216 protein-coding genes, 2 tRNA genes, 1 rRNA gene, 6 pseudogenes, 2 riboswitches and 3 other annotated features (1 of these 230 cut by a window edge) are annotated in these 230,686 nt (G+C 41.5%); of the genes and pseudogenes, 151 read left to right on the forward strand and 74 right to left on the reverse strand.

Annotation, left to right across the window (positions count from 1 at the left end; all coding sequences use genetic code 11):
• Positions 1-9: 9 nt before the first annotated feature.
• The 8 genes from rrf to tsaD all read left to right on the forward strand — a co-directional run bounded on the left by rrf (position 10) and on the right by tsaD (position 4,235).
• Positions 10-125, forward strand: a 5S ribosomal RNA gene (rrf, locus tag ACSBQP_RS15710).
• 17 nt (positions 126-142) lie between these two features.
• Positions 143-219, forward strand: a tRNA-Met gene (locus ACSBQP_RS15715).
• A gap of 49 nt (positions 220-268) precedes the next feature.
• A tRNA-Asp gene (locus ACSBQP_RS15720) sits at positions 269-345 on the forward strand.
• A 278-nt stretch (positions 346-623) separates the two neighbouring features.
• Positions 624-1,601 (forward strand): thiamine-phosphate kinase, encoded by a 978-nt coding sequence (thiL, locus tag ACSBQP_RS15725; protein WP_041093276.1) that lies wholly within the window; start codon positions 624-626, stop codon positions 1,599-1,601.
• Positions 1,602-1,613: 12 nt separating this feature from the next.
• A complete protein-coding gene (tsaE, locus tag ACSBQP_RS15730) occupies positions 1,614-2,090 on the forward strand; it encodes a tRNA (adenosine(37)-N6)-threonylcarbamoyltransferase complex ATPase subunit type 1 TsaE (protein WP_007496038.1) in 477 nt (158 codons plus the stop codon).
• The gene (tsaB, locus tag ACSBQP_RS15735) at positions 2,071-2,760 is read left to right on the forward strand and encodes a tRNA (adenosine(37)-N6)-threonylcarbamoyltransferase complex dimerization subunit type 1 TsaB (RefSeq protein WP_427214594.1); all 690 of its coding nucleotides are present in this window, start codon (positions 2,071-2,073) and stop codon (positions 2,758-2,760) included. Before tsaE ends, tsaB begins: the two co-directional genes overlap by 20 nt.
• A 25-nt stretch (positions 2,761-2,785) precedes the next feature.
• Positions 2,786-3,214, forward strand: coding sequence for a ribosomal protein S18-alanine N-acetyltransferase (gene rimI / locus ACSBQP_RS15740; RefSeq protein ID WP_008344382.1), 429 nt, complete (start codon positions 2,786-2,788; stop codon positions 3,212-3,214).
• Entirely contained in the window at positions 3,207-4,235 is a 1,029-nt protein-coding gene (gene tsaD / locus ACSBQP_RS15745; RefSeq protein WP_081114954.1) for a tRNA (adenosine(37)-N6)-threonylcarbamoyltransferase complex transferase subunit TsaD, read from the forward strand. Before rimI ends, tsaD begins: the two co-directional genes overlap by 8 nt.
• A gap of 467 nt (positions 4,236-4,702) precedes the next feature.
• Here the strand turns inward: tsaD and ACSBQP_RS15750 are convergent, their stop codons facing one another.
• Positions 4,703-6,625, reverse strand: coding sequence for an ABC-F family ATP-binding cassette domain-containing protein (locus ACSBQP_RS15750; protein WP_017359856.1), 1,923 nt, complete (start codon positions 6,623-6,625; stop codon positions 4,703-4,705).
• Between the two features lie 138 nt (positions 6,626-6,763).
• Here ACSBQP_RS15750 and moaC point away from each other — a divergent pair, with 138 nt between their 5' ends.
• From moaC to tatC, 4 genes are read left to right on the forward strand one after another with little or no spacing between them, the layout of a single operon-like run.
• Entirely contained in the window at positions 6,764-7,255 is a 492-nt protein-coding gene (gene moaC / locus ACSBQP_RS15755; protein ID WP_026050052.1) for a cyclic pyranopterin monophosphate synthase MoaC, read from the forward strand.
• 15 nt (positions 7,256-7,270) lie between these two features.
• Positions 7,271-7,924, forward strand: a complete 654-nt coding sequence (locus ACSBQP_RS15760) for a redox-sensing transcriptional repressor Rex (RefSeq protein ID WP_008355687.1) — start codon at positions 7,271-7,273, stop codon at positions 7,922-7,924.
• 27 nt (positions 7,925-7,951) lie between these two features.
• Positions 7,952-8,131: a twin-arginine translocase TatA/TatE family subunit gene (locus tag ACSBQP_RS15765; RefSeq protein ID WP_008344374.1), complete on the forward strand. Its 180-nt coding sequence runs from the start codon at positions 7,952-7,954 to the stop codon at positions 8,129-8,131.
• Between the two features lie 6 nt (positions 8,132-8,137).
• Positions 8,138-8,902 carry a twin-arginine translocase subunit TatC gene (gene tatC / locus ACSBQP_RS15770; RefSeq protein ID WP_135226948.1) on the forward strand — a complete coding sequence of 255 codons (765 nt, stop codon included), beginning with the start codon at positions 8,138-8,140 and terminating at the stop codon, positions 8,900-8,902.
• Between the two features lie 39 nt (positions 8,903-8,941).
• Here the strand turns inward: tatC and ACSBQP_RS15775 are convergent, their stop codons facing one another.
• The 3 genes from ACSBQP_RS15775 to ACSBQP_RS15785 are packed head-to-tail and all read right to left on the reverse strand — an operon-like array spanning position 8,942 to position 10,551.
• Positions 8,942-9,568: an NUDIX hydrolase gene (locus ACSBQP_RS15775; RefSeq protein ID WP_435028598.1), complete on the reverse strand. Its 627-nt coding sequence runs from the start codon at positions 9,566-9,568 to the stop codon at positions 8,942-8,944.
• A 57-nt stretch (positions 9,569-9,625) separates the two neighbouring features.
• Positions 9,626-9,820: a YdiK family protein gene (locus ACSBQP_RS15780; RefSeq protein ID WP_017366710.1), complete on the reverse strand. Its 195-nt coding sequence runs from the start codon at positions 9,818-9,820 to the stop codon at positions 9,626-9,628.
• Complete coding sequence (locus tag ACSBQP_RS15785; protein WP_326115349.1) at positions 9,817-10,551, reverse strand: CPBP family intramembrane glutamic endopeptidase; 735 nt, start codon at positions 10,549-10,551, stop codon at positions 9,817-9,819. The genes ACSBQP_RS15780 and ACSBQP_RS15785 overlap by 4 nt, the downstream gene beginning before the upstream one ends.
• Before the next feature lie 229 nt (positions 10,552-10,780).
• On the opposite strand from ACSBQP_RS15785, the gene groES reads away from it, so the two are divergent.
• The 5 genes from groES to ACSBQP_RS15810 all read left to right on the forward strand — a co-directional run bounded on the left by groES (position 10,781) and on the right by ACSBQP_RS15810 (position 14,756).
• Positions 10,781-11,065, forward strand: a complete 285-nt coding sequence (groES, locus tag ACSBQP_RS15790; RefSeq protein WP_003214120.1) for a co-chaperone GroES — start codon at positions 10,781-10,783, stop codon at positions 11,063-11,065.
• Positions 11,066-11,121: 56 nt separating this feature from the next.
• Entirely contained in the window at positions 11,122-12,756 is a 1,635-nt protein-coding gene (groL, locus tag ACSBQP_RS15795; protein WP_007496015.1) for a chaperonin GroEL, read from the forward strand.
• A 375-nt stretch (positions 12,757-13,131) separates the two neighbouring features.
• The gene (locus ACSBQP_RS15800) at positions 13,132-13,584 is read left to right on the forward strand and encodes a MarR family winged helix-turn-helix transcriptional regulator (protein WP_435028599.1); all 453 of its coding nucleotides are present in this window, start codon (positions 13,132-13,134) and stop codon (positions 13,582-13,584) included.
• 21 nt (positions 13,585-13,605) lie between these two features.
• Positions 13,606-14,124 carry a GNAT family N-acetyltransferase gene (locus tag ACSBQP_RS15805; protein WP_058214261.1) on the forward strand — a complete coding sequence of 173 codons (519 nt, stop codon included), beginning with the start codon at positions 13,606-13,608 and terminating at the stop codon, positions 14,122-14,124.
• Positions 14,125-14,144: 20 nt separating this feature from the next.
• Positions 14,145-14,756 carry an FMN-binding negative transcriptional regulator gene (locus ACSBQP_RS15810; RefSeq protein ID WP_081114873.1) on the forward strand — a complete coding sequence of 204 codons (612 nt, stop codon included), beginning with the start codon at positions 14,145-14,147 and terminating at the stop codon, positions 14,754-14,756.
• Between the two features lie 35 nt (positions 14,757-14,791).
• On the opposite strand, the gene ACSBQP_RS15815 is transcribed toward ACSBQP_RS15810, so the two are convergent.
• Complete coding sequence (locus tag ACSBQP_RS15815) at positions 14,792-15,670, reverse strand: D-alanyl-D-alanine carboxypeptidase family protein (RefSeq protein WP_019743784.1); 879 nt, start codon at positions 15,668-15,670, stop codon at positions 14,792-14,794.
• A gap of 205 nt (positions 15,671-15,875) precedes the next feature.
• Here ACSBQP_RS15815 and ACSBQP_RS15820 point away from each other — a divergent pair, with 205 nt between their 5' ends.
• Positions 15,876-16,301, forward strand: a complete 426-nt coding sequence (locus ACSBQP_RS15820; protein WP_435028600.1) for a hypothetical protein — start codon at positions 15,876-15,878, stop codon at positions 16,299-16,301.
• A gap of 45 nt (positions 16,302-16,346) precedes the next feature.
• Here ACSBQP_RS15820 and ACSBQP_RS15825 read toward each other — a convergent pair whose 3' ends face one another.
• From ACSBQP_RS15825 to ACSBQP_RS15835, 3 genes are all read right to left on the reverse strand, one after another.
• A complete protein-coding gene (locus ACSBQP_RS15825; RefSeq protein WP_008344359.1) occupies positions 16,347-16,697 on the reverse strand; it encodes a DUF4064 domain-containing protein in 351 nt (116 codons plus the stop codon).
• 138 nt (positions 16,698-16,835) lie between these two features.
• Positions 16,836-17,303, reverse strand: coding sequence for a hypothetical protein (locus ACSBQP_RS15830; protein ID WP_017366718.1), 468 nt, complete (start codon positions 17,301-17,303; stop codon positions 16,836-16,838).
• Positions 17,304-17,592: 289 nt separating this feature from the next.
• Entirely contained in the window at positions 17,593-18,267 is a 675-nt protein-coding gene (locus ACSBQP_RS15835; RefSeq protein ID WP_435028601.1) for a hypothetical protein, read from the reverse strand.
• A gap of 210 nt (positions 18,268-18,477) precedes the next feature.
• Here ACSBQP_RS15835 and ACSBQP_RS15840 point away from each other — a divergent pair, with 210 nt between their 5' ends.
• Entirely contained in the window at positions 18,478-18,846 is a 369-nt protein-coding gene (locus tag ACSBQP_RS15840) for an RlpA-like double-psi beta-barrel domain-containing protein (protein WP_003213878.1), read from the forward strand.
• 73 nt (positions 18,847-18,919) lie between these two features.
• Positions 18,920-19,969 carry a hypothetical protein gene (locus ACSBQP_RS15845; RefSeq protein WP_435028602.1) on the forward strand — a complete coding sequence of 350 codons (1,050 nt, stop codon included), beginning with the start codon at positions 18,920-18,922 and terminating at the stop codon, positions 19,967-19,969.
• Positions 19,970-20,187: 218 nt separating this feature from the next.
• On the opposite strand, the gene ACSBQP_RS15850 is transcribed toward ACSBQP_RS15845, so the two are convergent.
• The 3 genes from ACSBQP_RS15850 to gabP all read right to left on the reverse strand — a co-directional run bounded on the left by ACSBQP_RS15850 (position 20,188) and on the right by gabP (position 23,846).
• Entirely contained in the window at positions 20,188-20,562 is a 375-nt protein-coding gene (locus tag ACSBQP_RS15850; RefSeq protein WP_046342826.1) for a carboxymuconolactone decarboxylase family protein, read from the reverse strand.
• Positions 20,563-20,829: 267 nt separating this feature from the next.
• On the reverse strand, positions 20,830-22,359 hold the full coding sequence (locus tag ACSBQP_RS15855) for a multicopper oxidase family protein (protein ID WP_017359847.1): 1,530 nt from the start codon (positions 22,357-22,359) through the stop codon (positions 20,830-20,832).
• A gap of 98 nt (positions 22,360-22,457) precedes the next feature.
• Positions 22,458-23,846 carry a GABA permease gene (gene gabP / locus ACSBQP_RS15860; RefSeq protein WP_017359846.1) on the reverse strand — a complete coding sequence of 463 codons (1,389 nt, stop codon included), beginning with the start codon at positions 23,844-23,846 and terminating at the stop codon, positions 22,458-22,460.
• Positions 23,847-24,328: 482 nt separating this feature from the next.
• Between gabP and ACSBQP_RS15865 the strand changes: the two genes are divergently transcribed.
• The 5 genes from ACSBQP_RS15865 (at position 24,329) to guaA (ending at position 31,423) form a co-directional block, all read left to right on the forward strand.
• A complete protein-coding gene (locus tag ACSBQP_RS15865; RefSeq protein ID WP_008344349.1) occupies positions 24,329-25,228 on the forward strand; it encodes a cation diffusion facilitator family transporter in 900 nt (299 codons plus the stop codon).
• Positions 25,229-25,330: 102 nt separating this feature from the next.
• Positions 25,331-26,293 carry an AAA family ATPase gene (locus ACSBQP_RS15870; RefSeq protein ID WP_017366721.1) on the forward strand — a complete coding sequence of 321 codons (963 nt, stop codon included), beginning with the start codon at positions 25,331-25,333 and terminating at the stop codon, positions 26,291-26,293.
• Positions 26,290-27,480: a DUF58 domain-containing protein gene (locus ACSBQP_RS15875; RefSeq protein WP_283931244.1), complete on the forward strand. Its 1,191-nt coding sequence runs from the start codon at positions 26,290-26,292 to the stop codon at positions 27,478-27,480. The genes ACSBQP_RS15870 and ACSBQP_RS15875 overlap by 4 nt, the downstream gene beginning before the upstream one ends.
• Positions 27,481-27,489: 9 nt before the next feature.
• Positions 27,490-29,697 carry a transglutaminase TgpA family protein gene (locus ACSBQP_RS15880; RefSeq protein ID WP_435028603.1) on the forward strand — a complete coding sequence of 736 codons (2,208 nt, stop codon included), beginning with the start codon at positions 27,490-27,492 and terminating at the stop codon, positions 29,695-29,697.
• A 184-nt stretch (positions 29,698-29,881) separates the two neighbouring features.
• A complete protein-coding gene (gene guaA / locus ACSBQP_RS15885) occupies positions 29,882-31,423 on the forward strand; it encodes a glutamine-hydrolyzing GMP synthase (protein WP_367638557.1) in 1,542 nt (513 codons plus the stop codon).
• A gap of 88 nt (positions 31,424-31,511) precedes the next feature.
• Here guaA and ACSBQP_RS15890 read toward each other — a convergent pair whose 3' ends face one another.
• The 5 genes from ACSBQP_RS15890 to ACSBQP_RS15910 all read right to left on the reverse strand — a co-directional run bounded on the left by ACSBQP_RS15890 (position 31,512) and on the right by ACSBQP_RS15910 (position 36,255).
• Entirely contained in the window at positions 31,512-31,988 is a 477-nt protein-coding gene (locus ACSBQP_RS15890; RefSeq protein WP_435028604.1) for a YbaK/EbsC family protein, read from the reverse strand.
• 88 nt (positions 31,989-32,076) lie between these two features.
• Entirely contained in the window at positions 32,077-33,135 is a 1,059-nt protein-coding gene (locus ACSBQP_RS15895; protein WP_435028605.1) for a helix-turn-helix domain-containing protein, read from the reverse strand.
• Positions 33,136-34,797: a 2-isopropylmalate synthase gene (locus tag ACSBQP_RS15900; protein WP_435028606.1), complete on the reverse strand. Its 1,662-nt coding sequence runs from the start codon at positions 34,795-34,797 to the stop codon at positions 33,136-33,138.
• 55 nt (positions 34,798-34,852) lie between these two features.
• Positions 34,853-35,116 (reverse strand) — a binding site (T-box leader).
• 251 nt (positions 35,117-35,367) lie between these two features.
• A complete protein-coding gene (locus tag ACSBQP_RS15905; RefSeq protein ID WP_317328769.1) occupies positions 35,368-35,643 on the reverse strand; it encodes a hypothetical protein in 276 nt (91 codons plus the stop codon).
• 87 nt (positions 35,644-35,730) lie between these two features.
• Complete coding sequence (locus ACSBQP_RS15910) at positions 35,731-36,255, reverse strand: helix-turn-helix domain-containing protein (RefSeq protein WP_317328771.1); 525 nt, start codon at positions 36,253-36,255, stop codon at positions 35,731-35,733.
• A gap of 84 nt (positions 36,256-36,339) precedes the next feature.
• Between ACSBQP_RS15910 and ACSBQP_RS15915 the strand changes: the two are divergent.
• From ACSBQP_RS15915 to ACSBQP_RS15930, 4 genes and pseudogenes are all read left to right on the forward strand, one after another.
• A pseudogene (locus ACSBQP_RS15915) lies at positions 36,340-36,491 on the forward strand (protein rep); the annotation flags it as partial.
• Positions 36,492-36,693: 202 nt separating this feature from the next.
• Positions 36,694-36,864 (forward strand): hypothetical protein, encoded by a 171-nt coding sequence (locus ACSBQP_RS15920; RefSeq protein ID WP_317328772.1) that lies wholly within the window; start codon positions 36,694-36,696, stop codon positions 36,862-36,864.
• Between the two features lie 13 nt (positions 36,865-36,877).
• Positions 36,878-37,555 (forward strand): hypothetical protein, encoded by a 678-nt coding sequence (locus ACSBQP_RS15925; RefSeq protein WP_317328773.1) that lies wholly within the window; start codon positions 36,878-36,880, stop codon positions 37,553-37,555.
• Between the two features lie 255 nt (positions 37,556-37,810).
• Positions 37,811-38,047, forward strand: a pseudogene (locus ACSBQP_RS15930) (transposase); the annotation flags it as partial.
• Between the two features lie 191 nt (positions 38,048-38,238).
• Here ACSBQP_RS15930 and ACSBQP_RS15935 read toward each other — a convergent pair.
• The 5 genes from ACSBQP_RS15935 to ACSBQP_RS15955 all read right to left on the reverse strand — a co-directional run bounded on the left by ACSBQP_RS15935 (position 38,239) and on the right by ACSBQP_RS15955 (position 40,693).
• The gene (locus ACSBQP_RS15935; protein ID WP_435028607.1) at positions 38,239-38,955 is read right to left on the reverse strand and encodes a CPBP family intramembrane glutamic endopeptidase; all 717 of its coding nucleotides are present in this window, start codon (positions 38,953-38,955) and stop codon (positions 38,239-38,241) included.
• Positions 38,956-39,049: 94 nt separating this feature from the next.
• The gene (locus tag ACSBQP_RS15940; protein WP_435028609.1) at positions 39,050-39,460 is read right to left on the reverse strand and encodes a hypothetical protein; all 411 of its coding nucleotides are present in this window, start codon (positions 39,458-39,460) and stop codon (positions 39,050-39,052) included.
• 5 nt (positions 39,461-39,465) lie between these two features.
• Entirely contained in the window at positions 39,466-39,918 is a 453-nt protein-coding gene (locus ACSBQP_RS15945; protein ID WP_435028610.1) for a LytTR family DNA-binding domain-containing protein, read from the reverse strand.
• 15 nt (positions 39,919-39,933) lie between these two features.
• Positions 39,934-40,503: a GNAT family N-acetyltransferase gene (locus tag ACSBQP_RS15950; protein WP_435028611.1), complete on the reverse strand. Its 570-nt coding sequence runs from the start codon at positions 40,501-40,503 to the stop codon at positions 39,934-39,936.
• Positions 40,504-40,507: 4 nt separating this feature from the next.
• A complete protein-coding gene (locus ACSBQP_RS15955; protein WP_056705714.1) occupies positions 40,508-40,693 on the reverse strand; it encodes a hypothetical protein in 186 nt (61 codons plus the stop codon).
• A 179-nt stretch (positions 40,694-40,872) separates the two neighbouring features.
• On the opposite strand from ACSBQP_RS15955, the gene ACSBQP_RS15960 reads away from it, so the two are divergent.
• Entirely contained in the window at positions 40,873-41,418 is a 546-nt protein-coding gene (locus ACSBQP_RS15960) for a sigma-70 family RNA polymerase sigma factor (protein WP_035391460.1), read from the forward strand.
• Complete coding sequence (locus ACSBQP_RS15965) at positions 41,387-42,832, forward strand: DUF4179 domain-containing protein (protein WP_435028612.1); 1,446 nt, start codon at positions 41,387-41,389, stop codon at positions 42,830-42,832. The genes ACSBQP_RS15960 and ACSBQP_RS15965 overlap by 32 nt, the downstream gene beginning before the upstream one ends.
• An 18-nt stretch (positions 42,833-42,850) precedes the next feature.
• Here ACSBQP_RS15965 and ACSBQP_RS15970 read toward each other — a convergent pair whose 3' ends face one another.
• Positions 42,851-44,038: an MFS transporter gene (locus ACSBQP_RS15970; protein WP_435028613.1), complete on the reverse strand. Its 1,188-nt coding sequence runs from the start codon at positions 44,036-44,038 to the stop codon at positions 42,851-42,853.
• A 100-nt stretch (positions 44,039-44,138) separates the two neighbouring features.
• Here ACSBQP_RS15970 and ACSBQP_RS15975 point away from each other — a divergent pair, with 100 nt between their 5' ends.
• The 21 genes from ACSBQP_RS15975 to ablB all read left to right on the forward strand — a co-directional run bounded on the left by ACSBQP_RS15975 (position 44,139) and on the right by ablB (position 63,685).
• Entirely contained in the window at positions 44,139-45,017 is an 879-nt protein-coding gene (locus ACSBQP_RS15975; RefSeq protein WP_224562728.1) for a LysR family transcriptional regulator, read from the forward strand.
• A 126-nt stretch (positions 45,018-45,143) separates the two neighbouring features.
• Positions 45,144-45,245: riboswitch (purine riboswitch) on the forward strand.
• A gap of 145 nt (positions 45,246-45,390) precedes the next feature.
• A complete protein-coding gene (locus ACSBQP_RS15980) occupies positions 45,391-46,716 on the forward strand; it encodes an NCS2 family permease (RefSeq protein WP_046527002.1) in 1,326 nt (441 codons plus the stop codon).
• Positions 46,717-46,922: 206 nt separating this feature from the next.
• Positions 46,923-47,084 (forward strand): hypothetical protein, encoded by a 162-nt coding sequence (locus ACSBQP_RS15985; protein WP_008344307.1) that lies wholly within the window; start codon positions 46,923-46,925, stop codon positions 47,082-47,084.
• Between the two features lie 18 nt (positions 47,085-47,102).
• On the forward strand, positions 47,103-47,285 hold the full coding sequence (locus ACSBQP_RS15990; RefSeq protein ID WP_008344304.1) for a YezD family protein: 183 nt from the start codon (positions 47,103-47,105) through the stop codon (positions 47,283-47,285).
• A 217-nt stretch (positions 47,286-47,502) separates the two neighbouring features.
• Positions 47,503-48,300, forward strand: a complete 798-nt coding sequence (locus ACSBQP_RS15995; protein WP_435028614.1) for a hypothetical protein — start codon at positions 47,503-47,505, stop codon at positions 48,298-48,300.
• 305 nt (positions 48,301-48,605) lie between these two features.
• Positions 48,606-49,160, forward strand: coding sequence for a DUF2179 domain-containing protein (locus ACSBQP_RS16000; protein ID WP_008344300.1), 555 nt, complete (start codon positions 48,606-48,608; stop codon positions 49,158-49,160).
• Entirely contained in the window at positions 49,157-49,357 is a 201-nt protein-coding gene (locus ACSBQP_RS16005) for an NETI motif-containing protein (RefSeq protein ID WP_008344299.1), read from the forward strand. Before ACSBQP_RS16000 ends, ACSBQP_RS16005 begins: the two co-directional genes overlap by 4 nt.
• Before the next feature lie 79 nt (positions 49,358-49,436).
• Positions 49,437-49,538, forward strand: a riboswitch (purine riboswitch).
• 169 nt (positions 49,539-49,707) lie between these two features.
• Positions 49,708-50,196, forward strand: coding sequence for a 5-(carboxyamino)imidazole ribonucleotide mutase (gene purE, locus ACSBQP_RS16010; RefSeq protein ID WP_025206859.1), 489 nt, complete (start codon positions 49,708-49,710; stop codon positions 50,194-50,196).
• Complete coding sequence (purK, locus tag ACSBQP_RS16015; RefSeq protein ID WP_025206860.1) at positions 50,189-51,331, forward strand: 5-(carboxyamino)imidazole ribonucleotide synthase; 1,143 nt, start codon at positions 50,189-50,191, stop codon at positions 51,329-51,331. Before purE ends, purK begins: the two co-directional genes overlap by 8 nt.
• On the forward strand, positions 51,328-52,623 hold the full coding sequence (gene purB, locus ACSBQP_RS16020; protein WP_025206861.1) for an adenylosuccinate lyase: 1,296 nt from the start codon (positions 51,328-51,330) through the stop codon (positions 52,621-52,623). Before purK ends, purB begins: the two co-directional genes overlap by 4 nt.
• 72 nt (positions 52,624-52,695) lie before the next feature.
• Positions 52,696-53,418 carry a phosphoribosylaminoimidazolesuccinocarboxamide synthase gene (gene purC, locus ACSBQP_RS16025; RefSeq protein ID WP_007496901.1) on the forward strand — a complete coding sequence of 241 codons (723 nt, stop codon included), beginning with the start codon at positions 52,696-52,698 and terminating at the stop codon, positions 53,416-53,418.
• The gene (purS, locus tag ACSBQP_RS16030; protein ID WP_003214349.1) at positions 53,411-53,665 is read left to right on the forward strand and encodes a phosphoribosylformylglycinamidine synthase subunit PurS; all 255 of its coding nucleotides are present in this window, start codon (positions 53,411-53,413) and stop codon (positions 53,663-53,665) included. Before purC ends, purS begins: the two co-directional genes overlap by 8 nt.
• On the forward strand, positions 53,662-54,345 hold the full coding sequence (purQ, locus tag ACSBQP_RS16035; protein WP_017359821.1) for a phosphoribosylformylglycinamidine synthase subunit PurQ: 684 nt from the start codon (positions 53,662-53,664) through the stop codon (positions 54,343-54,345). Before purS ends, purQ begins: the two co-directional genes overlap by 4 nt.
• On the forward strand, positions 54,329-56,560 hold the full coding sequence (purL, locus tag ACSBQP_RS16040) for a phosphoribosylformylglycinamidine synthase subunit PurL (RefSeq protein ID WP_008344291.1): 2,232 nt from the start codon (positions 54,329-54,331) through the stop codon (positions 56,558-56,560). The genes purQ and purL overlap by 17 nt, the downstream gene beginning before the upstream one ends.
• Positions 56,536-57,966, forward strand: coding sequence for an amidophosphoribosyltransferase (gene purF, locus ACSBQP_RS16045; protein WP_008344290.1), 1,431 nt, complete (start codon positions 56,536-56,538; stop codon positions 57,964-57,966). Before purL ends, purF begins: the two co-directional genes overlap by 25 nt.
• 96 nt (positions 57,967-58,062) lie before the next feature.
• The gene (gene purM, locus ACSBQP_RS16050) at positions 58,063-59,103 is read left to right on the forward strand and encodes a phosphoribosylformylglycinamidine cyclo-ligase (protein ID WP_435028615.1); all 1,041 of its coding nucleotides are present in this window, start codon (positions 58,063-58,065) and stop codon (positions 59,101-59,103) included.
• Positions 59,100-59,669: a phosphoribosylglycinamide formyltransferase gene (purN, locus tag ACSBQP_RS16055; RefSeq protein ID WP_008344288.1), complete on the forward strand. Its 570-nt coding sequence runs from the start codon at positions 59,100-59,102 to the stop codon at positions 59,667-59,669. The genes purM and purN overlap by 4 nt, the downstream gene beginning before the upstream one ends.
• Before the next feature lie 15 nt (positions 59,670-59,684).
• Complete coding sequence (gene purH / locus ACSBQP_RS16060) at positions 59,685-61,223, forward strand: bifunctional phosphoribosylaminoimidazolecarboxamide formyltransferase/IMP cyclohydrolase (RefSeq protein ID WP_435028616.1); 1,539 nt, start codon at positions 59,685-59,687, stop codon at positions 61,221-61,223.
• A gap of 12 nt (positions 61,224-61,235) precedes the next feature.
• Complete coding sequence (gene purD, locus ACSBQP_RS16065; protein WP_024719399.1) at positions 61,236-62,510, forward strand: phosphoribosylamine--glycine ligase; 1,275 nt, start codon at positions 61,236-61,238, stop codon at positions 62,508-62,510.
• A 119-nt stretch (positions 62,511-62,629) separates the two neighbouring features.
• The gene (locus ACSBQP_RS16070; RefSeq protein ID WP_341298060.1) at positions 62,630-62,824 is read left to right on the forward strand and encodes a hypothetical protein; all 195 of its coding nucleotides are present in this window, start codon (positions 62,630-62,632) and stop codon (positions 62,822-62,824) included.
• Between the two features lie 15 nt (positions 62,825-62,839).
• Positions 62,840-63,685 carry a putative beta-lysine N-acetyltransferase gene (gene ablB / locus ACSBQP_RS16075; RefSeq protein WP_254001068.1) on the forward strand — a complete coding sequence of 282 codons (846 nt, stop codon included), beginning with the start codon at positions 62,840-62,842 and terminating at the stop codon, positions 63,683-63,685.
• Here the strand turns inward: ablB and ACSBQP_RS16080 are convergent.
• Positions 63,680-65,338 (reverse strand): PucR family transcriptional regulator, encoded by a 1,659-nt coding sequence (locus ACSBQP_RS16080; protein ID WP_165378775.1) that lies wholly within the window; start codon positions 65,336-65,338, stop codon positions 63,680-63,682. The genes ablB and ACSBQP_RS16080 overlap by 6 nt on opposite strands.
• Positions 65,339-65,529: 191 nt before the next feature.
• On the opposite strand from ACSBQP_RS16080, the gene ACSBQP_RS16085 reads away from it, so the two are divergent.
• Genes ACSBQP_RS16085 through ACSBQP_RS16100 form a run of 4 tightly spaced genes read left to right on the forward strand, consistent with a single transcriptional unit; the run spans position 65,530 to position 69,514 of the window.
• On the forward strand, positions 65,530-66,894 hold the full coding sequence (locus ACSBQP_RS16085) for an aspartate aminotransferase family protein (RefSeq protein ID WP_435028617.1): 1,365 nt from the start codon (positions 65,530-65,532) through the stop codon (positions 66,892-66,894).
• 12 nt (positions 66,895-66,906) lie between these two features.
• Entirely contained in the window at positions 66,907-67,593 is a 687-nt protein-coding gene (locus tag ACSBQP_RS16090; RefSeq protein WP_008344277.1) for a CoA transferase subunit A, read from the forward strand.
• Positions 67,569-68,234 carry a 3-oxoacid CoA-transferase subunit B gene (locus ACSBQP_RS16095; protein WP_017366757.1) on the forward strand — a complete coding sequence of 222 codons (666 nt, stop codon included), beginning with the start codon at positions 67,569-67,571 and terminating at the stop codon, positions 68,232-68,234. Before ACSBQP_RS16090 ends, ACSBQP_RS16095 begins: the two co-directional genes overlap by 25 nt.
• A gap of 14 nt (positions 68,235-68,248) precedes the next feature.
• The gene (locus tag ACSBQP_RS16100) at positions 68,249-69,514 is read left to right on the forward strand and encodes a peptidase (protein ID WP_041093187.1); all 1,266 of its coding nucleotides are present in this window, start codon (positions 68,249-68,251) and stop codon (positions 69,512-69,514) included.
• A gap of 25 nt (positions 69,515-69,539) precedes the next feature.
• Here ACSBQP_RS16100 and ACSBQP_RS16105 read toward each other — a convergent pair whose 3' ends face one another.
• Positions 69,540-69,761, reverse strand: coding sequence for a YgaP family membrane protein (locus tag ACSBQP_RS16105; protein WP_008344274.1), 222 nt, complete (start codon positions 69,759-69,761; stop codon positions 69,540-69,542).
• Positions 69,762-69,886: 125 nt separating this feature from the next.
• Here ACSBQP_RS16105 and ACSBQP_RS16110 point away from each other — a divergent pair, with 125 nt between their 5' ends.
• Positions 69,887-71,629: an adenine deaminase C-terminal domain-containing protein gene (locus ACSBQP_RS16110; RefSeq protein ID WP_282746697.1), complete on the forward strand. Its 1,743-nt coding sequence runs from the start codon at positions 69,887-69,889 to the stop codon at positions 71,627-71,629.
• A gap of 531 nt (positions 71,630-72,160) precedes the next feature.
• On the forward strand, positions 72,161-72,475 hold the full coding sequence (locus ACSBQP_RS16115; RefSeq protein WP_007496879.1) for a YerC/YecD family TrpR-related protein: 315 nt from the start codon (positions 72,161-72,163) through the stop codon (positions 72,473-72,475).
• A gap of 145 nt (positions 72,476-72,620) precedes the next feature.
• Here ACSBQP_RS16115 and ACSBQP_RS16120 read toward each other — a convergent pair.
• Together ACSBQP_RS16120 and ACSBQP_RS16125 are read right to left on the reverse strand one after the other, a co-directional pair.
• A pseudogene (locus ACSBQP_RS16120) lies at positions 72,621-72,710 on the reverse strand (hypothetical protein); the annotation flags it as partial.
• Between the two features lie 82 nt (positions 72,711-72,792).
• Positions 72,793-74,373 (reverse strand): FMN-binding glutamate synthase family protein, encoded by a 1,581-nt coding sequence (locus ACSBQP_RS16125; protein ID WP_435028618.1) that lies wholly within the window; start codon positions 74,371-74,373, stop codon positions 72,793-72,795.
• Between the two features lie 139 nt (positions 74,374-74,512).
• On the opposite strand from ACSBQP_RS16125, the gene ACSBQP_RS16130 reads away from it, so the two are divergent.
• A complete protein-coding gene (locus ACSBQP_RS16130) occupies positions 74,513-74,743 on the forward strand; it encodes a hypothetical protein (RefSeq protein ID WP_017366762.1) in 231 nt (76 codons plus the stop codon).
• A gap of 20 nt (positions 74,744-74,763) precedes the next feature.
• Here ACSBQP_RS16130 and ACSBQP_RS16135 read toward each other — a convergent pair whose 3' ends face one another.
• A complete protein-coding gene (locus ACSBQP_RS16135) occupies positions 74,764-75,138 on the reverse strand; it encodes a DUF2283 domain-containing protein (RefSeq protein WP_113747741.1) in 375 nt (124 codons plus the stop codon).
• A gap of 281 nt (positions 75,139-75,419) precedes the next feature.
• On the opposite strand from ACSBQP_RS16135, the gene ACSBQP_RS16140 reads away from it, so the two are divergent.
• From ACSBQP_RS16140 to ACSBQP_RS16160, 5 genes are all read left to right on the forward strand, one after another.
• Positions 75,420-76,112, forward strand: coding sequence for a heptaprenylglyceryl phosphate synthase (locus ACSBQP_RS16140; RefSeq protein ID WP_008344257.1), 693 nt, complete (start codon positions 75,420-75,422; stop codon positions 76,110-76,112).
• A gap of 57 nt (positions 76,113-76,169) precedes the next feature.
• Positions 76,170-78,392: a DNA helicase PcrA gene (gene pcrA / locus ACSBQP_RS16145; protein ID WP_072367864.1), complete on the forward strand. Its 2,223-nt coding sequence runs from the start codon at positions 76,170-76,172 to the stop codon at positions 78,390-78,392.
• Positions 78,393-78,436: 44 nt separating this feature from the next.
• Positions 78,437-80,443 carry an NAD-dependent DNA ligase LigA gene (gene ligA / locus ACSBQP_RS16150; protein ID WP_056705664.1) on the forward strand — a complete coding sequence of 669 codons (2,007 nt, stop codon included), beginning with the start codon at positions 78,437-78,439 and terminating at the stop codon, positions 80,441-80,443.
• 15 nt (positions 80,444-80,458) lie between these two features.
• Positions 80,459-81,646 (forward strand): CamS family sex pheromone protein, encoded by a 1,188-nt coding sequence (locus ACSBQP_RS16155; RefSeq protein ID WP_008344253.1) that lies wholly within the window; start codon positions 80,459-80,461, stop codon positions 81,644-81,646.
• A 358-nt stretch (positions 81,647-82,004) separates the two neighbouring features.
• Positions 82,005-83,012 (forward strand): phosphotransferase enzyme family protein, encoded by a 1,008-nt coding sequence (locus ACSBQP_RS16160; RefSeq protein WP_045034432.1) that lies wholly within the window; start codon positions 82,005-82,007, stop codon positions 83,010-83,012.
• 44 nt (positions 83,013-83,056) lie between these two features.
• On the opposite strand, the gene ACSBQP_RS16165 is transcribed toward ACSBQP_RS16160, so the two are convergent.
• Complete coding sequence (locus ACSBQP_RS16165; RefSeq protein WP_008344247.1) at positions 83,057-83,749, reverse strand: MgtC/SapB family protein; 693 nt, start codon at positions 83,747-83,749, stop codon at positions 83,057-83,059.
• A gap of 168 nt (positions 83,750-83,917) precedes the next feature.
• Positions 83,918-85,399 (reverse strand): sodium/proline symporter PutP, encoded by a 1,482-nt coding sequence (gene putP / locus ACSBQP_RS16170; protein ID WP_039168534.1) that lies wholly within the window; start codon positions 85,397-85,399, stop codon positions 83,918-83,920.
• A gap of 388 nt (positions 85,400-85,787) precedes the next feature.
• On the opposite strand from putP, the gene gatC reads away from it, so the two are divergent.
• Genes gatC through gatB form a run of 3 tightly spaced genes read left to right on the forward strand, consistent with a single transcriptional unit; the run spans position 85,788 to position 88,994 of the window.
• Positions 85,788-86,078: an Asp-tRNA(Asn)/Glu-tRNA(Gln) amidotransferase subunit GatC gene (gatC, locus tag ACSBQP_RS16175; RefSeq protein WP_003213898.1), complete on the forward strand. Its 291-nt coding sequence runs from the start codon at positions 85,788-85,790 to the stop codon at positions 86,076-86,078.
• A gap of 14 nt (positions 86,079-86,092) precedes the next feature.
• Entirely contained in the window at positions 86,093-87,550 is a 1,458-nt protein-coding gene (gatA, locus tag ACSBQP_RS16180; protein WP_007496857.1) for an Asp-tRNA(Asn)/Glu-tRNA(Gln) amidotransferase subunit GatA, read from the forward strand.
• Between the two features lie 13 nt (positions 87,551-87,563).
• On the forward strand, positions 87,564-88,994 hold the full coding sequence (gene gatB / locus ACSBQP_RS16185) for an Asp-tRNA(Asn)/Glu-tRNA(Gln) amidotransferase subunit GatB (protein WP_007496855.1): 1,431 nt from the start codon (positions 87,564-87,566) through the stop codon (positions 88,992-88,994).
• Between the two features lie 182 nt (positions 88,995-89,176).
• Here gatB and ACSBQP_RS16190 read toward each other — a convergent pair whose 3' ends face one another.
• On the reverse strand, positions 89,177-90,022 hold the full coding sequence (locus tag ACSBQP_RS16190) for a TetR/AcrR family transcriptional regulator (RefSeq protein WP_035391424.1): 846 nt from the start codon (positions 90,020-90,022) through the stop codon (positions 89,177-89,179).
• A gap of 131 nt (positions 90,023-90,153) precedes the next feature.
• Between ACSBQP_RS16190 and ACSBQP_RS16195 the strand changes: the two genes are divergently transcribed.
• Complete coding sequence (locus ACSBQP_RS16195; protein ID WP_217816581.1) at positions 90,154-93,360, forward strand: efflux RND transporter permease subunit; 3,207 nt, start codon at positions 90,154-90,156, stop codon at positions 93,358-93,360.
• Positions 93,361-93,588: 228 nt separating this feature from the next.
• On the opposite strand, the gene ACSBQP_RS16200 is transcribed toward ACSBQP_RS16195, so the two are convergent.
• Positions 93,589-94,542 (reverse strand): nucleoside hydrolase, encoded by a 954-nt coding sequence (locus tag ACSBQP_RS16200; RefSeq protein WP_435028621.1) that lies wholly within the window; start codon positions 94,540-94,542, stop codon positions 93,589-93,591.
• Between the two features lie 181 nt (positions 94,543-94,723).
• Between ACSBQP_RS16200 and ACSBQP_RS16205 the strand changes: the two genes are divergently transcribed.
• Both ACSBQP_RS16205 and rlmD (ACSBQP_RS16210) read left to right on the forward strand, forming a co-directional pair.
• Complete coding sequence (locus tag ACSBQP_RS16205) at positions 94,724-95,632, forward strand: diacylglycerol kinase (protein WP_007496845.1); 909 nt, start codon at positions 94,724-94,726, stop codon at positions 95,630-95,632.
• A 61-nt stretch (positions 95,633-95,693) separates the two neighbouring features.
• Positions 95,694-97,083: pseudogene (gene rlmD / locus ACSBQP_RS16210) on the forward strand (23S rRNA (uracil(1939)-C(5))-methyltransferase RlmD).
• An 81-nt stretch (positions 97,084-97,164) separates the two neighbouring features.
• Here the strand turns inward: rlmD (ACSBQP_RS16210) and ACSBQP_RS16215 are convergent.
• A pseudogene (locus tag ACSBQP_RS16215) lies at positions 97,165-97,293 on the reverse strand (recombinase family protein); the annotation flags it as partial.
• Between the two features lie 1,565 nt (positions 97,294-98,858).
• Between ACSBQP_RS16215 and ACSBQP_RS16220 the strand changes: the two are divergent.
• The 5 genes from ACSBQP_RS16220 to ACSBQP_RS16240 all read left to right on the forward strand — a co-directional run bounded on the left by ACSBQP_RS16220 (position 98,859) and on the right by ACSBQP_RS16240 (position 107,718).
• Complete coding sequence (locus tag ACSBQP_RS16220; protein ID WP_435028622.1) at positions 98,859-101,324, forward strand: sigma factor-like helix-turn-helix DNA-binding protein; 2,466 nt, start codon at positions 98,859-98,861, stop codon at positions 101,322-101,324.
• Positions 101,325-101,327: 3 nt separating this feature from the next.
• Entirely contained in the window at positions 101,328-102,623 is a 1,296-nt protein-coding gene (locus ACSBQP_RS16225) for a hypothetical protein (protein ID WP_217816577.1), read from the forward strand.
• Complete coding sequence (locus tag ACSBQP_RS16230) at positions 102,616-105,180, forward strand: SNF2-related protein (protein ID WP_217816576.1); 2,565 nt, start codon at positions 102,616-102,618, stop codon at positions 105,178-105,180. Before ACSBQP_RS16225 ends, ACSBQP_RS16230 begins: the two co-directional genes overlap by 8 nt.
• Before the next feature lie 598 nt (positions 105,181-105,778).
• The gene (locus tag ACSBQP_RS16235) at positions 105,779-106,753 is read left to right on the forward strand and encodes a tRNA dihydrouridine synthase (protein ID WP_435028623.1); all 975 of its coding nucleotides are present in this window, start codon (positions 105,779-105,781) and stop codon (positions 106,751-106,753) included.
• Between the two features lie 107 nt (positions 106,754-106,860).
• Positions 106,861-107,718 carry an SMI1/KNR4 family protein gene (locus tag ACSBQP_RS16240; protein WP_435028624.1) on the forward strand — a complete coding sequence of 286 codons (858 nt, stop codon included), beginning with the start codon at positions 106,861-106,863 and terminating at the stop codon, positions 107,716-107,718.
• 89 nt (positions 107,719-107,807) lie between these two features.
• Here ACSBQP_RS16240 and ACSBQP_RS16245 read toward each other — a convergent pair whose 3' ends face one another.
• Entirely contained in the window at positions 107,808-108,179 is a 372-nt protein-coding gene (locus ACSBQP_RS16245; protein ID WP_338335522.1) for a hypothetical protein, read from the reverse strand.
• 180 nt (positions 108,180-108,359) lie between these two features.
• Between ACSBQP_RS16245 and ACSBQP_RS16250 the strand changes: the two genes are divergently transcribed.
• Positions 108,360-108,797, forward strand: coding sequence for an Rrf2 family transcriptional regulator (locus ACSBQP_RS16250; RefSeq protein ID WP_017366776.1), 438 nt, complete (start codon positions 108,360-108,362; stop codon positions 108,795-108,797).
• Positions 108,798-108,861: 64 nt separating this feature from the next.
• A complete protein-coding gene (locus ACSBQP_RS16255; RefSeq protein WP_435028626.1) occupies positions 108,862-109,776 on the forward strand; it encodes an NAD(P)/FAD-dependent oxidoreductase in 915 nt (304 codons plus the stop codon).
• A 10-nt stretch (positions 109,777-109,786) separates the two neighbouring features.
• Here ACSBQP_RS16255 and ACSBQP_RS16260 read toward each other — a convergent pair whose 3' ends face one another.
• Positions 109,787-109,987 carry a hypothetical protein gene (locus ACSBQP_RS16260; protein ID WP_217967459.1) on the reverse strand — a complete coding sequence of 67 codons (201 nt, stop codon included), beginning with the start codon at positions 109,985-109,987 and terminating at the stop codon, positions 109,787-109,789.
• A 113-nt stretch (positions 109,988-110,100) separates the two neighbouring features.
• On the opposite strand from ACSBQP_RS16260, the gene ACSBQP_RS16265 reads away from it, so the two are divergent.
• Positions 110,101-110,748, forward strand: coding sequence for a DUF3885 domain-containing protein (locus ACSBQP_RS16265; RefSeq protein ID WP_060832820.1), 648 nt, complete (start codon positions 110,101-110,103; stop codon positions 110,746-110,748).
• Between the two features lie 32 nt (positions 110,749-110,780).
• Here ACSBQP_RS16265 and ACSBQP_RS16270 read toward each other — a convergent pair whose 3' ends face one another.
• Positions 110,781-112,109, reverse strand: coding sequence for a 6-phospho-beta-glucosidase (locus tag ACSBQP_RS16270; RefSeq protein ID WP_052320984.1), 1,329 nt, complete (start codon positions 112,107-112,109; stop codon positions 110,781-110,783).
• 204 nt (positions 112,110-112,313) lie between these two features.
• Here ACSBQP_RS16270 and ACSBQP_RS16275 point away from each other — a divergent pair, with 204 nt between their 5' ends.
• Positions 112,314-113,045 carry a MurR/RpiR family transcriptional regulator gene (locus ACSBQP_RS16275; RefSeq protein ID WP_148943012.1) on the forward strand — a complete coding sequence of 244 codons (732 nt, stop codon included), beginning with the start codon at positions 112,314-112,316 and terminating at the stop codon, positions 113,043-113,045.
• Between the two features lie 13 nt (positions 113,046-113,058).
• On the opposite strand, the gene ACSBQP_RS16280 is transcribed toward ACSBQP_RS16275, so the two are convergent.
• The gene (locus tag ACSBQP_RS16280) at positions 113,059-114,261 is read right to left on the reverse strand and encodes an MFS transporter (protein WP_138825327.1); all 1,203 of its coding nucleotides are present in this window, start codon (positions 114,259-114,261) and stop codon (positions 113,059-113,061) included.
• A 146-nt stretch (positions 114,262-114,407) separates the two neighbouring features.
• Here ACSBQP_RS16280 and ACSBQP_RS16285 point away from each other — a divergent pair, with 146 nt between their 5' ends.
• Positions 114,408-114,887 (forward strand): aminoacyl-tRNA deacylase, encoded by a 480-nt coding sequence (locus ACSBQP_RS16285; protein WP_017360428.1) that lies wholly within the window; start codon positions 114,408-114,410, stop codon positions 114,885-114,887.
• A gap of 32 nt (positions 114,888-114,919) precedes the next feature.
• On the opposite strand, the gene ACSBQP_RS16290 is transcribed toward ACSBQP_RS16285, so the two are convergent.
• Positions 114,920-115,828, reverse strand: coding sequence for a LysR family transcriptional regulator (locus ACSBQP_RS16290; RefSeq protein ID WP_435028627.1), 909 nt, complete (start codon positions 115,826-115,828; stop codon positions 114,920-114,922).
• Between the two features lie 103 nt (positions 115,829-115,931).
• Between ACSBQP_RS16290 and ACSBQP_RS16295 the strand changes: the two genes are divergently transcribed.
• Positions 115,932-117,131, forward strand: coding sequence for an MFS transporter (locus ACSBQP_RS16295; protein WP_435028629.1), 1,200 nt, complete (start codon positions 115,932-115,934; stop codon positions 117,129-117,131).
• Between the two features lie 63 nt (positions 117,132-117,194).
• Here the strand turns inward: ACSBQP_RS16295 and ACSBQP_RS16300 are convergent, their stop codons facing one another.
• Both ACSBQP_RS16300 and ACSBQP_RS16305 read right to left on the reverse strand, forming a co-directional pair.
• Positions 117,195-118,274, reverse strand: coding sequence for a DUF3900 domain-containing protein (locus tag ACSBQP_RS16300; protein WP_048002036.1), 1,080 nt, complete (start codon positions 118,272-118,274; stop codon positions 117,195-117,197).
• A gap of 200 nt (positions 118,275-118,474) precedes the next feature.
• Positions 118,475-118,624: a DUF1540 domain-containing protein gene (locus tag ACSBQP_RS16305; RefSeq protein WP_008344201.1), complete on the reverse strand. Its 150-nt coding sequence runs from the start codon at positions 118,622-118,624 to the stop codon at positions 118,475-118,477.
• A gap of 354 nt (positions 118,625-118,978) precedes the next feature.
• Between ACSBQP_RS16305 and rfbF the strand changes: the two genes are divergently transcribed.
• From rfbF to ACSBQP_RS16330, 5 genes are read left to right on the forward strand one after another with little or no spacing between them, the layout of a single operon-like run.
• Complete coding sequence (gene rfbF, locus ACSBQP_RS16310) at positions 118,979-119,743, forward strand: glucose-1-phosphate cytidylyltransferase (protein ID WP_058336480.1); 765 nt, start codon at positions 118,979-118,981, stop codon at positions 119,741-119,743.
• A 4-nt stretch (positions 119,744-119,747) separates the two neighbouring features.
• Complete coding sequence (locus ACSBQP_RS16315; protein ID WP_348936543.1) at positions 119,748-120,719, forward strand: GDP-mannose 4,6-dehydratase; 972 nt, start codon at positions 119,748-119,750, stop codon at positions 120,717-120,719.
• Between the two features lie 12 nt (positions 120,720-120,731).
• Positions 120,732-121,643, forward strand: a complete 912-nt coding sequence (locus ACSBQP_RS16320; RefSeq protein ID WP_435028630.1) for a putative nucleotide-diphospho-sugar transferase — start codon at positions 120,732-120,734, stop codon at positions 121,641-121,643.
• Positions 121,640-122,830 (forward strand): glycosyltransferase family 2 protein, encoded by a 1,191-nt coding sequence (locus ACSBQP_RS16325; protein ID WP_144684840.1) that lies wholly within the window; start codon positions 121,640-121,642, stop codon positions 122,828-122,830. Before ACSBQP_RS16320 ends, ACSBQP_RS16325 begins: the two co-directional genes overlap by 4 nt.
• Entirely contained in the window at positions 122,831-123,760 is a 930-nt protein-coding gene (locus tag ACSBQP_RS16330) for a putative nucleotide-diphospho-sugar transferase (protein ID WP_017360420.1), read from the forward strand.
• Between the two features lie 34 nt (positions 123,761-123,794).
• Here ACSBQP_RS16330 and ACSBQP_RS16335 read toward each other — a convergent pair whose 3' ends face one another.
• Together ACSBQP_RS16335 and pbp4 are read right to left on the reverse strand one after the other, a co-directional pair.
• Entirely contained in the window at positions 123,795-125,033 is a 1,239-nt protein-coding gene (locus tag ACSBQP_RS16335) for an MFS transporter (protein WP_017360419.1), read from the reverse strand.
• Between the two features lie 144 nt (positions 125,034-125,177).
• A complete protein-coding gene (gene pbp4, locus ACSBQP_RS16340) occupies positions 125,178-127,217 on the reverse strand; it encodes a penicillin-binding protein PBP4(5) (protein ID WP_435028632.1) in 2,040 nt (679 codons plus the stop codon).
• 232 nt (positions 127,218-127,449) lie between these two features.
• Here pbp4 and ACSBQP_RS16345 point away from each other — a divergent pair, with 232 nt between their 5' ends.
• A complete protein-coding gene (locus ACSBQP_RS16345; protein ID WP_045034452.1) occupies positions 127,450-128,880 on the forward strand; it encodes an SLC13 family permease in 1,431 nt (476 codons plus the stop codon).
• Here ACSBQP_RS16345 and ACSBQP_RS16350 read toward each other — a convergent pair.
• Positions 128,812-129,216, reverse strand: coding sequence for a hypothetical protein (locus ACSBQP_RS16350; RefSeq protein WP_017366792.1), 405 nt, complete (start codon positions 129,214-129,216; stop codon positions 128,812-128,814). The genes ACSBQP_RS16345 and ACSBQP_RS16350 overlap by 69 nt on opposite strands.
• A 91-nt stretch (positions 129,217-129,307) precedes the next feature.
• Between ACSBQP_RS16350 and ACSBQP_RS16355 the strand changes: the two genes are divergently transcribed.
• A complete protein-coding gene (locus ACSBQP_RS16355; RefSeq protein ID WP_017360415.1) occupies positions 129,308-129,535 on the forward strand; it encodes a hypothetical protein in 228 nt (75 codons plus the stop codon).
• Here ACSBQP_RS16355 and ACSBQP_RS16360 read toward each other — a convergent pair.
• Positions 129,516-129,995, reverse strand: coding sequence for an Hsp20/alpha crystallin family protein (locus tag ACSBQP_RS16360; RefSeq protein ID WP_008344182.1), 480 nt, complete (start codon positions 129,993-129,995; stop codon positions 129,516-129,518). The genes ACSBQP_RS16355 and ACSBQP_RS16360 overlap by 20 nt on opposite strands.
• Before the next feature lie 65 nt (positions 129,996-130,060).
• On the opposite strand from ACSBQP_RS16360, the gene ACSBQP_RS16365 reads away from it, so the two are divergent.
• Together ACSBQP_RS16365 and ACSBQP_RS16370 are read left to right on the forward strand one after the other, a co-directional pair.
• Positions 130,061-130,318: a hypothetical protein gene (locus ACSBQP_RS16365; RefSeq protein WP_008344180.1), complete on the forward strand. Its 258-nt coding sequence runs from the start codon at positions 130,061-130,063 to the stop codon at positions 130,316-130,318.
• 6 nt (positions 130,319-130,324) lie between these two features.
• Positions 130,325-130,558 carry a hypothetical protein gene (locus tag ACSBQP_RS16370; protein WP_008344178.1) on the forward strand — a complete coding sequence of 78 codons (234 nt, stop codon included), beginning with the start codon at positions 130,325-130,327 and terminating at the stop codon, positions 130,556-130,558.
• 36 nt (positions 130,559-130,594) lie between these two features.
• Here the strand turns inward: ACSBQP_RS16370 and ACSBQP_RS16375 are convergent, their stop codons facing one another.
• Positions 130,595-131,986 (reverse strand): amino acid permease, encoded by a 1,392-nt coding sequence (locus ACSBQP_RS16375; protein ID WP_435028633.1) that lies wholly within the window; start codon positions 131,984-131,986, stop codon positions 130,595-130,597.
• Positions 131,987-132,165: 179 nt separating this feature from the next.
• Positions 132,166-133,239 carry a tetratricopeptide repeat-containing glycosyltransferase family 2 protein gene (locus tag ACSBQP_RS16380; RefSeq protein ID WP_435028634.1) on the reverse strand — a complete coding sequence of 358 codons (1,074 nt, stop codon included), beginning with the start codon at positions 133,237-133,239 and terminating at the stop codon, positions 132,166-132,168.
• 133 nt (positions 133,240-133,372) lie between these two features.
• Here ACSBQP_RS16380 and ACSBQP_RS16385 point away from each other — a divergent pair, with 133 nt between their 5' ends.
• Positions 133,373-135,265 (forward strand): ABC-F family ATP-binding cassette domain-containing protein, encoded by a 1,893-nt coding sequence (locus tag ACSBQP_RS16385; RefSeq protein ID WP_435028635.1) that lies wholly within the window; start codon positions 133,373-133,375, stop codon positions 135,263-135,265.
• 28 nt (positions 135,266-135,293) lie between these two features.
• On the opposite strand, the gene folE2 is transcribed toward ACSBQP_RS16385, so the two are convergent.
• Positions 135,294-136,190 (reverse strand): GTP cyclohydrolase FolE2, encoded by an 897-nt coding sequence (gene folE2, locus ACSBQP_RS16390; protein ID WP_057078344.1) that lies wholly within the window; start codon positions 136,188-136,190, stop codon positions 135,294-135,296.
• A 143-nt stretch (positions 136,191-136,333) separates the two neighbouring features.
• On the opposite strand from folE2, the gene ACSBQP_RS16395 reads away from it, so the two are divergent.
• Positions 136,334-136,759 carry a MerR family transcriptional regulator gene (locus tag ACSBQP_RS16395; protein ID WP_017366797.1) on the forward strand — a complete coding sequence of 142 codons (426 nt, stop codon included), beginning with the start codon at positions 136,334-136,336 and terminating at the stop codon, positions 136,757-136,759.
• A gap of 57 nt (positions 136,760-136,816) precedes the next feature.
• Positions 136,817-138,007 (forward strand): MFS transporter, encoded by a 1,191-nt coding sequence (locus ACSBQP_RS16400; protein ID WP_050827048.1) that lies wholly within the window; start codon positions 136,817-136,819, stop codon positions 138,005-138,007.
• Between the two features lie 46 nt (positions 138,008-138,053).
• Here ACSBQP_RS16400 and ACSBQP_RS16405 read toward each other — a convergent pair whose 3' ends face one another.
• Positions 138,054-139,607: an ABC-F family ATP-binding cassette domain-containing protein gene (locus tag ACSBQP_RS16405; protein ID WP_008343192.1), complete on the reverse strand. Its 1,554-nt coding sequence runs from the start codon at positions 139,605-139,607 to the stop codon at positions 138,054-138,056.
• A gap of 152 nt (positions 139,608-139,759) precedes the next feature.
• Here ACSBQP_RS16405 and ACSBQP_RS16410 point away from each other — a divergent pair, with 152 nt between their 5' ends.
• Positions 139,760-140,902: a DEAD/DEAH box helicase gene (locus ACSBQP_RS16410; RefSeq protein ID WP_008343190.1), complete on the forward strand. Its 1,143-nt coding sequence runs from the start codon at positions 139,760-139,762 to the stop codon at positions 140,900-140,902.
• A gap of 37 nt (positions 140,903-140,939) precedes the next feature.
• On the opposite strand, the gene ACSBQP_RS16415 is transcribed toward ACSBQP_RS16410, so the two are convergent.
• Both ACSBQP_RS16415 and ACSBQP_RS16420 read right to left on the reverse strand, forming a co-directional pair.
• Positions 140,940-141,944 carry an NADP-dependent oxidoreductase gene (locus ACSBQP_RS16415; protein WP_138825337.1) on the reverse strand — a complete coding sequence of 335 codons (1,005 nt, stop codon included), beginning with the start codon at positions 141,942-141,944 and terminating at the stop codon, positions 140,940-140,942.
• A 121-nt stretch (positions 141,945-142,065) separates the two neighbouring features.
• Positions 142,066-142,443, reverse strand: a complete 378-nt coding sequence (locus ACSBQP_RS16420; protein WP_017366799.1) for a YfmB family protein — start codon at positions 142,441-142,443, stop codon at positions 142,066-142,068.
• A gap of 222 nt (positions 142,444-142,665) precedes the next feature.
• Here ACSBQP_RS16420 and ACSBQP_RS16425 point away from each other — a divergent pair, with 222 nt between their 5' ends.
• The 12 genes from ACSBQP_RS16425 (at position 142,666) to ACSBQP_RS16480 (ending at position 159,625) form a co-directional block, all read left to right on the forward strand.
• A complete protein-coding gene (locus tag ACSBQP_RS16425) occupies positions 142,666-143,013 on the forward strand; it encodes a general stress protein (RefSeq protein WP_007496775.1) in 348 nt (115 codons plus the stop codon).
• 1,140 nt (positions 143,014-144,153) lie between these two features.
• The gene (locus ACSBQP_RS16430) at positions 144,154-144,810 is read left to right on the forward strand and encodes a class I SAM-dependent methyltransferase (protein ID WP_007496773.1); all 657 of its coding nucleotides are present in this window, start codon (positions 144,154-144,156) and stop codon (positions 144,808-144,810) included.
• A gap of 517 nt (positions 144,811-145,327) precedes the next feature.
• Positions 145,328-146,053: a GTP cyclohydrolase II gene (locus ACSBQP_RS16435; protein ID WP_017360404.1), complete on the forward strand. Its 726-nt coding sequence runs from the start codon at positions 145,328-145,330 to the stop codon at positions 146,051-146,053.
• Positions 146,054-146,085: 32 nt separating this feature from the next.
• The gene (locus ACSBQP_RS16440) at positions 146,086-146,889 is read left to right on the forward strand and encodes a formylglycine-generating enzyme family protein (RefSeq protein WP_216099604.1); all 804 of its coding nucleotides are present in this window, start codon (positions 146,086-146,088) and stop codon (positions 146,887-146,889) included.
• A 4-nt stretch (positions 146,890-146,893) separates the two neighbouring features.
• Positions 146,894-148,651 (forward strand): WD40 repeat domain-containing protein, encoded by a 1,758-nt coding sequence (locus ACSBQP_RS16445; RefSeq protein WP_008343181.1) that lies wholly within the window; start codon positions 146,894-146,896, stop codon positions 148,649-148,651.
• A gap of 281 nt (positions 148,652-148,932) precedes the next feature.
• Positions 148,933-150,015, forward strand: a complete 1,083-nt coding sequence (gene ribD / locus ACSBQP_RS16450) for a bifunctional diaminohydroxyphosphoribosylaminopyrimidine deaminase/5-amino-6-(5-phosphoribosylamino)uracil reductase RibD (protein WP_311754509.1) — start codon at positions 148,933-148,935, stop codon at positions 150,013-150,015.
• Between the two features lie 116 nt (positions 150,016-150,131).
• Positions 150,132-152,903, forward strand: a complete 2,772-nt coding sequence (locus ACSBQP_RS16455) for an exosporium glycoprotein BclB-related protein (protein WP_435028636.1) — start codon at positions 150,132-150,134, stop codon at positions 152,901-152,903.
• Between the two features lie 141 nt (positions 152,904-153,044).
• On the forward strand, positions 153,045-154,640 hold the full coding sequence (locus ACSBQP_RS16460; RefSeq protein ID WP_035391373.1) for a sensor histidine kinase: 1,596 nt from the start codon (positions 153,045-153,047) through the stop codon (positions 154,638-154,640).
• A gap of 3 nt (positions 154,641-154,643) precedes the next feature.
• A complete protein-coding gene (locus tag ACSBQP_RS16465; protein WP_144667956.1) occupies positions 154,644-155,342 on the forward strand; it encodes a response regulator in 699 nt (232 codons plus the stop codon).
• Between the two features lie 2 nt (positions 155,343-155,344).
• Entirely contained in the window at positions 155,345-156,322 is a 978-nt protein-coding gene (locus ACSBQP_RS16470) for a tripartite tricarboxylate transporter substrate-binding protein (protein ID WP_017358771.1), read from the forward strand.
• Positions 156,323-156,513: 191 nt separating this feature from the next.
• Positions 156,514-157,812, forward strand: a complete 1,299-nt coding sequence (locus ACSBQP_RS16475) for a citrate:proton symporter (RefSeq protein ID WP_008341779.1) — start codon at positions 156,514-156,516, stop codon at positions 157,810-157,812.
• 181 nt (positions 157,813-157,993) lie between these two features.
• Positions 157,994-159,625: a M14 family metallopeptidase gene (locus ACSBQP_RS16480; protein WP_017358772.1), complete on the forward strand. Its 1,632-nt coding sequence runs from the start codon at positions 157,994-157,996 to the stop codon at positions 159,623-159,625.
• A gap of 73 nt (positions 159,626-159,698) precedes the next feature.
• Here the strand turns inward: ACSBQP_RS16480 and ACSBQP_RS16485 are convergent, their stop codons facing one another.
• Positions 159,699-160,184 (reverse strand): phenolic acid decarboxylase, encoded by a 486-nt coding sequence (locus ACSBQP_RS16485; RefSeq protein WP_008341777.1) that lies wholly within the window; start codon positions 160,182-160,184, stop codon positions 159,699-159,701.
• A gap of 113 nt (positions 160,185-160,297) precedes the next feature.
• Here ACSBQP_RS16485 and ACSBQP_RS16490 point away from each other — a divergent pair, with 113 nt between their 5' ends.
• The 3 genes from ACSBQP_RS16490 to ACSBQP_RS16500 all read left to right on the forward strand — a co-directional run bounded on the left by ACSBQP_RS16490 (position 160,298) and on the right by ACSBQP_RS16500 (position 162,592).
• Entirely contained in the window at positions 160,298-160,855 is a 558-nt protein-coding gene (locus ACSBQP_RS16490; protein WP_017366806.1) for a PadR family transcriptional regulator, read from the forward strand.
• Between the two features lie 104 nt (positions 160,856-160,959).
• Entirely contained in the window at positions 160,960-162,066 is a 1,107-nt protein-coding gene (locus tag ACSBQP_RS16495) for a nitric oxide synthase oxygenase (protein ID WP_058214353.1), read from the forward strand.
• A 100-nt stretch (positions 162,067-162,166) separates the two neighbouring features.
• Positions 162,167-162,592 carry a hypothetical protein gene (locus ACSBQP_RS16500; protein WP_058214352.1) on the forward strand — a complete coding sequence of 142 codons (426 nt, stop codon included), beginning with the start codon at positions 162,167-162,169 and terminating at the stop codon, positions 162,590-162,592.
• A gap of 14 nt (positions 162,593-162,606) precedes the next feature.
• Here the strand turns inward: ACSBQP_RS16500 and ACSBQP_RS16505 are convergent, their stop codons facing one another.
• Positions 162,607-162,879: an acylphosphatase gene (locus tag ACSBQP_RS16505; RefSeq protein WP_035391366.1), complete on the reverse strand. Its 273-nt coding sequence runs from the start codon at positions 162,877-162,879 to the stop codon at positions 162,607-162,609.
• Positions 162,880-163,001: 122 nt separating this feature from the next.
• Between ACSBQP_RS16505 and ACSBQP_RS16510 the strand changes: the two genes are divergently transcribed.
• Positions 163,002-163,652: an MOSC domain-containing protein gene (locus ACSBQP_RS16510; RefSeq protein ID WP_035391364.1), complete on the forward strand. Its 651-nt coding sequence runs from the start codon at positions 163,002-163,004 to the stop codon at positions 163,650-163,652.
• Positions 163,653-163,693: 41 nt separating this feature from the next.
• Here the strand turns inward: ACSBQP_RS16510 and ACSBQP_RS16515 are convergent, their stop codons facing one another.
• The 3 genes from ACSBQP_RS16515 to map form a co-directional block, all read right to left on the reverse strand.
• A complete protein-coding gene (locus tag ACSBQP_RS16515) occupies positions 163,694-163,831 on the reverse strand; it encodes a YflJ family protein (protein ID WP_008341771.1) in 138 nt (45 codons plus the stop codon).
• A 134-nt stretch (positions 163,832-163,965) separates the two neighbouring features.
• Positions 163,966-164,127, reverse strand: a complete 162-nt coding sequence (locus tag ACSBQP_RS16520; protein WP_008341770.1) for a hypothetical protein — start codon at positions 164,125-164,127, stop codon at positions 163,966-163,968.
• A gap of 262 nt (positions 164,128-164,389) precedes the next feature.
• Entirely contained in the window at positions 164,390-165,139 is a 750-nt protein-coding gene (gene map / locus ACSBQP_RS16525; protein ID WP_217816625.1) for a type I methionyl aminopeptidase, read from the reverse strand.
• Positions 165,140-165,329: 190 nt separating this feature from the next.
• On the opposite strand from map, the gene nagE reads away from it, so the two are divergent.
• Positions 165,330-166,694 (forward strand): N-acetylglucosamine-specific PTS transporter subunit IIBC, encoded by a 1,365-nt coding sequence (gene nagE / locus ACSBQP_RS16530; protein WP_008341768.1) that lies wholly within the window; start codon positions 165,330-165,332, stop codon positions 166,692-166,694.
• 18 nt (positions 166,695-166,712) lie between these two features.
• On the opposite strand, the gene ACSBQP_RS16535 is transcribed toward nagE, so the two are convergent.
• Complete coding sequence (locus ACSBQP_RS16535; protein WP_217816626.1) at positions 166,713-167,471, reverse strand: DUF817 domain-containing protein; 759 nt, start codon at positions 167,469-167,471, stop codon at positions 166,713-166,715.
• A 194-nt stretch (positions 167,472-167,665) separates the two neighbouring features.
• On the opposite strand from ACSBQP_RS16535, the gene ACSBQP_RS16540 reads away from it, so the two are divergent.
• Entirely contained in the window at positions 167,666-168,169 is a 504-nt protein-coding gene (locus tag ACSBQP_RS16540; RefSeq protein WP_007496570.1) for a DoxX family protein, read from the forward strand.
• Between the two features lie 42 nt (positions 168,170-168,211).
• Here the strand turns inward: ACSBQP_RS16540 and ACSBQP_RS16545 are convergent, their stop codons facing one another.
• Positions 168,212-168,799, reverse strand: a complete 588-nt coding sequence (locus ACSBQP_RS16545) for a YjgB family protein (RefSeq protein ID WP_435028637.1) — start codon at positions 168,797-168,799, stop codon at positions 168,212-168,214.
• A 101-nt stretch (positions 168,800-168,900) separates the two neighbouring features.
• Positions 168,901-170,880, reverse strand: coding sequence for an LTA synthase family protein (locus ACSBQP_RS16550; RefSeq protein ID WP_017366816.1), 1,980 nt, complete (start codon positions 170,878-170,880; stop codon positions 168,901-168,903).
• 578 nt (positions 170,881-171,458) lie between these two features.
• Between ACSBQP_RS16550 and ACSBQP_RS16555 the strand changes: the two genes are divergently transcribed.
• The 7 genes from ACSBQP_RS16555 to ACSBQP_RS16585 all read left to right on the forward strand — a co-directional run bounded on the left by ACSBQP_RS16555 (position 171,459) and on the right by ACSBQP_RS16585 (position 179,889).
• A complete protein-coding gene (locus ACSBQP_RS16555; protein ID WP_008341763.1) occupies positions 171,459-173,117 on the forward strand; it encodes a pyridoxal phosphate-dependent decarboxylase family protein in 1,659 nt (552 codons plus the stop codon).
• A 31-nt stretch (positions 173,118-173,148) separates the two neighbouring features.
• On the forward strand, positions 173,149-174,873 hold the full coding sequence (locus ACSBQP_RS16560; RefSeq protein ID WP_216099529.1) for a methyl-accepting chemotaxis protein: 1,725 nt from the start codon (positions 173,149-173,151) through the stop codon (positions 174,871-174,873).
• Between the two features lie 82 nt (positions 174,874-174,955).
• The gene (locus ACSBQP_RS16565; RefSeq protein ID WP_008341761.1) at positions 174,956-175,342 is read left to right on the forward strand and encodes a DUF1992 domain-containing protein; all 387 of its coding nucleotides are present in this window, start codon (positions 174,956-174,958) and stop codon (positions 175,340-175,342) included.
• 162 nt (positions 175,343-175,504) lie between these two features.
• A complete protein-coding gene (gene treP, locus ACSBQP_RS16570; protein ID WP_035703666.1) occupies positions 175,505-176,938 on the forward strand; it encodes a PTS system trehalose-specific EIIBC component in 1,434 nt (477 codons plus the stop codon).
• 15 nt (positions 176,939-176,953) lie between these two features.
• Positions 176,954-178,654, forward strand: coding sequence for an alpha,alpha-phosphotrehalase (gene treC / locus ACSBQP_RS16575; protein WP_435028639.1), 1,701 nt, complete (start codon positions 176,954-176,956; stop codon positions 178,652-178,654).
• A gap of 19 nt (positions 178,655-178,673) precedes the next feature.
• On the forward strand, positions 178,674-179,390 hold the full coding sequence (gene treR / locus ACSBQP_RS16580) for a trehalose operon repressor (RefSeq protein WP_007496585.1): 717 nt from the start codon (positions 178,674-178,676) through the stop codon (positions 179,388-179,390).
• A gap of 64 nt (positions 179,391-179,454) precedes the next feature.
• Positions 179,455-179,889 carry a terpene synthase gene (locus ACSBQP_RS16585; RefSeq protein ID WP_435028640.1) on the forward strand — a complete coding sequence of 145 codons (435 nt, stop codon included), beginning with the start codon at positions 179,455-179,457 and terminating at the stop codon, positions 179,887-179,889.
• Between the two features lie 45 nt (positions 179,890-179,934).
• Here ACSBQP_RS16585 and ACSBQP_RS16590 read toward each other — a convergent pair whose 3' ends face one another.
• On the reverse strand, positions 179,935-184,215 hold the full coding sequence (locus ACSBQP_RS16590; RefSeq protein WP_435028641.1) for a multifunctional 2',3'-cyclic-nucleotide 2'-phosphodiesterase/3'-nucleotidase/5'-nucleotidase: 4,281 nt from the start codon (positions 184,213-184,215) through the stop codon (positions 179,935-179,937).
• 255 nt (positions 184,216-184,470) lie between these two features.
• Here ACSBQP_RS16590 and ACSBQP_RS16595 point away from each other — a divergent pair, with 255 nt between their 5' ends.
• Positions 184,471-184,989, forward strand: a complete 519-nt coding sequence (locus tag ACSBQP_RS16595; protein WP_007496591.1) for a type 1 glutamine amidotransferase domain-containing protein — start codon at positions 184,471-184,473, stop codon at positions 184,987-184,989.
• 107 nt (positions 184,990-185,096) lie between these two features.
• Here the strand turns inward: ACSBQP_RS16595 and ACSBQP_RS16600 are convergent, their stop codons facing one another.
• On the reverse strand, positions 185,097-185,312 hold the full coding sequence (locus ACSBQP_RS16600; RefSeq protein ID WP_008341757.1) for a DUF1128 domain-containing protein: 216 nt from the start codon (positions 185,310-185,312) through the stop codon (positions 185,097-185,099).
• Between the two features lie 75 nt (positions 185,313-185,387).
• On the reverse strand, positions 185,388-186,743 hold the full coding sequence (locus tag ACSBQP_RS16605) for an alanine/glycine:cation symporter family protein (protein ID WP_007496593.1): 1,356 nt from the start codon (positions 186,741-186,743) through the stop codon (positions 185,388-185,390).
• Positions 186,744-186,917: 174 nt separating this feature from the next.
• On the opposite strand from ACSBQP_RS16605, the gene ACSBQP_RS16610 reads away from it, so the two are divergent.
• The 4 genes from ACSBQP_RS16610 to ACSBQP_RS16625 are packed head-to-tail and all read left to right on the forward strand — an operon-like array spanning position 186,918 to position 188,753.
• Complete coding sequence (locus tag ACSBQP_RS16610) at positions 186,918-187,388, forward strand: low molecular weight protein-tyrosine-phosphatase (protein WP_008341755.1); 471 nt, start codon at positions 186,918-186,920, stop codon at positions 187,386-187,388.
• Between the two features lie 20 nt (positions 187,389-187,408).
• On the forward strand, positions 187,409-187,741 hold the full coding sequence (locus ACSBQP_RS16615) for a hypothetical protein (protein WP_007496597.1): 333 nt from the start codon (positions 187,409-187,411) through the stop codon (positions 187,739-187,741).
• 18 nt (positions 187,742-187,759) lie between these two features.
• A complete protein-coding gene (locus ACSBQP_RS16620) occupies positions 187,760-188,578 on the forward strand; it encodes a YihY/virulence factor BrkB family protein (protein ID WP_065460014.1) in 819 nt (272 codons plus the stop codon).
• Positions 188,579-188,609: 31 nt separating this feature from the next.
• Positions 188,610-188,753 (forward strand): hypothetical protein, encoded by a 144-nt coding sequence (locus ACSBQP_RS16625; protein ID WP_162484020.1) that lies wholly within the window; start codon positions 188,610-188,612, stop codon positions 188,751-188,753.
• 121 nt (positions 188,754-188,874) lie between these two features.
• On the opposite strand, the gene ACSBQP_RS16630 is transcribed toward ACSBQP_RS16625, so the two are convergent.
• From ACSBQP_RS16630 to ACSBQP_RS16640, 3 genes are read right to left on the reverse strand one after another with little or no spacing between them, the layout of a single operon-like run.
• A complete protein-coding gene (locus ACSBQP_RS16630) occupies positions 188,875-189,048 on the reverse strand; it encodes a GNAT family N-acetyltransferase (protein ID WP_435028642.1) in 174 nt (57 codons plus the stop codon).
• Between the two features lie 44 nt (positions 189,049-189,092).
• The gene (locus ACSBQP_RS16635) at positions 189,093-189,293 is read right to left on the reverse strand and encodes a hypothetical protein (protein WP_435028643.1); all 201 of its coding nucleotides are present in this window, start codon (positions 189,291-189,293) and stop codon (positions 189,093-189,095) included.
• Between the two features lie 14 nt (positions 189,294-189,307).
• On the reverse strand, positions 189,308-190,471 hold the full coding sequence (locus ACSBQP_RS16640; RefSeq protein ID WP_065460018.1) for an MFS transporter: 1,164 nt from the start codon (positions 190,469-190,471) through the stop codon (positions 189,308-189,310).
• A 75-nt stretch (positions 190,472-190,546) separates the two neighbouring features.
• Between ACSBQP_RS16640 and ACSBQP_RS16645 the strand changes: the two genes are divergently transcribed.
• The 3 genes from ACSBQP_RS16645 (at position 190,547) to ACSBQP_RS16655 (ending at position 192,907) form a co-directional block, all read left to right on the forward strand.
• Entirely contained in the window at positions 190,547-190,924 is a 378-nt protein-coding gene (locus ACSBQP_RS16645) for an OsmC family protein (RefSeq protein WP_041090698.1), read from the forward strand.
• A 65-nt stretch (positions 190,925-190,989) separates the two neighbouring features.
• Complete coding sequence (cax, locus tag ACSBQP_RS16650; RefSeq protein ID WP_142154424.1) at positions 190,990-192,057, forward strand: calcium/proton exchanger; 1,068 nt, start codon at positions 190,990-190,992, stop codon at positions 192,055-192,057.
• A 67-nt stretch (positions 192,058-192,124) separates the two neighbouring features.
• Positions 192,125-192,907, forward strand: coding sequence for a YfkD famly protein (locus ACSBQP_RS16655; protein ID WP_017366830.1), 783 nt, complete (start codon positions 192,125-192,127; stop codon positions 192,905-192,907).
• A gap of 374 nt (positions 192,908-193,281) precedes the next feature.
• On the opposite strand, the gene ACSBQP_RS16660 is transcribed toward ACSBQP_RS16655, so the two are convergent.
• The 4 genes from ACSBQP_RS16660 to yfkAB all read right to left on the reverse strand — a co-directional run bounded on the left by ACSBQP_RS16660 (position 193,282) and on the right by yfkAB (position 196,601).
• Entirely contained in the window at positions 193,282-194,001 is a 720-nt protein-coding gene (locus tag ACSBQP_RS16660; RefSeq protein WP_007496614.1) for a YebC/PmpR family DNA-binding transcriptional regulator, read from the reverse strand.
• Positions 194,002-194,133: 132 nt separating this feature from the next.
• The gene (locus ACSBQP_RS16665; RefSeq protein ID WP_017358797.1) at positions 194,134-194,535 is read right to left on the reverse strand and encodes a nuclear transport factor 2 family protein; all 402 of its coding nucleotides are present in this window, start codon (positions 194,533-194,535) and stop codon (positions 194,134-194,136) included.
• 100 nt (positions 194,536-194,635) lie between these two features.
• Positions 194,636-195,472: a mechanosensitive ion channel family protein gene (locus ACSBQP_RS16670; RefSeq protein ID WP_025206933.1), complete on the reverse strand. Its 837-nt coding sequence runs from the start codon at positions 195,470-195,472 to the stop codon at positions 194,636-194,638.
• 7 nt (positions 195,473-195,479) lie between these two features.
• Entirely contained in the window at positions 195,480-196,601 is a 1,122-nt protein-coding gene (gene yfkAB, locus ACSBQP_RS16675) for a radical SAM/CxCxxxxC motif protein YfkAB (protein WP_017358799.1), read from the reverse strand.
• A gap of 147 nt (positions 196,602-196,748) precedes the next feature.
• On the opposite strand from yfkAB, the gene ACSBQP_RS16680 reads away from it, so the two are divergent.
• Both ACSBQP_RS16680 and pdaA read left to right on the forward strand, forming a co-directional pair.
• Complete coding sequence (locus ACSBQP_RS16680; RefSeq protein ID WP_003218031.1) at positions 196,749-196,940, forward strand: SE1561 family protein; 192 nt, start codon at positions 196,749-196,751, stop codon at positions 196,938-196,940.
• A gap of 102 nt (positions 196,941-197,042) precedes the next feature.
• Entirely contained in the window at positions 197,043-197,834 is a 792-nt protein-coding gene (gene pdaA / locus ACSBQP_RS16685) for a delta-lactam-biosynthetic de-N-acetylase (RefSeq protein WP_039168013.1), read from the forward strand.
• A gap of 33 nt (positions 197,835-197,867) precedes the next feature.
• On the opposite strand, the gene ACSBQP_RS16690 is transcribed toward pdaA, so the two are convergent.
• From ACSBQP_RS16690 to ACSBQP_RS16700, 3 genes are all read right to left on the reverse strand, one after another.
• A complete protein-coding gene (locus ACSBQP_RS16690; RefSeq protein ID WP_046526902.1) occupies positions 197,868-198,362 on the reverse strand; it encodes a DUF2716 domain-containing protein in 495 nt (164 codons plus the stop codon).
• A 33-nt stretch (positions 198,363-198,395) separates the two neighbouring features.
• Complete coding sequence (corA, locus tag ACSBQP_RS16695; protein WP_007496624.1) at positions 198,396-199,355, reverse strand: magnesium/cobalt transporter CorA; 960 nt, start codon at positions 199,353-199,355, stop codon at positions 198,396-198,398.
• Between the two features lie 131 nt (positions 199,356-199,486).
• On the reverse strand, positions 199,487-199,999 hold the full coding sequence (locus tag ACSBQP_RS16700) for a hypothetical protein (protein WP_017366836.1): 513 nt from the start codon (positions 199,997-199,999) through the stop codon (positions 199,487-199,489).
• A 433-nt stretch (positions 200,000-200,432) separates the two neighbouring features.
• On the opposite strand from ACSBQP_RS16700, the gene ACSBQP_RS16705 reads away from it, so the two are divergent.
• From ACSBQP_RS16705 to ACSBQP_RS16760, 12 genes and pseudogenes are all read left to right on the forward strand, one after another.
• Positions 200,433-201,302 carry a DNA-3-methyladenine glycosylase family protein gene (locus tag ACSBQP_RS16705; protein WP_435028644.1) on the forward strand — a complete coding sequence of 290 codons (870 nt, stop codon included), beginning with the start codon at positions 200,433-200,435 and terminating at the stop codon, positions 201,300-201,302.
• A 102-nt stretch (positions 201,303-201,404) separates the two neighbouring features.
• Positions 201,405-202,790: a 23S rRNA (uracil(1939)-C(5))-methyltransferase RlmD gene (gene rlmD / locus ACSBQP_RS16710; RefSeq protein ID WP_435028645.1), complete on the forward strand. Its 1,386-nt coding sequence runs from the start codon at positions 201,405-201,407 to the stop codon at positions 202,788-202,790.
• Between the two features lie 121 nt (positions 202,791-202,911).
• Entirely contained in the window at positions 202,912-203,322 is a 411-nt protein-coding gene (locus ACSBQP_RS16715) for a DUF6508 domain-containing protein (RefSeq protein WP_435028646.1), read from the forward strand.
• Positions 203,323-203,348: 26 nt separating this feature from the next.
• Entirely contained in the window at positions 203,349-203,867 is a 519-nt protein-coding gene (locus tag ACSBQP_RS16720) for a hypothetical protein (RefSeq protein WP_129548164.1), read from the forward strand.
• Between the two features lie 133 nt (positions 203,868-204,000).
• Positions 204,001-204,828 (forward strand): annotated as a pseudogene (locus ACSBQP_RS16725) (MerR family transcriptional regulator).
• Between the two features lie 26 nt (positions 204,829-204,854).
• Positions 204,855-206,042, forward strand: coding sequence for an MFS transporter (locus ACSBQP_RS16730; RefSeq protein ID WP_435028647.1), 1,188 nt, complete (start codon positions 204,855-204,857; stop codon positions 206,040-206,042).
• A gap of 213 nt (positions 206,043-206,255) precedes the next feature.
• Positions 206,256-207,086, forward strand: coding sequence for a DNA alkylation repair protein (locus ACSBQP_RS16735; protein ID WP_056703342.1), 831 nt, complete (start codon positions 206,256-206,258; stop codon positions 207,084-207,086).
• Positions 207,087-207,360: 274 nt separating this feature from the next.
• On the forward strand, positions 207,361-208,545 hold the full coding sequence (locus ACSBQP_RS16740; protein WP_056703346.1) for a DUF1835 domain-containing protein: 1,185 nt from the start codon (positions 207,361-207,363) through the stop codon (positions 208,543-208,545).
• A 74-nt stretch (positions 208,546-208,619) separates the two neighbouring features.
• Positions 208,620-208,843, forward strand: a binding site (T-box leader).
• Positions 208,844-208,881: 38 nt separating this feature from the next.
• Positions 208,882-209,106: a binding site (T-box leader), on the forward strand.
• A 51-nt stretch (positions 209,107-209,157) separates the two neighbouring features.
• Complete coding sequence (gene thrS, locus ACSBQP_RS16745; RefSeq protein ID WP_272511855.1) at positions 209,158-211,077, forward strand: threonine--tRNA ligase; 1,920 nt, start codon at positions 209,158-209,160, stop codon at positions 211,075-211,077.
• Between the two features lie 172 nt (positions 211,078-211,249).
• Positions 211,250-211,819 carry a hypothetical protein gene (locus tag ACSBQP_RS16750; protein WP_429618084.1) on the forward strand — a complete coding sequence of 190 codons (570 nt, stop codon included), beginning with the start codon at positions 211,250-211,252 and terminating at the stop codon, positions 211,817-211,819.
• Positions 211,820-211,845: 26 nt separating this feature from the next.
• Positions 211,846-213,129: a hypothetical protein gene (locus tag ACSBQP_RS16755; RefSeq protein WP_435028649.1), complete on the forward strand. Its 1,284-nt coding sequence runs from the start codon at positions 211,846-211,848 to the stop codon at positions 213,127-213,129.
• A 356-nt stretch (positions 213,130-213,485) separates the two neighbouring features.
• Positions 213,486-213,767 carry a hypothetical protein gene (locus ACSBQP_RS16760; RefSeq protein WP_017366847.1) on the forward strand — a complete coding sequence of 94 codons (282 nt, stop codon included), beginning with the start codon at positions 213,486-213,488 and terminating at the stop codon, positions 213,765-213,767.
• A 56-nt stretch (positions 213,768-213,823) separates the two neighbouring features.
• On the opposite strand, the gene ACSBQP_RS16765 is transcribed toward ACSBQP_RS16760, so the two are convergent.
• Positions 213,824-215,332, reverse strand: a complete 1,509-nt coding sequence (locus ACSBQP_RS16765) for a helix-turn-helix domain-containing protein (protein ID WP_394158134.1) — start codon at positions 215,330-215,332, stop codon at positions 213,824-213,826.
• 708 nt (positions 215,333-216,040) lie between these two features.
• On the opposite strand from ACSBQP_RS16765, the gene ACSBQP_RS16770 reads away from it, so the two are divergent.
• From ACSBQP_RS16770 to ACSBQP_RS16785, 4 genes are all read left to right on the forward strand, one after another.
• Positions 216,041-222,193: a SpaA isopeptide-forming pilin-related protein gene (locus tag ACSBQP_RS16770; protein ID WP_435028650.1), complete on the forward strand. Its 6,153-nt coding sequence runs from the start codon at positions 216,041-216,043 to the stop codon at positions 222,191-222,193.
• A gap of 21 nt (positions 222,194-222,214) precedes the next feature.
• Positions 222,215-222,817 (forward strand): class D sortase, encoded by a 603-nt coding sequence (locus ACSBQP_RS16775; RefSeq protein ID WP_008341713.1) that lies wholly within the window; start codon positions 222,215-222,217, stop codon positions 222,815-222,817.
• Complete coding sequence (locus tag ACSBQP_RS16780) at positions 222,810-223,136, forward strand: hypothetical protein (RefSeq protein WP_017366851.1); 327 nt, start codon at positions 222,810-222,812, stop codon at positions 223,134-223,136. Before ACSBQP_RS16775 ends, ACSBQP_RS16780 begins: the two co-directional genes overlap by 8 nt.
• Positions 223,137-223,507: 371 nt before the next feature.
• Complete coding sequence (locus ACSBQP_RS16785; protein WP_224559707.1) at positions 223,508-224,320, forward strand: leucine-rich repeat domain-containing protein; 813 nt, start codon at positions 223,508-223,510, stop codon at positions 224,318-224,320.
• 40 nt (positions 224,321-224,360) lie between these two features.
• Here the strand turns inward: ACSBQP_RS16785 and ACSBQP_RS16790 are convergent, their stop codons facing one another.
• From ACSBQP_RS16790 to ACSBQP_RS16800, 3 genes are all read right to left on the reverse strand, one after another.
• Positions 224,361-224,675 carry a DMT family transporter gene (locus tag ACSBQP_RS16790; protein WP_017358818.1) on the reverse strand — a complete coding sequence of 105 codons (315 nt, stop codon included), beginning with the start codon at positions 224,673-224,675 and terminating at the stop codon, positions 224,361-224,363.
• Positions 224,676-225,020 carry a DMT family transporter gene (locus ACSBQP_RS16795; RefSeq protein WP_435028652.1) on the reverse strand — a complete coding sequence of 115 codons (345 nt, stop codon included), beginning with the start codon at positions 225,018-225,020 and terminating at the stop codon, positions 224,676-224,678. It lies immediately after the preceding gene.
• An 80-nt stretch (positions 225,021-225,100) separates the two neighbouring features.
• Positions 225,101-225,679 (reverse strand): TetR family transcriptional regulator, encoded by a 579-nt coding sequence (locus ACSBQP_RS16800; protein ID WP_008341700.1) that lies wholly within the window; start codon positions 225,677-225,679, stop codon positions 225,101-225,103.
• Positions 225,680-225,843: 164 nt separating this feature from the next.
• Between ACSBQP_RS16800 and ACSBQP_RS16805 the strand changes: the two genes are divergently transcribed.
• From ACSBQP_RS16805 to ACSBQP_RS16830, 6 genes are all read left to right on the forward strand, one after another.
• Positions 225,844-226,392, forward strand: a complete 549-nt coding sequence (locus ACSBQP_RS16805) for a VanZ family protein (protein ID WP_435028653.1) — start codon at positions 225,844-225,846, stop codon at positions 226,390-226,392.
• Entirely contained in the window at positions 226,389-226,853 is a 465-nt protein-coding gene (locus ACSBQP_RS16810) for a DUF6884 domain-containing protein (protein ID WP_236810310.1), read from the forward strand. The genes ACSBQP_RS16805 and ACSBQP_RS16810 overlap by 4 nt, the downstream gene beginning before the upstream one ends.
• Positions 226,854-227,003: 150 nt before the next feature.
• Entirely contained in the window at positions 227,004-227,633 is a 630-nt protein-coding gene (locus ACSBQP_RS16815) for a rhamnogalacturonan acetylesterase (RefSeq protein WP_039167979.1), read from the forward strand.
• Between the two features lie 153 nt (positions 227,634-227,786).
• Positions 227,787-228,827, forward strand: coding sequence for an NAD(P)/FAD-dependent oxidoreductase (locus ACSBQP_RS16820; RefSeq protein WP_024720272.1), 1,041 nt, complete (start codon positions 227,787-227,789; stop codon positions 228,825-228,827).
• Between the two features lie 75 nt (positions 228,828-228,902).
• Positions 228,903-230,507, forward strand: a complete 1,605-nt coding sequence (locus ACSBQP_RS16825) for a helix-turn-helix domain-containing protein (protein ID WP_435028654.1) — start codon at positions 228,903-228,905, stop codon at positions 230,505-230,507.
• Between the two features lie 111 nt (positions 230,508-230,618).
• Positions 230,619-230,686: the 5' portion of an ABC transporter substrate-binding protein gene (locus tag ACSBQP_RS16830; RefSeq protein ID WP_175387078.1), read on the forward strand. 859 nt of this gene lie beyond the right edge of the window; 68 of the gene's 927 nt are visible here — the first part of the coding sequence; its start codon is at positions 230,619-230,621; the stop codon falls past the right edge of the window.

The raw sequence follows: 230,686 nt of genomic DNA on the forward strand, positions 1-230,686 counted from the left end.
TCCATCAGGTTTGGTGGCGATAGCGAAGAGGTCACACCCGTTCCCATACCGAACACGGAAGTTAAGCTCTTCAGCGCCGATGGTAGTTGGGGGTTTCCCCCTGTGAGAGTAGGACGCCGCCAAGCTTGTCATTTTATATCGTCGCGGGGTGGAGCAGTTCGGTAGCTCGTCGGGCTCATAACCCGAAGGTCGCAGGTTCAAATCCTGCCCCCGCAACCAAATTATTTTACCTATTAAGTAGCGAGTGCTCATTGAGTACAGCCAAAATGGTCCGGTAGTTCAGTTGGTTAGAATGCCTGCCTGTCACGCAGGAGGTCGCGGGTTCGAGTCCCGTCCGGACCGCCATTTTTATGACTTGTAAACGAAAACGTATAGTTTCGTTTTTTTTTATGTCTTTTTCTTTCAATAAGTATCCTAAATGCAATGAAACTCCTTGTGTTTGGCTACACTAAATGTGATAAGAAAAGATCATGACTTCAACAAACAACGCCTGGTTTTTTTATACCAGGCTTTCTTTATATCGTTTTTAGTTGGAACCGAGGCTCATATTCGCTACACTAATACTAACTGTGTCAGACATCATGTTTGCTCAATCAGTTGATTGTATGAAGGGGCTGTCTTTTATGGATGAATTTGATCTTATTCGCCGAATTACACCAAAAGAAACGCATCAGCGTTCTTTGGTCATGGGCATCGGTGATGATGCTAGTGTTTATCAACCTCATTCACATTGTGAAGAGGTCGTTTGTGTTGATACAATGGTAGAGCATGTCCATTTTCGATTTGATTTTTCCACACCCTTTGAGGTTGGATTTAAAGCGTTGGCAGTGAATATCAGTGATATTGCAGCCATGGGAGGAACCCCTAAGTATTATCTTGTATCAATTGCGATCCCCCCTCATGGGGATGAAGCAATTGTTGCAGCTTTTTACGAGGGAATGAAAGCATTGGCTGATAGATATCATATGGATTTAATCGGTGGAGATACAGTAGCCACCCGCAGTGACTTTGTCATCACAGTAACGGTCATTGGTGAGATTCCAAAGGGAACAGCCTGTTACCGTCATAGTGCTCAGACAGGAGACGTTGTCTTTGTCACAGGTGAACTAGGTTCATCAGCTGCTGGGCTATCCCTTTTAATGAATGAAGTAAATGCTGCACATTCGATTGACACTGCTTTTTTTCTAGAGCGACACAAAATGCCGCAGCCGCATATTGCTGCTGGCCTTATTTGTTCAAGCTTCCCCCGGGTGACCTTGAATGATGTGAGTGACGGATTAGCGAGTGAGTTAAACGAAATAGCGGAAGCCAGTCGTGTGACGATTGAAATTGAAGCTGATCAGCTCCCAAAACATCCACATCTACCGTTGTTACATAAAGAATGGCTTGAATGGGTCTTGTTCGGTGGAGAGGATTTTGTCTTAACTGGTACGATTCCTGAAACGGATTGGAAGCGTTTTGAGACGCAATGTAAAAAAGATCACATTCAGGTCACGCGAATTGGACAAGTCAAAGATGATCGAGCGTCCAGCGTTATTTTAAAAGACCACGATCAACAAACAATTTTAATGAAAAAAGGATATAATCATTTTAAGAAATGAGGTGACTCCACCATGAAGTTAACGTGGACAACAAAAGGTGCGGATGAGACGAAACGAATTGCTGCTGCCTTGGCTACACTTGTGATGCCCGGCGATGTCTTAACATTAGAAGGAGACTTAGGCGCAGGTAAAACGACTTTTTCAAAAGGTTTTGCAGAAGGCTTAGGTATTACCCGTATCGTCAACAGCCCTACTTTTACAATTATTAAAGAATATACGGATGGCAGACTGCCACTTTATCATATGGATGTGTATCGTATGGAAGATGCGGAAGAAGATATTGGACTGGGCGAATATTTTGAGGGGGAAGGTGTATGTTTGGTTGAATGGGCACATCTCATTGAACCTCAATTGCCTTCATCGTATTTAAAAATTGAAATGCTGAGAACAGAACGTGAAGAAGAACGTCATCTTACGTTTTATGCAAAAGGGGAGCGCTATGAGGCCCTTTGTAAGGAGATGAAAGACATTGACCATACTGGCAATTGATACGTCAAACCATACACTCGGAATAGCTCTTGTCCGTGATGACACTGTGGTTGGGGAAAGTATTACGTACTTAAAGAAGAATCATTCAGTACGTGCAATGCCGACAGTTGAAGCACTGATGAAAGAATGCGGCGTAGCACCGAACGAATTAAGCAAAATTGTTGTAGCCAAAGGACCCGGCTCTTACACTGGCGTTAGAATCGGTGTGACCATTGCAAAAACACTTGCTTGGACGCTGTCTATCCCGATAGCTGCTGTTTCAAGTTTAGAAACGCTGGCGGCAAATGCTCGATATTTTGATGGAATGATTTCTCCTATATTTGATGCAAGAAGAGGACAAGTTTATACAGGGTTATATACATTTGAAGGTGGAAAGATAAAAGAAGCGAAACCAGATCAAAATATCCTGCTCACTGATTGGCTTCAAGAGCTGAAAAAGGAAGGGAACCCTGTTTTATTTCTTGGACATGATGTGCATCTTCATCAAGAGAATGTTCTCTCCATACTTGGAGAAACTGCTGTGATCGCAGACGAGGCATTTCACAACCCAAGACCTTCAGTGCTCGCATTTTTAGGGGCAGACCGCCCTTCTGAAGATGTCCATCAGCTTGTTCCTAATTATATTCGTTTGGCAGAAGCGGAAGTGAAATGGCTTGAAGGACAAAAATAATCTCAACACAGTAGAGATGCGAAGAATGACAGTAGAGGACATCCCAGAGGTATATACGATTGAAGTGCATTCGTTTACAGCGCCTTGGAAAAAAGAGTCGTTTGTCTATGAAATTCTCCATAACCAATACAGCCATTATTTCCTCATTGAAGAAGATGGTCAGCCTGTTGGGTATTGCGGCGTTTGGATTGTCATGGATGATGCACAAATTACGAATATTGCGATTCTCCCTGAGCACCGGGGAAAAGGATACGGGGAAGCGCTGCTTCGATATGTCATGGAATTTTGCAAAGAAAAAAAGACAGATCATCTTTCACTAGAAGTGCGGGTATCAAATACGCCAGCGCAATCCCTTTATGAAAAGCTAGGTTTTAAACCAGCTTCTATTCGAAAGAATTATTATACGGATAACGGGGAAGATGCATTAGTCATGTGGGTGAAGATAAATGAGTGAAAAAAAAGATCGATTCATATTAGGTATAGAAACAAGCTGTGACGAAACAGCTGCGTCCATTGTGAAAAATGGGAAAGAGATCGTAGCGAATGTTGTCGCCTCACAAATAGAAAGCCATAAACGATTTGGCGGCGTGGTACCAGAAATCGCTTCAAGGCATCATGTGGAACAAATGACGATCGTATTAGAAGAAGTCATGACGCAGGCCAATATGACCTTTCAGGATGTAGACGCCATTGCTGTGACAGAAGGACCGGGCTTAGTTGGTGCACTTTTAATAGGTGTTAATGCAGCCAAAGCACTGAGTTTCGCACATCAAATTCCGCTTGTAGGTGTTCATCATATTGCTGGACACATTTATGCGAACCAGCTCGTTGGTGAACTGGTGTTTCCTTGTTTAGCTCTAGTCGTCTCTGGTGGGCATACTGAGCTTGTTTTGATGAAAGAGCATGGGTCTTTTGAGGTCATTGGTGAAACGTTGGATGATGCGGCTGGAGAAGCGTATGACAAAGTAGCTCGGACAATGGGTCTGCCATATCCAGGGGGACCTCACATTGATCGATTGGCACATGAAGGGGAGCCAACGATTAAGCTTCCTCGAGCGTGGCTTGAAGAAGGGTCCTATCATTTTAGCTTCAGCGGTTTAAAATCAGCGGTTATCAACACACTACACAATGCGTCTCAAAAGGGTGAAACCATTGCGCCAGAGGATTTGGCTGCAAGTTTCCAAGAAAGCGTGATTGAGGTGTTAGTCGGAAAGACATTAAAAGCGGCTGAAGCGTATGGTGTGAAACAAGTCGTTCTAGCTGGCGGGGTTGCTGCGAATAAAGGTCTTAGAGAAGCCCTTACTTCAGCATTTGCGAAGCTACCTGAAGTGAATGTCATGATTCCGCCATTGTCTCTTTGTACAGACAATGCAGCCATGATTGCTGCTGCGGGAACCATTGCATATGAAAAGGGAATAAGAGGCGACATGGCAATGAACGGTCAACCTGGACTGCCGCTTGTTTCCTATGAATAAGAACTTCTGTGGATACAGGAGTTTCAGCGTGTAGACAAACCCTCGCATTCTTTGTCAATCCTGCGTGCTGGTGCTCACGAATATCAAATTCGCTCCGCGCCAGTACTCGTCCTTCCTAGACTGCAAAGGTTTTCTATCACGCTGAAAAGAAGACAAAGGGCTAAAATCAAGTTCATTTTAGCCCTTTGTCAACAATTTGGAACTCCTGTGGATATACAGGAGTTTTTTCTATTGAAATGAAAGCGATTTATTCACATGTAAACGTTATATATCCACAATTGTTAGAAAATTCGTTTTAAAATGAAGAGAATGTGTATAAATATGATCTTTTATGTGGATATGTGATTAAAATGCTGTGGATAAAGTGGATAACTTTAAAATATTTAAGAATAATCAAGAGATTATTGTGGGTATCATTGTGGATAAAGATTCTCGCCTTAAAAAAAGAGCACCCGTTAGGGCACTCTTTATGCATCTGATAGGTCTTCCCATTCCGCAAAAAGTGATTCCATCTCTTGATTGAGCGCATCATTTTCTGTTTGAATGGCTTGTACTTTCTCGTGATCTTGGAAAATAGCAGGATCACATAGAAGCTCTTCGTTTTCACCAAGTTTGTCTTCGATGACAGCGATACGCTCTTCAATTTCTTCAATTCGGCGCTGCTTTTGTCTTTCTTTCTTTTTGAGTTCTTTCTCTTCTGCATAGGAAAGTTTTGCTGTTTCTACTGGTTTTTCTGCTTGTTTTTTATGCGTCTCCTGAGTTTGGAGTGCTTCAAGCTCTAATTGTTCGTTTTTCTTTTCAAGATAATAATCGTAGTCACCGAGGTATTCTTTTGTTTCATTTGGTGACAACTCGAGAACTTTTGTTGCCAGGCGATTGATAAAGTAACGGTCATGTGAAACAAACAAGATGGTGCCTGGATAATCTATTAGTGCATTCTCTAATATTTCCTTACTGTCTAAATCAAGATGGTTCGTCGGCTCATCGAGAATGAGGAAATTGGCTTTTTGGAGCATCAGCTTTGCCAGTGCAAGTCGTGCTTTTTCTCCACCGCTTAATGCATGTACAGGCTTTAAGACGTCATCACCTGAAAAAAGGAAGTTTCCTAAACAAGTCCGAATGTCTTTTTCAGTCATATGGGGAAAATCATCCCAAAGTTCATTTAACACTTTTTTGGAGGATGTCAGCTTGGCTTGTTCCTGATCATAGTAGCCAATCGTCACATGAGAACCAAAGCTGATCTCGCCTTTTACTGGTTTTAACGTATCCGTTAAGGTTTTTAAAAGAGTTGATTTCCCGATACCGTTAGGGCCGATGAGTGCCACGCTATCCTCCCGTTTAATATGAAAAGAGAGGGAGGAGAGGAGCGGCGTTTTTTCATCGTAACTAATATCGAGATCATGCACCTTCAGCACGTCATTTCCGCTTTGCCTCATAATATCGAAATGGAAGTTTGCGGATTTTTCATCTCCTAACGGTTTATCTAAACGATCCATCCGTTCCAGCTGTTTCCGCCTGCTTTGAGCACGCTTTGTGGTGGAGGCTCTTGCTAAGTTGCGATCCACGAAATCTTGAAGCTTCGAAATTTCTTCTTGCTGTTTTTCATACAGCTTCATATCACGCTCTAGCTGCTCAGCTTTTTGGTCAAGATACTTACTATAGTTCCCTGCGAACTTTTTCATCGCTGTTCTTGACACTTCATATACATGGTTCACGACTTTGTCTAAGAAGTATCGATCATGGGAAACGATGAGGATGGCTCCTGTATAATTTTGCAAATACTGCTCAAGCCATGATAAGGTATCAATATCTAGATGGTTGGTTGGCTCATCCAAAATCAAGAGTTCTGGTTTCATCAATAATAGCTTTCCAAGCGCTAGACGGGTTTTCTGACCGCCGCTTAAGGATTGGACGGTTGTATGGTCTTCAAAATGACTAAAGCCGAGTCCGTGTAAAATGGAGCGGACATCCGCTTCATATTGGTAGCCGCCTTGATCTTTAAATGCTTGCTGCAGTCTGTCATAGGTTTTCATTAGAGAATCTAATTCTGTTCCTGTGGAAGAAGCCATTTTCTCTTCTATGGTTCTCATCTCTTGTTCCATTTCTTTTAAATGATCGAAAACGGATAGTAGTTCGTCTTTTAGCGTACGTGTAGACGTCACATCTGTATGCTGTGCTAGATATCCAATGGATAGGTCTTTCGGTTTGATGATCTCACCTTGTTCGTAAGACATTTGACCGGCAATGATTTTTAAAAGCGTGGATTTTCCTGCACCGTTACGACCGACAATGGCAATACGATCCCTCGCTTTGACTTCCAATTTTATATTCGTTAAAACGGTATCAGCGCCAAACGATTTGGACAGCTGATTCACTTGTAGAATCATCATGTAACTTCACCTCTGCTATAATATGTTAAGTGTAGCTTATCAGCAGTAAACCGGCAAATCTTACATACGGCTGCCATGGTCAAATGAAAGACAGATAGGAAAAAATAGTGTATGATTTGAGTGAGGGAGCGTTGAAAGATGAGTCAATTTAGCCACTTTAACGAACAAGGAAGAGCAAAGATGGTCGACATTAGTGACAAATCGTCTACAGTGAGAACTGCCGTTGCTGTTTCAAGCGTTCGTATGATAAAAGAAGTATTTCATCAAATACAAAAGCATGACATTGGAAAAGGGGATGTACTATCTGTCGCACAGGTAGCTGGCATTATGGCAGCAAAGCAAACGTCCAGCATCATTCCAATGTGTCATCCGCTTGCATTAAAAGGTGTCGATATCTCCTTTGATTGGGAGGAAGACGGAAATGCGTACATTCTGAACATACAAGTACAGGTGAAAACAAAAGGAAGTACGGGTGTGGAGATGGAAGCGCTCACTTCTGCCTCAGTATGTGCACTGACCGTTTATGACATGTGCAAAGCAATAGACAAAGGGATGATCATCGGCCCGACCTATCTAGTAGAAAAAACAGGCGGGAAAAACGGTGATTTTCACAGAGCATCTGATATTTAAGTTGGAGGATCTTATATGAATATAGACCAGTCAAAAATTCCACAAGCGACAGCCAAACGTTTGCCGCTTTACTACCGTTTTTTAAAAAATCTGCATGCATCAGGAAAACAAAGGGTGTCATCGGCAGAGCTTAGTGATGCAGTCAAAGTGGATTCTGCCACCATTCGCCGAGATTTTTCTTACTTTGGTGCACTTGGGAAGAAAGGGTATGGCTATAACGTCGATTACCTCTTGACCTTCTTTAGAAAGACCCTTGACCAAGATGAAATGACGAATGTCATGCTCATCGGTGTCGGGAATTTAGGGACTGCTTTTTTACACTATAATTTCATTAAAAATAATAATACAAAAATTTCAATGGCTTTTGACGTCAATGAGAGTAAAATAGGAAGTGAGATAGGCGGCGTGCCTGTCTATGATTTGGATAAGCTTGAAGAGCATGTGCAAGAGGTAGGAGATATTCCTGTTGCGATTTTGACAGTGCCTGCCGTAGCAGCTCAATCCATTACAGATCGTTTGATTGCCCTTGGCATCAAAGGAATCCTTAACTTTACGCCGGCTCGATTGAATGTGCCGGAACACATTCGAATTCATCATATAGATTTGGCGGTTGAACTTCAGTCTCTTGTGTATTTCTTAAAGCATTACTCTGTTACACAGGAGGACTGACGAAAAGGGGTAAAGGGGGTGGAGCAAATGGGTCCGATCGGTCCTGGAAGTTTGGTTCTGATTGCGGTTGTTGCGCTCATTATTTTTGGGCCGAAAAAGCTTCCTGAATTAGGAAGAGCAGCAGGAGATACATTACGTGAATTCAAAAATGCCACAAAAGGTTTAGCTGATGATCAGGAAGAAAAAAAGAAAAAAGAAGATCAGTAGAATAGGATGAGCTTCATGAATGTCAAAGATATGCCGCTTATGGAGCATATTGTGGAACTGCGAAAACGTTTAGTGATCATTGCGATGTTTTTTGTCACCTTTATGGTGGCAGGTTTTTTTCTCGCTAAGCCGGTCATTGTGTATTTACAAAATACCGATGAAGCGGCCACACTGACATTGAACGCATTTAAGCTCACAGATCCACTGTACGTGTTTATGCAGTTCGCTTTTGTCATTGCTCTTGTTTTGACGTGTCCCGTGATTTTATATCAGCTTTGGGCGTTTGTGAGTCCTGGCTTATATGAAAAAGAAAGAAAGGTGACACTTGCTTATATTCCGATTGCACTGCTTTTATTTTTGAGCGGTGTGGCTTTCTCTTATTTTATTTTGTTTCCATTTGTCGTCGATTTTATGATACGGATGTCAAATGATTTACATGTGGAGCAAGTGATTGGGATTCATGAGTATTTTACATTTCTGATGCAGTTAACACTTCCATTTGGCTTTTTGTTTCAGATGCCTGTCGTGTTGATGTTTCTCACAAGACTTGGCATCATCACACCGATGTTTTTATCAAAAATCCGGAAGTATGCCTATTTTGTCCTCCTTGTCATTGCCGCACTGATTACACCGCCAGAGATCGTTTCTCACCTCATGGTTACCTTGCCAATGCTCGTTTTGTATGAAGTGAGTATTGTCATTTCAAGAGTGACCTATCGCAAAATGCAGCAAACAGAGACAGAGGAGAAAGAAAATGATGTTGTCTCATAAAAAAGCATCGTGATCCTAATAGGGGTCACGATGCTTTTTCTATTGTGAAAGAAATTGATTGATTGCTTGAAAGAGATGCTCATAATAGGCAGGTTCATGCGGGACAAAATCATGTACATGGACCTCTCTCTTTTCCTCACGTCGCTTGCCGTCTGCATCCACTTCAAAGCCCTCGATATTCATTTTTTCGCATTCTCTATTTAAAAGCTGCTGTGCATCCATCAGCCTTGCTCTATAAAGTCCAGCAACTTCTTCTTTCTGTAGATGGACATCCATGTGCTCTTTTTGATCCATATAAAGATACACATGGCAAAACTCACGATCGGTAAACGAAGGCAGATGGATTTCATCTTTAATGACACCAGCAAAGGTAAGGTTCTCAAACGAGATGGAGAGACCAAGCTCTTCTTCGACTTCTCTGATGCCATCAGAAGGCTGTTCATCTGCGAGAAGGTGGCCTGCTGCTGTGATATCAAATAGAGAAGGGAAATCCTTTTTGGCGGGACTCCTCAGCTGAAAATAGAGAAACACTGTGTCATCTTCCTTTTTTAAAAGCCAGAAATGAAAGGTCTCATGCCAAAGGCCCTCAGCATGGATATCAGATCGAGCGGCTGTACCAATCGTTTCATGCTGATTGTTCATGATGTTCAGTTTTTCGTGTTCCATGAAAACATGACCTCCATAAAAAAACCATTTTCCAAACGGCGGAAAATGGTTTTTTGTTTATTTTTGCTGCTGTTTTTTCATTTTGACAGAAAAAGCAAACATTTTTAACGCGATATTAATATTATAGGCCGCAAACACCATCAGCAAAATGCTGTAAAATGACCACATGTCACCTGGATTTTGAATGGCCATATAGGTGAACGCCACACCTACGGCAAAATAAATAATGCCCCATACGACAGGGTTTCTCATGAGAAAAAGCCTCCAATAATCATTTGCATTGTTTGAGATTGTTCTTCAATCATTTTTCTTACTGGCTCAATCTGCACAAGAATGACGAGCGAGTTCATCAGCATGTGTGCGCCGATTGGCACAATGATTCGTTTTGTTTTCGCATATAAAAAGGCAAAGGTAAAGCCCATTGCGGTATAGAGCAAGATATGTGGGAAATCATTGTGTACAGCAGCAAAAACCACTGAACTGACAAGTGCGCCAATGAAAAAATTCGTTTTTTCATAAACCACACCAAAAATGATTTTTCGGAAAATGATTTCTTCTAATATCGGTCCAATCAGAGCGATGACGATGACAAGCCATGGAACTGCATCCATAATGGCTAAAATGTTTTGAGTATTTTCGGATTCTCGGCTAATGCCAAATGCATATTGTTCAATCGCCCCCGCAATGGATTGTGCAAAGAGGGAAAGAAAGAAACCGCCAATGATCCAAGCGATTGCCGCGCCGACTGATGCCGGTGCTTCATTTCGGAGTGAAGCTTTTGGTACAGTCCGAAGGATGAGCAGAATAATGATTAGTCCAATACAGAAGCTGATGATTGTCCAGGTTCCTGACAATTCAGAGAGCTCTGCTTGTGTCATCGGTGTCTGAATGTAACCTAACCACTTCATGATGAACACATAAGGAATCGCAGAAACCTGCACCAATATATACGTTAAGATGATGTACCAATATTGTTTTTTCAAGTAACGAAAACCCCTTTACTAAAAGAACTAGATTTATTGTAACACAAGTCTTCTTTTTCGTTGAAAAGGAAAGAATCGGTGATAAAAAAAGATCATGAAAGCGTAAAAATTTTTAAAGGTTTTTACTTGAAATTACAGAAGACATTCTTTATTATAATAAATGTGTTAGCACTCACTAGTGATGAGTGCTAAAAAAGACTACATATAATAATTGAGGAGGTTGTTTCTTATGTTAAAGCCATTAGGCGATCGCGTAATCATTGAACTCGTTGAATCTGAGGAAAAAACCGCTAGCGGTATTGTCTTACCGGATTCTGCAAAAGAAAAACCGCAAGAAGGTAAAATTGTTGCAGCAGGTTCAGGTCGTGTACTTGAAAGTGGTGAGCGCGTTGCGTTAGAAGTAAACACAGGCGACCGCATTATCTTCTCAAAATATGCAGGTACTGAAGTGAAATATGAAGGAAAAGAATATTTAATCCTTCGTGAAAGCGACATTTTAGCTGTTATTGGTTAATCACATAAACAAAGATTGAGATATATTTCTAAAAAGACTGAGGAGGTTTCGTTATTATGGCAAAAGATATTAAGTTCAGTGAAGAAGCACGTCGTGCGATGTTACGTGGTGTAGATGCACTTGCAGATGCTGTAAAAGTAACTTTAGGACCTAAAGGACGTAACGTGGTTCTTGAGAAAAAATTCGGTTCTCCACTTATCACAAATGATGGTGTAACGATTGCAAAAGAAATCGAGTTAGAAGATGCATTTGAAAACATGGGTGCAAAACTTGTGGCAGAAGTTGCAAGCAAAACAAACGATGTAGCTGGTGACGGTACTACGACTGCAACGGTTCTAGCTCAAGCGATGATCCGTGAAGGTCTTAAAAACGTAACAGCTGGTGCAAACCCTGTTGGTGTTCGTAAAGGAATCGAAGAAGCAGTGAAAGTAGCACTTGAAGGCTTGCATGAGATTTCTAAACCAATCGAAGGTAAAGAATCAATTGCTCAAGTTGCGTCTATTTCTGCAGCAGATGAAGAAGTCGGCAGCCTCATTGCTGAAGCGATGGAGCGTGTAGGAAACGACGGTGTCATCACAATTGAAGAATCTAAAGGTTTCACAACTGAGCTTGAAGTGGTTGAAGGAATGCAGTTTGACCGTGGATACGCTTCACCATACATGGTAACTGATTCTGATAAGATGGAAGCGGTTCTTGAAAATCCTTACATCTTAATCACTGATAAAAAGATCACAAACATTCAAGAAATCCTTCCTGTACTTGAGCAAGTCGTACAACAAGGAAAACCATTATTGATCATTGCTGAAGATGTAGAAGGCGAAGCACTTGCAACACTTGTTGTGAACAAACTTCGTGGAACATTCAACGCAGTGGCAGTAAAAGCACCTGGATTCGGTGACCGTCGTAAAGCAATGCTTGAAGACATCTCTGTTCTAACTGGCGGAGAATTAATCACAGAAGACCTAGGACTTGACCTGAAATCAACTGAAATTGGTCAGCTTGGCCGTGCGTCTAAAGTGGTTGTCACAAAAGAGAACACAACGATCGTAGAAGGCTCAGGAGATTCTGCTCAAATCGCAGCACGCGTGAACCAAATCCGTGCTCAAGTAGAAGAAACCACTTCTGAATTCGATAAAGAAAAATTACAAGAACGCCTTGCAAAACTAGCTGGCGGCGTTGCTGTCATCAAAGTTGGTGCTGCAACTGAAACAGAACTAAAAGAACGTAAACTACGCATCGAGGATGCACTGAACTCAACTCGTGCAGCAGTTGAAGAAGGTATCGTATCCGGTGGTGGTACAGCACTTGTGAATGTATACAACAAAGTCGCTTCCATCGAAGCTGATGGTGACGTTCAAACAGGTGTCAACATCGTTCTACGTTCTCTTGAAGAGCCAATTCGTCAAATCGCTCACAACGCAGGTCTTGAAGGATCAGTCATCGTTGAGCGCTTGAAAAACGAAGAAATTGGCGTAGGCTTTAACGCAGCAACAAACGAATGGGTAAACATGATCGAAAAAGGAATCGTTGACCCAACAAAAGTAACTCGCTCTGCACTTCAAAACGCAGCTTCTGTAGCAGCTATGCTTCTTACAACTGAAGCAGTCGTAGCTGACAAACCAGAAGAAGGCGGCTCAGGCGGCGGAATGCCGGATATGGGCGGCATGGGTGGCATGGGTGGAATGATGTAACACCCCTCGAAAACCCCTTGAAATATAGGGGTTTTTGTTTTGTCTATTTTTTGGTTAAGAGCGTTAAATGAATTGAAACTTTCACCGCTTTACATCCGTTAACTAAAGAGACAGTGATTTTTTTGGTTTTATCTAACATAAAGAGATGAGATGATTTTAAAAGAAAAGCGGTGATCATATGGGCTTTACGACTTGGGTGGCGATTATTGTTGCACTGGCTGTCGTGTTTGGATTGTTTGGATCGAAGAGGCGTGATAAATAAGAGGTTGAACCCACTTCCAGAGAGGAAGTGGGCTTTTTATTGCATATACAATATTCATGAGCTATACTAATTTTTAAAATTTATGTAAATACAATAAAAAAGAGGCGTGATAAATGAGAGAAATTTTGCGGGAGATTGGCGTGATTGCTCGGGCGCTTGATTCCATTAGTAATATTGAATTTAAAGAGTATGATTTAACGAAGGGGCAGTATTTGTATCTTGTGCGTATTTGTGAGGAGCCTGGCATCATTCAGGAAAAACTAGCGGAGATGATCAAGGTAGATCGAACAACGGCTGCCCGGGCTATTCAAAAATTAGAGCTGCATGGTTTTATTGAGAAAAAAGATGACTCAGTGAATAAAAAAATCAAGAAGCTGTTTCCAACTGAGAAAGGGAAAGTCGTCTATCCAATGATCAAACGAGAACATGATCATTCAAATCGGGTAGCGCTGGATGGGTTTTCTGAAGAGGAAGCGGAACAGATTTATCAATATCTTTTGAGGGTGCGAAAGAATATCGAAAAAGATTGGGAAGATGTGAAAAAAGGCAAAAAGAGAAGCTACTAATGACTAAGGAGGGGTTACTTCATGACCGTCACGCTCATTCGGTGTAATGAACAACATATAAAAGATCTGCAAAAAATCGGAATCGATACTTTTATAGAAACGTTTCAGGAGCAAAACAAGGCGGAGCATATCGACGCATATGTGAAGACAGCTTTTCATTCGAACCAGCTGCTAAAAGAATTACAACATCCCTTTTCACAATTTTATTTGGTTCAAGTAAATGGGCGCCTTGCTGGTTATTTAAAGGTCAATATGGACGATGCACAGTCAGAAGAGATGGGTGATGACACATTAGAAATTGAACGCATTTATATCAAACAGTCCTTTCAAAAACTAGGATTAGGTCGATATTTAATGAATCAAGCCTTTGAAATTGCAGAGAAACATCATAAACGTGATGTTTGGCTTGGTGTGTGGGAGCATAATAAAGCCGCCATGGCATTTTATCAAAATCTTGGGTTTGTTCAAACAGGAGTGCATGCTTTCCAAATGGGGGACGAGGAGCAAATGGACTTCATTATGACCAAAACATTGAGGTAATCAAAAAGGGGGAAGGGAACATGCATATACCATCATTTTTTCAAGTGAAAGATATGGAGAAAATCAAATCATTTATTCAATCTCATTCATTTGCTACAGTTGTGACGACAACGAATGAAAAGCCCATTGCGACACATATTCCAGTGAGTTTTCATCAAATTGGCGATTCGTATGTGATCTCAGGGCATATGGCGATTGGAAATCCTCAGTGGAAAACGTTTGAAGAAAATGAGAAGGTGCTCGTCATTTTTCAAGGGCCGCATGCCTACATATCCTCTTCATGGTATGAGAAAGAAGCCGTACCGACGTGGAATTATCAAGCTGTACATGTATATGGAAAGGCTGCACTGCTCGAAAAATCAGAACTGGTCAAGGAATTAACAGCGATGCTGGAGACATATGAAAGTCATAGAGATCAGCCAGTGTTATGGGATACGTTGTCTGAGGAACTGTTAGAGAAACAAATGAAAGGGATTGTGGGCTTCAAAATCATCATTGATGAAGTTCAAGCTGCTTTTAAGTTAAGCCAAAATCGCCATGAAAGAGATTATGCTCGCATTATTGAACAGCTGGAAGCAGAGGGTGAAGTGGAAATGGCGGCTGCGATGAAAAAGAGAGAAGAGAATATATGAAAAGAGCACTCTGAAGAAAAAGAGTGCTTTTGTTGTTATCCTTTTATGTTCAAATATTCTTCAAGGGTTTTGCCGCTCTTTTTCACTTTTTTCGCATTTTTTGATCCGAGGTATCTGAGGTGCCATGGTTCATATTGATAGCCTGTCACTTTTTCTTTACCTTTCGGATAACGGATGATAAAACCAAATTCATGGGCATGTTTGGCCAGCCATTTCGCTTCTTTTGTATTGGCAAAAGAATCTTCAGCCCAATGTTTTGAATTGGCACCGCCGATATCAAAAGCAAGGCCGGTTTGATGTTCGGAATAGCCTGGTCTTGCGCTAAATCGATCTGCTTGTTTTTTGCCATGAGAGGCGACGTAATTGTTGTACAAGACACGCTGACGGTCGTATGAACGGAAGGTGCTAAAAGCGGTGAGTCGGATGTTTGCTTTTTTTGCTTTCGCGATCATAGCGTTTACTGCTTTTCTCGCTTGTTTGTTTTCTCCGGGATTGTATGAAGATGGGAGTCTATGTTTCTTATTCACAACCAATATCCCTTTTACATACGTACCTGGCGTTTTAGTGGAAGGAGCAGCATATGAAGCTGGTGAGCTTTTGCCTGCTTTTTTGATATATTGAGAGCTGACGTAACCCGTCTTTCCTTTATACTTTGTTTGAATCCATGAACCATTCTTTTTAAGATAAGGAATCCTTTTCCCTTTTGGAATGGTCAATATCACTGAATATTTTGTTCCAGGTCCCTTGCGAAGATGAACATTCGCTGTTGTCACGTATTTCGGTGCGGCTGCTTTTGCGACTGGTGTCGCATGAGTCATGTGTAAAAAGGGCAGCTGGACAGGAAAGATTCCAAGCCCAAGTACGAGAACCACACTGACAATAATTCCTTTGATCCACGGGTGTTTCATCTTCATTTCTCTCATCCCTTTCAATCTACTAACATACATATATTGAGATAGATTGAAATAAAGTGCAATGGTTTTTTTATGTCAATTGAGATTGAATCATATCATTTGGTTCTTTTTTTGTTTAAAATTACATAAAAAAATCCACTATTTCCATAAAAAATCAGATGAATTCCTTATAATAAAAGTATCTGAGAACGGGGAGTGAGTCGAGATGGACCAAAACGTGCTGCAAATGGATCAAGACAGATCAGAGAATGAATTCGCGGTTCTTAATATATCTTCTAAAGAGATTGGTGCTCTATCAAAGGGAGCAGCGGAGCAGATTTTACAAACGGGAGATACGGACCGTATTCATCAGCTGATGTACGTTCCGATTGAAAAGAAAGAAGATTTGAATTGGCTGATCCAATGTGTTGGGGAGGCGCTAAAGAATGAAGTTGGTGATGACGTTGCACTAGAAGTAGCTGATTTGCTCTATTTCTTTGTCACTCCGTATTATGGGAAGTATATGTTGAAAGATCGTCATTTGTATGAGTATATCGATCATTTGCTGGTACGATTAGCATCTAGAACTCACTCGGATATTGACACACTGATTGATATCATAAGAGAAGATTTAAATGAAAATATACAATGAAAAAAGCTTGTAGAGCGACCCTCTACAAGCTTTTTTATATCAACTTTATTCAGCTGGAACTGTTTTGACAGGCTCTTTTCTAAACACACCCATGCATCCTGCGATGAGGATTAATACAGCTGGAAGGATAAAGAACATAGAAATAGAAATAATACCACCAACAGCAGATACTAATAATAAAATCCCGCCAAGCTTTGCTTTTTTCTTCACGATAACAGATGCCACAATCGCAAGAATAGAGAAAAGCATTGCTGCCCAGCCTAATCCTGTGATTTGACTCGTACCTGATTCACTAAATGCGGCATCGAGTCCTCCAAAGGCAATGGCAAACATTGCACCAAAAAACCCAAAAATACCTCCAATTAAGCCTAAAACAAATTCCGTTGTTCTTTTCATAATACTTTCCTCCGATATGTAAATAAGAATTATTGGTACTTAAGAACCAACACAATCTTACTCATCGGCATTCTTTTCACAATGTTAATAGTTTTGTTAAAAAAAACAAGAAAATCCATAAAGGATTTTCTTGTCCAATTACTGGGCTCTCTCCCAGGTAATCTTTGTTTCGTTTGTTGTTTTCTTTCCTTTTGCCAGTACTTTTCCGTTTTCCTGTTTCACGGTAATGTTTAGGTCATAAAAGGAGTAGAGGGCGCCGAGGCTGTCATTTTCCGGTTTATGCAGGTTGTTTTCCTTTTCAGTGGATGCACCAATAGCTAGTGTTTTGGCAAAGTTCAAACCAATGACTTCAGCGTAATCACTATTGGTCTCAGATGAAGCCGTCACGTTTAAGGAAATGACTTTTTTCTTTTGATCAACGGTGATCGCTGTGTCTTTTACGAGCTTAGACTGCTCCATGACCTCTTTCGTTTCATTTTGAATGCGTTCATTAATCGTTGGAAGTGCCGTAGATTCTGTTTTTTCTTCTTTTGCCGTATTTGAGCAAGCTGCTAGGATAGAGAAGGTTGCAACAAGACTCATGAAAACAAGTAGACTTTTTCTCACGTTCTTTCTCCTTTGTTCTTCAAAGTATGTATGCTTATGTTACCACGAATTGATGTTTTGATTAAAAGAGAAGTGTTGATAAGCTGTGAACAATCAAAAGCACCCAAAGTTGGGTGCTCCAGCGTGTAGACAAACCCTCGCATTCGGTGTCAGGCCTGCGCGCCGGTGCTCGCCCTTCCTAGACTGCAAAGGTTTTCTTGCACGCTGAAAAGAAGACAAAGAGCTAAAATAAAATCATTTTAGCTCTTTGTCAGCAATTTTGAAGCACCCAAAGTTGGGTGCTCGTGTTTTATTGTGCTGAAAGGGTTGTACTAAGTGGGATAGACGAAATGACCGTGAATTTTGGAGCCGGAGCACCAGATTCTAGATTTTTGCGTAAAAGAGATGATTTGACGGTGCCGTCCCATTTTTTGTAGACACTTCCAGATGTATTTGCACGGAGCTGTACATTAGAGAAACTTGCTTGCGAGTAGCTGTTTGTTCCATTATCTTGTACGCCGTGTACCATTTTGACGACATCGAGGTCTTTCAGACGGCTAGGGTTGTAAACAGGCTGCTTATAGCGCAGTTTCCCGTTGACGTATAGTGACACTGTGCCATCACCATTGTTGATGAGCTTTAAGTTGACACGTGCACCATCTTTAATACTTGAATCGTATTCACTGTTCCAATATTGACTGCCGCCTTGGGAGCCGGTGCCCAGGAATACCTTATAACCAGAAGATGTTTTTGAAATCCCGCTTTCAACAACGGCAGAACCGAGACCAAGATACCAGTCGGCATAGCCATTTTTAATGGTTGCTGTTTTTGGCAGCACAATATCAGCCGTGATACCTGACCATTTGGCTTCATCCGTTTGTGTCACGATGGCGCCGTGACGAGGACTAGCCGCAGAGGCAGGAATACTTGAAAGCATCAATACGAAGGTCAAACTTACACTCAAAACGATGAACCACTTTTTCATGAAAATTCCTCCTTATATTTGATTCATTTCTATTATATAAAACGAAAGGGAGGGATCTACTGACAATGTTCTGGCTGTTTTTGGTGAAATTTATGAACAAAATCGGTCATTAAGTGGTCAACTTGTATTCGAATTGTAATGTGACTGTAAAATAACTGGGTGCATCTTCATGTATAATAGGGTCAGAAACCAAATACGGAGGATTTTTTAATGAATAAAAAGCTTATCGCGACAATCGTAACAGTAGCTAGTTTATTTTTAGCGTTTAGTTTCTCACATGGAGCAAGTGCAAAAAAAGTAAGCGGCAATATTACTTGGTATAATGGTGTCGGTAAAAAAGGCGCAGATGGAAAAAAACTCGGTCATTGGGATGCAGCAACGAAAATGGGATTTGACGTACCGAAAAAAGGTACAAAACTAAGAGTGACAACAAAAGCGAAACCACATAAAGTGATTACAGTATATAAATATGATGTAGGTAGAATGCCAAACGCAGTATTAGACGTAAGTCCGAAAGCATTCAAAGCACTTGGGTATAAAACGAGTAAAGGTGTCGTCAAAGGGCATTACACTTATTAATACATAGGCATGCAAAGAAGCGGGAAAAGTTCATTTTCTGGCTTCTTTTCTTGTGGAGAGGGTCTGAAAATCAATGAAAAAATCAACATGGTGGATCGTCACAGTGATTGTAGTCGCAGCAATTGCGGCCGTCATCTTCTTCATGATGAAGCCGGGGCAAGAGGCAAAACAGGCAGGAAAAGTGAAAACAAATCAAGATGCAAAAGACGAATTGCTTGTTTCATTTACGGATCAAAAGTTAAACAATACTTATTACTTGCATGACAAGGCGCTTCATACAGAGAAACTGACAGCATATCCTTCAATTGCTTATGATCAGTCGAAACAGCTTTTATACTACACGTATACAGATGAAGACACACAAAAAGTAAGTATACGGGAATTGAATGTGAAAACGGATAAAGAAAAAACGCTCTTTACGAGTGACGATTCAATCGACAGTATGAGACTTTCTGGTGACGGAAAACAGTTATATTTAAGGTATAACAAGGATTCAGGTGAGCAATTTTATGTAGCATCTTTTGATTTGAAAACACAGAAAGTGAAAGTGTTATATCCAGAAAAAAGTGATGATGATACGGTGAGTTCTTTTGCTTATGATCCAGCATCAAATCTGTTGGCCATTCAGCATTATTCGTTAAAAGAGGATTATAAAAAGACGGATGAGGCAAATGAAAAAGGAATGGATCCTGAACCAACGACCATGAAGATTACCCTACAAACAGGTGAGAAGGGTAAGCGAATTGCACGTATTTCTCAAACCATCAATGATATTTCTTTTTCACCAGATCATAACAAACTCATTTATACAGAAGTGAAGGTTCGAAATGAAAAAGAAGTATCATCTATTAAGGTGATGGATGTAGATACAGGAAAAACGAAGACACTCGTTAAAAATAGCCGAGATGTGCGTATTTTAAGTGCTGCCCAGCCGCAATTTTCTGCGGATGGTACATCTGTTTATTTCTTAGGTGTTGCAAAGAACGCAAAGGAATTAAAGGATGACACAGGACGAAAGGCGAAGGTCAGAACCATTTTTGAATATGATATTAAGAAGAAAACAGTAGAAACCGCTTGGGAGAAAGAAGGCGGGATTGTTAACAATTTCACTGTCAATCGGTAAAAGGTGCGCGTTCAGTTATTTCATATAACTGGACGTTTTTTTATTTTGTCATGGGATGTGTTGGTGAAAAATGCGGATTTGTGAAATGAACATCACTTTTTAAATAAGGAAATGAGTGGTATTTTGATATTTTGCTACTGTGACAGAATCAGCGTAAGAGAGTAAAGTAAGTGGAAATAAAAAAACGAGAGGACAGAAGACTTCTCGTTTTCTCTTATTTATTTATTGTTTTCATCTAGTAAGTTTTGAAAAATAAACAAGGCATTAATGGAATGAGGGAATCCTGCAACCTTTGTACAGTGCTTAATGATCTCCATAATCTCTATAACAGAGAGCCCGATATGTAATGCTTGTACAAAATGAGCTTTTAACTCTTCATCACAATCACCTTTTGCAATGAGAGCGGATAATGTGCTGATGGCCTTCTGTTTTTCATCTAATATGAAGTGATTGAATTCTTTTTGTTCACCGAGTTCAATTGTTAGTTGTTCAATGTTTGATCGAATGCTCTCGTTTTCATGAATTGAAAGCTTCTCCCTATTACCTGCCACTATTTCTTGCTTGACCTGGCAAGTCTCTTTTTCTTCATTCAAATTGAACTCCTCCGTTTTTTATGACGATTTTCTATTTGTTCGTGCTTGGTTTCTTAAGTGCCTTTTGATAGAGGTAATGGGTATATAGTAGTATTATCGGTTTACTTCGTCAACTTTTTAAGTGTGTAATGTTCAAATAAATGCCATTCATGCGATACATTGTTCGTTTTTTCTCATGGAGATTGAAAAGAAAATAGAGGGCTAATATATAGAAGCTGTTAGCCCTTTTCATATTACGCAATTAAGAGAGAGGAGGTTTCATATTTACTAAATGATATCCATCGGCCGCATCATGTCATAATCCTCGTGTTCTAATATGTGACAATGCCACACATATCGTCCGCTATATGGGACAAACCGAGCGATGATGCGAATGACTTCACCGGCATGCGCCTGAATTGTATCCTTGTATCCTTGTTCATGCAAAGGAGGCGCTTCATTTGGTCCCGTGTACACGATTTCACCTGTTGATTGATAGATGTCTGTATCGAATGGTCTTCTATCAATCACTCGAAATTGAACAAGATGTAAATGAATAGGGTGTGTACCTCTTGTTGGATTGACGATGTTCCACACCTCTACACTGCCAAGTCGAGGATTTTCTGTGACAGGATCATTCCAAAACTGGTTATCTAGTAATAAAATCGGGCGCCCATATTTATCTTGTGTGCCAGTAAGGGTCAGCGTTCGCTCGTTATCAGCTCGGCTCGGCCGGAGCGGTGGCAGTGGTTTGAAGATCGGACGTAATGTTTTAGCTGCTCTTCCTTTGAGCGGACGAGTGACTTTAAATTGCATAATGTTCGCATCTGTTTCTGGATTGACATCCTGACCGCAGCCTGCCGTATTTTTTAAAACAATCGTTTTGTTTTCGTAAGCTGAGAAGTCGATGATGACATCAAAACGTTCAGCAGGTGCAATGCTAAAAGATTGGTGATGAACAGGTCTTGGCAAAAAGCCGCCATCAGATCCAATTTGTAAGATTGTGGCGTCGTTATCTAGATGAAGCTCGTAAGTTCTTGTATTGGACGCGTTTAAGATACGAAAACGATATTTTCGAGGCTCTACTTCTAAATATGGCCATACTTTTCCATTGACTAAAATCGTTTCCCCGCAAAAAAATGGCACGATAGAGGGATCTGGAAGGTCACTATCTTCTGGTGTGTTATTTGGTCTACTTGGATAAAATAGTGCGCCATCCTCCTGGAATGTCCGGTCCATGATCATTAAAGGGATATCATATTCATCTTTCGGTAATTCGAGTGATTTTTCAAACGCATCTGAGATCAAATAAAAGCCAGCTAATCCGGCGTATACATTTAATCGTGTTAATGCCATGGCATGATCGTGATACCACAATGTGCATGCTTGCTGGTGATTAGGGTATTCGTAAACCTCTCGTTCAAAGAAGGGGCCGGTCGCTTCAAAGTCTCGCGAAAACCAAGCCTCCGGATAACCGTCACTGCTTGCAGGTGTCACGCCCCCATGCAGGTGAACGACTGTTTTGACTTCGGGTTCATCATGATGTCCAGCGTGAATGGTATGATCGACAGGCAGGAAGTGTTTCAGCGGCAATTTGTTCATCCATTTCACTTTGACCTTTTCATTTCGATTCGCTTTAATGGTTGGACCAGGCAAACTGCCATTATAGGTCCATAGCTTGGTTGGGGGCAGATCTCTATGAACTTTTAGGAACACCTCCTCCATAGCGATTTCATAATATGTTTGTCTTGGGTTTTTTTTGACGGGCTCTGCGACTTCTGGAATTGGCAGCTCGTCAACAAACTTTTCTAGGTTCATGTTGACTAATCCTCACTTAAAATCAATTTGATACATTATAAGTGCGGACATCAAAATAGGTGAATAAAATAAAAAAAACCCGCTTTTCAGCGGGAGAATTAAGGGTGTTTATTTTCAAGCGCTGCACTTGCAGGCACTTTTTTATTTGGTTTAAAGATGAAGTAGGCGGCTAGTACACTGATAGTAATGATGCTTGTCAGTATGAGCTGAGGTCTCATTGATTCGATAAACAGCATAGAGGCCAAGATGGCGCAGATGACCAAAATGGTAAAGTACGTAAGGTATGGGAACAGCCACATTTTGATTTTGAGTTGTTCTGGATTTTCTTTTTCAATTTTACGACGCATTCTTAATTGTGAAACGGCAATGACCAAGTAGACAAGAAGTGCAATGGCACCAGAGGCATTGACTAGAAATAGAAAGATGGTTTCAGGGTAAAAGTAGTTCATCATGACGGCGATATAGGAAAAGAAGGTACCTGCGACTGTAGCTGCTACTGGGACACCGCGTTTGCTGATTTTCATAAAACGTTTTGGTGCTTCGCCTCTTTCTGCTAATGAATAAAGCATTCTGGACGTTGTGTATAGGCCGGAGTTTAAACAAGAAAGAACGGCTGTTAAAACAATGACGTTCATGACTTGAGCGGCTGATGGGACACCGATGTATTCTAATACTGCAACGAACGGACTTGTTAAAATATTCGCTGAATTCCATGGGAGTAACGTGACAACGACAGCGATCGATCCGACGTAGAAAACAATAATACGCCATACAACTGAACGAGTAGCTGTTGTCACAGATTTGACAGGGTCTGCTGATTCACCTGCGGCAATTGCCACAATCTCGGTTCCCATGAATGAAAAGATGACAACGACAATCCCGAGGAGCACAGAGCCGAACCCGTTTGGAAGGAAACCGCCATTCCCCGTTAAATTGGCAAGACCTGCAGTATGATGACCGCCAAAACCAAAGATAAATGCAAAACCAATGAGTAGGAATAGAATAATGCTGACGACTTTAATCAATGAAAACCAATATTCAAATTCGCCAAAAGATTTAACAGAAAAGATATTTGTCAAAGTTAAGAGGATTGTGAGGATAAGACTTGTGAGCCAAACAGGTGCATCTCCATACCAATATTGAATAATGGCAGCACCGGCAATGGCTTCAATGGCGATGACGATGACCCAGAAGAACCAGTAAAGCCAGCCGATTGTAAACCCAGCCCACGGGCCGATGGCGTCGCTCGCATATTGTGAGAAAGAGCCGCTTGTCGGATAGGCACATGCCATTTCTCCAAGCATTCTCATAATAAAGATGACCAGAAGTCCGGCAAATGAATAGGAAAGAATCGATCCAGGCCCTGCAGAATGAATGACAGCACCACTACCAACAAATAGCCCTGCCCCAATGACCCCGGCAATGGAGATCATTGAAATATGTCTTGTCTTAAGGTTTTTTTGAAGACCGTTTGTCATGTTGGACATTTCTTTACCTCCAAACATTTCTCTTTTATTCGAGAGTTTGTTTTTAGAATATTTTAAATTTTATCATACTGAATTGTCATTCAGCATTGGACAGGTTATCAAACTGACATTTCAAACCTCTTAACATGATGTTAAAAAGTATAAAGGATTTGAGAGATTATGTTCCCTCATTTTCCTCTGCCCATTCTTAAAAATAGCATAAGAAGGAAGAAAGAAAAGTTGTGTTTTAAAATAAAACTATTCTGACAATTGTACAGTAGAGTGATTTTGTTCTTTTTCATTTTTCGGGGTGGTTTTGAAAAACGTTGATGGGAGTGGGTCTTGAGGTCAATTGACCTTATAAAAATAAGTTTGCTTAGGTCAACACATTTCTATGTATCCTATTTTGCTGATTCAAGCGAATCATGTTGCTGTAGACCCACACGGGCTTGGCTTTGTAAGATAAATATAGAAAAGTAATGTGTGAGGAGGCGCTGTTCGGTATGGAGCGCTACAACGAATTAAGACAAGGTGAAACAGGTGCTTGGGTCAGCATTATAGCCTATGTGATCTTATCTGCTGTCAAACTGATCATTGGGTATGTGTTTCATTCAGAAGCCCTTTCCGCAGATGGCTTGAATAATACGACAGATATCATTGCTTCGCTTGCCGTATTAATTGGGTTGCGTATTTCTCAGAAGCCACCTGATGAGGATCATCCATACGGTCATTTTAGAGCTGAAAATATTGCGTCACTTGTGGCTTCCTTTATTATGATGCTTGTCGGGCTTCAGGTTTTGCTGAGTGCAGGCCAGTCGCTTTTCTCATCAGAGCATCAAACGCCTGATATGATTGCAGCTTGGACGGCAGCAGGAAGTGCGGTTGTGATGTATGGCGTGTATATGTATAACCGTAAACTGTCTAAACGAATTAATAGCCAGGCGCTATATGCCGCAGCGGCTGATAATAAATCAGATGCTTATGTGAGTATCGGGACGTTTGTCGGAATTATCGCCTCTCAATTTCAGCTGGCGTGGGTTGATACGCTTGCTGCGTTTGTGATTGGCTTAATTATCTGTAAAACGGCGTGGGAGATTTTCAGAGATGCGTCTCATTCGTTAACGGACGGTTTTCATATAAAAGATATGTCTAAATATAAAGAGACGATTGAAGCGACACCAGGAGTGGGCGATTTGAAAGACATTAAAGCTCGTTATCTTGGAAGCACCGTCCATGTGGATGTGGTCGTTGAAGTAGAACCGCATTTAAACATCGCAGAAAGCCATGATATTGCAGATGAAATTGAACGCAGAATGAAGCAGGAACATGATATTCTACACTCTCATGTTCATATGGAACCAGCAAGTGAGCCTAAAGAGGAGCAGAAGTCTTTTCCGTCGTGAGAAGGCTTCTTTTTTCTACGTGTTGATGTTTCATGCAAATGCGTGTTGTATGGTAAAGTTAGACTATATGAAAATTGACGGAAACGTGATAGGAGGATCAGGATGGCATTTGATGAACCGATGCATTCAGATTTACAAAAAATCGTAGATAACATCAATAAAGTGATGGTGGGGAAAAAAGATATTGCGATATTAAGCCTTGTTGCGATTTTGGCGAAGGGGCATGTGCTATTAGAGGATGTGCCTGGCGTTGGGAAGACCATGATGGTTCGTGCTCTGGCAAAATCCATTGGGTGTGAGTTTAAGCGAATCCAATTTACGCCTGACCTTTTGCCTTCAGATGTAACAGGTGTGTCGATTTATAATAAAAAGACAAACGAGTTTGAATTTAGACAAGGACCGATTATGGGGCAGATTATTTTGGCTGATGAAATCAACCGAACCTCTCCTAAAACACAATCAGCCCTTCTTGAAGCGATGGAAGAAGGCAGTGTCACAGTGGACGGAGAAACGATGCCGCTGGCAGATCCTTTCTTTGTGATGGCTACGCAAAATCCAGTGGAGTATGAGGGAACCTATCCACTTCCAGAAGCGCAAATGGACCGTTTCTTATTTAAGCTGCAGATGGGGTATCCAACCATGCTGGAGGAGCTTGAGGTGCTGAATTTGCAGGAGAAACAATCGCCAATTGACACGCTTCAGGCAGTCATGACAAAAGATCATATCCATGCTTTGCAGCAAGCGGTTCAGACCGTACATGTGGATGCATCGATTAAAGAATATATTGTCGAAATCGCCCAAGCGACGCGAAATCATCCGTCTGTCTATTTAGGCGTGAGCCCAAGGGGTTCAATTGCATTGATGAAAGCGGCTCAGGCGTATGCGCTGTTGAACAGGCGGGATTATGTGATTCCTGATGATGTACAGTATTTGGCGCCTTACACATTGCCGCATCGCATGATTTTGACATCAGAAGCAACATATGAAGGGAAGAAGGCGGAGACACTGTTGCGACAGATGATTGAGCATATTGGCGTACCAGTTCAAAAGTCGATGACTCAATGAAGTCACGTGACCGTTTCGCTTTTTCACTATGGTTACGGGTGTTTATGCTCCTTCTTCTCACGGCAACAGCCTTTTGCTATGCCATGTTTCAGGGCGGCTTTGTGAGCTGGTTCCTTTTCTATGCATTTTTACCATATGCTTTGTATGCTTTGTTGTTTGCCCTTGTTCCACTTCGTGCAACAGCCAAAAGGACATTACAGTATACCCGCTTAAAGGCAGGGGATGTGCTGTCTGTTGACCTTGAAATCAAGCGGACGAATTTATTTCCGTACGTGTACGCCATACTTGAGGATGACCCGCCGGATACCTTCCATTTACAGGAACAGATTGAAATGAAGCGAATGATCTTTCCATGGTTTCGGAAAACGTGGCGATTTTCGTATCAATTCAATGACATTGTGCGGGGAGAGCATCAATTGACGGCAATTAGAATCAAAACGGGTGATATGTTTGGGTTTGTGGAAAAAGAAGTGCTTCTTCCATTAGAGAAAAAATTACTTGTATATCCGAAAATGTTGGATATTCCGGTTGAATCTGCTGCATCGGTGAATGAAAATGGAGGCAAAGCGGTGCACTCTTGGTTAAATGAACCGACAAATGTGACGACAGGTGTGCGTGAATACCAGCAAGGAGACCGTTTCGCTTGGGTGGACTGGAAGACAACAGCTAGAAGAGGTCAGCTTATGACGAAGGAGTTTGAACAGAATCAGACAAAGGATCTGGTGGTGTTTGCTGATTTTACAGATGAAGCCGCTTTTGAAACGATTGTGTCTATGGCCGCATCGGTTCTGCAAACGGCTGTGAAAAAAGGGGTGCCGGTAGGCTTTGTTCCGCTTGGGGATCAGCACTTATTTCGAGTGGATCAAGGAGAGTGGCATTTACAGGACATGCTCTACTATTTAACAAAGGTGCAGTATCAGCCTTCTCGTGCACCTGATTATCAATCATTAACAGCGAGTGAGCACCAGCAGACAGGAAAGTATGTGGTGACAGGTCATCTGCAAGAAGAGCTTGCTACCATTTTACTTGGGAATCGAAACAGAAAGAACATCACCGTTCTTTTAGTGAAGAGAGCCGTTGATCGATTGACGGCAAAAGAAAAACAGCTTGTGGACCGGCTTAAAGCTTCTGGGATATACACGACCCTTTTATTTGAGGACCGGCTGCACGAAAGATCTGTGAGGTGACAAACATTTATGCTGCATATGCATCAGCGGCAAAGTCGTTTTGAGTTGTTCATCTATTATGCTGTCGCATTTCTGCTGCTTTGGGAGTGGCTTCGTCCGCTTCAAGATTTTACAGAGACGAGTCATACGTCTTATTTCATCATTTTTATAGGGCTTACGTGTTTGTTTACGTTCTTTCGATTGAAGTGGTATGTGACGTTTCCTATTTGTGCTGGATTGATCTTGCTCGCATTATATTTGATTTTTTATCAATCAGAGCCAAGTTATCTGCCTGCGCTGTTTGCTGATATTCAAGATAATATTTCTTTAATGAGCATGGGCATGTGGAGTGACATGTATCCGTCTTTCCGCACATTGTTGTTTTATATTTTGCTTTGGCTGCTTGTTTATTTGCTTCATTATTGGGTTGTGTATCAGCAGCGTATCTTTTTCTTTTTACTGATGACGATTGTATATGTCACGATTCTTGATACGTTTACGCCTTATGATGCGACTTTTGCGATCGTTCGAATTATGGTATTTGGCTTTTGTTTGCTTGGCCTGCTCTATTTCGACCGGCTTCGTTCGGCTGAAGGTGTGCGGGTGTCACAGAAAGCGCGTCTCAATTGGTTCTTACCCATGCTGGCGCTTGTTCTTGTATCAGCATCACTCGGTGCTTCTTTGCCAAAATCTGATCCGAAATGGCCTGACCCTGTCCCGTTTTTTAAAGCGGTCACGAATCAAGATGGTTCCACCGGGCAGAATAAGGTGGGATATAGTGCGGATGATTCGTCGCTTGGGGGACCGTTTAGTGAGGATCGTACACCGGTATTTAAATGGAGCGGAAAAGAGCCGTCTTATTTTCGTGTAGAAACAAAAAGTATTTACACGGGGAAAGGCTGGGAGGATGCTTCAAATGATACGAAACCTACTCGGTTAAAAGGGAATGAAGTGCCGAATCGGTGGTTTACCAATCGCGTGAAAACAGAGGAGCATGAAACGAGAGTCGATATGGAATCAAATTATCGATTTAATCATGCTGTTTATCCGATTGGTACGGTTATGCTGACGCCAATGGAAAACATTCCACTGCAAATGATGGGCAAAACGGAGAAAATTGTCCCATCTACTCAAAACCCGCCCAAAAATTTAGGGAACTATCGAGTCAGCTTCTTATCACCTACATTTATCCTAGAGGATTTACAGCGGATCAAAGTACCGACCAAGCAGCAAGCAAACCAGCAGGTCGGACGTGAATACTTGCAGCTCCCATCCTCGCTGCCAGAGCGTGTGAAAACATTGGCGAACAGCTTAACGGAAACGAAGGATAATATGTATGATAAAGCAAAATCGATTGAGGATTATTTAGGATCTGCGAAGTTTTCATATGAAACCCAAAATGTCGCTGTGCCTGGGCGTGACGAAGACTATGTGGATCAGTTCTTATTTGATACGATGATTGGCTATTGTGATAACTTTTCAACCTCGATGATTGTCATGCTTCGCTCGATTGGAATTCCGGCGAGATGGGTGAAAGGATATACGTCTGGTCAGTTATATGAAACACAGATGGATGGAAACAATGTGTATGAAGTGACCAATAACAATGCCCATTCATGGGTAGAGGTGTATTTTCCAAACCGTGGTTGGGTGACTTTTGAACCGACAAAAGGGTTCACGAACCCAGAGACATTTACGAATGAAACCACGGCTAACAACGACCAAGCAGATGATCAAGAGGATGAAAAAGATCAGCCCGCATCTGATCAACAAGAAAACGAGCAGACACAGCAGCCGCAGCAACAAGAACCAGAACAGGCGGCAAAACAAGAGGAACAAGCAGCTAAAGCAAAGCCAAGTATGGTTCATGTTGGTTCAATCTTGGGCTACGCAGCAGGTGCGATTGTCCTTCTTGGCTTCATTGGCTGGGTGCTTTACCGGTTCAGAGCAAGATGGCTACCAATCTTTATTGTGAGAAAGGTAAAACGTCTGCCAGATGAGGAAGCTTTTTTCTACGCATATGCTGCTCTATTAAAGCAGCTAAGGCGCAGAGGGATCGAGAAAAAGCCAGGCATGACGCTAAGAGAATTTGCTTCTTTGATCGATGACAAGGAAAGGAATCATCACATGTCTGAACTAACGCAGTTCTATGAGCGGGCGCTCTATAGACGAGAAGATGCGTCGGCGCTTTGGCAGCAGTCGGTGAAGTTATGGGAAAATTTAATAAACAGGAGATAGTCTTGACCACGTACCTTCCTGTTGTTAGAATAGGTGAATATTAAAACCTTCTAAAATACATGAAATTGAAGCGTTCGGATGTGAGTCTGGGCGCTTCAAAAGCGTGATTTACACTGAGAGAGGTTTTCTCCTCTCATTTTTTCTGTGCGTTTATAAAAACTATATTGGACATAGAGGTGACACCATGACAAATTTAGTAAATGAAATGATTTTGGTTCTCGATTTCGGTAGTCAGTACAATCAGCTGATCACTCGCCGTATTCGTGAATTTGGTGTGTACAGTGAGCTTCATCCGCACACTTTAACTGCTGAAGAAATTAAAGAAATGGCGCCGAAAGGAATCATCCTTTCTGGTGGACCAAACAGTGTATATGATGAAGGATCTTTCCGCTGTGACGAAAAGATTTTTGATCTAGGCATTCCGGTTCTAGGCATTTGCTACGGCATGCAGCTGATGACTCACTATTTAGGTGGGAAAGTAGAAGCGGCAAGCCAGCGTGAATATGGAAAAGCAGACATTCATATTAACGGAACACCTGCTCTATTCAAAGACCTTCCAACGGATCAAGTCGTTTGGATGAGCCATGGTGACCTTGTCGTTGAAGTACCAGAAGGCTTTACAGTTGATGCAACAAGTGCACATTGTCCAAACTCAGCGATGAGCTTAGCTGAGAAGAATTTCTATGGCGTTCAGTTCCACCCGGAGGTACGTCACTCTGAGTACGGAAATGATCTATTGAAGAACTTTGTCTTCGGCGTATGTGACTGCGATGGCAAATGGTCAATGGAGAACTTCATTGAAATCGAAATGCAGAAAATCCGTCAAACAGTAGGCGACAAACAAGTATTGTGCGCACTAAGCGGCGGTGTAGATTCATCTGTTGTGGCGGTATTGATCCATAAAGCCATCGGCGATCAGCTGACATGTATTTTCGTTGACCACGGTCTTCTTCGCAAAGGCGAAGCAGAAGGGGTTATGAAAACATTTAGCGAAGGTTTCAACATGAACGTGATTAAAGTAGATGCGAAAGATCGCTTCTTAAACAAGCTAAAAGGTGTGTCTGATCCTGAGCAAAAACGTAAAATCATCGGTAACGAATTCATTTATGTATTCGATGACGAATCGGACAAGCTAAAAGGAATTGACTACTTAGCACAAGGAACTCTTTACACAGACATCATTGAGAGTGGAACAGCAACGGCACAAACAATCAAATCTCACCACAACGTTGGCGGTCTTCCAGAAGACATGCAGTTCGAGTTGATTGAGCCACTCAATACACTATTCAAGGATGAAGTCCGTGCCCTAGGGTCAGAGCTTGGTATTCCAGACGACATCGTATGGAGACAGCCATTCCCAGGTCCAGGACTAGGAATCCGTGTACTAGGTGAAATTTCTGAAGAAAAACTAGAAATCGTCCGTGAATCGGATGCGATTCTACGCGAAGAAATTGCCAACTTCGGCCTTGAGCGCGACATCTGGCAATACTTCACGGTCCTCCCAGACATCCGCAGCGTAGGTGTCATGGGTGACGCAAGAACATACGATTACACAATCGGTATCCGTGCTGTTACGTCTATTGACGGTATGACGAGTGACTGGGCAAGAATCCCTTGGGATGTACTTGAAAAGATCTCGACTCGTATCGTGAATGAAGTGAAGCATATTAACCGTGTGGTGTATGATATTACGAGTAAGCCGCCTGCTACGATTGAGTGGGAATAGTAATAATAGAGCTAAAAACCTTTGTGTATCAAGGGTTCCTAGCTCTTTTTTATTTTTAATTGCACTTTTTCCTTCCGTTTTCATTTGTTCATTCATCTTTCCATCCCTTACACACATCAATCCATTGTGAATAACCTGAGTATTTTTCTAATTGTTTTATTGTTAGTTCAATAGCACTGTTACTGCTCCCGCAGGCTGGATAGACTGTCTCAAAACGTTTGAGTGACATATCTAAATAAACAGAAACACCATTCTTTATAGCAAAAGGACATACTCCGCCAATTTCATGACCGACCAAGTCAACGACCTCTTGAGGAGGCAGCATTTTCGCTTTTGTTTTAAAATATTCTTTGAATTTTTTGTTATCAACTTTTGCATCGCCAGAGGTCACAACTAAAATAGCTTGTCCATTTACTAGAAAGGAGAGTGTTTTTGCGATTCTTTCAGGTTCGCAGCCCAATGCAGAAGCAGCCAAGTCTACGGTTGCACTAGATACTGAAAATTCCTGAATTCGAGTATCCATCTCATATTGTTTAAAATAATCTTTTACTTTCTTGATTGACATGATGATGTCTCCTTTTTATTCGTATTGATTTGACATTTTCTTGATTTTAAAATTTCACTTTAAAGATAAGTGTCATACATTCTGCTCATTATGTTCTATTATTTAAACGATATTGATGTGGTGTTAGGTGATACTTTTTCTTAAATAAACGAATGAAATGCTCTACATTTTGATAACCAACGGCTCCCGAAATATGATCCACTTGTAAATTACTACCGGTTAGCATTTCGCAGGCTTTTTCCAATCTTATTTCTTGTCGAATCTCACTAAATGATTTGCCGAGTGTACGAGTTATATATTTAGACAGGTAAGATTGTGAAAGGTTAAATTCCTCTGCCATCTCCTGAATTGTTATATGCTCACAACATTGCTGAATATATTGAAGCATTTGAATCATACGTATATCACTATATGGTTTGACCTGAATGACGTTCATATGACTTGGTTTGAATCTTAATAAGAGACATAATAATATTTCAAACAAATTATTCATAATCAACTGGTAACCAGGAAATCGATTGTGATTTTCTGTGAAAAGTTGAAGAGAGCAGTCTAGCAAATTTTTATCCAAGTGACTATGGAAAATAAGAATATGTTTATTTTCTTTTATATACAATGCATTCAAAAAGAACTCTGAAATGACATGATTGCCTTTTAACATTTTAAAAAACACTTTTTGAAAAGTACTTTTGCGGATCATGATTTGGATTGCGATTGTATTCTCCATTACAAGTGGCTTGTGTATTGTGTCAGGTGGAATAAAGGCAATATCTCCTGATTTTAAAACGATTTTTTTATCTTCCACTTCTACATACATCTCATTTTCCAGAACATAGATCATCTCAAAGAAATCATGGATAGCCGACAATTGAGGCATAAAACGGCTATACTTTCTCACTTCGATATCTTTCTCCTGACCTAACCACATGGTATCCTCTTTTTCAAATTCGTTCTGCCCTTTTAGCAAAAATTCTTCTATATATATTTGCTTTTGCATGAAATTGTTTTGATCATAATCCTTCAAAAATAATTGCAATGATTGATTGTCACGCTTCTTCTGTTGGTATTGTTGATAAAAGATTTCTTGTTCGTTATATTCTCTTAAATATTGCATCGCTTCATGTTTTTCAAGTTTATCTGTTTCCATCTACATCCAAACCTCTAGTTTATTCACTGCAACCACCAGGGCCTTTACTGTTGCTTCAATAATATCTTTATCAATTCCAGCACCCCAATGCATTTTTCCTTGATTTGAAATACCAATCTGTGCACAGGCTTTTGCTTGAGAATCGTTGCCCAAAGAATTCTGTTCATAGACTTCCAAATCATACTCGAGATGAAAATGTGCTTTTAACGCATTACTGATTGCATCTAAACTTCCAGTGCCAGTTCCTTGTATGTCAATTTGTTGATGATCTCTCAGCAAAGTTAAGGTGACTTCTTGCTTCTCTCCTTTATGAAATTGATAATCGATCAGCTGGAAATGAGAGTGAAAATCAACATACTGCTCTTTAAAAACATGATATATTTCTTCGACAGACAATTCCCTATTTGTCTGATCAGATACTTTCTTCGCTGCATATCCCATGGCTTCATTCATTTGATAAGGAAGTTGAATACCATAATTTGTTTCTAATATATAGCCTATGCCGCCTTTTCCAGACTGGCTATTGATTCGAATTACATCCGTTTGATAATTCCTCCCCAAGTCAACTGGATCTACTGGGATATACGGAACGTCCCATTTATCAACATGATGTTCCTTTCTATATTTCATCCCTTTAGATATCGCATCTTGATGTGACCCAGAGAATGCGGTGAAAACCATCTCCCCAGAATATGGCTGTCTCTCGTGAACAGTAATTTTGGTTAGTTTTTCATATTTTTTACGAATCGCTTCTAAGTTATTGAAATTTAATTGTGGATCATAGCCTTGTGAATACATATTCATCGCCAAGGTAATCAAGTCTACGTTCCCTGTACGTTCACCGATACCAAATAATGTCCCTTCGACTCTTTCTGCGCCAGCTAGCACACCAAATTCTGCATCACTCACCCCAGACCCGCGGTCATTATGAGGGTGAACAGATAATGTCACACTGTCTCGGTAAGACAGATTTTTTTGTATATACTCAATCTGACTTGCAAAGATATGAGGCATTGAATATTCAACTGTTGTCGGAATATTGATGATCGCTTTGTGATGTGGTGTCGGTTTCCAAATATCTAAAACACTATTACAAATATCTAACGCGTAATCCACTTCTGTTCCTGGAAAGCTTTCAGGACTATATTGAAAATAAATATCACTTTCTGTTTTTTCGGCCAGTTCTTTTACTAAAATAGCGCCATCAATGGCAATTTGTTTAATTTCTTTTTTTGTTTTCTTAAATACTTGTCTGCGCTGCGCTTCTGAAGTTGAATTATATAAATGAACAATCGCTTTCGGTACTCCCTTAATGGCTTCGAAGGTTCGGCGGATAATATGCTCTCTCGCTTGCGTGATCACCATAATCGTGACATCGTCTGGAATCATATGACGATCAATCAGTGTCCGCAATAGCTTAAACTCTGTATCATTAGCAGCTGGAAATGCGATTTCGATTTCTTTAAAACCGATCTCTACTAGTAACTGAAACATGTCCAATTTCTCTTCTAAGTTCATAGGAATAGGTAATGCTTGATTTCCATCCCGTAAGTCCACACTGCACCATATCGGAGCACGTTCTAATGTTTCTTTCTTCACCCAATCATAAGTAAGGTTCGGTGGCAGAAAGTATTTCTTTTCGTATTTTTTGTGGTTAAACATTATCGATTCCTCCTAGTAAATAGAATAAAAAAAGTCCTTCATCTCCAATATTTTCATTGGAGACGAAAGACTTCTTCTTACGCGGTACCACCCCTGTTTCATGATAAACAAACATTATCATGCCCTTATTCGGATACAGATTGTTTGATCTTATATCCTCCCGTATAACGGCGGGGTGCCGACCTTAACTACATCAATCCTTTTCATTTCACTAAGGCTACTCTAAGGTGAGTTCCCTACCTTTATGTTATTGCTTCTCATCAACCAGCAACTTTCTGAAAACATTTCGGCAAGTACTATTCCTTATCATCGCATTCTCATTTTTCTGATTTTTTCTATTATACCAAGATTACAAAAAAGAGATAGTGGTAGGGATATCTTTTTTAATTGATTTTTTTTGTCCTGTGGGTGTCTTGTCTTCATTTTTAATTTTATTTTACTTCTGTTTTAAAGTGGTATCCTCTTCCGTAAATAAAAATCCAAGGCCACAAATAAAGGTGAGTGAATTCAAAGCGAACAATAAAATCACACCAATTTTTTTCATGGCAATCAACCTCCTCCTTCTGTCGGCTAGCCCTCAAAATTTAAATTAACGGGTGTACCCTCTAAATCATCCACAGCGTTTTGTTCTGTCACTGGCACACTTTCATCTACCGTTTTAAAACTAAGTTCGTCCATCCAAATGTGACCTGGGCCTTGTAGTAATATACCAAACGCAAAGACTTCACTTTTTACTGGAACATCTAGTACCACACTAAAATGATTCCATCCGTTTGTTCCTGTAATGGGCCGGTTCATCATATTGTCAAACGCAAGAACTTCACCTGAAGAATGGTCGATTCTCATCCATAAACCAGCCGAGCCTTTCACATCTTCGCTTTTCACAAAAGCAGAAAATTGAAGGCGTTCTCCTCGGTAACGATCAGACTTAATTTACTGCATTAAGGTCGCGAATCCTCGTGCTTTTTCATCCTTTGATTTCAGGTAAGCTGAGGTAGTACCACTGTGTACAATTCTGTCAACCAAACCTGTTTCATAATCAGTTGGTGTTTCTCCTGTCATAATCCAGCCAGTAGGTGTGTTCTTATTTGCAACCATATTCGTTTCTTCCTTATCAATGACATTCCTTAGTAATCTCCGATAACGTGCGGATGACATGTCATATATCTTCTTAAAGGCTCTAGTGAAGGATTCCTGTGAACTAAATCGAAACTGCAACGCGATTTCAATCGCCCGTTGGTCCGTATGAATTAAATCCTTTGCCGCTTGGGTCATTCGACGTTCCCGTATATAATCCACAACTAACTTCTCAATCACTTTCTTGAACATACGGTGAAAATGAAATTTAGAATAACTAGCGTGTTTCGCCAGAGTTTGAAGATGTAAATCCTCTTTCAGGTGCTGTTCAATATAATTTAATGTGTCTTGAATCGTTTTCTCATGTTCTTGATAGGACAACCGAGCACCTCCTTGCCTTACGAGTTTAGTATATCGGAAATACTGTTTTAGAAAATTGACTTTTTGCTTTTAGAAGGCTGATCGGTCTTGAAGGGCATTCACCAGGAACTCAATTTGACGTATGTGGAAGATGGAGATTTGATCAGGATTGAAGAAGGTGAGGATGAGGTAGCCAATGAGACTTTGAGGTTATGGCGTATTGGCATGTTGGCATCAAGAATTACATAATTACATAGAAAAGGATGCTCTTACTGGATCCTTGAAAATATTAAGATGCGCTTTAAAGATCAGGTCAAAAATTTTCATAGTAAAATTCGGATTTTTTAAAGCAAATATCTTAGACAAAATAGAGATGAAAATTCCAAGAAATATTTTAATTTATTGTAAAAAGTTGTATTTTATGATAATATTACGTTATAGTTAGAATGGGGTCCAAGAATGTTAAAAAAGTTTGAATGGATAGGTTTTATTATTGCTATTTTAGGATTAGTTTCTACTATTTTTTTAGATAGACAGACTTATTATTACTCTTATAATGCAATAGGGATCGGGGCAGCAATTACATTTATTTCTTTCTTTTCTAGAAATATTGTTAAGAAACAAAAATAGGAGGTTTTATTTTATGAAGAAAGTTTTTATTCTTATTTTAATGTTAACATTAGTTTCCACTGGGTTTTCCCCCTTTATAAGTTCAGTAAATGCAGAGGTTAACAATAGTGTAATACCTATTAATAGTACATATGAATATGAAGTTTTGACTGATAAACCTACATATCAAAAAATAAAAATAGTGAATAAAGAAACAGGCGAAGTTGAATACTTAGAAAGTTTCAAAAAGAATAATGAATATTCATATATAGCGACAACTAAAGATGCTGTTTATGATATTGAATCGGTCGAAAAAGGGGTTACAGTTACTAATAGAGGTACGGGAAAAGAAGAGATTACTGTATCTAAATTTGATGAGATTGTAGAAGATAAAAGTAGTATAATGCAAACTCGTAGTAGTTGGTCAACTGTTAATAGTTATAAATCTTCAAGCTCCCTTAATACAACAGTTGTAACAACAATTGCTGGTATAATTGCTTCAATTTATGGAGGACCAGTTACAGGAGTGGCAGTTACTATAGCTGCAGCGTATGCTTCGATCAAAGCTCCGAATACATATTTTCGGGTACAAGAACAAGCGAAAGTAGAAGGTAATGCTTATTACAGAAGAAATGTTTTTAAATGGTATAAATACCATGACTATACAAAATATTTAGGTCAAACAACTTCAAAAACTTGGAGAATAAGATAACAAATGATGACACGTCAAAAACTAAACCATGACTTATATTTATTAAAAGTCATGGTTTAGTTTAATTGTTTTTCTCGTCGTTTTCTTTTTATTGAATGTGCCATTCGTCAATATGGTCATCACTGGATAGTAAAGAACAGGCTGAAGAGCCTGTTTCAGCTTGTAGACAAAGTCTACAAGCTTTTTTGTATAATAAGGGTAATAACACTAATCTGTTGGGGGATAAACATGTTATCGAAACGTGAAGAAGAAAGACGAAATCAACTAGATGAAGCATACCATCTGAGACTGACACAAATGAATAAAGACATCTATGCAAAACGGAAAGAAACAATAGAACGCGTTTTTGCGGATGCAAAAGAAAAGCATGGTATGCGTTGGACGAAACTTCGAGGACTCAAAAAAGTTTCAATGCAGGCGATGCTTACTTTCGCTGCAATGAATCTTAAAAAGCTAGCAAACTGGACATGGAAAGGACCATGTCCAGCGTAAGACAACTATAGATATTATCAAAATAAGTGAAAACCCCACCTTTACTTCAAGTAAAGGTGGGGTTTGTCTACGGTCTGGGCTTTATTGTGCCAGAAACTAAAATATGTTTTTTCGACCTTAACCATATGAACGGATAAAGAAACAAAGAGTTGATTGACTTCGTTCTGCGTTTCATAGATTGAGGAGTTGATTCAACTTTTCGTTCTTAATCTTCTCCACAACACCACCGCAAGAACAAGCAAAATGACACATTGAATCGAAAGCAAAAGCATTTGCATTCCCACAGACGTTTGCCCATTTGTGGTTTGATCCACGATATTATGAACCGCATGCCATAAGATCACCCATTGCAAGCTGTTCGTGAGTGCAACGATTTCAGCTGCTACGAATCCAAATAAAAAGGCGAATAGGATTTGTGCGACGGTTAAGGTGATGCTTTTTCCGCTTAGTAGATTCGCAGCATGACCGAGACCGAATAGTACGGCGGAGCCCCATATGGCAGTGCTCAAGTTGATTTGTTTTAAATATTGAAACAGAATGCCTCGAAAGATTCCTTCTTCAAAAAGACCGACACACACCATGAAGAAACAAAGTGCTAGAAAGGAAGAAACAGTTAAATCCTTGTTGAATCCAGCAATAAACGGAATGGCCTCGATGATCAGGATCGGAAATATCCACATACCGAGAGAGCCTTTTCGAAAACCTATTTCTTTCAAGTGAAAACGACTTTTTTGAATAATGAATAGAAGTAAAAGACACCCAGCTAGCATGGCGCAGCCATTGATGAGATAGATGGTCATCGGGTCGGTTACTTCTTTGATGGATAAATAGACACCTGCACTTGTTGGAATGATTAAAGAAAAGAGCAGTAGAAGTACTGATTTTCGAATGATTGTCATTGGTTTCATTGTTGATTCCCCCTCTAATGTCAGAGTAATGGAATCAAGCAGAAGTCACAATGAAATCTTCCTAACATGTCAATTTTTAGCCCTAAGATGCGCTTTAAGATGTTGTTCGTTTCTTTCGCTGCTGTAAAAGGTCGTTGATTTCCTCAGCGGTTGCTTGATCTTTTTTATACAATAGGTACTTGATCACAAAGAATAAAGCCATAACCACAAGGAAATTCACGATAAACGAAAGGGGGCTGATTTCACCGCTCACGATGATGATGGTGGTCATAATCATACACATCACAAGGACGATATATAGAATTTGTTGAAAAAGAATCCGTTGATGGCTGTACGTTTGTTTTGGGTATAGCAAGAAGGTCAGGGCGCTTGAAAAAAAGGAATTGAACATGATGGCTTGTAAAATATAGATGGGCATCGTTCCAAACGTGAAACAGTAAATCAATACGAGTGTAGTAAAGATTATACAAAATGTGATCAAAAGATTTGTGATATAACGTTTCATCCTGTTCACTTCCTTCGTAACCCAAGTTTCTCTTTTAATGATTGGATATAAAAACGTGAAATCATCACCTTTTCCTCATTTGTAAGCTTTGCTTCAAAACGACCGCTTGTTTTAGGAGAAATAGCGGCAATAGAATCTATATTTAGAATCATCGATTTTGAAATCCTGACATAATCGTGCGCTTTAAGCTGTTTTTCAAGTTCAAATAACTTTTCCTTTAAGAGAAACACTCCATCTGACGTATACAAGAACGATCTTTTATCAACGCTTTCTATATATAAAATGTCGTGATAATAGACCTTTTTCACTCTTTCTTTCGTAGGTTCTTGTGCTAAGAAATAGGGAGCTGACTGCTCCACTTGCTGGACAAGTTTTTCAATCGCTGGATTGAGTTCATAAATGTGAAAAGAAACATACTCTGATTGCGGCTTTTGGATGAAATGAATATCCGTTTTCATTTGTTTCTCCTCTGTTTAATAGGATTTTTCGTAATCTCTCTTCAAAATTGAATACATATACACATCATCGAATCCCTTCTGACCCAATTCATACTCTCGTAATAAACCCTCTCTCACAAAATCAACCTTCTCCAATAATTGAACAGAGGACGTATTAGCTGGATCAATGATCGCTTCAATCCGATTCAAGTTCATCTCCTGAAATCCATACCGCAACACCGCAGTGATCGCTTCATTCATGATGCCTTTTCTCCAATGATCATGGTGTAATTCATAGCCAATTTCCGTACGGCGGTGCTGTTTTTCTAGATTGAGAAAGCCACAGCTGCCGATGATGGTAGGGTTATCTTTTAAAGAAATGCCCCAGCGGATGCCTGTTTGTTCTTTGAAGATATTGTCATACCACTTGATTTCTTCTTTTGTGTCTTCAATTGTTTCATGTGCATCAATGCCCATGTAGCGGCAGACAGTTTCATTGGATAAATAGATGTGCATATCCTCAGCATCTGTGATCGTTGCTTGTTTTAAGATCAGTCTTTCGGTATGTATCGTTGGAAATGATTGTGGAAAAGTGATTTTGTTCATGTGTTTATCCTCCATGTGATGTCTTTTGTTCTGTACATGCCTTACAATAAAAAACCCCTTCATTCCTTAGCCAAGCCTTCACTTCTGTCATCCCTCGTCTCTTTGGATAGATCAGCTTAACGTACACTTCTTCGTTACCTTCTATTTTCTTTTGGCAGCTAGCACAAGCAGGTTCTTCAAATAGAAACAATCAATATCCTCCTTTTTGCAGATATTTCTTCCATTATATCAAAAGTTCAATACGATCTTTGCGGCCTATTCTTCACTTTCTCTGTTTTTGTCCGACATATGCTAAGTAAAAGAAATTTCCGATTGTTGAAACCGTTTGAGAGAAACCTTGCTCTAACAGGTGTAGGAGGTGTGAATGAGATGAAGCAAGTGCGTCTAATTAAAAAAGCACAAAAAGGGAATGTCCCGGCATTTGAGACATTAATGCTGATGTATCAAGAGCGTTTATATAAAACGGCTTTTCTCTATACAAGAAATAAAGAGGATTCGTTAGATGCTGTTCAGGAGACGGTCATGAAAGCATTTAAGCATTTATCTGGATTAAAAGAACCGGCTTATTTTTCTACATGGCTGACTAGGATTTTGATTCATACGATTTTTGCGATGAAGAAAAAGCAGCAAGATGTTGTTCCGTTTGAACAGCATCATGAAAGCGTTGAGCGTCATGATTTTTTGGAAGACAAGCTCGATTTAAAAAATGCACTAGATGTATTAGATGAGCAATATCAGCTCGTGATTCAGCTATTTTATTTTCAAGATTATTCGATTTCAATGATTTCTGAACAGATGGGTGTGCCCGAAGGAACGGTCAAAACTCATTTGTATCGAGCAAGAAAGTTATTAAAGCAAACATTGGAGAAGGAGGAGAGTGTCGATGGAACGAAAAGAAATGAAAAAGCTTTATGAAGAGATTGATGTACCAAAAGTTGAATTGACCTCTGCAATTCGTCAAGCAATGGGAGATGTGAAAGCGGAAAAGAAAAGACGTTGGTTCACATGGAATTGGAGAACGCCAATCTATTCAGTTATCGCCCTTGTTGTCCTTTACTTTTCATCAGGCTTCATTTTTCCTTCTCTTAATACAGCGATGGCTCGAGTGCCGTTTGTTGGACAGTTATATATGATGTTTCACGATAAAGTAGGAATGTCTCTTTTTCAGAGTGAGTTGGTGAAGCATGTCAATGAGGGGGCTGAATCAAGAGGGGTTACTGTGAAAGTAAACAGTGTGTATTATGATGCAGGGCGGCTTGTTTATACGTTTACTGTGGAGAATTTTCATACAAAAGAAGATTTTATACCGATCAAGATTGATTCAGATCAAATCAATGAAAATTTTCAACCCAATATAGATAGTCCCGAGTTGAAAAAATTAAAAGATGGTCGATATGCTGGACGAATGGAATTCTTTACAAATGGACAGACGATTAAACAAGGTCAAAAAGCACAACTCGTGATTTCGAAAATTGGAGATATTGTAGGGAATTGGCGCTTTGAGTTGCCTGTGGTTAAGCAAAAAACCACCTTATTAGCAGGACAAAAAGAAGTATCTATTTTAAATGGACGTTATCAAGTGAAAGATATCAAGGTGGAAAATGGAGTGAATTCCTCTGTGATTCAATATGCGATTGATTACAATGGTGTCGCAAAAGATGATAAGATTTTAATAGATAGAATGAGAGATAATTTAGGAAATAAGTACAGACTGGAGACTGGGACAAGATTTGAGGAAAAACAACTTTCAAACAAAAAAACTAGGATAAATCATATGACAATCTTAAATCAGCCAATCGATCCAAAGGCAACAGAACTAACATTTTTCACTGCTTTATGGGTAGAACATGAAGAAAGTAAAATCATTCCCCTCCAGACGAAGCTGCCTATTCAGTTCAAGACAAAGCATTATGGGATTGGGATTAAAATTAATAAAATTGAGCAAAAAGGCCGTTCTGTGATAGTAGATTATCAATTTACTGGAGTAGGCCAGAAAGAATTAGATGAAGGTGTGATGAAGAATGCAGGGGAATGGATAGGATTAGGTGATGTTGAAAAGATGAAATCATGGCCAGACCCTGAAGTAAATTATGAAAATGGATATTATTTGAAGGCGAACGATGCAAAGGTGACCAATCTACAGACAGCTTCTATGCAATCCACCTTTGATTTTGATGTGAAGGAGTTAGAAAAACTATCGTTAAACCATTTTTCATTTAAGGATTATGGGCTGTATCTTGATCTGTCAAATCTGAATATGTTGGCACCACAAAAAGAAATAACGGTAACCATTCCAGTCAAAAAAGAAACATCAAAAGCTAGTCGATAAATAAGCAAGCGAACATGATTACACATGTTCGCTTTTTATCTGTTGGTGCATCCGCCGATTGCGATTGAACGAGTACCGAATCAACATCAACGCAACAAAACTGGCTAGCCCGCCAATCCAACTTAAATTCGTTACATTTGTATATTGAATAATCAGACCACCCATTGACGAGCCAAGCATCATGCCGATATTCATAATCGCTGTATTAAAACTCAGCACGGTTTCCGATGTTTCAGGTTTTAGGGAGATGAGATAAAATTGCTTGGCTGGTGTTGTTGTCCATGTGGCGGTGCCCCAAATGGCGAGCGTGATGAAGACGCCAACTACTGAAAATTGTGTAAAGGATAATGCAAAGAGCATGAGCATCTGAACCGTGATGCTGATTGAAATGGTTCGGTTTGGTCCCCATTGATCGACAGCGTATCCACCAAAGCGCGAGCCAATAAAAGCGGAGATGCCTAAGACAAGCAAGGCAATGCTTGTCAGTTCAAGCGTAAATCCGGATGTTTGCCGCAATAATGGCGAAATGTAAGCAAATACCATCGTGTAACCTAAAATCCAAAAGACTGTCGTGGCTAAGCCGCTTAACACCCTACGGTCTTGAAGAATTTGCATTTGCTGTTTGAATGGCACATGGGAATGTCCCTCCATAGGCGGTAATAATCGATACAGAAGAAACAAGAGACAAGCGGTCCCTATTGCAATGATGAGAAAAATGGCATGCCAATCTACATATCCTGCTAAAAATGTTCCAATCGGTACACCGAGTACTAGTGAAACTGTAAATCCAGTGATTACTGTTGCCATCGCACTCCCCTTTTTTTCTGGCGGGGCGAGCTGCGCTGCATAATTTGTTGCGAGTACAATATATAAGCCGCCACTCATGGCCATGATGACCCGTGAGAGCATGAGCAGCATAAAGTGATGGCTAAAAAAGGCGAGCACATTCCCCGCTATAAACATGGAAATTGCCGATAAAAGAACCTTTTTTCGATTCAATTTCGATGTGGCCATGACTAAAAAGAGGGCACCCACGGCATAAAAAAGAGAATAGATGGTGATGAGCTGTCCCGCAACCGGGATGGAGATGCGCAGATCGTCAGAAATAATGTCCAGTATGCCTGATACGACGAATTCTGAAGTACCTGTGACGAAAGAACCGACGGCTAAAAGAAATATGAGCAATGGATAAGATGTACTTTTCATTTTGAACCCTTCCTTTATGTTGAAACGTTGTATTCATTTTAAATTCCGTGCTAACATAAGTAAAATTGATGTTTTTCATGAAAGGGATGAGTGAATACTCATGAGCTTTGTTCGATTCGAGACGATGGCTAAAGTGGTCGAGCTAGGCAGTTTTACCGCCGCAGCTGAAGCGTTAAATATGACACAGTCTGCCGTGAGTCATGCGGTGGCAAGTTTAGAGACGGAGTGGGGCGTGTCTTTATTCGTGCGTGACCGAAAAAAGGGCATCACGCTGACAGATACCGGTGAAACCCTTCTTCCGCATATAAGAGAAGTGCTAAATCGAGTAGAGAAAATTCAACAGGAGATTGCGCTCACCAAAAATATTGAGTCTGGCTTGATTCGAATTGGAACTTTTGCCAGTGCATCCGCTTGTTTATTGCCAAAGCTACTTGTGAGCTATCAGAAAAAGCACCCAAAGATTGAATTTAAATTCTATGAGGGGACATATGAAGAAATATTGGAGTGGCTCGATTCTGGCATTATTGATGTTGGGTTTGTTGTAAAAGGTAAAGCGGATAAAGCGTTTGATCTATTGCCACTTATGAAAGATAAAATGGTGGTTGCCTATCACGAAAATCATCGTTTTAAGCAGCAGCCAATTGTAGATATGGAAGAATTAGCGGACGAACCGTTTATTATGCCAACTGGCATGTATCAGTCCCATGTAGAGGATATTTTTTCAGAGGCGCAAATCAAGCCGTCTATTTTATTTGAAGTGCATGATTGTACGACCATTGCCCGCATGGTTGGGGAAGGACTTGGTGTGACGATAGGTCCTGAGTTATTCCTAAAAACGCAGCAACTTGTGCAGATCAGTCATCTGAATGTATCGCATCATCGTGAGGTGGCGCTTGCCTGTCCATCGCTCACGCAAGCTTCTCCTGCTGTGAAGGCATTTTTCGATGTAGCAGGAACGGTTTTTGCCAGAATTCAGTGATGGGTGTATAAAGAACTAGATGTGATTTTCCAAATTCGTGTAATAAGACGAATGAAGCGGACATTTCTTTGAAAAATGTTCGCTTTTTGTATTGTGTTTTAAAAATGAAGTTGGTACAATAGACACAGAAATCAAATAGATAGAAGTCGTATAATGGCGGGGATATGGCCCGCAAGTTTCTACCAAGCTACCGTAAATGGCTTGACTACGTCAATTCACACTCGTTTGATATAAATCATGCATTGTTCTTGTTTGATGTCACGGTCTGAATTCACATTGTAGTCAAGCGTCCCAAAAACTGTTGGGGCGTTTTTTATTTGACTTGTGAATGGGACAGACTAAAGCAAAAGGACATGAAGGGAGTCAGTTGGCTTTGAAACAGTTTTTTCAGTTTGATGAGTTAGGTACGAATTATCGCAGAGAAATCATCGGCGGTTTAACGACATTTTTGTCGATGGCTTACATCTTGTTTGTCAATCCGATCACACTTGCTTTAGTAGCAGTACCGGATTTTCCAGATAAATTACGAATTGATCAGGGGGCTGTCTTTACAGCTACAGCGTTAGCTTCTGCGGCAGGTTGTTTCCTGATGGGATTGATCGCCAGGTACCCGATTGCAATTGCACCAGGTATGGGACTGAATGCGTTCTTCGCTTTCTCAGTTGTTCTTGGTATGGGAATCTCCTGGCAGGCAGCACTTTCCGGTGTGTTTGTTTCAGGATTGATTTTCGTTGCTCTTTCTTTAACAGGTTTTCGTGAAAAAATCATTAATGCCATTCCGTCTGAGCTGAAGCTGGCGGTTGGTGCAGGGATTGGTTTGTTCATTACATTTGTGGGTCTTCAAGGCTCCGGTATTATTGCAAATAACGATAATACGCTCGTTTCGATTGGAAATATTCATAGTGGTCCTGTTCTGTTAACGGTATTTGGGATCATTGTGACTGTCATTTTAATGGTTCTTCGTGTGAATGCAGGTGTCTTCATTGGGATGCTTGTGACAGCTATTGCTGGGATGATCCTTGGTCTTGTGCCAGTTCCATCTCAAATTGTAGATAGCATTCCAAGCTTGTCTCCAACTTTTGGTCAAGCCTTGATTCACTTGCCAGACATCTTCTCCATTCAAATGCTTGTGGTCATTTTAACGTTCCTATTCGTTGGATTCTTTGATACAGCTGGTACACTCGTGGCTGTGGCAACGCAGGCTGGTTTAATGAAAAATAATGAGCTGCCGCGTGCAGGAAAAGCGCTTTTGGCGGATTCTTCTTCTATCGTCGTCGGTTCTGTTCTTGGTACATCAACGACGACGTCTTATGTTGAATCAAGTTCAGGTGTTGCTGCGGGTGCCCGCTCTGGTTTTGCAGCTGTCGTGACAGGTATTTTCTTCTTACTTGCGATGTTCTTCTCGCCGCTTTTATCTGTCGTGACACCGAATGTAACAGCACCTGCTTTAATCATTGTCGGTGCACTGATGGTAGCACCTCTTGCAAAGATCGCATGGGATCGTTTTGAAATTGCGGTACCGGCCTTCTTAACCATGATTATGATGCCACTCACATATAGTATTGCGACAGGGATTGCGATTGGTTTCATTTTCTACCCGATCACCATGATCTTTAAAGGAAAAGCAAAAGAAGTGCATCCAATTATGTACGGCCTGTTTGTCATCTTTATTCTATATTTTGCTTTCTTAAATCATTAATCGTTTGTCTGAAACAGCAGCTCATGGAGGCTGCTGTTTTTTGTAGGGAAATTTCAAAAACATAGTTGACTTATAGGAATTATGTGTTTATGATAAAAAGACATAATTCGCTGATTGGATCACCAAAGGCGCTTTGATTTCCTTTTTTCTATAGAAGGGTTCAGAGTGCCTTTTTTCTTGCATTCATCATAACGGGAGGGGATGACTTGTCACGCTGGCTTAGGCAGGTGATTGAGCGGAAAAAGCAGGTATTGATTGAGCAGCTCCTTTTATGGGGGCATGAAGAAAAACATGAAGCGCTCATGCACTATACGATTCATGAGCTGGAAAATGAGGTTCTCTACTTAAAAGAGCGCAAGCAAAATTAGTGGGATGGGGGATGAGCGATGGATGAACAAAAGCTGAATTTTATTTTATCTGCCTTAAAAGGGATTGAATACGGGTCGGTGGTGATCACCATTCATAATGGACAAATTACACAAGTCGATACGACAGAAAAGACTCGTTTCCCCGCACACCAAGAGAATCTTCGGATTCAGAAAGCAAAGCAGGGGCGCTATCGTTCATGAAAAGTAATGAAAGATGATGAAAAGCTGATCCACTCATCAGCTTTTTTGTTTTGTCTTATTTTCTCTCCATTTAAAACCTCTTCATTCTTTTATCCGTCTATTCGTATGAACGTCAAGGAATCTTGACTGAATAGAGAGACTCCGCTACTTTAATAGGAGTCATCCGGACAGGTCACCTGAGCCTGTGCGGATTGTCTGAGATAGGAGTTGATATGGGATGTTAGAGAAAGATCAAGAGCAGGTCACATCTGAAACGAAAAACGAAAACGAAGAGCCATCAATAGATCAAGAAACGAGGCAGTCCCGCCTCAGCCGCAGTGCTGCAAAACGAGGAAGAACGGCTAAGCCAGCTAATGAAGAGCGTTCAGCCATTCAGCGCATTGCAAGAGGTGTAGGCGGTGCGTTTAAGCGCTATGGCTCATATGGGCTCGCGATGTTAAAATCACCGAGTCGTGCGATCCATCAAGCGGACACTTTACGCATGAAGTACGCCTGGATTTCAATTGTGTTATTCAGTGTGTTTTTTGCTTTAGGCAACTACGTTCAATTAAAGGCGTCAAAGACCCGTTTATTAGGTTTTGGTATTCATTATTCTTTTGGTGACGCCTTTTTGAAGGTAGCGGTCTTTACACTCATTCTGTTGACACTGATGATGCTGACGGTTTGGGTGCTCGGTAAGTACATGCTGAAAGGAAACATCTCGCTGAAAGAAGTGATCATGAAGTTCGGTGCCGTGCTTGTGCCGGTTTTGGTTTTATCTATCCTTTGGCTTGTATTTGCCATGCTGAATATTCCATATGTAACGGTGATTTTATCCGTCATGATGTTTTTCGGTCTTCAGCTGATTGCCATTGTGCTCTTCCGCTCCATTCAATCAGATCAAGAAGCTGTGCGGGGAGACTTGATGTATGCCGGCTGGGTCTTTTTGTTGATTGAGCTCGTCATCATTGCCCTTTTATGGGGCATTGTCGGAGAGTATTTGATCCCATCACTTGTTCCAGTTCGGTTTGGATAAAACACGTTTCAGCGTGTACTCGGTCTTTTTAAAATTCAAAGGTTTTCTATCACGCTGAAAAGAAGACAAAGGGTTAAAATAAAGTATATTTCAGCCCTTTATCAACCATCTAAAGCCTCCTTTTGAAAAAGGAGGTTTTTCATGTTGAGAAGAGGAAAAAACGGGTAAACTCTTGGTAACAAAGACCACCCCTTGTTGTCGAAAGATATATGTGTTTTTCTCGCGCAAATTTGATTGTATCAAGGTTTGTTCTCTAGTAGAATATGGGGTGCTTTATTTGATTTTTAGTGCAGGGGGTTCGAATCGTGCTTCAACAACTTTTATCCAATGCGTTCACCATGGTTTTGATTATTTTAGTGATTAACATTGTTTATGTCTCTTTTTCCACTATGCGTTTAATTTTAACAATGAAAGGCAGAAGGTACGCAGCCGCTTTTGCTGGTACTGTCGAGATGCTGATTTATGTCATTGGTTTGAGTATCGTGTTAGATAACTTAGATCAAGTACAAAATGTCATTGCGTATGCGCTAGGTTATGGAATTGGAATCATTGTCGGGATGAAAATTGAAGAGAAGCTGGCACTTGGCTACATTACTGTGAACGTGATTACAAAAGAAATCGATCTAGATCTCCCAAAACAATTGAGAGAAAAAGGATATGGCGTCACCAACTGGGTAGTAGGAGGTCTTGAAGGAGACCGGTCAGCGATGCAAATTTTAACACCGAGAAAATATGAACTGCAATTATATGAAACGATTAAAACGCTTGATTCAAAGGCGTTTATCATTTCGTATGAGCCCAAAACGATTCATGGCGGCTTCTGGGTGAAGGCTGTGAAGAAAAGGAGAATTAAAGAATGACCGCAAAACCAAAGAAAAAGAAATTCTACGTGGAAGACAACATGACGATTGATCAAGTGTTGTCCCAGATGGCGGAGGAAGGCTACTCACCTGTCCGACGAATGGAGGAGCCCATCTTTCAGGAAAAGAAGGAAAATGGGTCGATTCAGATCATTCCGATTGGGAAAAAAATCGTATTTGAGGGAAAAATACTCTAAATCCGAACATTAAAACGACGACTTCATAGATTGTTCGATAAATCCGTTGACATCATGAACATCCGTTGTTAAGATAAACATGAAATCAAAACACGAGCCTCATATAATCTTGGGAATATGGCCCATAAGTTTCTACCCAGTTACCGTAAATGACTGGACTATGCAGGATAGTGAACAAAACTGACATGGCGTTTTAAAAGCGAACAGCGCTTACCATGGCCCGGTTTGTGTTGCTTCCTAACAATGCAATACAAACCGGGCCTTTTTGTTCGGCGTTTGACAAGCTACTTAGGTTTGGGAAGCGTGTCAAACGATACAAAATCGAATAATAGCTTAAAGGTGGGGACAAAATGAAGCCGCTTGTAGGTGTCATCATGGGAAGTACATCTGATTGGGAAACAATGAAACATGCGTGCGATATCTTAGAGGAATTAAACATTCCGTATGAAAAACAGGTTGTATCCGCACATCGGACACCTGATTTGATGTTTGAATATGCGACTGAAGCAAGAGGTAAAGGACTCAAGGTCATTATTGCCGGTGCTGGAGGCGCAGCACATTTACCGGGGATGGTCGCAGCAAAAACGACACTGCCGGTCATTGGTGTGCCCGTACAATCAAAAGCATTAAACGGGCTGGATTCCTTATTATCCATCGTTCAAATGCCAGGCGGTGTACCTGTTGCTACAGTGGCAATCGGCAAAGCCGGTGCAACAAATGCAGGGCTTCTAGCCACACAAATGATTTCAGCATTCGATGAAGCCGTTGCAGCACGCCTTGAAGAAAGAAGAGAGCAAACAAAACAAACTGTATTAGAAAGCAGTGATCAGCTTGGCTAAGCAGACCATTTTTCCAAACGCAACCATTGGTATCATCGGCGGCGGGCAGCTTGGCAGATACATGGCCGTCAGTGCAAAGCAAATGGGCTACCGTGCAGCAGTTCTTGACCCAGTCACACTTTCTCCTTGTGGACAGGTTGCTGATACAGAAATTACAGCCGCATACAGTGACCTTGAAGCAATAAGGCAGCTGGCGGACATCAGTGATGTGGTCACATATGAATTTGAAAACATTGATTATGATGCACTCAATCAACTGAAGGAAGAGGCGTATTTACCGCAAGGAAGCGAACTCCTTCTTTTAACCCAAAACCGTGAAACGGAGAAAAAAGGGATTGTAGATGCAGGCTGTGAAGTCGCCCCTTATCGCATCGTTCATGATGAGAAGGAGCTGAAAGATGCAGTAAATGCGCTTGGTTTACCAGCTGTGCTGAAAACATGCAGAGGCGGTTACGACGGTAAAGGACAGTACGTCATCAAAGAGAAGGATCAGCTTCATGAAGCAGCTGCACTTCTCACTCATGGGACATGTATTTTAGAAAGCTGGGTTCCTTTCCAAATGGAACTGTCTGTGATTGTGACGCGGTCTGTTCATGGGGAAATTGCGACATTCCCAGTCGCTGAGAACATTCATAAGCACAATATTTTATTCCAAAGCATCGTGCCTGCACGGGTAGATGGCAGCATTCAGGAGAAAGCAAAAGAGCTGGCAACAACGCTTGCTGAAAAGCTAGGGCTGGTCGGTACGCTTGCTGTTGAACTGTTCCTGACAAATGAAGGAAAGCTGCTCGTCAATGAACTGGCACCGCGCCCGCATAACTCTGGACATTACACATTGGATTTATGTGAGACGAGTCAGTTTGAACAGCACATTCGCGCTATATGCGGTTTGCCGCTTGGCGGAACAGCTCTTTTATCAGAGGGCATGATGGTGAATTTGCTGGGCGATGAAGTGGACATCCCAAAAGAACATCCTGAGCTTTTAAAGGAAGCGAAGCTTTATCTATATGGCAAACATGAAGTAAAAGCCGGCCGCAAAATGGGGCATATGACATTTATGAAACAGCTTGATGATGAATGGATGGCAAACATCACAAAGATATGGACTGAAAGAGATGGAGGAAACGGGAAATGATCGAACGTTACGCACGACCAGAAATGTCAGCAATCTGGACAGAGGAAAACAAATATAATGCATGGCTTGAAGTAGAAATTCTCGCTTGTGAAGCTTGGGCAGAACTTGGCGTCATTCCGAAAGAAGACGTTGTGACAATGCGCAAGAATGCAAGCTTTGATATTGGACGTATTCTAGAGATTGAACAAGACACGCGCCACGACGTGGTTGCCTTTACGCGTGCTGTATCTGAATCTCTAGGAGAAGAAAGAAAGTGGGTTCATTACGGGTTAACATCTACAGACGTAGTGGATACGGCGCTTTCATATCTATTAAAACAGGCGAACGATATTTTACTCAAGGACATTGAGAGATTTGTTGACATACTAAAAGAAAAAGCAAAAGAGCACAAATATACCGTCATGATGGGCCGTACACACGGTGTACACGCTGAACCGACAACATTTGGCCTAAAGCTTGGTCTTTGGTACGAGGAAATGAAGCGTAACTTAGAACGTTTTAAACAAGCAAAAGCCGGCATCGAATACGGCAAAATCTCTGGTGCTGTTGGCACATATGCGAACATCGACCCGTTTGTTGAGCAATATGTATGTGAGAAACTTGGCATCAAAGCTGCACCAATTTCAACCCAAACCTTGCAGCGTGACCGTCATGCAGATTACATGGCAACCCTTGCTTTAGTTGCAACAAGCATTGAGAAATTTGCTGTTGAAATTCGTGGTCTTCAAAAGAGTGAAACACGTGAAGTAGAAGAATTCTTTGCAAAAGGACAAAAGGGATCATCAGCGATGCCGCATAAACGAAACCCAATCGGTTCTGAAAATATGACGGGAATTGCCCGTGTCATCCGTGGTTATATGCTGACTGCTTATGAAAATGTACCGCTTTGGCATGAGCGTGATATTTCTCATTCATCTGCTGAACGCATCATTTTACCAGATGCAACGATTGCACTGAACTATATGCTGAACCGTTTCTCTAATATTGTGAAGAACTTGACGGTGTTCCCTGAGAATATGAAACGCAACATGGACCGCACACTTGGCTTGATCTACTCTCAGCGTGTTCTTCTTGCACTTATTGATACAGGTATGGCACGTGAAGAAGCATATGACACGGTTCAGCCAAAAGCGATGGAAGCTTGGGAAAAACAAGTACCATTCCGTACATTAGTAGAAGCAGAAGAGAAAATCACTTCACGCTTAACACCTGAACAAATCGCTGACTGCTTCGATTACAACTATCACTTGAAAAATGTCGATATGATTTTCGAACGTCTAGGTCTTGCGTAAGAAATGGGCCGCCTGCTAGTCAGGCGTCTAATCCTGAAAATTGCCAACATTCAAATTAGGAGGCCAATCTGAATGACTGTGAAACAAGAACTTCTCTACGAAGGCAAAGCGAAAAGAATCTATCAGACCGATGACGAGCATATTTTATATGTTGAATATAAAGACTCAGCTACAGCATTTAACGGTGAGAAGAAAGCGGAAATTGAAGGCAAAGGCAGACTGAATAACGAAATTTCCAGCTTGATTTTTCAAATGCTACATGAGAAAGGGATCAATAATCACTTTGTGAAACGCCTATCTGAAACAGAACAGCTCATTCAAAAGGTAGACATTGTACCGCTTGAAGTCGTTGTGCGAAACGTGGTGGCAGGCAGTATGTCAAAACGTCTTGGGATTCCAGAGGGAACGAAACTGGACACACCTTTGATCGAGTTTTACTACAAAGATGATGCACTCGGCGATCCGCTCATTACAGAAGATCATATTCGCATTTTACATGCAGCGACACCTGAACAGGTCGAGGAAATGAAACAAATCACAAGACAAGTGAATGAAGAATTGAAGCAAATCTTCTCAGATTGCCATGTGAATTTAATTGATTTCAAGCTTGAATTCGGAATAGATCACGAGAATCGTATTTTGCTAGCTGATGAGATTTCACCTGATACGTGCAGGCTTTGGGACAAAGACACAAACGAAAAGCTTGATAAAGACGTGTTCAGACGAAACCTGGGCGGCTTAACAAATGCATACGAAGAAATTTTCAAAAGACTTGGAGGCCATAAACATGTATAAAGTGAAAATTTTTGTCAGCTTAAAAGAGAGCGTTCTTGATCCACAAGGAAGTGCCGTGCAGCACGCTTTGCACAGTATGTCTTATCAGGAAGTAAAGGATGTCCGTATCGGGAAATATATGGAGCTAGTCATTGAGAAATCAGATCGTGACTTAGACACAGTGGTCAAAGAAATGTGTGAAAAATTGCTTGCCAACACGGTGATTGAAGATTACCGCTATGAGGTGGAGGAGGTTGTCGCACAGTGAAGTTTGCAGTGATCGTCTTGCCTGGCTCTAACTGTGATATCGATATGTACCATGCGATTCAAGATGAGTTAGGTGAACAAGTTGAATATGTATGGCACGACGAAACGAGTCTTGATGGTTTTGACGGTGTACTCGTACCAGGCGGTTTCTCTTATGGGGATTACTTAAGATGCGGTGCGATTGCTCGTTTTTCTAACATCATGCCGGCTGTGAAAAAAGCAGCTGCGGAAGGAAAACCTGTTCTTGGTGTTTGTAACGGGTTCCAAATTCTTCAAGAGCTTGGCATTCTGCCAGGCGCAATGAGACGAAATAAAGATCTAAAATTTATCTGTCGTCCAGTTGAACTCATTGTAGAGAACAACGAAACGCAATTTACAAGCGGTTATCAAAAAGGTGAATCGATTACGATTCCTGTAGCACACGGAGAAGGCAACTTCTACTGTGACGAAGACACGTTAGCGAAGCTGATTGAACAAGGCCAAATCGCTTTCACTTACGGTGACGATATTAACGGCAGTGTCAATCGAATTGCAGGTGTAACGAATGAACAGGGCAATGTACTCGGCATGATGCCGCACCCTGAGCGCGCGGTTGACTCATTACTAGGCAGCGCAGACGGACTTAAATTGTTTCAATCTATCGTGAAAAATTGGAGGGACACTCATGTCACTACTGCTTGAACCAAGTCACAAGCAAATTAAAGAAGAGAAATTGTATCAGCAAATGGGATTGAGTGATGAAGAATTCGCTTTAATCGAATCCATTATTGGCAGGCTGCCAAACTACACAGAAACGGGTATCTTTTCTGTCATGTGGTCAGAGCATTGCAGTTATAAAAACTCAAAGCCTGTTTTAAGCAAATTCCCGACAAAAGGAGAGCATGTTCTTCAAGGTCCTGGGGAAGGCGCTGGAATCGTTGATATTGGAGACAACCAAGCGGTTGTATTTAAAATCGAATCACATAACCATCCATCTGCAATTGAACCGTATCAAGGAGCGGCAACAGGTGTCGGCGGAATCATCCGTGATGTATTCTCCATGGGTGCTCGTCCAATTGCGGTATTAAACTCTCTTCGTTTTGGTGAACTGACTTCACCGCGCGTGAAGTACTTGTTTGAAGAAGTAGTGGCAGGGATTGCAGGCTATGGAAACTGTATCGGTATTCCAACAGTCGGCGGAGAAGTTCATTTTGATCAAAGTTATGAAGGCAATCCGCTCGTTAACGCGATGTGTGTAGGGTTAATCAACCATGAAGACATCAAGAAAGGGCAGGCAAAAGGTGTTGGCAATACGGTCATGTACGTTGGTGCTAAAACGGGACGTGACGGGATTCACGGTGCAACATTTGCGTCTGAAGAATTTTCTGATGAATCAGAAGAAAAACGTTCAGCGGTTCAAGTCGGCGATCCGTTCATGGAAAAGCTTTTGCTTGAAGCATGTCTTGAAGTCATCAAAAATGATGCGCTTGTGGGCATTCAAGATATGGGGGCGGCTGGCTTAACTAGCTCAAGTGCAGAGATGGCAAGTAAAGCCGGTTCAGGTATCGAAATGAACCTAGACCTGATCCCTCAGCGTGAAACAGGCATGTCAGCGTATGAAATGATGCTGTCTGAATCCCAAGAGAGAATGCTGTTGGTCATTGAAAAAGGCCGTGAGCAAGAAATCATTGATATTTTTGAAAAATACGATCTTGAAGCAGTCTCAGTCGGTCATGTGACAGATGATAAAATGCTTCGTTTACTCCATCAAGGAGAAGTAGTGTGTGAGCTTCCAGTTGATGCACTTGCAGAAGAAGCACCGGTTTATCACAAGCCGTCAAGTGAGCCTGCATACTATCGTGAGTTTTTAGAAACAAAAGTGGAAGCTCCAGCGATCACAGATGCAGCAGATACATTGAAACAGCTGTTAAAGCAGCCAACGATTGCGAGTAAAGAATGGGTTTACGATCAATACGACTATATGGTTCGTACAAACACAGTCGTTGCACCTGGCTCTGATGCGGGCGTGCTCAGAATCCGTGGGACGAAAAAAGCTCTTGCGATGACAACAGATTGTAACGCACGTTATCTCTACCTTGATCCAGAGGTTGGCGGGAAGATCGCCGTTGCAGAAGCCGCACGTAACATTGTCTGCTCAGGCGCTCGTCCGCTTGCAGTAACAGATAACTTGAACTTCGGTAACCCGGAGAAACCAGAAATCTTCTGGCAGATTGAAAAGTCTGCTGACGGCATTAGCGAAGCTTGCCGTACATTAAGCACACCGGTCATCGGCGGTAACGTCTCTTTATATAACGAGTCAAATGGAACAGCCATTTACCCAACGCCAGTTATTGGCATGGTTGGTTTGATTGAAGATACAGCTCATATTACGACTCAATCGTTCCAGCAGGCAGGCGATGTGATTTTCGTCATTGGTGAAACGAAGGAAGAATTCGCAGGCAGTGAGCTTCAAAAAATGACAGAAGGCCGTATCTACGGAAAAGCACCAGAAATTGATTTGGATGTAGAACTGGCGCGTCAAGAAGCCCTATTAGCAGCAATTCAAAACGGACTTGTTCAGTCAGCACATGATGTGTCTGAAGGCGGTCTTGGTGTAGCTTTAGCTGAAAGTACATTTGGAACAGATGGTCTTGGCGCTGATATCCAGATCGATCTAAACAGCGCAGCATCACTATTCAGTGAATCGCAGTCACGTTTTGTCGTCACAGTGAAACCAGAAAACCGCGAAGCGTTTGCTGCGGCTGTGCAAGATGCAAAAGAAGTTGGAACGGTCACAAATGATGGTGTATTCACTGTCAAAAATCAAGAAGGACAACAATGGATTCATGCGGCAGTCAACGAGCTTGAACGCGCATGGAAAGGAGCGATCCCATGCTTGCTGAAATCAGAGGCTTAAACGAAGAATGTGGCGTCTTTGGGGTTTGGGGACACGAAGAAGCCCCGCAAATCACCTATTACGGATTGCATAGCCTTCAGCACCGAGGACAAGAAGGTGCAGGAATTATTGCAACAGACGGTGAAAACCTGACGTCACACAAAGGCCTTGGACTGATTACGGAAGTGTTCCAAAACGGTGAGCTTAAGGATTTAAAGGGAAAAGGTGCGATCGGACACGTTCGGTATGCGACAGCAGGCGGAGGCGGCTTTGAGAATGTGCAGCCCCTCTTCTTCCGCTCGCAAAACAATGGCAGTCTTGCCCTTGCTCATAATGGAAACTTAGTCAATGCAACGCAATTAAAACAGCAGCTAGAGAATCAAGGAAGTATTTTTCAAACGTCTTCTGATACCGAAGTGCTCGCTCACTTAATTAAGCGCAGCGGATATATGGATTTGAAGGATCAAATCAAAAATGCTCTGTCTATGCTAAAAGGGGCTTATGCTTTCTTAATCATGACGGAAACAGAAATGATCGTAGCGCTTGATCCGAACGGATTACGCCCACTTTCACTTGGTATGCTTGGGGATGCTTATGTTGTCGCTTCTGAAACATGTGCTTTTGATGTCGTCGGTGCTACCTATTTACGAGATGTAGAGCCTGGCGAAATGCTGATCATTAATGATGAAGGCTTAAAATCTGAGCGCTTCTCGATGAACATTAACCGCAGCATGTGCAGCATGGAATACATTTATTTCTCAAGACCTGACAGCAATATCAATGGCATCAACGTGCATAGTGCGAGAAAGAATCTTGGCAAGAAGCTTGCAGAAGAAGCACATGTCGAAGCAGATGTCGTGACAGGTGTGCCAGACTCCAGTATTTCTGCAGCGATTGGCTATGCCGAAGCAACAGGTATTCCATATGAGCTAGGTTTAATTAAAAACCGTTATGTCGGCCGGACATTTATTCAGCCGTCTCAAGCATTGCGTGAGCAGGGCGTACGCATGAAGCTGTCTGCTGTGCGCGGGGTGGTCGAAGGCAAACGTGTCGTCATGGTGGATGATTCCATCGTACGAGGAACAACAAGCCGCCGAATTGTGACGATGCTAAGAGAAGCGGGTGCGACGGAAGTGCATGTACGCATCAGTTCACCGCCAATTGCTCATCCGTGTTTTTATGGAATTGATACGTCTACACACGAAGAGCTGATTGCGTCATCTCATTCAGTGGAAGAAATTAGACAGGAAATCGGTGCAGACTCCATTGCATTTTTATCTGTAGACGGTTTAATGGACGGGATTGGCAGAAAGTATGATGATCCACAGCGCGGTCAGTGTTTAGCATGCTTTACTGGAAAATACCCGACCGAAATTTATGAAGATACTGTCCTTCCTCATGTGAAGGAAACAGTCCTGACGAAATAATCGAATAATGGAGCAGCAGTCAACGTGATTTGATATGCTGCTCTTTCATTCTGCCGAAAATACATGAAAGACAAGCAGATAAAAGGAGTGAATGGGATGTCAGAAGCATATAAAAACGCCGGTGTCGACATCGAAGCAGGATACGAAGCCGTTAAACGAATGAAAACACACGTAGAACGTACAAAAAGAGCAGGTGTCATGGGGGCTCTAGGCGGATTTGGCGGTATGTTTGATTTATCTGAACTGCCATATAAAAAGCCCGTACTTGTCTCAGGAACAGATGGTGTTGGTACGAAATTAAAGCTCGCTTTTTTAATGGATCAACACGATACGATCGGTGTAGATGCTGTTGCTATGTGTGTGAACGATGTACTTGCACAAGGGGCAGAGCCGCTCTTTTTCTTAGATTACTTAGCAGTTGGAAAAGCAGATCCTTTGAAAATTGAATCCATCGTCAAAGGTGTAGCTGACGGATGCGAGCAGTCTGGTTCAGCGCTTGTCGGCGGAGAGACAGCAGAAATGCCGGGTCTTTACACAGAAGAAGAATATGATATTGCTGGATTTTCTGTAGGTGTCGTTGAAAAAGATGAAATCGTCACAGGAGAGGACATCAAGGAAGGGCATTTGCTGATTGGACTCAGCTCTAGCGGAATTCATAGCAATGGCTATTCTCTTGTACGAAAAGTATTGCTTGAAGACGCAGGTCTAGACCTTCACCATACGTATGAACCTTTTACAAGACCACTTGGAGAAGAGCTGCTTGAACCGACGAAGATTTATGTCAAGCCTGTTCTTAAACAAGTGAAAGCTGGCAAAGTTGACGGTATGGCACATGTGACAGGCGGCGGATTTATTGAGAATTTACCACGTATGCTACCTGAAGGACTTGGTGTTGAGATTGATAACGGCTCATGGCCAGTTCCACCTATTTTCTCCTTTATCCAAGAAAAAGGGCAATTAAAAGCAGAAGAGATGTTCAATGTATTTAATATGGGCATCGGCTTTGTCCTAGCCGTCAAAGAGGATGATCTCGTCGATGTGATCAGCGGACTTGAACAAGACGGAGAGAAAGCCTTCCTTATCGGACGAGTTCAAAAAGGAGAAGGCGTCACTTTCGGTGGTGGAAGCCTCTCATGAAAAAGTTTGCGATCTTCGCCTCTGGAAGCGGGACAAATTTTCAAGCCATTATTGATACGTTAAAAGAAGAACAGTGGCCGGCAAAAGCCGCCATTGTGATCTGTGATAAACCGGGTGCGAAGGTGCTGGAGCGGGCAGAGAAAGAGGGCATTCCGTCCTTTTCTTTTACGCCGAAGGCTTTCCCGAGTAAAGCCGCTTTTGAGCAAACCATCATTGAACAGCTGAAGCTGCATGAAGTGGAATGGATTTTCCTCGCTGGGTATATGCGACTGATCGGTCCGACATTGCTTGATGCATTTAGAGGGAAAATCGTGAATATCCACCCTTCTTTATTGCCAGCATTTCCTGGACTCGATGCGATTGGACAAGCCTATCAAGCAGGAGTCAAAGTGGCTGGTATCACGGTTCATTATGTCGACGAAGGCATGGATACCGGCCCGATTATTGATCAAGCAGCCATTCATATTGAACAAGGGGAAGACCTTGAATCCATTGAAAAAAGAATGCATGAATTAGAACATACACTATATCCAAAAGTGATCAAATCACTTTTAGAATTATCTTAATGAGGTGACAAAGGCATGACGATCAAACGCGCATTAATCAGTGTTTCCGATAAAACAAATCTTGTACCTTTTGTGAAAGAACTAACAGAACTTGGCGTTGAAGTGATTTCAACTGGTGGTACACACAAACTTCTTCAAGAGAACGGCATTGATGTCATTGGTATTTCTGAAGTGACTGGCTTCCCAGAAATCATGGACGGACGACTCAAAACACTTCATCCGAACATTCACGGTGGACTGTTAGCAGTGAGAGAAAACGATGAGCATATGGCACAGATTGAAAAGCACGGCATTCAGCCGATTGATCTTGTCGTTGTGAATCTATATCCATTCAAAGAGACCATTTCTAAAGACGATGTCACGTATGAAGAAGCGATTGAAAACATTGATATTGGCGGACCGGGTATGCTTCGTGCTGCTTCTAAAAACCATCAGGACGTCACTGTGATTGTAGACCCGCGTGATTATGATTCTGTCGTTCAACAAATTAAAGAAGGCGGCGTCTCACTAGAGAAAAAACGTGAGCTTGCAGCAAAAGTATTCCGTCATACAGCTGCTTACGATGCCCTGATTGCGGATTACTTAACGAACTTTGTTGGCGAAACAGAGCCAGAACAGTTCACAGTCACATTTGAGAAAAAGCAATCTCTTCGTTATGGAGAAAACCCACACCAAGCGGCGACGTTCTATGAAAATGCGCTTCCAAGCAAAGGCTCTTTAGCTACTGCAACGCAATTACATGGAAAAGAACTTTCCTACAACAACATCAAAGATGCAGATGCAGCACTTCAAATTGTACGTGAATTTACGGAGCCAGCGGCTGTGGCTGTAAAGCATATGAACCCATGTGGTGTTGGGACAGGAGAAACGATTGCAGAAGCATTTGATCGTGCATTTAAAGCAGATGAAACATCTATTTTCGGCGGCATTGTGGCGCTTAATCGTGAAGTAGACAAGCAAACGGCTGAGGTGCTCCATACGATTTTCTTAGAAATCGTCATCGCACCATCGTTTAGCCAAGAAGCACTTGATGTGCTAACAGCGAAAAAGAACCTTCGTCTACTAACATTAGATGTAGAAGCAGGTCTTGGGAAAAAAGAAAAGCAGCTCACAAGTGTTCATGGTGGATTGCTCGTTCAGGATATCGACACATACGGCTTAGAGGAAGCAACGATCTCTATTCCAACGAAAAGAGAGCCGACTGAAGACGAATGGAAAGACTTAAAGCTCGCTTGGAAAGTCGTCAAACATGTGAAATCAAATGCCATCGTTCTAGCGAAGGATCAAATGACAGCAGGTATTGGTGCTGGTCAAATGAACCGTGTTGGCTCGGCTAACATTGCGATTGAGCAAGCAGGTGAAAAGGCAAAAGGCAGTGCACTAGGTTCTGATGCATTTTTCCCAATGGGCGATACAGTGGAAGCTGCTGCAAAGGCAGGCGTCACAGCGATCATCCAGCCAGGTGGTTCCATTCGTGATGAAGAATCGATCCAAAAAGCAGATGAATACGGCATCGCCATGGTCTTCACTGGCGTTAGACATTTCAAACATTAAGGGGATGACAGTGTGAACGTATTAATTATCGGCAGAGGCGGAAGAGAGCATACCATCGCATGGAAAGTGAATCAAAGCGAACTTGTCAGCCAAGTATTTGTCGCACCCGGCAATGATGGAATGACAGACGCAGCAAAGCTTGTACCGATCGACGAAGGCGATCATGAGGCGTTAATTCGTTTTGCAAAAGACAATAACATTGGCTTAACAATTGTCGGTCCAGAGGTTCCTTTAATTGCAGGTGTCGTCGATGCATTTGAAGAAGCAGGTCTAAAGGTATTTGGACCGAATGCAAAAGCCGCAGTCATTGAAGGCTCAAAAGAATTTGCAAAGGACTTAATGAAAAATTATGAGATCCCGACAGCCGCTTACGCCACTTTTACATCGTTTGAAGAAGCGAAGGCATATGTGGAAGAAAAGGGTGCCCCAATTGTCATTAAAGCAGATGGGCTTGCAGCAGGAAAAGGTGTGACTGTGGCAATGACGCTTGAAGAGGCAATCAACTGCCTGCATGACTTTTTAGAGGACGAAAAGTTTGGCGATGCGAGTGCATCGGTTGTCATTGAAGAATTTTTAACAGGTGAAGAGTTTTCTCTGATGGCCTTTGTCAATGGAGAAAAGGTGTATCCGATGGTGATCGCACAGGATCATAAACGGGCATTTGAAGATGACAAAGGACCAAACACCGGCGGGATGGGTGCTTATTCACCGGTTCCACAAATTTCAGATGAAGTGGTACAAAAAGCGGTGGAAGACGTAGTCAAACCAGCAGCTCGCGCGATGGTGCAGGAAGAGCGTTCGTTTACAGGCATTTTATATGCAGGCTTAATGCTAACACCAGAAGGCTCAAAAGTCATTGAGTTCAATGCACGCTTTGGCGACCCTGAAACGCAAGTAGTGCTCCCTCGTCTTGAATCAGATCTAGTCCAAGTATTCCTCGACATTCTAGATGGAAAAGATGTGGACTTGCAGTGGAAAGACACAGCCGCTGTCAGTGTCGTTCTGGCATCAGAAGGATACCCGGAAGACTACGCAAAAGGCACACCAATCGGTGCTTTGCAAACAACGGTCTCTGATGTCGTCACCTTCCATGCAGGAACGAAAAAGGAAAACGATCAATTCGTCACAAATGGCGGCCGTGTAGCAAATGTGACCGCATTTGACGACACATTTGAAGCGGCAAGATCAAGAGTGTATGAAGCGGTTGAAGAAATCATTCAGCCAGGTTTATTTTATCGCCGTGACATTGGCGCCCGTGCGCTGAAGGCTGCGGGGAAAAACGTCTAATCAAAACACCTTTCTATCTGACGAGATGGAAAGGTGTTTTTTCTTCTTCTGTTCATAGAGGGATGCGGGCAGGTTATGAAGAAGTAGTATGGGATTACGAATAAATTTAGGGAGGAAACATGGAAATCAAAGCATTTATCATCTTTGCAAACGTCATGCTTATTTTATATCTCATAACTATAAATAACATCATGGTGACTGCCATTAAGCAGAATAAATTGAAAAAAGGCGTAGCCATTAGTTATATGATCCTATCCATTTTTTCTGGCATTGCTATTTCTTCATTTTTAATTTGGAAGTTTTTCATTAGCTAAGAGGGGAATGAGTGTATGGTGCAATTGAAGAAACTTGCAAACGAGCGTTTTTCTGCTTTGATCTGTATGGATCCATTTAATGAGCGAATTCGTTTGGATGACTATAGCGGCAGGGTGCAGGATGTGATTCAGTCCGTGCTTCAGGAAGCGGCGGACTGCAAGGCGTCTAAGGTCATTGTAAAAGTAAGGCGTGAGCATATGCCGCTTTTTTTAGCAAAAGGCTTTCGGCTTGAAGGTGTGTTTTCTCATTATTTCCTCGGAAGTGATGCATACGGCATGTCGCTCTTTCTGACCGAAGATCGAATGAACAGCCCGTTTTGGCTGAAGGAAGATGAAATCGTTACGTCTATTCAAGAAAAGCCGATTAAAAAAAATCAAGGCGTGTGGCAGGATGAGTATGTGATGAGGAAAGCCGGTCCAGAGGATGTGCACAAGCTGGCAGCGCTCTATGATACGGTCTTTGAAACGTACCCCACACCAATGAATGAGCCAGATTACATCCGAAAGGTAATGGAGGAAGGGACGGTTTTTTATGCCGTTGAACATGACGGTCAACTTGTAAGTGCCGCTTCTGCTGAAATCAATGTACCGTATGGTCATGCAGAATTAACAGATTGTGCAACCCTTCCCACATACAGAAAACTAGGATTCATGCATCATTTGATTCTAGCCCTCGAACAAGAGCTTCAATCCATGCACATTTATGTCTTTTATTCTCTCGCCCGTGCACTGTCCTATGGAATGAATCAAGTATTTTATCAGCTCGGGTATACATACACCGGACGCTTTCAAAACAACTGCTATATTTTTGACAAAATTGAAGATATGAATCTATGGGTCAAAACGCCAAATGAATCATGAAATGGTTCTCATCTGATCAAGCAGACCAGATAGGCGGTACGCCATAATACTTAGCTGCAGCTTCATCCGATCATCAGTGGATTTGAGGCTGCAGCCTGTTCTCGTTTCAATTTGTTTCAACCGGTAGCTTAACGTATGCCGGTGAATAAACAATTCCCCCGCTGACTTTTGAATATTTTCATTATGTGCCAAATACACTTCGAGTGTATGAATGAGGTCAGCTCCTTGTTTTTTTGTATAAAGCAGCGGGCTTAACAGCTCCACGTAAAAGTCATGCAAATTCATTCCGGCTTCGTTCATTTCAAGCAGCATTCCATATAGACCGAGCTTCTGATAATGAATGATGCTGTCATCTGTTTTCAAAAGAGGAAGAAGCCTTGCTGCATACTGGGCTTCTTTTGCACTTTTGGCAAAGAGACTGATCTGGTCGTAGGCTCTTCCAATACCAATCACAATGGGATGGACGGGGAAAAAATAAGACCAAGTACTGCAGCATTCTTCTGATGCGCGATACCAATTTGTTTCTTGATACGTGCTTTTCCCTGCAGGCGTCAAGACGAAAATGGAATCAAGCCTTGCCTTTAATAAAAAAGGAATTTGTCTGCGTTCAAAAATGGATGTGAGCAATTGGGATAGGCGCTGCACCATTTGATGATCGAGCTGTGTGTGCTGATGCTGAAATTGAAAGTAGATGACGACTTGTTCCTCACTCATATCATATTGCAGCTTTCTTGCTTGTTCGATGACATAACTTTCTTCTGTGTATTGCTGTTGCAGCATATCATCCAATAAATGCCCCTGCATTTGGTTTTCTGTATCTTGAATGGCTTTTTGTTTCAACCATTCAATCGCATACACCGCACCGGCATGCTCAATGGCGATGGCATCGAGATGGTGCCACGTCTCTTTTTTCTTTAACGCCACAATGAACCCGAAAATATCCCCCATTGCAATCACGGGGCATGCCGCTAGAACAAACGCACCATATGTGTCATAGACGAGCCGACCTTTTTCCTCTGCCTGCTTGAGCAGAGAAGAGGTTTCAATCGGTTCGTCATCTGTTAGAAAGCCAAAAGCAGGAGAATAGGTCACTTCGTCTGTTTCGAGATGAGCTGCTGTTTGGTGCAAAAACACATCCAGCACCACGATATTTGCTGCTGTGAGATGTGCCAGTTCATCCGTAATTTGCGTGACATTTTTATTGCTCACATTTAAATGGGTCAGTCTTTGATGAATCGCAGAAGAATATTTGAGCTGATGGAGCTGACTGCTGACGATTTGTTCTAGAACGGCTTTTGTGATGTCTGAAAAATTGACATGGGGCGGAATCTCGATGAGCGGAATACCGCTATTTTCGGCGGCTTCAATGAGTGATGCGGGAATTTCCGTTAAGTACACGCCTTTATAGATGGCAATGGCTGAAAGACGATGAGATTGAATCAATTTTTCAAGCCGGATGCGTCTTTCTTTATTTTCTGTCAGTCCAAATCCAGTTGTAACAAGTAATTCTCCTTCGGAAAGTCTAGACGTGTCCTCAATAATTTCCACAATGGTCACCCACTGGATAAGACGATCCAGTCCATTTTCTCCAGCAAGCAGTTTGGTTTCTTTCATCATATCGAGCGAGAGTGCATCTTTGACGAGAATCGCCATAGACTCATGACCTCCTTTTGAACACTCTTATACACCATGTATAAAAAACACGCGTGAAATTCAGGCATATGGCGAATGGAGGATGACTGCCCTCTTGATTAAGCTAATCTTATACCAAGTATACAAAATTTTCTTGCGATTCATGTAAAAAGAAAAGTGCAGCTGCTGACAAGAGAGGGAGGAATGACAAAGTGGAGACCCGGGATTACTTAATCAAACCGATGTTAAATCAGCAATATCCTGTGGCTGTGAGAGGAGAGGGGATTTATTTATATGATCGGGACGGAAAAAAATATATAGATGGCTCATCAGGGGCAGTCACGGCAAGTATTGGACATGGCATACAAGAGATTATTGATGCGATGACGGAGCAAGCGAACAAGGTGAGCTTTACGTACAGATCACAATTTACGAATGAACCAGCGGAAGAACTAGCGTATGAATTGAGTACACTTTGCCCAGGTGATCTGAACTGGTCTTTTTTTGTAGGGAGCGGTTCAGAGGCAACGGAAACTGCTATGAAAATGGCGATTCAGCATTGGCAAGAGCAGGGGAAGACGGAAAAAAATCATATCATCTCAAGATGGATGAGTTACCACGGTATTACATTAGGGGCGCTGTCAATGTCAGGTCATATTGCAAGGAGAGAGCGCTTTGAACCACTGCTTGAAAAGCACCCAGTGCTGTCTCCGCCCTATAGCTACCGGTCATGGCTGCCAAAGGAAGACAGCAAGCAGGTCGAGTGGTATGTTCAGGAATTTAAAACCGTCATCCAGCGTATAGGAAAAGAGAGGATCGCCGCATTGATTGCTGAACCGATTGTTGGCGCAGCGGGAGCGGCGCTCCTGCCACCAGACGGATATTTCGAAGCGATGAAGCGTGTCTGTGAAGAAAACGACATTTTAATGATCGCAGATGAAGTCATGACGGGCTTTGGACGAACTGGAAAAATGTTTGCAATGGAACATTGGGGTACGGTACCAGATATCATGGTTCTTGGAAAGGGCATGAGCGCAGGTTATTCTCCAATTGCAGCAGTTGTCTCAACGGATCGTGTGATGGTACCGATTATCAGCGGCTCCGGCTCTGTCATGGCAGGGCACACATATAGTGCCAATCCGCTTTCAGCAGCCGTTTCATTAGCGGTCATTCGATATATGAAAAAACATCAGCTTCCCGACCGGGCTGACCTTTCTGGGCGATACATGATGAATGCTTTAAAAGATCTGCAAGTAGCCCATTCCATCATAGGGGATGTAAGAGGGAAGGGATTGCTTATTGGCATTGAGTTTGTCGCAGATCGTTTATCCAAAACGCCATTTCCAGCACATGCCCAGATAACCAATCTCGTTGTTGAAACGGCAAAACAAAATGGACTGCTGGTGTATCCAGCAAGCGCTGGAGAGGATGGAGTCGGAGGCGCAGCGGTTATGATCGCACCGCCGCTTTCCATCACACAGCAGGAAATGGATGAACTCATTGATTTATTCGGGCAGACCATCACACAAGTCGAACAAGAAGTGATCAATCGAGGATTTTTCCCATCTGCTATGTAAGGAGGAACGAACATGAACAAAACTGTGGGTTTGGATGAAGTGATGACGCGATTAAAAGATGGCATGACCATCATGTTTGGCGGATTTGGCGGCGTGGGTTCACCACCATCGTTGATTGATGCCATTTTGGAAGCAAATATTCAAGATCTGACATTGATCGGAAATGATGCAGGTTTCCCGCAAATTGGTGTGGGCAGGCTCATCACAGAAGGAAGAGTGAAAAAAATCATCGCCTCTCATATCGGCTCAAATCCCATTGCGGGACAGAAAATGCAGGCTGGTACATTAGACGTTCATTTTTACCCGCAGGGCATTCTTGCAGAAAAAATCAGAGCAGGCGGAATGGGGCTGGCGGGCATTGTGACAGATGTTGGGATGGATAGCCTGAATCTCGATGAGAAACAATTGGTTGAGCTGAATGGGAAGAATTATATGTTGGAGCCTGCGCTCACAGCGGATATTGCCATCGTCAATGCCTACAAAGCAGATGAAGTGGGAAACCTCATTTTTGATAAAAGCGCACGGAATACAAATCCGATTGTGGCGATGGCAGGAGACTGGACCATTGCGGAGGCAGAAGAAATTGTGGCAGCGGGGCAGCTCGATCCAGAAGAAATCGTGACGCCAGGCGTATTTGTGAATCAAATCGTGCAATCAAAAGGAGTGAACTGGACATGGGCATGGGAGACATCGATTTAAGACACCGCATTGCTAAAAGAGCAGCACAAGAAATTGAAGATGGCATGATTGTGAATCTTGGGATCGGCATTCCGACCCTAGCAGCAGATTACATTCCATCACATTACGAGGTGTGGCTGCATGCAGAAAACGGCATTATGGGGGCAGGTGCCTCGCCTCTGCAAGGGGAAGAAGATCCGAATTTGTGCAATGCCGGTGGTTTTCCCATTACGTTGACAAAGGGCGGCTCGTACATGGACAGTACGACTGCTTTTGGCATCATTCGAAAAGGTATGCTGGATATGACGATTTTGGGTGCACTTGAAGTAAGCAGTAAAGGGGATCTTGCCAACTGGATTGTACCGGGGAAAAGAGTACCGGGTATGGGCGGAGCGATTGAGCTGGCGCAAAAAGCGAAAAAAGTGGTGGTGGTGATGAGCCATCTGGATAAACACGGTCGATCTAAAGTGAAAACGGCTTGTACATTGCCGTTAACCGCTAAAGCGTGTGTCGATTTGATTATTACGGATATGGCGGTCATTGAGGTTAAGTCTCAGCTACTCATTTTACGTGAAGTCATGCCGCCATTTCAGCCGGAAGATGTCATAAGGGCGACTGAAGCGCCATTAATTTTAGCGCCTGATGTCAAATCTGTTGTGTAGAAAGGATGAACGACTTGCAGCCAATGACACGTATCAGAAACTGGATGAAAGAGCATCAGGATGAAGCCATTACGCTTCTTCAGCAAATGGTGCAATGTGACAGCACCCAAGGAAATGAAGAAGAGGTTCAGCAGATCGTGGCCAATAAACTGTCCGCCATTGGCTTTGATGTAGACGTTTGGGAAATTGGCGGCGATGAATTACTAGAGCATCCTTATTTTTATTCCCCGCGCCGATCTTTTCAAGGGAGTCCCAATGTTGCTGGGCGATTGAAAGGAAAAGGTGGCGGCAAATCAATTTTATTAAACGGGCACGTAGATGTGGTTCCGGCAGGAGATACGAATCAATGGACATATCCGCCTTACAGCGGGCATATCATAAACGGGAGACTTTATGGACGCGGGGCAACAGATATGAAAGGTGGAAACGTTTCTTTACTCTTTGCGCTTGAGGCACTGCATGCGCTTCAGATTCCCCTGAAAGGAGATGTGGTGTTTCATAGTGTCGTCGAAGAGGAAAGCGGCGGAGCAGGCACACTTGCAGCAATATTGAAAGGGTACACAGCGGATGCTGCCATCATTCCAGAGCCAAGTCATATGAACATTTTTCCGATTCAGCAAGGGTCAAAGTGGTTTAGGTTGCATATTAAAGGAAGGGCAGCTCATGGCGGAACAAGGTATCACGGTGTTTCTGCTATTGAAAAGAGCACGGTGGTCCTTTCTCATATAGCGGCACTAGAAAAAGAAAGAAATCAGCGAGTGACGGAGCCGCTGTTTCAGCATATTCCGATTCCAATTCCAATCAACATTGGGAAAATTCAAGGCGGTGATTGGCCGTCCTCTGTCGCAGATCTTGTCACAATGGAAGGCAGGCTTGGTGTGATGCCAGGTGAGACAGTTGAGCAGGCAGAGAAGGAATTAGAAAATTGGATGACTGGACTCGCTGAAAAGGATGATTGGTTTCAAGAACATCCAGTGGAGGTGGAGTGGTTTGGTGCTAGGTGGCTTCCAGGGTCAATCGACTCTGATCACCCGCTTTTAGGTCTATTGAAGGAACAATATGAAGAGGTCATGCAGCACCCGCCAAAGGTAGAAGCCGCCCCTTGGGGGACAGACGGCGGATTACTGTCACAAGCAGCGGATATCCCAATCATTGTGTTTGGACCTGGAACGACAGAGCTTGCCCATTTCCCGAATGAATCTATTGAGATCAAACATGTCATTGAAGCAGCAGAAATCATTGCTGGTACGTTGGTCAAATGGTGCGAAGCAGCGGAATGATTCACACACAAAAAAAGAAGGCTGTCTACTCAGCCTTCTCTTTATGTGTATTCTGCTGTTCACACATATAGGTCACTGGACAAAAACGAAGAATACCAGAACCCAATTTTAATCCACCGAGCATGATGCCAAAAAGCAGCATTTTACTCCATGGTTTTCGAGCATATAAGGATCCAGCTACAGTACATATCGTCATTCCGCAGGCAATTCTCATGAGCGCTTCCATTAAGCCAAGATTAGGTTTCATTGCAAGTGATTCTCCTTTTTTAAATTATTTTAAGTGTGATTTCAAGAAATTGTAACGTTTCATTAATGCGTAACGTGGTTCGTTATGTTACGATAGGGCTAATACAAATGAAGGAGAGTATGTGAATGTCCGAACGTACTTTTAATTGGAGAAACAATGACATCCGCACACAAATCGATGTAGTCGACTCAAAAATAGTTCCAACACTCCTTTTAACGAATGGACTCGTGCTAAACCCGTTTTTGAAGCAATGGGTGAAGGCAAATATTTGGATACATGATGATCGAATTGTTTATGTCGGAGCAGAGCTTCCTCAAAATAAATCAGCTAAACGTGTGATTGATTGTGAAGGTAAATACATTGTGCCGGGGTATATTGAACCTCACGCGCATCCGTTCCATATTTATAATCCCCAATCACTTGCAGAATATGTGTCTCAATTTGGCACAACAACGATGGTCAGCGATAACTTATTTCTTCTTTTGCAAAGCAATGAAAAGAAAGCGCTTTCCACTCTATGCGAATTAAAAAAGCAGCCATTTCAGTATTTCTGGTGGTCCAGATACGATCTTCAAACCGAGGTCAGGTATGAAGATGAGATGCTCCCTATTAACTATCGGAAAGAATGGATTGATCATCCCGACGTCCTACAAGGCGGCGAATTAACGAGCTGGCCAAGATTAATGGACGGTGATGATCTCATTTTATATTGCATGCAAGAAACGAAGAAGCAGAGAAAACGAATTGAAGGGCATTTCCCTGGGGCTTCTGAGAAAACGCTAACAAAAATGAAGCTGTTTGGAGCGGACAGTGATCATGAAGCAATGAATGCAGATGATGTGCTCAAACGCTTGTCTCTAGGTTATCATGTGTCCTTGCGTCATTCTTCCATCCGCCCAGATTTAGTGAACATTTTAAGGGAATTGCATGAGCGTGACTTTAGGCACTACGATCACTTTTTCTATACAACAGATGGATCAGCGCCTCACTTTTATGAAGAAGGCATGATCAATCGTCTCATTTCCATTGCCCTTGAAGAAGGCGTGCCTACTATTGATGCGTACAATATGGCGACTTTTAACATTGCGAAATACTATCAAATTGATGACTTATTAGGCGTGGTCGGTCCTGGCCGATTGGCTTCTTTGAATATTTTAGATGATCCGATGAATCCAAATCCAGAAACGGTGATTTCTAAAGGGATAATCCTGAAATTAGAAGGGGAGAACCAGCATCAATTCCAAGAGACAAAATGGGAAAATGGCGGGCTTGAACCATTAGATTTAAGCTATGACCTGACAATGAGTGACTTGCAATTCTCAATGCCTCTTGGTGTCAAAATGCGAAATTCTGTCATCATGGAGCCTTATACAGTGGAGATTGATAACTCTGTCAATCAGCTGTCCTGTGACCATGATCAAAGCTTCTTCAGCCTGATTGATCGAAAAGGCGAGTGGCGCGTGAACACAATGTTAAAAGGATTTGCAAACAAGGTGCAAGGGTTTGTCAGCTCATTTTCAACCACTGGTGACATTTTAGTGATTGGGAAAAATAAAGATGATATGATGCTTGCTCATAAGCGAATGAAAGAAATTGGCGGAGGAATCGTGCTCACAGAAAACGGAAAGATTTTGCATGAAATCCCGCTGCAATTATCAGGCTGTGCATCAGCTGAACCGTTTGAAACGGTTCTTCAGCAGGAGCAAACGTTACGCGAGCTACTCATTGAGCGCGGGTATCCATTTGACTGCCCAATTGATACACTTGTCTTTTTCCAAAGCACACACTTGCCGTATATTCGAGTGACACCAAGAGGAATATTTGATGTCATGAAAAAAACTGTACTCTTTCCGTCTATAATGCGTTAAAATATAACAGAGTGGAGCTGTATCATATTTGCTAGATTTCTGACCGCTGTTATAGGGCAGGAGTGAGCAATGGATCTCTTCGCTGCTAGATATGGTGACAAAGCATAGGGCTTTGACATGACGAATGAAGTGCCCAATTGTAAAATGAATCTGTCGGTTACGCTGGCCGACCAACATATTTTGAATAATTAAGCAAGGCGGGGCGCAGGTTTGTCGTCTCGCCAAGCTTTCTACACATACTTTTTTTTAGAGAAAGACTTAACAGAGCAGAAGTGTTCTAGATATCGGAGGCAAACAAGTTTGTCAGATTGTCGCACAAGGAATATGACAAAACTTGTCGAATTTGTTTACGATAAAGAAGCTTCGGCTTACGAAAGAACCTGATGGCATTTTCAGCGTAGAACCAAACCTGTCATGATTCGTTCAAAGCTCATTGCTGAGGTTGAAAAAAATGAGTCAGGAAAGATACCGCTTTCTAGGAAAAGTCAGTGCGGAGCGGTGTGCCAATAGTAAAGGAGAAGATGTATAAAGATGCAAATTGATAAATTAAGGGGCAAAAGCTTAGATCAGCTATTCAACTCCATCTTATCCCTTAAAGACCTGGAAGAATGTTATCGATTTTTTGATGATTTGTGCACCATCAATGAAATCCAATCTTTATCACAGCGTCTTGAAGTAGCACGTATGCTTCGCGAGGGAAACACGTATCATAAAATTGAGACGGAGACAGGTGCAAGCACTGCAACCATCTCACGTGTCAAACGCTGCTTGAACTACGGAAATGATGCCTATACGATGGCACTTGACCGCGTAGCAGAGCAACAAGCAACGGACGAAACAAAATAAAGCAGCTTTCACTGCAAACATTCTTTATGATTTGTCGTTTTGAAGTTGAACAAGTAGAGCCATTTCATTTGAAATGGCTCTATTTGATGTCATCAAGTTCTCCCATAAACCATCGTTCACCTTCATAGGACACTTCATCGTCATCAGTGATTACTTCCTTAAAACCGATGGTTCGCATATTTTGTGCAACAGATAAATCCCATTGGTAGAGGCAGATGCCAGTAGTCAGAAACATTCGCCGGAAACGACTGCGTATTTGCGTTCATTTCTTGTATGATTTGTTGAGTCTTTCGTTTCATACTGCGGACCTTTTTAAGCTAGACAGACTGCTCTGTGCCTGCGAACATAGGGACTTCACTTGTCTGGCCGTTTTCTTGTCTAAAAATAATATGTTTTTCGTTAAAATGAATAGGTGATTCAATTCCAGCTGCTGCGCATAAATTAAACAAACCTTCTCTAAGGGACAGGATATAATTGCAGACTCGGTATTTCTTTTCTTCAATGGATAAACCCTTTTGCAGCTTTGGATCAGTTGTTGCGACCCCGACTGGGCATTTATTCGTATGGCATACTTGTGCGCGGATGCATCCGACTGAAAACATGAGTCCCCGTGCGATATTGACAAAGTCAGCACCCATGGAAAGGGCAATCGCAATTTTATCAGGTGAGAGAAGTTTGCCAGAAGCAAAGAGTTTTACCTGATCTCTGACACCGTATTCCTTCAATATTTGATGAACCATTGGAAGTGCCGTGAAAATCGGCAGCCCTGCGGAATCTGCCAATTCATGAAAGGATGCACCAGTGCCGCCTTCTCCACCATCTACTGTAATGAAATCAGGATGCTTTCCGCTTTTTTTCATGTACGCTGCAAGTTCCTCAATGTTTTCTTTATGTCCGACCACAAGCTTGATGCCGACAGGCTTTCCGCCTATATTTCGCAACTGTTCAATGAAATCAAACATATCAGGAATGGAGTGGAACATCTCAAATCGATTTGGACTGTCAATGGATTGGTGGGGCGGCAATTTACGGATGCTTGCAATTTCTTCGGTGACCTTTTCACCGTCAATGTGTCCGCCGCGTGTTTTAGCTCCTTGAGCCAGCTTCAGCTCAAAGGCTTTGACTTCCTCATGCTCGCTTTTTTTCTTAAACTCTTCAAAGGAAAAAGCGCCATCCTCTGTTCTCACGCCAAATAGACCAGGCCCAATCTGGCATATAATATCGGCTCCGCCTTTGAGGTGATAGGGAGAAAGCCCGCCTTCACCTGTGTTCATCCACGTACCGCCAGCCATCTTTAATCCTGAGGATAATGCTGTAATGGCCCGGTCGCCTAAGGAGCCGTAACTCATGGCTGATTGACCGATTAATCCTTTGACGCGGAAGGGTTTTTGGCACGTATGTTCACCAATGATTTGTACATCTTCTTGATGGAGATAGTAAGGTTTTGCTTCGACCTCTTTGGTATGTTCACTTCTTCTCAGTAAATTGTCTTGATCGATCTGATACACTTTTGTTTGGATTTTTTCAGATTGATCGATGCGTAACTCATCTCGCTGCTTTGGAAAGAGGACGTTTCGAATGTAATAACCTGGCTTGTCAAAATCACGTTTTGAACCAAATCCCATTGTCCGGCTGTTGTATTTTCCAGACATGACGGCCTGCTCGTATTCTCTTCTTGAGAAAGGAAGCTCCTCTCGATCATTTAGAAACAGATATTGACGAAGCTCAGGTCCTATTTTTTCAAAAATAAACCGCAATTTTCCAATGATCGGATAATTTCGTAGGACAGAATGCTCTTCCTGTTTTTCATCTCGCATCCAAATCCAGATGAATAAAATGATTGGTATGATGAAAAAAATCACTAATAATGCGCCAATGACAATGAAAGTTGTTGTCACGAAAATCCCCTCTTTTCTCTATCATTACTGTTGTTATTCCACTTTTCATTGAAAGAGAAACCACTTCAACAGATTGTGACGTTTAGAAATGAAAAGGCGGGGTAACTTACAAATAAGATCATAAGGGGAGGGAACATACATGAATAAGCGTCCGAATGCGTATGTACTTGCAGGATTAGGGGTTGGTGGTGCAGTGTTATTAGCAGTGAAAAATAAACAGCATCTCAAAAAATGGGCAAGCATGTTCCGATCAGATGAAAAGGTTCCTGAAAAAGCTGGACACCCTGATCCGTTAGATATTCAAGACAACAAGATGGTCGATGAAGGGGCCATGACATCTGTTCATTATTTTAATGAAGTGAGACAATAGCTTTAAAAAACCGTTTTGAATCAATCAAAACGGTTTTTTCTTGTCTTTCTTTTGACATGATATTTAAGAGGATCGACAATGGTAAAACCAATCAGTCCATTGTGATCAGGCGTCGAGAAAAGAAATTCAATGCCCGATAAATGATAGGTTGAGAGAACTTCCTGATCCGTAAAACGTAACGAAAGCTCGTCCTCATAAACGGGTGTGTGCTTCAACACCTTGGCTTCTTCTGCAAATAACTCCAGCCCAGCCACTCGGCCCTCTTTGTCGATGTCTACGTTCACACATTCATTCACGTCTAATTCAATGGTTTCTTTGATTGTCCCGATTCGAGGCGGGATGAGATAGATGTATCCGATGTCGATCGTTTGATCATATGTGATGGTTCTTTTCAAATCATTCACCTGCTTGATCGATAGTCAAATGTTCCTTTCATGTATAATATCATGTGATGAGATGAAGTAGATCTCATTTCAGTTCAGTATCCATCTATTGATCTCCCTCAGCTCCTCTTGAAGTGGAGCTTTCATATAGTCTCCATTCACCTCGCCTAAAGTGAAAATCGACTATTTTCAAAAGAATGAAACTTTTAGGTGAAGGAGGTTACCCATTTTTTGCGGTGTCTGATTTTGTTATAATATTTAAATGGAATGAAACGAATGGAGGAACGTTTTTCATGTATGATGTTACCGAGTGGAAGCATGTCTTTAAACTCGATCCAAATAAAGAGATTTCCGATGAACAACTTGAAGCGATTTGTGAATCCGGTACGGATGCCATTTTAATTGGCGGCAGTGACAACGTGACAGAAGACAACGTGCTGCAACTGATGTCAAAGGTGCGCCGCTTTCTTGTGCCATGTGTCCTTGAAATCTCGACACATGAGATGATTGTGCCTGGCTTTGACCTGTATTTTATCCCCACTGTGTTAAACAGCGCTCATCCTGATTGGATTGTTGGTCTACATAAGGATGCGATGAAGGAATACGGTGATTTGATGTCAATGGAAGAGATTGTGCCGGAAGGATATGTCATCTTAAACGAAGAGTGTAAAGCGGCTAAGCTGACAGAGGCAAATACGGCACTGGATATAGATGACGTAAGGGCATATGCGAGAGTGGCAGAGCACTTGATGAAACTGCCCATCTTTTACTTAGAATACAGTGGAACGCTTGGAGACATAGAGCTTGTGAAAGAAACCAAAGCAGTGCTACATGAAACGGTTCTATTTTATGGCGGCGGTATTGAAAGCGAAGAGCAGGCGAAAGACTTTGCACAGCATGCAGACGTTGTCGTCGTGGGGAACGTCATTTATGACAATTTTAAAGAAGCGTTAAAGACAGTCGACGCAGTGAAAAAGTCATCATAGTCAAACAAGACGAAACGGGTTAAAATAGAACATAAGTTCGAATTGGCGGTGAATGAAATGAATGAAATATCGAATCATCTATTAGAAGGGCTGAATGACGCGCAGAAAGAAGCGGTCAAAGCAACAGACGGGCCGCTGCTACTGATGGCAGGAGCAGGTAGTGGAAAAACACGAGTGCTCACGCATCGAATTGCGTATTTAATGGCAGAAAAGCATGTGGCGCCGTGGAATATTTTAGCGATTACCTTTACAAATAAAGCAGCAAGAGAAATGCGTGAGCGTGTACAAGCCATTTTAGGGCCTGGTGCGGATGACATTTGGATTTCTACGTTCCACAGCATGTGTGTACGCATTTTACGACGCGATATTGACCGTATTGGTGTGAATCGCAACTTTTCTATATTAGACACATCTGACCAGCTTTCAGTCATTAAAAACATTTTAAAAGAACGAAATATTGATCCTAAAAAGTTTGATCCACGTAGCATTTTAGGTTCAATCAGTAGTGCAAAAAACGAACTCATTGACGCAGAGGAATACGCAAAAACAGCCGGTGACTTTTACGATCAAGTCGTCAGTGACGTCTATACAGATTATCAAAAACGATTACTCAAAAATCAGTCACTCGATTTTGATGATCTTATTATGATGACGATTCGTCTGTTTGAGCGGATCCCTGAAGTATTAGAACACTATCAGCGAAAATTCCAATACATTCATGTCGACGAGTATCAGGATACAAACAGAGCGCAGTACATGCTTGTGAAACTGCTCGCGCAGCGTTTTCAAAATATATGTGTGGTCGGTGACTCGGATCAGTCTATCTATCGCTGGCGTGGAGCGGATATTACAAACATTCTTTCCTTTGAAAAAGATTATCCGTCCAGTGAAGTGATTTTGCTTGAGCAAAATTACAGATCGACTAAACGTATTCTGAATGCCGCAAACACGGTCATTCAAAACAATTCAAACCGCAAGCCAAAAAACCTTTGGACAGAAAATGACGAAGGAGCGAAGATTGCCTATTACCGCGCAGATAATGAATTCGGTGAAGGTCAATTTGTCGCTGGCAAGATTCGTCAGCTTCATCAGAGCGGCAAGCGTAAGTTATCTGATTTTGCGATCCTCTATCGAACGAACGCCCAGTCACGTGTCATAGAGGAAACGTTAATGAAGGCGAACATTCAATACAACATCGTCGGCGGCACGAAGTTCTATGACAGAAAAGAGATCAAGGACATTTTGGCATACTTACGCCTTGTGGCAAATCCAGATGACGATATTAGTTTTGCACGCATTGTCAACGTACCAAAACGAGGAATTGGGGCGACTTCTGTTGATAAAATTGCCGCATACTCAGAAATGAATGATCTCTCTATGTTTGAAGCACTTGGTCAGGTGGATTTCATTGGACTCAGTGCAAGAGCAGCCAATGCACTTGATGAGTTCAAACAGCTCATTGATCAAATGACAAACATGCAGGATTATTTATCTGTCACTGAATTAACGGAAGAAATCCTAGAGAAAACAGGTTACCGTGAAGCGCTGAAGATCGAAAAAACGATTGAAGCACAAAGCCGTTTAGAAAATATTGACGAGTTTCTATCGGTCACTAAAAACTTTGAAGAACAAAATGAAGATAAATCACTTGTCACCTTCCTGACAGACCTCGCCCTCGTCGCAGACATTGATAAGCTGGATGAGGCTGAGGAAGAAGATCAGGATGCGGTCATTTTAATGACGCTTCACGCCGCAAAAGGGCTGGAATTCCCCGTTGTGTTCTTAATGGGCATGGAGGAAGGCGTCTTCCCGCACAGCCGTTCATTAATGGAAGATGCCGAGATGGAAGAAGAGCGCCGTCTTGCTTATGTAGGGATCACACGGGCCGAAGAAGAGCTTTATTTATCAAGTGCGAAGATGAGAACGTTATTCGGCCGGACGAACATGAATCTGGAATCACGATTTATCAGAGAAATACCAGCTGATTTATTGGACAACCTAAATGAGAAAAAAGAAACGAAAACACCGTTTGGCCAAACGAGAGAAAGACCGCAAAGACGAGGGCCTGTCTCACGTCCCCAAACGCAAACCATTCAAAACACAGGCGGCGGCAGCATTGGCTGGGCTGTCGGTGATAAAGCCGCTCATAAAAAATGGGGCGTTGGCACGGTTGTGAGTGTAAAAGGTAGTGGAGATAGTACAGAGCTTGATATTGCCTTCCCAAGCCCTACAGGCATTAAGCGTCTCCTTGCCGCCTTTGCGCCAATCGAAAAGCAATAAACTGATAGGACTGACAAAACGGATGAAGTGAAAGGAAGAAGCAGATGGATAAAGAAGCAGCGAAACGCCGGATCGAGGAACTACACCAGATTTTGAATCAATACAACTACGAATATCACACACTGGATCGTCCAAGTGTTCCTGACGCTGAATATGATGCGCGGATGCGTGAGCTGATCTCTCTGGAGGAAGAATACCCTGATTTAAAAGCAGCGGATTCACCCTCGCAAAGAGTAGGCGGTGCTGTTTTAGACGCCTTCCAAAAAGTACGTCACGGCACACCGATGCTCAGTCTCGGCAATGCGTTTCATGAACAGGACCTTCTTGATTTTGACCGCCGGGTTCGTCAAGCAGTCGGTGACGACGTCGCTTACAATGTCGAGCTGAAAATTGACGGACTCGCTGTTTCTCTCCGTTATGAAAATGGCGTGTTTGTCCGGGGTGCCACGCGGGGTGATGGGACAACAGGTGAGGATATAACCGAGAACCTCAAAACCATTCGTTCCATCCCGCTCAAAATCAATCGGCCTCTGTCGATTGAAGTGAGAGGCGAGGCATTTATGCCAAAACCTTCTTTTGAAGCCCTTAACGAAAAAAGATTACAAAACGAAGAAGAGCCGTTTGCGAACCCGCGTAATGCGGCTGCTGGCTCACTTCGTCAGCTCGATACGAAAATTGCAGCGAAACGAAACCTTGATATCTTCGTCTACAGTATAGCGGAGCTTGATGAAATTGGTGTTAATACGCAAAGCGCAGGACTTGATCTTCTCGATGAGCTTGGCTTTAAAACGAACAAAGAAAGACGGATGTGCCAAACCATTGAAGAAGTGATCGACCTCATTGAAACACTGAAAACAAAGCGTGCTGATTTCTCATACGAAATCGATGGCATTGTCATTAAAGTCAATTCATTGGCACAGCAAGAAGAACTAGGCTTCACAGCAAAAAGTCCACGCTGGGCTGTTGCGTACAAATTTCCGGCCGAAGAAGTCGTGACGAAGCTGATTGATATTGAACTAAGTGTGGGGCGTACTGGCGTCATCACCCCAACAGCGATTCTTGAGCCTGTAAAAGTGGCAGGGACGACAGTGCAACGTGCATCTCTTCATAATGAAGATTTGATCAAAGAGAAGGATATCCGCCTTTTTGATCAAGTGATTGTCAAAAAAGCGGGTGATATTATCCCAGAGGTTGCAGGGGTCCTTGTTGATCAGCGAACAGGAGAAGAAAAGCCGTTTCACATGCCGACTGAATGTCCAGAGTGTCAAAGTGAGCTGGTCAGAATTGAAGGAGAAGTTGCGCTTCGGTGCATCAATCCACAATGCCCCGCTCAAATACGTGAAGGACTCATTCACTTTGTGTCTCGTAATGCGATGAATATTGATGGGCTAGGCGAGCGAGTCATTACACAACTTTTCAAAGAACAGCTTGTCTCTCGTGTATCAGACCTTTACCGTTTAACAAAAGAAGAGTTGATTCAGCTAGAACGAATGGGCGAAAAGTCAGTCGATAACTTACTGCGTTCGATCGAGCAATCGAAAGAAAACTCTCTTGAACGGTTATTATTTGGACTTGGTATTCGATTTATTGGTTCTAAAGCAGCGAAGACGTTGGCCATGCACTTTGAGGATATCGATCAGTTAAAACAAGCAACGAAAGAACAATTACTTGAAGTAGATGAAATTGGTGAAAAAATGGCCGATGCAGTCGTCACGTACTTTGAGAAAGAAGAAATACTAGATCTGCTAAATGAACTAAAAGAACTTGGTGTCAATATGACCTACACAGGGCCAAAACCGGTGAAAGTAGAAGAAAGTGATTCCTACTTTGCAGGAAAAACCATTGTGCTGACGGGGAAATTAGAAGAAATGTCTCGAAATGATGCAAAGGCAGCGATCGAAGCATTAGGCGGCAAGTTAGCAGGAAGTGTGAGTAAAAAAACAGACTTAGTGATTGCCGGCGAAGCAGCTGGAAGTAAGCTGACAAAGGCAGAAGAACTCAATATTGAAATTTGGGACGAAGCCAAAATGCTCGAGGAGCTAAAGAAATAAGAGGAGTGTTTTCTATTGAAAAAGTTGCTATTGCTGCTGACAATGCTCACACTGGTATTGTCAGCGTGTGCACCTTTTGGGGGAAAGGATGAGGAAGAGGTCACACAAAAAACGGATGAAACGAAAGAAACAGCGATCATCCCAATGTACAACATCTCTGATTCCTATTACAAAATGGTGCTGCCGTTTAAACAAGGAGCGGCAAGAGGACTAACAGCAGAGCGTCTCAATACACGCTTAGACATTGATGAATTTGAAACAGGACTCATGCGCCTGGCAACAGAATCATTCAATACAAACGACTATCTGTTCCAAGAAGGACAGCATTTAGATGAAGATACTGTTCTCAGCTGGCTTGCCCGTAAAAAAACAGGCAGTGATCTGAAAAAAGCTGAAAAAGAAGACAAAGACTTTAAGAACTTAGGCTTAAACCCTGCTCTTCCAAACTCAGGTTCAACAAAGTCAAAAAATGAAAATAGTCCAATCTACTTAGCTTCCATGCTAGAACATAATTACTTAATCAGAAAAGATAAAAATAGCTTACAGCTTGGCGGGGTTGTCATCGGTCTTGCGCTTAACTCTGTCTATTATTATCGCGAAAATATCGGGGATCCTCAGCAAGAGGTGACCATCGATTCATCGAAAAATTCAAAGAAACTTTTAGCAGAGGGCGAAAAAATTGCGGAACAAGTCATTAAACGACTTCGTCAAATGGACGGACTGCAAAAAGTCCCAGTCATGATTGCCCTTTATAAACAAGCACCAAAATCATCTATTGTTCCAGGAAACTTCATCGCTAAAACCGATGTAAAAGCAGGATCAGCTGATATTGGTAGTTGGGATACGATTAAAGAAGAGAATGTCTTCTTCCCTTCAGATAATGCCAAGAGCAGCTACAAAGATGATTCAGAGCGATTTGACCGCTTCAAGACAAAGGTAGAAGACTACTTCCCGAATTACACAGGTGTGGTAGGCAAAGGTTTCTATAAAAACGGGAACTTGCAAAAAATGAAAGTAGAAATTCCAATGCAATTCTACGGAAAAACAGAAGTCGTGGCATTCACGCAATACTTAACAGGTGAAGTCATGGATTACTATAAGAGCACCAATATAGAAATCAACATCACTTCTTCTGATCAGCAAGAAGCCCTCATCACAAAAAATGCTGAAGACAAAGAACCAACTGTCCATATATATGACTAAATAAAAACCGCCTTTTGGCGGTTTTTAGCATGTAGGCAAACCTCGCATTCGGTGTCAGTCCTGCGTGCTGATGCTCACGAATGACAAATTCGCTCCGCACCAGTACTCGTCCTTTCTAGGGCTGCAAAGGTTTTCTATCACGCTGAAAAGAAGGCAAAAGGCTAAAAAAGTTCATTTTAGCCCTTTGTCAACAATCTTAGAACCGCCTTTTGGCGGTTTTTTATTTCTAATTAGAGGAATCTTTCAACTTTTGTCAAAGTATGTGAGGAAATCAAAAGGAAAGGCAGGTATGTTGATGCTCGTATAAATGCTGATTACCGTCATGTATAAGTAAAAAGACGATAAAAGGAGAATCAGCATGCATAAAGAAGTAAAAGCACGATACGATGAACAAATGGTCTTAAAGAAAGCGGCTCTACTCTATCATTTTCAGCCAGAACAGGTCACATTTCTAGCCGATGCAGAAAATTATGTGTATGAATATACGGATGAAAAAGGGTCGAGTTATATATTGAAAATTACCCATACCATACGCCGCTCTCGCACATATATTTTAGGAGAAATGGACTGGATTCGGTATTTATCTCAACATGGAATCTCAGTAGCTAAACCGGTTTTATCCACAAGAGGAAAAGATGTTGAAGCGATTCCCGATCAAGCAGGAGGCGCTTTTTTGCTGAGAGTGTACGAAAAGGCGCCCGGCAAAAAAGTGACCGAAGCAGATTGGAATGGACAGTTGTTTCAAGCGTTAGGAGCCTATACAGGGCGTATGCATCAAACGACTAAACAATATCAAGTGAAAGATCCTCGCTATAAGCGTCAAGAGTGGTATGAGGAGGAGCAATTAAAGCTTGAAACGTATATTCCTTCTGATCAAACGGTTGTGTTGCAGAGAAAAGATGAACTGATGCAAAAGCTTCACCAGCTCCGAATATCCAAGGATGTCTATGGACTGGTGCATGCGGATTTACATCACGGGAACTTCCATTATCATCATGGAGAAATCATTGCATTTGATTTTGATGATTGTGGGTATCACTGGTTTATCAACGATATGAGCATTTTGCTATACAACGTTCTTTGGTATCCGGTGATTCCGTATGAGGATAAAGCTGAATTTACGGGTGAATTTATGAGCCATTTTCTCAAAGGCTATCGACAGGAGAATGAGCTTGATGACGCATGGCTGGCGACAATACCAGATTTCCTTATGCTGCGTCATATGCTGATTTATGGGCTTTTACATCAAGCATTTGATCTCCGAACACTAAGTGCTGACGAAAGTGCCATGCTGGCGCGTTTTCGAAAGGAGATTGAGGACAAAACCCCAATTACGCCTTTTGACTTTCATCAGCTAACAACATAAATCAAAAGCCCCTTGCTGTTTCACATAGCAAGGGGCTTTTTATCCTAAACCGTATCACACTTCACACCAACAACGCCTTCTAAATCTTTAATATCAAAGTACACATCGGTTGTATAGCGGTCTTTATGTACGCGAACACGTACTTCCATGATCGGATAGTCTTTTTCCTTTAAATCATCAATACGTACAGAATGAATCCGAATATTGAGTGCTTTCATTTCTTTTAAAATCTCTGTCATGCGGTTTCGATCAGAAAGTGACATTCTGATGCGGATTTCTTTTTCCTGTAAGCGAATGGGTCCAATCCGCTGGAAGAGCCAAGGTAAAAATTCCACACTGACAAGAATAAAGAAAAGACTGAGGAAGGCTTCTTTATAAAAACCTGCACCTGTTGCAACCCCAAGTCCTGCTGCTCCCCAAATCATCGCAGATGTCGTAAGACCTGAGATGACGTCATTGCTTTTGCGAAGAATCACACCTGCTCCAATAAAACCAACACCAGATATAATTTGCGCCGGTAACCTGAGTGGGTCCATTTGAAGCTTAGAGACTCGAGGGAAATTGTAGGCTGCATCAATGCTGATGATGGTTAATACGCAGGAGCTGACAGCAATGACAATACACGTTTTCAGCCCAAGCGGCTTTTTCTTAAGTTCGCGTTCAAGACCGATGATCAAACCGATTAAGGTGGCAACGGCTAATTTTAAGACCGTATCCCATTCAATTGTCCAAAACATGCGTATCGCTCCTTTCACTTCATGTACGTTTCACATCATGTATATGATCTTCTCACAGCCCATATGGCTGCACAACTTCTATTTTATTCAGAAACGGGAGAAAGAAAAGCATTTTATTGAAAAATAAAGAGAGTCATCCGCATAATGCAGATGACTCCTCATTTTTGGTTATTTTGTTTCTTCTTCGAGATGGTCTTCCATTTTGCTAAACAGCTTTTTAGAAGCTTTAGACGGTTTATTTGTTAAGAGGCTGACAATAATAGCAGTCAAACCACTTAAAATAAATCCAGGAACCATTTCATACAATCCAGTCGTGTTGTTTAAGCCTGTTGAAATCCAAACGAGAACGACAACAGCCCCAACAATCATTCCGGCTAAAGCGCCATGATGATTCATTCGTTTCCAGTATAGACATAACAAGATGACGGGACCGAATGAAGATCCAAACCCAGCCCAAGCATAACCGACAAGGTCAAGAATGGTATCACTTGGGTTTAGAGAGAGACCAATGGCAACAATCGCTACGACTAGTACAGAGATACGTCCAATCATCACAAGTTCTTTGTCAGAGGCTTTTCTTCTAAAGAACGTACGGTATAAATCCTCTGTCATCGCACTTGCAGTGACAAGCAGCTGAGAAGAAATTGAACTCATAATCGCAGCTAAAATGGCAGAAAGTAAAAATCCAGTAATATATGGATGGAATAACACTTTAGAAAACACAATAAAGATGGTTTCTGGGTCTGCCAAAGTGGTGCTTGTTTCATGAACATACGCTACGCCGACTAAACCGACAGATAGTGAACCAATGACAGACACAATCATCCAGCTCATACCGATACGACGTGCTGGCTTTAAATCTTTTACAGTCGTAATCGCCATAAAGCGAACAATAATGTGCGGCTGTCCAAAGTAACCGAGTCCCCAAGCGAGGAAGGAAATAATGCCAATGACGCTCGTTCCTCTAAAAATATCAAGCAATTTAGGGTCAATCTGTTGAATATCATTGAATGTGGCAACAGGTCCACCTAATTGAGTAAAGGCAACGATCGGCACGAGCACTAATGCTAAAAACATAATAGCTCCTTGAACAAAATCAGTTAAACTAACTGCCAAAAAGCCGCCGAATAGTGTGTACAAAATCACGATACTAGAAGTTAAGATTAAACCAAACATATAATGAGCACCAAACGCTGATTCAAATAAGCGTCCGCCTGATACCATACCTGATGAGGTGTAAAGCGTAAAGAAAATCATAATGATGACAGCTGAGACAGCTTTCAATAAAGTAGATGAGTCTTTAAACCGTTTGTCAAAAAAGTCTGGAATGGTAATCGCATCATCAGCAACTTCTGTATACGATCTCAATCGTGGCGCTAGGAATAGATAGTTTAAGTAAGCACCACTAATTAAACCAACAGCAAGCCATCCAGATGAAAGACCGGTTGTATACATAGCGCCTGGAAGCCCCATCAGCATCCACCCACTCATATCAGCTGCACCAGCAGATAGAGCCGTTACATAAGGACCTAACCCGCGTCCGCCTAACATATAATCATTCAAGTCGTTTGTTTTTCTGAATGCATACCAGCCAATGGCAAGCATTCCAATAAAATAAATAGATAGAGAAATTACAATCTCAATACTCATGTTTCCATATCACCTTTTTCGTATTAATTTGACATCACCTCAATCAAAATATACAAAGAACAGCCTATTGAACTGTCTGCTCACTGCTATGGTTACTTAACCTATCAGAGTATTCCCAAGTGATCAACCTTCTTAAACATCCTCATCATACAAAAAAATACGTGTATGCGTGATAAGCGCCTATATGTAAGCGTTTACTCAATTAAATAAAAGAAAAAATTTTCTGAAAAATAAAAGTCAGCTTGATGAATATTTTAGACAATAGTGGACAAAGCCTTTCTGGGCGTCCTCGTAAAGTTGCTTTAGAACAGTAAAATTTGATATGATAAAGTGTATATGACTTATGATCATGACCACGAACACGTATCATTTTTGGAGGTGAACCTGCATGTCAAGAATTTCAATAGAAGAAGTAAAGCATGTTGCGCATTTGGCACGGCTTGCGATTACAGAAGAAGAAGCTGAGATGTTTACAGAACAGCTTGATAGCATCATTTCATTTGCAGAGCAGTTAAACGAGGTAGATACGGAAAACGTTGAACCAACAACACACGTATTAAAAATGAAAAACGTCATGAGAGAAGATGTTCCGAATAAAGGTCTTTCCATTGAGGCAGTCATTAAAAACGCGCCTGATCATAAAGACGGCTATATTCGTGTGCCATCAATTTTGGACTAAAGGAGGCCTGAGGCATGTCACTGTTTGACCACAAAATTTCTGAATTAAAAGAGCTTTTACATAAAAAGGAACTGTCTGTTTCTGATTTAGTGGACGAGTCTTATAAACGAATCCATGAAGTAGACGGGAAAGTACAAGCATTCCTAGCGCTGGACGAAGAGAAAGCACGTGCGTACGCAAAAGAATTGGACGAGGCCGTTGGTGAAAAGGACGAGCTTGGTCTATTGTTCGGTATGCCGATCGGTGTCAAAGATAACATCGTGACGAAAGATTTACGTACAACGGCATCAAGTAAAATCTTGCAAAACTTCGATCCTATTTACGATGCAACCGTTGTGAACCGCTTAAGAGAAGCGGAAGCTGTCACAATCGGTAAGTTAAACATGGACGAATTTGCGATGGGATCTTCTACGGAGAACTCAGGCTTCAAAGCAACGAAGAACCCGTGGAATTTAAACACAGTTCCAGGTGGGTCAAGTGGTGGATCAGCAGCATCTGTTGCAGCTGGAGAAGTACCATTCTCTCTTGGATCGGATACAGGCGGCTCCATTCGCCAGCCGGCATCATTCTGTGGTGTTGTTGGTCTTAAACCAACGTATGGCCGTGTATCTAGATACGGTTTAATCGCATTTGCTTCATCATTAGATCAAATTGGGCCGATTACGCGTAATGTTGAGGACAACGCATATGTTCTTCAAGCGATTTCTGGTGTTGATCAAATGGACGCAACGAGTGCAAATGTCGATGTCCCAGATTTTCTTTCTTCATTAACTGGCGACATCAAAGGCTTGAAAATCGCTGTGCCAAAAGAATATCTTGGCGAAGGTGTTGGCGAAGAAGCAAAAGAGTCTGTTCTTCAAGCGTTGAAAGTATTAGAAGGGCTTGGTGCCACATGGGAAGAAGTGTCTCTTCCGCATTCTAAATATGCGCTTGCGACTTACTACTTGCTTTCATCTTCAGAAGCATCTGCAAACCTTGCTCGTTTTGACGGTATTCGCTATGGCTACCGTACAGACAATGCAGACAACCTGATTGATTTATATAAAAATACCCGTTCTGAAGGCTTTGGAGACGAAGTCAAACGCCGCATCATGCTTGGCACATTCGCTCTAAGCTCAGGATATTACGATGCATACTATAAAAAGGCACAAAAAGTCCGTACGCTGATCAAAAAAGACTTTGAAGATGTTTTTGAAAAGTATGATGTCATTGTAGGACCAACAACACCAACTCCGGCATTTAACATTGGTGAAAAGACAAGCGATCCACTCACAATGTATGCAAACGATATTTTAACGATCCCTGTTAACCTTGCAGGCGTTCCAGGAATCAGTGTGCCTTGTGGATTTGCAAATGGTCTTCCGTTAGGACTGCAAATCATCGGTAAACACTTTGATGAAGGAACCGTTTACCGCGTGGCTCACGCTTTCGAACAAGCAACAGATCATCATAAAGCAAAACCTGAACTGTAAGGGGTGAATCAGAATGAACTTTGAAACGGTAATTGGACTTGAAGTCCACGTAGAGCTCAAAACACAATCAAAAATTTTCTCAAGCTCACCGACGCCTTTTGGTGCGGCTGCCAATACGCAAACAAGTGTCATCGATCTTGGTTATCCAGGCGTACTGCCTGTGCTGAACAAAGAAGCGGTGAACTTTGCGATGAAAGCAGCAATGGCACTGAACTGTGAGATTGCAACTGATACAAAATTTGACCGTAAAAACTATTTCTATCCTGATAACCCAAAAGCGTATCAAATTTCTCAATTTGATAAACCGATCGGTGAAAACGGCTGGATTGAAATTGAAGTAGACGGCAAGACAAAACGAATTGGTATTACACGTCTTCATTTGGAAGAGGATGCAGGAAAACTGACGCACACAGGCGACGGTTATTCACTCGTCGATTTCAACCGTCAAGGTACACCACTTGTTGAAATCGTATCTGAGCCTGACATTCGTACGCCAGAAGAAGCGTATGCTTACTTAGAAAAATTAAAATCCATTATTCAATATACAGGCGTTTCTGACTGTAAGATGGAAGAAGGCTCACTACGTTGTGATGCCAACATTTCTCTTCGTCCAATCGGTCGTGAAGAGTTTGGAACAAAAACAGAGCTGAAGAACTTAAACTCATTTGCTTTCGTCCAAAAAGGTCTTGAGTTTGAAGAAAAACGTCAAGAGCAAGTATTGCTTTCTGGCGGCTTGATCGAACAAGAAACTCGCCGCTATGACGAGGCGTCTAAAAAGACGATCCTCATGCGTGTCAAAGAAGGTTCTGATGATTACCGTTACTTCCCAGAACCAGATTTGGTGGAGCTGTATATTGATGACGAGTGGAAAGAACGTGTAAGAGCATCCATTCCAGAGCTTCCAGACGAGCGCCGCAAACGCTACATTGATGAACTAGGACTTCCTGCATATGACGCAATGGTACTGACGCTGACAAAAGAAATGTCTGATTTCTTTGAAGCGACCATTTCAGAAGGTGCAGAAGCGAAGCAAGCATCAAACTGGCTCATGGGTGAAGTATCTGCGTACTTAAACTCGGCCCAAAAAGAGCTGGAAGATACGAAGCTAACGCCGCAAGGACTGGCTGGTATGATCAAGCTTATCGAAAAAGGAACGATTTCTTCTAAAATTGCCAAAAAGGTATTCAAAGAGCTTATCGAAAATGGGGGCGACGCAGAAACAATCGTCAAAGAAAAAGGACTTGTCCAAATTTCTGACGAAGGTGCACTGCTCAAACTTGTCACAGAAGCTCTTGATAACAACCCGCAATCCATTGAAGACTTCAAAAATGGAAAAGACCGCGCAATTGGTTTCTTAGTCGGACAAATCATGAAAGCATCGAAGGGACAAGCAAACCCACCGATGGTCAACAAGATTCTTCTTGAAGAAATTAAAAAACGATAAATCGCAAAAACCGCCTCTTCATTGAGGCGGTTTTTTTGTTGATGGATATGACAGGGTCTTATCACAGATTCAGACCACCGCCGTATATCAATTCAATGGTTCTTTTTTTATAATGAAGCATAAGCTTTAGCACATATTCGAAGGGGATAAAGGTGAACTAAAGTGAACATCGCCACGTATTGTCATTGGAGGAATAGCTTCAATTGTTCCACAGCTCTTTGGACAGCGGAGTCCTCACACGTTTCTAAATTTGTCAGCATCCCTTGAATGACCGGCTTGCGAGGCTCATTTTTGGCCAATTCTTCTTCAATAACTTCAATGGATACAAGGGTATCATCCGAAAGCAGATGCTCAGATTTTAACAATCGAAGCTCTTCTTGAAGAGTAGCGGCATTTGGCGCTTCATCATCCCAAATGTTTTGCTTTAGAATCGGCTTCGCATGAGAATGGAGAAGCCCATGCACCAAATCATCAAATCGGTCGAGAATAAAGGATGAGAGCTCATCACATGATAATTGCATCTGATCTTGTAAAAGCAGTACCTGCACATAAGATTGGATGATTCCTTGAATCATGACTGACAGGTCAGTTATGTATGGTTCGATCTCCTGTCCATACGTGGTCAAAATAGAAATTTGGATTTCATCATTCATCTGCTTTTTAACCGTTTTGGAATACTTTTTAATTTGCTGGTTTTCCGGAATAATGTTCTCGCTAAGGATCAAAATGATAAAATCCTTATTCTCAGCAAAGTGCTGGAACTGTTCAGCGATTTGTTTCTGAAAGATATCTCTAGGCGCAAGATGTTGATTTTCTTTTCGAATCTTTTCAATACTTTGCATAGACGTGTCGATATAATATTCAAACGCTCTGTTGAAAAGCTGTTCTTTTGATTTGAAATGCAAATAAAATGCACCTTTAGAAATTCCACATTCATCTGCAATTTCCTGAATGGTCGTAGAAGAAAAACCTTTTTTCGCAAACAACTGAATGCTTGCTTTAATGATTTTTTCTTTTTTTTCGTTCATGAAATAAGGCCCCTTCAGCTTTAGAATGTTACGTCAAACGCAAGTGAAATGGTTGACGGCATTGTATATCACCGTTTATTATGATATAGAATGACCAGTCAGTCAATACATAAAGGAAAATGGAGGACATAATGAATTCGATCATCAATTTTGTATTAAAGAACAAGTTCGCTGTATGGCTCATGACGATTATCGTAACAGTTGCTGGTCTATATGCCGGATTGAATATGAAACAAGAATCAATCCCGAATATCAACACTCCAGTCATTACGGTTTCTACAACGTATCCTGGCGCAACGCCGGACGAAGTATCAGATAAGGTGACAGACCCAATTGAGAAGTCGATACAAAATCTCAATGGGGTGAATGTGGTCACTTCTAATTCTTTTGAAAATGCCTCATCGATTCAAATCGAGTACGATTACAATAAAGATATGGATGAAGCAAAGAAGGAAATTGAAGATGCCATTAGCAATATCAATTTTCCAGAAAATGCAGAAAAACCAAAAATCACACGTTTTAGCATCAATGCGATTCCAATCTTAGCTCTAAGTGTCTCCGGTGATAAAGAATCATTACAAGACCTGACACAAAAAGTGGAAAATGACCTTATTCCTTCTCTTCAAAGCTTAGAGGGTGTCTCGTCTGTCGAAGCTTCTGGACAACAAATCAAAGAAGTAGAATTTTCTTTTAAACAAAAGAAATTGAAGGAATATGGTTTAGATGAAGAAACTGTCCAAAACATGATCAAAGGCTCTGATGTCAATGTACCTTTAGGGTTATACACATTTGGCAACAAGCAAAAATCAGTCGTAGTGGATGGCAATATTTTAAGTGTTAAAGATTTGAAAAACATGCGAATTCCTGTTACACCAAGTGCAAGCGCAGGAGCTGGTGCATCTGCTAGCGGCTCAGGAAATGCAGGTGCTCAAGGTACCGATCAGCAGGCTGGAAGTGCAAGTCAGCAGCAAGCAGCAGCAGCTCAGCAACAAACTGGTGCAGCAAGCGGTCAATCTGTAGAACTGCCGACGATCAAACTTTCTGAGATAGCAGATATTAAAGTCGTGAAAGATGCAGAATCAATTTCTAGAACGAACGGAAAAGACAGTATCGGTTTGCAAATTGTCAAAGGCTCTGATGCCAACACAGTGAGTGTAGCAGAAGCAGTCACAAAAGAACTTGATACATTCAAAAAAGACAATAAAGGAATCAAAGTCAGCACGACATATGATCAAGCAGAGCCGATTAAAGAATCTGTCAGCACAATGCTGAACAAGGCGATCATCGGAGCAATCTTTGCGATCATTATCATCATGTTGTTCCTTCGAGATATCAAATCAACATTAATTTCGGTCATCTCCATTCCGTTATCCCTGTTGATTGCTGTTTTATTATTAAATCAGCTCGATATCACATTAAATATCATGACACTTGGTGCCATGACAGTCGCCATTGGGCGTGTTGTCGATGACTCGATTGTTGTCATAGAAAACATCTATCGACGAATGGCGTTAAAAGATGAACCGTTAAAAGGCAAAGCACTCGTTAGAGAAGCCACAAAAGAAATGTTTATTCCGATTATGTCTTCGACGATTGTCACAATTGCGGTATTCTTGCCATTAGCGCTAGTGGGTGGAATGATTGGTGAACTATTCATCCCATTTGCATTAACCATTGTGTTTGCTCTAATGGCTTCACTACTTGTTGCCATTACAATCGTTCCAATGATGGCTCACAGCCTATTTAAAAAGAACCTGTACGGCAAAGCGAAAAAGGTAAAAGAACACAAACCGAGCAAACTTGCTGGTGGTTATAGACGTGTACTCAATTGGACATTGAACCATAAATGGATCACGTCAGGAATTGCGATTTTGATGCTGATCGGAAGCTTATTCCTCGCACCACTTGTCGGTGTCAGCTTCTTACCACAGGAAGCAGAAAAAACGGCAATGGTGACATACACGCCAGAGCCTGGACAAACGAGAGAACAAGCCATTGCTGAAACGAAAAAGGCAGAAGATTACTTAATGAAACGTGATCATGTCAATACGGTTCAATATTCATTAGGCTCTTCAAATGCAATGACAGCAAGTGTTGGCGGAAACTCTAACGGTGCATTATTCTTCGTACAATACGACGAGGACACACCGAACTTTGATAAAGAAAAAGATCGTATGGTTAAAGCCCTTCAAGACAAAACGTCTAAAGGGGAATGGAAATCACAAGACTTCTCATCTGCTGGCGCAAGTAATACAGTGACGTACTATGTGTACGGTGATAAAGCAAGTGATATTGAAGGCACAGTCAAAGATGTCGAGAACATTTTAAAAGATGAAAAGAACTTGAAAAACGTCAGCACAAGCTTATCTGAGAAATATGACGAATATACGTTTAATGCAGATCAAGAAAAACTGGCGAAACTAGGCTTAACCGCTTCACAAATCGCACAGGCGATCGCTCCTCAAAGTAATGAAACAACGTTGACGAAAGTAACAGAGGACGGCAAAGAACTAGATGTGAAGCTTCAAACGGAAAAAGATGAATACAAGAGTAAAAAAGATCTAGAGAATAAAAAGATCACAACACCAACAGGACAACAAGTCCGAATTGGCGATGTGGTGAAAGTGAAAGATGGCACAACAGCAAACACTGTGACAAAGCGTGATGGGAAGATTTACGCTGAAGTATCTGGTGACATGACAACAGACGACGTATCAAGTGTGACACAAGATGTCCAGAAGAAAGTTGACAAGCTTGATTTAAAATCTGGCGTTACGATTGATACAGGTGGTGTAAGTGCGGATATTGAGGAATCCTTTACACAGCTAGGACTCGCAATGCTTGCAGCGATTGCGATTGTATACCTCGTTCTCGTCATTACATTTGGCGGAGGTCTTGCACCATTTGCGATTCTGTTCTCACTTCCATTTACGATTATTGGGGCACTCGTTGGATTGTTTGTAGCGAAAGAAACCATCAGCTTAAATGCCATGATTGGATTGCTGATGCTGATCGGAATCGTTGTAACAAATGCCATTGTCTTAATTGACCGAGTGATTCATAAAGAAAAAGAAGGACTTTCAACAAGAGAAGCCTTACTTGAAGCAGGTACAACAAGATTACGCCCAATCTTAATGACGGCACTTGCGACAATTGGTGCATTGCTGCCACTCGCATTAGGTTTTGAAGGCGGAAGTCAGATCGTATCAAAAGGACTTGGCGTCACCGTTATTGGCGGTTTAACAAGTTCTACACTTCTCACATTGGTCATCGTGCCAATCGTGTATGAAATCTTAAGCAAGTTTAGACGTAAGAAAAAGTACGCTGAAGAAGAGTAAGAGGAAGCCCCGCTTATGAGCGGGGCTTCAGCGTGTAGACAAACCCTCGCATTCTTTGTCAGTCCTGCGTGCCGGTGCTCACGAATGTCAAATTCGTTCCGCGCCGGTACTCGTCCTTCCTAGAATGCAAAGGTTTTCTATCACGCTGAAAAGAAGACACAGGGCTAAAATCAAGTTCATTTTAGCCCTGTGTCAACAATTTGAGCCCCGCTAATAAGCGGGGCTTTTTTATGATGAAATCTGACAAACCGCTTTTCTCATAAGCTCTTCAAAGGCCTCGAAAAAGGCATCTCGATCAACGTGGTCAATGACTTGAATCGATTTTCCATCTGGATGTTCTTCGGTACGTCCTTGTCTTGGCGATTCGGTATAAACAATTGCATTCATTTCTTTTGAACGGATAAATGAGGTGGATGCAAGAGTGATCGTGGTCAGCACATCCCATAAGTAGTAAGTCGAGTTCGTTTCGTGATGAATGAGAGGCGGACAAAAGGCATAACATTGTCCAATAAAGTCAATCCCGATGTGAGAGCGAAGGGAAGCCCAGCGTTGACGGACATCGAGTGTGAGCGGGACTTGATTCGTGCTTTCCAGTGCGACCATTTCAATTGGAAAACGCTCTTGAAATACGGTGCTCACAGCATAAGGGTCCCAAAAAGCATTCCATTCTGCTGTTCCATCATGCTCGGGTTCTTCGACATTGCCTTTTTCAAGGAATGTGCCGCCCATCCACACCAGTTTCTCAATTTTATTTGAGATGGAAGGATCTTCTTCTAAGGCGCGTGCAAGGTCTGTGAGCGGTCCTGTAAAGAGCAGCGTAACAGGTTCGGTTGACTTTTTCACCGTTTCAATCAGGTGAAGATGTGCAGGAAGCTTAGATACTTTTGTATCAACAGTGCCTTTTTCATTTAAAATCGGCAGGGCATCTACATAAAAAGCATGCATACGCCATTCCTTTGGAAATGGATTCACACCTCTAGAATTGGAAGCGGCTACTTCAATCTCATATGGGCTAAATCGATCAATAATTTTCTGAGAAGCGCTCATCGCAGGCTCTAAATAACAATCAGCAGGAATTACAGACGTCCCGATCACTTTCAGGTGTTCCATTTGAAGAAGTAGAAATAAGGACACGAGATCATCAACACCGCCGTCATGATTGAAATAGACAGGCTTTTTCATGGCATACCATCCTTTTCATCGTTTTCTTTTATCTTATCAGAATGCTGATCTGCTGAGGGAAACGTACCGTGAGATTTCAAATATTAGGGGGTTGTTCTGTTGCCATTTTCAAATCTCATAGTATAATTAAAGGTTGTTAGTGGTGAAAATAGATTGCATAATGATAATAGGATGATGATGAATGAAACGTGCTCGAATTATATACAATCCGACATCTGGACGTGAACTCTTTAAGAAGAATTTACCGCAGGTTTTGCAAAAATTTGAACAGGCTGGCTATGAAACATCTTGTCATGCGACGACATGTGCAGGAGATGCAACACAAGCAGCCGAAAAAGCCGCACAGAGAGATTTTGATTTAATTGTAGCAGCTGGTGGAGACGGCACGATTAATGAAGTCGTCAATGGATTAGCACCGCTTGAAAAAAGACCAAAATTAGGAATCATTCCAGTTGGAACGACCAATGACTTCGCAAGAGCACTTGGCATTCCAAGAGAAGATATTTTAAAAGCGACAGATGCCATCATTGATGGTGTAGCAAAGCCGCTTGATATTGGTAAAGTGAATGGACAGTATTTCATTAATATTGCGGGAGGCGGCCGATTAACAGAGCTGACCTATGAAGTGCCTAGTAAGCTGAAAACCATGCTAGGACAACTTGCGTATTATTTGAAAGGTATGGAGATGCTTCCTTCCATTCGCCCGACAGAAGTCGAAATTGAATATGACGGCAAATTGTTTCATGGAGAAATCATGCTGTTTCTTGTTTCACTAACAAACTCAGTAGGCGGCTTTGAGAAGCTTGCACCAGATTCCATTCTAGATGATGGGATGTTTGACCTGATCATTCTAAAGAAGGTCAATCTAGCAGAAGCCATTCGAGTGGTCAGCCTTGCACTCAGAGGCGAGCATATTCATGATAACAATGTCATCTACGCAAAAGCGAATCGCGTGAAGGTAGATGTAAAAGATAAAATGCAATTGAATTTAGATGGTGAATACGGCGGCATGCTGCCAGGTGAATTTGAAAACCTGTATCGTCATATTGAATTTATTGTGCCAAAAGCAACAGCTGAAAAAATAGGGTGAAGACTGAACTTGGTTCCTTATGGCGACCAAGTTTTTCTTTGCAAATGAGGTGATAAAATTGGTGAAAATGAAACCGCCTGTTGAAAAGAATGAATACTACAATGTAACCTTCGAAGACTTAACGCACGAAGGTGCAGGTGTAGCGAAAATCGAAGGGTTCCCTGTCTTTGTACCGAATGCCCTCCCTGAGGAACAAGGAAAAATCAAAGTCACACGTGTCAAAAAAGGATTTGCTTTTGGACGACTCATGGAGCTGACAAAGGAAAGTCAGCACAGGCAAGATGCGCCATGTCCTATCTATAAGCAGTGCGGAGGCTGTCAAATTCAGCACATGAGCTATGAAGGCCAGCTGCTTTTTAAACAGAAACAAGTAAAGGACGTTTTAGAGCGGATCGGTAAGCTTGATATGAGCCGTGTAAAAGTTCATCCTGTACTCGGCATGGAAGACCCTTGGAATTACAGAAACAAAGCACAAGTACCAGTTGGCGAACGGGAAGGCGGACTTGTTGCAGGATTTTATCAGCAGCGTACCCATGAAATTATTGATATGGAAAAAATGCTTGATACAGCAATCAGAAAACGATGAAGTCGTTCAAGCTGTCAAAGAAATATGCCAAGAGTTCGGTATCAAAGCATATAACGAAGAACGTCATAAAGGCTGGCTGCGTCATGTCATGGTTCGCTACGGTATTGCAACAGGTGAAATGATGGTTGTGTTTGTCACAAGAACGGCTGATTTTCAGCAAAAGCAACAGGTGATTGAGCAGATTATAGCACGCTTCCCACACGTTCGGTCAATTGTGCAAAACGTGAATTCTAAGAAGACAAATGTCATTTTCGGAGACGAAACGACCGTTTTATGGGGCGAAGAATACATTTATGACACGATTGGCGACATCAAATTTGCCATTTCAGCCCGCTCGTTTTATCAAGTGAATCCAGCTCAAACAAAGGTTCTTTATGATAAAGCCCTTGAATATGCCGAGCTGCAAGGAGAAGAAACCGTGATCGATGCGTATTGCGGAATCGGTACAATTTCCTTATTTCTCGCACAAAAAGCAGGCAGAGTATATGGCGTGGAAATTGTGCCAGAAGCGATTGAAGATGCAAGACGCAACGCTGACTTAAACGGAATCAACAATGTTGAATTCGCAGTCGGCGAAGCAGAAACTGTTATCCCAAACTGGTACCAAGAAGGCATCAAAGCAGATACGTTAGTTGTTGATCCGCCAAGAAAAGGCTGTGATGAAGCACTGCTTGATACGATTTTAAAGATGAAACCAAACCGTGTTGTGTATGTGTCCTGTAATCCTGGGACGCTAGCTCGTGATTTGCGTATTCTTGAAGATGGTGGGTATGTGACGGAGGAAGTGCAGCCTGTGGATATGTTTCCGCATACGAGTCATGTTGAGGTGACAGTGAAACTTGTTTTAAAAGGTACAGTAGATTAAGCTGAACTTAATTAAGAGGAAAGAGAGGGGGAAAGGTTATAGTGTATCTACTCTTTTCGCCCTCGAATACCTCTATCTTGTTTATGAGCCTTTGAAGTACTTTTTTCTCATCTTATAAAGTTCGGAGGCACTAAAAAATTTCGTTGTTTCCTCTCTATGATGGACTAATCTTCCAGTATAAGCAGGATTATTAAGGATACCTTTAATTGTGTTTTTGAGCCATTATTTGCTTGAATTAATTGCTCCTGCTGCTGTTCTAGGAGTTGGTACTCTCCTTTCCATTAATTCATTAGTAATTTTGAACATTCCCCAACCTTCATAGAAATTAAAGACGAAATATCTTTTTGGTTACAGGAGAAGTTACCTCATTAGGCTCTAGTTTTCGAGTATAGGGGTTCACTTTGTATACGTAAGGAGGGATAGAGGCTTTATGTCTCCCTTTTTTGGCACTCCCCTGTAAACCTAGTTTTATTCTCCGTGATAGTTTAACTGCTTCTTCTTTAGCAACACTGCTTTTAACTCGAATGACATTGAACTATCGCTAAAAACTCTTTCAATAGTTAGTGAGTCTGTTTTTTTCTTTTCTATTTTAGTTTCTCCCGTTAAAAGATATTAGCCATATTGAGCCATCTTTATCTGGTGTGCATTAATTAGCTGTATTCGCTATCCTTATCTGATGTGAACTATGAACTCTATTAGCTTTCTGGATTTAAGCCGTGAAACCTAATTTAGAGAATTTTGTGCTCTTTTTCATGGATTTTACTTCTAGTAGAGGGTTTATTAGTGGAATATATAGTGAATTCATACTCCTATAATAGAAATGAGTGTTCTGGAGAAACGAAAAAAACAACTACCGATAAGACATAAGAATACAGTGAACTTAACTACTGTATCGAAAGACCATTAGGAAAAAAGCATAGCTACATGTAATTTGGGTGGTCTTATAGTGTTTTTCTTATGCGCATATCTTTAGTCGTGCGGTTATCTTTTTTATGAAATTTTCAACTCATCAAGTTGTGTTTAAGACAAGGTGCCTTATCTTAGTTAAGTTTTAAGTCAACCAAATATCAGAAAATGAGCGAACCTGTTTACCTTTAGTATAGTTACTGTAGAAATTTCGTTAATTAAACATCTAGATAGCAGGTGCGCAACGATAAGTACTATTGAAAGATAAGAGTCTAAGAGTTCGTTTTTGAAAATCATTTATTTCTAGCATTTCTTTGGACATAATCTAATATAATTCCACTTAAGTGCCTTCGGATATCCTTAGTAATAAAGAAGAAACAATGATGTTAGGTAATATCCCTTGTTGCTAAAGTAGAAGTAAAGACTTGGCCCTGAGAAACAATATGATAGTAAAAATATTCGTAGTCTAAAAAGTAATTAATCGGTAAATTTTATTTCGAAATGATTGTAGAGTGCTGGTGCCAATTGGTCACCAGCTTTTCATTTTTATACTGGGGATAAAATCTATTTGCGTAAAAGAAAGAACATAATTACATTACTAGTACTTTTACATGTAATTATGTGAAGATATTTTGTAAGTGAGAATGGAACTTCTAGATCCATATAACAATGTACTACCTTAACACGACCATGACCACCCACTGCGATAAATGTTTTAATGACGAACTGAGGCAACTAGTGTAAAATATTCTTAGTGGTAAAGATAGAGAAAATTTTCAAAAATAATTTAATAATGGTAATAGATTGAAAATGCAGGGTCAAAAAACGATATGAGAAAACATTTAAATGTGTAGCGAGGAGAACTATAAATGTTTCAGCAATTGAGTCATTTTCATTATTTATTTAATCCGCACACACTTTACTGTCTACTAGAGTTTGGTGTTTCGAAAAACAATATTGAAAAACTTGTGGCAGAGGAGTTCGTGGTCAACGATTTCTTAGTATCTTCGAACAAGGTGACCCAAATGCAAAAGACAAAGAAGGCATTAATTCAAAAAGTAATGAATACGCTGCCTGCATTCAGTGAGGCCGGGTATGAGCAATCGGTGTATAAGTTAGGCGCTGCCGGTTTATCACCAGTCAATATTCAATTGCTTGTGGATCATGATATTACGTACCAGCAGCTTTCATCGATGACATACGATATGTTTTTTGATTGCATTGGTCGAAAGAACAAAAAAGCCAGCTTTGAACGTATTAAGAAAGCGTATGAGGCGTGTGAAACATTATTTCGACTGGATGTTACTGTTAATATGTACAACTTTTACTTATGCCAGTACTTTGAGCAGTTAGCGCCGCGTCAATACGTGGATGTTGACGTGTTATGTGACGTTTTAAGTGAGCTCCTTCAGCTACCAAAAGAAGCTATAGATGAGCAGTGTATTGAACAATTTTTAGATAAAAAAAAGGCTGAAAACTACTTGACTAATACACCGCATCTCGGGTTCGCTAAAAAATATAAAACTATAAAAGAATTTTTAGCAAGTGATTTTAACGAAAAAGATATTTTACTTCGCCGTATGAATGGAGATACTTTCAAGGAAATTGGCGACAGCTTAGAAGTGTCACGTCAGCGGATTCAACAAATGGAGACGAAGGTTCTCAATCGATTGCCGGAGCTTGAGGAGCTCATTTATTATAAGGACGTATTTGAAGCATATAACTGGAGTCAAGAAATATTTTCAGCTGTATATGCCGAAAGCCCAGAAGTATATCAGTTGTTAAACGTTAAATTAAAACGAGGTAATAAGGGTTTATTAGAGACATTAGGGGAGCTCACATTAACGGAGGCGCAGCAAAAGCTCATTTTAGCACACTTTGATTGCTACATTAACTTCGAACAACAAGTGATGCCATACACTAATAAATTGAACTTTTTTGAGCATCTAATGTTCCATCTCGGTCAAACCGCAGTGAGCAACGAGGAATTTATTGAGGTAGCAAATACGTTCATAGCGGAACATCAGTTAAATCGATCGCTTTTATTTACGGTGAAGAACGTGTATGGGATGCCCGATCGTTCCCCGAAAATCTTACGTACGAAAAGCAACGGCTTCCGTTTTTATGACACGACGAAAATTGAGCAAGAAACGATTCATCAGTTAAAGGAGCTCTTAGTTTTAGACCCCGGAGTATATAATATGTCGAAATTATTTAGAGAGAATGAAGCTTTGATGGACGAGTTAAATATTGATTCGGAGTATGAGTTGCACAATTTGTATAAAAAATGCATTGAGGTCGAGGGTGTTACATTTACGAGAATGCCAGAATTTACTGTACAAACGAAGAAGGATGAGTTTTTGAAAAACTTATTCTATGAATTGGCACCAATAGAGGTAGAGGAATTTTTAGTGTATGTGGAAGAGCATTATGGCTTACGTCAAGATTCTTTATATAGTTTACTATACAATGATTACTTAGCTTTTATTGATAACAATAAAATTAAGGTTGATTATGCGGATGTGAGTGAAGAAGAGTATGAGTTAGTCCGCTCGCTGCTGAAAAATGCAATTTATACTGTTCATGAATTTATTGTTCTTGGATCCGAACACATCAAGAATTTCAAAGAAAAATTTGTCAACAATCAAGCGTTAATGAAGCTCAACTACAACTTAAGGGGCCTGTTCATCCTCCATCATACGTATGTTTCTGTCGATCAATATTTTACGCAGCTCATTTTAAAAGATGGACTGTTTAAAAATAATCGAACACCACATTTTAAAACGAACCATTTCTTATCAGCCTTATATAATTTAGAGAAAAATTTAGACGTCGTCAAAATCGCGCATGATGTGTATTTGACAAATAAAAAATTACAGGATGCGAGAGTTACTAAGGACGCATTAGTAGCTTATCGGAATGCAGCTTTTGAATTTGCACAAGTCCCTTATTTCACGTATCACTATTTGAAAAACAAAGGATTTGAGCATGAAGTAGAAGACTATGGATTCGACGAGATTTTTTACGAACGCATTATTTGGACGCATCCGAAACTTCGCACATTATATACAAGAAAATGTACGATTTTTGCAAAGGAGCAGGCGCAAGAATTTACACTGAAGGACTTTATCTCATGGCTGCTCACTCAGCACGATGAGCCGCTAGACTTCGACTTCCTACAATATAGGATAAAAAATGAATTCGGCGTAGAAATAAAAAAAGAGAAGCTTATTTACGTCATGCAAAATTCAACAATACATTATTCGAAAGAGATGAATAAGGTGTACCCAAGCAAGGAAGCATTTTATGTAGCTATTTATAGTAAAGAGGGGTAAAACATGGAGGATTTAAAGCAACTTATTGGTAAATCAATTATGGAAACAGAAGAAACCCGTCCACTTTTCATAAAAAATAAAGAAAAAATATATAAAGTTATGGTTATTCCTCTAGAGTATTGCCATTATAACGAAAAAAATGGCCGTATTTCAACGTACATTAGCCAATATCTATCAAGCGGCAATGAATTACAAAAAGACGATCTAGAGGCGTACAACCAAGTATTAGAACAGTTCATTTATGCTTCTAATCCGAACGCTTTAGACAAAACGAAAAAAAATATTCAATTAGTCGGTCAGCTTGAGCCAGGCGTTGTGCTAAACGATGGCCGTATTATTGATGGCAATCGCCGTTTTACGGCGCTTCGTAAATTGCAAGCAGAGGGTAAAACGGACATTTACTTTAAGGCGATTTTATTAGATCAATCCGAGGGTATTGACGATAAAGATATTAAAAAGCTCGAACTACAGCTTCAGCACGGGAAAGAAAAGCCAGTTGAATACAATCCGATTGATAACTTAGTTGACATTTATCAGGACATTATTGAAAACAAGCTCTTTACGATTGACGAGTACATCCAATATGTGAACAAGCCTGTAGGCGATGTTAAGAAAATGGTTAAACGTTCTGTATTAATGAACCAATTTTTACAATATATTAATGCAGAAAAGCAGTATTACATTGCACGTGATTGGGAATTCGATACGATCTTCCAGGACATTTTAAACATCATTGAACGCCAGTTAAAGGGCATCGATGTTATTACAATTTTAGATGTTAAGAGAGACAATAAAAGCGAAGTACAAGAATACCTACGCATTCGGGACACCTTATTTATGACCGCACTTTCAGGCCGGATGTTGAAAACGAATACTCAACAGAAGCAAAGAAGGAGTGATGACCTGTCTCGTTATATTCGAGATATCGGGAAGCACATTATCGGCACCGATAAAAAGGATGAATATTTAGAAGAAATGGAAGACTTCGTTGATGATATTTACGATACGCTTCATGACTATGATCAGCTTGATCTAAATACACTCCAAGAAGTAAGTAAAAACATTGAGGGTACGCAGCAAGAGATCGTCGTAAAAGGGGAAGACTATATTGAAAACGGTCAATTAAACGACGCACAAACAAAGCCCGTTACGATTATGAACAAAGTGCTGAAAAGCTTCGATCAACTAGATTACGTCCAGTTAAAACATATGGATGATGAAACCGAACAAAATTTCCTAACGTTGTACAATAAGCTCAAGACGGAAATGGAAAAAATAGAAGAGGCGCTACGTGTATAAAACGCTCACATTACAGCCTTCCTATTTTTCAGACGAAGATGATATAGCGAACGCGTTTTATATTCCCGTGCTAGAAAAGACAGTTAAGTACGATCGGGTGAGTGCCTACTTTAGCTTTAAAGCATTAGCTGCCTACAGCAAGGGCATCGAAGGCTTAATTCGCAATAACGGAAAAATGCGCTTTATTATTTCTCATGAAATTAGCTATGACGATTACGAAATGCTAAAGGTGGGCTATGTGTTAAAGAAAAAGCTAACACCTGAGCTTGCGCACCACGATTACCTTGCGCTTAGTTTGGAAGAACAGCGCAATGTCAGCAACTTTACGCATTTGATTGCACAAGGGGTAATCGATATTAAAGTGGGCTTTACGCATAGCGGTATTTTCCATAGTAAGTATGGCATTTGCGAGGATGCCAATGGTAATCTCATTTATTTTAACGGTTCCAACAATGAAACGGCCGCCGCCATTGCGAAAAATTATGAGGCGTTTGATGTAACGGCATCGTGGAAAAGCACCTCATTCGATTTGCAACGACCATTTCGAGCAATCGAACGCTTCGCTCAGCTATGGCAGGGCGGCTCCAAAAACGGCTTTGTCTTTGTTAAAGACGTCGATGAGGTCATTAAACAGCAACTGATTAAATATGATAAGGGGAAGCTAATTTTGAATGCAACGTTATTAACACCAAATGCGCTTATTTTAGAATATGTAAATGAGCAATTAATCGTACACAATAATGTAACCTCGTATAAGATCAAAGGAACGGAATCAATCTTTCGATCAAAATTGTTTGCCTATTTAGATGGCGGTTTCCCACACTTTGAGAAAAATTTAACACATTTACATATGCAGGACATTATTAAACACATAAAGAAATTTGCTGAACGTAAAAAATTTGAGGTAGTCGTAACGGAAGCGCTTCAGCAATTTATTTCGCAAAAGGCGTACTATATTAAAGAGCGTGCGGATTATGGGAAGGCGATTAAATATTATCAAAGAAATGTGGCTCTCGTCATTGCCGAGCGCTTTGAGGCCTTTAAAGCTATCGCAGCCCAGGCATTTGCGCGTCCGCCGAGAGATGTGCAGATTTGGAGTGCCTTTTATATGTATGAAATGCAGCGGGCGTCGAACTTTTCAGTGCCAGGGGCTGGGAAAACAACGATGGCTTATCTTGTTTTTTCTTATTTAACAGCCCCTGAAATTGATCAAGTTGATAAAATTGTCATGTTTGGGCCAAAAAATTCATTTTTGGCATGGAAGCAGGAGTTTTCGGAGAATTTTGGGATGAACAAGGAGTTGCGCGTATTAGATGTGCAGCGTTATAAGTATTCACCGACCGAGTTTATGGCTGAAGCGGGGAAATGCAATGTCATTTTAGTCAATTATGAGGCTGTTGCTAAATACCAGGACGTGCTGAACCGTGTCATCGATGACAGAACGATGCTTATTTTAGATGAAGTTCATAAAATTAAAGGCATCCAAAGTGCTCGTGCGCAATCGGTGATGGACGTATCAAAGCGTGCAAAATTTAAATATGCGTTAACGGGTACACCAATTCCCAACACGTATGAAGACATTTATAACTTATTGAAAATTTTATACGATGAGGAATACGAATTATATTTTAATTTCCGGAAGGATCAACTGAAAAATCCGAATGCAGTCACGATGGAGCGCATCAATGATTTATTATATCCATTCTTCTGGCGAACAACGAAAGCTGAGCTACAGGTACCGCCAGCAAATGAAAACGAATTATATTATGTGCTTGCTACTGATCAAGAGCAGCAACTGCTGAACTTATTGTATCGAAAATACGGACATTCCGTTTTCCATCTGTACATTCGCTTGATCCAAGCCTCTGTAAACCCCTCTCTTTTGCTGAACAGCATTGATTATATTGAAATGTACGGAGATGATGCAGGCAACAACATGAATCCTTGGCACGCCGTTGATCCGGAGAAAATTGAATTTACAGAGCAAGAAATTGACTTAATTCAAAGCGTGCCGAAAACGTCTAAATATTTCAAGGCCATCGACTTAATACGCTCACTGTATCAGGAGCAAAAGCAAACGATCATTTGGTGTATATTTGTTGATACAATGTTATCGCTTGAAAGTGAACTACGCCAATTAGGCATTTGTGCAAAAGTAATTTATGGTAGTACGAGCCAGCAAGAACGCGATGCGATCATTGAGCAGTTTCTAAAGAAGGAAATCGACATTTTAATTACGAATCCTCATACATTAGGTGAGTCGGTTTCTTTACATCATACGTGTCACGATGCAATTTATTTAGAGTATTCTTTTAACCTTACGCATCTCCTTCAATCACGCGATCGGATTCACCGTCTTGGGTTAAAGAAAGATGCATACACACAGTATTACTTCCTTATGCTGCAAGGTCAGCAAGGGGAGCGCAATGCGATTGATGAGCGCATTTATTATCGTTTGAAGGATAAAGAAGATCGGATGCTTGCGGCCATTGAACGTGGGGTGTTAACGCCAGACCCAATGGTAAATTTAGCTGATATTATCGCTTTATTTGATTAATGCTTTGAATTATGATTTTTACGAGAATGAAGAATTAAATGAAGAAGTCTTTGTTCGTATCTTTAAATCGATCACCGATTTTCAAAAGTCAAATCTAGTCGTTGTATCGAGGATATGAAGAGACGATAGCGCGTATTATTAGAGATCAGCTTAAAGTTGTTTTTTATACAATGTTGCTAAAACAGTGTAAATTAAAAGAGGATCATTAAGAAAGACTACGGTCGTATTAAGTTGGGAATCTATAGGGCTTCTGTAGAATGGAGTAGCAGGAGCCTCAAGTATCGCCAGAGGCATTTATTCAATCAGTCGTCCCATATCTACTTTCTGGTATCAATCACTAACATATCATGTATGGTTTGACATCCCAATGTCGTAACGCAATCTGGGGTGTATTTTCATTATCGCTTCTCAGAAAGCGCTAAAATCAATTTTCTCCGGCACGAATCTGTCTTTCCTCTCACCAACTATCATGAAATTTGCTTTTTTTGCAATTTTGCCTCGTTCATATTAAAGTATATAATGATTAAAATTGACAATCACTTGATTAGCTAAACTTGCTTATCGTGTGTGTGAAGTCATGAGAGGAATTGGATGAAAGATGAGTAAAAATTTTTGGCGTGATTTACCACGGCCATTTTTTATATTAGCACCAATGGAAGAAGTGACAGATGTTGTGTTTCGTCATGTTGTGAGTGAGGCGGCGAAACCGGATGTGTTTTTTACAGAGTTTACGAACAGTGAGAGCTACTGCCACCCTGATGGCATTCAAAGTGTGAAAGGCCGTTTAACATTTACAGAGGATGAGCAGCCGATTGTTGCTCATATTTGGGGAGACAAGCCTGAGAACTTTAGACAAATGAGTATTGGAATGGCGGAATTAGGATTTCAGGGGCTTGATATTAATATGGGCTGTCCTGTCCCTAATGTTACGCAAAACGGGAAGGGTAGTGGATTGATTCTTCGCCCAGACGTTGCGGCAGAGCTGATTCAAGCGGCAAAAGCAGGGGGATTACCTGTTAGTGTGAAAACAAGACTAGGGTTTACAGAGGTCGATGAATGGCGTGGTTGGCTCAGACACATTTTGGAGCAAGACATTGTGAATTTATCGATTCATCTTCGTACTAGAAAGGAAATGAGCCAGGTAGATGCGCACTGGGAGCTTATTCCTGAGATAAAAAAACTGCGTGATGAAGTAGCACCTGATACGCTTTTGACGATCAATGGTGATATTCCTGATCGTCAAACGGGCTTAAAGCTTGCTGAGCAATATGGAATAGACGGAGTGATGATTGGGCGCGGAATTTTCCATAACCCATTTGCCTTTGAAAAAGAGCCGAAAGAGCATACGAGTGACGAACTGCTAGGTCTTTTAAGGTTGCATCTTGATCTTCATGATCAATATTCCTCATTAGGTTTGCGTCCATTTAAGGCACTTCATCGTTTCTTTAAGATTTATGTGAAAGGGTTCAGAGGAGCGAGCTTCCTAAGAAACAAATTAATGAATACATCATCAACAGATGAAGTGCGTGCAATGCTAGATGAATTTGAAGCGAGAAATCAGGAACAATCATAATCAACAAGAGGAGGGGGAACCCTTCTCTTTTTTTATGAATAGGACTATTAAACTAGTTCTCTCAAATGGTAAAATGAGATAGAAATAACAATTGGAGGTATTTTTATTTGAAACCATTCTGGGATACAGACAGAGAAAGTGAAGAGACATTTAAGAAAATCAATGAAAAAGGTATTGCAAAAGCAGAAAAGAAACTAGGCATCACCTTGCCTGATACATATAAGAAGCTTATCCTCGAACAAAATGGCGGTTATACCTTGCATAATGCTTTTCCAACAGATCAGCCGAATGGATGGGCAGAGGATCATGTGTCATTTGATCATTTAAGAGGAATTGCCAAAGGCGAAGGCATCATGGATAGTAATTATTTAATAGAAGAATGGGAATTGCCTGAGGGACTTGTGCTCATTTGTGGTGATGGTCATACATGGATTGCATTGGATTACAGAGAAACAAAGGAGCATCCGCCGATTCATTACTTTGATCTAGAATATGAGACGGATTTCAAATTAGCGGATTCGTTTGATGAACTGATTGCAGGGCATTATATCGCAGAAGATAGCGAAGAAGATGGGATGTCAGATGAAGAGTGGCAGGCTGAATATGAAAAGCAGAATCCGCCATTATCAAAAGAAGAAGTGAAAGACATATTGAAGACTCGAGACCCTGAGGCACTTCATAAAATTGTATTTTTTCATTTAGACCAAATTGATGATATCAAGTGGTTTTTTTCAGAAGTAGAAACTTTTATGAACTCCATTCAAGACGAAAATATGTTAGTAACTGCTGGCTGGGCGCTCAGCACAATCCTTACACTGAATGATGTGGTGGTTAAGCAGAATGACGATATTTTTCAAAGGGCACGCCGTTTTGCGGAGCAATTGAATCAATCAAAAATAGAAGAAATGCATGAAATCGCTCTTAATATATCATTATGGTTGGATTTTGATTTAGAAGAGCAATAAGAATATCTATTTCATGTGAAAAATATCAGAAATAGAAATCTTTTAAATTATTAAAAAAACCCCCTCACCAAAAGGGGGTCACCATGTCCTTACTTCGCACTCTCCTCAACATCACGGCTATCTTCTGTTTCACCAATATAAATAGGACCGTTTGCATGGTCGATTCGGATTGGCCATTCATATGGGACTTGCAGGCGTCGTGCGATGGCTCTCCAAAACTTTGCAGAATCAAATTCTAGTTCTTGAAAGTCTTTAAGCAATTCTTTATAAGAAGATCCATCAAATTGAATGTACGAGTCTTGCAGACGCATAAAGGCGTAATGTCTCACTTCTAATGCTGCCGCAGCTTCCATTTCTTCTTCTGTTGCTTCGCCAATGATTGTTCCTGCGGGTGGAAGCATGTCGTATACGTTAAATTCCTCTTCTTCTTCGTGTGCTGCATTGTGCTGTTGATCTGACATTTTTTTCACTCCTTCTAGTCTTCATCAAGCTTTATTCGTGCTTACTTCTATTATCGGAAGGAAATGCGAAATGTGGAATGAAAAAAGAAGCAGATCCACAATACTTGCTTTTTCTTCTTGAATCTTTTATGATCAATTACAGATATAAAAGGTCTACAATAGATAGAAAGGAGTGTTTCTATGAAATATTCTAAAGCGACCAACTATGCGCTTCATACGATGGTATTTTTAACCCTTGCACCAAAGGGGAAAGCAATAGGCGTTGAACCTCTCGCCAAGATGCAAGATCTTTCACCTACCTATTTATCTAAAATTTTAACAAAGCTTGTGAAGGCGGGATTGATTGAATCAACACCTGGCGCAAAAGGTGGTTACACCATTCTGAAAAAGAAGGAGGACATTTCGTTTCTAGACGTCATTCAGGCGGTAGAAGGACAAACCCATTTATTTCGTTGTTCTTTAGAACATGATTCTTTCATGCCTCACGATGGCTGTTTGATTGAACAAGTCATGCAGGATGTTGAAATGAAAATGCAGGAGACGTTAAGTCAAAAGCGGTTAGTTGATATTGCAAGCCAAATAGAGCAGACAGAAAAAAATCCATTTTTCAAGATGTGATTTTTTTGAGTGAATTATAGATATTAAGAGTCTTTAAAGTCTTGGATAAAAAGGAGAGATTGACATGTTATTAGATTGTGCCATTATTGGAGGCGGGCCAGCCGGATTAAATGCAGCTCTTGTTGTGGGGCGGGGCAGAAAACAGGTCATGGTATTCGATGATGAGATGCCAAGAAATCGAGTGACTCAGGAATCACATGGATTTATTACAAACGATGGAATGACACCGTTTGAGATCAGACAAGCAGGAGAAGCGGATCTTCAAAACTACCCTGATATTCAAATCAAACGAAGCAGAATTGTGGAGATACAAAATCATGAGAACAACTTCGCGTTACTGACACAAGAGGGAGAAAGATTCGAAGCGAAGAAAATCATATTGGCAACAGGACTTCAGGATATACTGCCAGAAATGAAGGGGATTCATGAAGTGTACGGAAAGACCTTGTTTAGCTGTCCTTTCTGCGATGGCTGGGAGCTGAAGGACAAGCCACTTGCCCTGATTGCAGAGAACCAGCGCGCTTTGCATATGGCGAAACTTCTTCCCAATTGGACAAAGGATTTGATTGTGTTTACAAATGGACAGCAAGTGTTAGCTGAAGAGGAGAAAGCACTGTTATCAGCACATTCTATTCAAGTTATTGATGTGCCAATTGTAGCGATCCATCATGACAATGGACAGCTGCGCTCTCTTCAGCTTGCAAATGGAGAGATAGTGATAAGAGAAGGCGGATTTGTCGCAAGTGATTTCAAGCAGTCAACCCCTTTTGCTGAAAAACTAGGCTGTCAAATGACGAAAAATGGGGGCATTGAAACAGATATTCTTGGGCGTACAACCGTCAGCGGTATTTTTGCATGTGGTGATAATTTAGGCGGGCCTGCTCAGCTTGTTCTTGCAGCAGCAGCCGGAAGTCAGGCAGGAATGGGCGTGATTCATGAACTTGTGCAGGAAGAGTTTCAACAAAAAACATCTCTCTAAAAAGAGATGTTCAGCGATGAGCGATTTTCCGTTTTGCTAAGACGTGAGCTGTCCATTCAAAAAGTGCGTAGATGACAAAGAAGATTAGGATCCAGCTACTGACATCGACCCATACATTGTTGATATGAATGATGTTCGCCTGATCAAGTCCAGTCTGTATCCACATCGTGATCAATGCGGTGAGGAACACTTGTAAAAACCATTTTTTCAATTGGTCACACCTCCATCTCTTTCTATCATATAAGAAATGACAGTTTATTTCCAATTGAATTTCCATTAGTTTCAACGGTAAAATAAGAAATAAAACCAATGGAAGGACATGAGATGAGCGATCAAACCAATCGTTTTTTAAAAAGTCATTTTCCTGAACTTGTCCTCGCGCCGCCTCTTTTTTATAAGTGGCCTTTTGGTCTTCGCTTTGAAGTGGCAGATTGGTCATTAGGAGAAGAATCGGTTGTATTAGAAAAAGCAGGCGATCGGGCTTTGAAAATCGTCAGATATGCTTTTGATTCAGAAGACGATATTCTATTTGTCACAGATGTCTATACGCAGCATGAACATGAATTAATGAAGCAAAAGCTCCTTGTTTATCAAAAATATGCCGACCGACAAGTGCGTCACCGATTGCGTCACGAGCGTTTGACCTATGTACAACCAAAACAAGAAGAAACAATGAAAATAGAGAGATTTACACTCAAGTGTCAGCTGCAAGATATTCGATTGCGCACGCTATTACAAGCCATATGCCAAGAGGATTTCTACAAACCGAATCAAATCTTGAAAGGAAAGCTTGGTTATGACATTTATCTCATCAATCTCTCAAAACAGATGATTTTCCACTTATATGATGATCGAGGCTGTGATCTTATTGCGGCAGATCCAGAACATCTGCGTCCAGTTTATGAAGGTTTACAGCACTGGCTCTTAGACTATGACCGTGCTCAGATGGATCAGTTGTTTGCCGGGAAATAAGAAAACCGCACTTTGACAAGTGCGGCTTCTTTTTATGCTTCTACTTTATTGAAAAACTGTGGCAGATATTCTTTATGTGCTTCTAGCATTTCATCTAGGATGCTTTTTGCAATGGCATCTGATGGGACGAGCGGGTTGATGGTCATGGCAACAAGAGCTGTGTTGTAGTCGCCTGTCACGGCTGCTTCAGCGGCTACACGTTCAAAGGATTTAATTTGAGAAATAAGTCCTTTGACAGCGACCGGCATTTCACCAACAGCGATTGGTTTTGGGCCGTCTTTTGTGATGACACAGTTCAGTTCAACGGCAGAATCATTTGGAATGTCACTGATGGCGCCATTGTTGATTGTGTTTACAGGCTGAATGTCATGCTTGTCGTTATAAATGGATGCGATCAAGTTACATGCTGCATCACTGTAATAAGCACCGCCTCGTTTTTCAAGCTGTGGCGGCTTAATATCAAGATCAGGATCTTTGTAAAGCTCGAACAGGTCATTTTCTAGTGCACGGACGACTTCTGCACGAGTTCCTTCATTTTCTGCTGCTTTCTTCTCTTCAGCCAGCATATCACTTGTTTTGTAGTAGTAGCGGTGATATGGACAAGGAATCACACCAAGCCCTTTTAAGAAATCTGCATCCCACGGAATCGCTTGAATGTTGTTCATGGACATGGTGGAGTTTGGATCTGCCATGTCTTCGATCACTTGATCCATGATGCTTTTGCCATCTAAGAACACGTTCAGTCCAAAGACCATATGGTTTAATCCAGCAAAGCTGACTTCGACTCTGCTTGCGTCGACATCAAGTCCTTTGGCGATGCCCATGCGAATGCCGATTGGTACGTTACATAAGCCAACGACTTTGCGGTGGTTTGAATAGCGAAGTACAGCTTCTGTGACCATACCAGCTGGATTGGTGAAATTCACAAGCCAAGCATCCGGGCATAATTCTTCAATATCTTTCACAATCTCAAGAATGACAGGGATGGTGCGCAGACCCTTGAATAGACCGCCTGGACCGTTTGTTTCTTGACCAATGACATCATATTTTAAAGGAATGCGTTCATCCTTCATACGTGCTTCCAGTAATCCGACGCGGAATTGTGTTGTGACGAAATCAGCGTCTACCAGTGCTTTCCGGCGATCTAAAGTTAAATGAACCTCGATTGGAAGTCCCGCTTTTTTTACCATGCGTTTTGCAAGATTTCCGACGATCTCAAGCTTTTCTTTACCTGCTTCGATATCGACGAGCCAAAGTTCGCTAATTGGAAATTCATCGTACCGTTTAATGAATCCTTCGACAAGTTCTGGTGTATAGCTTGATCCTCCGCCGATTGTGACAACCTTTAATCCTTTTGTCATGTTCTGCACCTCCGAATAATGTAACGCACAATGTTATAATAGAGTGAATCAATCTTTTATCATTTGTTTGTACATTTATAGCTTATCGTGAGAGTACCTTGTGTGTAAACGGTTTCAGCGTCTTTAGGCAAGGGTGCCCTATTTAGAGATTTGTTACATAAAAGAAACGTCTTGTGTCATGTTGTTGGAGAAAGGGGAAGTCAGATGTTTTCAAGTGAGGTCATTTCCAGCTTTAATGAACTAGAAAGCGCTTTATACCGATACATTATGGAAAACAGTGAAAAAGTCGTCTATATGAGAATTCGTGATTTGGCAGATGCCGCACATATATCGACCTCATCTGTCCTTCGCTTTTGTCGAAAAGTGAATTGTGAAGGCTTTTCAGAATTTAAGGTGAAGCTCAAAATGTATTTAGAAGCAGAACAAACACCTTCTTTGAAAAGCACGCAGCATTTCCTGTATGAATTTATCGAACGGACACTTAAAGGAGATTTTGAAGAGAAGATTAAAGAGGCAGCGAAGCTCATTGCGGATGCAAAAAATGTGCTATTTATCGGGACAGGCAGTTCTGGTATTTTGGCGCAGTATGGGGCAAGGTACTTTTCAAGTCTGGAGAAATTTTCGTTTTACATCAACGATCCGTTTTTCCCGATGAATATGCAGTATTTAGACAATAGTGTCACCATTGTGCTGTCGGTATCAGGAGAGAACCGCATAACGATTGATCATATTTCGAAACTAAAAAGAGAAGGCAGCACGATCATTAGTATTACAAACAATCAGCACTGTACAATTTCTCGTATTTCTGACTTGAATATTGCTTATTACGTCACAGACGAACGAGTCCATAGAGCCAACATCACCACACAGACACCCGTTGTGTATATCCTAGAAGCAATGGCGCGTGACATGTTTGCGATGTTAAAAGAAAAGTAAAAGAGCCGCTGCCTTAAACAGCCGCTCTTTTTTTCTGCATCATGAAAGTGGTGATGGCAATCCCGGAACAGATGAGAACAAACAGTCCGCCTAACAAATACACAAATCTCGCTCCGAATGTATCCGCAATTAATCCAACAAAGAAAATAGATAAACTGACAGACATAGAAGAGAGAACGTATTGAGCCGAATACACCTTTGATAACTCATGGACTGGTGTTTCCGTTTGGAGGATGGTTTGCTGCGAAACATCCCGAATTTGATAGGCAGGCCCCATTAAAATACAAAGCAGCAATGCAAGCCATGGCAGGCTGTTTAGCGAAAATAGGATCGTCAGCACTGCATAAATAAAAGAGCCCGCTGCCATAAAGAGGAGAAGTTGTTTTTGAATAAACTGACTTAGCCATGCAGCCATAAGTCCGCCTATAATGGCACCTATATAATATGCGGCATTGATATATCCCCACCATTCCGCACCTTCATTTAAAACAAGTGTGACAAAGGCAAGCGTAACCGGTCCGACCCACAAAGCACCTGCAATATTTTCACTAACATCCATGAAAGTCAGGATGCGAACCGTTTTGTTTGTCCAAATGATCTTCCAGCCATCTTTGAACCCGTTCATCTTATTTTCTTTTTGAACCGTGTCTTCTTGCTTGAGTAGAGAAAAAACAGGGATGATCAATAGATAGGACAACACAATCATGAAACAAGAGGCCCACATTAAATAAGATGGACCAATCAACAGGACGAGCATTCCAGTAAACGAATAGCCGGCGATTTGAACAGATTGATAAAAAACGGAGGCTGTACTGTTCGCTTTCACAAGCTGATTTTCTGGCACAATCATCGGCATGATGGCTTGCAATAAAGGACTAATGAACCCGCCTGTGATGGAAATCAAAACGAACGCACTAAACAGCCAGATCAGGTGCTGCTGAAAGAAATCAAATTGGGTCGTGAATACGACGAGCATCCCAATACGTAAAAGAGGGACCCATTTCAATAGACGCTTGGCTTGAAAGAGTTCTGTCAAAACAGGAGAGAGGAGCCCAGCCAATAGCTGACATAGTGTTCTTATGAGCGGAAATACAGCCGCATAGGCGACAGATTGTGTATCTTGATAAATAACCAATGTGACTGTCATCAAAAATAGAATATCACTTAGCATGAGAAGGCTTTTACTGCCTGTATAACACCAAAACTTATTTCCCATATCCAACCGACTCCTTTTCAAAAACAAGTTCAGTATAGCATGTTGGCGAAGTGTGCAGAGGTTTTCCATTGAAAAATACATCTTAAGGATGAGAGGATTGTGATAAGCTAAATGAAAGAACATCGTAAGGAAAGGGGTTCAATCAATTGAAAAAATTACCAGCACATGACTTTTTGGACAAGCATGGCATCCCGTATGACATCAAAACATTTTCTGCCGACACAGAGAAGGGCGCAGCGAATGTAGCGGCAGCTCTTGGTTTTAGAGAAAGACAAATGATCAAAACATTGATCTTTGAAACAGGGGAAGGGGAGCAGCTGCTTGTAATGGTGGGTGCTGACCAGCACATCAAATCAGGGAAACTAAAGAAAGCCGCAGGCTCTCGCAATATCAAAATGGCTTCACCAGACACGGTGCTTGAAGTGACAGGCTATCGCATTGGCTCCATCCCGCCATTTTGCTGGCAGCCTGAAGGGTTCCGCACGATTATCGAAGCATCGCTATTAGAAGAAGAGATATTAGGCGTTGGAGCAGGAGAATGGGGAAATGAAATCCTCATCACACCAGAACAATTAGTGATAGCCTCAAAAGCGGTCCCATTTGATCTTGTTCAGCCATCCGAATAGAAAAAGTGCCTGTTGCTGAAGCAGGCACTTTTTTAATTGGAGCCAGGTGGTGTAAAGGGTCCGATGTCTTTCATTTGCAGAAAAGCATTCACCGTCCTATTTTCCTCAAGGTCATTCGCCCGTTTGCAGACCACAACAGGTCTGATAATGTCAATTCCTTCGATATACACACGCCCAATTTCTCCACGTTCTAAGCTTCGCTGAACAGCGTCACGAGGAACAAGGGTAATGCCATAGCCAGCTTTGATCATTTGAATGGCTTCGTGGACACCACTGAATTGTAAATCAACGGTCGGTTTTTTAATTCCTTTAGCGGTAAAAAGGGAAAAAAGTTTGTCTCTCGTCGAACTGCCTTCTTCTCGCATTAAAAAGGGTTCATGGCTTAGGCGTTCTAGGGGGACGGTTTGTCCATTTAACGGGTGATCCACAGGCACGATAAAGTCATAACTTAAATCAGTTAAGTGAGAGGTGTGAAGATCTTCGTGGTGCAGGTCCTCTATTACGGCGATCGCCACATCTGATTGATATTGAAGCAGGCTTTCGATCACTTGAGCGGAGTTTCCACTTTTTAATTCAATGTCTGTCTGTGGCGATGATGTTTTAAAAGAGGCAAGCCAATCAGGCAGCAAAAAGTTAAGTGGTACGTAGGTAGAAGCAATTCTGAGTCTTCCTTTTTTTCCGTTTTGCAGAAGGGTGATCTGATATTCTACTTCTTTTTCCGCCTCGAATACTTGCCGGGCATATGGATACAGGATCTTTCCCATCTCTGTCAGGGTAATTCCCCGGCCGTTTCGTTTGAAAAGACGAAAGCCGATCTCTCGTTCAATGCTTCGTAATTGTGCCGTCACAGCCGGCTGCGTCAAAGACAGCACGTCTGCCGTTTGTGTGACACTTTTTGTTTCGGCTACCTTTGCAAAAATACGGAGGGCATGTAAATTCATCTTTGCACCGCCTATCAATTATTTTGATGATTCAATCAAAAACATTCATTAGATTTATTATAAGGTATCCCTTATCGTAAAGGTAGCGAAGGGGGAAGAAAAAATGGATCGTCGTCAAAAGCAAGTGGTGTCAATTGCACTCATCACAGCATTTGCCCTTATTGGGGATTCAATGCTCTATATTGTTCTCCCGGTCTATTGGAAAGAGATTGGTTTATCATCCATTTGGGAGGTGGGGTTACTGCTGTCTATCAACCGATTCATTCGTATCCCGCTAGCACCTGTCGTATGGTGGCTTTATCGATATATTCCAATGAAGACCGGTGTACTGATCGCAATTTTGATCGCGTCAGTGACCACGATATTATATGGTATGAGTGGATTTTGGCTGCTATTGATTTGCCGCTGTGCATGGGGTCTCGCTTGGACGTTACTCCGTATGAGTGGGATGAGGGTCTTGGCTGAAATGGACGAAGGCTCACAAGGACATTTGACGGGTCTTTATAATGGGCTTTACCGGCTTGGCAGTTTATTTGGCATGTTATTTGGTGGAATCCTTGCCAGCTTGATCGGTTTTCAGTCCATGACGCTTGTCTTTGGCTTACTCACATTAATGGGCTGCATTTTTTATGTATCGTTAGAAGAAATTGAAAAGAGAGAAGGCACGCAGGTGTATCATGGCATCAAACAGAAGTGGTTGACACGAGATGTGGTAAAAGTACTGATAACAGGCATGCTGATCGCACTGATCATCCAAGGTTTATTCGCATCCACGCTGAGTCATGTCATTGAAGCAAAGATTGCCCAAGATGAATTGACTTTGTTTGGCTTTGTCATCGGAGCTTCGGCTTTAAGCGGTGTTATTCAAGCGCTCAGGTGGGGATGGGAACCATTTCTCGCACCGAGAACGGGTAAATGGTTTGATCGTCTTGTGATGAAGGAACGAATGTTAAGCTGGATGTTTCTTTCATTTGGAGGGCTCAGTTTTCTTGTGATCATGCTGAAGGTAAGCGGCTGGTTCCTATTGATGCTGCTTTTGATTCAACTGATGGCAACAATAGTCACAACGTTCACCGATACACTTGCCTTTCAAAAAGCTTCTGCTCAAACAGATAAGAACCGCTTTCTCGCCAGCTATTCTTTTGTTCAAGATATGGGGGCTGCTTTAGGACCTTTGTGTGGGTATACGTTGATCCAGTTTTTCGGAACAAACAGCGTCTTTTGGCTGATGCTTATCATAAGCTTAATGCTCGTCAGCATGTGGATAAGAAGCGGGCAGCATGTTTCTTCTAGTGCAGTGTAAAAAATAAAGCGTTATATAAAAAACTGCCTCATGCAGCTGATCGCAGGAGGCAGTCATATTCTCTTATTCTAAGTCTGAATCATAGGCTTTTTGCGTGAGTTGGCTGACGACCTCTTTCAATCCATTGGGTTTATGGAATTCAACAGGTGTGCTTCCTTTTTCAAATACAATTTGATCTGCTTCAACGAGCACGACATATCGATTGTTGACCTTTGCGATATGAATCGAGTGGCCGAAGTCGGCTAAAAGTCCTTTAATTTCTGTTTCGCCTAGACGCATCTTCATCGTGATATCAGGGGTTTGTTCCACAATATGAGAAGCTGCTAGCGTGACCTGTTCTGTATCGAGTGTTTCCCGAATCTCCCGTTTTTCACTTGCTTCCCATATTTCAAGGTCCTCTTCAAATTGTTTTAATTCTTCACTTTCATCCTGAAATGTTTCAAATACATGTTCCTGCACCATATTCATGACCTGTGATTTCATGATTTCAGGCATCGATTCTCCGTATTCGACGAATTTCAGAAAGTCTTCAAAATAACGAGCGTGTGAGGATTGGTGAATTTTCACTTCGGCTTCCTCTGTCATGCCCTCTTCTGGCATAAACGGGTATTGAATCGATTTCATGTTTTTTGTTGTAATCGCCATTTCTACTTTTTTGATCAAGGTAGATGTATCAGCAATAGAAGCGACTTTCTGTTCAAAATCGCATTTCATGATAAAGACAAAAGAGTCATCGAAATACTTTTTAGGAACCGCAGATGCAACCAAAAACACGCCGCCTCTGACAGCACTTGTATCTAAATAGGTGCGAACAAACTGTTCACTGCATTCGTTAAATACTTCTTTTGTATCTGCAAATCTCGTCTGATGAAATAAATTGTAGTTTGGATTTGAATCGAGTTCATGGCCCGGTTCGACAATAAATCGGCCAATTTTAGTCGGTACTTGCTCAGACTTAGGGTGTCTGTCCACTTTTCGTTTGACGATTTTTTTAAGCTCACCGTCTAGAAAGTCCTTCAGCTCACTTTGTTCAAATTCCTCTTGGTCTAATGTTTGGTAATGTTTAAACCGTTTATTTGCTTGTTCCTCTTTGCCTTCTACTTCAACCACATAGAATGATAGGAAACGTATCGTAAAATCCACTGATTGGTCACCACTTTTTCTTCTTCGGATATGTTGAGTATAGAAAAAGGAGTGAAAATCGTCAACGAATGGAGAAATATCGTGTCATTATTTCCCGAGAAATGTTTATTCAAAAACACTTGATAATAATTATCATTCTTGATAGAATGATAAAAGAAAAGAAGGAACCTGCCAGTTCCTTCATCTCAGAAAATCATGTATTATTTTGTTTCAAATGTTTCGCAATCCGTTTCAGCATTGCGAGTCACGTCAGTCATTGTGCTTTTACCAATTTTAATGGTAGAAGCTGTACAGCTGTTGTCAGCCCAAAAACGGCAAGAGTTCACTTCACAAAGTACATTTTGTGCCATGGGAATTCACCTCCGTGATTCATATTAAGAATGAAGCAAGCTGCCACTTGAATTCATTCAATCTAGTAGTCTCTTTATCGAAAGAGGCTGTTTGTGCTGTATATGCACATGTTTATCATACCATCTACCCTGAAAATATACAATTTAAACTTTGAAAGAGCGAGAATGCAAATCTCGCTCTTTTTTGTTTGTAAAAATAGTTAAATGCTAGGTGGCACCCTCTCTTATTCCGACATATGAATAGAGTAGATTCAAAACCTGATGTCGGACAAAGTATAAGGGTACATGTACTGATTTTCCGCATGAAGATAGGGTTTTCAATCAAAAATTTTCATAGAGAGATGAGGGGAGAAGATGAAAGCAGTCATTCTCTGCGGAGGAAAGGGAACGAGAATGAGTGAGGTCACACAAGCGCTTCCTAAACCACTTGCTATGATCGGAGACCGGCCTATTCTATGGCATATTATGAAAATCTATCAGTATTACGGTGTAGACGAGTTTATCTTATTACTTGGATATAAAGGAGAGAAAATCAAAGAGTATTTTCTCAACTACGACTGGCGACATCACAGCATGCAGCTGGATATGTCGACAGGGGAAATGAAGCTTTTAGGGAAGTCGGAGAATTGGAAAATCACCTTTTTAGATACGGGTGAGGATACGATGACAGGCGGGCGGTTAAAGCAGGTACAGGATTATATTGGTGATGAGACATTTATGATGACGTACGGTGACGGACTTGCCAATATCAATATGTTTCATTTGCTCAAGCGCCATCAAGAGCTTGGAGCAGCTGCCACTGTCACAGGAATTGAAAAGAAATCACAGTACGGCACGCTGAAGGTGTATAACGGGATGGCACAATCCTTCTCTGAGAAGACAGACAGTATCGGGATGATCAACGGAGGATTTTTTGTGTTGTCTCCAAAGGTTTTTGATTATTTAACTGATGATGATCAATGCGTCTTTGAAGCAGAGCCTCTTCAAAATCTGGCGAATGATGGAGAGCTAGCAGTTTATGAGCACCACGGATTTTGGACAGCAATTGATACGTATAAAAACTTGAAAGAAATCAACGGCATGTGGACTGAAGGAAAACAACCATGGAAGGTTTGGTGACAGCATGAGCGGGTTTTGGAAGGGAAAAAACGTATTTGTGACTGGGTGTACGGGATTGTTAGGGAGTTACCTCGTCAAGGAATTGATAGATCAAGGAGCAAACGTAACAGGGCTTGTACGTGATCAAGTGCCAAGATCGAACTTATATCAAGGCAGTCAATTTGAAAAGATGAATGTCGTCCAAGGCGCACTTGAGGACATGCAAACGATAGAACGTGCGTTAGGAGAATATGAGATTGATACAGTCTTTCATTTGGCTGCCCAAGCGATTGTTGGGGTCGCAAATCGTCACCCGGTCTCTACATTTGAAGCCAATATTTTAGGAACATGGAATGTGCTGGAGGCATGCAGAAGGCAGCCGCTTATCAAACGAGTGATTGTGGCATCGAGTGATAAAGCATACGGGGATCAAGAACAGCTTCCTTATGATGAAGACATGCCGCTTAACGGCAAGCATCCATATGATGTGTCAAAAAGCTGTGCAGATTTAATTTCTCACACGTACTACAACACATATGGTCTTCCGGTTTGTATTACGCGCTGCGGTAATTTATATGGAGGCGGGGATTTGAATTTTAACCGAATCATTCCGCAAACCATCCAGCTTGTGTTAGAGGGAAAGGCGCCAGAAATTAGAAGTGACGGAACCTTTATCCGTGATTATTTCTATATTGAAGATGCGGTCAAGGCTTATTTACTCCTAGCTGAAAAAATGGAGGAAAAAGGGCTTGCAGGAGAAGCATTTAACTTTAGTAATGAAATTCAGCTGACCGTGCTTGAGCTCGTTGATAAAATCTTAAAGGCGATGGGCAGTGAACTGAAGCCGTGTATTTTGAATCAAGGAACGCATGAGATTAAGCATCAATATTTATCAGCAGAAAAGGCGAGAAAGCTGCTTGATTGGAAGCCTGATTACTCCATTGATGAAGGGTTAGAAAAGACAATTGAATGGTATCGCGAATTCTTTCAAAAATAGAGGTGTATACAGATGAACAGCATATATTGTACGGTTCTATCAAGTGGAAGACTTTATCAAGCCATTGCGTTTTTCTTATCGTTGAAGCAAGTAGAAGATGATGCTGTCATCAAGACGTTATGTATGGATGATGCTGCATTTGATTTGCTTCATCAAATGAATTTCCCGCATGTCGATCTTGTTCATGTGCGTGAGCTTGAAACGCCGGAGCTGTTAGAAATCAAAAAGGAACGAAATGCTTCGGAATATTGCTGGACATTAAAACCGATTTGGATTGAGTGGCTATTTAAGCAGGACCAGGCGGAGGAAGTGACGTATCTTGATGCGGATTTGTTCTTTTATGAGAGTCCGCAAGTGATTTTTCAAAATCAGCCTGATGCGTCTGTGCTGCTATCAAGAGGGGATATTGTCATTCCAAGCTTTGATCCAGAGGAAGTGAAGATGCTTCAGAAGCTTTTAGGGCGTTATAACTCAGGCTTCCTGCATTTTAAAGGAGATGAAGCCGGCCGAAAGTGCCTTAGCTGGTGGAAAGAAGAATGTCTAAAGGAATGCAAAAATGCGCCTGGAGAAGGAAAATTTGGCGATCAAGGGTATTTGGATCATATGCCGATGCTGTTTGAAAAAGTAGAAGATATTCAAACAAAGGGTGTGAATATTGGTCACTGGAATTATGGCCAGCATTCTTATCAGGAAGAGAATGGACGTATTTTGCTTGAGGATGGAAGCCCACTCATTTGCTATCATTTCAGTGGTTTTCGGATCTTAAGCAAAGATGACATGCAGCAAATCCATGAAAAAGGAAGAGATGACTTGCCATTTTTCCAAGAAGCCTATCGGGAAGTGCTGCGTCATGTGATTGAATCGGTAGAACAAGTCAATCCGATGTTTAACGGCTATGCCAAACTGGAGGAGGATGGCGCATGAATGAAAAGCCGAAGGTCAGCGTCATTATTCCGAGTTATAATGCGAAAGAGCGTTTAGAAGGGAGCCTCTTTTCCTTAACGCTTCAGGAAACCGATATTCCATTTGAGGTCATTGTTGCTGATAATGGGTCAACGGACGGCACGATGGAAATGCTCGAAAACATTGAGGTGAACTTTCCATTCAAAAAGGTGCGTATTCCTGTCAATCAAGGAATTGCCAAGGGGCGCAATCATGCCATTCGTGAGGCAGAGGGAGACCTCTTAATATTCCATGACAGCGATATGTTGGCAGAGCCCCAATTTATTCAAAAGCACGCAGAGGCACATGCTGATCATGAGGACCGTGTCATTTGCGGTGTATGCTGGAAGCGAATCTACCGTTATTTTTACACCGGTTTTGATAAAGATCATGTGAAGCGATTAAAAAAACAAGGGCTGTATCAGCGGAAAATGAAAGACAAAACGTCTCTTGTGTCGATGGAGGAAATAAAAAACGGAGCATTTCTAGAGAGAAGCTTCGACTTGCAGTCCGAATTTATTGATATTCTGAAAAACATTTTAAACACGTACGACTATGATTTAAGTTCTTATCAATTGCCGTGGCGATTTTTTATCACAAATAACTCTTCCGTCAAGCGAAAGCATGTCATGGAACTAGGGATGTTTGATGAAAAAATCGTTCGATACGGGTTTGAGGATTATGATTTAGGCATTCGTCTGCATCAGCTTGGCCTCTCATTTGAGCTGCGTGAGGATATTTTAAGTGTGCATCAGGAACATCCAAGTAATTTAACGTCATTCGATGACATCAAATATAACATTTTGTATATGTGCGAGAAGTACAACAATATTGATTCGATTGATGTTCATCTGGCTTTCTCTGGACCATTTTCTCATACCGTGACAAATGATATCGTGAAAGACATTCGCCAGCTGCGTAAGAATGCAGCATATGATGATCTGCTCGCTTATTTTTTGGAGCTGCTTCATATGATCACAGAGCGGAATGTGGGCATTAAACGTGATCAAAAGGACGTGCTGACGGCAAAGCATTTCCCTTTGAAAAAGCTGTCAGAGGCGGCCCAGCTTGCCAAGCAGGAACATGGATGCACGGTGCTGGTAGAAGCCATTCAAGGGCTCACAAAAGAGCTGCTGCATGTTGACTTGTTCCAAGTGGATGTGTTGTAGATGGCATCCTATCATTTCACAACCATTGTGTCCAATACCCATGTATTTAAGCTGCTGGCGCTGATTCATTCACTTGAGCAGACGGCTCAATCATACAAACTTTCTGTCTTATGTGCTGATCCTTTGGCTTACAAGGTGTTAAGTCAGTTTCCTCATCCACATGTCCAATATGAACAGCTTGAAGATGTGGAAGATGATTCGCTGCGAAAAGCAAAGGCGGATCGTACGTTCCACGAGTATTGCTGGACGCTTAAGCCTGCGTTTCTACTCAAAATTCTTGAGTCCTCTGATGCAGATTATCTCGCTCATTTGGATACGGATTTGTATTTTTATCATGATCCAGAGGCGATATTTGCAGAAAATCCACTCGCTCATGTATTTTTGACAGATCATATGAATTCCAAGCGATTCTATCACTTTTATGAATTATCCGGCCGTTTTAATACTGGCTTTGTAGGCTGTCGAAACACAGATGTGGCCAAACGGGCTGTGACGCAGTGGAAAGAGAACTGCATTGCGCACTGTACAGTAGAAATGGATACGGAAAAAAAGACATATGGTGATCAGCGGTATGTTGAAAGATGGGTCGATGATTTTGAGGGTGTCCATGTGGTGGCATCTAAAGGTGCCAATGCAGCGATTTGGAATATTGAAAACTATAAGCTCTCCGTTGTGAAAGGAGATATGTATCTCGACGAATGTCCACTGCTGTTCTATCATTTTTCTGCCTTTACGATCATTGATGAAAAGAACTTTAATCTGAATTGGTATTACTATATGACAGAACACACTCTTGTGGATCATTTGTATATTCCGTATGCGGATTTGATTCATCTGAAAATTAAACAGGTGCAAAAGGTCTTTCCAGACTTTCAGCAGGGGTTTATTGCAAAGAAGCATGTTCCTGACACGCATTTTTATAAGTTATGAAAAAACCGCTCATTTATTGAGCGGTTTTTACCTTTTATGATTCATTCCATTTCGCTATGGTCTGATCGCTTGGCAGTAAAAAGGCTAGGATGCCTAATATCGGTAAAAAGGCGACACCGATCATGGTAGGCGTTAAACCGACTGCATCAATTAATGAGCCGAGGGCAACGGATCCAATCGCTCCCATACCAAACGCAAGTCCAACAGTTAAACCAGACATTGTGCCAATTTTCCCGGGAAATAGTTCTTGGGCATAGACCACGGTGACAGAGAAGCTTGAAGTCAGAATGATCCCAATAAGTCCAAGTAAAACATAAGCAACAACTGGTCCGGCAAATGGGAGAAGTAGGGCAAGCGGAAAGGATGCCAATAAAGAAATTAAAATGACGGTTTTCTTGCCGAAGCGGTCTGCAAGCGGCCCGCCTAAAAATGTCCCAATCGCACCCAATATAAGAAATAAGAAAATATAAGTTTGTGATTCTTTAATCGTCAAACCATATTGCTCAATCGCATAAAACGCATAGAAATTCGAGATCGCATTTCCATACCAAGAACGTGCGAAAATAAGAAAGACGATAATGCCAAGTGCTGTGAGCGCTGATTTGCGGTGAAGTTCAGATCTTGCTGCTTTTGCAGGCGCTTTTTTCGCTTGTGCTCGAATGGTTTGAAGCTTTCTTGCGTACCATCTCGAAATATAAAGAAGGAAACCGACAGCAATCATTCCAACAATCGTAAACCAAGCCACACCTGGCTGACCGAGAGGGACGAGCATGAATGCAGCGATTAGTGGAGCAAAGGCTTGACCTGTATTTCCGCCGACTTGATAGATGGATTGAGCAAGACCCCGTCTAGGACCAGCTGCCATGTTGGCAACCCGTGAGCCCTCTGGATGGAAAATCGCAGAGCCGAGTCCAATAAAGACGACGCACAGTAGGATGGTCGCAAATGATGGCGCAAACGCAAGGCCGAAAATGCCGACAGCACTTGAAAATAATGCAATAGGCAGTGCATAGGGCATCGGCCGTTTATCTGTGTACCACCCGATCGCAGGCTGCATGACGGAGGAGACCATATTTAATGTAAAGGCGATTAGCCCTAATTGAGTAAAGGTCAGCCCCATTGAGCGTTCTAAAATAGGGAACATGGCAGGAATCACGGCTTGCAATGTGTCGTTAAGCATATGGCAAATACCAATAATCAATAAAATAGGATAAACCGTTGAACCGGTGACCGCTTTTTGAGGTTTATCCTTTGTTTGAGCAGCAATAGCCAATGAGACTTTCTCCTTTCATTCAACTTGTTTCTTTTTTCATTCTCCTCATTTTATTCATAAGGTGAACTATAAAACAATAGCAAATTGTCATGATTTAGAAAAAAAGAGACACATGCGCTTGATGGAGCGTGTGTCTCTAAAGGGTTATTTATAGAAAGAAGCGATGACAGGCTTCATTTTTTGAATGACAAGTCCACTGCCTCCACGGTTTTTCACACCTTCAATCATACCGACGAGGACGTAATCTTCTTTTTTAGGATTAAACGCAAGTAAAAATCCATTTTCAGTGCCGTCTGTCGCACCTTGTTTGCTCTTTAGTTCCGCTGTTCCCGTTTTAGCGGCTATATCAGCCCCTTTTATTTGCAACGAGTGAGCGGTTCCGTTTGAATTGGTGACGACTTGAGTGAGTGCGTCCTTCACCGTATTTGCTGTATCTTCTTTGATGATCTGTTTTGGTGATGCTGTTTTTTCATTCTGAATGACTCGAGGGTACACAAGCTTTCCTCCTGTTGCAAATGGAGAATAGGCATGTACTTGTTCAATTGGTGACATGAGTAATTCTCCTTGGCCATATGCTGAGTCGGCGAGTAAGATGTCTGATTTGATTCCGTCGTTAGACACTTGTGCCGGTTTCATTGTAAACGGCATGTTTAAATCATCACCAAATCCAAATGTTTTCACTTTTTTCTCGTAAGTATCTTTGCCGATTTCAAGGGCTTCCTGTCCAAAATAAATATTATCTGAGTACACGAGGGCATCGACCATATTGACTTGTTCTTTGTCATGAACCCGTGTAATGCGATAATTTCCCCATGATTGATCCTTCTGCCATTTCAGTCCATGAATGGTGCGTACTTTATTAGGTTTTGTGACACCTGTTTCCAGTCCAATGGCTGCTGTAATGGTTTTGAAAGTAGATCCTGGTGCATATCTGCTCGCATATCGAGCTTGGAATGGGAGATCAGGATTTTCACTGTATGCTTGATATTGTTTAGGCGTGATCCCGTTGGTCATTAAATTGACATCGTAAGAAGGGGTGCTAACAAGCGCTAATAAATCACCTGATGATGGGTTCATAATGGTGACAGCCCCTTTTTCACCTTTCAGCTGTTGATAGGCTTTTTTCTGTAAAGATGCATCAATGGTCAGCTTGACTGTTTTTCCGTCTTTTCGGTCTGTTTTTTGCAATGTTTCTTCAATACCTGTTTCATCATGGATAATGAGGATGCTTCCGCCATCTTGTCCTCTTAAGTTCTTATCAAATGTGAATTCAAGGCCGGTTTTGCCGATGATTTGATCCGCCTTTAAAGCTGGATTTCTTTTGATATCATCCGCATTTGCTTTTCCCACATAGCCTGTCAGATGGGCAGCGGCTTCGTTATATGGATAGTAGCGCATTTCCTTCGTTTGATAGGTGACGCCATTTATGTCTTTTGGAATCGGCTTTTGCTCTAACATAGACTTTAGCGGGACAAATGTGTCATCTGTAACCCATGCTTGTTTCAGCTGATTTTGAATCAGCTCTTCATCTATATCAAAAGCGCTGCTGATTTTTTTGATGTTGCTTTCTTTTTCCGTGCCTGTCCCGAGTTTTCCAGGGATGATGCCAAGTGCGTGTCCACCAGTTGTTTCGGCTAACGTGCGCCCTTTTCGATCTACAATATTTCCGCGTACCGCAGGATCCGTTGTCACTTTGATGGTGTCACCCGTTTCCATTTGCGGGAAGATGAGATTTGGTTTCCAGTCTACTTTCCACTCGTTATCCTCTTCGGAGAGAACGCCCTTGTAAGAGAGTTTGTTCAGTTTTCCAAGTGACGTTTTCATCGAGACTTCATAGGTGAATTGATACCCATTTCCTTTGTCCTGTTTTTCTACGTTGACGTTTGAGACGTTTAGATCACTTGCACCAATGCCGCTAAAGATCTTATCGTATTTTTCGGCAAGTTGTTTTTTAGAAAAGTCACTGGCTTTCAGAGAGCCACTTGTGACCTCATCTGCTAGTTTCGTGAATTCTTTTTTCTCCAGATGTTTCGTAAAGGATTCAGCGGCTTTCAGCGCCTCTTTTTCTTTGGAGAAAAGCGTATCTTTTAAGAAAAAGAGAGCAGCAGCAATCGCGATGATGCTAAGAAAAGGAATGATGACTTTTTTCTGTTTCCAAAATGATTTTCGTTGATCTGTATACAATGAAAACACCTCAATTTTTGATTAGATCCTCTATAGTTTACAGTTACTGTGTAGGATTTGTATAGTTTCTCCTATGAAAATAGACCAAGTCATGAAGTGGAAATATGAAGCAAGACACAGTTCCTGCTGAAGAATCTCTTCATTTTTTCTTATGATTTAAAGGATTTTTTATGTGATCATCGAATGTGAAAAATTAGAAAAATTTTAAAAGCGTTTTCATGAAGGGGGAATTGTGATCGTTTATAAAAAAGTGAATCTGACTGGACTTGTTCTTGGACCGATCTTCTTTTTGCTTATTTTTTTGCTCATTCCAGAAAGTGAATTAACCTATGCAGCGAGAGTGGTACTGGGCGTTACGGCTTGGACTGCGACATGGTGGGTCACAGAAGCTTTGCCTATACCGGCTACCTCTTTATTGCCCATCATCCTTTTGCCAACACTTGGCGGGCTATCGATGGAGCAAACATCAAGAGCTTATGGAGACCCGATTGTTTTTATGTACATGGGCGGATTTATGATTGCCATTGCTATTGAAAAATGGAATTTACATAGAAGAATGGCCTTGCATATTTTAAATATCATTGGCACAAGAAGTGACCGCATTGTATTAGGGGTTATGATGGCAACGGCCTTTTTATCTATGTGGATTTCAAATGCAGCCACAGCACTGATGATGCTGCCTGTGGCACTGGCTGTGATTAAAGAGGTGAAGGCGAACGATATTTTGTCTGGTGCATCTCTTGACCGATTCAGTAAAAGCATTCTATTATCGGTCGCTTATTCAGCCTCTATTGGCGGACTGGCGACACTCGTTGGGTCTGTGCCAAATGCTGTTTTTGCAGCGATGTCAAAAAAGCTGTTAGATCGAGAAATTATGTTTTTTGAATGGTTTTTGTTTGGTTTTCCGGTGGCGGCTGTTCTGCTTATTCTCTTATTTCTGTATTTGACCAAGATACAGTTCAAGGTAGAGCACACAGGTGAAATGGGAGCGGCGTTTATACGGAAGGGGTTAGAGGATTTAGGCAAAATGAAACAAGAAGAAAAATGGGTTTTTGCTATTTTTCTTATGACGGCTTTTTTATGGATTTTTAAAATCTTTTTGTTTGGCGGGCTTCCTGTCTCGGATACGTCGATCGCAATCTTTGGGGCGATGCTGTTATTTCTCATTCCAGCGACAAATGGAGAGAGAATACTAGAATGGCAGGATATGAAGCAGTTGCCATGGGGGCTTTTGCTTTTGTTTGGAGGCGGGCTTTCGCTCGCTACAGGATTTGCGGAAACGAATCTAACAGGATGGATCGGGGAAAATTTACAGCATTTAAATGGGCTGTCTTACCTCATGCTGCTAATTATTTTAACGGCTTCAATTTTATTTATGACCGAAATTATGTCTAATACAGCAGTTGCGAACATGATCATTCCGATTACAGTCGGGCTTGGACTTGCAATTGGCATGGAGCCGTACGGCTTAATGGCTGCGGCTGCGTTAGCTTCCTCATGTGCGTTTATGTTGCCAATTTCCACACCGCCAAATGCGGCTGTCTTTAGTGCAGATGTGCTGAAAATATCTGATATGGTCAAGGCTGGCTTTTGGCTAAATGTGATCAGTATTGTAGCGATTGTGCTTGCGGTTTATTTCTGGCTTCCGGTCGTGCTGAGATGAAGACTTTGATCGAATGGAGACTTTTGGTGTTTTTGTTTCTTTTGGCTTCGGTACTGAAGCTGCCTTTTTGAGGTGCGGGTCCTTTGGCGTGTAATAGGTGGCCCCAATGTTGAGTCTGCCTTTAAGCTGATCAATGGAAAGCTCACCAAACTCTAAATGGTAGTCAATTTTGTCCACATGCAGTGATTCAATGTGAATGTGCGTATCCTCCGAGACAGGCGGAGGAGGTGCAGACATTTTTTGCTCAAGAGCGGTGAGTCTTTTTTCCAGCTCGACGACAGATGGGGATGGACTGGATTCAGTTTTTTTAAAGAGTGATTGAATGAAATGTTTCAAATGGACCACAACCTTTTCTTTCGCCTTGCTCTAGTCTATGGAAAAGCTGCCCAGTATATACTTATAGAGATACATGAAAGGGGAGAAGGGCATGCTGCCTACACGCATTCAGATTACCCATATGAAGACGAATACGATTGGTACAGGGTCCTCGATGACATTCGGTTCGACGATCGTACGAAATCACTGCTCGACGATCAAAAGAAACAATGGTTTTGGTGAACAAAATGCCGATGGCGTGATCACGATCTTGCCAATTGAAACGATTGATGATCGTGATCTAATAGACGCAGTCAGTATTAATATTCGTCATCTATGATAATCGCAGTTGCTTTTCCTTCATCCTTTTGCAGGCGAATGTATAGCACGCCGTCTTTAAAGGCCGCATTCATTTGACCAAGAATCATATCTGGGAGCCGAATTTTTCTTTCAAACGGACCATACTTTCCTTGTTTTTGGCGAAAATCCTGTTCGTTAAAAAAGGAAAAACGCTGTCCTTTTACAACTAAATATTCACCATATGACAGCACCTGAACATCTTCCTTCCGGTAGCCAGGCAGATAAATTAAGTACTGAAATTCAGTAGGGGTTTCCACAATGTCGACTGGTGGAAACGATGCATCTGTTCCTCGCTGATCTTGCTGCGAGAATGTAAATGGAGACGGACCATTTGCCATAAAGGGAGATCTTTGCTCATCATCGAATATCATTTTCCAAAAATCATCTCCATGCATTTGCTGGGCAATGTCCATCCACTGCTTCATTTTTTCGAAGTCCATGTGAAGACCTCCTGTTAACATACTTGATGGGTGCTCGCATATACCTATAAAAAGGAGGTTTATCTGTGGTTCAACCAACTCCGTATATCAATATTAATATTTTCATGTTAAAAATTAATTCCTTTGAAAATGCGTCGGCGGTGAATGTCGGACAAAATTTGTTAGCAGAGTGGCAAAACTCAGATAAAAAAAATCAGGGGTACGGACAGAATTTTGGAGATGCCAGCGGTTTTGTCGGAACAAAGAGCCATGTAGATGATCGAGATCAAGTGGACTCACCTGCCTCTTTTTCGCCAGCAGCTAAACCTATTCCAAGGAAGTGATGTGTGATGTTATTCTCACCCTCAGTCGTCAATGTCGGTGCTTTTAAAATCAATGCAATGGATCGGGGGGCATCACTGACGCTAGGACCTTATCAGCAGATCGATTATTTTCTCTCGATGAAATTGAACCAAGGTTTTGGTGAGGACAATGGAGATTGTTCACCGCTTGTCATTCCGATTTCAAGCGTACTCGATCCAGATATGGTGGACTCGAATTCAGTGAAAAACAGTGTGATTTAAACAAAAAAAGAGACCGGGATTCCCCGTGTCTCTTTTCTATTGTGTTTGATTCAGATGGCTTTTGCGTCTTGCGTAGGTAAAATACACAACGACACCAATGGCTACCCAGATGAGGAAGGCTCGCCATGTCACCCATGAAAGTGTCGTGGCAAGTTTGATACATACGACTGCACTAATAATGGGAAGAACAGGAACAAATGGTACTTTAAAAGCTGCCTTGACATTCGGGTGTTTTTTCCGTAAAACGATCACTGCAATTGAAATCACCGTAAAGGCCGCAAGTGTACCGATGCTGACTAAATTAGCAAGTGTTGATAAGTTGACGAAACCAACGATACATGCCGCAACAGCGCCTGTCAGCCAAGTGTTGGCAACCGGTGTCTTCGATTTTGGATGAACGTTTGAAAAGATTTTCGGCATGAGTCCATCACGGCTCATGGCAAAGGTTAAACGAACCTGAGCGTAGACAAGTGCAATTAACACTGTCGTAATCCCGATAATAGCACCTGCCGATATAATACCAGCGACACTATTTAGACCAACCACTTGTAAAGCAAAAGCGACAGGGTCACTGACATTCAGCTTCGTGTAGTGAACCATGCCTGTTAACACAAATGAAACCCCGATGTATAAAATCGTACAAACGCCGAGCGCGCCAATAATTCCGATTGGCATTGCTTTTTGCGGGTTTTTGACTTCTTCTGATGCATTAGCGATTGCATCAAATCCAAGGTAAGCAAAAAAGACAGTTGCCGCTCCTGCGATCACACCGTCAAAGCCCATCGGCATAAAAGGTGTCCAGTTTTCAGGTTTGACGTAAGCAAAGCCTGAAATGATAAATAGAAGAACGATCGCGATTTTGATCAGCACAATGATGTTATTCAGCTTAGTGCTTTCTTTGACACCCCTTGAGACGATAAAGGTGATGAGCAAAATAATAAGTGCGCCTGGCAGGTTAAAGACGGCCCCATCAACGGCTCCAGGTGCAGCCGATAAAGCCTTCGGTATATGCAGACCGAATCCACTGAGCAGTGATTGAAAATAGGACGACCATCCACTGGCTACAGCAGAGAGGGCAATCACATATTCAAGCATGAGATCCCAGCCCATTAAGAAGGCGAGAAACTCCCCAAGTGTTGCGTAAGAATACGTATAAACACTTCCTGACACTGGAATGGACGAGGAAAATTCAGCGTAGCAAAAAGCAGCAAGGGCGCATGCGATCGCAGCCAAAATAAAAGATATAATAATCGCAGGTCCCGCATCTTTCGCAGCCGCAACCCCCGTTATCACAAAAATTCCAGTCCCGACCACACAGCCAATGCCAAGCAAGATTAAATCAAATGTATTCAAAGAACGGCTCAGCCGCTTCGTTTGACTTTCAAGCATGAGCTGGTCGAGAGACTTTTTTCTAAATAAAGAACTCATGTTGACCTCCTAATGGATAAATCTTTTCGTAAGACGAATGTTAGTATATGCGTAAATGACAATTTAGTCAATTGGTTGAAAAACGCTTTAAATCACTAAAGTATTAAATGTCACAAAAGGCTAATGTGTATCAAAAGACATCCGCCGGCATGTGACAGGCGGATGTGATAACAGGAGATTTACGTTTGTTCAGCAAATATTTTTTCGTTGTACAGCACACTCGGATGGGTTGGGTAATGGGCTGAGGATGCAAGATGATGGGTTTTCGCTTGAGCCAAATCACCGAGCTGATAATAACAATAGCAAAGCTGAAGGTGAGGATACCATGTTTTATATTGTGTCAGTGTAAAGGCTGTTTCGATTTCAGGCGCTTTCAGTGCCTGCTCATACCAATAGATCGCTGCTTTGTGTTTATTTTGTGCTTTGAAATGATCCCCAATCCGGCAGCAAAATTCTGGACGGGGCTGATCATATAAGAAGGATCGCAGTAAGGAGGATAAGGCGGCTTCCTCAAATCCGACTGCATAATAGCAGTCAGCTAAATTTTGGCATGTGCGAATTTCATCCTCAATCCAGCATTGTTTTGTGGCTAAAAATTTGTGATAAAAGCGAATCGCCTTCACATGCTGCTTGTTATCTCGTAATTCATTGGCGAAGTAAAAGAGATCACGAGGTGTCATCTCTTCGCCTTTTGCAAGCATGTTTTCATAAATGCGCAGATTGCGTCCGGGCTCTCCGGCGGTTGTTTTCTTACGCTTTTGATGGGTGACGGCGATATCAGCGGGAAAAATGTTGCCATACACTTGAAGGAATTCATGAACGGCCCCATACCACTGAAAGTTCAAGGCACGCTTGACGAGCCGATTTCTTCTATATTTAAAATTCACCTGACCGTCCTCGCTAAATCCAACGTGGTAATACATCGAGACGGCATCTACTGCGGGATCTAGCGTCTGTTTGAGCTGAAGCAGTTTTTGCCGGTCCTCTTCAAGTAGGACATCGTCGGCATCCAGCCATAAGATATACTCTTTTGTTGCATGGGAAAAAGCGAAATTGCGTGCTTTTGCAAAATGCTGGACCCATTCAAAGTCGAGCACCTTTGCTGAAAAGGAGTGAGCAATGTCCTTTGTTTGATCCGTTGATCCTGTATCAACAATGATCATCTCATCTACAATGTCTTGAACAGAAGACAGGCAGTCAGCCAAAACCTCCTCTTCATTTTTCACAATCATACATAAACTAATGGTTATCATCTTTAGATCACCTCTTCATAGTGTATCGAGCATCAAAAGGAAACATTCTTTTCAGCAACGGGTTTTTTTAAAACTAGTTTTCTGCTACTGGCTGATTTAAAATAAAGGAAGAATCTATGTAAGGGCTGATAAAATGAGTTTATTGAATGTAGAAGGATTATATAAAACCTATGGCGAAAAAACGCTGTTTGATCATATCTCTTTTCATATAGAACCAAAGGAACGCATCGGGTTAATTGGACCGAATGGAACAGGGAAGTCAACGCTTTTAAAAGTCATTGCAGGACTTGAATCATTTGAGGAAGGCGACATTACAAAGGCAGGGACACTTGATATCGAATTTCTTGAGCAAGATCCTGAAATGAGCGGAGATGAAACGATTCTCGACTATATTTTTTCAGGAACAGCACCAATGATTCAAACGATGAAAGCCTATGAACAGGCGCTGGCTGATTTAGAGCATGATCCACAAAACGAGGCAAAACAAGAAGCGCTTATGCGTATGCAAAATAAAATGGATCAGGAAGACGCATGGGATGCGAACCTTTCGGCGAAAACGATTTTGACAAAGCTTGGTGTCAAAGATGTGAGCCGTTCTGTTCATGCGTTATCAGGCGGACAGAAAAAGCGTGTGGCGATTGCCAAAAACTTAATCCAGCCTGCGGGTTTGCTGATTTTAGATGAGCCGACAAACCATCTAGACAACGCAACCATTGAATGGCTTGAGGGATATTTGAGTCAATACAGCGGGGCTGTCATTCTTGTCACCCATGATCGTTATTTCTTAAACCGCGTCGCCAATCGGATTTATGAATTAAATCAGGGGCAGCTTTACACATATAAAGGAAATTATGAAGTCTTTTTAGAAAAAAGAGCGGAACGAGAAGCAGAAGCTCAAGTAAAAGAAACGAAACGTCAAAACCTGCTTAGACGTGAGCTTGCATGGTTGAGAAGAGGGGCAAAGGCTCGAACGACAAAGCAAAAAGCGCGTATCGGCAGAGTGGAAGAGCTGAAGGATCAAAAGGGACCTGATGCAAAAGGAGAGCTTGATTTTGCGATCGGTTCTCACCGGCTTGGAAAACAAGTGATTGAGGCAGAAGAGATCAGCATCACATTTGCTGGTCAAACCCTTGTGGACCAGTTCAGCGATTTAGTCGTGCCAGGGGATCGCATCGGATTTATCGGACCGAATGGAGTGGGCAAAACGACTTTACTCAATTGCCTGGCGGGTAAAATCGAACCGACGAATGGACAATTGACCATTGGACAAACAGTTCGCATTGGCTATTACACGCAGGACCATAACGAAATGAATGAAGAGCTGAATATCATTGATTACATCAAAGAAACAGCTGAAATTGTCAAAACGGCAGATGGCGTCATTGTGACAGCAGAGCAGATGTTGGAGCGATTTTTATTCCCTAGATCCATGCAGCGCACGTTTATCCGCAAGCTGTCAGGGGGAGAGCGCCGCAGATTGTATTTATTGAAGGTGTTGATGGAAGAGCCGAATGTTCTCTTTTTAGATGAGCCGACGAACGACTTGGATACAGAGACACTGAGCATTTTAGAGGATTATTTGGAGCAGTTCCCAGGCGTAGTCATCACCGTGTCGCATGATCGTTATTTCTTAGACCGAGTCGTCCATCGTCTGCTTGTGTTTGAAGGGAATGGACGTATTTCACACTTCCAAGGTGCTTACAGCGATTACATGGAGCAAGAAAAAGAACAGAAGCGAACAGAGACAAAACCTGCTGAAAAACCAGTAGAAGCTGCACCGAAAAAGAGGAAAAAACTATCCTATAAGGACCAGCTTGAATGGGATGGGATTGAAGATCGGATACAAGCACTAGAGGACAAACACCAGCAGCTCGAAGCCAGCATTGCTGAGGCTGGCAGTGATTTTGGGAAAATTCAAGAGCTGATGGACAAGCAAAAAGCCGTCGCTGAAGAATTAGAACAAGCGATGGATCGCTGGACAGAACTGTCGATGATGATTGAAGAATTAGAAAGTAATGAAAAATAAAGGTTATCAAAAAAACTGTAGAGACGATCTACAGTTTTTTTTGATAAGAACATTTGGCATAAGCATCGTGCTGATGAATGGATTCTTCATTTCGGCACTCAATTTGAAAGCCTTTGATCCAGTTTTGTTCGTACAACTCTGCCGCAATTAATCTCGCAACATCCTCTACAAAACGTGGGTTTTCATAGGCCTCTTCTGTCACTTGTTTTTCATCTGGTCTTTTGAGTACAGGGTAAAGAGGCGCACTCGCATTAGACTCGATGATCTGCAGTAGATCTGCTTTCATGTCATCAGGGAGTTGACCTTGTTCAAACAGCTCTACCTGAATCGATACAGTGCCGCGCTGATTATGTGCGCCGTATTCACTGATTTCTTTTGAACAAGGACATAACGTTGTCACCTGAGCAGTGCAGCCAATATGACAAATCCATCCGTTTTCTTCATGAAAGTGGATGTCGTATTGCACGTCTGCATGCATCAAACCGGACTTTCCGCTGATGGGACTCTTTTTTTCCATGTACCACGGAAAGGAAACTTGAATCGAGGCAGATGGCTGATTCATATGCTTGGCAAGCTGTGCTGTCAATTCTTTTAAGGAATCCACATCAACCGGCTTTCCGCTCTCATAAAATGAGTGAAGCTGCTCGGTGAGACGGCTCATATGAATGCCTTTTTGATGAGCTGGCAAATATGTACTCAGCGTAAAATCAGCGGAAGCGGTTTGGTGCTGTGGAGCCGTTTTAGACAAAATATGTACAGGGTACGACACACGGCAAATTCCGACCTGTTCCAGATCAAAATAAAAGTCCTGTTCGGTTTGTTGGATGTCTATCATGTCCTCTTTTTGACAAGGTTTTGTTCTAGCGCTTGGCGGGACAGAACCGAATTGTGCGTGTCGTTCTTTTTTGGATGGAAATGAACACATAGGGTACCTCCTTTAAAACGTAATGATTCCTATTTATTCTGCATCAAACCACAATAGAAATCAAGTGATCAAACATTAACGTTTACGTTAAGGTCACAAAGGTGTATAATAAAACATGAATTGATGAGCAGGAGGCACTGGTGATGGAATGGATGAAAATTGATCAAGTGGCGAAAAGAAGCGGTCTGACGAAACGGACCATTCGTTTCTATGAAGAGATTGGTTTATTATCAGCACCAAAGCGGACAGAGGGCGGAGTCAGACTTTACTCAGAGGATGACATGGAAGAACTGGAGAAAGTGATGCAGGCCAAAGAAGTACTTGGCTTTTCTTTACAAGAGCTTCAATCGTTTATGGAAATAGGAAAACAGCTTGAGCTGAATAAAGAAGGCTACCTGTTATCTCTTGACCCGAAGGAACGATTAGAGAAACTGTTAGATATTGATGCGCAGCTGACTGTGCAGCATCAATTGATTACAAAAAAGCTAGAAACGATTCAATCCTTTAAAAAGGATCTTGAAATGATGAAAGAAAGAGCGGCTCATGCCATTGAGCAATTACAAAAATAAACACCTCAGCGTGTTTATTTTATTTTGTTAAACAACTGTAGGAAAGGTTCTGATGGAATGAAGGAAGAAGAAGTATTGAAACAGCGTACGAGTCTGCTTAGACAGCCAAAGGCCGTCTGGGCGGTGGCCTTTGCTTGTGTGATTTCGTTTATGGGCATAGGGCTTGTAGACCCGATTTTGCCAGCCATTGCATCACAATTACATGCATCTCCAAGTCAGGTGTCTCTTTTATTTACGAGCTATTTGCTTGTCACCGGCTTTGTGATGTTTTTTACCGGTTTTATTTCTAGTCGTATTGGTGCCAAATGGACGTTATTATTAGGACTCATCTTTATTATTGTCTTTTCTGCTTTAGGCGGTACTTCTTCAACCATTAATGAATTAATTGGTTTTAGAGGCGGATGGGGCATTGGGAATGCCTTATTTATTTCAACGGCATTATCAGTGATTGTCGGTGTGTCTGTTGGAGGAAGTGCGAAAGCCATCATTTTATATGAGGCGGCACTAGGTCTTGGGATTTCTGTTGGGCCGCTCCTTGGCGGTGAGCTTGGAACGATCTCTTGGCGCGGGCCATTCTTTGGTGTGGCAGTGTTAATGCTCGTTGCTCTTTTAGCCATTACCTTTATGCTTCCACCTATGCAAAAGCCGCAGAAAAAGGTGAAGTTATTTGAAGCTGTTGGAGCCTTGAAATATAAGGGGCTTTTAACGATGGCATCTGCTGCTTTCTTATATAACTTTGGATTCTTTGTTCTTCTAGCTTATTCGCCATTTGTGCTTCATCTTGATGAGCATGGTCTTGGCTATGTCTTTTTTGGATGGGGATTATTTTTGGCTGTGACATCTGTCTTCTCAGCGCCGGTCATTCATCGCAAATTGGGGACATTGACAGCTCTTGTTGTTCTCTTTGCTTCGTTTGCTGTGATTTTATTCGGCATTGGAATATGGACATCACATGTGGTCGTGGTCATTTGCGGTATTGTGATTGCTGGGGGCATCCTCGGCATGATCAATACGGTGCTGACGACGGCTGTGATGGGATCAGCTCCTGTTGAGCGTTCAATTGCATCATCTTCATACAGTGCTGTACGATTTATTGGTGGTGCGATTGCGCCTTGGATTGCGGGAGTTCTCGCTGAAACTTACACAGCAAGTACCCCTTATTATGTAGGGGCGGGTGTTGTTCTCTTAGGAATGGTCATCCTGCTTCTTGGCCGTAAGCATTTGGTGAATATCCAGGCAGGTCATTAATAGAAAAAAGCCTTATATCTGCAAACGATATAAGGCTTTTTTGTCTTTATAATACTTTTGTTGTCCAAGATTCGCAATTCCAAGTTTCAGTGGCCACATCTTGATAAAATTCAGGTTCGTGGGAAATCAATAGTACGCTGCCTTTATATTCTTTTAATGCGCGCTTTAATTCTTCTTTTGCATCGACATCCAAGTGGTTAGTCGGCTCATCGAGAACAAGCAAATTGGTTTCTTCGTTAATGAGCTTGCAAAGGCGAACCTTCGCTTTTTCACCACCACTTAAAACAGACACACGGCTTTCAATATGTTTTGTCGTTAAACCGCATTTGGCAAGGGCAGCTCTGACTTCATATTGTGTGTACGATGGGAAGGTGCTCCACACCTCTTCGATACAGGTGTTGCTGTTTTGCTCTTTTACTTCTTGCTCAAAGTAGCCAATATGCAGGAATTCTCCGCGTTCCACCTCACCAGAAATGGGGGAAATTTCTCCAAGCAGGCTTCGGAGCAGTGTCGTTTTTCCGATACCGTTGGCACCGTATAACGCAATTTTCTGCCCGCGTTCCATTTTTAAATTCAATGGACGAGAAAGTGGTTCGTCATACCCAATGACTAAATCCTTCGTTTCAAAAATCAATTTCCCTGATGTACGTGCAGGTTTAAAGTGGAATTCTGGTTTTGGTTTTTCCGCTGCTAATTCAATCATGTCCATTTTATCGAGTTTCTTTTGACGAGACATCGCCATATTTCGAGTGCTGACACGTGCTTTATTTCTCGCGACAAAATCCTTTAATTCAGCCACTTCTTGCTGCTGCCTTTTATACGCTGCTTCTAGCTGCTGCTTTTTCACTTCGTACACTTGTTTAAATTGATCATAATCACCAACGTATCGCGTGAGTTCTTGATTTTCGACATGATAAATCAAGTTAATGACACTGTTTAGGAACGGAATATCATGTGAAATGAGGATAAACGCATTTTCATATTCCTGCAAATAGCGCTTCAGCCACTCAATATGCTGTTCATCTAAATAGTTGGTCGGCTCGTCAAGAAGAAGAATTTCAGGCTTCTCTAACAGCAATTTCGCAAGCAGTACTTTTGTACGCTGTCCGCCGCTCAGCTCTGTCACATCACGATCGAGCCCGAGATCTGTTAACCCAAGACCTCTTGCAATTTCCTCTACCTTGGAATCAATGATATAAAAATCATTGTTCGTCAGGGCATCCTGAATGACGCCTACTTCTTCTAAAAGCTTTTCTAGCTCATCAGGATCTGCTTCACCCATTTTTTCGTAAATGTCATTCATTGCGGCTTCCATTGAGAATAAATAATGGAATGCATCTTGAAGGACTTCACGAATGGTTCTTCCTTTTTCAAGCACGGTATGCTGATCGAGGTAGCCGACACGGACATTTTTTGCCCATTCGACTTTTCCTGCATCTGGCTCAAGCTTGCCAGTAATAATATTCATAAACGTTGACTTTCCTTCACCGTTGGCGCCGATCAAGCCGACATGCTCGCCTTTTAATAACCGGAAGGAGACTTCGTGGAAAATGGCTCTGTCGCCAAAGCCATGACTTAAATCTTTAACAGATAATATCATTTTTTACACCTCAAATAGATTCAAAACGGCTAGTGCCTCTCATGATTATATCGAACTGTCCGGCTCGATAAAAGCATCAAAAGAAAAATTGCGTTTCAAAGCTGATTTTGAGATACTTAAGGATAGATTGAATGAGGATAAAGGAGATCAACATGACGGAAAATTGGGCATTTTTTAAAGAAGCAAAGCCATTTATTCAAAAGAACTTTGAAGCGGCTGGCTTTGAGAAGCCAACAGCGATACAAGAACAAACAGCAGAGTGGATTACGGAAAAACGCGATGTGATCGCAGAATCACCGACTGGAACAGGGAAGACACTTGCGTATGTTCTGCCGCTTTTAAATAAAATTGATGTGACTATCAAACATCCGCAAGTCTTAATCTTGGCACCTTCAAGAGAGCTTGTGATGCAAATTTTTGATGTCGTGCAAGAGTTCAAACAAGGTTCAGACATCAAAGCTATTTCCTTAATAGGCGGGGCAAATATCAAGAAGCAGCAGGAAAAGCTAAAAAAACACCCGAATATCGTGGTGGCGACACCGGGTCGCGTACAAGAGTTAATCAAAATCAAGAAACTGAAAATGCACGAAGTCAAAACGATTGTATTAGACGAAGCAGATCAACTTCTTGTCCCAGAGCATATGAAAACGATCCAAGCGATCATTAAATCCACATTAAAAGAAAGACAAATCCTTTGTTTTTCTGCAACATTGAAAGAAGAAACCGTTCAGCTGATCAAAGACATTGCATCTGAACCAGAGGTATTGAGAATTAGCAGAAGCCAAGAAGAAGCGCAGAAGGTAGGGCATTATTACCTGTTATGTGATCAGCGCGACAAGGTGAAATTACTGCAAAAGCTATCACGGCTTGAGGACATGCAGGCACTTGTCTTTGTGCGAGATATTACGAATTTGAGCATTTATGCAGAAAAATTAGCGTATCACCATGTCGACCTTGGTGTGCTTCACAGTGAAGCGAAAAAAGCAGAGCGTGCTGTCATCTTAAAGGCATTTGAACAGCGTGAATTCCCGCTCCTCCTTGCAACAGATATTGCAGCAAGAGGAATCGATATTGATGATCTGCCATATGTGATTCATGCAGATATGCCAAATGAAGAGGGTTACATCCACCGTTCAGGTAGAACCGGACGCGCAGGAAAAGAAGGCGCAGTCATCAGTCTTGTCACACCTCAAGAGCAATCAATGCTGAAAAAAATGGCGAAAAAGCTGAATCTTTCGCTTGAAGAAATTGTGTATAAGCAAGGCCAGCTGCACCTTGCGCCCAAGCAGGCATAATAAAAGGACCCTCCATAATTGGCAGGGTCCTTTTTTGTTATGAAATTTTGACAAGTTGTTTTCCGACATTTTCCCCTTTGAATAGTCCAAGGAATGCATCAGGAATGTTGTCAAAGCCTTCGATAATGGTTTCTTTGTAAGTCAGTTTGTCTTCTTTTACCCATTGTGCGAGATCTTTTGCTGCCTCTTCAAAGCGATCAGAGTAGTTGGCAACAATGAAGCCCTGCATCAATGCACTTGTTTTAATGAGTTTTGTTTGCACACGAGGGCCAATGTCTTCGCTTGCACTAATGTTATAAGAAGAAATGGCGCCGCAGACTGGAATACGTGCAAAACGGTTCAAATGATTCATCACAGCATCAGAGATTTCGCCGCCCACATTGTCAAAATACACATCGACACCGTTTGGACAGGCTTTTGCAATGGCGTCATCTAAATCATTGGTTGTTTTATAATTAATGGTTTCATCAAAGCCCAGTTCTTTTAAATAAGCCAGCTTATCATCGGATCCGGCAATTCCAACGACGTGGGCACCTTTGATTTTAGCAATCTGTCCGACAACAGAACCAACGGCACCTGCGGCTCCAGAAATGACAACCGTTTCGCCTTCTTTTGGCTGACCAATCGCAAGAAGTCCAAAATAGGCGGTTTGTCCTGGCATGCCCAAAATCCCTAAGTAATAAGATAACGGCGCAATGGATGGATCAATTTTTGTCAGAGACTCTGCTTTGGCAGTAGAATATTCCTGCCAGCCAAGGAATCCAAGTACAAAATCACCTTTCTCAAATTGAGGAGATTTGGACTCGACGACTTCTCCGACCACTCCACCTTGAATGACTTCATTCAGCTTGAACGGAGGTGTATAGGATTTTGTATCTTGCATTCGTCCTCTCATGTAAGGATCTACAGACACATATTTCGTTTGAATCAAGACTTCGCCATCTTGCGGCGTTGGTATATCAACTGTTTCAAAATGAAAAACATCTTTAGTAGGTAACCCTTTTGGACGTTTTGCTAATTGAATTTGTTTTTGTTGACTCATGTCAAATCCTCCCTTTCACTTGCAACCTAGATTTACATTAACATGATGCTTCTTTTCGTTCAAAACATACGGTCTTTTCCAAGCACATACAAAAAAGCAGCCACCATCTAAAAGAAGGGGACTACTTTTTTTGAAGAGAGACAGAAAGGAGCGGCGGGAGACAACCAAACAGTTGATACTCATCCGCATCACGTTCTTTTAATAAATATTCATTTGCATTTTGCATGGAGGCTTTCATCATATCGTGCGTCACAAAAGGAAAAAGGATATTTAAATATGAGGACAACAGGTCTTGTGGATCTTGTTCGATTGACTCGATATCTCCAATGTTAATAATAATAGAAAAGAGATAATCGATGCAGATGTGAAAGTGCTGTTCAGCAAACAAAGTAAGCGGCTTTGCTTTTGATTCTTCAGGATTCCATTTTTGAAAAAGCTGTTTCACCAAATCACTGACAACCCATGCATTAAACTGCTGCTCAGCTGAAAAATAATACATCAGCTCCCCCCCATTTCTAGCCTCCAGTATAAGAATTGTACAACAAATGACAAGGAAAGCATATAATTTTTCAGAAAATTTAGTCATTTTTACAGTCTTTTTGTCAAAAATAAGTCCATAGACGCATTAAGTTCACAGAGTAAAAATGGATGTGCCGGAGGAGGGTTTAATGACAAAAGTGACGGGTAAAAGATTCGTAAGACGTTAAAGGAGGAATAATAAATGAAACCTGTTGTAAGAGAGTATTCAAATGATGAAACACTTCAAAGAGATGTGGAGCAATTAAAACAACTCGGTGTTGCAAGAGAGGACATTTATGTTCTGTCCCATGACGATGATCGAACTGAGCGTATTGCAAGCAACGCAGATGCCAATACGATAGGTCCAAAAGAAGTTGGACTCAAGCATGCGGTTGGAAACATCTTTAGCAAAAAGGGAGATGAACTCCGCAATAAGATTCACGAAATTGGTTTCTCAAAAGAAGAAGCTGAGACATTTGAAGAACATTTAGACGAAGGAAAAGTTCTTCTCTTTGTGACTGACCATGAAAAAGTGAAAAATTGGGCATAAACGCCATCGTAAAAAGCCTCTTACTTTTGTAAGGGGCTTTTTTCAGATTTTTGACAAAGGGCTAAAATGAACTTGATTTTAGTCCTTTGTCTTCTTTTCAGCGTGATAGAAAATCTTTGCAGTCTAGGAAGGACGAGTACTGACGCGGAGCGAATTTCACATTCGTGAGCACCAGCACGCAGGACTGACAAAGAATGCGAGGGTTTGTCTACACGCTGAAAGCCTCTTACTTTTGTAAGGGGCTTTTTTTCATGCTGCGATAATTAAAATTTACCATCTGTCTTTTTCACTATAATAAGAAAGGTTGAAAAATTGGGATAAACAGTAAAATGTCTAATTGAAAATATAGAAACATCAAAGGATACCATCAAAAAAATGAAAAAAGTAGTGAAAATATCACAAAAAACCATTCGGGAAATAATTATGATATCTTTATTTTTATCTCAAAATGGAATAAAAATCTTGTGTAATTTAGTAGATAAATTTCTTAGTTCTATTGGTTTAAGTTGTATTCTTGTGTAGAAATAAGTGTTTTAAGGTCAAAAAACCACGAAATATACCTGTATTTTCAATTAGAAAATCATTCTAATGTTTAGGAAATAATTTGTTGACAAAATAATCTAAAAACAATATATTTGGCTTAATCAAGTCATTATGGAATTAGTTGTTAAATTTTTGATAGGTGGATTTCAGGATCAATTCTGTAAAGGATGATGCATTAAGACCTAAGGAAGAGCACTTCTGGGGCAAAGCGATACTGAAGAAATATCTATTAGACAAAAAGAAATGAATGATAGATAGCTTAGAATGGTAGATTCGTTTTTCTACTATGCCTATTTCTCAATGATATGATTCAGGGTATTCAGAGGATCATCATAAAGAAAACGCTTTCTAAACGCTGTTAAGGAGGTGAACCCATATGAAGAAAATGTATAACAAACTAAGGCGCTGTAACAGTTGAATGGCTGTGGTTGTATGTGAAGATGAGTGCTGAAAAAGAAGAGTGACATGTGGGATGCTTCTCTCCTTTTTCAGAAAACAGATTTCCTAAAAAATCCATCTTTCATTTTATCATAAGGCTTTTTGCTTGAAAACCACCTTTGTTAGGAAAGGTGATTGTGAATTGAAGGAGGTCACGTGATGAAAAAGGCTTTGTATCATGAAGACAGCGGGTTGTATTTAGAGAAAATGCGCATGGCTTTTCAAGAACACTATGAGCAAAGAACAGATATGTGGTCTACTGATCCATCATTAACAGACGCTGCTGTGATGTCTCTCAAGGCATGGCGTTCCAGGGAAAAGGATGCACTTGCTTCTGTGCTGGATATCGGCTGCGGGAATGGACGGGCTCTTGAACATTTACAAGGACTGTCGGCATATACCGGCATTGACCTTTATGAGCATGAGGAATGGCAAGGATTGAAGAAGAGAAAAGAGGTTCCTGTCCATTTTTATCATCAAGATTTTATGTCCTGGTCAATGGATCAAGGGCGCGAGCTGACGTTTGATCTGATTTTAGATCATGGCTGCTTTCACCATCAGCATCCTGATGACCACGAACGATACTTAAAGCAGATTTCCTCGCTGCTTCATGAAGGTGGTGTCTTTTCCCTTGTTGTATGGGGAGAAGAGTGGAAAACAGGCTTAATCGGAGAAGATGGACGCTTCCATTTTTCATTCTCAGATACTCAGCTTGGAGAAAAGATTTGTACATCAGGACTTGAGCTCGTTTCGATTACACCATTACAAGCGAAGGCTGGGATCAGCCAGCATCATGTCATTGCTGTAAAAATCTAGTGCAAAGGAGGATAAACGCGATGTTTGATGTGATGGTTCTTGGTGCATACCTAGGCGGGTGTCATGCTTCAATCAATGTAGCTGAATTGAAGTACGGACTATTCATCCAATCAAAGGGCACTACCGGATGACGTGCATTTGAAGAACCAGAGCTTCTAGTAAAGGAGAAAGCAGCTCGAAGCTAGCAGAGATATTCTCTTAGAGAAAGAGCATGTCAGTTTCCATTCAAGAATCATCAAATGGTGTTGCTCTCTTACAGAGAATACAGCGTATGAAGCTCGATTTCTGCTCCTTTGTACTGGACAAGTGACAGTCTAAAAGAGTCTTTTATAAAAGGTACTGATGGATGATTGGCATCGCACATCTATTCAGCCAGTATGACAGGAAATTTCTCCTGAGCCATGATTCTAGCTGGAACCGGTGCTCAGGAAGCAAAGGGAGTGCATACACATATTCATCACGCCATCACTGCGCTGAGAGAGTTCAATGGGGTGCAGTGATGAATAGGGGGAGACAAATGAACAAGTTTGTAGCTGAACTACAATCAATGATTCATCATTTTACATTTCAAGAAAAACACTATTTGCTCGTGGGACCAGTGAACCTGCCGATCTCTATTGAACATGAAGAAGTGCAGTTTACATGGTATGCCTTTGCGTCTGTAGAAGCTGATACAACGCCAACGGTTGAGTCTATTGTACAAATGAGTACCGAGCAGCAAACATTTTCCTCTTGTCTCCTTTTTGGCGACTTTGAAAATGAAGTGCCGCCGCTTGTGCGAATTCATAGTGTCTGCCAAACAGGGGATGTGTTTGGGTCACTGAAATGTGATTGCGGTCCACAGCTTGCATCATCGCTAAAAAAAATCACCGATTACGGAAAAGGCATGCTTGTGTATATGGCCAATCAAGAAGGGCGCTCTATTGGGCTGATGGCCAAAGCCTTCACGTATAAATTACAGGAAATGAAACTGGATACATTTGAGGCGAACAGGTTGATCGGCTGCGGAGATGATGATCGGCATTACGAGGAAGCAGCGGCTGTTTTGCACTATTTAAACAAAGGGAAACCATTGCATCTCTTAACCAATAATCCAGATAAAGTCGATTCCATTGCTGCTTACGGTCTTCCGGTTTTACGGTTTGATCATACGGTAGAAGCCTCTCTCTATAATGAAGCGTATTTAAAGGCAAAAGCAGCATCAGGGCATATGGTCGATGAGAAGAAATTAATTAATCAGTAGATGAGTTTATTTAAAGAAGGCGGGAGAAAAGCGTGAAACCTGATATCAATTGGATTCAAATCCCAAGCGGCTATGCGACGATTGGAAGTAATGAAGAAGATATGAAAAAGGCATCAGAATTTTGGAAGGACAAACTTCTCAATCCAGCCTATGGCCGTGAGAAAAAATTTCAAAAATGGCTGTACAAAGAATTTCCATCTTATCAGCCGTATATGAGCGAATTTTTCATCTCAGATACGGTCGTCACCAATGAATGGTATCAAAGCTATTGCGACGAGACAGGAAAGCCTTATCCAGAGAGCTTGACGAACCTAGAACTTGGCGGGGGAAAAGACCATCCAGCTTGGGGTATGGATATCGAGGAAGCTTTCTCATTTTGTCAGTGGCTGAGCGGGAAGCTTGGATACGAGGTATCAATCCCTACTGAGGAAGAATGGGAATATGCTGCCCGGGGCAATACGAGACATCAATATCCTTGGGGAGATGAGTTTAACCCCTCTTACTGTAATACACACGAATCAAATATTGAAAAAACGACACCTGTCCGTCATTACGAAAAAGGAAGATCTCTATTTGGACTATATGATATGGGTGGCAATGTCGAAGAATGGGTCAACACCAAGTATCACATATATGAAGGCGGGATTGAGGTTGTAGATGATTTAACCGAGACACTCGGCAGTGATTACTACATTTTAAAAGGTGGCTCCTTCGCAAGAGGCGGAGATTTATGCAGAGTCGCAAGAAGACACGGGAAACACCCAGACCCTGTTTTTCGATTTACTGGTTTTCGTGTAGTTACTCGTAAAAAACAACATATAAAGGTGGGAGTGTAAAACCATGCATAGAGGACCGATTACATCCGTTTTATCAACTCAGCATGACCAAATTGTCTACACAGGTGGCTATGACCGCTGTATTTATAAATGGGACCGTGCCACGGGAGAAGGAACATTCATTGGCAGTCACGAGCATATCATCAACTCTTTATCCCTTTCGGAAAATGGAACGTATTTAGCGAGTGCATCGTCAGACTATACCATTCAATTATATGATACTGGCACACATACAAGAATTCGTACGCTATATGGTCATGCGGATGATGTGGAAGCTGTCGCATTTGCAAAGCAGGATACGCTTCTTGTATCGGTGTCCAGAGATAGAAGATGCTTAGTTTGGGATATTGAAACGGGAGCCATTTTAAGAGAATTTCATGGACATAGCAAGGATGTATTAGCTGTATGGATTCATGAGGATAAAGCTTATACAACTGGTGACGATGGCTATGTCCTTGTATGGCTCTATGAAACAGGAGAAATTGTAGGTGAAATTGGCCCGTTTGATTATGAGCTGGATACCATCAGCGGCAGCAATCAAAAAGAAGTATTCGCCCTTGGTAGAGACGATGGCACGGTCATCATTTATGATGCCGCTACATTACAGGAGAAAAAAATCATTAAAGCTCATTTACAAGGTGTGAAACGTGTAAACTTTTCGCCGAGCGGTAACTACTTGCTCACAGCGGGATATGACCATTTAATTAAGCTCTGGAATTATGAAACAGGTGATTTAATTGATACGCTGCTGCCTCATAAATATCAATGGGAGCGCTCGCTTGTTTGGACAGAAGATGAGCAGGCTATTTTAGGAGCCAGCTTTGGGAAAACGTATTGTGAATGGTCCATTCAAGAAGGAAAAGTGATCTCTGATGAGCAGGAATTGGCGACACCTTCTATTAATGATATTGCGTTGACTGAAGCGGGTGATATTATCACTGCATCAGATGACGGAAAATTCAGAAAAAATGGAATCGAAATCGCAAAATCAACAGGTGTTCTCACAAATGGAGTGGCTGTTGCTCGGGATGGAAGCTATTATGCATGGGGCGATCATGCGAGTCAGGTGCATATTGTACACGAGTCATTGCAGCAAATGGTCTCTTTTGACCTCAACACAGGTCCTGTCAATAGTGTGTATTTCCATGAGGAGGATCGTCAATTTTATATCGGCACTTATGGCGGTTATGTGCATGTCATTTCGACTGAACACTTAAAGGAAATCGGCCGTTCTAAAGCACATGATTGCGCGGTCAAAGCATTAAAGGTAGAAGGAGATCATATCATCACAGCGGCAGTTGAAGGAACCATCTGTCTTCTCGATAAAAAGAGTTTGTCCTTAACAGCAGAATATATCGGGGCGACAGAGCTGTTAAATGATGTATTTATTGATAGCAAAAGAGATCGTATTGCCATTGTCAGCCGTGATAAAAACGTCCGATTGTTTGATTTGCATACAGGCAGAATTTTAAATCAGCACAACGAGCATCAATATTCCATTAAATCCATCACTGTGACAGACTCTGGCTATATTGTGAGCGGAGACTATTGGGGATATATTGTGGTCTGGAATCCAGAGCTAGATGTCAATACAGGTCCGATTCGAATTGCTAAGAATGGTATTAGTGCCATTAGGCAACTAGGAAATGATGTGTATGCAAGTTCATATGACGGTGGTATTTATCATATTCGAGAAGATGGTACACATACAGAAGTACTGCGCTTATTTGAACAATTTCCGAAAGAAGTAATCTCTCATTAAGAAAAAGAATGTAAGCGGGGGATTCTCATGATAAGTGTTTGCAAGGAACATATGAAAAAAGGTCTGACTGTACTCAATTGTCCGCATGTGCTCCTCATTAATAAATATGAATGTCGCAAATGCTGTTTTTGTAAACAACGAGCATCATATAAACTGTTTTATTCCTTGCCTTACTATGATCGATCTGAAAAGAAACGGCTTGAGAAAGTATAGCACATGAGAATAGAACTCCTTCATTTTCTGAAGGAGTTCTTTCCCTTGAGAGAAGAAAGGAGCCCGAGATGAAAGACGATGTTTTTTATATGAAGCTGGCGATTGCCAACGCGAAGGCGATGAAAGGACAAACCTCACCCAATCCGCTTGTTGGTGCAGTGATTGTTCAGAGCGGTGAGATCGTTGGGATTGGTGCGCACATGAAGGCTGGCGAGCCTCATGCTGAAATTCATGCGCTACAAATGGCAGGAGAAAAGGCGAAGGGAGCTGACATGTATGTGACACTCGAACCTTGTACACATCACGGAAAAACAGGCCCTTGCACCGAAGCGATCATCAAAAGTGGAGTGAAGAAAGTGCTGATTGCCACCCAAGATCCGAATCCGGTTGTTGCAGGTAAAGGAATTGCCTTTTTGAAAAAGGCTGGAATTGAAGTGGAGCAAGGTATATGTAAACACGAAGCAGATCGTTTAAATGCTCCTTTTTTTCATTTGATGCAAACAAACCTTCCTTATGTCATCTTAAAATCAGCTATTTCGATAGATGGGAAAATTGCCACGGCTGATCAAGAAAGCAAATGGATCACTGGAATAGAAGCGAGAACAGAAGTGCAGCGCTTACGTCAAGAAGTAGATGCGGTGCTGACAGGAGTGGAAACGATTATTCAAGATGATGCCGGCTTAATTGTAAAGGATTCATTCAACCATCAGCCCATTCGTGTCATTTTAGATTCAACATTAAGGATACCGCTTCATGCCAAATGCTTAACAGATCATAGGGCAGAAACCATAATTTGTACATCACAAGATTATGATCATCAAAAGTATCAACAGTTGATACAAAAAGGTCATCAAGTATTTGTCACAAGCGGAGAACACCGGACAGATCTTCAGGCTGTGTTACACATGTTGAAGAAGCGCTCTGTGATGTCAGTGCTTGTAGAGGCAGGGGGCAGTGTGAGTGCGTCATTTTTAGAAGCATCACTTGTGAACGAAGCTGTTATCTATATGGCACCTTTATTAATCGGAGGGAAAGATGCACCTACTTTTTTTGAAGGAGAAGGTGTGAAAAAACTAAAAAAGGCGATCCGTCCAGCGGATATTGAATATAGTATGGTAGGAAAAGATTTAAAAATGACGATGACATTTTAACGATGGAGAGAGGTCCTTGTACGTAGAGTGCAAGGCCTTTCAAATTTTTTGATAAAAATAAAATTGTACATACACCTTTATCGATCATGATGAATACGATGGATGGGGGTGATTCTATGAGAAAATGTAGACAATGCGGAAAGATATACCCAACTCATTCGACCGACCACTACCAAAAAGGAAGCTGGTATGATGCGTATAAGGATGATGGCTGGGAATGTGATAGTTGTAAGAAAGGTAAATCAGACAAACCAAGGAAACCAGTAAAAAATCCATGCTGTGGAAAAGATCCTTGTGTGTGTGTCATTCAAGGACCGCCAGGGGGAAGAGGAAGGAGAGGCCCAGCAGGTCCGGCAGGTCCAGTGGGTCCAGTTGGCCCAGCGGGTCCAGCAGGAGCAACGGGCGCAACAGGCGCCACCGGTGTAGGTTTAACCGGTATCGTGGCATTTGATCCAGCGGATGCCCCAACCTATCCAGAAGGTCAAGTGGTGACATTTGATGGAAGTACGTATGTGGCGAATACAGCTTCACCAACAGGTACGCCAGGTACGTCTCCAGATTATACATTGTTAGCAGCTGCGGGAGATACGGGCGCCACGGGTGCCACAGGAGCCACAGGAACAGGAGCGACCGGTGCTACAGGAGATACAGGCGCAACCGGAGCGACAGGAGCCATAGGAGCAACGGGCGCAACAGGAGCCACAGGAACAGGAGCGACCGGTGCTACAGGAGATACAGGCGCAACCGGAGCGACAGGAGCCACAGGAGCAACGGGCGCAACTGGAGCCACAGGAACAGGAGCGACCGGTGCTACAGGAGATACAGGCGCAACCGGAGCGACAGGAGCCACAGGAGCAACGGGCGCAACAGGAGCCACAGGAACAGGAGCGACCGGTGCTACAGGAGATACAGGCGCAACCGGAGCGACAGGAGCCACCGGAGCTACGGGTGCCACAGGAGCAACAGGAACGGGAGCGACCGGCGCTACTGGAGATACAGGCGCAACCGGAGCGACAGGAGCCACCGGAGCAACGGGTGCCACAGGAGCAACAGGAACGGGAGCGACCGGCGCTACTGGAGCGACAGGAGCCACAGGAGCAACGGGTGCCACAGGAGCAACAGGAACGGGAGCGACAGGAGCCACCGGAGATACCGGCGCAACCGGAGCGACAGGAGCCACAGGAGCAACGGGTGCCACAGGAGCAACGGGCGCAACAGGAGCCACCGGAGATACCGGCGCAACCGGAGCGACAGGAGCCACAGGAGCAACGGGTGCCACAGGAGCCACAGGAACCGGAGCGACAGGAGCCACCGGAGATACCGGCGCAACCGGAGCGACAGGAGCAATTGGAGCGACCGGTGCAACGGGAGATACGGGAGCGACTGGAGTAACTGGAGCCACGGGTGCAACGGGAGATACGGGAGCGACAGGAGTAACCGGAGCCACTGGCGCAACGGGAGATACGGGAGCGACTGGAGTAACCGGAGCCACAGGTGTAACGGGAGATACGGGAGCGACTGGAGTAACCGGAGCTACAGGTGCAACAGGAGATACGGGAGCGACAGGAGTAACCGGAGCCACTGGCGCAACGGGAGATACGGGAGCGACTGGAGTAACCGGAGCCACAGGTGTAACGGGAGATACAGGAGCGACTGGAGTAACCGGAGCTACAGGTGCAACAGGAGATACGGGAGCGACTGGAGTAACCGGAGCCACTGGCGCAACGGGAGATACAGGAGCGACTGGAGTAACCGGAGCCACAGGTGCAACGGGAGATACGGGGGCAACCGGAGTAGGGTTAGCTGGTATTTTGGCATTTGACCCAGCAACAGCTCCAACCTATCCAGTAGGTCAAGTGGTGACATATGAAGGTGGAACTTATATCGTAAATACAGCACCACCAACTGGCACACCAGATACGTCTCCAGATTATACGTTATTGGCAGCCGCAGGTGTGACAGGCGCAACGGGAGATACGGGAGCGACCGGAGTAACTGGAGCCACGGGTGCAACGGGAGATACGGGAGCGACTGGAGTAACCGGAGCCACAGGTGTAACGGGAGATACAGGAGCGACCGGAGTAACCGGAGCTACAGGTGCAACAGGAGATACGGGAGCGACTGGAGTAACCGGAGCCACAGGTGTAACGGGAGATACGGGAGCGACCGGAGTAACCGGAGCAACTGGCGCTACCGGAGCCACGGGAGCAACCGGAGTAACCGGAGCCACAGGAGCCACGGGAGATACGGGAGCGACCGGAGTAACCGGAGCCACGGGAGCAACCGGAGTAACCGGAGCCACGGGAGCGACCGGTGCAACAGGGGCTACAGGAACCGGAGCCACGGGCGCAACCGGTGCAACAGGTGTGACAGGATCAAGTGCGATTATTCCATTTGCATCTGGTACGCCAGCTGTTTTAACCACAATCGCAGGCGGTCTAGTTGGAACATCTAGCTTGGTCGGATTCGGTAACTCGGCGACAGGTGTCAGTATTGTAGGAGGAATCATTGATTTAACCGGAGCAGCAGGAACATTGTTAAACATGGCATTCTCCGTTCCAAGAGCTGGAACCATTACGTCATTTGCTGGCTATTTTAGCACGACTGCAGCCCTTTCTTTAGTTGGCACGAGTATTACTGTAACTGCTAGTCTGTTTGCTTCACCAACACCAGATAACAGCTTCACTCAAGTAGCGAGCGTTACATTGGCACCGGCGTTAACCGGTATTTTAACGATAGGGGCTATTTCAAACGGTATCGCTACTGGTTTAAGTGTACCAGTCACACCGCAAACAAGATTGCTTGTCGTATTCTCGGCAACAGCTACTGGTCTTTCCTTAGTGAATACTGTAGCAGGCTATGCAAGTGCTGGTTTATCCATCACGTAATAGGCACACAGGGATGACTCAATACTGAGTCATCCTTTTTTGTCTGTGTGAATTTTCTCTTAACTTCATGAGAAAAAATGATATGATTTTCTTAGAGTCTATTCGGGTGAATCTACTGAATTAGGGGTTGTGGCGGTGAGGATGGGCAAAAGGAAAGTCACTTTACAAACAAAAATTTTGGGGTTAATTATTGGTCTTTTACTTGTTGTTATTGCCTTATTGACCATTTGTTTTGGTTTTTTGCAGACATCAGAAAGGCAGAGTCAAGCTGAACAGCTGGCGGTGCAAACTGCTAGAACGATATCTTATATGCCGCCCATTAAAACATCGGTGGCCACGGGAGATTCGCAAAATGAAGAACAGGCTGTGCTTGAGCAAATGAAGGAGCAAGTAAGAGCGCATGCCATTTTTATCACCAATCAAAAAGGAAAGGTTCTTTTTCATACGAATCATGAGGATGTAGGGAAAACCATCAGTGTGTCGGAAGGAAGAAGTACACTGCTATTTGGAGGAACTTCCATATCAATGGGTGATTCTGATGGTGAAACCGTTGTCAGAGGAAGTGCTCCGATTATGAAAGAAACTGGCAGTCATGAAGAAATTATTGGGACCGTCAGCGTCGAATTTTTAAAAAGAGATATCGATCAAGCGACAGCTCATCAACTCTTCAAATTAAGTTATATTGCCCTTCTTGTGCTCTTGCCTGGGGTTTTTGGAGCGATTTTTTTAACAAGGAGTATTCGAAAAGATATATTAGGGCTTGAACCGCATGAAATTGCTTCATTATATCGAGAAAGAGAAGCGATGCTGCATGCGATTAAAGAGGGAATCATTGCATTTGACCGTAAAGGTGCCATTACGATGATGAATACGTCAGCTGAACAGATGCTACGCGTCTCTTCAACGCTGCCTCTTCATATTGATCAAGTGTTGCCAAATGCCAATCTTCTTTCCTATCTAAAGGTAGAGACGATTGAACCTAACATAGAATCAGTCGTCAATGATAAAACCTTCGTGCTAAATGTCAAAAAAGTGGTGCAGGACAATCGAGTATTTGGAGGAATTGTGAGCTTCAGGGAGAAAACCGAGCTGACAAAGCTGCTGGATACATTGACAGAGGTCAGTCAATATTCAGAAGACCTTAGAGCACAAACACACGAATTTTCGAATAAGCTGTACGCTATTTTAGGCTTGCTTGAGTTGAAACAAGTGGATGAAGCCATTGAGTTAATTAAAGAAGAGTATACACTTCAAAATCGCCAGCATGATTTACTCATGAAGCAAATTCGCTCTCCGAAGATACAAGCCATTTTACTTGGGAAGTTAGGAAAGGCATCTGAGAAAAAGGTCCATTTTCACATTGATGAAAATAGTTCATTGGAGCCGCTCCCAGCCCATTTGAGTTTATCTCACTTTATTACCATCATTGGCAATCTCGTAGATAATGCGTTTGAGGCTGTATTGAATAAGGAGACAAGAGAAGTCAGCTTGTTCATCACAGATATTGGATTTGATATTATCATAGAGGTATCTGATTCAGGGGACGGTGTAGATGAAGGAGCCATTTCACAACTTTTCACAAGAGGACATTCATCAAAGGGAGAAGGGCGAGGTTATGGACTTGCCAATGTCAAAGAAGTGCTAGATGAACTTGGGGGCTGGATTGAAGTTGCGAACCAAAAAGAAGGTGGTGCCATCTTCACTGTTTACATACCGAAAGGCACAAAGGGGGAATAGGTTGTGATCAAGGTACTCATTGCGGAAGATGATTTTCGAATCGCTGCGATTCATGAATCTTATATACAAAAGGTACAAGGCTTTCAAGTGGCCGGCAAGGCAAAGAGTGCAAAGGATCTGTGGGAGGCACTTCAAAAAGAACAAGTGGATCTCATTTTACTTGATGTCTACATGCCTGATGAGCTCGGCACGAACCTTTTGCCGCTGTTAAGAGAGCGCCATCCTGAAGTGGATGTGATCATTATCACGGCTGCAACGGAAACGATGCTGTTAAGAGACGCATTGCATTATGGAGTGGTTCATTATTTAATCAAACCAGTGACCGCCCAAAAATTCACGCAGGTTTTAACCGAATATAAAGAGAAGAGAGAGTTAATCAATTCAAAAGAGGAAGTCAATCAAACGATGATTGATCTGTTTTTTGGTCAGATGCAGGAAGAATCGCAGCAAAAGGATGAGCGAGACTTGCCAACAGGCATTAATTCATTGACTTTGGACAAAGTGAAAACATTCATGGCAACAGAGATGAACGGAATTACAGCGGAAGAACTCGGAGAAAAAATGGGCGCATCACGCACAACAGCAAGACGATACGTAGAGTATCTTGTGACAACGGGAGAATGCCGGGCAGAGCTGGCGTATGGAATCATTGGTAGACCAGAACGGAAATATTATCCCGCCAAAAAACAAACGGAGTCATAAAAATGAAAAAAGGAATACTCTTACTCATTTTGGTCTGCCTTTGTACAACGCTCACCTTTAATGAAAAAACAGCAAAAGATTCTTTTCTGGAGCACAGCCCATTATACATTGTGGTATCAGGTGTACCTGACGGCGGATTTGACCAAACGGCTCAAGTGATGAAAACCGTACTAGAACAAGAAAAACTAGTGGAAGAGCCTGTGCATATTCTTTATCAAAGAGGCGGAACGGTTGATAAAGGATGGACCTATATGATGGAGCGAGATGCCAATTATATTAGTTTAAATTCAAGCTTATTATTAAGCCGTAATTTGCTGGGCAGCAGTAACGTGACCATGAATGATGTTACCCCGCTTGCTATTCTTGCGGAAGAGTGGCAGGTAGTCGCAGTGCCAGTTGATTCTCCTTTCTCAAATGGAAAGGAGCTATTACACGCACTAAAAAAGAAACCGGATTCCTTAAAAATTGGGTTTGCCCCGGACTTTGGAAATGATGATCAAATCTCATTCGCACGGGCTGCCGAAATGGCAGGGATAGATCCGTACCGCATTCAGTTTTTAAAATTTGATAGTGCAGATGATTTATTCCAAGCACTCATTGACCATGAGGTAGATGCGGCGACTACGACCATTACAGAGGTTCGCCATGATTATGAAAAGAAAAGGTTGAAGCTCGTCGCAACCACAACGAATCAGCGTTTAGAAGGATTCAAAGACGTGCCCACTTGGAAAGAACAAGGGATTCCGCTCATCTTCTCTCATTGGCGTGGTGTGATGGGACCAAAGCAAATGAATCAGCACGACATTCGAGCATGGGATCAGCTTCTTCAAAAAATGACGCAAACGAAGTCATGGAAAAAGCAGTTAAAACAAAAAGGCTGGACAGGCCGTTATATGAATAGTAAAGAAGCAAAGGTCTTTATGGAAGATCAATTAAGGCGTTATGAGCAATTTATACAAGGAGAGCAAGCGGTCAAATGAGACCGCTTTTTTTCATGGAACCAACAAACAACAACAATTGCACAAAATGAACAAAAAGCATTTATCGACCAAAAAAGAATTAAAATTCATAATATTTACTTCAATTCAGGCGTCAGATATCATGACAGAAAGGGTTGGAAATGGGATACCAACATTTAATGAAAGCGTATACAACATAAGGGGTGAACGAAATGTTAGCGATCTTAGGATTTCTTATGATGATTGTATTTATGGTTTTAATTATGACGAAACGTATGTCTGTTTTAACGGCATTGGTATTAACACCGATTGCATTTGCTCTTATTGCAGGTTTTCATTTTACAGAAATTTCAGACATGATTGTCAAAGGTGTACAGCAAGTTGCTCCAACGGCGGTCATGATCATGTTTGCCATTTTGTACTTCGGGATTATGATTGATGCAGGTTTATTCGATCCAATGGTGGCGAAAATTTTAAAGATCGTCAAAGGCGATCCATTAAAAATTGTTGTCGGAACAGCCGTCCTGACGATGCTTGTCGCACTTGACGGTGATGGAACCACAACGTACATGATTACAACAACAGCCATGCTTCCGTTATTTACACTGCTTGGCATTCGTCCGATTATTTTAGCGGGTATCGCCGGAGTCGGCATGGGGATTATGAATACGATTCCATGGGGAGGGGCAACACCTAGAGCGGCAAGTGCACTTGGCGTTGATCCATCACTTTTATTTGGCCCGATGATTCCAGTCATTGGTGCAGGGGTTTTGAGCATGATTGTGGTGGCATACTTTCTTGGGAAGTCTGAAAGAAAACGTCTTGGTGTTATTGAGCTCGAACAGCCGATTCATGCAAATGAAATGGCAGCAGCGCTGCAAGATGATATTAAGCGACCGAAACTTTGGTGGTTTAACCTGACACTGACTTTGCTTTTGGTTCTCTTGCTTGTGTCTGGAAAAGTAAGCTTAACGGTTCTGTTTGTTCTTGCCTTCTGTGTTGCCATTATCGTGAACTATCCGAACCTTGAACAGCAGCGTGAGCGGATTGCGGCTCACTCAACCAACGTCTTAGCGATTGCTTCGATGATTTTTGCGGCAGGTGTTTTTACAGGCATCTTAACTGGGACGAAAATGGTTGATGAAATGGCGATTTCGATTGTTTCGGCTATTCCAGAGCAGCTTGGCGGGTTTATTCCAGTCATTGTCGCGCTAACAAGCGGGATCTTCACTTTCTTTATGCCGAATGATGCATACTTTTATGGGGTACTGCCGATCCTATCAGAAACAGCGGCAGCATACGGTGTCGATAAAATTGAGATTGCGAGAGCATCTATCATTGGTCAGCCGATTCATATGTTAAGCCCACTTGTTCCATCGACTCATTTACTTGTGGGACTCGTTGGGGTATCACTAGATCAGCATCAGAAATTTGGCATGAAATGGGCGGTTCTTGCAGTCGTCGCCATGACAGTGATGGCGGTTCTCATTGGGGCCATTTCGATCTGGTAATGAGAAGAGTGTCTGCTGCTCATGCAGGCACTCTTTTTTAGGTCCTATTGCAGGGCAACATCCATTCATTTGCCCTATATAAAGACATGCATGATTCCTCCAAAAGATATATTTTTGAAAAATGCTGACACTTTTGCTGTTTTTTTCTTTATAATGCAAATCAACGAAGGGAGAGGATAGCATGTCCAAACAGAAAAGTACCATTCTTTTTGCTGCTGTATGCCTCATGGCAGGAAGTTTGTCGATGGTGACCCCAGCTTCAGCGAATGCAGAGACCACTTATTATGGAAAAAGCTATGAGCAGCCAGCCTCGGTTCAAAAACTGTATCCTGAGCCTGACGAAACGTTTGATACCCCTGCCTTTCAGAAAAAAGGAGAAGCATTTACCACACAAGAAGAGCTTCAAGATTTTTTACGTGACATTGTCAGTAAAAGTCCTTACGCCACGCAGAAACAGATTGGAACATCCATTGAAGGAAGGTCCATTCCAGCCCTCTATTTTACAAAGGATCGTCACATCTCTCCACTGTCAAAAAAGCCAACGATCTGGCTTCAAGCACAAATACACGGAAATGAACCAGCCTCCGGTGAATCTGCCCTTGTCATCGCCAAACGACTAGCAGGTGATGAAGGAGAGCGTATCCTGAGCCATGTCAACGTCATCATTGTTCCAAGAATCAATCCAGATGGTTCTTATGCATTTGACCGCAGGCTTGCAAACGGAATGGATGGCAACCGTGACCACATGACATTAGAATCTCCAGAGCTGACAGCCCTTCATCAAGAATTTAATCGCTTTGCGCCCGAGGTCGTCATCGATGCCCATGAATATGATGTTGGTCAAAAGCAGTTTGAAGACATCGGTGCATCAGGTGCACTCAAGTATCACGATTTGCTGATATTATCCGGTAAGAATTTGAACATTCCTGAAAGTATTCGTTTCACGTCAAATGAATTGTACGTCAACGGAGTGCGTGAAGCATTGACGAATAAAGGATTTTCCAACGATTTATATTATACAAACACAAGAGGGAAGGACGGAAAAATCGATCTTTATGAAGGCGGAACTGATGCACGAATTGGCCGAAATGCCCTAGCGCTTTCACCAGCTTTATCCTTTCTCGTAGAAAGCAGAGGGATTGGAATTGGCAGAGAGGACTTTACCCGGCGCGTGGCAGCACAAGTCACCACTCATGAAAAAATCATTGAGACAACAGTGAAGCATGCTAAGCAGGTGAAGCAGCAAATGGTGACGGAGCGGCTGAAACTTGTGAAAAAAGGTCTTCAACCAAACGATGATGATCAAGTAGTCATTCAAGATGCTTTCAAGGCGCCTGTGAACGATTCACTTGAAATGGTGGATATTGAGAAAGGACAAACCACCAATGTCCCAGTGCGTTTTCATAGTGCAAGTGATGCGGTTCCTGTATTGACAAGAGAACGGCCGACAGCTTATCTCATTCTCCCAGGACATGAAGGAGTAGATAGAAAGCTCAGAACTTTAGGGTTAAAAAGTGTGACACTGCCTGTTGGCATGAAAGTGCCAGTACAAGCCTATGAGGTGACAAAACGAGTGGAAACAAGCAAAACAGATATTCAGGTTGAAACGAGACTCGTTGAAAAGAAACGTCAGCTGCCAAAAGGAACAAAGGTATATGTGACTGCACAGCCAGAGACCAATTTGTTGTCACTTGCCCTTGAACCAGAATCAAAAGACAGTTATATGTCATCGGGTTTTATTGCATCAAAAGTAGGCGATGAACTACCAGTTTACCGATTCTTGTTATCTCAAAAGACGTTAGGTATGAAATAAAAAGGACTAAAATCAAGTTCATTTTAGTCCTTTGTCAACCATCCTAGAAGCGGCACAGTGCGTGCCGCTTTTTCTATTTTCGTCCAGCTCTGATCTCATCGGTCATGCCTTCATACGGTGCTTCTGCGATAATCGTTTCATCGTTTACCCCAGCATGGTGGATGTACGTAATGTCTGCGAATTCTGGTACGACATACTTCGGATAGGTTTCATATTTTTCACGGGATTCTTTCATGAGGTCGATATAGTCATTTTGATAGCAAACGGTGATATCTGGACGTTCATGCACCCATTTTGGGAAGAAAATGACCCCATGCATGCGTTTCTCCTCAGGCATAAAGTTTAAAGACACGTCTGTCCCAGTCGGTTCCGTCCAGGAAACTTTGTATACCCCTTTTGTCAGCTTCACAATATTCACTTCTTGATCACGAACCCAGCGGCCTCCAACCATTCCGCTATGAATGCGGTAATCGATGGTGTGATCGTTTTTAATGTAAATCTCATATTCCCAGCCATTTTCATACGTATAAATCATATGAAGTCCAACGAATTGATCCATGTTTATTCCTTCTTTCAATTAAAATGATGTTGTTTCAAACATGTCATGATTTACATGTTTATTTTAGGGTGTATGGTATACTATTGTCAAAGAATATGCGTTGGAGGCATGTCATGAGAGTACTGAAATATGCCATTCTTGGCTTACTAGATCAGCGTGAGCTGACAGGATACGATATGAAGAAACACTTTGAAGATTCCCTTGGACAGTTTTGGAGTGCGAAGCATAGTCAAATATACCCTGAATTAAAGCGGCTAACAGAAGAGGGTTTTATTGAATTTGATATTCACATACAAGGAAAGAAGCTAGAGAAGAAGGTTTATCAAATCACTGATGCAGGAAAAAGAGAACTGCATCAGTGGTTAAGGAAAAAAGGCCCGATTCCAGACACAACAAAAGATGAATTTATGTTAAAAACGTTCTTTATCTCATCTATGGATCAAAAAGAAGCGGCCGGTCTCTTCTCACATCAGCTGCAGGAGCGAACAAAGAAAGTAGAGATGCTTGAACAGAAACTGAACATTTTAACAGAAGAAGATCCATCTGCCCAATCACTGCATTCAACACAATTCGGGCATTATTTAGTGCTGACAAGAGCAATTGAAAGGGAAAAAGGGTATGTTCGCTGGCTCCAAAAGACCCTTGAAGTCATTGATTCATCCATTGTCTAAGGACAATCGTCGCACGATATGATAAAAAATGGTTTGAAACAAGTGAATTTATTAATAGAAACCGCTACAATGGATATATTCGTATTAAAGTGAGGCGAGTATGTTTGAGTAACCAAGAAGCGTTGTGGAATGAAGCAGAAGCTTTTATTTCTGTATGCTATGAAGAATTAGGCAAGTCAAATGAAGAAAAAGCAGCACGTCTGCATGAAATAAAAAAAGAAATTGAGTCTGACGGCATGTATACTCATACGCAGGAAGAATTAGCTCACGGGGCAAAAATGGCATGGCGCAACAGTAACCGGTGCATTGGGCGCTTGTTTTGGTCAACACTGCATGTGCATGACTGCCGGCACGTGACAACAGAAGATGAGGTGAAAGAGGCACTCTTTCATCATATTGAGTATGCGACAAATGGGGGTAAAATCAAACCTTCCATTACCATCTTCCCACCAGAGAATAAGGGACGGAAGGAAGTCGTTATTTATAATCATCAGCTCGTTCGTTATGCGGGATATGAGTCGGAATATGGCATCATTGGGGACGAGGCATCACTTGAATTAACCAAGTTGTGTGAAGCGCATGGCTGGAAAGGCGAAGGCACGCATTTTGACCTTCTGCCACTGATGTTTCAGCTAAAAGATCAGCCGCCGGTTCTGTATGATCTTCCGAAAGAGATCGTTCAAGAGGTAGAGATCACCCATCCTGAATATGATGGATTCGGTGATTTAGGACTGAAATGGTATGCTGTTCCGATTATTGCTGATATGAAATTAGAAATTGGTGGCATTCATTACAATGCGGCACCGTTTAATGGATGGTATATGGGAACAGAAATTGGCGCACGAAATCTAGCTGACGAAAACCGCTACAATATGCTGAAAAAAGTCGCTTCTATTTTAGGGCTCGATACAACAAAAAATTCGTCACTTTGGAAAGACAAAGCCATTGTCGAATTGAATGTCGCGGTTCTGCACTCTTATCGCGAGGCAGGGGTAACCATTGTAGATCACCATACAGCAGCCCATCAATTCAAGCAGTTTGAAAAACAGGAAGAAAAGGCTGACCGTAAGCTGACTGGTGATTGGACATGGCTGATTCCGCCAGTATCACCAGCTGCTACGCATATCTTCCATCGTCACTATGACAATACGATCGTGAAACCGAATTATTTTTATCAGGAAAAACCCTACCACGGGACGGAAAGAGCCTAGCGAAAAGCTAGGTTTTTTTGTATGAAATGAGTCTTTTGAATGTTGTTTGATTTGGAAAATGATGGTTTAATGGCGATGAAATCAAAAAGGGGGAATATAGATGAAAAAAATGACGTTGCTCATATTTTTGGCTGTATTCAGTTTCAACGGATTTCTACCACTAGGTGATGAAAGAGCTAAAGCAACGACTGGAGCAATGGTTCAGAATGACATCGATTTAAAGGTGACAACCGATCGTTCAACTTATACTTCGCTTCATCCTCAGGTCAACGTCAACATGACCGCAACAACAAATGAAACACTTTATTATACAGCTGCTGTTCGAAAACTTACTTTCCCAGTGACACCAGTCTTTACACACGAAGGGTCTATCTCTGGACAAAACGCTTTTGCAGCACCTACTCGTTTATTACTTCCTAACAGTGGATCAGCCAACTATGATGTTCATGTGAGTCTCTACAAAGATGCTTCACGTACAACCTTGATTGGTTATGATGTTGCAAACCCATTTACTGTTGTGAAATAAAGGATACACATCAACTATCCTTTAATCCGAAAGTCTTGATAATGGGCGAACTTGGTGAGCGGCTCCATGTCCAAATGTGTGACTTTTGAAAAAGGACTACCTTTACGGACGGTCTCTAAAAAGTCAAACACCTCCTGCTGCTCTCCTTCTACTTTTAACTCCACGTGACCCTCATCTGTGTTGCGTACCCAGCCTTTTATCCCTCGATTGACGGCTTCTCCTTGAACAAAATAACGAAAGCCGACTCCTTGCACTCGTCCTTTTACAATAGCGTGATAATGAACCAATGTCATCTCTCCTTTTTTCTCATCGTACCATAACCTGTCTCGTTCCTTCACGTACCGACTATGATTTGACTGTCAAACCATGTAAAATAAAAGCAATCAGACAATCAAAGGAGATGGCGAGAGTGGGGCAGACAAGGTACGACATCGAAGGAATTCAAGTAGGACAACCTATCACCACCTATGTGAATGGTAAAGAAATCAAAACAGCCATCAACAAAAAGCGTATTCACAAGCCTGTCTATTTGAGTCAGCTCAATTTTGGTGGAGACGGACAAGGTGATTTGGTTCATCATGGAGGTTATGATAAAGCCGTTTGCGTCTTTCCATATGATCACTATACTTATTTTGAGCAATTTTTAGGGGTGCCGTTACAGGAGGCAGCCTTCGGTGAGAACGTGACCGTGCATCAGCTTGTAGAGACAGAAGTCCGTATTGGAGATGTATTTCAGTTTGGGGAAGCGATTGTTGAGGTCAGCCAGCCAAGACAGCCATGTGTGAAGCTCTCTCTTAAGCATGGAAACATGAAGCTTGTGAAGGAAGTGCAGCAAACGGGATATACCGGTTTTTATTTGCGTGTGCTGAAAGAAGGAATGGTCTCTCCTGATGAAGCTCTTGTGTTAGTCGAAAAAGCGCCCCATTCCATCACAGTCCACGAAGTCAATGAAGTCAAATACCGTCAAGTAGATCAAAACAGGCTGAAAGCAGTTCTTGAAGTAGATGCCTTAGCAGATGTGGTCAGGAAGTCTTTAGAAAAACGTGTTCAGCCCATATAAAAAAGCCGTACATCTGATATGGATGTACGGCTTTTCAACATTTAAGAGCTCGTTTTCTTTTGCTCAAGAAGATTTGCAAGGAAATAAGTTTTAAAGCTTTGAAGCTTTCTTCCTTCATGCTTGGTCACACCAAGCTTCTTTAATTCTTCGACATACCAGCCTTTGCTACCATAATGCATGATAGAAAACTCCTTTCAATGGAAACTGCCTGCATTGTAACATCTCAAAAAAGGACGTGAAAAGTGTGCAGGTGTTTAGAAATGAAAACTGATTCTATCTGCCTATGATCCATGTATATGCTGGAAATAATCATTTATGAATTTGGCGGGTTGAGGGTAACGATGATCATGCCCACTGTCATAATCATGATGACAATCCCGAGGTAGGTCATCATGGATTGTTTTTTCTTAATACCTACAACCGTTAAAATAATACTTTCAATAAAGAAGATAACACCGATGATGATGAACCACATATCAAATAAGACCCCTTTCGCATATCTTTGCCTATTTTACCACAGGCATTTTTGTTTAGTCGTGACAGATTCGTGAAAGGGATTGCAGATTGTTGAGAAAGGGCTAAAATGAACTTGATTTTAGCCCTTTGTCTTCTCTTCAGCGTGATAGAAAACCTTTGAAGTCTAGGAAGGACGAGTACTGGCGCGCAGGACTGACACCGAATGCGAGGGTTTGTCTACACGCTAAAATCCCCTCCAGTGAAGGAGGGGACCCGCTTGCTTACAGCTTTGTTAAAATAATCGGTTCGTCTTTTGTGATCACAATCGTATGTTCAATCTGTGCGACCAGGCTCTTATCAGGTGTTTTAAATGTCCAGCCGTCATCCGCTTGATAAATCGACTCGGCATTTGTTGAAATGAAAGGTTCAAAGGCGATGACAGTCCCATTCTTAAACAAAGCATTATCGAATGGATCATAATAGTTCAAAATATGGTTAGGTGCTTCATGCAGGCTTTTCCCAATGCCGTGTCCTGTCAGGTTTTTAATGACGGTAAATCCTTGTTCTTTGGCTGTATTGTAGACCGCACGACCAATTTGATTTTGTCTTTTTCCGGCTTTCGCATGCTTTAATCCTTCATGGAATGCATCCTCTGCACACTGGCATAATGCTTCAAGACGAGCATCTCCTGTGCCTAAAACGAATGAAATCCCAGTATCGGAATAATATCCATCAAGCTCTGCTGAGATATCAATATTAATGAGGTCGCCCTCTTGTAAAATGGTTTTTTCACTTGGAATGCCATGTGCGACTTCATCATTGACACTGATGCAAGTCGTACCGGGGAAATCATATTCTTTTTCAGGAGCTGAATTGGCTCCATGTTCTTCTAATATTTTTTTCCCAATCAAATCTAATTCTTTTGTAGACATGCCTGGTTTCGCTTGGCTTTTCATTTCTTCTCTTGCCAAAGCGACAATTCGGCCGACTTTTTTTAAGGCTTCTAACTCATGATCATGTTTGACAATCACTGTTCATTCCCGCTTTCTATAACTTCATTCTATTCAATAGCTTACCACATTTTACGCCAAAAGAGTAAAGGCTGAGATTTGGGTGAGATGTGGACAAATTGGTATAGATAACTAGATGTGCATATGATATATTTTTTATGAACATCATGAGAGATTTGTTCATGATGATGACGAAGGGGGGAGAAATAAGATGGTGTTTCAGTTTTTTCAAAAGTTAGGAAAATCATTTATGCTTCCAATCGCTGTGCTTCCTGCAGCGGGTATCATTTTGGCTATTGGGCGAGAAGATGTATTCAACATCCCGTTTATTCATGCGGCAGGAAATGCAATTTTTGCGAATTTGGCTTTAATTTTTGCTATGGGTGTAGCGATTGGTATTTCAAAGGATGGTAACGGAGCAGCGGCGTTATCTGGAGCGATCTCTTATTTTATTTTGTCAGCTGGTACCACGTCGATCAATTCGACCAACAATATGGGGGTATTGGGTGGTATTTTGTGCGGACTTTTGGCAGGTTACGTTTACAATAAATTTAAGGACACAAAACTGCCTGAATACTTAGGTTTCTTTAGTGGAAGACGGCTTGTGCCTATTATGACAGCACTTTTTACCATTCTATTAGCAGCCGTTTTTGGTTATGTATGGCCTCCAATTCAAAGTGTGATCAATGATTTAGGGGAGTGGATTTTAAGTCTTGGAGCAACGGGTGCCGGGCTGTTTGGCTTCTTTAACCGCTTGCTCATTCCATTAGGACTTCACCATGTGCTGAATAATCTATTTTGGTTTCAATTCGGTGAATTCAGCGGAGCGACTGGTGATTTAGCGCGGTTCTTCAAAGGCGATCCAAGTGCAGGTGTCTTTATGACTGGTTTCTTCCCAGTGATGATGTTCGGGCTGCCGGCGGCATGTCTCGCGATGGTTGTGACCGCAAAGCCTGAAAAACGAAAAGCAACAGCCGGTCTTATGATTGGAATGGCACTGACGTCATTTATTACAGGGATCACAGAACCAATTGAATTCTCATTTATGTTTTTATCTCCACTTTTATATGGTGTTCATGCGATATTAACTGGTCTTTCGCTCTTTATTGTCAACACCTTAGGCATTCATAGCGGTTTCGCTTTTTCAGCGGGTGCGATTGATTACGTTTTAAGTTTTGGAATTGCGCAAAAACCCATTCTGTTACTTGTGGTTGGGGTCATCTATGGCGTGATTTACTTTGTTGTTTTCTATTTCCTGATTAAATTGTTAAAGCTAAAAACACCGGGCAGGGAAGATGATGACATCGAAGATATTTCAGGGGATGATACACATACTGCCGGAGCAAGTATGCTCGTAGAGGGACTAGGCGGCAAAGGCAATATCACCACAATTGACCATTGTGCGACCCGTCTTCGTTTAACAGTAGAAGATACCGATTTATTAAATGAAGGTACATTGAAAAAAGCAGGTGCCAAAGGGGTACTGACGTCAGGAAAAACTTCCGTACAAATCATCATTGGAACAAATGTCGAATTTGTCGCCGATGATCTTCGTAAGGAAGTCGATCGGGACTAAAAAAAGCGTTCAGCCAGATCAAATGGGCTGAACGTTTTTTTGTTTTCGCTGTTCGATCACCAGTACAATGCTGATGACAACAAGTAAAAACCATGAACTGATTTTACCAAGATGGACGAGAGACCAAGCATGCTGCTGATTTGGATATTGCCATGCTCCTAAAAAGGTCGTGACATTTTCGGCCACCCAAATAAAAAAGCCAATCAGCAAAAACGAGATAACAAGCGGCATGCGAAAGGTCGATGAACCGACCTGAAAGGAAACGGTTGTTTTTCGAAACACAACCACTAGGAGTAATGTCAGCCACCAGCGTAGATCATAAATCCAGTGATGAGTAAAGAAATTGAGGTAAATACATAAACTGATCCCAATCGAAAGATACGGATGAGGCCATGCTTTCACCTTCACGTGAAGTCGAGTCAGTGCCTGATAAATATAGCTTGCCACGCTCGCATACATAAAACCGCTATAGAGCGGAACCCCAAAGATTTTCGTATAAGCCTCTTCAGGATAGGACCATGAACCCATATGTACTTTGTAGATTTCTAAGCCTATTCCAATCACATGAAAGAGACAAATAACCTTCAACTCTGTCAGCGTCTCAAGCCGTAGCATCAGCATGAGAAGCTGTGCCATGAGGCAAAGCAGAAGAATAACATCATATCGATGAAGAAAAGGAATAGACACGACCTTTGATAGGGCAAGCGCCGTAAAGATCATGACAGGAAATAGACAAGAGATGGCCTGTAAATAAGCAAAATGAAATAATGTTTTCATACAAAATGTAACCCCTTTTTACTGTCTGAAATAACTTAGACGGCAATAGCAAGGGGAAAGTTTACCTCGACTAGATATTCATGAACAATTTGTGAATATATATGTGAAAAGGATCACAAATGTATATTAAGTAGTATAATAAGATCATAAAGAAAATGTGAAATATTTCACATAATTTAAAAGGAGGCATCATCATGTTTACAAAATTCTTACAAACGAATGTATGGGCAGCGGTTATCCTTTTGGCAGCAAGACTTTATATCGGATGGACTTGGCTGACATCTGGTATTGGAAAACTAACAGGCGGATTCGATGCATCAGGATATTTGCAATTTGCCATAGCTGAACCTGTTGTGAAAGATGGACATCTTGTTTATCCGTTCTATGTCTGGTTTTTAGAAAATGTCGCGTTGCCAAATGCCGGACTCTTCAGTGCCATGGTCATGTGGGGAGAAATCTTAGTTGGTCTAGGACTAATTGTTGGATTGTTCACAACAACAGCAGCCTTTTTTGGAAGCGTGATGAATGTCTCTTTCTTACTAGCTGGAACCGTTTCTGTTAACCCGCTTCTTCTTCTGATCGCCGTCTTCATTATGGCAGCGAAAGGAAATGCCGGAAAACTTGGCCTTGATTATGTAGCAGGTCCAGTCCTTAAGCGAAAACTGAAAAGAAAGCCGCATTTAGAAGTGGCATCTTAATAAAAGAAAGCATCCTGAGCGAAAACTCAGGATGCTTTTTATTTAGGAACTGGCTTTGATGAGGTTAATATGCACCACAGTCAGCTCGTGCTGACTGATATCTGGATCATGTCCGACGATAAATTCGAGCTCATAATCACCGGTCTGATAAACGTATTTCTTCTCTTTTGTTTGTGGGATGGTGCTGACTGAATCTGCTGGTCCAAGCTGTTTCTTTAATAGGGAAGGAGTCATTCCTCCGATATTCGTTTCTTTTTCTACATTTGTTCCAAAATAACGGATTTCGTTAATCTTGCCTTTTTTGTCATAGTGAAAAGCAAATCCAGGGTTGCCCATCTCAGCATGATACAAATCAAAGCCGCTTTGACCCGTTTCTGGATAAGGCTGTCCTAGTTTATGCCGAACGTCTTTTTTTGTTTGAACCCCTATTTTGAGTCCTTCTGCATAGTATGGCATTTGTCCTTTATGCGCCAGCTGATAGATGCTGTTTAGCGCTGCATTCGGCCCTTGAGGAATGGACTGTTCTGCCTGCGTTTGGGTCATGGCGTGCGCTGAAATCGATGGGCTGAAAGCAAATAAGGTGGAAGAAGCGAGTGAAGCGGTCACGACAAAAGCTGCTGTTTTTTTCATGATTAATCAATCCCTCCTTCTTCAACTATACCCGGTGTCATGCGGATCAAACGTAAAAAGCCCCAGCTGATCTTGATCGGCTGGGGCTTTAAAAGAGAAAGTTATTTGGAAGACGAGCTGGATTCATCTTTGGCGGAAGAGGAATCTTTTTCATCCTGTACTTTCTTTGTATAGTCATAATCATTGCGCTCAATTGGTGTAAAGCCTTTAGGTTTGTAGAAACGGAGTAAATCTTCCGTGACAATCTTATCAGATGTCTCTAACATCTTTTTCACCGTTTCGTTTTCTTGTGATGCCTTTTCAGTCGGCTCGATTTTTTCACCTGTTTTGTTGCTGTAATAGTTGTTGCCTACTTTCGTGTAGTCCTTCGACACGAAGTCTCCATTTCTAAATGGCACAAGCTCTTTAAAGTTCTTCGATAAGATATCAGAACCAGACATTAAATAGTTCTTCGTATCATCTCCGAGCAGGTGGAGAAGGGTAGGCGCAACATCCACTTCACCAGAGTATTTATGAATCTGTCCGCCTTTTACGCCTGGCACATGGATAAAGAGCGGCACACGCATAAGCTGGGCATTTTCATAATCTCCAATTTTTTCGCCAGTCACTTTTTCCATCGCTTCATTATGGTTTTCTGAAATGCCGTAGTGGTCACCGTACATAATGACGACGGTATTGTCATAGAGACCAGATTTCTTCAAGTCATTAAAGAACTGTTCAATGGCTTCATCTAAATAATGAGCAGATTGGAAGTAGTTATCAACGACGGAGTCTCCGAAGTCGCCAGGTTCAAAATCGGTATCACCTTCATCCATACCAAATGGGAAGTGGTTTGACAGCGTAATGAATTTCGAATAAAACGGCTGTTTCAGATTTTCAAGCATTGGCATGGATTCTTTGAAGAACGGTTTGTCTTTCAATCCATAGTTCTTCGTATCTTGTTCATTCATATCGTAGTATTCAGAATCGTAAAATCTGTCATATCCAAAGGACTTAAACATTTCATTTCGGTTCCAGAACGTTTTCGTATTCCCGTGGAATTCTGCGGACGTGTATTGGTCCTTTTTCAAAATGCCAGGAAGCGCCTGATATGTGTTTTGAGCTTTGTTAATAAACACAGAGCCTTGTGATAATGGGAAAAGCCCCGTATCCATCATAAATTCCGCATCAGATGTCTTTCCTTGCCCTGTTTGATGGAAGAAATTGTCAAAATAAAACGTTTTGTTGTCATGGGCTAATGAATTTAGGAAAGGAGTGACCTCTTTTCCATTCACCTTGTAATCAATGACAAAGTTTTGCAGTGATTCAAGAGAAATTGTAATGACGTTCATGCCTTTCGCTTTCCCGTAATAAGCTGGGTTAGGATCAGCGCTGTTCGCCTTTAGATAATTCTCTACATCTGTTACGTCACTTGAATTTGCCAGGGCACGCTGGCTGTTTGATTTCACATTTTGAATGGCATCAAACACCGTAAAATTATAAGCACCCAAGTATTTGACTAAATAATTGCGGTCGAACGATCTTGATAAAAGCTCTGGGCGATCAATTTCTGCTGCGATTAAGTTGACAACAAAGATCAGAACAGAGGACACAAGAACGAGTCTAAACGATTTTGTTTTTTGAACAGGTACAGTCGTACTTGTTTGCTGCTGTCTTTTCATGCGGACTGCGAGTACGATCAAGATGATGGTATCGAGAAAGTAAAACATATCAGTCCAACGCATGAGTGAAAATGCACTATCACCTAATTGTCCGCCATTCGTTCCTGCCTGCATCACTGTAGGCAGCGTGATAAAGTCATTGAAGAATCGATAGTACACGATGTTTGCGTAAAGTAAAAAAGACATGAAAAAGTGAATCACAATGATAGCGGCAGGCTGCCATTTTTTCTTGAACAATAAAGCAAAGCCAAGAAAGAACAAGCTGGAGCTAATAGGATTCACAAAAAGCAAAATATGCTGAAGCACATTTGATATACCAAGTTTAAATTCGATTAAATAAGCTGTATACGTCTTGAGCCATAACAAGATGGCTGCAATTACAAAGAAGCCGAGGCCTCTTTTTTGAATAAATGTTTTCATTTAAACACTCCTTTTCTCCGTTAAACGGAAGAGGCGGAACGAAAGAAAACGAACCATTAGAATATACCATGAAATGCACAAATAGAAAAGTCATAACCGGTGAGCACCTAAGGCAGCCTGTCCGAGCTAGAGTTGGGAAGACATCGAAAACATTCGATTTCCGAAAAACTTTTTGTGAAATCTATCCTAATAATTACAGAAAATTCTGTATTTTTCCTGTTGCTATATCAATAAAACAGGTAAAAAGACACAAGTCTAAAGAATTAATTTGATTTCTACAATGGTGCATTTAGGCGGATTTCCAGTGTTTATTAATGTTTATGCAGGTTAAGTAAAAAAAATGAATGAATAAGCAGCTGAATTGTCTGGATAATAATTCCTTCATGGAAGTATATTAATATATTTTATTGTTTCACAAACATAATGGTTTTGATGTGTATTGTAAGGGTTTTATTCGTTTTGACGAGCGAACAAATTATCTAAATATACTTAAGCGAACAGTTCGACACTATAAACTTTTGAAACGGGGTCGATATAGACAGTGACAGGAAATCTTCCATTGAAAGGATTGATAGTATATGACTGTACGAGCACAGAACCTCGTTCAGAACTGGTTTCCGAGTGAGGACGGAAATGCAGAAGAGCGGAAAGAACTCATTAAATTAATGGAACAGATCATTTCAGGGGTCGATGACCTGAAGGATCCGAACCGTGCTCACCTAAAAGGTGAAAAGAATCGTGAGGAGGACTTTTACAAAAAGCTCACTGAAACAAGTCAAATTCCGATGAACGGACAACAAGCGGAACTTGTGAATGAAGAATTACTGAAGCTTTTACATAATCATCCATACCACACGAAGTATTTCTTCACGAACATTTTGCCAATGGCAAGTACACCAGGAATTCTAGGCATGCTGACGGCTATGCTGGTTAACGGAAACAACCTATGGGATGTGTATGGACCAGCAGGCGCAGAAGCTGAGGTCAGAGTGGTCTCAATGATGTCTAAGCTCATCGGATATGATCCAAATGTGAGCGGGGGCTACACAACATGGGGAGGTCAAGGGGCTATTTTCTCGGGGCTTCGTTTAGCAATTTCGAAAGTTGCACCGGAGTCATTACGAAAAGGTGTCCCGCAAAATCTTTATGCGTTTTGTTCTGATGCAGCACATTACAGCTTATTTAAGTCAATGGAAGCAACAGGGCTTGGCACAGACAACTTAATCAGAATTAAGACGAATAAAGATCATTCGATGGATATGGAAGATTTGCGTTGTCAAATGGAACGTGTTGCCCAAAATGGCGGAATTCCCGTTTATATTGTGGCAACAACCGGAACAACAGATGCCATTGCAATTGATGATGTAAAAGGGGTACGTGAAACGGCAGAAGCCATTGCTGAGGAGTATGGTCTCAAGGTGCCGCATATTCATGCGGATTCGGCGCTTGGTGGATTCTTTGCTTTCTTTAATGAGTATGATGTATCTGAAAACCCGCTGCAATTCTCAGACGGTGTTCTTCGTATGCTAAAAGAAATCAAAGCGAAATTCCAGCATCTTTCTCTTGCTGACACGATGTGCTTTGACTTTCAAAAGCTCGGACAAACACCGTACACATCTAGTTTATTCTTGGTGAAAAACGCTGCTGACTTAAAGCGCTTGGACCTAGAAGAACAAGAAACACCATACGTTGGACATAGAGGATACGGGGAATACCATACCGGTTATACACTGGAATGCTCAAGAATGGGAAGCTCCATCAGCATGCTAAGTGTGCTGCTAACGTTTGGAATTGAAGGATACCAGCGCTTGCTCGGTCAATTTTTAGAGGTGAACCTTGCATTTAGAGAAGCACTTCGTCAGGAAATTCCACAAGCAGAAGTCGTCAATGATGACAATGTCGGAATGGCTACATTGTTTAGAATTTACCTAGACGGCTCTCCTCGTTTTAAGGAAGAAGTGTCTGGAGAAGCAACTGCTATGGAAATTGAGCGCAACAATGATTTGAACAAAATCCTCTTTGAAAAGCTTGGAGAGAAAAGAGACGAAATGTTCTTTGGCGATACAACGAAGTTTTTACAAGTCAATGCCAAAGAAGGTCAAGAATTCTATCTAAGTGTGAGTAAATTTTTTGTGATTTCACCTTATACGTTACCGGAGCATATCCCTCATATCGTATCTTATTTAAAAGATGTGATTGCATCTGTTTGTGGACAATTTGAAAGTGTAGAGGCTTAAATTAAAATTGAGAGTGGAGATGTAGAAAAAAATGGCGAAACAAAGGAAGTTTGGGGGACTTACGATTTCCTCCAAAATCATGTCAGTCGTTGTCGTAACATTACTCGCAACCGTTGCATTATTCGTTCTAACATTTTATTTAGTTAGCCAGGATTTATCTTCCCAATTATTAAAGCAATTTGATTATCGATTAACAACAGATATTGATACAGCGAAAAAAGAAATCGATAATATGGATGGAAATGTCCTTAGCATTAGCGGGAAGGATGATCCTATTTATGTGGAGATCAAAAAGAAATTCACAGAACTACAAAAAGATCATACGCTTGAGAACTTATACGTGTTATCAAATAAGGGCGGCAAAGAAAGAATCATCGTACTAACAGGGGAAGACAATGATTTTGATCAAGATTATGTCTTTTCAGATGAAATGAAACAAGCTCTTTCTGAAGATAAAATGGTCAAAAGTGATATTTACGTTGATTCGTTCGGGACTCATAAATCCGTCTTTTTACCAATTAAAGATTCAGGCGGTGAACTCACGGGGATTTTAGGGATTGATTTAGATGCGTCTGTTGTTCCAGCAACAACGAAAAAGTTGACAATTTATATCACAGTAGCATCTGCGATTGTGCTCATCGGCGGATTACTCTTCTCATTCTTCATGGGAAGAAGAATTGCAAAACCAGCACGTTCATTAATGGAATCAGCGGATCGAATTGCAGATGGTGATTTAACTGGCATGGTAGAAGTTCAAAGTCAAGATGAGATCGGTCAATTAGCGGCTTCCTTCCAGAAAATGCAGGGACGGATCAAAGAGCTTATTGGAAAGATCTCAAACTCATCAAGTGAAGTGTCGAAAATGTCTTCACAGCTTCGCACAGTGACAACGGAATCTAGTCAAAGTGCACAACAAGTGTCAGAAGCGATGACGAATATGAGTGAAGGAATCAATGATTCAGTCGCAAACATTACAGACTGCACAACATCTGTTGCGGAAATTGATACTCAAATCGAAGGCGTGACAAAAGAAGTGGATGAAATGAAATCTGTTTCATCAGAAGTACAAGAGCAGTCAGAATCTGGTCAAAAATTGGTGCAGCATGTGCTTGAACATCTCAACATGTTACACGACATGATGACAAGCTCAAAGCAGGCGGCAGAAGAATTGCAATCACATTCAACAGAAATTGAAAGTGTCATCTCCATTATTACGGACATTTCAGCGCAAACGAATCTGCTTGCACTGAATGCTTCTATTGAAGCCGCACGTGTAGGAGAAGAAGGAAAAGGATTTGCTGTTGTGGCTGATGAAGTCCGTAAGTTAGCTGAACAGTCAGCTGATGCAGCTAAAACGGTCTCAGACTTAGTCATTGGCACACAGGAAAATAGTCAGCGTGTCCTTGAAAGCGTGGAGGAAAGCAGTAAAGCAGTGGAAGAAGGCCGTGAGCAAATGAAAGGCACCTCGCAGAACTTCGCTGGTATTTATGATGGAGTGTCTCAATTTGCAAGCAGAACGAACAATTTGCTTCAATCTATTAAGCAGGTAGAACGAGCTTATCAAACAATTTCTACATCGATTGAACAAATTTCGGTCGTGTCAGAAGAACATGCGGCAAGCTCTCAAGAAGTAGCGGCAGCAACAGAACAGCAAAGTGCTGGCATGCAGCAAATTTCAAGTGCGATTGAACAGCTCTCTGACATGTCAGAGGACTTGGCACAAATGGTATCTACTTTTAAAATCGACAAAAAATAACGAGAAAGCTGGCTCTTGTGAGAGAGTCAGCTTTTTTGCTATGCTTAACCAAAATATCAGACGATCTGAAAGGAGACGTGTCATGGATTTTGCGCAGAGATTGTCAGAAGAACGGATCAAAAAGGCGATGGACCATGGAGCTTTTGAAGGACTAGCAGGTTTTGGGAAACCTCTGCCAAAGGATGATGCTGCTCATGTACCTGAAGAACTGAGGATGGGCTATCGAATCATGAAAAATGCTGGCTTTGCAGGGGAAGAAACAGCTTTGAAAAAAGAACTAATGACGGTCAAAGAGTTACTGAAAACGAGTATAGATGGAGAAGAAAGAAAAAAACTCTCTCTCGTATGTGAGGAAAAACAAAAACGCCTTGATGAACTCACATCCAAGCGCCAAACGTTTGCTCGACCAGCCTCCTCCTTTTATAAGAATAGGGTCTACGAAAAACTAACGGAGCATAAAAAAAGATGATGACACGCTGCCTCTTTGAGCACATTGAGGGAGCTTTTTTTATGAAAGCGCTACATTTTCTTATTGACTACATGTATATACAAATATAAAATATGAAGTGAACATGTATATACAAGTTTTGATTCTTTTTTCTTATAAAAAAACGATCTCGGAGGGGATAGCATGGCTGATTATCAGGCAGCGGCAGATCAGATTGTGAAAGCCATTGGCGGCAAAGAAAACATTGATCAAGCCACACATTGTGTGACAAGACTTCGTTTTGTGCTAAAAGATGAAGCTAAGGTGGATGAGAAAGCACTAGAACAAATTGATGAAGTGAAGGGATCTTTCTCAGCGAATGGCCAATACCAAGTGGTCATTGGTCAAGGAGTGGTGAATCGGGTTTATGCCGAAATGGTCAAACAGACGGGAATCGGCGAAGCGACAAAAGAGGACGTCAAGCGTGCCTCTGATCAGAAATTAAATCCATTGCAGCGTGCGGTGAAAACGCTTGCAGATATCTTCATTCCAATCCTTCCAGCTATCGTGACAGCCGGTTTATTGATGGGGATTAATAATATTTTAACAGCTCCTGATATTTTCTTTGATCAAAAATCCATTGTGGATGTGTATCCGGCATGGGCGGATTTAGCAAATATGATCAACTTGATTGCAGGCACTGCCTTTACCTTTTTGCCAGCATTAATTGGCTGGTCGGCTGTCAAGCGGTTTGGAGGTAATCCACTTTTAGGGATGGTCCTCGGACTGATGCTTGTACATCCAGATCTGTTGAATGCGTGGGGATATGGAGCGGCGGAAAAGACAGGTGACATTCCTGTCTGGAATTTGTTTGGACTTGAAGTACAAAAGGTAGGTTACCAAGGGCAGGTTCTTCCGATACTCGTCGCCTCCTATTTACTCGCAAAGCTCGAATTATTTATAACAAAACGGACACCTGAAAGTATTCAGCTGTTAGTTGTTGCACCAATTACATTATTACTCATTGGATTTTTATCATTTATCGTCATTGGTCCCGTTACATTTGCGATCGGAAACGTTTTAACATCTGGACTCGTCACCGTATTTCAGCAATTCGCAGCACTTGGCGGTCTTTTATATGGCGGATTATATGCAGCGTTAGTCATTACAGGCATGCATCATACGTTCCTAGCAGTCGATATTCAGCTGATTAACTCAAAACTGCACGGCACGTTCCTATGGCCAATGCTCGCCCTGTCTAATATTGCTCAAGGATCAGCGGCACTTGCGATGATGTTTGTCTTAAAAGATGAAAAGCAAAAAGGGCTCTCGCTGACATCAAGTATTTCTGCTTACTTGGGCATTACTGAACCGGCGATGTTTGGGGTGAACTTGCGCTATAGATTCCCGTTTATTTTTGCCCTGATCAGTTCAGGGATAGCTGGTATGTTTATTGCCTCACAAGGGGTACTGGCAAGTTCAGTCGGCGTTGGAGGCATTCCAGGAATCTTCTCGATCATTCCGAAATATTGGGGGGCATTTGCCATCGGAATGGTGATTGTGCTGATCGTCCCATTCATTGGTACCCTTTTATATGCAAAACTTAAAAAGAAGGATGTATCACAAGAACTTAACTAGTGGTGGTGAAGGAAATTGAATCAACAAACAAACGAACCGTGGTGGAAAAAAGCCGTGGTCTATCAAATCTATCCGAAGAGCTTTTTAGACACAACAGGCTCTGGTACAGGTGATATCAATGGCGTGACGAAAAAGCTCGACTATATCAAAGAGCTAGGGGCGGATTGTATTTGGCTGACCCCTATGTACGAGTCACCACAGCATGACAATGGTTATGATATTAGTGATTATACAAAAATACATGACATGTACGGCACAATGGCTGATTTTGAACACATGCTGAAAGAAGCACATGAACGAGGGATCCGTGTCATCATGGATCTAGCCGTGAACCATACGTCCATTTTCCATGAGTGGTTTCAAGCCTCCCGAGAGTCGAAGGAGAACCCGTATCGAGACTATTATATTTGGAAGGAGCCGAAAGCGGACGGCTCTCCTCCGAATGACTGGCAGTCAAAGTTTGGCGGGGCAGCGTGGGAATTAGATGAAGCGACAGGTGACTATTATCTTCATTTATATGATGTTACCCAGGCAGACCTCAACTGGGAACATGATGAAGTGCGCAGGAAAGTATATGACATCATGCACTTTTGGTTTGAAAAAGGGATCGATGGATTCAGACTAGATGTCATCAATAACATTTCAAAGGATCAACGCTTTTTAGATGATGCTGGGCAATCAGTGCAAGGTGATGGACGTATGTACTATACAGATGGGCCGAGAATTCATGAATTTTTGCACGAAATGAACCAGGAAGTGTTTTCGAAATACGATAGCATGACCGTGGGGGAAATGTCTTCAACGAATATTGCAGACTGCATTCGGTATACAAGACCTGATCGGCAGGAGCTGGATATGACGTTTAATTTTCATCATTTAAAAGTCGACTATCCTAACGGTGAAAAGTGGGCCATTGCGCCATTTGATTTTCTAGAGTTGAAATCAATTCTGTCAGAATGGCAGACGAAAATGCATGAGGGCGGCGGCTGGAACGCACTCTTTTGGTGCAACCATGACCAGCCACGCATCGTGTCTAGATACGGTGATGATGGCACGTACCATCAGCAATCAGCGAAGATGCTGGCGACCACCATTCATTTGATGCAAGGCACTCCTTATATTTATCAAGGTGAAGAAATTGGGATGAAGAATCCTCGCTTTGAGGACATTTCGTCATACCGCGATATCGAATCACTCAATATGTACGAAGTCATGCTTGAAAAAGGGAAAACAAAGGAAGAAGCTTTGGCGATTTTACAGGTCAAATCAAGAGATAACGCAAGGACACCTATGCAATGGACGTCGGAAAAAAATGTTGGGTTCTCAAAAGGTACGTCTTGGATTGAACCAGCTCAAAACGGCATTTCAGTAGAAGCGGCCTTAAAAGATGAGACGTCGATTTTTTATCATTATCAAGCCCTTTGCAGACTTCGCAAAGAACTTGATGTGATCACCTATGGAAGCTTTACTTTATTGCTGGCAGATGATCCAAAGGTGTTTGCGTATGTCCGAGAAGGAAAAGATGAGAAGATTCTCGTGATCAACCATTTTTATGCAGGCGAGACGGACTTTACACTTCCAGATGAGCTTGCAAAGGATGTCAATGAAATGGAAGGGCAAGTCCTGCTGTCCAATTATGAGGATGTGCCGGCAGATATCAAGGGATTTACGTTGCGCCCATATGAGTCAATCGTTTATCATTTAACCAAACGCTAGTAAATGGGGCGGAAGGAAAATGAAAGAGAATAAGTTTCGAGTGATCTATGATCAGCTCGCAAGACGAATTGAACAAGGTGAATGGCAGGATAAAGGCATCCTCCCATCAGAACATGAGCTGTCTGTCATGTATGACACATCCCGTGAGACGGTGAGAAAGGCATTAAACATCCTTGTGCAAAATGGCTATATCCAAAAAATTCGCGGGAAAGGCTCAGTATTGCTGAACCGAGAGAAAATGCAGTTCCCAGTTTCGGGTCTTGTCAGCTTTAAAGAGCTTTCCCAAACGCTTGGGCGCAAGACGGTAACAACGGTTCATGAGTTCGGTTTAATCAAGCCAGATCAGTATATTCAGTCTCAGCTGAAAATCAGTGGGCAGGAGGACGTTTGGGAAGTCATTCGCTCTCGCAATATTAGCGGAGAAGAAGTCATTTTAGACAAAGATTACTTTTTGCAAAAACATGTGCAGGTCTTGTCTAAGGACATTTGTGAAGGATCGATTTACGAGTATATTGAAGGAGAACTTGGGGTCTCGATTAGTTATGCTCAAAAGGAATTTGTGGTCGAGCCATGTACTGAAGAAGATGAAAGGTATCTCGATTTGAACGGGTTTGATCATGTGGTAGTGGTGAAGAATTATGTGTTCTTGGAGGATACGAGTCTATTCCAATACACAGAAAGCCGCCACCGCCTAGATCGTTTCAGGTTCGTGGATTTTGCTAGAAGAGAGAAGTAGACAGGGCCGAGGCTCTGTCTATTTCAGGTTTTAGGGAAACAAGAGCAACATTCTAGGAGGACAAATGATCAGACTGAATAGACCATTAAAATTAAGAGATTTAGAAATTTTTAGCGTGATGAAAGATCACAGGATTTTATGTTATGTCATCATTGAAGACACGCGAAAACCGTTTACGGAAGAAGATAGAAAATTAGAGCCATTATGTGATATGGATGAAGAAGACATTCAAGCGATTTTGAATGTGTTTCATATTTCAATTATCAGTGATGAAACATTAAATGAAGAAGATTTAACCCTAGTGAAATCGTACTTTGCTGAATTTGTGAATAATACGAACTTAACGAATTTCATTACGAGAGAATATGTTCAAGAGGATTTATATGCCGTTGATGATGAAGATGATATCACGTTCTTTAATAGAATGCTGCGTCATATAGGGTCAGATGATGTGAAAGAATTTGATAACCGTCATTGGATTTATTTATCCCAAGATTGATAGTGAGATGGAAAAAGGACAGAGCCAATGCTCTGTCCTTTTCTATTAAGATGATACTTTGTCTCGTGTGCGCTTGCGCTGGTAGTAATAAAGGATACCGCCTGAGGCGAGCATGAGCAAGCCAATTAATACCGCTGTATACATCATTGTTGCGGTATTCGGCAGTGTGCCGCCTGGTAAGCTGCTTCCATCCTGACTTGGATCCGAACCGCCTGGAGCAGAAGTTCCACCGTCTCCGCCAGTTTGGTCTGGAGCTGTTCCAGCAGCTTCACTTTGATTGAGTACGGTGTATTCACTAAAGTGCTCCGTTTTACCTGAGACAATCCCGTTTTCGAATGAACCGTTACTTGTTTTGGCATAGCGGTTTTTCTCACGATCGACATAATAGACACCTGGTTTTTTCGCTTTTTCAGGCGCATCTAATGTAAAGAACAGTGTGACGGGATCTTTAAAGGTAGACACATTTTTCTGATCTTGTTTGATTTGGAAATCGTAAGTGTCGGTTAATGCATTTTTCACCTTATTTGTTTTTGCCATTGATATATCTGCTTGTTGCTCTGACAAATTGGAGAGCGGTAATGCTAGACCGACTTTGTCATGATAGATGGTGACGTTTGGATCTTGCTCTCGTTTCTTCAGTTCAGCTACTTGCCCTTTTGATAGAGACAATTGAACCTTTTTCGCTTCGGTTGCTTTGTCTAAATAGAGCAATGCTTTGTTCGTATGCTGCACATACGTTTGGAATTTCTCATCATCTTGAATGTCATAGGCGCCTTTTCCTTTCAAGCGAGGAAGGAATACTTCTTTCACTCGATGGTCGATGACTGGAGAAATATGACCGTCTGCCTGTTCAATTTGCTCTTTGAAAATTTCATAGTCAACATAGCCTAAGTCTTCACCATGAGACGCTTCTGTAAAGACGCTGTAGCCATCACCGCCTGTGCCGACAAATGCATTAGTCGCCACGCGGTATGTTTTCTGATCATCAATGTCAGTCAGATTGCCATTTTGATCTTTCAATTTGACATCAATCAGTCTGCTGCCAGCTGGTTTACTCAGTGTAAACGTATATTCAATACCGGCTACATGAGGGAATGCGCCTCCGCCTTCTTCAATGCCTGAAAGCCCTTGTTCAAGCGCTTTTTTAATTTGACTGCCTTTTAAATCTGCGACATATAGTGTGTTTCCAAAAGGCATCACGGTTAAAATATCCCCTAATGTGATATCTCCTTTTTCAATGCTGCCTCGAATACCACCGCCGTTTGTAATGGCAAGGTCAGCCCCAGCAGATTCTTGTGCTTTCTTTAACATGCCATCTGCAATAAAGTTTCCAAGGTTCGTTTCCTTTGCACGGACGTGTTCACGTTGTCCATCTAAAAAGACATCTGACGTCCCGACTTTTTCGGTTTTTAAATCTTGGATATCTGCTTTGTACTGATCAAGAATCGCTTTTGCGTCCGCATCTTCTTTCACAGAGTCGTCGATCGTGATGAGGTCAAAAGTAGATTCTTTTGGCTGTACGACGCCTTTTTTGTCAAAGGCCACGTCTACTTTTCCTAAAAATTGTCCGTAGTCTTTTACTTGCGCAACAATCGTAGGTTCTTTTTTATTGATGACCTTTAATTTTTCAACAAGGGTGTGGGTGTGACCGCCAATGATGAGATCAATGCCATCTACTTTTTGAGCCAGTTCTAGATCACGGTTATAGCCAATATGTGTGAGCGCAATAATTTTATTGATTTTTTCTTCAGTTTGAATGGTATTGACTGTTTCTTTTGCTTTTTTGTATGCATCTTGAAATTGAATGTTTGGACCACTGCTGGATGTAATGGCTGTGTCTTCAGTGGTTAGACCGAATACAGCTACCTTTTCACCATTTACATCAAGCAGAATGTAAGGGTAAATGCCAGCTTCTTTTTTCTCACCAGCTTTAAATGTTGCTGGTTTTTTCACTAAATCGCTTAACTGTTTTTCCTTAGAGACATTCACGTTTGATGACACGATCGGGAAGTTCGGTTTTTCAAACTGGTGACGGTTTTTAGCATCTACACTGGATGCGTCACCTGTCAGGAATTGACGTAGGACAGATGGACCTTTGTCAAATTCATGATTCCCAAACGTCATGGCATCGTATTTCATTAAGTTCATCTGTTTCAGATCGGCAAGTCCTTGCCATTTTGTGAAATAGAGATCACCAGAGAAGACATCTCCAGCGTCTAATAAAATATTGTTTTCGCTTTGGGCGCGAACTTCTTTGATCTTAGTTGCGCGTCTTGCTGCATCATCCAGATGGGCATGTGTATCGTTTGTATGCATCACCGTTAAATGCCAATTGTCTGTTGCAGGTGGTTCTGTTGTACCATCATCTTTAAACGCTAGCTTGTACACGCCAAGTCCGTCTGTGCTGGCATTCCGAATAAAGTCGACGCTGCTTGATTTCTCTGCGAACGGTTTTGCAAGTAGAGAAGATTCAAAGGTGACTGTTGCGCCTTTTACTGGTGCAATGGACCAGTTTTGATCTGCGCTTGGGTTAATGGTTTTTTGTTCAATAATATAATCCATCAGCACTTGGCGGTTCTCATCTGCTGAGGCGAGCACGACTTTATCTTGTGTGAGGTGCGGGAAGCCTCCGCCGCCAGATGCACGGTAATTGTTTGTCACGACTAAAAATTCTTGATTGTCAGAAACGGGTTTTCCGTTGTAAGACAAGTTTTTGATGCGGTTCGCACTAGCGTTAACAAGTGTGCCTGTTGTGCTGTATTTAGCAGGCTGTGTGACATCTACTTGGTACGTCACACCATCGATCACATCAAAATTATATGAGCGGTATTCTTCGTTTAAAATAGGCTGTTCATTTGAAGTATTTGGTTTGATTTGGTTAAACTGACCAGCAGACATTTCAAGCCAGTCTTTTACTTCACTGCCTTTTAGTTTTACAATCTGTACGGTGTTATCGTAAAGATAGAGATCGCCGATGTTTTTAATGGCTAAATCACCTTTTGCGATATTTGTATAATAGTTCACACCGTTGCGTCCCCCGGCTTTAAATGGCGCACCCGCAGAGAGAATCGGCAAGTTTTTGTACGAAGTATCTTTCATTTTTTCTTGTGCATACCATTTCTGGGCATCTGTCACGATTTGAATAGAAGGGTCATCCATCACTTGAGCGAAAAAGCTGTTAATGTCTGCTTCTGTTTTTCCAACTGGCTTTCTGACGTAATCTAGGGTGTTTTGGTGAGTTGTTTGAATGGCATTTTTCACTGTACTGTTTTGAGATGTCACCCCGGCAACGGATTCGATTTTGCCTGTTCCGTCTGTGACTTTCCAGTTGCTTCCGTCTGGTTCTAGCGTTAAATCAATGACCCCGAGGTAGCTTCCCCAGTTTTTTGACATGACGACAGGAATGCCATTAATGGTTCCCTTCGCGACATCAAATTTGTCTACGCCGCTATATTCAGCGCTAGGGAATGTGCCATGCTGGTGGCCAGACACAATCGCATCAATGCCTTTTGTTTTCGTGGCAAGGTCAAAGATCATATTTTCTGATCCTTTAGGTGAAGCTGTTTTTTCAATTCCTGTATGAGCAAGAGCGACGATGACATCTGCGCCTTTTGCTTTCATTTCTGGAATGGTTTCATTGGCAGACTCCACAATATCCTGCACTTGAACTTGTCCATCTAAATGCTTCTTATCCCACGTCATAATTTGTGGTGGTACGAATCCTATGTAACCGACTTTCACAGTTTGGGAGGCTCCGTTTGCATCTTTAAAGGTTTTATCCTGAATGACATAAGGAGTAAATCGGTGTTCTCCGTTTAACTTTTTGACGTTTGCATTGACAATCGGGAAGTTGGCGCCCGCAATGGTACCATCAAGAAAAGATAAACCGTAGTTAAATTCATGATTGCCGAGTGTACCTGCATCATATTTTAATTTGTTGAGTGTATGAATAATGGGGTGAACCTTTGTTTGATTGATGATGCTGTCTTTTTCATTTTTATAAACGTATTCTCCAAGAGGGGTTCCTTGAATCAGGTCTCCGTTATCAACAAGGAGTGTATTGGGATTTTGTGAACGGTGCTTGTCAATCAGCTCGGCTGTTTTTGCCAAACCGAATTCATTTGTTTCTTTGTCACTGTAGTAATCATAATTCATCATGTTCGCATGAACATCCGTTGTGGCTAAGATACTGACCTTTACGGCACTGCCGCTTTCTGTTTCTGCATGAGTAGGTACTGCTGGGAGAATGAGACTAATCAACATCATGGAAGTGAGCAGAATAGACAGGTTTTTCCTTCGTTTAGACCTATGTGCTTGCTTCTTCACCTGATCTCCGCCTTTCTAATTTTTTTGACCACAATACCTATTGTAGAAATGTTTCGTTAACTTTTGTAGGTATTTTTTGCAGATTATTGTAAAGATAACATAAATCATACGAATTACCTTGTTAAGGGAATGTGAATGAGTCTAAATGCTTATTTTTTCTGAAAGGGGGTTTTCTCATAGGGATAGGATGTTTGATTTCAATTGGCGGGGGTATAGTGTGTAGTGTAAACGATAATCAAGCAGGAGGGTTTCTATATGGGTAAGAAAATTGCAGTTGTCTTAACAGATTACTTTGAGGATGTTGAATTCACCGAGCCTGCAAAAGCCTTTAAAGACGCAGGCCATGAGATCACAGTGATTGAAAACGAAAAAGGAAAAACAGTGAAAGGAAAGCAAGGAGAGGCAGAAGTAAGAGTCGATGCGTCTATCGATAACGTGAAACCAGAAGACTTCGATGCACTTCTGATTCCTGGCGGCTTCTCACCAGACATTCTGCGTGCGGATGATCGCTACGTGCAATTCACAAAAGCCTTTATGGACGAGAAAAAACCAGTATTTGCGATCTGTCATGGACCGCAATTGCTTATTACAGCGAAGACGCTGGAAGGAAGAGGCGCGACCGGCTATACATCCATTCAAGTAGATATGGAAAACGCAGGCGCCAAATTCAAAGATGAAGAAGTCGTCGTTTGTCAGGATCAGCTTGTCACAAGCCGTACACCTGATGACATTCCAGCATTTAACCGTGAATCATTAAAACTGCTCGCAAAATAAGTAGTTTTGAAAGGATAAACAAAGCCAGCACCTCGCGAGGTGCTGGCTTTTTCTGTGCATGGATGTAAGAAAGCGGCGTCAACCGCAATTCAGTATCAGGTGCACGATTATTTTCTTAAGCTTTTCAGTTCGCTTGCAATGGCTTGCATTTCACTTGGGCTGAATGAAGATTTTTTCATCACCATTTGGTGAAGAAATTCAATATCTTCATACTTATCTGGACTGAAGTCTTCGGCTTTGATGACTCCAATATTCAGCATATTGAGCTTTTGCGAAATGTCTTCAATCAGCTGATTGACTTCAGCCGCTTTTTGCTGTGACAAGGGCGGCACGTCCTTTCCTGCATGTGTCGAATAATATGTCTATTTTAACAGAAAAGCAAAAGAATAAAAGGGCTATTATGACGACACTGAAATGTTTTTTTCCTTTTTCTCCTCTTTGATCTTATCAATGATTCGTTTGGATTCAAACACCACAACACCTGATAAACCGATGAGGCCAATTAAGTTTGGAATGGCCATCAGTCCATTGAGCATATCTGCTACGCCCCAAACGAAGTCATTCTTAAACACGGCACCGAAAAAGACAGCTATCACAAACACGATACGGTAATACATGACGTACGAATCCTTCGCCAAATATGTAAAGCATTTCTCTCCATAATAGGACCAGCCAATGATGGTTGAATAGGCAAACAGGAGCAGCCCGATTGCCACGATGGTTGAGCCAGCTGGACCGAGGAAGTGAGCAAAGGATAACGAAGTCAGCGCATCACTTTTTTCTGTTAAATACATATCTGCCATGACAATCGTAATGCCAGTGATAGAACAAACAATGATGGTGTCAATAAACACTTGCGTCATAGAGACGAGCGCTTGACGGGCAGGCATATCCGTTTTCGCAGCTGCAGCAGCAATTGGTGCTGATCCAAGACCAGCTTCATTGGAAAAGACGCCTCGCGCGACACCCCAACGAATAACGGTTCCAATCGCACCACCTGCCACGGCTTGACCTGTAAAGGCATCTGAGAAAATAAGACTGACTGCGCCAGGAACAAGATCAGCATTCATGACAAGAATGATGAGCCCACAAATGACGTAAAATAAAGCCATGACTGGTACAAAAATAGATGTCACTCGGCCGATACTTTTAATTCCGCCTAAAATCACGAGTGCCGTAAAGGCGGTAATGATGATACCTGTTACCCATGTTGGAATTTGAAAAGTAGAATTCATGACGCCTGAAATGGAATTAGACTGTACCAGGTTGCCGATCCCAAAGGCAGCACTGGCACCGAAAACAGCAAATAGCACCCCTAGCCATTTCTGTTTTAAGCCATGCTCTAAATAATACATAGGTCCGCCAGACATTTCGCCTTTTTCGTTTTTGACCCTGTATTTTACAGCAAGAACAGCTTCTGCAAACTTGGTGGCCATCCCGAAAAATGCAGCAAACCACATCCAAAATACTGCACCAGGACCACCTGCAATGACAGCTGAGGCAACACCGACGATATTCCCTGTACCGACAGTTGCAGCAAGAGCCGTCATTAATGCTTGGAAATGGGAGATATCTCCCTCTGAAGTTTTGTCTTGTTTTGAAAAAGCGAGCTTTAAAGAATAAGGAAGTAATCTAATTTGAATGAAGAGAACGCGAAAGGTGAGGTAGATTCCAGTACCAACAATTAAAATTAACAGGGGAGGCCCCCACAAAAAATTGTTCATCGTCGTGACAAATTGCTCAATGATTCCCATCTAATGTCCCCCTTTGTTTGTGTAATTCTCCTAAAGTTTCTCCTGTTTTTGTGTAATTTGTCAATGCCGATGGGAGTTTTTCTTGCAAAGTTTCCAAAAGAAAAGGGGCTTGATATGATAGAGAAAAGGTTTTCCAAAGGGATTCTTAGGGAAAAGATAGGAGGAGAATGAAGGATGATTCATGTATTATTTGTGTGCCTCGGCAATATTTGCAGGTCACCGATGGCAGAGGCGATGTTTAGAAAACGAGTCGAAGACGAAGGGCTGAGTGAACACTTTGTGATTGATTCAGCAGGCATTGGCGGCTGGCATCAAGGCAGTCCTCCGCATGAAGGAACACGAAAGCTGCTTGATGAAAAGGGTATCAGCTATGAAGGAATGACTGCAAGACAAATCATGGATAAGGATATCACCACATACGACTATATCATTGCGATGGATGCTGAAAATGTAGGCGCCCTCCGCAGTTTAGCCGGCTATGGAAAACATCACTTTATTGGCCGTCTTCTTGACTTTGTAGAAGACGACGATCGAGACGATGTGCCAGATCCTTATTACACTGGGAACTTTGAGGAAGTACATGATTTAATTGAAACAGGAATTGATCGTTTTTTGACGTATGTAAAAAAAGAGAAACACCTTTAACTGAAAGGAGATCAGATAAGATGGAAGAGAACAAACAAATCGTGCTTCGGGGAGCTGTTATAGGCGCAGCCTGCGGCATATTGCTGACATTATTTCATCGTCCAACAAGAACTGCACTGAAAGAAAAATGGAATGACTGCCAGCAAAAGCTGGATGAATACCGCCTGGAACCTGGCAAGATGTCTGCTTGCGTAAAGGGAAAAATGGAAGAAACGAAGCAATTGATGAGAACGGTCTCAGATGATTTGTCTTTTCTGAATGAACAGGTGAATCAGTTAAAGGAAACAACACCAAAGGTATTAGAGATTATTGAAGAAACAAAGGATCACTTTCAAAAGAAACAGAAAGATTGATCATTGGAGATGAGGCGTATGGGTTTTGTTAAAGCGTTAATTGGACGCTTTTTGCTGCATGAAGGACCGGCAAAATCAGCTGAACTTGCGTATTTCTTTTTGCTTTCATTATTTCCGTTTCTCATCTTCGTGCTGACACTTGTTGGTTATTTGCCGCTGACATCAAAGGATGTTCTAAGCGTCATTTCTGGTTATGCGCCAGAGGGAGCGCTTTCGATGATTGAATCCATTGCCGAAGAGACGCTGAATAACCGTAACGGCGGATTGTTGTCATTCGGGATTATTGCGGCACTCTGGTCTGCATCCAACGGCATTAATGCGGTTGTCAGAGCATTTAACCACGCTTACGAAGTTGAGGAAAATCGTTCCTTCATTCTCGTACGTTTAACATCGATCATCTTAACCATTGCGATGGTGCTTACGATTATTTTTGCCTTGATGCTGCCTGTCTTTGGAAAAGAACTTGGCTTATTTGTCGCTAAATTAGTTGGGCAGTCAGATGCCTTTCTCACCATTTGGACCGCCATGAGATGGATTATTAGTCCACTGATTTTACTGATTGTTTTTACATCCCTATATTATTTTGCCCCTAACATCAAGCTGAAATTGAAATTTGTGCTGCCAGGCGCCATATTTGCCTCTGTTGGCTGGATTCTCGTCAGCATGCTATTCTCATTTTACGTAGGCGAATTTGCTAACTATAGTGCGATGTACGGAAGCATTGGGGGAATTATTATATTAATGATCTGGTTTTATTTAACCGGCATTATGATCATCCTCGGCGGCGAGCTCAATGCGCTTTTACATAAGCGTAAAATCGTACCAGGCAAGGTGTGAAGAAATACGGGCATCCTAAAGGAGAACGAACATGTTCAATCTTGACGGATGGGGGAATAACGAATGTCTAAACAATCGAAAAAAGGCGGAAGCAACACAAAACAAAACAAAGGCCATCAGCCAAAGCACAAAACAAGTGGAAGTGCGAATGGGCAAAATGGGTATCACTAGATGAAAAAACTCCTCTGCATAGGTGCAGGGGAGTTTTTAATGATTCAATTTCCGTATATAACGTTTCAGGAGAAAAGCTGCATCAGGCTTTGGCTGATAGTTTGGATCGATCTGAAAGCCTGCTTTCATCGCAACACGTTCACTTCTGACATGCCCAACAGGACAAAGATTTCAAATTCATCGACTTCAGGAGCAAAGGCATCTGTCATAAATTTCACTGTTTTGGTCACAATACCTTTCCCTTGCGCATCTTCACCAATCCAATACCCAATATTGCCTATCCGATGCTGAAACGTCATGCGGAATACACCGATTAATTGATCGTTTAATACGATACCCGCTTCTATATCTTTTTTTCAGCATAGGCAGTGCGGGCAGATTGAATAAATGATTGAACATCTTCTATGCTTTGACAGTGATTCACCCATGGTAGCCACTCTCCCAAGTGAGTTTTATTCTGCTGGATAAGTGCAAATAATGTCTCTGCATCGGCTACTTGTAAACACGCCAATTTTAAGTCATTTGAAATGTTAAATGTAAACAAAATAGATCCTCCATTTAGTTACTTTCAACCACTGCCAGCGTCCTCCCAAATCGAACACAACAAAACACAAATAAAATCACAATGCTGACAAGGTAAAGTAAATTCATGCCCTCAAACGTCTGCACAAAGAATCCGCCAAGAACCGGACCGAGAATACTTCCTGCACTAAACGCCATCCCGCACATCAAATTCCCAGCAGGCAGCAGATGCTTTGGCAATAAGTCCGTCATATAACTGATGCCAAGTGAGAAGGTCGAACCTACAGCCATACCTGCGATAAAGAAACAGATCGCAACAGCCAAAACGGACTGAATGAAAATCCCTGCTAAAAGGAAAAAGAATGAACCGACGAGTGTCACAAATAAAATCATGCGTCGTCTGCCGAACCGGTCACTCAGCATCCCGAGAGGAAGCTGAAAAACAATACTCCCAATCGCAAACGCAGGTAAAATAAACGCAACAGCATCTATCGTCACCCCGCTTCTCAGCGCATACACAGGGAAGTTACTATTGAGTGTCGTTTCTAAAAAGCCGTAGCAAAACGGCATCATAAACGCTACCCAGCCAAATTGGAACGCCTTCTTGAAGCGCTTCAAACTATTTGTCTGCTCTGACGTCTGCATTTCACCTGTATCAGGATATGTATTTTTTAAAACAAACACAAGCAGCCAAATACACAAACTAACTGCACCAGACACAATAAACGGCAAGGATGGATTGATTTCAATGAGTGGTGTTAAAAAAGGGCCAGCGGCAAAACCGAGTCCAAAGGATAACCCATACAATGAAATATTTCGCCCGCGATTTCTAGATGATGAGGCATAGGTTACCCACGTCTGTGTGGAGAAATGAAGCATATGATCACCGATGCCAATCATCAGCCGCAAGAAGAACCAGACCACATAAGATTCAATAAAGACAAAGCTAAACAAACTTAAAAAGACAGCAGCGCCCCCAATGACGATCAATGGTTTAAATCCGAAGCGGCGCAGCGGCGCTTCCATAAAAGGAGACGCAAGCAGCACGCCGATATATAAACCGGTGGCATGCAGTCCGTTTAACGTCGGGGAAGTGCCGGCATGTTCGAAAATAATCGAAATAACTGGCAGTAACGCTCCCTGTGAAAAACCAGATACGGATACAAGTAAAATTAAAATCATAAAATGAATTCTCGACATAAGAAGCTCCTTACAAGTTCATGCTTTCATCGTACAATGGAACCATAGGGGTTTCAATAGAAAGGTGGAAAAGGAATGAAGCTGATATACGAAAATGATCGGTGGGTCGCAAATGCTGATCAAAGGCAGCTACATATTTCAGGAAATGAAGAAGCGGGATACAGGCCGTATCAATTGTTCACCTCGGCTATTGCGGGCTGTTTTGGAGAAATGGTCATTCATGTATGCCGGAAAAAACGAATATCCTATCAAGGGCTGACCATTACGCCTGAAACGACAAGAGAAGGAACTGTAAACAAAATCACTCATATTCATTTACATATGATCTTTGAAAGCATCAGCACCTCTGATGAACAGCTGGAAAAAGTAATGAAACTTGCGCTGAAGCATTGCTCCATGGTGCAATCCGTGAAAGGAACGATCGATATCACCCTTTCACACGAACGAATCTAAATGTATATGTTGCCGGCACTCACGAAAGAATAACAGTCAGATATGATGTAAAGGAGATTGGCTGTATGAATCGTTTGTTTCTTGTGATTGTCGCAATCGGTGTTCCATTATCTGTAATTGGCAGTTTTCTTCATTTTCCGCAGGCTGTCATGTTTGCCGTCTATTGTATCGCCATCATCGGTCTTGCAAGTTATATGGGAAGAGCGACAGAGAGTCTTGCCATTATAGCGGGACCAAGAATTGGCGGTTTGTTAAACGCTACTTTTGGAAATGCAGTGGAATTAATCATTTCATTTTTTGCATTAAAACAAGGACTCACCGCCATTGTCCTTGCTTCACTCACTGGCTCAGTGATCGGCAATTTACTGCTCGTGGCTGGACTGTCTTTTTTCGTTGGCGGATTGAAATTTAAACGACAAGAGTTCAATGTCCACGATGCAAGGCATAACTCTGGGCTGCTTATGTTTGCGATTATTGTGGCATTTGTCATTCCAGAAGTCTTTTCTATGGGGATGGCAGAAGATCGTCAATTTGTTTTAAGTATTGGCATTAGCATTGTGATGATTTTGCTTTATGTCGCAGCACTCTATTTCAAACTTGTCAGCCACAGGGGTGTTTATGTTGCTAAGCAAGAAATTGCGAAAGGGGGAGCCGCGACGGAAGAAGAGACACCAGAATGGTCTGGGAAGTTTGCCACGGCGATTTTACTCCTTGCGACAATTGCTGTGGCGTATATTTCAGAGCGGCTCGTCCATACATTTGACACGGTCGGAGAACAGTTTGGCTGGAGTGAACTGTTTATCGGGGTCATCATTGTTGCGATTGTCGGTAATGCAGCAGAACACGCTTCTGCTGTGATTATGGCGTATAAAAACAAAATGGATGTCGCAGTGGAAATTGCTTTCGGTTCCACGCTTCAAGTCGCCATGATGGTCGCACCGATCCTTGTGATCAGCTCTCTGTTTTTTGAAAAGCAAATGCCACTGATCTTCTCATTACCAGAGCTCATTGCCATGGCATCCTCTGTTTTACTGACGGTCATCCTTTCAAATGATGGGGATACGAACTGGTTTGAAGGTGCTACATTGCTCGCTGCCTATTTCATTATGGCGATTGGATTTTTCCTTTTATAATCTTTTGTGGATAAGGGACGTCTTTCGGGAAAATACTATGGAAAAATGAATGAGAAAGAGTGATGATATGAAAAAGATGCCCCGCATCATGTTTGTTGTTCTCTTATCCTTAAGTTTTCTATACAGCTTTCCAGCCGAGGCAGCAAAGCCGTTTAAGGTGCCATCGTCTGTCGCCAGTATCTCAAAGGAAAATACGTATCCAAATGCGTCACAAGATCAGCCGCTGCTCCAGCCGAGCGAGCTGACAGCCGAATTATTTAAAACAACAAGTGTACCAATTGAAAATACACATTTGATTAAAATGCTGAATGAATCCAGTATCTCAGGTACACCGCTAGCAGTTGGCTACAGGGCAACGATTTTTCTTGGAAGATGGGCACTCAGCTATGATTCAAACGAAACCGTCGCCAATTGGGAATACAAAAAAGTGAACACGAATCACATTGATAATAGAGGCGGAAACAAAACAGCCATCGGCAAATATGTGCAAAAGCAACAAGTAAAAGTAAGTGGAGGGCTCACAGCAAAAGTTCCAAACCCAGAAGATGTGAAAACATTGATGATGCAAAAAGCCATCCAAAAAACAAAACTTCCGCTCGCCTTCGACACAGTGATTGGTGCAGGAACAAAGCGAGATCAGTCTTACCACGTATCTCCGAAAAAAGCAGCAACCCTGCATGCATACGCTCCAGCCATTAACGAAAAAGGAAAGGTTACTTACGGAGAAGTGTATCTTGTGCTCAAGGGAAATAAACGCAAACTTGTCGTAAAAAATGTGACCTCACAAGGAATCGGCGCTTGGATTCCTGTTCAGGATCACCTGACGTTTGGGTTTCAAGGGATGAATTAAAAACAGTCATCTCCTCTTACCAAGGGGAGATGACTGTTTTTTGATTAAGATGTCCTATCTTTTTTCTTTTTCATTTCATGAATGTAAAAATCAAAGGCGTTATATAAAAACCATACAAAGAAAAGAAAGAGAAAGACTTTAGTGAATATCGTCAAATTGTTGAAAATTAAGCATAGGCCAATAAGAGGGAGGATCATAAAGCCATAATACGAAAACCACCATGTTTTAAAAATGAAACTCAGCTCCTTGGTTATTTGTGGAAACGACTCTTTCTTCATATTACATGGTCTTGAGTAGAACGTAAACCTTACCTAGACAATAAAAAAGCCAACGCGGAAGTTGAATGAATCCAACAACTACGATGGCTTAGCTGATTATTCCCCTAAATCCACATTATGATAAACTTGCTGCACGTCTTCAAGCTCTTCTAATACATCGATTAGTTTCTCGAATTGTGCTTTCGATTCATCATCTAATGTCACTTCGTTTTGAGGCAGCATTGTGATTTCAGCGACAGTAAATTCTTCTACGCCTGCCTGTTTGAACGCTTCTTGAACTTGATGGAATTGATCTGGTTCAGCGTAGACGATCACCGTATCATCTTCTTCCATAATGTCACGTACATCAATGTCTGCTTCCATTAAAAGTTCAAGCGTTTCTTCTTCACTTTTCCCCTCGACACCGATCACCGCTGTTTGGTCAAACATGTAAGCAACAGATCCACTGACGCCCATATTTCCGCCGTTTTTCCCAAATGCTGCACGAACATCAGACGCTGTGCGGTTGACGTTATTGGTCAGGGCATCAACGATCACCATAGATCCGTTTGGACCAAATCCTTCGTAACGCAGCTCATCGAAGTTCTCTTCTGCGCCGCCTTTTGCTTTTTCAATCGCACGGTCCACAATGTGTTTTGGGACACTATATGTTTTTGCACGTTCTAGGACAAAACGAAGTGCTTGGTTTGATTCTGGATTTGGCTCACCTTGCTTGGCAGCCACATAGATTTCACGCCCGAATTTTGCGTAAATACGACTTGTATTGGCATCCTTTGATGCTTTCTTTTCTTTAATGTTGTTCCATTTACGACCCATCTTATTCACTCTCTTTCAATTAGTAAATACACAGTATGAGGGTCCCCATGCTGCATGAAATCAATCTGCTTTCTATTATACATGAATCAGTCAAGAGGATAGAAGTAAGACGGCTGAAAAGAAAAGAATTCCTTAGCTGATATGTCCAAGTTGTTCAAGCGTCTTATTTTTCTCATGCGGTCTAGTCAGCTCATCACACCGAATGATTCTACCATCTAATAAAGTAAATAACGCCATCACATCTATTAGACCATGGTCTCCTGTGGACAGCTCAACATGTACAGTGTAACGAAAACACCCTTGCTGAGTCTCTTCATCAAACAACATATCATGAAAGGCGGGGATGTCGAGCTGTTTGGTCATGACTTTTAATGTGGAGAGATGCTTTTTAAATTCATCAAGGGAAGAGACCTTTCCATCAGTGACTTGCTGATAATCTGAAGAAAAATAAGTCTCCACCTTTTCTATATCTAATTGGATTAACACCTCTTGATACATTTGCTTAATAAAAAAAATCGCTTCAGTTTTTCTCAATGTAAACATCCTTCCTTTTAGTTAATTGGTTAACTATATAATATTATAATTAACCGGTTAACTAAAAACAATCAAAAAAATAACCCCATCACAAATGAGGTTATTTTGCAGGCTGTGGATAGACGAGATCCTCAAGCAATTTCACATCATGCTGATGAAGTTGTGTGATCATTTCTTTTCGCACAGCGAGGGCGGCTTCGAAGTATTTTTCATCCTCGACCATTCCTTTTACGGTGATCTCAATCCCGCGATTCAATTTATTGAGCCCCATAATGCCATGAACCTGAAAAGGTTCAATGGCGTTTTGGAATTCATCTTTTTTCAGTAAATCATGATGCATTTGATTTAACTGATCACATGCTGTTTCTAGCGCCTTGAAAGCAATATCAGGATTTTGGTTTGCGCTGATCAAGACTGACTCTGTGATACGCATGTAGTGCATATTGTAGTTTTGGATTTGACGAATGTCTCCGTTTGAAATGGTTAAAAGCTTGCCGCTCCATTCTCTAATTTGCAAAGACCGGAGACCAATTTCTTCAATGGTTCCGTTAAAAAGATTATTGACCGTCACATAATCACCTTTATGAATTTGCCTTTCATAAATGAGGAAGATGCCGGCTAAAATATCACGAATCAAGGTCTGAGCACCAAAACCAATGACAATTCCAGCCACACCAGCCCCCGCAAGAATCTTCCCAAAGTCATGAAAGAATAAAGAAATCACATATAAGACAAAACATATGGAAGCTGTATACTTTGAAACCGATTTGACCAAGCTCTCAATCGTTTTTTTCTTCTTGTCTTCAATGAATTCAGTGCGTTTAAAGAAAATCTGAAGCGCTTTGTTGATCATAAAGACGGCAAGCCAAAGAATGAGTCCAACAAGGAGAATTTCAATGTATTTGTTCTTGACCACTGTCAGAAATGTTTCGTCCATCTATCGGTTACCCCCTGGCTGTACGAGAAGTAAAATCAACATCTTGATAATAACTGTTTTTCACAAGAACATTCGGACCAAGGCATTGCACACTTGGGCAATGACAATTCAGTTCTTTTGCCAATTTTGTGTTCATCCAGCGTGTATAAGCTGATTGCAACGTATCGGTTTCAATATTTCCTAATGGCGGTGTATCGCCAAAGTCTGTCACAATAATATTCCCATCAAAAATATTCACATTCAACCGTGAACGGCCATCAGGGTCATTTCGTACTGTCACATTTTTCGCTTGACGCAATCGAGTCAAGAGGCGCTGGTCTTCTTCATCTGTGCTGCATGAATAAAATGGCAATGTGCCAAACAGCATCCATGTGTTCTCATCACGAACATCGAGCAGCTGATGAATCGCATCCCGCATTTGTGGAAGCGACAATGATTCAAGGGCGCTGGCAAAATCACTTGGATACATCGGGTGAACTTCGTGGCGCTGGCATTTCATCTCGTCCACGATTTGACGATGGATGTGTTCAATATAAGGAAGCGTACGCTTATTCAGCATCGTTTCAGCAGATACGGTTACACCCGCTTTCACAAGGGCCTGACTATTCTCAATCATGCGGTTAAACAATTTCTCACGCTGCTCAAAGGTTGGCTTTCGGTCCATCATTGCAAAACCAACCGTAGCAAACTCTTCGACCGTCCCCCAGTTATGTGAAATGTGTAGGACATCCAAGTATGGAATAATCTCTTCATATCGAGCCAAATCAAGTGTTAAATTCGAATTAATTTGGGTACGGACGCCGCGTTCATGGGCATACTTTAATAAAGGAACGACATATTCCCGTACAGATTTCAGAGACAGCATCGGCTCTCCGCCTGTAATGCTAAGGGAACGCAAGAGCGGTACTTCATCTAAACGGCGAAGCAGTAAATCGAGTGGCAGTGCATTCGGATCTTTTGGCTGCAAAGTATAGCCAACCGCACAGTGCTCACATCTCATGTTACACAACGTCGTTGTCGTCAATTCAATATTTGTCAGCTTCATTTCTCCGTAATCCTGCACATCGAGATAGGCTTCCCAAGGGTCGAATGCAGGTGTAATCGGACGAAGTGCTGTTTTTTGGTTCATGGTATCTATCTCCTTTTCATTCGGGCAAACATAGACCCGCCAACAGTTAATTTTAAGCCCCATCACCGTTATACGCAAGAGGGGACACAATTGATTTACAAAGGAAAAAAAGATAAGCTATAAACAAATGCTAAAGGGAGTGTATCTATGGGCAAGGCAGCAGACAGCAAAGAGCAGCAGGTTGATTATTTAAAGAACCGATTAGATATGTTTATGAATGTGATTGATTCATTAGATCCTGAATCCACAGACGTTGAGGATATAGACAGACTCATCCAGATGATTGACGACCTAGAAGCGAAATATGAACGATTTAAAACCGATTGGAAGGAAGAATAGCTCGCGCTGATGCGGGCTTTTTTCTTTAAATTGGCAGGTCAAAAAGTGTATGAGTACCCGGTATATTCTGCACAATAGAAGAAAAACCGGGAAGTGACGTAAATGAAAAAATGCATACTGATCTGTCTATGTGCGCTTTTTGTATCGATGCCTTTTTCAAACTTAGAAGCCGTGTCTAATCAGCCCATTCATTGGGGATTTGCTAAAAGCAAAGAGCACAAGCCAGCAGATGCCGGCAAGGAACTGACGACACTCTTAAAGAAATATGATGCTTTCTATTTAGGAAATACGAAAAAGAAAGAGATTTATTTTACATTCGACAATGGCTATGAGAATGGATACACACCCAAAATCTTGGACGTGCTGAAAAAGCATCAAGTACCCGGCACCTTTTTTGTGACTGGGCACTTTGTAAAGGACCAGCCCAAGCTCGTCAAACGTATGGCAGAGGAAGGTCATATTATTGGCAACCATTCCTATCACCATCCAGATTTAACAACAAAGAGCACGAAAGAAATCAAAGAAGAGCTAGATCGTGTCAATGAAGCGGTATACAAAATCACAGGAAAACAAGATAACCTCTACCTTCGTCCACCGCGCGGAGTGTTCAGTGAAAGGGTACTAAAGGAAACGAAACAGCTTGGCTACCAAACCGTTTTCTGGTCAGTAGCGTTTGTAGATTGGCACATCCACCATCAAAAAGGAAAACAGTATGCGTACAATCAAATGATGAAACAGGCGCATCCGGGTGCCATTTACTTACTTCATACCGTCTCAAGGGACAATGCCGAGGCACTTGATGATGCCATCACTGCTTTAAAAAAACAAGGATATACCTTTAAAAGCTTAGACGATCTCATGCTTGAAAAAGTATGGCATCTCCCTCAGCTATAGAAAAAAGCTTGCAGACACTGCAAGCTTTTTGACTTATCCTTCTCTTATTTTACGCTGGAACAAAAGGGGACGATGACGAGTAAAGGAGTCAATCAAGCCCTCACCGAAAATCGTGATGCTTTGCTCCCAAGGATGTCCTAGTAAACCCCAGGTCATCTCTTTCGATAAAAAGAAATAGTAATCCCCATTTGGGAGCACAGGAACTCTCCATTCTCCAAATTCATCTTTTTCAAATGAGCCGTATGGTGTGATCCAATAGCATTCGTGCTGCCAATCAAGTACCTGCATATATTCGCCGGTTCCGGTGATATTCTCCTGAAAAGACAGCAGTGCCTTCTTTTCAAGGTCTTCATCCGCACTTAGGAGAGAAGGGTCCTCGAAATAAGCAGAGATATCATATGTGATGTAAGGAGATGGTGCTTGAAAACCGGGAAAGCGAGAGATGCTTGGGTTAAATTTAAACTCTTGATCAAATGTTTTCCATGCGTACTTTAGTTCTTTGTCTGTCAGTGGAATCCAGTTTTCCATAGTATCTCCCTTTCAAGCACTTCTCTCAAAAAACTATTTGAAAATCCTAAACCATCCTTTATGTTTAAACCACAAAAGCATCCCTGAGACAAGCAAACCCATGAAAATCAGTACGCCAAAATAGCCATATTTCCAGTGTAATTCAGGCATGTTATCAAAGTTCATCCCATACACCCCAACAATAAAGGTTAGTGGAATAAAAATCGTCGAGACAATGGTCAGTGTCATCATGATGGCATTCATTCGGTTGGAATTTAGTGTTTGATAGCTGTCTCGTAAATCGGCTGTCATATCACGGTTTGACTCAACGATCTCTGTTAGTTTCAATAGATGATCATAAATATCATTAAAATATGCTTGCCGGTTTGCATCGCTTTTCATCATATTCGTGTTCACAATTCGATATAAGAGGTCCCTCATCGGGATAATGGTTCTGCGCAGTTTGAGCAAATCGGATCGAATACCGAATACTTCGTTCATTAATGTACCATACGTTTTATGCCCTTCTTCATCCTCGATTTCATTGAGCCTGTCCTCAATTTGATAAATAATAGGAAAATAATCATCGACGAGCTGGTCAATCAGCATATAAGCCATATGCTCTGGACCGCTCTCTCGTGCTTTGTCAGACCCTTTGAGCTTTCGAATGACTCGATCAATGTAGGGCGCTTCCTTCAAATGAAAAGTAACGATATAGTTTTCTCCAACAAACAGGTCGACTTCTTCAGATCGAAGTGTTTTTTGATTGAGGGCATGAAGGACGAAAAATAAATACCCTTCATAAAAATCAAGCTTCGGCCGCTGTAAATAATGGAAGCAATCTTCAATCGCAAGCGGATGGAACTGAAAAAATTCCTTTAACAGTGCTGCTTCCTTTTCCGTTGGCGCATAAAAATCAATCCAATACCAGGCAATATCGGGGCTTGAAAGCTGCTGCAATGTTGCATGTTCAATCAAGTCGCCGTTTTTTGTCACTGCAAGTTTTTTCAGCATGTGCACCCCTCCAGACTTGCATTATATCATGAAGCAGTAGCGGTGAACTTATACGTTTTCACCATAAAAAAGCCGATCTCATCGCTGAGATCGGTCCAATGTGCGTGTATGATTGATGGATAAAGCGAGAATTAAGGACGATGGAACGTAACGAATTTATTTTGACGGTCAAACCAGCCTCTAAATGCCCAGTTATCCCAGCCGCCATCGCCGTTGTTTTTAAATGTACCGCTCTCAAAAACCCAAATACCGTAAACAACATTACCAAGGTTAGCAGTAGCGAAAGTTTTCACGCCATTAAAGCGGTCTTCATAGTTTTGGCTTAGGTTAAAGACCATGACGTTATATCTGCCGCCAGCAGCATAGAATGTGCTTTCCATTACACCTTTAACGAATCCAGAACGGTTGGCATTTGCATTTACTGCGTTAATGATTGCATTGGCAATTCCAAGGACATCGAAATTGACGTTAACATTAGGACTAGCTGTCGTTCCAGCTTTACCTTCAGCAGCTTTGTTTAAAACAGTTTGCTGTAGTGTAGTAGAGACGGGTGCTGATGATGTTTTTTCAGCAGCGTCAGCGAATACTGGTAGTGTCGAAGAAACAGCAGTGGCAAGGGCAACAGAAAGAATTGTTTTTTTCATTGGTCGGATCTCCTTTGTTTTTAAATTTTGGGTCTTCTTTTAGTAAAACGTGAAACTAGGTAAAGCCGGTTATCAATGAGGTAAATATGTTCCTGCAAGATGAAACAAATGATTGCCTAATCCGCTAATTCCTTTGTTCACCTCCTTGATATGTCATAATTATACAAATATTTTTGAGATAGAAGATATCACCCATAGGTTCTATTTCTAATTTAAGGAAAAAGCTCCTAAAATGTTGAAGATTGCTGTCGAATTTTAGCTGAATTCGACTAAAAATTTTCATCTATCCAAAAGGAGAATGACCATAAATAAGGAAGATATAACTGATAAATTCTTGTACTCTTTATATTTAAAAGTATTCAATATAGAGAATCATTCATGCAAAGTGAAACAATCACATCTGCGTGTGTTGGCAGAAAGGAAGAGGGAAAACATGTGGGAAAAACACCTATTGGTTGAACCGCCCTATCACTTCGATCAAGTGCTGAGACGTTTGTCGAGCGATCCATTAAAGGCGGTCGATCTGGATAAAAGAGAAATCAAAGTACCGATGAGGCTGAATCATAAACCGTACATTGCAGTCGTTCAAGCGACAGGAACAAAAGAAGCGCCTTCGTTCCGGATACAGGCTAACGGGCCGGAGGAAGCCATCCTTTCTGAGGTGAAGCGGATATTTGGCATGGAGCATCAATTACATGCCGTGCATGACCATTTTGCTCAAACAAATCTTGCGCCCATTTTTGAACGTCATATCGGAACGCCGCTTATGCTGGATTTCCATCTATATCATTGCTTGATGAAATGCATCATTCATCAGCAGCTCAATCTTGCATTTGCTTATGAGCTGACGAAACGGTTTGTTCATACGTATGGTGAGCAAATCGACGGCGTCTGGTTTGACCCTTTACCGGAAACCATTGCATCACTTGAAACCGATGATTTGAGAAAACTGCAATTCAGTCAGCGAAAAGCGGAATATGTGATTGATGTCTCAAAGCGAATAGTGAGCGGCTCTCTGAATTTAGAAGAATTACACGACTTAACGGATATTGAAATTGAAGAACGTCTGCTTCCGATTAGAGGGATTGGACCTTGGACGGTGCAAAATGTCCTCATGAATGGGCTCGGAAGACCAAATCTATTTCCAACGGCAGATATTGGGATTCAAAATGCGATCAAACGTCACTTTGACCTGCCAGTAAAGCCAACAAAAGAAGAGATGGCAGTTTTAAGCAAGGAGTGGGCACCGTATTTAAGCTACGCTTCTCTTTATTTATGGAGAAGTATAGAGACAGATAAATAATTGAAAGGCATTTTCGCTCTTCGTCCAAGTCGTGATATACTATTCAGATGGAATAAAATGAGGACAACCGATAAAGGTTTAAATAGAACGGAGAGAATAAACGTGAAAGAAAAACAGCAAGGAGCCCTTCTGCAAAAGGGGCAGCAGTTCCCGCTTACCATTAAACGCCTTGGCATTAATGGGGAAGGGGTCGGTTATTTTAAAAAGCAAGTGGTCTTTGTCCCAGGTGCACTTCCAGGTGAGGAAGTAGTAGTTGAAGCAACGAATGTTCAAGCGAAATATGCAGAAGGTACGGTGAGGAAAGTTCGAAAGCGCTCAGAACATCGAGTGAAACCGCCGTGCCCAGTATACGAAGAGTGCGGAGGCTGTCAGCTTCAGCATTTGGCATACGAGCAGCAATTAAAGGAAAAACGCGATATTGTCATTCAATCAATGGAGCGTCATACAAAGCTGTCGGTTGAAAAGATCGACATTAGACCAACAATCGGTATGGAAGATCCATGGCACTACCGGAATAAAAGTCAGTTCCAAGTCGGAAGATCACATAGCGGCGACATCATCGCAGGGCTTTATGGGCTGAATTCCCATAAACTTGTCCCGATCAAAGAATGTATCGTACAGCATCCAAAAACGAACAAAACAACGGGCGTTGTCCGCAAAATTTTAGAGAAATTCGGCGTATCTGTCTACAATGAACGGACAAGAAAAGGCGACGTACGCTCGATTGTCGTGCGTGTCGGCTTTGAAACAGGTGAAGTCCAAGTCGTCCTTGTCACATCAAAACCTGAGTTTCCAAAGAAAAAAGAAATCGCCGAAGCCATTCAAAAACGTCTACCAGAAGTGACGTCTATTATGCACAATATCAATGGCGAAAAAACGTCAGTCATCTTTGGGCATAAAACATCGCTCCTAGCTGGCAACATGGTCATCCAAGAATTTTTAGGAGACGTCTCATTTGAATTGAGTGCACGGGCTTTCTTCCAATTGAATCCGAAGCAGACATTAAAGCTTTACGACGAAGCGAAAAAAGCGGCCAAACTGACTGGCAAAGAAAAGGTAGTCGATACGTATTGTGGCGTTGGAACCATTGGAATGTGGCTCTCAGATGGAGCAAAAGAAGTAAGAGGTATGGATGTCATCAAAGAATCAATTGATGACGCGAAGAAAAATGCCAAAAAACACGGCATGAAAAACGCAACTTATGTGACAGGCACAGCCGAACACTGGCTGCCAAAATGGGTCAAAGAAGGCTTCCGTCCCGATGTTATCGTCGTCGACCCGCCAAGAACAGGCTGCGAACGCACTTTCCTAGACACCGTCAAACAAGTCAAACCAAAACGCTTTGTCTACGTCTCTTGCAACCCATCTACACTAGCAAAAGACCTCGAATACATGTCAAAAGACTACAAAATCGAATACATGCAGCCAGTGGATATGTTTCCGCATACGGCGCATGTGGAGACCGTGGTATCGATGGTTAGAGTATAAAAAGTGAAATGAATAAAACGGTCCGTGATTTGAATACTGGCTTCTAGCTTGTAGGATCATCACGGACTTTTTTTACCAACTTATTCAGAGATGTCGATCAAAGGAATGGAGGAGGATGAGGTTGAGTCAATTTGAGATTCTAACTAACTATATCCCTTTGCTTCAGGGCAATGATATTGGTGAATGGGTCATAGATCAAGAAAATGATGGAACAGCGGAACACCCGATTCAGATGCCCTATGTGAATTATTCCGAAACGGTCCGTCGTTTTATCGAGGATGTCTATACATTTGCAGAACAGCATCAAGAACTGGAGATTACCCGCTATAGAGAGATCCTCAAAGAAAATGGAATTGAATGGGGAATGAACGACATGGAGGATGTGGACGTTTCCAATTTAAATTCGCAGTGTGTGCTGGCTCTCATCATGGGGGTTCTGAGAGCTGAACGATTTTGCGAGGGTGTCATACTCGATTTTTTTACAAACGGAGCTATTGTCAAGTGGCTTGAAAGATTGGAACGTTTGGAGTAAGAGAGACTAGATTTCGGGGTGATCAATTGAAAAACAAAACAGATGTAGCCCACATGTATCCTACTATGAAAATAGAAGAAATTGATCATATTTTATTATATGATCTTGATGCAATAAAAATGGAAAAAGAAGATGAACGTATAAAATTCATTTTACAAGATCCCTATTGTCCTGATAAACATCATATTCACAGTGTGTATGTCATCTATAAAAGGTCTATACTCAATTTACTTGAAGGTAGGATTCGCTCTATTCATAGTCATGAATTCATGACTGCTAAGAAAAAGGATCGAACGATTTCTATAGAAGATATAGAATATGTATTAGAGATCGCTACAGTTGTGGTTCTTGCAAGTGAAAATAATGGAATATTGACGAATTATTTTTATAGTGGAGTCGGACAAAGGTTAGATTGTATTTTTAATCTATGCTTAGGTTATTCAACAGATTTACAAAAGAAAGAGCATAAAGTAAGTTTGCAACGATTTATGGATGATATAAAGATTGTTGAAGCGATGGGATTGTTAGAAAAAATAGTAGGATAATGAGCAAAACCTAGATTTTAGAGAAATCTAGGTTTTTTCGTGCTTTTGAAAAATTTAATCAACTTCGTGTTGACCTTCCCCTTAACTGAAAGGTTTATACTGTGATCAGATCAACAAATCGGAGGAGATCAGGATGTTCAAAATCGGTGATTTTTCTATGTTAAGTAAAGTCCCTGTCAAAACCTTAAGGTATTATGACCAAATTGATTTATTAAAGCCTCAGCAGATCGATCAAGATTCGGGATACCGTTATTACTCAGCTGAGCAGTTACTTGAGGTCAATCGAATTTTTCTTTATAAGGAATTAGGTTTTACGTTAAAACAAATGGGGCAGCTTCTTCGTGAAGATATTTCGGTAGAGCAGATTCAAGGCATGTTTCTCTTGAAAGAGAGTGAAATTCAGCAATTGATCGAAAGAGAACAACAGAAATTAGCCCGTATTAAGGAGCGGATGCACCTCATCAAACGAGAGGGTTGTGTTGAAAAAGAACAGGAGGTCATCATCAAATCGGTTGAAAGCAAACGCATCATGTCTTTTCAATCCAACGGAACTGTTGATGAGATCCCATCATTCTTTCAAACGTTTCATCATTTGTTACATAAACACCCGCAAGAATTGAACTAAGAGCCACAAATCGTGCTGTGGAGGGAATCACTTGCTAAAGAAAGTGAGTTCGAATTTGAGGTTGGGTATTCCGCTAAAGCGTTAAGGGGCTCTCTTCCTCAGGGAATTACGATGCGCACGTTACCAGCTGAAGAAACCATGGCGACACTATTATTTCATTCACAATCCCCATTTGCACAAACTGCTTGTGTTGACCTGGCGACATGGATCGAACATAACGGATACCGCGTGAAAGATGATCAGCCGGGCCGAGAAATCTATTACCCATTGTCAGAAAATGAAGAAGGCAGACTCATTGAAATTCAAATTCCTATTAAAAATGAAATCAAATCGTAAACATGGCCCAAAGGAGAAACGTCACGATGCAAAATAAAACCGTTGTCTATTTACTTGCTTTAGCAGCTTTTTTAATCGGAACGATCGAATACATCATTACTGGCATTATTCAAATGGTCGCACATGATTTACAGGTCACGACATCAGCTGCTGGTTTATTGGTCACATCCTTAGCGCTCTCAGCAGCAATCGGCGCACCGATTGTCATTGCACTAACCATCAATATGGACCGCAGAAAAATATTAACATGGGCGCTGATCATTTTTATTTTAAGTAACTTTATCACAAGTATCAGCCATTCGTTTGAAATGGTCATGATCACAAGAATTTTACAAGGAATCAGTGGGGGAACGGCGATTGTAGTGGCAATGGCTGTGGCCACTCGTCTTGTGGAACGAGAAAAAAGAGGAACAGCCATTGGCATCATTTTAATGGGATTAAGCAGCTCCTTGGTTTTAGGCGTTCCAATCGGGACATTTCTAAGCAGTATGATCGGATGGAAAGCATTATTCGCAGCCATTGGAGTGATCATGCTTATTCCGCTGATTGTGGTGTATAGGCGGATCCCTTCTATGAAAGAACAAGAACCGGTGACGCTTCGTATGCAATTATCGATTTTAAAAGACAAGCGTATATTACTTGCAGTGGCAGTGACGCTATTTTATGTAGGTGGATATTCCACGTTATTTACCTATTTAACGCCCTTCCTGCAAGCATCAGCCAACCTTAGCATTACAGAAATCAGTGGCATTTTGTTACTAGCGGGAATATGCAGCTTTTTGGGATCAAGCCTTGGAGGGATGGCAGCAGATAAAAAAGGACCCATCTTCACGATTTTTTCTGGCATCATCTTGCAAGTCATGATGCTCATGCTACTAGCATTTGTCACAGGGAATCTCGTGGTCATGGTGGCTGTTATCATGATATGGATGATCGCAACATGGAGTACATCACCAGCTCAGCAGCTATATCTAGTAACCCTTGTTCCAAAATCTCCTGATATCGCATTAAGTGTTAATACATCATTTATTCAATTCGGATTTGCTTTAGGATCGGGGTTAGGGGGGATTGTGTTGAGCAGGACATCTATATTGCACCTGAGCTGGATCAGTGCTGGAACGGTTCTTCTCGCTTTACTCATGACCATCTTGATGGTGGCGTTTGACAGAATCTCTCAGCAGAAGAGTTTGAAGGTGATCGAGCAAGGAAGGTAACATAGATTTACTAGTATTGAGGGAACTACTTATTTCGGTAGTTCCTTTTTTGATTTGAAGAATGCACCAGTTGAGAAGTTTATTTGCTACAATAGGAGTAAATATCCAAAGAATGAAGGGATCAATTTCACACTAGCTTTTTAAGGGTGAATAATAAATTATTTTAAAAATGTATGTCAAACAAAAGTACTACTAGACAGGAGAGAATACATAATGCCAATAAGTGAGAAGATCATCAATCGTAAAGGCGCTCGAAAGGGGAGTGACATTCCTCATGACGTCTTGATTCTTTTGAATCAGGGAGAGTTAGAGAGTGTCAATTTAACTGAATGGCTGGCTGTCAATCATGTGACTCTATTACAGCATGTTTTGCCGTCCATTGGTTTAGACAAACATTTAATCGATCTTTCAGCAGAAATCGCCAAACAAAAAGCGGAGTCAGGCATGAAAGCGATTCGTCTTATCGGTCATTTGTTAGATGAAATGCTGCAGGAAGAAAATGAGGAAAAAAGAGTGGAAGTCATACAGGCATGCAGTTGTCACATATCTGATAGCGTCCGCTGCTGGGCTGCTTATATGAACAAACAGCATTCATCCTCTTTAGAAGAGAAACTAGCGTACATTCAGCCATTTGCAGCTGATCATCATTTTGGTGTACGCGAAATTGCTTGGATGTCAGTGAGAGAAAGTCTAAGTCAGCAGCTCGATCAAAGTATAGAATATTTAACAGAATGGGCAAAAAGTGAGGATGAAAATATTCGTCGATTCTCTGTAGAGGCAATCCGTCCAAGAGGTGTATGGACAAAGCATATTGAGTTATTAAAACAGGAGCCAGAAAGAGCACTGCCAATTCTAAATCACCTCAAATCTGATCCATCAACATATGTTCAAGATTCTGTAGGAAACTGGCTGAATGACGCTAGTAAAACACAGCCTGATTGGGTACGAAACCTGTGCGAACAGTGGTCAATGGATTCTGATACAAAAGCGACTAGCAGAATTGTTAAGAAAGCCAAAAGAACGATTGTGAAGGGGAATTTGTGAATTAGAGCATGATCTACATTCCTTTTATGAGGAGATTTCTATCGATAAATCAATCGGAAAGAAAGTCTCAGAGAGTTGTACGCAAATGGCCCCATTTCGTGGGGCTTTTTGTTTTTCGTAAAAGTCTAGCTTCCACTGTTCTGCCATGATTACTTCTGTAAAGATCTAATCATCTCCTTGTCATACTTTTGAATGAAATTGACTCAATAGAATTGACGAAAGAACCATGAATAGGTGAAGATGAAATAAAATGTAAGATAAAGGGAGACGAATGATGATACATATCATATTTGGGGCGGCAGCTGCCGGTAGTTTAAAACAAGCAATACGTGAAATGAAGCAAAAACAAATAGATGATGTCATCGCTTTTGATGATATCTATTCAATTGGACCACTTCTACATTTACACGAACATGAAGGACAAGCGAACCGTATAGAATGGCTGCGTAATGTGATGTCAAATGAATTTGGCTATTTTGACGACATGGTCAACGATCAGCATAGAATGCTTCAGCAAATAAAAGAAATAAAAGCTGGCAGTCGTATACTCATCTGGACAGGCAGTAATGCACATGAGCAAATTGCCTTGCGATATGCCATCTATTTATTAAAAGAGAAAAGCATTGAATTGTCTGTAATCAATATAACGACAGCATTTGATCAGCTGTTCAATACGAATACAAGAAGAATGATCCTTCGACATTCCGGAGAAATCGCATCTGAAAAATTTAAAATTTTGTATGAGAGTAAAGAGCATATTCACCCAGTGACAAAAGAAGAAAGAGAAAGATTACAAAACGAATGGCTTTCACTTGCTAAAGAAAATCATATGCTGCGGATATGGCAAAAAGGACAAGTGATCAGCGTACCAGAAGATGAATTTGATGCTTATTTAGTGAAAATGGCTAAGCGGCTTCATCAGTCCGCGCCAGAAGAGGAGTATATCGTCACTCCACGCTTAATAGGAGAAGTCATTGGTCATTTAGATCAGTATATCGGCGATGATTTTATTGAATATCGATTGAAGACATTAATTGATCAAGGGATGTTTGACATGAAAGGAAAAAGAACTTCCATGCGTTATTACTCGATTAAACTGACAGAGTTCGGTCAGAACTTCAAAAAATGGGTGTGCTGTCGAGAGTTTGAGGATCATCCTTTTGTGAAAATTGAAGGAGATTACGGTGGTGAACCTTTTCATTGCGGGCATTGTCAATGTCATTTAGAAAGAGATGATGTACCAATGAGTGATACCCTTTTCTCAAAGTTATGGAATTGGAATATACAGTATGGCCGCTGGTTTGACGAAGAAACCGATGATTTGCTGCCAAATGGTGTAGACATGGAAAGAAAGTTCAATCAAGAAGGAGAGCGAATCACTGAAGAAGTGAAACGAGCCTTATCTCCTGCGTTTCAAATTGAATACAGCCCAAGTGAATACACACAATATTACATTTAAAGAATGAATTTCGTTATCACTGCACAAAATAATCCTTTACATGATCCATCATCATCATGTAAGATATGGAGAAATTAAAAGCGAAGAAAAGGACATGAGCCATTTTTACTGGTTACCAGAGAGGGAAGTGACGCTGAAATCTTCCTAACACAGAAAAATGGTCTTACCACCTTTGAGCTGTATTGGAGAAATTACAGTATCCAATACCGTTTACGCCACGTTACGGCACCAGAGCCATAAAGCGCATACGCATTATGGGAATTTGGGTGGAACCACGGATCACACATTCGTCCCTTTATGAGGGATGGGTGTGTTTTTTTTGTTTACTTTTATAGCATGATTGCTTTGAAAAGGACATGAGCAGCTTTTATCGGTTCACAGAGAGGGAAGTCACGGTGAAATCTTCCTAACGCAGAAAAGCTATCTTACCACCTTTGAGCTGTATTGGGGAACATTACAGTATCCAATACCGTCTACGCCACGTTACGGCACCAGAGCCATAAAGCGAATACGCGTTATGGGAATTTGGGTGGAACCACGGATTACACATTCGTCCCTCTATGAGGGATGGGTGTGTTTTTTTATTTCAAAAAAGAGAAAGGTGTGTCAGTGATGAGAGAAAAAATGGTGAAAATTCAATTTCCAGATGGAAAGATCAAGGAGTTCTCCGCAGGTACGACTGTCGCAGAGGTTGCCTCCCATATTAGCCCAAGTTTAAGAAAAAAAGCAGTAGCGGGAAAGATCAATGATCAGACAGTGGACTTAAGTTATCCGTTAAACAACGATGCGGGGCTCTCGATTCTAACACTTGATTCAAAAGAAGGGCTGGAAGTATTACGTCATACAGCTGCACATGTATTAGCCCAAGCTGTGAAAAGGTTATATGACAATGTGACACTGGGGATCGGACCTGTCATTGAGAATGGATTTTACTACGATATGAAGCTGAATCAAACGTTAAGCGTAGAGGATTTGGCAATGATTGAAAAAGAGATGAAAAACATCATAAACGAGAATCACCTAATTCAAAGAATGGAGGTCTCTTACAAAGAAGCTGAAGTGATGTTTGCACATGATCCATATAAACTGGATATTTTAAAAAGTCTTCCTCGACAAGAAGCCATCACGATTTATCAGCAAGGAGAATTTATAGATTTGTGCCGTGGACCTCATTTACCTTCTACAGGGTATTTAAAGGCATTTAAATTAACACGTGTGGCAGGGGCTTATTGGCGGGGAGATAGCAATCAGGATGTCTTGCAGCGAGTGTATGGTGTAGCGTTTCAGCATCCAAATCATCTAGCTGATTATCTTCATTTCATGGAAGAAGCAAATAAACGTGATCACCGGAAATTAGGGAAACAGTTATCCCTCTTTATGTTTTCAGAAGAAGCGCCAGGCATGCCGTTTTATTTACCAAAAGGTCAGATTGTCAGAAATGAATTAATGACCTTTTCTAGAGAAGTGAGAGGTCAAGCGCAATATGAAGAAGTAAGTACTCCATTTATGATGAACCAAGAACTTTGGGAAAAGTCAGGCCATTGGGATCATTATCATGAGAATATGTATTTCTCAGAAGTAGACGATACAAGTTTTGCTTTAAAGCCGATGAACTGTCCAGGGCATATGCTCATGTTCAAAAATAACTTATATTCCTATAGAGACCTTCCGATTAGAATGTCTGAATTTGGTCAGGTGCATCGTCATGAATTCAGCGGAGCATTAAATGGATTGTTCAGGGTCAGAACATTTTGCCAAGATGATGCCCATATTTTTTTAAGAGAAGATCAAATCGAAGCTGAAATCAAACGGATTTTTCAATTAGTTGATTATGTGTATCGGACATTTGGTTTTGAGTATACAGTCGAACTATCCACTCGTCCAGAAAAAGCATTAGGGGATGACGCTATTTGGGATATATCCGAAAAAGCGCTAAAAAATGTGCTTGATCAGTTAAAGATTGACTACCATTTAAATGAAGGAGATGGGGCATTTTATGGTCCGAAGATCGACTTTCATATTCAAGATGCACTAAAGCGGAGCCACCAGTGCGCCACAATTCAGCTGGATTTTCAAATGCCAGAGAAATTTGATTTAACATATATCAACGAGAAAAATGAAAAGGTGCGGCCAGTTGTCATTCATAGTGCCATTTTTGGTTCACTTGACCGGTTCCTTGGTATTCTCATTGAACATTTTGCCGGCGTCTTCCCATTATGGCTCTCACCAATCCAAGTACAAATCATACCTGTCTCAAGCGTTCACCTTGATTACTGCATAGAGGTGCAGCAGCAATTAAGAAATATCGGAATTAGAGTCACAATCGATGAACGGGATGAAAAACTCGGCTATAAAATGAGAGAAGCGCAAATGCAAAAAATTCCTTATATCGCTGTCATTGGAGATACAGAAATGCAAGAAAAAACACTGAACATCAGACAACATGGAGAAAAAATGTCAAAGCTGCTCTCTATTGATGACTTTAAACACCTGGCAGCCCAGCAAATAAAAGACAGAACAGCTCAAATATGATGTGCTGATTTCATCAAGAAGGATAAGACGTTCATTGAATGGTGGGCGTCTTTTCATTTGTGAAAAAGCCGAATTGACAATTGAAAGGGAAAATATTGAAACATTTTTTCAATAACATCGTAATAGAGATAGAGCGCTTAACAGAAACATTTGAAACGAGGAGGAGTATTGTATGGAACAAGCTGCATTAAAAAAGATGAGGTCAAAGCAAATAGTCGTTTCTAATTTAATAGCCGGCATCATAATCGTCGCTTTTTTTATCTTGCTTCAAATGTCTGACATTCGATTTACACATTTCTTTCTTTGTTTAGGAATTATTATGCTCCTTCTAAGTATTTATGGTTTTATTAAAAAAGGATCAACAAAGTCTTTCATTCCCCTTTTCGAGCAGATAGCCATTTATGAAAAAGAAAAATTGGGGGAAGAGTGGGAGAAAGAAAAGAAGGCAGAAAATATTTCAAGAGTAGTATTAAGTGGTCTGATGTTCCTTCAGTCATTCAGCTTCCAAGATGTAACAAATCCATTCTTAAACATACAACCTATGCTTTTAATTTTCTTATTATTTGTAACTCTAGCCCTTATTAATTTAAGCATGCTTTTTCGCTTTAGAAAAATCGACCGGTCGACTGAAGAGCATGAATTAAAAGGCTTTACAAAGAAAACAAACATGGTGTCAATGGTTTTAGGATTATTAACAGCGATCGTTATCTTCGGCTTTATCGTCATCTTTGTTCTTCCATAAGACTGAATCATTTTGAGGTGAAATAAATGAATGCAAACATACAACAACTGATCGATCAGACAAAGACGAAATTTGGCTTAGATCTTTACTATCTAAAAAGACACAGTTTTCATCGCTACGTCAATATGTTCAATGAAACGGTGTATACATTGAATATGGAATGGTTTCCCTCCCATGAAACGGAACCCGAGGACGATGATCTAAACCCAGACGGCACAGCTGTCATTGAAGTGAACTTGAATACAGGACAGACCGAATCAGTTATTTTTGTTATGGACAAAACCTATGCGCAGCATGGTGTCACGTTTAAGAGACCTTATCCAGCTCATGTCATTCAATGGATCGAACAAGAAACAGGATTGATCTATGGAGAGCATTTTCATATGCATCTGAAGGAGAAAGGGGAACTTTCTTTCGAAGAAGCAATAGATGGTGTGAAAGTAACACCTTCAGGCAGAATCGAAGTGAAATGGAATGAACATGGACAGCTCATGTACTTTACACACCACGGTCCATTTTTAGCCAAAACATTACTGAAAGCTGAGGAATATGTGCTTTCCCTTGATCAGGTGGAGAACTTAGCTGAGCAGCAAGTGCAGCTGTTTCAATGGCCTTCCTTCGAGCACAATCAAATCCGGTCTATTTATGCGTTAGAAGAAATCTATGTGAAGAACGATGGAACAGGAACTCTTCCGTTTGAAATTGGGCGTGAAGAAACGCATTGTATACACATGAATGAAGTCATTGAGTGGAATGAACCGATAAACAGTGCCTTTGAAAAAAAAGAAATGGACATTCATGAGAACATTTCAGCTGAACAAGCTTTCTCATTGGAATCATCACCAGATTCCCTCCCGATATCAAAAGAAGACCAGGATGAGTGTATCAAAGCAGTCTGCACCTTCTTGGCGCAAAAATATCCAAAGGATACAGGAAAGTGGGTTCTAAAAACACTCCAACGTGATCACGGATACATCCATGCGATATTAAAAACGAATGAACAAGAAGGCTGTGGATTTATGGATAAAATCAAGGTCTTCATTGATGCCAACACTTTTGAAGCCATTAATTACATAGATAAAAAAGAGATGTTTCAAGTATGTGGGATACTCAATCCATCTCAAACAGCTAGTGAAATCACCATAACTCAGAAACAAGCCTTTGAAACATTGAGAGAACGCCTCGAACTTATACCTATCTATGTCTATGACGATGTGCAAAAACAATATGTTTTATGCGGCAGGCTCGATTGTCATGATGGCATTGATGCAGTGAGCGGCGAAGTGTTCTCTTTGACAGACCTTTCATAACTTCCAAAAGAACAGTCAGTGCTGTTCTTTTTTTTGTCCCATCTCCCTCTTTTTTGCAGAAAAATGGAATATTGTAGCAGGAAGTTGTCGTTTCATCACGAAAGAAAACAGGTAAGAATATGATCATAGGTCCATTGTTTGGATTCGTGGTGGAGTCAATGAGATGACATAGGAAACGTTATACATATTAAACATTAGTGACAGTACAGTTGATCTACAGTATCAAGTCTAAAAAGTGAGTGATCATGTCTCAAGCCGTATGCGAAAATACGTGTACCGAGATCATATGATGAGTTGGTTCCGTTTGTTTTTAGGTGAGTTTGAAGCCAAGTTAGAAGAAAGTGAGGATATCTACCTTGAGTACATTGGAAGTGTTTCGTCAGTTTTTGGTTGACCATTATCCTGCGTTACAAGATGAGCTTTGGCTGAAAGATGTTGATACCCTTCGAATCTCTCCTATTCTTCATCCTTTTCTGAAAAGCAAGCTGCCAGATGGGATTGAAAAATTCACTTGTGTCCTATTCACGCAGCAAACAGATCAAACCACTGCCCCGCTCAAAGTATACCTTCTATTAGATGAATATGGGCAATCGCTTTACGCCATTGATTTGATGAATGAACAAATCGTGCTTCATTAATACAGAACCAAAAAGCTGCTTGAGAATGTCTCAGCAGCTTTTTTTTATGATGAACATTAGTTTGTCATATCAACCAATCTGCGGTGCAAGTTGTCCAATTCTTTTTTTGTTGGAAAAGAGCTGATCAGCAGCGTGGATCGCCCGAACTGAAGAGGAAGCTCAGTATCGGTCACAATCATATCAATCCCAAGTTGATCCATCGTGACATCATTTAACGTATTTTCTGGACTTGTGAAAATGTGAATGAGAGGAGGCACACTTAATTTAATTAAATCAGCAATAAACAAACTATGATAATAGCCTAATGTTGAAGTAACAAAAATGTTCAGCGCGTTTCTCCGTTCCATCTCCAAAAGAACAAGTCCTCTCCATGAAGATGTAATGATACGAATCAATTCCCGTTCATTTTTCACAAAAGAAGCGAGGATATCGTCTGTTTTTAACTCTTGGATGATATGACTAATCCTCGAATAGAAGTAAGGAAACTGTTTTTTCACCTCTGATAAATAGCTCGATTTCTTTTTGAAAAGGAATCCATCTCTCACGGTAATTTCATTGGAATACACATAATATTGGAGAAGAACGAGTGTCATCACCTTACGATTCGCTATTTCTTGATGAAAAATCGACTCCAACTGGGTGATAAATGAATGAATGGCATCATAGAGGCGTGGTGTATGCGACTGAAAGAACGTCAATTTTTCTTCGACAGACTCAATTGATTTAAAGTGTCCAATAGCTGGTTCGATCAATAGCAAAAAGACAAATTCATGATGATCCAGCGTCACATCAAATACGTCTTTGGCCATTCGGCAGATGTGCTCTTCCCATCTTCTAATTTGATCATAGATTCCTTTAGCTGTAGAGGTTTGTTTTTCTTCATTCATTGAGTATGTATATTTACGGCTGATTGTAAAACCTTTTCGCATTCGGTGAATGGAAACGCCGAGCCACAGGCAGTATTTATCTATCGCGACATCTGGTACATTGACTTCGAGCACCTGAAATAGTTCTTGTAATAAATTCACTGCGTCTTGTTTTTGAATATCATCAAATGGCCAAAGGCGGCTTCCATACACTTCAAATAAAAATTCAACAAAGAATTGACGAATCTCCTTTTCATTTCCATGAAACTGCATACTATCTGGGCGTAACTCGATGTCATAGGATGTAAGGATCGAGTTGATTTTATGAATTGTGTTATACAATGTGGATCTACTGATATTAAGCGTTTCCATCCATTCATAGAAAGATCTGTTTTCTTCAAAAAAAATGCCGTCAATCAATCGAATTTCAATCGTATCCTTTAGAATTTCTTTGATATAGTAATCCACTCGTATCGTCTGCGTATTACAAATGGATATGCCTTGTCTTGGCTTTATGTGGATTAACGCTTCTCCATTCTCTGTTTGGAACGATTTCATTTGTTCTAAATCGCTTTGAATGGCTCGAACAGAACCGATATGTTCATTCGATATCTCTTGAAGGCTCCACCACTTATTTTTGGATACAAGCAATTTTAAAATGTTTATCCATCTCTTTGATTTATTATCAATGAGCTCCATCAAACAACTAACTCCTTCCTTTAGCTTGCCTCTATATTATGAAGTTCACTTAAAGAACATTTGATTCTCAAAATAGGCATGAAATGATTGTAATGTTTAGGCTAAATCGTTTTGTCTTCACTTTTCATGATAAAAGAGAAAAAAATTAGACGAAAACAAATGTTATGCCCTGATTCTCCATATTTTTCTATTGAAAGGTGATAAATATGCCAAGAATCCTATAAAAATGGATCATTTTAGATATTTTGTTTATTTTTTTGCTGTTGAAACGGTAAATGTAAGAATAAAAAGCATCGGCTTTTTGATTAACATATGGAAGGGAGTAGAAGGAATGCGATCTATATGATGCTGAACTATCTCACCATACATACCATATGATACATGCTTGTTTTATATGAACGTTCTATATGTGAATACATGCTTATATATGCATGTACTAATCATTTGTTGTTCATTCCAGTATAAATAGAAAAATTCACATTTATTCTTTTCATGTTCCCTCTCACTATTCCCCATTGCTATAGACCCCTATCCAGCTACTATATCTACTACTCATCATGACCTTTCAAACTCATGATTGATCAACTCATTTTATTCATAGGGTCTTAAGGTGCAATTTTTAGAAAAATTTGATCAGAAGCGGAGTGATTGATCAGACAGTATACAAATGATTTTTTAATTGTTGTTGAAAAATAATTGTAGAAAAGGGTGGATGTATTGAAAAGAATATTATCGGTGGCACTGATGACCGTGTTAGTCATACAGTCTAGTATATTAGGAATCTTGCCTTTAGCAGGGGCACAAGCTAAAGACATTCAAGAGAATATCTATGGGAATATTGAGTTTGCTGATAGCGAAGGCAACAAGTTATCAAACATAGAAGATCAGCAAGTTAGAAAGGCCATTGTGCATTGGTCTATCAAAGGAATTGATCTCAAAAAGCAATATCCGTATATTCTCTCTCTTCCTTCAGTCATGCAGGTAGAGAAAGAGCAGAAAGAACTCATTACTGTCGATAACATCCCTGTTGGTGAGTATACCGTTTCAAAACAAAATGAAGTGACGGTCACATTCAATGAGGATATTGAGCTTGATCCGAATTTAGAAGGATCTATAGATATTGACGTCACCAGTATAGCTGAGAAAAAAGAGAAAACAAAGCAAAATGAGCATAAAGAAAATCTTTCAAAAGATGATTCAACCTCATCGGAGAAAGACAAAGCTGCTAACAATCAAGAAACTGTTCAAAAGACACAAAGCGATGAAGATGAGTTACTAAAAAACAAAGTGAATGTGTCTAATCGTGTAGGATTGCAAAGTGTTTCAAAACAAATGCAGATACAAGAAAATCTCCTTACTGATGCGAAATTAATTTTTGAAGATCAGGAAGGTAATTCAGTTGATAAGCCTGACGTCAACTCACTGATTTCCATTAACTATAAGTGGGCCATCCCGAATGGTCATAACTATAATGGCGGGGATGAATTCCATTTCAAGGTTCCAGAGGAATTAGTCATTTACGAAAAAATCGATCGTCTCGAGATGAAATTTAATCAATCGATCATCGGTTATTTTTCTGTAGATGAAAGCGGAAATGCCTCTATCGAATTCACAGATTTTATTAAACAATATTCAAATATCCAAGGAACACTTCAAGTATGGACACAATTAGATAAACAAACAGTGATCACTGAAGAAAAAGAAGTGGTGATTACCCCGATTGAAGGCAAAGATACGATATCGATTCCGATTCAATACATTCCAAATGGTCCGAATGTCTCTAAAAAGGGAGAACCCAATCGATCTTACAATGCTGAAACCATTCAATGGACAGTCGATTTTAATATGGGCTTAGATGATGTGAAACAAGCGAAACTGTTAGATCCGATTCAAGAAGGTCAAGCGTTAAAAAAAGATTCAATCAAGCTTTATCGTGTAGATACAAAGCTAAATGGTGAAACATCGCTTGGACAGCTGCTTGACGAAAATCACTACACCATCGGCCAAACAGCAGATGGTCAAGATTTCACGATCGAATTTAAAGATGACGTGCATCTCGCTTACCGTTTAATGTATGAAACGGACATTACGAATCAAGATCAGTCTGTGTTTCGTAATAAAGCGTCCCTTGTCTCTGCTGATAAAGAGATTAGTTCAGCAGAAGGAACAGTGAATGTGACAAGAGGCAGTCCTTTAAATAAAAAAGCCGCCCACTACGATCCAGTCACACAAACGATTACTTGGGAAATTCGGTATAACTATAACGAAAAAAAGCTGGCTCAAAAGGATGCTTTGATAGAAGACTTCTTTAACGGTACACAGGCGCTAATATCTGATTCAATTCAAGTCAAAGAAGTCACAATTGATGAGAATGGCAAAGAATCAGGAACAAAAGCGTTTGAAGATTATGTGGTTCAACCTCAAAAAAAGGATGAACAAAACGGGTTTACCTTGCAATTCAATCAAGATATCCAATCGGCTTACCTGATCACATATCAAACAAAAGCAACCGAGCGAATTTTCGAAGCTGAAGACATTATCAATACTGTAACAGCTGGTAAAGAGAGCGAACAAGGGAAGCAAAGAATTGATCAGCAAATCCTAACGAAAGACCACGGAACACCGGATTACAAGAACAAGACCATTCCATGGCGTATCATCTTCAACAAAGATCAACAAACCATGAACAACGTAATATTAAAAGATTCGTTTACAAACGAAGGATTGACGCTGCAAAAAGATAGTTTAAAAGTGACGACAGGTAATACAGTGCTTGAAGAAGGCACAGATTATCAAATCGTTGAACATGCAAATGGATTTGATATTCAATTTACGAAAGAAATCAAGACAGAACATACCATCACATATACAACGTCTTTTGATTATGAAAAAAGAGCAGATAAAGATCAAAAGAACCTGCGTAACCATGTAAAACTTGAATGGGTAAATGAAGATGGCAAGGATTTGACGAAGGAAAATCAATCTGTCTTTACGCCTGACACATACACGCAGTCAAATGGGTTCAAGAATGGAACATATGATGCAAAGAAAAAAGAGATCACATGGAATATCGGTGTGAACTATAATTTGAAACATCTAGAAGAGGCGAAAATCGAGGATTTCATTCAAGGAAATCAGCGTTTGCTTAAAGATTCAATTATCGTCTACTCGCTTGATTTACAAGGCGGAGAAAATGGAGCAGAAGAAAAAGAGGTATTAGCAAAAGAACATTATGACATCAAATTCCTTGAAAATGAAAAGGGAGAATCAGGCTTCGAAGTCATTTTCAAACATGCCATTGATTCCCCATACAAAATCACGTATCAAACAAGTGTTGAAGGAATGGATTTAGTACAGAAAACATACGAAAATAAAGCGACCCTTTATGATGGAAAGACGAAAGAATCAGACGTGAATGCTGTGGTGTCCATTCCAAATGGAGGAAAATACACGAGCAAATCAGGAAATCAACAAGGGAAAGTCATTGATTGGAAACTGAATATCAACTTTGGTCAATCAACAGTCCAAGATGCGACGATTATAGACCATCCGAGCAGTAACCAAGCCATAATAGAAAACTCATTTCATCTCTATTCGACAACAATAGATGAAAAGGGGCAAGTGACTAAAAAGGAAGAGCTGGAAAAAGGGAAGGATTATGAACTAGACCTTGAATTCGATCCAGATTCTTTTCAAATCAAATTTAAAGAAGAAATCACGAGACCCTATATTTTAGAATACCAATCTCTCATTTTAGATAAGGTGGGAAGTACACTTCAAAACGAAGTAACGTTTAGAGGTGAAAATGTAAAAGAAATCAAAAAGGAATCCGAAGCCTCAATTGTGGTCAAACGTACCGCTGGCATGGGAGATGGCACAGGAGCGATTGGCGCTTTAACCATTCATAAGGTAGATGCGAGTAGTGGAAAAGCGCTAAAAGGAGCAACCTTTTCTCTGACTGATGCTGCGAGCGGTATCGTCATTGGAACAAAGACAACAGATGAAGAAGGAGCTCTTCGATTTGATCGTCTTCTGTATGGTGACTATATCGTGACAGAAGAGAAAGCACCTGATGGTTATTTGAAAACGAAGGAACCGATCAATGTCACGATTGATCAGCCTTACGAATCAGGAGATCAAACGAAAATAGGAAACAGCATGACGGTGCAAAACCAAGAAATCCGCCAGCATGTGAAGCTCACGAAAAAAGACAAAGAAACGGGTGCGGCATTAGAAAATGCAGAATTTGAACTGAAAAATGAATCTGGAGATACCGTCCAAACCCATTTGAAAACGGATGAAAAAGGAGAAATCCTATTCAAACATCTTGAGCCAGGTTCCTATTATTTTGTTGAAACAAACGCACCGAAAGGCTATCAATTAAATCAGCAAAAATGGCCGTTCACCATTAAAGAAAATCAAACAGAAACAACGGTTGTCACCGCAGTAAATGACATCATCAAAGGCTCTGCAGAATTGAGCAAAATAGGTGAAGGCGGAGAGAGACTAGAAGGTGCACAGTTCAAGCTCTTAGATCAAGATGGGCATGAGCTAAATGGTGCGCTTGTCACAGGAAAAGATGGCAAGATCACGATCAATGAACTAAGACCGGGTACGTATCAGCTCATCGAAACAAACGCACCAGACGGTTATGTATTAGATGAAACACCCATCACATTTGAAGTACCACTCGATCCAAAAGAACCAGTCATCATTTCACAAAAGAACCTCTATGAAACAAGTGCATTAGAAGTGATGAAAGAAGGGGAAGATGGCAAGAAGCTTCAAGGTGTTCGATTTGAAGTCTTGGATCAAAATGACAAAGTCGTGCGTAAAGATTTGACAACAGATGAAGATGGGAAGCTGTTGGTCGACAACCTCAAACCGGGCAAATATCAGCTTGTGGAGACAGAGAGTATTGATGGTTACCAAAAGAAAAATAAACCTTATCCGTTTACCATCGAAATCGCACAAAAAAAACCGGCAGAGATCAAAGTGATCAATGATCTCAAAACTGGAGCTGTCCAGCTCACGAAACTCGGTGAAAAGAATGATGTGCTTGAAGGAGCAGAATTCAAGCTAGTAGATGCAAATGGAAAAGAGATAAAAACAGGTCTCGTCACAGATGAGAACGGGAAGATCATCGTCAACGATCTGAAACCTGGAACCTATCAGTTTGTTGAAACGAAGGCGCCATTCGGTCATGAGCTTGACGAAACACCTGTCACTTTTGCTATTCCATTTAACCCTGAGAAGCTGGTCAGTGTGACAAAAGAAAATAGCCGCACAACTGGCGGAGTGCTGTTACACAAAAAAGGTGAAGATGGGAAATCATTAGAAGGGGTTGTCTTTGATCTATCTGATGCCAAAGGAAAGATAGTGGCAGGAGGAGAAGGGATTACAACCAATCAGGATGGAAAGATTACCTTCACAGGTTTAAAACCTGGGGAATATCAATTTGTTGAAAGAAAGAGTCTTGAAGGCTATGAATTGAGTGCGAAACCACTTGTCTTTGAAGTTGAATTAGGTCAAAAAGACTTGATTCAAGTGGAGGCAATCAATCAGCTCAAGAAAGGTTCTGTAGAACTAACTAAAATAGGGGAAGAACAAGAAAGATTGAAAGGCGCAGAATTTACCCTTTTCAATGATGATGGTAAAGAATTGATGTCAGGTTTAACAACCAACGAAAAAGGCATCATCACTGTCAACGATTTGAAACCAGGCGCTTACCAATTGGTTGAAACGAAGGCTCCTTTTGGACATCAACTTGATGCAGAACCAGTAGACTTCAAGATTGATTTCAATCCAAATCAACTGGTGAAAGTGACGAAAGAAAATATTCGGACGACAAGTGCTGTGAAGCTTGAGAAAAAAGGGGAGGATGGTCAGTTGCTCGCTGGCGTGACCTTTGACCTGATTGATGCGCACGATCAGCGTGTGAAGAAAGACTTAAAGACAGACAAAAACGGTCAACTGACAGTCGATCAACTGAAGCCAGGAACCTATCAATTTGTCGAAACAGCAAGCATTGCCGGCTATGAATTGGATCAGACACCTGTCTCATTTACGATTCGATTAGGTCAAGACAAACCAGCAAAAGTAGAAATGATCAACAAACTGACGCCGGGAGCAGTGGAACTGACCAAAGTAGATGATGAGGGACACACGCTGGAAAACGCAGAGTTTGCTCTTCAGAGTAAAGACGGGAAAACGTTGCAGAAATCACTTGTAACGGATCAAAAAGGAAAGCTTCACATCAACGATCTAAAACCGGGAGAATATCAATTCGTTGAAACGAAAGCGCCTCACGGCTATGAATTAGATGATCAGCCGATCCGGTTTACGATTGAGAAAAATCAGCAGAAGCCTCTTCAAGTAACAGCGAAGAATCACTTGATTTTAGGAAGTCTGCGTATCATAAAGGTAGACCAGCAGACAGATAGAACCTTAAAAGGTGCAGCCTTCGACATTCGTACAAAAGCTGGGAAAACGATAAAATCTATAACAACAGGAAAAGACGGAGAAGCCATTGTCAAAGGGCTTAAACCTGGTGAATATACACTCACAGAGACGAAAGCTCCAAATGGTTATGTAGCATTAAAAAAACCACTCGCTTTTACAATTCAAATGGGCGAAGTGGAGATCAAGACATTGATTGTAAAAAATGCTCCAATGAAGAATGAAGAGGACCACACGAATCCCCCAGCCTCAGATCAAGGGGATCAACATCCGCCTCATGATTCAAACGGTGAATTGCCGAAGACGGGAGAAGAATGGCTACGTTATTTGATGTATGCAGGGATTTTACTAGTAGTGTCTGGAACTGTTCTTCTTGTAGTCAGAAGAAGGACCATTCAGTAAAAGGAAGGAACGAGTGTATTGATGAAAAAAAGAACCTTATTAGGCAGCTTTTTGGTGGTCGCAGGACTAATGCTCATCTCCGTTCCTTTTCTATATGAGTGGCGAACGTCTCAAGAGGCAGCAGCCATGGAAGAGGCATTGAAAATGATTGAAGAAAATGACAGTGATGCCCTTTCTTCTATTCCACATTTAACTGTGTCAGAAGAAGACCTGCGAGATACGATGGAGCTTGAGATCCCGTCAATTGATTTAAATGAAAAAGTGCTACCTGTTACATCAAAAGAAAATTTAAGTATTGCACTGACTCAAATCAAATCTCATCAAATGCCAGGGGAAGGAAATTTCACGATTGCAGGCCATAGAGGGTATAGAGGCGACCGGCTTTTCCGGCAGCTGCCAGAGGTGCCGAAAGGAGAAAAAGTCGTCTTACATCATCAAGCAGAAACATACGAATACAAAATTGTCAGCTCAGCTACGATAGAACCGACGGATGTTGATGTACTAAAGGATCGCGGGAAAAATGAACTGACATTGATCACTTGTACTCTTGATGGCCAGAAACGATTTGTCTTAAAAGGAATACGAATCAATGCTTCAAAGGATAAGCAACCGTCGGATGTATAACACCAACATAATAGATGATGAGTTTGATGGAAAAGCAACGCTCACGACCGACATGTTACACCAATTGTTAGTAGAGCATTATCCCACTTTAAAAAACGAACGTTGGGATGTGGATATAGATACAATTCGGACTTCGCCTATTCTTCATCCTTTATTAAGAAGAAAGATTCCGATAGGTATTGAAAAATTCACATGTGTTTTGTTCACGCAGCAGACAGGGTCCTTTGGAGAGCCTTTGATTGTATACTTTTTATTGGATGAAAAAGGCGAATCGATTTACGCAATGGATCTCTTGCTTGAGCAGCATGATCCACATTAAACGAGAAATAAAAAAGGAAGGGCTTTGATTAACGGGTTCGGTTTTAAGGTGGGAAAATTGTATTAGTCATATAATGAGGACTCTAATTCGTATATGAATTGGAGTTCTTTTATTTGTTTATATGAAAGAGTACGAGCTATCGTCAGATATGTTGTTGCTCCATATTTTAGATAATAAAGATTTTATAAAATGGATTGAAAATAGGCGTAATAACTAGCCGATTGTGGTTAAACGGACCAAGGAAGATCATCTAGTTTTTATCCCTTCCCCTATTTCTTCGGCAGAAATATCGGAAAGAATCATGTTTTGACTCCAAACTTCTGATAAAATTCATTTAGATATCCATCATTCGTAGGTGTGGAGGTAAAAGAATGCTCAAAGAAGACCCTGAATATATTTTTCGTCATGATGCACGACCAGAAGCTGTTCATGATTTAGCCGATGTAGATGAAAATGCCACTGAGTTAGTAATCACAGGAAAAACAAAAAATATTGAAAGGTTGAACTCTTTTTCTAACCTCACGAAATTGTGGATTTACAAAGTGAGCCAAAAGGAATTCAATACGATCTTGAGCTTAGTTAATCCCAAAATGCTCTATATGCGTGAACTGAGAGTAGAAGATTTATCAATCATCAGTTCTCTTCAAGATGTTGAGGTATTGTCACTTGAATGGAATACAAAGGCACAAAGTTTATGGGATCTATCAAAAAACACTTTTTTAAAATCTTTATCCATAACAGATTTTTCAAAGTTGAATGACATAGCTCCTTTGCAAAAAAACACTGGTTTAGAATGGTTGCAATTGTCAGGTGGGATTTGGAATACATTAAACTTAAATACTCTACAACCTTTAAGATACCTCAAGAATTTAAAATATCTGTGCTTATCAAATATAAAAGTGAAGGACGAGTCTTTAGAGCCAATATCGGCATTAGAGGGACTCAAGGAACTTGACATTTCAAACCAATTCCCGACAGAAGAATACGCTAGATTATCCGTCACCCTTCCAAATACGAAGTGTGATCGTTTTGCACCATACATCTTTTTATCAAGTCCTATTGTAGATAAAGATGTAATGGTAATTGGAAAGCGGAAACCGAAAATAAATTCAAAAGTCGATGGGGAAAAGTTGAAAAAATACGAAAAACAATTTAAAGCGTACCAAGAAAAGTATAAAAATTAACTTAAAAAGCAATGGATAATCTATTCCATTGCTTTTTCTATTACGCAAATAACTTCAGCCCAACGACGCCAATCACAATCAGCAGCAAGCTGAGGATACGAATCATGTTTTTCGGCTCTTTAAATAGAATCATATTAAACAAGACAGAACCCGCTGTTCCAAGTCCAATCCAAACCGTATAGGCAACGGAGACTTGAACGGAAGAGAACGAGGCGTACAAAAACAAAAAGGATAAGGCAAATCCGCCGACAAATATAATGCCTGTCGTGAGTTGCTTTTTCTTACTAAACATATTGAGACCAATGGTTCCGCCAATTTCACAGGCAGAGGCCAACAGTACAAAAAACCAGCCCATTTATACCGCTTCTCCTTTCTGCTCATGTGCATCTCCATCAGACACCTTCAGTCCAATAATTCCGAGAATTAAAATGCCCATAAATAAAAGCTTTTCTAATGAAAACGAACCGCCGAACAGCGCATAATCCATCAAAGATGTACCAATCGTTCCAACTCCTGCAAACACGGCGTACACAGTCCCTGTCGGCAGCTTCTCGCAGGCTTTCATTAAAAAATAAAAATCAACCGGGATCAGGCAGATAATGATCGCCCACTCCCACACAGCATCAGCTCTATTTAAACCAAACACCCAAAATAATTCAAATAAACATGTGAGTGCAACATACATCCAGCTTTTTTTCATCGTATTTCCTCCTAAAACTGAAAACTGACGATTCGTCATTTTGAAACCAAAAAAGAGCGTACAGCAAGTGCTGTACTAAGTTAAGGTGTCTCTATGCCAAGTGCGTAAAGGAGAAATTGCTTCACCTCTCGTTTTTGAATCAGAACCTCTTCTGTATCTGTTTCTGTAAATAAGTACATTTGCTCAGCTGATGATTCAAGTAAACCGATAATGAATTTCGCAGCATATTGACAGTTCAAGTTCGCACGTACTCTTTTGTCCTGTTTTGCCTTTTCTAAAAAAGAAGCGACCCATTTGTAAATCGGCTCATAAATATCTTCCCATTCCTTTAAATGCTCGGTGGCAGCTAAACCTGAATACGTTAGGGCAAGAACATCACGGTATTGTCTTGTAAAAGAGAAAATAAATTCAACTAGTGCATCTGCTTGATCAAGTACATCCGCATGCTGAGTGAGTTCCTTTTCAATGGCAGGGACCATCTGTGCGATTAGATGTTCAGCGATGGCAGGCATGACAGACAGCTTTGAAGGAAAATATAAATAAAAAGTTCCTTGCGCTACTCCTGCTGTTTTCACAATATCCGATATAGTCGTCTTTTCAATTCCCTTCTCTTTAAAGGCATCAATCGCAGCAAGCATAATTTTTTCTCGTTTTGACACAGGATCACCGACCTTAAAATGACTGAATGTCAGTCAGTATACCGAGAAAATGACGATTTGTCAATATCGCATGAATTGTGAGAATAAGTGATGAATAGATACAGGAAAGCCTGAATAACCTGTAATATGGTCAAGCATGGTGTAAGAAAGGGGCAGCTATTTGTATGACATCCAGTGCTATGTTTTCAATGGCTTATTTCCTTCTGCTCGTCCCGTTCTATCTAAATATGAGATATAGACTGGCAAAAAAACAGCAACGTTTTATCTATTTACGAACAGAAATGGTCCTTGCTTTTCTATTTGTATATACGAATGTTCTCTTTTATTTAACGGTCTTTCCGAATCGCTTTTCGGCACCAAAAGATCAAGTGAGCGTCAATCTGATTCCCTTCCACTCCATTCAACAAAACCTACACGCCTTTCAGCATGGCTATCCAAACCTTGTCTTGTTAAATTTGGCAGGGAACATTCTCTTATTTGTGCCGCTCGGTTTTTTTCTATATCAAGCCTTTCGGACATGTCGCTTTCAAAAGGCGGTGCTGGCTGGGTTGATCTTGTCAGCGATCATCGAAATCCTTCAATGGATATTCTCACAATCTGGTATGATTACAAGAAGCAGTGATATAGATGATATTCTCTTAAATACACTTGGCACAGCGCTAGGTTGTATGTTGTATCGGAAGTATCAACGAAGGAAGGAGAAAATCAAGTGAAGCGAGTTTGTATCATTCCATGTGGGGCGAAGAAAATGTGGGACGTCCATCCAGAGGCAGGGAGCCAGCCGGCGAACCTCGTTTATTTAAGTCCGCTGCATCAGCGTACGAAAAGCTATGCCCGAACGTTCTTTTCAGACTACCTAATCATTTCAGCGAAGCATGGATTCTTAAAGGCAGATGATATTATTCATGAAAATTATGATGTGGCTTTTGGTATACCGCATACTGATCAGATAACAAGAGAAGCACTAAGTCAGCAATTTCATGAAAAACATCTCACTGCATATGATGAATTAGTGATACTAGGTGGAAAGAAATATCGAAAGGTGATCGATCCGTTATTACTTCCTCATCAGACAGCGATTTATCCGCTGGCTCCATATAAAGGAATTGGCTATATGCTTCAGGCGTTAAAGCAAGCCGTTGAGACAAAAGTAGAACTTCCGCCGCATATTTAACGTATTCACATCTACAGGTAAGCAGGGTTTTGATCATTAAAAAGAGAATGAATGAAGTAGCGATGCTGATTGTTTCATATCTTTTCAGCAGCCACTTGGATGTCCGCATCGCTTATTAGAGTGGCTAGATGAAAAAGGAGGCGTATGAACATGACAACCATCTATTTAGCTGGTGATTCAACCGTTTCATCTTACCCAGATCGTCCTGTTCAAGGAGGGTGGGGAGAGTTTTTACATCGCTACACAGCGCAGGGTGTGAGCGTCGACAACCGCGCAATCGGTGGAAGAAGCTCAAAAACATTCATTGAAGAAGGACGGCTTGATAAAATATTAGCTGACATTCAGCCTGGGGACTGGCTGTTTACACAAATGGGGCACAATGATGCTTCAACGGAGAAGCCGGAACGGCATACAGATCCTTTCACAACGTATAAAAGCTATTTGTCTCAATATATTCACGGAGCAAGAGCGAAAGGAGCTACACCGCTTTTATTAACGCCAGTCGGCCGCTTTCATGAAAAAGACGGAGAATATATCAATGATTTCCCTGATTACTGTGCCGCGATGAAAGAACTAGCTGATGAAGAAGAAGTCCTTCTTGTAGATTTAAATACGGCAAGCCTTCAGTTTTATCAAATTTCCGGCATAGAGAAAACGACTTCTTACTTTATGCTGTCAACAGGCATAGAGGATCGCACGCACTTTACAAAAGAAGGAGCAGATGCGATTGCAAGACTTGTTTCGCTGGAATTAAAGGACCTTGGATTAACGATTGTGTGATGGATGACAGGACGAGAAAGCGCTCGTCCTGTTCTTTTTTTGCAGAAAGCTATTGATTCCTTTCACCAGAGTAGACTACAATAGGTACATATGATAATGAGAATCAATATCACTTATAAATAGATCAATCGATGAAAAAACGGAGGGACTCAAATGACAGATCAGCTTGAATTGTTTGACGTCACCATTATTGGCGGCGGTCCAGCAGGAATGTACACCGCCTTTTATAGTGGGATGCGGGATTTAAAGACGAAGGTACTGGAGTATAACGAAAGCCTTGGCGGAAAAATCCTCCTATATCCTGAAAAAGTCATTTGGGATGTGGGCGGTTTGCCGCCAACAAGAGGTGAACAGCTGATTCAGCAGCTAGAAACACAGGCGAAAACATTTGAACCAGAGATTGCGTTGAATCAAAAAATCACGCAATTCGAGCGGGATGAGAATGGTCATATCCTGCTGACGGCTGAAAATGGCGATCGTCATTTGACAAAGACCCTCATCTTAGCGATGGGTCACGGAATTCCAGTTCAGCGAAAACTTGAAATCGAGCATGCAGACCGTTATGAGGTAACAAACCTTTATTACACCGTGCAGGAGCTAAAGACGTTTGCAGGAAAGCGGGTGGTCATCTCTGGAGGAGGAGACTCAGCGGTTGATTGGGCAAATGCCCTCGTTCCAATTGCTGAAAGTGTGACCGTTGTGCATCGTCGTGATATGTTTGGCGGACATGAAAAAAACGTCGCCAACATGAAAGCATCTAGTGCTCGCATTCTCACACCGCATGAACTCACAGAGCTTCATGGTCAAGGTGACAAAATTGAAGCCGTCACCATTCAACACTTAGAAACAGGCGACATCGAACGAATCGAAACCGATGCTGTCATCGTCAACCATGGCATGAAAGGTGATTTAAGTGTTCTATCAGAATGGGGACTCAAGCAAGGTGAGTGGGGACTCATCGAGGTCAATGAAAAGATGGAAACCAATTTACCTGGCGTCTATGCAGTTGGCGACTTATGCACACATAAAAGTAAAGTGCGTTTAATTGCCGGTACGTTTGTTGATGGAGTCAATGCACTCAATAGCGCAAAGCTATACATCGAACCAGAAGCAGAAAAAGTAGCGTACGTGTCTTCACATAATGAACGCTTTAAAGAGAAAAACAAAGAATTACAAACGGCTGGAGCGCGATAATCACCATTCAGTCAGACATTGAAGTGCTAAAATGGTTTATTTTAGCACTTTTTTATATGGAAGGAGAAAGAGAAAATGACCGCCTATACTCATACAATTCTTCGCATGAAAGAAAGCAGTAAACGATCTCTTTCTGTGAAACAAACGGACTCATGGCAAACATCTTCACTGATGTTCTTGACTACGGACGGTGCGGTGAGACTTGACATGGAAGGAATTCGATATGAGCTAAACGCCAAAGACAGTGTGTTGATCCGCTCAGGAATAGATGTCATGGTTGAATCTTTATCCAGCAAGCAAGTAGTGATCTATACGGTCACATTTGACCAATTCACTCTGGCACATGATGCACAAAATGAATTGGTCTATAAGGTGAATCATGATCATCTCCCTGATAACGGGGAAGTGGTGAAAGGCTCTGCCGTCCTTTTTTCTTACATCAAACAAATACAGGCGAGCCAAATCATACAAGAACAGGCGAAATGGCTGGAAGAAATCATGTTCATTTTCCGCAAACAATCCAAGCCATACAACGAAAAAGTGCATTATTCGATTAACATGATCTTGCAGTATATGGCTGAGCATTATGATCAAAAACTAACAAGAAAAGACTTAGCTCATAAGATGGGGTTTCATGAGAGTTACTTTTCTACCTTTTTCAAACAAAGTATGGGGATGAGTGTGACAGAATACATTGCACAAATTCGAATAGACGAAGCCAAAAAACGTCTTCTGCAAACAGACGATCAAATTCAAATCATAGCACGGCAAGTCGGGTATGCAGACAGTTTATATTTCAGCAGGAAGTTCCGTCAAAAAACAGGAAGAACGCCCAGTCAGTTTCGAATGAACCGAAGACCAGAGCGGATTGCTGCTTTTCAATTTGTCGGGTCATTGGTTGCAATAGGCATTGAGCCTGTTTGTATTGACGAAGAAACCGATCTCCATTCAGATATACTCAAAGAACATCTGGCTAGTTCGCTCGTCATAAATGAACACACGCCTGATGACGTCTTTAAATCACTTCAATTAGATGTCATCATCGTCCCTAACTATTATTATTCAAAACCTGCATTGATCAAGCGATTGGAGCAAATCGCACCTGTTCTTGTTCTGCCATACGCTGGTCATCATGCTGTACAAGATGTACTGTCTATAGGACGCCTTTTAGGAAGAGAAAATGAGGCAAACGATTGGGTGAAACGATTTGAACAACTTAGTCAACAGGCAAGAAACACCCTGTCTTCCTTTAGAGAAAAAGGCGAGACCGTTGCGATCTATGAAATGAGAGGACATGACAAAGTGTATATGTGGTCCTATGAGGTAAGAGGGGCCTTCTATCTTTACGAAACGCTTGGCTTAAAACCTCCAAAAGCCATTTTAGAAGAAGTTCTTCTTCCTAATCAACATACAGTCATTCCTTTAGAGAGACTTGGAGAATACGAGGCGGATCATATGTTTTTTATTGTCTCTGACCAATATGGGTGGTATAAGCAAATGGACAAGCGAATGGAAGAAAGTGATGTTCTTCGTCAATTATCGGCTGTGAAAAATGGTACCTTTTATCCAGTAAAACTGGAGGAGTTTCGATTTGATGAAGGAGAGCGTGCACTTCTTTTGATGGACCGGTTTGTCTCTCAATTGACACAGTCAGCCTATCCAACAATTATCCATATGTAAGTTGCGAGAATCCTCCATAGACCACGACAGTTGAGGTTGATAGAATACATGAGACTAGTAATTGATAACTATTCTCATTTGTAGTGGCGAAAATGAAGGAGGAATATGGAGATGAAAAAGACGTATTGGATATGTGCTGTCATTCTTCTAATGATATTGACGGCTTGTGGCAATAAAGA

Source organism: Bacillus sp. G402, assembly GCF_051172515.1.
Taxonomy (GTDB): Bacteria; Bacillota; Bacilli; order Bacillales; family Bacillaceae; genus Bacillus; species Bacillus altitudinis.

Excerpts from the sequence above, each read along its gene's own strand:
- thiL (WP_041093276.1), top strand. The coding sequence starts at position 624 with ATGGATGAATTTGATCTTATTCGCCGAATTACACCAAAAGAAACGCAT.
- tsaE (WP_007496038.1), top strand. The coding sequence starts at position 1,614 with ATGAAGTTAACGTGGACAACAAAAGGTGCGGATGAGACGAAACGAATT.
- rimI (WP_008344382.1), top strand. The coding sequence starts at position 2,786 with ATGACAGTAGAGGACATCCCAGAGGTATATACGATTGAAGTGCATTCG.
- tsaD (WP_081114954.1), top strand. The coding sequence starts at position 3,207 with ATGAGTGAAAAAAAAGATCGATTCATATTAGGTATAGAAACAAGCTGT.
- ACSBQP_RS15750 (WP_017359856.1), bottom strand. The coding sequence starts at position 6,625 with ATGATGATTCTACAAGTGAATCAGCTGTCCAAATCGTTTGGCGCTGAT.
- moaC (WP_026050052.1), top strand. The coding sequence starts at position 6,764 with ATGAGTCAATTTAGCCACTTTAACGAACAAGGAAGAGCAAAGATGGTC.
- ACSBQP_RS15760 (WP_008355687.1), top strand. The coding sequence starts at position 7,271 with ATGAATATAGACCAGTCAAAAATTCCACAAGCGACAGCCAAACGTTTG.
- ACSBQP_RS15765 (WP_008344374.1), top strand. The coding sequence starts at position 7,952 with ATGGGTCCGATCGGTCCTGGAAGTTTGGTTCTGATTGCGGTTGTTGCG.
- tatC (WP_135226948.1), top strand. The coding sequence starts at position 8,138 with ATGAGCTTCATGAATGTCAAAGATATGCCGCTTATGGAGCATATTGTG.
- ACSBQP_RS15775 (WP_435028598.1), bottom strand. The coding sequence starts at position 9,568 with ATGGAACACGAAAAACTGAACATCATGAACAATCAGCATGAAACGATT.
- ACSBQP_RS15780 (WP_017366710.1), bottom strand. The coding sequence starts at position 9,820 with ATGAGAAACCCTGTCGTATGGGGCATTATTTATTTTGCCGTAGGTGTG.
- groES (WP_003214120.1), top strand. The coding sequence starts at position 10,781 with ATGTTAAAGCCATTAGGCGATCGCGTAATCATTGAACTCGTTGAATCT.
- groL (WP_007496015.1), top strand. The coding sequence starts at position 11,122 with ATGGCAAAAGATATTAAGTTCAGTGAAGAAGCACGTCGTGCGATGTTA.
- ACSBQP_RS15800 (WP_435028599.1), top strand. The coding sequence starts at position 13,132 with ATGAGAGAAATTTTGCGGGAGATTGGCGTGATTGCTCGGGCGCTTGAT.
- ACSBQP_RS15805 (WP_058214261.1), top strand. The coding sequence starts at position 13,606 with ATGACCGTCACGCTCATTCGGTGTAATGAACAACATATAAAAGATCTG.
- ACSBQP_RS15810 (WP_081114873.1), top strand. The coding sequence starts at position 14,145 with ATGCATATACCATCATTTTTTCAAGTGAAAGATATGGAGAAAATCAAA.
- ACSBQP_RS15815 (WP_019743784.1), bottom strand. The coding sequence starts at position 15,670 with ATGAAGATGAAACACCCGTGGATCAAAGGAATTATTGTCAGTGTGGTT.
- ACSBQP_RS15820 (WP_435028600.1), top strand. The coding sequence starts at position 15,876 with ATGGACCAAAACGTGCTGCAAATGGATCAAGACAGATCAGAGAATGAA.
- ACSBQP_RS15825 (WP_008344359.1), bottom strand. The coding sequence starts at position 16,697 with ATGAAAAGAACAACGGAATTTGTTTTAGGCTTAATTGGAGGTATTTTT.
- ACSBQP_RS15835 (WP_435028601.1), bottom strand. The coding sequence starts at position 18,267 with ATGAAAAAGTGGTTCATCGTTTTGAGTGTAAGTTTGACCTTCGTATTG.
- ACSBQP_RS15840 (WP_003213878.1), top strand. The coding sequence starts at position 18,478 with ATGAATAAAAAGCTTATCGCGACAATCGTAACAGTAGCTAGTTTATTT.
- ACSBQP_RS15845 (WP_435028602.1), top strand. The coding sequence starts at position 18,920 with ATGAAAAAATCAACATGGTGGATCGTCACAGTGATTGTAGTCGCAGCA.
- ACSBQP_RS15855 (WP_017359847.1), bottom strand. The coding sequence starts at position 22,359 with ATGAACCTAGAAAAGTTTGTTGACGAGCTGCCAATTCCAGAAGTCGCA.
- gabP (WP_017359846.1), bottom strand. The coding sequence starts at position 23,846 with ATGTCCAACATGACAAACGGTCTTCAAAAAAACCTTAAGACAAGACAT.
- ACSBQP_RS15865 (WP_008344349.1), top strand. The coding sequence starts at position 24,329 with ATGGAGCGCTACAACGAATTAAGACAAGGTGAAACAGGTGCTTGGGTC.
- ACSBQP_RS15870 (WP_017366721.1), top strand. The coding sequence starts at position 25,331 with ATGGCATTTGATGAACCGATGCATTCAGATTTACAAAAAATCGTAGAT.
- ACSBQP_RS15875 (WP_283931244.1), top strand. The coding sequence starts at position 26,290 with ATGAAGTCACGTGACCGTTTCGCTTTTTCACTATGGTTACGGGTGTTT.
- ACSBQP_RS15880 (WP_435028603.1), top strand. The coding sequence starts at position 27,490 with ATGCTGCATATGCATCAGCGGCAAAGTCGTTTTGAGTTGTTCATCTAT.
- guaA (WP_367638557.1), top strand. The coding sequence starts at position 29,882 with ATGACAAATTTAGTAAATGAAATGATTTTGGTTCTCGATTTCGGTAGT.
- ACSBQP_RS15890 (WP_435028604.1), bottom strand. The coding sequence starts at position 31,988 with ATGTCAATCAAGAAAGTAAAAGATTATTTTAAACAATATGAGATGGAT.
- ACSBQP_RS15895 (WP_435028605.1), bottom strand. The coding sequence starts at position 33,135 with ATGGAAACAGATAAACTTGAAAAACATGAAGCGATGCAATATTTAAGA.
- ACSBQP_RS15900 (WP_435028606.1), bottom strand. The coding sequence starts at position 34,797 with ATGTTTAACCACAAAAAATACGAAAAGAAATACTTTCTGCCACCGAAC.
- ACSBQP_RS15905 (WP_317328769.1), bottom strand. The coding sequence starts at position 35,643 with ATGAGAATCGACCATTCTTCAGGTGAAGTTCTTGCGTTTGACAATATG.
- ACSBQP_RS15920 (WP_317328772.1), top strand. The coding sequence starts at position 36,694 with ATGTTAAAAAAGTTTGAATGGATAGGTTTTATTATTGCTATTTTAGGA.
- ACSBQP_RS15925 (WP_317328773.1), top strand. The coding sequence starts at position 36,878 with ATGAAGAAAGTTTTTATTCTTATTTTAATGTTAACATTAGTTTCCACT.
- ACSBQP_RS15935 (WP_435028607.1), bottom strand. The coding sequence starts at position 38,955 with ATGAAACCAATGACAATCATTCGAAAATCAGTACTTCTACTGCTCTTT.
- ACSBQP_RS15940 (WP_435028609.1), bottom strand. The coding sequence starts at position 39,460 with ATGAAACGTTATATCACAAATCTTTTGATCACATTTTGTATAATCTTT.
- ACSBQP_RS15945 (WP_435028610.1), bottom strand. The coding sequence starts at position 39,918 with ATGAAAACGGATATTCATTTCATCCAAAAGCCGCAATCAGAGTATGTT.
- ACSBQP_RS15950 (WP_435028611.1), bottom strand. The coding sequence starts at position 40,503 with ATGAACAAAATCACTTTTCCACAATCATTTCCAACGATACATACCGAA.
- ACSBQP_RS15960 (WP_035391460.1), top strand. The coding sequence starts at position 40,873 with ATGAAGCAAGTGCGTCTAATTAAAAAAGCACAAAAAGGGAATGTCCCG.
- ACSBQP_RS15965 (WP_435028612.1), top strand. The coding sequence starts at position 41,387 with ATGGAACGAAAAGAAATGAAAAAGCTTTATGAAGAGATTGATGTACCA.
- ACSBQP_RS15970 (WP_435028613.1), bottom strand. The coding sequence starts at position 44,038 with ATGAAAAGTACATCTTATCCATTGCTCATATTTCTTTTAGCCGTCGGT.
- ACSBQP_RS15975 (WP_224562728.1), top strand. The coding sequence starts at position 44,139 with ATGAGCTTTGTTCGATTCGAGACGATGGCTAAAGTGGTCGAGCTAGGC.
- ACSBQP_RS15990 (WP_008344304.1), top strand. The coding sequence starts at position 47,103 with ATGGATGAACAAAAGCTGAATTTTATTTTATCTGCCTTAAAAGGGATT.
- ACSBQP_RS15995 (WP_435028614.1), top strand. The coding sequence starts at position 47,503 with ATGTTAGAGAAAGATCAAGAGCAGGTCACATCTGAAACGAAAAACGAA.
- ACSBQP_RS16005 (WP_008344299.1), top strand. The coding sequence starts at position 49,157 with ATGACCGCAAAACCAAAGAAAAAGAAATTCTACGTGGAAGACAACATG.
- purE (WP_025206859.1), top strand. The coding sequence starts at position 49,708 with ATGAAGCCGCTTGTAGGTGTCATCATGGGAAGTACATCTGATTGGGAA.
- purB (WP_025206861.1), top strand. The coding sequence starts at position 51,328 with ATGATCGAACGTTACGCACGACCAGAAATGTCAGCAATCTGGACAGAG.
- purC (WP_007496901.1), top strand. The coding sequence starts at position 52,696 with ATGACTGTGAAACAAGAACTTCTCTACGAAGGCAAAGCGAAAAGAATC.
- purS (WP_003214349.1), top strand. The coding sequence starts at position 53,411 with ATGTATAAAGTGAAAATTTTTGTCAGCTTAAAAGAGAGCGTTCTTGAT.
- purL (WP_008344291.1), top strand. The coding sequence starts at position 54,329 with ATGTCACTACTGCTTGAACCAAGTCACAAGCAAATTAAAGAAGAGAAA.
- purF (WP_008344290.1), top strand. The coding sequence starts at position 56,536 with ATGCTTGCTGAAATCAGAGGCTTAAACGAAGAATGTGGCGTCTTTGGG.
- purM (WP_435028615.1), top strand. The coding sequence starts at position 58,063 with ATGTCAGAAGCATATAAAAACGCCGGTGTCGACATCGAAGCAGGATAC.
- purN (WP_008344288.1), top strand. The coding sequence starts at position 59,100 with ATGAAAAAGTTTGCGATCTTCGCCTCTGGAAGCGGGACAAATTTTCAA.
- purH (WP_435028616.1), top strand. The coding sequence starts at position 59,685 with ATGACGATCAAACGCGCATTAATCAGTGTTTCCGATAAAACAAATCTT.
- ACSBQP_RS16070 (WP_341298060.1), top strand. The coding sequence starts at position 62,630 with ATGGAAATCAAAGCATTTATCATCTTTGCAAACGTCATGCTTATTTTA.
- ablB (WP_254001068.1), top strand. The coding sequence starts at position 62,840 with ATGGTGCAATTGAAGAAACTTGCAAACGAGCGTTTTTCTGCTTTGATC.
- ACSBQP_RS16080 (WP_165378775.1), bottom strand. The coding sequence starts at position 65,338 with ATGGCGATTCTCGTCAAAGATGCACTCTCGCTCGATATGATGAAAGAA.
- ACSBQP_RS16090 (WP_008344277.1), top strand. The coding sequence starts at position 66,907 with ATGAACAAAACTGTGGGTTTGGATGAAGTGATGACGCGATTAAAAGAT.
- ACSBQP_RS16095 (WP_017366757.1), top strand. The coding sequence starts at position 67,569 with ATGGGCATGGGAGACATCGATTTAAGACACCGCATTGCTAAAAGAGCA.
- ACSBQP_RS16105 (WP_008344274.1), bottom strand. The coding sequence starts at position 69,761 with ATGAAACCTAATCTTGGCTTAATGGAAGCGCTCATGAGAATTGCCTGC.
- ACSBQP_RS16110 (WP_282746697.1), top strand. The coding sequence starts at position 69,887 with ATGTCCGAACGTACTTTTAATTGGAGAAACAATGACATCCGCACACAA.
- ACSBQP_RS16115 (WP_007496879.1), top strand. The coding sequence starts at position 72,161 with ATGCAAATTGATAAATTAAGGGGCAAAAGCTTAGATCAGCTATTCAAC.
- ACSBQP_RS16130 (WP_017366762.1), top strand. The coding sequence starts at position 74,513 with ATGAATAAGCGTCCGAATGCGTATGTACTTGCAGGATTAGGGGTTGGT.
- ACSBQP_RS16140 (WP_008344257.1), top strand. The coding sequence starts at position 75,420 with ATGTATGATGTTACCGAGTGGAAGCATGTCTTTAAACTCGATCCAAAT.
- pcrA (WP_072367864.1), top strand. The coding sequence starts at position 76,170 with ATGAATGAAATATCGAATCATCTATTAGAAGGGCTGAATGACGCGCAG.
- ligA (WP_056705664.1), top strand. The coding sequence starts at position 78,437 with ATGGATAAAGAAGCAGCGAAACGCCGGATCGAGGAACTACACCAGATT.
- ACSBQP_RS16160 (WP_045034432.1), top strand. The coding sequence starts at position 82,005 with ATGCATAAAGAAGTAAAAGCACGATACGATGAACAAATGGTCTTAAAG.
- ACSBQP_RS16165 (WP_008344247.1), bottom strand. The coding sequence starts at position 83,749 with ATGTTTTGGACAATTGAATGGGATACGGTCTTAAAATTAGCCGTTGCC.
- putP (WP_039168534.1), bottom strand. The coding sequence starts at position 85,399 with ATGAGTATTGAGATTGTAATTTCTCTATCTATTTATTTTATTGGAATG.
- gatC (WP_003213898.1), top strand. The coding sequence starts at position 85,788 with ATGTCAAGAATTTCAATAGAAGAAGTAAAGCATGTTGCGCATTTGGCA.
- gatA (WP_007496857.1), top strand. The coding sequence starts at position 86,093 with ATGTCACTGTTTGACCACAAAATTTCTGAATTAAAAGAGCTTTTACAT.
- gatB (WP_007496855.1), top strand. The coding sequence starts at position 87,564 with ATGAACTTTGAAACGGTAATTGGACTTGAAGTCCACGTAGAGCTCAAA.
- ACSBQP_RS16190 (WP_035391424.1), bottom strand. The coding sequence starts at position 90,022 with ATGAACGAAAAAAAAGAAAAAATCATTAAAGCAAGCATTCAGTTGTTT.
- ACSBQP_RS16195 (WP_217816581.1), top strand. The coding sequence starts at position 90,154 with ATGAATTCGATCATCAATTTTGTATTAAAGAACAAGTTCGCTGTATGG.
- ACSBQP_RS16200 (WP_435028621.1), bottom strand. The coding sequence starts at position 94,542 with ATGAAAAAGCCTGTCTATTTCAATCATGACGGCGGTGTTGATGATCTC.
- ACSBQP_RS16205 (WP_007496845.1), top strand. The coding sequence starts at position 94,724 with ATGAAACGTGCTCGAATTATATACAATCCGACATCTGGACGTGAACTC.
- ACSBQP_RS16220 (WP_435028622.1), top strand. The coding sequence starts at position 98,859 with ATGTTTCAGCAATTGAGTCATTTTCATTATTTATTTAATCCGCACACA.
- ACSBQP_RS16225 (WP_217816577.1), top strand. The coding sequence starts at position 101,328 with ATGGAGGATTTAAAGCAACTTATTGGTAAATCAATTATGGAAACAGAA.
- ACSBQP_RS16235 (WP_435028623.1), top strand. The coding sequence starts at position 105,779 with ATGAGTAAAAATTTTTGGCGTGATTTACCACGGCCATTTTTTATATTA.
- ACSBQP_RS16245 (WP_338335522.1), bottom strand. The coding sequence starts at position 108,179 with ATGTCAGATCAACAGCACAATGCAGCACACGAAGAAGAAGAGGAATTT.
- ACSBQP_RS16250 (WP_017366776.1), top strand. The coding sequence starts at position 108,360 with ATGAAATATTCTAAAGCGACCAACTATGCGCTTCATACGATGGTATTT.
- ACSBQP_RS16255 (WP_435028626.1), top strand. The coding sequence starts at position 108,862 with ATGTTATTAGATTGTGCCATTATTGGAGGCGGGCCAGCCGGATTAAAT.
- ACSBQP_RS16265 (WP_060832820.1), top strand. The coding sequence starts at position 110,101 with ATGAGCGATCAAACCAATCGTTTTTTAAAAAGTCATTTTCCTGAACTT.
- ACSBQP_RS16270 (WP_052320984.1), bottom strand. The coding sequence starts at position 112,109 with ATGACAAAAGGATTAAAGGTTGTCACAATCGGCGGAGGATCAAGCTAT.
- ACSBQP_RS16275 (WP_148943012.1), top strand. The coding sequence starts at position 112,314 with ATGTTTTCAAGTGAGGTCATTTCCAGCTTTAATGAACTAGAAAGCGCT.
- ACSBQP_RS16280 (WP_138825327.1), bottom strand. The coding sequence starts at position 114,261 with ATGGGAAATAAGTTTTGGTGTTATACAGGCAGTAAAAGCCTTCTCATG.
- ACSBQP_RS16290 (WP_435028627.1), bottom strand. The coding sequence starts at position 115,828 with ATGAATTTACATGCCCTCCGTATTTTTGCAAAGGTAGCCGAAACAAAA.
- ACSBQP_RS16295 (WP_435028629.1), top strand. The coding sequence starts at position 115,932 with ATGGATCGTCGTCAAAAGCAAGTGGTGTCAATTGCACTCATCACAGCA.
- ACSBQP_RS16305 (WP_008344201.1), bottom strand. The coding sequence starts at position 118,624 with ATGGCACAAAATGTACTTTGTGAAGTGAACTCTTGCCGTTTTTGGGCT.
- rfbF (WP_058336480.1), top strand. The coding sequence starts at position 118,979 with ATGAAAGCAGTCATTCTCTGCGGAGGAAAGGGAACGAGAATGAGTGAG.
- ACSBQP_RS16315 (WP_348936543.1), top strand. The coding sequence starts at position 119,748 with ATGAGCGGGTTTTGGAAGGGAAAAAACGTATTTGTGACTGGGTGTACG.
- ACSBQP_RS16320 (WP_435028630.1), top strand. The coding sequence starts at position 120,732 with ATGAACAGCATATATTGTACGGTTCTATCAAGTGGAAGACTTTATCAA.
- ACSBQP_RS16325 (WP_144684840.1), top strand. The coding sequence starts at position 121,640 with ATGAATGAAAAGCCGAAGGTCAGCGTCATTATTCCGAGTTATAATGCG.
- ACSBQP_RS16330 (WP_017360420.1), top strand. The coding sequence starts at position 122,831 with ATGGCATCCTATCATTTCACAACCATTGTGTCCAATACCCATGTATTT.
- ACSBQP_RS16355 (WP_017360415.1), top strand. The coding sequence starts at position 129,308 with ATGCTGCCTACACGCATTCAGATTACCCATATGAAGACGAATACGATT.
- ACSBQP_RS16360 (WP_008344182.1), bottom strand. The coding sequence starts at position 129,995 with ATGGACTTCGAAAAAATGAAGCAGTGGATGGACATTGCCCAGCAAATG.
- ACSBQP_RS16370 (WP_008344178.1), top strand. The coding sequence starts at position 130,325 with ATGTTATTCTCACCCTCAGTCGTCAATGTCGGTGCTTTTAAAATCAAT.
- ACSBQP_RS16375 (WP_435028633.1), bottom strand. The coding sequence starts at position 131,986 with ATGAGTTCTTTATTTAGAAAAAAGTCTCTCGACCAGCTCATGCTTGAA.
- ACSBQP_RS16380 (WP_435028634.1), bottom strand. The coding sequence starts at position 133,239 with ATGATAACCATTAGTTTATGTATGATTGTGAAAAATGAAGAGGAGGTT.
- ACSBQP_RS16385 (WP_435028635.1), top strand. The coding sequence starts at position 133,373 with ATGAGTTTATTGAATGTAGAAGGATTATATAAAACCTATGGCGAAAAA.
- folE2 (WP_057078344.1), bottom strand. The coding sequence starts at position 136,190 with ATGTGTTCATTTCCATCCAAAAAAGAACGACACGCACAATTCGGTTCT.
- ACSBQP_RS16395 (WP_017366797.1), top strand. The coding sequence starts at position 136,334 with ATGGAATGGATGAAAATTGATCAAGTGGCGAAAAGAAGCGGTCTGACG.
- ACSBQP_RS16400 (WP_050827048.1), top strand. The coding sequence starts at position 136,817 with ATGAAGGAAGAAGAAGTATTGAAACAGCGTACGAGTCTGCTTAGACAG.
- ACSBQP_RS16405 (WP_008343192.1), bottom strand. The coding sequence starts at position 139,607 with ATGATATTATCTGTTAAAGATTTAAGTCATGGCTTTGGCGACAGAGCC.
- ACSBQP_RS16410 (WP_008343190.1), top strand. The coding sequence starts at position 139,760 with ATGACGGAAAATTGGGCATTTTTTAAAGAAGCAAAGCCATTTATTCAA.
- ACSBQP_RS16415 (WP_138825337.1), bottom strand. The coding sequence starts at position 141,944 with ATGAGTCAACAAAAACAAATTCAATTAGCAAAACGTCCAAAAGGGTTA.
- ACSBQP_RS16420 (WP_017366799.1), bottom strand. The coding sequence starts at position 142,443 with ATGTATTATTTTTCAGCTGAGCAGCAGTTTAATGCATGGGTTGTCAGT.
- ACSBQP_RS16425 (WP_007496775.1), top strand. The coding sequence starts at position 142,666 with ATGAAACCTGTTGTAAGAGAGTATTCAAATGATGAAACACTTCAAAGA.
- ACSBQP_RS16430 (WP_007496773.1), top strand. The coding sequence starts at position 144,154 with ATGAAAAAGGCTTTGTATCATGAAGACAGCGGGTTGTATTTAGAGAAA.
- ACSBQP_RS16435 (WP_017360404.1), top strand. The coding sequence starts at position 145,328 with ATGAACAAGTTTGTAGCTGAACTACAATCAATGATTCATCATTTTACA.
- ACSBQP_RS16445 (WP_008343181.1), top strand. The coding sequence starts at position 146,894 with ATGCATAGAGGACCGATTACATCCGTTTTATCAACTCAGCATGACCAA.
- ribD (WP_311754509.1), top strand. The coding sequence starts at position 148,933 with ATGAAAGACGATGTTTTTTATATGAAGCTGGCGATTGCCAACGCGAAG.
- ACSBQP_RS16455 (WP_435028636.1), top strand. The coding sequence starts at position 150,132 with ATGAGAAAATGTAGACAATGCGGAAAGATATACCCAACTCATTCGACC.
- ACSBQP_RS16460 (WP_035391373.1), top strand. The coding sequence starts at position 153,045 with ATGGGCAAAAGGAAAGTCACTTTACAAACAAAAATTTTGGGGTTAATT.
- ACSBQP_RS16470 (WP_017358771.1), top strand. The coding sequence starts at position 155,345 with ATGAAAAAAGGAATACTCTTACTCATTTTGGTCTGCCTTTGTACAACG.
- ACSBQP_RS16475 (WP_008341779.1), top strand. The coding sequence starts at position 156,514 with ATGTTAGCGATCTTAGGATTTCTTATGATGATTGTATTTATGGTTTTA.
- ACSBQP_RS16480 (WP_017358772.1), top strand. The coding sequence starts at position 157,994 with ATGTCCAAACAGAAAAGTACCATTCTTTTTGCTGCTGTATGCCTCATG.
- ACSBQP_RS16485 (WP_008341777.1), bottom strand. The coding sequence starts at position 160,184 with ATGGATCAATTCGTTGGACTTCATATGATTTATACGTATGAAAATGGC.
- ACSBQP_RS16490 (WP_017366806.1), top strand. The coding sequence starts at position 160,298 with ATGAGAGTACTGAAATATGCCATTCTTGGCTTACTAGATCAGCGTGAG.
- ACSBQP_RS16500 (WP_058214352.1), top strand. The coding sequence starts at position 162,167 with ATGAAAAAAATGACGTTGCTCATATTTTTGGCTGTATTCAGTTTCAAC.
- ACSBQP_RS16515 (WP_008341771.1), bottom strand. The coding sequence starts at position 163,831 with ATGCATTATGGTAGCAAAGGCTGGTATGTCGAAGAATTAAAGAAGCTT.
- ACSBQP_RS16520 (WP_008341770.1), bottom strand. The coding sequence starts at position 164,127 with ATGTGGTTCATCATCATCGGTGTTATCTTCTTTATTGAAAGTATTATT.
- nagE (WP_008341768.1), top strand. The coding sequence starts at position 165,330 with ATGGTGTTTCAGTTTTTTCAAAAGTTAGGAAAATCATTTATGCTTCCA.
- ACSBQP_RS16535 (WP_217816626.1), bottom strand. The coding sequence starts at position 167,471 with ATGAAAACATTATTTCATTTTGCTTATTTACAGGCCATCTCTTGTCTA.
- ACSBQP_RS16540 (WP_007496570.1), top strand. The coding sequence starts at position 167,666 with ATGTTTACAAAATTCTTACAAACGAATGTATGGGCAGCGGTTATCCTT.
- ACSBQP_RS16545 (WP_435028637.1), bottom strand. The coding sequence starts at position 168,799 with ATGAAAAAAACAGCAGCTTTTGTCGTGACCGCTTCACTCGCTTCTTCC.
- ACSBQP_RS16550 (WP_017366816.1), bottom strand. The coding sequence starts at position 170,880 with ATGAAAACATTTATTCAAAAAAGAGGCCTCGGCTTCTTTGTAATTGCA.
- ACSBQP_RS16555 (WP_008341763.1), top strand. The coding sequence starts at position 171,459 with ATGACTGTACGAGCACAGAACCTCGTTCAGAACTGGTTTCCGAGTGAG.
- ACSBQP_RS16560 (WP_216099529.1), top strand. The coding sequence starts at position 173,149 with ATGGCGAAACAAAGGAAGTTTGGGGGACTTACGATTTCCTCCAAAATC.
- ACSBQP_RS16565 (WP_008341761.1), top strand. The coding sequence starts at position 174,956 with ATGGATTTTGCGCAGAGATTGTCAGAAGAACGGATCAAAAAGGCGATG.
- treP (WP_035703666.1), top strand. The coding sequence starts at position 175,505 with ATGGCTGATTATCAGGCAGCGGCAGATCAGATTGTGAAAGCCATTGGC.
- treR (WP_007496585.1), top strand. The coding sequence starts at position 178,674 with ATGAAAGAGAATAAGTTTCGAGTGATCTATGATCAGCTCGCAAGACGA.
- ACSBQP_RS16585 (WP_435028640.1), top strand. The coding sequence starts at position 179,455 with ATGATCAGACTGAATAGACCATTAAAATTAAGAGATTTAGAAATTTTT.
- ACSBQP_RS16595 (WP_007496591.1), top strand. The coding sequence starts at position 184,471 with ATGGGTAAGAAAATTGCAGTTGTCTTAACAGATTACTTTGAGGATGTT.
- ACSBQP_RS16605 (WP_007496593.1), bottom strand. The coding sequence starts at position 186,743 with ATGGGAATCATTGAGCAATTTGTCACGACGATGAACAATTTTTTGTGG.
- ACSBQP_RS16610 (WP_008341755.1), top strand. The coding sequence starts at position 186,918 with ATGATTCATGTATTATTTGTGTGCCTCGGCAATATTTGCAGGTCACCG.
- ACSBQP_RS16615 (WP_007496597.1), top strand. The coding sequence starts at position 187,409 with ATGGAAGAGAACAAACAAATCGTGCTTCGGGGAGCTGTTATAGGCGCA.
- ACSBQP_RS16620 (WP_065460014.1), top strand. The coding sequence starts at position 187,760 with ATGGGTTTTGTTAAAGCGTTAATTGGACGCTTTTTGCTGCATGAAGGA.
- ACSBQP_RS16625 (WP_162484020.1), top strand. The coding sequence starts at position 188,610 with ATGTTCAATCTTGACGGATGGGGGAATAACGAATGTCTAAACAATCGA.
- ACSBQP_RS16630 (WP_435028642.1), bottom strand. The coding sequence starts at position 189,048 with ATGACGTTTCAGCATCGGATAGGCAATATTGGGTATTGGATTGGTGAA.
- ACSBQP_RS16640 (WP_065460018.1), bottom strand. The coding sequence starts at position 190,471 with ATGTCGAGAATTCATTTTATGATTTTAATTTTACTTGTATCCGTATCT.
- ACSBQP_RS16645 (WP_041090698.1), top strand. The coding sequence starts at position 190,547 with ATGAAGCTGATATACGAAAATGATCGGTGGGTCGCAAATGCTGATCAA.
- cax (WP_142154424.1), top strand. The coding sequence starts at position 190,990 with ATGAATCGTTTGTTTCTTGTGATTGTCGCAATCGGTGTTCCATTATCT.
- ACSBQP_RS16655 (WP_017366830.1), top strand. The coding sequence starts at position 192,125 with ATGAAAAAGATGCCCCGCATCATGTTTGTTGTTCTCTTATCCTTAAGT.
- ACSBQP_RS16660 (WP_007496614.1), bottom strand. The coding sequence starts at position 194,001 with ATGGGTCGTAAATGGAACAACATTAAAGAAAAGAAAGCATCAAAGGAT.
- ACSBQP_RS16670 (WP_025206933.1), bottom strand. The coding sequence starts at position 195,472 with ATGGACGAAACATTTCTGACAGTGGTCAAGAACAAATACATTGAAATT.
- yfkAB (WP_017358799.1), bottom strand. The coding sequence starts at position 196,601 with ATGAACCAAAAAACAGCACTTCGTCCGATTACACCTGCATTCGACCCT.
- ACSBQP_RS16680 (WP_003218031.1), top strand. The coding sequence starts at position 196,749 with ATGGGCAAGGCAGCAGACAGCAAAGAGCAGCAGGTTGATTATTTAAAG.
- pdaA (WP_039168013.1), top strand. The coding sequence starts at position 197,043 with ATGAAAAAATGCATACTGATCTGTCTATGTGCGCTTTTTGTATCGATG.
- ACSBQP_RS16690 (WP_046526902.1), bottom strand. The coding sequence starts at position 198,362 with ATGGAAAACTGGATTCCACTGACAGACAAAGAACTAAAGTACGCATGG.
- corA (WP_007496624.1), bottom strand. The coding sequence starts at position 199,355 with ATGCTGAAAAAACTTGCAGTGACAAAAAACGGCGACTTGATTGAACAT.
- ACSBQP_RS16700 (WP_017366836.1), bottom strand. The coding sequence starts at position 199,999 with ATGAAAAAAACAATTCTTTCTGTTGCCCTTGCCACTGCTGTTTCTTCG.
- ACSBQP_RS16705 (WP_435028644.1), top strand. The coding sequence starts at position 200,433 with ATGTGGGAAAAACACCTATTGGTTGAACCGCCCTATCACTTCGATCAA.
- ACSBQP_RS16730 (WP_435028647.1), top strand. The coding sequence starts at position 204,855 with ATGCAAAATAAAACCGTTGTCTATTTACTTGCTTTAGCAGCTTTTTTA.
- ACSBQP_RS16735 (WP_056703342.1), top strand. The coding sequence starts at position 206,256 with ATGCCAATAAGTGAGAAGATCATCAATCGTAAAGGCGCTCGAAAGGGG.
- ACSBQP_RS16740 (WP_056703346.1), top strand. The coding sequence starts at position 207,361 with ATGATACATATCATATTTGGGGCGGCAGCTGCCGGTAGTTTAAAACAA.
- thrS (WP_272511855.1), top strand. The coding sequence starts at position 209,158 with ATGAGAGAAAAAATGGTGAAAATTCAATTTCCAGATGGAAAGATCAAG.
- ACSBQP_RS16750 (WP_429618084.1), top strand. The coding sequence starts at position 211,250 with ATGGAACAAGCTGCATTAAAAAAGATGAGGTCAAAGCAAATAGTCGTT.
- ACSBQP_RS16755 (WP_435028649.1), top strand. The coding sequence starts at position 211,846 with ATGAATGCAAACATACAACAACTGATCGATCAGACAAAGACGAAATTT.
- ACSBQP_RS16765 (WP_394158134.1), bottom strand. The coding sequence starts at position 215,332 with ATGGAGCTCATTGATAATAAATCAAAGAGATGGATAAACATTTTAAAA.
- ACSBQP_RS16775 (WP_008341713.1), top strand. The coding sequence starts at position 222,215 with ATGAAAAAAAGAACCTTATTAGGCAGCTTTTTGGTGGTCGCAGGACTA.
- ACSBQP_RS16780 (WP_017366851.1), top strand. The coding sequence starts at position 222,810 with ATGTATAACACCAACATAATAGATGATGAGTTTGATGGAAAAGCAACG.
- ACSBQP_RS16785 (WP_224559707.1), top strand. The coding sequence starts at position 223,508 with ATGCTCAAAGAAGACCCTGAATATATTTTTCGTCATGATGCACGACCA.
- ACSBQP_RS16790 (WP_017358818.1), bottom strand. The coding sequence starts at position 224,675 with ATGGGCTGGTTTTTTGTACTGTTGGCCTCTGCCTGTGAAATTGGCGGA.
- ACSBQP_RS16795 (WP_435028652.1), bottom strand. The coding sequence starts at position 225,020 with ATGAAAAAAAGCTGGATGTATGTTGCACTCACATGTTTATTTGAATTA.
- ACSBQP_RS16805 (WP_435028653.1), top strand. The coding sequence starts at position 225,844 with ATGACATCCAGTGCTATGTTTTCAATGGCTTATTTCCTTCTGCTCGTC.
- ACSBQP_RS16815 (WP_039167979.1), top strand. The coding sequence starts at position 227,004 with ATGACAACCATCTATTTAGCTGGTGATTCAACCGTTTCATCTTACCCA.
- ACSBQP_RS16820 (WP_024720272.1), top strand. The coding sequence starts at position 227,787 with ATGACAGATCAGCTTGAATTGTTTGACGTCACCATTATTGGCGGCGGT.
- ACSBQP_RS16825 (WP_435028654.1), top strand. The coding sequence starts at position 228,903 with ATGACCGCCTATACTCATACAATTCTTCGCATGAAAGAAAGCAGTAAA.